The 230,686-nt window shown below is 40.1% G+C and carries 178 protein-coding genes, 2 tRNA genes, 1 other RNA gene, 1 pseudogene and 1 CRISPR repeat array; of the genes and pseudogenes, 99 read left to right on the forward strand and 83 right to left on the reverse strand.

The annotated features are described in order from the left end of the window. A partial coding sequence (locus tag NCWK1_RS06445; protein ID WP_422730838.1) for a WD40 repeat domain-containing protein occupies positions 1-2,304 on the reverse strand: 2,304 nt, incomplete at its 3' end. A gap of 290 nt (positions 2,305-2,594) precedes the next feature. Here NCWK1_RS06445 and NCWK1_RS06450 point away from each other — a divergent pair. After that, on the forward strand, positions 2,595-4,466 hold the full coding sequence (locus NCWK1_RS06450) for an ArsA family ATPase (RefSeq protein ID WP_103124350.1): 1,872 nt from the start codon (positions 2,595-2,597) through the stop codon (positions 4,464-4,466). A gap of 45 nt (positions 4,467-4,511) precedes the next feature. After that, complete coding sequence (locus NCWK1_RS06455; RefSeq protein ID WP_103124146.1) at positions 4,512-4,796, forward strand: hypothetical protein; 285 nt, start codon at positions 4,512-4,514, stop codon at positions 4,794-4,796. 268 nt (positions 4,797-5,064) lie between these two features. On the opposite strand, the gene NCWK1_RS06460 is transcribed toward NCWK1_RS06455, so the two are convergent. Together NCWK1_RS06460 and NCWK1_RS06465 are read right to left on the reverse strand one after the other, a co-directional pair. Then, positions 5,065-5,298: a hypothetical protein gene (locus tag NCWK1_RS06460; protein WP_103124147.1), complete on the reverse strand. Its 234-nt coding sequence runs from the start codon at positions 5,296-5,298 to the stop codon at positions 5,065-5,067. 47 nt (positions 5,299-5,345) lie between these two features. After that, complete coding sequence (locus NCWK1_RS06465; RefSeq protein ID WP_245894846.1) at positions 5,346-5,711, reverse strand: pentapeptide repeat-containing protein; 366 nt, start codon at positions 5,709-5,711, stop codon at positions 5,346-5,348. A 141-nt stretch (positions 5,712-5,852) separates the two neighbouring features. Here NCWK1_RS06465 and NCWK1_RS06470 point away from each other — a divergent pair, with 141 nt between their 5' ends. Then, on the forward strand, positions 5,853-6,890 hold the full coding sequence (locus NCWK1_RS06470; protein WP_103124148.1) for a PDDEXK nuclease domain-containing protein: 1,038 nt from the start codon (positions 5,853-5,855) through the stop codon (positions 6,888-6,890). A gap of 9 nt (positions 6,891-6,899) precedes the next feature. Here the strand turns inward: NCWK1_RS06470 and NCWK1_RS06475 are convergent, their stop codons facing one another. From NCWK1_RS06475 to NCWK1_RS06485, 3 genes are all read right to left on the reverse strand, one after another. Further along, a complete protein-coding gene (locus tag NCWK1_RS06475; RefSeq protein ID WP_103124149.1) occupies positions 6,900-7,409 on the reverse strand; it encodes a GNAT family N-acetyltransferase in 510 nt (169 codons plus the stop codon). Continuing rightward, complete coding sequence (locus NCWK1_RS06480; protein WP_245894847.1) at positions 7,409-7,726, reverse strand: type II toxin-antitoxin system TacA family antitoxin; 318 nt, start codon at positions 7,724-7,726, stop codon at positions 7,409-7,411. Before NCWK1_RS06480 ends, NCWK1_RS06475 begins: the two co-directional genes overlap by 1 nt. A gap of 182 nt (positions 7,727-7,908) precedes the next feature. Next, positions 7,909-8,157, reverse strand: a complete 249-nt coding sequence (locus tag NCWK1_RS06485; RefSeq protein ID WP_103124150.1) for a gas vesicle protein GvpG — start codon at positions 8,155-8,157, stop codon at positions 7,909-7,911. Positions 8,158-8,369: 212 nt separating this feature from the next. Here NCWK1_RS06485 and gvpN point away from each other — a divergent pair, with 212 nt between their 5' ends. From gvpN to NCWK1_RS06565, 16 genes are all read left to right on the forward strand, one after another. Further along, positions 8,370-9,542: a gas vesicle protein GvpN gene (gene gvpN, locus NCWK1_RS06490; protein ID WP_103124151.1), complete on the forward strand. Its 1,173-nt coding sequence runs from the start codon at positions 8,370-8,372 to the stop codon at positions 9,540-9,542. Further along, a complete protein-coding gene (locus NCWK1_RS06495) occupies positions 9,539-9,886 on the forward strand; it encodes a gas vesicle protein (protein WP_103124152.1) in 348 nt (115 codons plus the stop codon). Before gvpN ends, NCWK1_RS06495 begins: the two co-directional genes overlap by 4 nt. Continuing rightward, positions 9,873-10,307 (forward strand): gas vesicle protein K, encoded by a 435-nt coding sequence (locus tag NCWK1_RS06500; protein ID WP_103124153.1) that lies wholly within the window; start codon positions 9,873-9,875, stop codon positions 10,305-10,307. Before NCWK1_RS06495 ends, NCWK1_RS06500 begins: the two co-directional genes overlap by 14 nt. 36 nt (positions 10,308-10,343) lie before the next feature. After that, positions 10,344-11,114, forward strand: a complete 771-nt coding sequence (gene gvpF, locus NCWK1_RS06505; RefSeq protein ID WP_103124154.1) for a gas vesicle protein GvpF — start codon at positions 10,344-10,346, stop codon at positions 11,112-11,114. Between the two features lie 167 nt (positions 11,115-11,281). Then, positions 11,282-13,105, forward strand: a complete 1,824-nt coding sequence (locus NCWK1_RS06510; RefSeq protein WP_103124155.1) for an AAA family ATPase — start codon at positions 11,282-11,284, stop codon at positions 13,103-13,105. A gap of 156 nt (positions 13,106-13,261) precedes the next feature. After that, entirely contained in the window at positions 13,262-13,951 is a 690-nt protein-coding gene (locus tag NCWK1_RS06515; RefSeq protein ID WP_103124156.1) for a GvpL/GvpF family gas vesicle protein, read from the forward strand. Between the two features lie 241 nt (positions 13,952-14,192). Continuing rightward, complete coding sequence (gvpA, locus tag NCWK1_RS06520) at positions 14,193-14,414, forward strand: gas vesicle structural protein GvpA (protein WP_073640805.1); 222 nt, start codon at positions 14,193-14,195, stop codon at positions 14,412-14,414. 78 nt (positions 14,415-14,492) lie between these two features. Continuing rightward, positions 14,493-15,188 (forward strand): gas vesicle protein GvpC, encoded by a 696-nt coding sequence (locus NCWK1_RS06525; RefSeq protein WP_103124157.1) that lies wholly within the window; start codon positions 14,493-14,495, stop codon positions 15,186-15,188. Positions 15,189-15,624: 436 nt separating this feature from the next. Continuing rightward, positions 15,625-16,935 (forward strand): response regulator, encoded by a 1,311-nt coding sequence (locus NCWK1_RS06530; RefSeq protein ID WP_103124158.1) that lies wholly within the window; start codon positions 15,625-15,627, stop codon positions 16,933-16,935. A gap of 144 nt (positions 16,936-17,079) precedes the next feature. Further along, a complete protein-coding gene (locus tag NCWK1_RS06535; RefSeq protein WP_096576401.1) occupies positions 17,080-17,442 on the forward strand; it encodes a response regulator transcription factor in 363 nt (120 codons plus the stop codon). A gap of 14 nt (positions 17,443-17,456) precedes the next feature. Beyond that, entirely contained in the window at positions 17,457-17,975 is a 519-nt protein-coding gene (locus tag NCWK1_RS06540) for a chemotaxis protein CheW (RefSeq protein WP_103124159.1), read from the forward strand. Between the two features lie 51 nt (positions 17,976-18,026). Further along, on the forward strand, positions 18,027-23,264 hold the full coding sequence (locus NCWK1_RS06545) for a GAF domain-containing protein (RefSeq protein WP_103124160.1): 5,238 nt from the start codon (positions 18,027-18,029) through the stop codon (positions 23,262-23,264). 15 nt (positions 23,265-23,279) lie between these two features. Then, on the forward strand, positions 23,280-26,432 hold the full coding sequence (locus tag NCWK1_RS06550; RefSeq protein ID WP_103124161.1) for a hybrid sensor histidine kinase/response regulator: 3,153 nt from the start codon (positions 23,280-23,282) through the stop codon (positions 26,430-26,432). A gap of 19 nt (positions 26,433-26,451) precedes the next feature. Then, a complete protein-coding gene (locus NCWK1_RS06555) occupies positions 26,452-27,480 on the forward strand; it encodes a chemotaxis protein CheW (RefSeq protein WP_103124162.1) in 1,029 nt (342 codons plus the stop codon). 208 nt (positions 27,481-27,688) lie between these two features. Then, positions 27,689-28,936, forward strand: coding sequence for a GAF domain-containing protein (locus tag NCWK1_RS06560; RefSeq protein WP_103124163.1), 1,248 nt, complete (start codon positions 27,689-27,691; stop codon positions 28,934-28,936). Between the two features lie 38 nt (positions 28,937-28,974). Then, on the forward strand, positions 28,975-31,197 hold the full coding sequence (locus NCWK1_RS06565; RefSeq protein WP_103124164.1) for a chemotaxis protein CheW: 2,223 nt from the start codon (positions 28,975-28,977) through the stop codon (positions 31,195-31,197). Between the two features lie 125 nt (positions 31,198-31,322). On the opposite strand, the gene NCWK1_RS06570 is transcribed toward NCWK1_RS06565, so the two are convergent. Continuing rightward, complete coding sequence (locus tag NCWK1_RS06570; RefSeq protein ID WP_103124165.1) at positions 31,323-33,236, reverse strand: heavy metal translocating P-type ATPase; 1,914 nt, start codon at positions 33,234-33,236, stop codon at positions 31,323-31,325. 90 nt (positions 33,237-33,326) lie between these two features. Between NCWK1_RS06570 and NCWK1_RS06575 the strand changes: the two genes are divergently transcribed. Both NCWK1_RS06575 and NCWK1_RS06580 read left to right on the forward strand, forming a co-directional pair. Then, a complete protein-coding gene (locus NCWK1_RS06575) occupies positions 33,327-34,076 on the forward strand; it encodes a glucose 1-dehydrogenase (RefSeq protein WP_103124166.1) in 750 nt (249 codons plus the stop codon). Between the two features lie 238 nt (positions 34,077-34,314). Further along, a complete protein-coding gene (locus NCWK1_RS06580; RefSeq protein ID WP_245894848.1) occupies positions 34,315-36,561 on the forward strand; it encodes an eCIS core domain-containing protein in 2,247 nt (748 codons plus the stop codon). Between the two features lie 3 nt (positions 36,562-36,564). On the opposite strand, the gene NCWK1_RS29065 is transcribed toward NCWK1_RS06580, so the two are convergent. Further along, complete coding sequence (locus NCWK1_RS29065) at positions 36,565-36,885, reverse strand: hypothetical protein (RefSeq protein WP_146033955.1); 321 nt, start codon at positions 36,883-36,885, stop codon at positions 36,565-36,567. Positions 36,886-37,530: 645 nt separating this feature from the next. Here NCWK1_RS29065 and NCWK1_RS06590 point away from each other — a divergent pair. Next, a complete protein-coding gene (locus NCWK1_RS06590) occupies positions 37,531-37,968 on the forward strand; it encodes a hypothetical protein (protein WP_103124167.1) in 438 nt (145 codons plus the stop codon). A 318-nt stretch (positions 37,969-38,286) separates the two neighbouring features. Further along, positions 38,287-38,919 (forward strand): glutathione S-transferase family protein, encoded by a 633-nt coding sequence (locus NCWK1_RS06595; protein ID WP_187308074.1) that lies wholly within the window; start codon positions 38,287-38,289, stop codon positions 38,917-38,919. A 76-nt stretch (positions 38,920-38,995) separates the two neighbouring features. Here the strand turns inward: NCWK1_RS06595 and NCWK1_RS06600 are convergent, their stop codons facing one another. Both NCWK1_RS06600 and NCWK1_RS06605 read right to left on the reverse strand, forming a co-directional pair. Further along, positions 38,996-39,715, reverse strand: coding sequence for a dienelactone hydrolase family protein (locus tag NCWK1_RS06600; protein ID WP_103124169.1), 720 nt, complete (start codon positions 39,713-39,715; stop codon positions 38,996-38,998). Between the two features lie 79 nt (positions 39,716-39,794). Next, on the reverse strand, positions 39,795-40,466 hold the full coding sequence (locus NCWK1_RS06605) for a phosphoribosyltransferase (RefSeq protein ID WP_103124170.1): 672 nt from the start codon (positions 40,464-40,466) through the stop codon (positions 39,795-39,797). Positions 40,467-41,116: 650 nt separating this feature from the next. Between NCWK1_RS06605 and crcB (NCWK1_RS06610) the strand changes: the two genes are divergently transcribed. Beyond that, the gene (crcB, locus tag NCWK1_RS06610) at positions 41,117-41,500 is read left to right on the forward strand and encodes a fluoride efflux transporter CrcB (protein WP_096576374.1); all 384 of its coding nucleotides are present in this window, start codon (positions 41,117-41,119) and stop codon (positions 41,498-41,500) included. Positions 41,501-41,552: 52 nt separating this feature from the next. Here crcB (NCWK1_RS06610) and crcB (NCWK1_RS06615) read toward each other — a convergent pair whose 3' ends face one another. Then, positions 41,553-41,966 (reverse strand): fluoride efflux transporter CrcB, encoded by a 414-nt coding sequence (crcB, locus tag NCWK1_RS06615; protein ID WP_103124171.1) that lies wholly within the window; start codon positions 41,964-41,966, stop codon positions 41,553-41,555. Between the two features lie 429 nt (positions 41,967-42,395). Here crcB (NCWK1_RS06615) and NCWK1_RS06620 point away from each other — a divergent pair, with 429 nt between their 5' ends. The 6 genes from NCWK1_RS06620 (at position 42,396) to NCWK1_RS06645 (ending at position 54,865) form a co-directional block, all read left to right on the forward strand. Beyond that, positions 42,396-44,663 (forward strand): peptidoglycan-binding protein, encoded by a 2,268-nt coding sequence (locus NCWK1_RS06620; protein ID WP_103124172.1) that lies wholly within the window; start codon positions 42,396-42,398, stop codon positions 44,661-44,663. A 725-nt stretch (positions 44,664-45,388) separates the two neighbouring features. After that, positions 45,389-46,594: a response regulator gene (locus NCWK1_RS06625; RefSeq protein WP_096576368.1), complete on the forward strand. Its 1,206-nt coding sequence runs from the start codon at positions 45,389-45,391 to the stop codon at positions 46,592-46,594. Between the two features lie 317 nt (positions 46,595-46,911). Continuing rightward, positions 46,912-47,274, forward strand: a complete 363-nt coding sequence (locus tag NCWK1_RS06630; protein ID WP_096576366.1) for a response regulator transcription factor — start codon at positions 46,912-46,914, stop codon at positions 47,272-47,274. Between the two features lie 92 nt (positions 47,275-47,366). Then, on the forward strand, positions 47,367-47,840 hold the full coding sequence (locus NCWK1_RS06635; protein WP_103124173.1) for a chemotaxis protein CheW: 474 nt from the start codon (positions 47,367-47,369) through the stop codon (positions 47,838-47,840). A gap of 84 nt (positions 47,841-47,924) precedes the next feature. Further along, complete coding sequence (locus NCWK1_RS06640; RefSeq protein WP_103124174.1) at positions 47,925-51,245, forward strand: GAF domain-containing protein; 3,321 nt, start codon at positions 47,925-47,927, stop codon at positions 51,243-51,245. Positions 51,246-51,331: 86 nt separating this feature from the next. Next, positions 51,332-54,865 carry a hybrid sensor histidine kinase/response regulator gene (locus tag NCWK1_RS06645; protein WP_103124175.1) on the forward strand — a complete coding sequence of 1,178 codons (3,534 nt, stop codon included), beginning with the start codon at positions 51,332-51,334 and terminating at the stop codon, positions 54,863-54,865. Positions 54,866-54,947: 82 nt separating this feature from the next. On the opposite strand, the gene NCWK1_RS06650 is transcribed toward NCWK1_RS06645, so the two are convergent. The 5 genes from NCWK1_RS06650 to NCWK1_RS06670 form a co-directional block, all read right to left on the reverse strand. Next, positions 54,948-55,511, reverse strand: coding sequence for a Uma2 family endonuclease (locus NCWK1_RS06650; RefSeq protein WP_103124176.1), 564 nt, complete (start codon positions 55,509-55,511; stop codon positions 54,948-54,950). Positions 55,512-55,549: 38 nt separating this feature from the next. After that, the gene (locus NCWK1_RS06655) at positions 55,550-56,452 is read right to left on the reverse strand and encodes an ABC transporter permease (protein WP_096576358.1); all 903 of its coding nucleotides are present in this window, start codon (positions 56,450-56,452) and stop codon (positions 55,550-55,552) included. Positions 56,453-56,516: 64 nt separating this feature from the next. Then, positions 56,517-57,596, reverse strand: coding sequence for an ABC transporter substrate-binding protein (locus NCWK1_RS06660; protein ID WP_103124177.1), 1,080 nt, complete (start codon positions 57,594-57,596; stop codon positions 56,517-56,519). A gap of 51 nt (positions 57,597-57,647) precedes the next feature. After that, positions 57,648-58,019, reverse strand: a complete 372-nt coding sequence (locus NCWK1_RS06665) for a four helix bundle protein (protein ID WP_103124178.1) — start codon at positions 58,017-58,019, stop codon at positions 57,648-57,650. Between the two features lie 41 nt (positions 58,020-58,060). Further along, on the reverse strand, positions 58,061-59,188 hold the full coding sequence (locus NCWK1_RS06670) for an ABC transporter ATP-binding protein (protein WP_096576352.1): 1,128 nt from the start codon (positions 59,186-59,188) through the stop codon (positions 58,061-58,063). Between the two features lie 269 nt (positions 59,189-59,457). Between NCWK1_RS06670 and mrdA (NCWK1_RS06675) the strand changes: the two genes are divergently transcribed. Then, positions 59,458-61,299: a penicillin-binding protein 2 gene (mrdA, locus tag NCWK1_RS06675; RefSeq protein ID WP_103124179.1), complete on the forward strand. Its 1,842-nt coding sequence runs from the start codon at positions 59,458-59,460 to the stop codon at positions 61,297-61,299. A 61-nt stretch (positions 61,300-61,360) separates the two neighbouring features. Here the strand turns inward: mrdA (NCWK1_RS06675) and NCWK1_RS06680 are convergent, their stop codons facing one another. The 3 genes from NCWK1_RS06680 to NCWK1_RS06690 form a co-directional block, all read right to left on the reverse strand. Beyond that, complete coding sequence (locus tag NCWK1_RS06680; protein WP_103124180.1) at positions 61,361-61,603, reverse strand: DUF6737 family protein; 243 nt, start codon at positions 61,601-61,603, stop codon at positions 61,361-61,363. Between the two features lie 118 nt (positions 61,604-61,721). Next, complete coding sequence (locus tag NCWK1_RS06685) at positions 61,722-63,374, reverse strand: DUF1565 domain-containing protein (protein WP_103124181.1); 1,653 nt, start codon at positions 63,372-63,374, stop codon at positions 61,722-61,724. A gap of 135 nt (positions 63,375-63,509) precedes the next feature. Then, positions 63,510-64,133 carry a TetR/AcrR family transcriptional regulator gene (locus NCWK1_RS06690; RefSeq protein ID WP_096576344.1) on the reverse strand — a complete coding sequence of 208 codons (624 nt, stop codon included), beginning with the start codon at positions 64,131-64,133 and terminating at the stop codon, positions 63,510-63,512. A gap of 91 nt (positions 64,134-64,224) precedes the next feature. Between NCWK1_RS06690 and NCWK1_RS06695 the strand changes: the two genes are divergently transcribed. The 4 genes from NCWK1_RS06695 (at position 64,225) to NCWK1_RS06710 (ending at position 70,036) form a co-directional block, all read left to right on the forward strand. Then, positions 64,225-65,613, forward strand: coding sequence for an HlyD family secretion protein (locus NCWK1_RS06695; protein WP_103124182.1), 1,389 nt, complete (start codon positions 64,225-64,227; stop codon positions 65,611-65,613). A gap of 96 nt (positions 65,614-65,709) precedes the next feature. Then, positions 65,710-67,722 carry an ATP-binding cassette domain-containing protein gene (locus tag NCWK1_RS06700; protein ID WP_103124183.1) on the forward strand — a complete coding sequence of 671 codons (2,013 nt, stop codon included), beginning with the start codon at positions 65,710-65,712 and terminating at the stop codon, positions 67,720-67,722. Positions 67,723-67,772: 50 nt separating this feature from the next. Further along, positions 67,773-68,879 (forward strand): ABC transporter permease, encoded by a 1,107-nt coding sequence (locus NCWK1_RS06705; protein WP_103124184.1) that lies wholly within the window; start codon positions 67,773-67,775, stop codon positions 68,877-68,879. A 35-nt stretch (positions 68,880-68,914) separates the two neighbouring features. Continuing rightward, a complete protein-coding gene (locus tag NCWK1_RS06710) occupies positions 68,915-70,036 on the forward strand; it encodes an ABC transporter permease (RefSeq protein ID WP_103124185.1) in 1,122 nt (373 codons plus the stop codon). On the opposite strand, the gene NCWK1_RS06715 is transcribed toward NCWK1_RS06710, so the two are convergent. From NCWK1_RS06715 to NCWK1_RS06730, 4 genes are all read right to left on the reverse strand, one after another. Continuing rightward, positions 70,033-71,331: a sensor histidine kinase gene (locus tag NCWK1_RS06715; RefSeq protein WP_103124354.1), complete on the reverse strand. Its 1,299-nt coding sequence runs from the start codon at positions 71,329-71,331 to the stop codon at positions 70,033-70,035. The genes NCWK1_RS06710 and NCWK1_RS06715 overlap by 4 nt on opposite strands. 137 nt (positions 71,332-71,468) lie before the next feature. Continuing rightward, a non-coding RNA gene (ssrS, locus tag NCWK1_RS06720) (6S RNA) lies at positions 71,469-71,651 on the reverse strand. Positions 71,652-71,711: 60 nt separating this feature from the next. Then, complete coding sequence (locus NCWK1_RS06725; protein ID WP_103124186.1) at positions 71,712-72,851, reverse strand: 5-(carboxyamino)imidazole ribonucleotide synthase; 1,140 nt, start codon at positions 72,849-72,851, stop codon at positions 71,712-71,714. After that, complete coding sequence (locus NCWK1_RS06730; RefSeq protein WP_103124187.1) at positions 72,848-73,417, reverse strand: pentapeptide repeat-containing protein; 570 nt, start codon at positions 73,415-73,417, stop codon at positions 72,848-72,850. Before NCWK1_RS06730 ends, NCWK1_RS06725 begins: the two co-directional genes overlap by 4 nt. A 689-nt stretch (positions 73,418-74,106) precedes the next feature. Between NCWK1_RS06730 and NCWK1_RS06735 the strand changes: the two genes are divergently transcribed. Then, a complete protein-coding gene (locus NCWK1_RS06735) occupies positions 74,107-74,430 on the forward strand; it encodes a slr1957 family protein (protein ID WP_187308075.1) in 324 nt (107 codons plus the stop codon). A gap of 184 nt (positions 74,431-74,614) precedes the next feature. On the opposite strand, the gene NCWK1_RS06740 is transcribed toward NCWK1_RS06735, so the two are convergent. Continuing rightward, entirely contained in the window at positions 74,615-75,850 is a 1,236-nt protein-coding gene (locus tag NCWK1_RS06740) for a tetratricopeptide repeat protein (RefSeq protein ID WP_103124189.1), read from the reverse strand. A gap of 238 nt (positions 75,851-76,088) precedes the next feature. On the opposite strand from NCWK1_RS06740, the gene NCWK1_RS06745 reads away from it, so the two are divergent. Then, positions 76,089-76,679, forward strand: coding sequence for a chromophore lyase CpcT/CpeT (locus tag NCWK1_RS06745; protein ID WP_096576324.1), 591 nt, complete (start codon positions 76,089-76,091; stop codon positions 76,677-76,679). A gap of 64 nt (positions 76,680-76,743) precedes the next feature. On the opposite strand, the gene cpdA is transcribed toward NCWK1_RS06745, so the two are convergent. After that, positions 76,744-77,541: a 3',5'-cyclic-AMP phosphodiesterase gene (gene cpdA / locus NCWK1_RS06750; RefSeq protein ID WP_103124190.1), complete on the reverse strand. Its 798-nt coding sequence runs from the start codon at positions 77,539-77,541 to the stop codon at positions 76,744-76,746. A gap of 499 nt (positions 77,542-78,040) precedes the next feature. On the opposite strand from cpdA, the gene NCWK1_RS06755 reads away from it, so the two are divergent. Further along, positions 78,041-78,490, forward strand: coding sequence for a protein tyrosine phosphatase family protein (locus NCWK1_RS06755; RefSeq protein ID WP_103124191.1), 450 nt, complete (start codon positions 78,041-78,043; stop codon positions 78,488-78,490). Between the two features lie 135 nt (positions 78,491-78,625). Then, a complete protein-coding gene (locus tag NCWK1_RS06760; protein ID WP_096576318.1) occupies positions 78,626-78,910 on the forward strand; it encodes a DUF5132 domain-containing protein in 285 nt (94 codons plus the stop codon). A 15-nt stretch (positions 78,911-78,925) separates the two neighbouring features. Here NCWK1_RS06760 and nblR read toward each other — a convergent pair whose 3' ends face one another. The 4 genes from nblR to petM all read right to left on the reverse strand — a co-directional run bounded on the left by nblR (position 78,926) and on the right by petM (position 82,093). After that, positions 78,926-79,612 (reverse strand): response regulator transcription factor NblR, encoded by a 687-nt coding sequence (gene nblR, locus NCWK1_RS06765; RefSeq protein WP_096576316.1) that lies wholly within the window; start codon positions 79,610-79,612, stop codon positions 78,926-78,928. A 163-nt stretch (positions 79,613-79,775) separates the two neighbouring features. Then, entirely contained in the window at positions 79,776-80,693 is a 918-nt protein-coding gene (locus NCWK1_RS06770) for an NAD(+) kinase (RefSeq protein ID WP_096576314.1), read from the reverse strand. A 142-nt stretch (positions 80,694-80,835) separates the two neighbouring features. Then, positions 80,836-81,825, reverse strand: a complete 990-nt coding sequence (locus NCWK1_RS06775) for an SDR family oxidoreductase (protein WP_103124192.1) — start codon at positions 81,823-81,825, stop codon at positions 80,836-80,838. A 163-nt stretch (positions 81,826-81,988) separates the two neighbouring features. Next, a complete protein-coding gene (petM, locus tag NCWK1_RS06780; protein WP_015114053.1) occupies positions 81,989-82,093 on the reverse strand; it encodes a cytochrome b6-f complex subunit PetM in 105 nt (34 codons plus the stop codon). 215 nt (positions 82,094-82,308) lie between these two features. On the opposite strand from petM, the gene pdxA reads away from it, so the two are divergent. The 3 genes from pdxA to plsY all read left to right on the forward strand — a co-directional run bounded on the left by pdxA (position 82,309) and on the right by plsY (position 84,328). Next, complete coding sequence (gene pdxA / locus NCWK1_RS06785; RefSeq protein ID WP_103124193.1) at positions 82,309-83,394, forward strand: 4-hydroxythreonine-4-phosphate dehydrogenase PdxA; 1,086 nt, start codon at positions 82,309-82,311, stop codon at positions 83,392-83,394. Between the two features lie 64 nt (positions 83,395-83,458). Further along, positions 83,459-83,532: transfer RNA gene (locus NCWK1_RS06790), tRNA-Val, on the forward strand. 106 nt (positions 83,533-83,638) lie between these two features. Next, complete coding sequence (gene plsY / locus NCWK1_RS06795; RefSeq protein ID WP_103124194.1) at positions 83,639-84,328, forward strand: glycerol-3-phosphate 1-O-acyltransferase PlsY; 690 nt, start codon at positions 83,639-83,641, stop codon at positions 84,326-84,328. Between the two features lie 141 nt (positions 84,329-84,469). Here plsY and NCWK1_RS06800 read toward each other — a convergent pair whose 3' ends face one another. Beyond that, a complete protein-coding gene (locus NCWK1_RS06800; protein WP_103124195.1) occupies positions 84,470-84,751 on the reverse strand; it encodes a hypothetical protein in 282 nt (93 codons plus the stop codon). A gap of 221 nt (positions 84,752-84,972) precedes the next feature. Between NCWK1_RS06800 and NCWK1_RS06805 the strand changes: the two genes are divergently transcribed. Together NCWK1_RS06805 and NCWK1_RS06810 are read left to right on the forward strand one after the other, a co-directional pair. Beyond that, on the forward strand, positions 84,973-86,634 hold the full coding sequence (locus NCWK1_RS06805) for a CocE/NonD family hydrolase (RefSeq protein WP_103124196.1): 1,662 nt from the start codon (positions 84,973-84,975) through the stop codon (positions 86,632-86,634). 83 nt (positions 86,635-86,717) lie between these two features. Continuing rightward, positions 86,718-87,125 (forward strand): YcxB family protein, encoded by a 408-nt coding sequence (locus NCWK1_RS06810; RefSeq protein ID WP_245894849.1) that lies wholly within the window; start codon positions 86,718-86,720, stop codon positions 87,123-87,125. A 24-nt stretch (positions 87,126-87,149) separates the two neighbouring features. Here NCWK1_RS06810 and NCWK1_RS06815 read toward each other — a convergent pair whose 3' ends face one another. Beyond that, positions 87,150-92,321 carry a PAS domain S-box protein gene (locus tag NCWK1_RS06815; RefSeq protein WP_103124197.1) on the reverse strand — a complete coding sequence of 1,724 codons (5,172 nt, stop codon included), beginning with the start codon at positions 92,319-92,321 and terminating at the stop codon, positions 87,150-87,152. Between the two features lie 534 nt (positions 92,322-92,855). Between NCWK1_RS06815 and NCWK1_RS06820 the strand changes: the two genes are divergently transcribed. From NCWK1_RS06820 to NCWK1_RS06830, 3 genes are all read left to right on the forward strand, one after another. Further along, positions 92,856-93,479, forward strand: coding sequence for a 4Fe-4S single cluster domain-containing protein (locus tag NCWK1_RS06820; RefSeq protein WP_096576130.1), 624 nt, complete (start codon positions 92,856-92,858; stop codon positions 93,477-93,479). 257 nt (positions 93,480-93,736) lie between these two features. Beyond that, a complete protein-coding gene (locus NCWK1_RS06825; RefSeq protein ID WP_096576127.1) occupies positions 93,737-94,012 on the forward strand; it encodes a hypothetical protein in 276 nt (91 codons plus the stop codon). Between the two features lie 270 nt (positions 94,013-94,282). Continuing rightward, a complete protein-coding gene (locus tag NCWK1_RS06830; RefSeq protein ID WP_096576124.1) occupies positions 94,283-95,026 on the forward strand; it encodes a DUF429 domain-containing protein in 744 nt (247 codons plus the stop codon). 68 nt (positions 95,027-95,094) lie between these two features. Here the strand turns inward: NCWK1_RS06830 and glgP are convergent, their stop codons facing one another. Both glgP and NCWK1_RS06840 read right to left on the reverse strand, forming a co-directional pair. Continuing rightward, positions 95,095-97,659: an alpha-glucan family phosphorylase gene (glgP, locus tag NCWK1_RS06835; protein WP_096576122.1), complete on the reverse strand. Its 2,565-nt coding sequence runs from the start codon at positions 97,657-97,659 to the stop codon at positions 95,095-95,097. Positions 97,660-97,937: 278 nt separating this feature from the next. Continuing rightward, complete coding sequence (locus tag NCWK1_RS06840) at positions 97,938-98,249, reverse strand: hypothetical protein (protein WP_096576120.1); 312 nt, start codon at positions 98,247-98,249, stop codon at positions 97,938-97,940. An 837-nt stretch (positions 98,250-99,086) separates the two neighbouring features. Here NCWK1_RS06840 and NCWK1_RS30375 point away from each other — a divergent pair. The 9 genes and pseudogenes from NCWK1_RS30375 to hpsP all read left to right on the forward strand — a co-directional run bounded on the left by NCWK1_RS30375 (position 99,087) and on the right by hpsP (position 111,370). Next, positions 99,087-99,215 carry a hypothetical protein gene (locus NCWK1_RS30375; RefSeq protein ID WP_281259093.1) on the forward strand — a complete coding sequence of 43 codons (129 nt, stop codon included), beginning with the start codon at positions 99,087-99,089 and terminating at the stop codon, positions 99,213-99,215. Between the two features lie 644 nt (positions 99,216-99,859). Continuing rightward, positions 99,860-100,570, forward strand: coding sequence for an acyltransferase (locus NCWK1_RS06845; protein WP_096576118.1), 711 nt, complete (start codon positions 99,860-99,862; stop codon positions 100,568-100,570). Positions 100,571-100,694: 124 nt separating this feature from the next. Continuing rightward, positions 100,695-100,826, forward strand: a pseudogene (locus NCWK1_RS30680) (hypothetical protein); the annotation flags it as partial. A gap of 193 nt (positions 100,827-101,019) precedes the next feature. Further along, positions 101,020-103,548: a glycogen/starch/alpha-glucan phosphorylase gene (locus tag NCWK1_RS06855; protein ID WP_103124198.1), complete on the forward strand. Its 2,529-nt coding sequence runs from the start codon at positions 101,020-101,022 to the stop codon at positions 103,546-103,548. Between the two features lie 325 nt (positions 103,549-103,873). Further along, positions 103,874-103,990: a photosystem II reaction center protein I gene (locus NCWK1_RS06860; protein ID WP_015114068.1), complete on the forward strand. Its 117-nt coding sequence runs from the start codon at positions 103,874-103,876 to the stop codon at positions 103,988-103,990. A 552-nt stretch (positions 103,991-104,542) separates the two neighbouring features. Next, the gene (locus tag NCWK1_RS06865) at positions 104,543-107,152 is read left to right on the forward strand and encodes a DUF3769 domain-containing protein (RefSeq protein WP_103124199.1); all 2,610 of its coding nucleotides are present in this window, start codon (positions 104,543-104,545) and stop codon (positions 107,150-107,152) included. Positions 107,153-107,347: 195 nt separating this feature from the next. After that, the gene (gene hpsL, locus NCWK1_RS06870) at positions 107,348-109,009 is read left to right on the forward strand and encodes a hormogonium polysaccharide biosynthesis protein HpsL (RefSeq protein WP_103124200.1); all 1,662 of its coding nucleotides are present in this window, start codon (positions 107,348-107,350) and stop codon (positions 109,007-109,009) included. 86 nt (positions 109,010-109,095) lie between these two features. Beyond that, positions 109,096-110,118 carry a hormogonium polysaccharide biosynthesis glycosyltransferase HpsN gene (gene hpsN / locus NCWK1_RS06875; RefSeq protein ID WP_103124201.1) on the forward strand — a complete coding sequence of 341 codons (1,023 nt, stop codon included), beginning with the start codon at positions 109,096-109,098 and terminating at the stop codon, positions 110,116-110,118. Positions 110,119-110,197: 79 nt separating this feature from the next. Then, the gene (gene hpsP, locus NCWK1_RS06880) at positions 110,198-111,370 is read left to right on the forward strand and encodes a hormogonium polysaccharide biosynthesis glycosyltransferase HpsP (protein WP_103124202.1); all 1,173 of its coding nucleotides are present in this window, start codon (positions 110,198-110,200) and stop codon (positions 111,368-111,370) included. Between the two features lie 96 nt (positions 111,371-111,466). Here hpsP and NCWK1_RS06885 read toward each other — a convergent pair whose 3' ends face one another. From NCWK1_RS06885 to NCWK1_RS06895, 3 genes are read right to left on the reverse strand one after another with little or no spacing between them, the layout of a single operon-like run. Next, a complete protein-coding gene (locus NCWK1_RS06885) occupies positions 111,467-112,600 on the reverse strand; it encodes a substrate-binding domain-containing protein (protein WP_096576103.1) in 1,134 nt (377 codons plus the stop codon). A gap of 8 nt (positions 112,601-112,608) precedes the next feature. After that, positions 112,609-113,331 (reverse strand): hypothetical protein, encoded by a 723-nt coding sequence (locus NCWK1_RS06890; protein WP_187308076.1) that lies wholly within the window; start codon positions 113,329-113,331, stop codon positions 112,609-112,611. Between the two features lie 9 nt (positions 113,332-113,340). Next, positions 113,341-115,053 (reverse strand): VWA domain-containing protein, encoded by a 1,713-nt coding sequence (locus tag NCWK1_RS06895; protein ID WP_103124203.1) that lies wholly within the window; start codon positions 115,051-115,053, stop codon positions 113,341-113,343. 291 nt (positions 115,054-115,344) lie between these two features. Here NCWK1_RS06895 and NCWK1_RS06900 point away from each other — a divergent pair, with 291 nt between their 5' ends. After that, the gene (locus NCWK1_RS06900; RefSeq protein WP_096576096.1) at positions 115,345-115,983 is read left to right on the forward strand and encodes a peroxiredoxin; all 639 of its coding nucleotides are present in this window, start codon (positions 115,345-115,347) and stop codon (positions 115,981-115,983) included. 170 nt (positions 115,984-116,153) lie between these two features. After that, positions 116,154-116,738, forward strand: coding sequence for a Uma2 family endonuclease (locus NCWK1_RS06905; protein ID WP_103124355.1), 585 nt, complete (start codon positions 116,154-116,156; stop codon positions 116,736-116,738). An 8-nt stretch (positions 116,739-116,746) separates the two neighbouring features. Here the strand turns inward: NCWK1_RS06905 and NCWK1_RS06910 are convergent, their stop codons facing one another. Then, positions 116,747-118,225 carry an NB-ARC domain-containing protein gene (locus tag NCWK1_RS06910; RefSeq protein ID WP_103124204.1) on the reverse strand — a complete coding sequence of 493 codons (1,479 nt, stop codon included), beginning with the start codon at positions 118,223-118,225 and terminating at the stop codon, positions 116,747-116,749. A gap of 135 nt (positions 118,226-118,360) precedes the next feature. On the opposite strand from NCWK1_RS06910, the gene NCWK1_RS06915 reads away from it, so the two are divergent. Both NCWK1_RS06915 and NCWK1_RS06920 read left to right on the forward strand, forming a co-directional pair. Then, a complete protein-coding gene (locus tag NCWK1_RS06915; protein WP_245894850.1) occupies positions 118,361-118,585 on the forward strand; it encodes a helix-turn-helix domain-containing protein in 225 nt (74 codons plus the stop codon). 66 nt (positions 118,586-118,651) lie between these two features. Then, complete coding sequence (locus tag NCWK1_RS06920; RefSeq protein WP_096576091.1) at positions 118,652-119,638, forward strand: DNA-methyltransferase; 987 nt, start codon at positions 118,652-118,654, stop codon at positions 119,636-119,638. Positions 119,639-119,656: 18 nt separating this feature from the next. On the opposite strand, the gene NCWK1_RS06925 is transcribed toward NCWK1_RS06920, so the two are convergent. Next, positions 119,657-120,250 (reverse strand): PDDEXK family nuclease, encoded by a 594-nt coding sequence (locus NCWK1_RS06925; RefSeq protein WP_103124205.1) that lies wholly within the window; start codon positions 120,248-120,250, stop codon positions 119,657-119,659. Positions 120,251-120,420: 170 nt separating this feature from the next. On the opposite strand from NCWK1_RS06925, the gene NCWK1_RS06930 reads away from it, so the two are divergent. Continuing rightward, positions 120,421-122,805: a VIT domain-containing protein gene (locus tag NCWK1_RS06930; RefSeq protein ID WP_096576087.1), complete on the forward strand. Its 2,385-nt coding sequence runs from the start codon at positions 120,421-120,423 to the stop codon at positions 122,803-122,805. Positions 122,806-122,853: 48 nt separating this feature from the next. On the opposite strand, the gene NCWK1_RS06935 is transcribed toward NCWK1_RS06930, so the two are convergent. The 3 genes from NCWK1_RS06935 to NCWK1_RS06945 all read right to left on the reverse strand — a co-directional run bounded on the left by NCWK1_RS06935 (position 122,854) and on the right by NCWK1_RS06945 (position 127,617). Beyond that, positions 122,854-125,070: a dynamin family protein gene (locus NCWK1_RS06935; protein ID WP_103124206.1), complete on the reverse strand. Its 2,217-nt coding sequence runs from the start codon at positions 125,068-125,070 to the stop codon at positions 122,854-122,856. Positions 125,071-125,192: 122 nt separating this feature from the next. Then, a complete protein-coding gene (locus tag NCWK1_RS06940; protein WP_103124207.1) occupies positions 125,193-127,274 on the reverse strand; it encodes a dynamin family protein in 2,082 nt (693 codons plus the stop codon). A gap of 16 nt (positions 127,275-127,290) precedes the next feature. Then, complete coding sequence (locus NCWK1_RS06945) at positions 127,291-127,617, reverse strand: DUF3040 domain-containing protein (RefSeq protein WP_103124208.1); 327 nt, start codon at positions 127,615-127,617, stop codon at positions 127,291-127,293. Positions 127,618-128,079: 462 nt separating this feature from the next. On the opposite strand from NCWK1_RS06945, the gene NCWK1_RS06950 reads away from it, so the two are divergent. From NCWK1_RS06950 to NCWK1_RS06960, 3 genes are read left to right on the forward strand one after another with little or no spacing between them, the layout of a single operon-like run. Further along, positions 128,080-129,054: a cysteine synthase A gene (locus tag NCWK1_RS06950; RefSeq protein ID WP_096576076.1), complete on the forward strand. Its 975-nt coding sequence runs from the start codon at positions 128,080-128,082 to the stop codon at positions 129,052-129,054. Positions 129,055-129,107: 53 nt separating this feature from the next. Further along, the gene (locus NCWK1_RS06955) at positions 129,108-129,440 is read left to right on the forward strand and encodes a (2Fe-2S) ferredoxin domain-containing protein (protein ID WP_103124209.1); all 333 of its coding nucleotides are present in this window, start codon (positions 129,108-129,110) and stop codon (positions 129,438-129,440) included. A 54-nt stretch (positions 129,441-129,494) separates the two neighbouring features. Beyond that, the gene (locus NCWK1_RS06960) at positions 129,495-130,310 is read left to right on the forward strand and encodes a DUF5331 domain-containing protein (protein ID WP_103124210.1); all 816 of its coding nucleotides are present in this window, start codon (positions 129,495-129,497) and stop codon (positions 130,308-130,310) included. Positions 130,311-130,391: 81 nt separating this feature from the next. Here the strand turns inward: NCWK1_RS06960 and purU are convergent, their stop codons facing one another. The 6 genes from purU to NCWK1_RS06990 form a co-directional block, all read right to left on the reverse strand. After that, positions 130,392-131,246, reverse strand: a complete 855-nt coding sequence (gene purU / locus NCWK1_RS06965) for a formyltetrahydrofolate deformylase (RefSeq protein ID WP_103124211.1) — start codon at positions 131,244-131,246, stop codon at positions 130,392-130,394. A gap of 64 nt (positions 131,247-131,310) precedes the next feature. Continuing rightward, positions 131,311-131,925, reverse strand: coding sequence for a DUF4340 domain-containing protein (locus tag NCWK1_RS06970; RefSeq protein WP_103124212.1), 615 nt, complete (start codon positions 131,923-131,925; stop codon positions 131,311-131,313). Between the two features lie 66 nt (positions 131,926-131,991). Beyond that, positions 131,992-133,719: a GldG family protein gene (locus NCWK1_RS06975; protein WP_103124213.1), complete on the reverse strand. Its 1,728-nt coding sequence runs from the start codon at positions 133,717-133,719 to the stop codon at positions 131,992-131,994. A gap of 69 nt (positions 133,720-133,788) precedes the next feature. Continuing rightward, positions 133,789-134,601, reverse strand: coding sequence for an ABC transporter permease (locus NCWK1_RS06980; RefSeq protein WP_103124214.1), 813 nt, complete (start codon positions 134,599-134,601; stop codon positions 133,789-133,791). Next, positions 134,602-135,594 (reverse strand): ABC transporter ATP-binding protein, encoded by a 993-nt coding sequence (locus tag NCWK1_RS06985; protein ID WP_103124215.1) that lies wholly within the window; start codon positions 135,592-135,594, stop codon positions 134,602-134,604. 1,003 nt (positions 135,595-136,597) lie between these two features. Next, the gene (locus NCWK1_RS06990; protein WP_245894851.1) at positions 136,598-138,301 is read right to left on the reverse strand and encodes an iron uptake porin; all 1,704 of its coding nucleotides are present in this window, start codon (positions 138,299-138,301) and stop codon (positions 136,598-136,600) included. 185 nt (positions 138,302-138,486) lie between these two features. On the opposite strand from NCWK1_RS06990, the gene NCWK1_RS06995 reads away from it, so the two are divergent. Then, the gene (locus tag NCWK1_RS06995; protein ID WP_096576057.1) at positions 138,487-139,899 is read left to right on the forward strand and encodes a hypothetical protein; all 1,413 of its coding nucleotides are present in this window, start codon (positions 138,487-138,489) and stop codon (positions 139,897-139,899) included. 20 nt (positions 139,900-139,919) lie between these two features. Here NCWK1_RS06995 and NCWK1_RS07000 read toward each other — a convergent pair whose 3' ends face one another. The 7 genes from NCWK1_RS07000 to NCWK1_RS07030 form a co-directional block, all read right to left on the reverse strand. Then, complete coding sequence (locus NCWK1_RS07000; protein ID WP_146033956.1) at positions 139,920-140,492, reverse strand: PEP-CTERM sorting domain-containing protein; 573 nt, start codon at positions 140,490-140,492, stop codon at positions 139,920-139,922. An 85-nt stretch (positions 140,493-140,577) separates the two neighbouring features. Then, positions 140,578-141,261: a hypothetical protein gene (locus NCWK1_RS07005; RefSeq protein ID WP_103124218.1), complete on the reverse strand. Its 684-nt coding sequence runs from the start codon at positions 141,259-141,261 to the stop codon at positions 140,578-140,580. A gap of 327 nt (positions 141,262-141,588) precedes the next feature. Next, positions 141,589-142,518 carry a type I restriction endonuclease gene (locus NCWK1_RS07010; RefSeq protein WP_187308077.1) on the reverse strand — a complete coding sequence of 310 codons (930 nt, stop codon included), beginning with the start codon at positions 142,516-142,518 and terminating at the stop codon, positions 141,589-141,591. Between the two features lie 127 nt (positions 142,519-142,645). Then, positions 142,646-143,932 carry a nitrogenase iron-molybdenum cofactor biosynthesis protein NifN gene (gene nifN / locus NCWK1_RS07015; protein ID WP_103124220.1) on the reverse strand — a complete coding sequence of 429 codons (1,287 nt, stop codon included), beginning with the start codon at positions 143,930-143,932 and terminating at the stop codon, positions 142,646-142,648. A 52-nt stretch (positions 143,933-143,984) separates the two neighbouring features. Continuing rightward, complete coding sequence (locus tag NCWK1_RS07020) at positions 143,985-145,328, reverse strand: nitrogenase component 1 (RefSeq protein WP_103124221.1); 1,344 nt, start codon at positions 145,326-145,328, stop codon at positions 143,985-143,987. A 325-nt stretch (positions 145,329-145,653) separates the two neighbouring features. Next, complete coding sequence (gene nifH / locus NCWK1_RS07025) at positions 145,654-146,631, reverse strand: nitrogenase iron protein (RefSeq protein ID WP_096576042.1); 978 nt, start codon at positions 146,629-146,631, stop codon at positions 145,654-145,656. Between the two features lie 237 nt (positions 146,632-146,868). After that, complete coding sequence (locus tag NCWK1_RS07030) at positions 146,869-148,002, reverse strand: substrate-binding domain-containing protein (protein ID WP_103124222.1); 1,134 nt, start codon at positions 148,000-148,002, stop codon at positions 146,869-146,871. Between the two features lie 441 nt (positions 148,003-148,443). Here NCWK1_RS07030 and NCWK1_RS07035 point away from each other — a divergent pair, with 441 nt between their 5' ends. Further along, positions 148,444-148,803 carry a hypothetical protein gene (locus tag NCWK1_RS07035; protein WP_096576038.1) on the forward strand — a complete coding sequence of 120 codons (360 nt, stop codon included), beginning with the start codon at positions 148,444-148,446 and terminating at the stop codon, positions 148,801-148,803. Between the two features lie 140 nt (positions 148,804-148,943). Here the strand turns inward: NCWK1_RS07035 and NCWK1_RS07040 are convergent, their stop codons facing one another. Next, complete coding sequence (locus tag NCWK1_RS07040) at positions 148,944-149,153, reverse strand: TOBE domain-containing protein (protein WP_096576036.1); 210 nt, start codon at positions 149,151-149,153, stop codon at positions 148,944-148,946. 450 nt (positions 149,154-149,603) lie between these two features. On the opposite strand from NCWK1_RS07040, the gene NCWK1_RS07045 reads away from it, so the two are divergent. Then, a complete protein-coding gene (locus tag NCWK1_RS07045) occupies positions 149,604-151,487 on the forward strand; it encodes an iron uptake porin (RefSeq protein ID WP_103124223.1) in 1,884 nt (627 codons plus the stop codon). Positions 151,488-151,829: 342 nt separating this feature from the next. Here the strand turns inward: NCWK1_RS07045 and NCWK1_RS07050 are convergent, their stop codons facing one another. Then, complete coding sequence (locus NCWK1_RS07050) at positions 151,830-152,021, reverse strand: hypothetical protein (RefSeq protein ID WP_096576031.1); 192 nt, start codon at positions 152,019-152,021, stop codon at positions 151,830-151,832. A 423-nt stretch (positions 152,022-152,444) separates the two neighbouring features. Here NCWK1_RS07050 and thrC point away from each other — a divergent pair, with 423 nt between their 5' ends. From thrC to NCWK1_RS07065, 3 genes are all read left to right on the forward strand, one after another. Beyond that, a complete protein-coding gene (gene thrC / locus NCWK1_RS07055; RefSeq protein ID WP_103124224.1) occupies positions 152,445-153,536 on the forward strand; it encodes a threonine synthase in 1,092 nt (363 codons plus the stop codon). Positions 153,537-153,689: 153 nt separating this feature from the next. Next, on the forward strand, positions 153,690-157,835 hold the full coding sequence (locus NCWK1_RS07060; protein WP_103124225.1) for a PAS domain-containing protein: 4,146 nt from the start codon (positions 153,690-153,692) through the stop codon (positions 157,833-157,835). 2 nt (positions 157,836-157,837) lie between these two features. Then, complete coding sequence (locus NCWK1_RS07065) at positions 157,838-159,514, forward strand: hybrid sensor histidine kinase/response regulator (RefSeq protein ID WP_103124226.1); 1,677 nt, start codon at positions 157,838-157,840, stop codon at positions 159,512-159,514. Here NCWK1_RS07065 and NCWK1_RS07070 read toward each other — a convergent pair. Beyond that, a complete protein-coding gene (locus tag NCWK1_RS07070) occupies positions 159,506-160,381 on the reverse strand; it encodes a shikimate dehydrogenase (protein WP_103124227.1) in 876 nt (291 codons plus the stop codon). The genes NCWK1_RS07065 and NCWK1_RS07070 overlap by 9 nt on opposite strands. A gap of 6 nt (positions 160,382-160,387) precedes the next feature. Here NCWK1_RS07070 and NCWK1_RS30380 point away from each other — a divergent pair, with 6 nt between their 5' ends. The 3 genes from NCWK1_RS30380 (at position 160,388) to NCWK1_RS07085 (ending at position 163,122) form a co-directional block, all read left to right on the forward strand. After that, positions 160,388-160,486 (forward strand): group II intron maturase-specific domain-containing protein, encoded by a 99-nt coding sequence (locus NCWK1_RS30380; RefSeq protein ID WP_096584808.1) that lies wholly within the window; start codon positions 160,388-160,390, stop codon positions 160,484-160,486. 196 nt (positions 160,487-160,682) lie between these two features. Further along, positions 160,683-162,050, forward strand: a complete 1,368-nt coding sequence (locus tag NCWK1_RS07080; RefSeq protein ID WP_146033957.1) for a hypothetical protein — start codon at positions 160,683-160,685, stop codon at positions 162,048-162,050. 136 nt (positions 162,051-162,186) lie between these two features. Then, on the forward strand, positions 162,187-163,122 hold the full coding sequence (locus NCWK1_RS07085; RefSeq protein WP_103124229.1) for an alpha/beta fold hydrolase: 936 nt from the start codon (positions 162,187-162,189) through the stop codon (positions 163,120-163,122). A 71-nt stretch (positions 163,123-163,193) separates the two neighbouring features. Further along, positions 163,194-164,385: a CRISPR direct-repeat array (repeat unit 37 nt; unit sequence GTTTCAATCCCTAATAGGGATTAGTTGAAATTGCAAT). A 292-nt stretch (positions 164,386-164,677) separates the two neighbouring features. Here NCWK1_RS07085 and NCWK1_RS07090 read toward each other — a convergent pair. Both NCWK1_RS07090 and NCWK1_RS07095 read right to left on the reverse strand, forming a co-directional pair. Beyond that, positions 164,678-164,956: a hypothetical protein gene (locus tag NCWK1_RS07090; RefSeq protein WP_422730841.1), complete on the reverse strand. Its 279-nt coding sequence runs from the start codon at positions 164,954-164,956 to the stop codon at positions 164,678-164,680. A 232-nt stretch (positions 164,957-165,188) separates the two neighbouring features. Continuing rightward, positions 165,189-166,808: a tetratricopeptide repeat protein gene (locus tag NCWK1_RS07095; RefSeq protein ID WP_103124230.1), complete on the reverse strand. Its 1,620-nt coding sequence runs from the start codon at positions 166,806-166,808 to the stop codon at positions 165,189-165,191. A 325-nt stretch (positions 166,809-167,133) separates the two neighbouring features. Here NCWK1_RS07095 and mrdA (NCWK1_RS07100) point away from each other — a divergent pair, with 325 nt between their 5' ends. Together mrdA (NCWK1_RS07100) and NCWK1_RS07105 are read left to right on the forward strand one after the other, a co-directional pair. Then, positions 167,134-168,954 (forward strand): penicillin-binding protein 2, encoded by a 1,821-nt coding sequence (gene mrdA / locus NCWK1_RS07100; RefSeq protein ID WP_103124231.1) that lies wholly within the window; start codon positions 167,134-167,136, stop codon positions 168,952-168,954. Between the two features lie 462 nt (positions 168,955-169,416). Further along, complete coding sequence (locus NCWK1_RS07105) at positions 169,417-171,006, forward strand: B12-binding domain-containing radical SAM protein (protein WP_103124232.1); 1,590 nt, start codon at positions 169,417-169,419, stop codon at positions 171,004-171,006. 201 nt (positions 171,007-171,207) lie between these two features. On the opposite strand, the gene NCWK1_RS07110 is transcribed toward NCWK1_RS07105, so the two are convergent. Next, positions 171,208-171,891, reverse strand: a complete 684-nt coding sequence (locus NCWK1_RS07110; RefSeq protein WP_103124233.1) for a LuxR C-terminal-related transcriptional regulator — start codon at positions 171,889-171,891, stop codon at positions 171,208-171,210. A gap of 102 nt (positions 171,892-171,993) precedes the next feature. Between NCWK1_RS07110 and NCWK1_RS07115 the strand changes: the two genes are divergently transcribed. Both NCWK1_RS07115 and NCWK1_RS07120 read left to right on the forward strand, forming a co-directional pair. Next, a complete protein-coding gene (locus NCWK1_RS07115) occupies positions 171,994-172,842 on the forward strand; it encodes a sulfurtransferase (RefSeq protein ID WP_103124234.1) in 849 nt (282 codons plus the stop codon). Positions 172,843-172,913: 71 nt separating this feature from the next. After that, positions 172,914-173,597 carry a methyltransferase family protein gene (locus tag NCWK1_RS07120; RefSeq protein ID WP_103124235.1) on the forward strand — a complete coding sequence of 228 codons (684 nt, stop codon included), beginning with the start codon at positions 172,914-172,916 and terminating at the stop codon, positions 173,595-173,597. A gap of 53 nt (positions 173,598-173,650) precedes the next feature. On the opposite strand, the gene NCWK1_RS07125 is transcribed toward NCWK1_RS07120, so the two are convergent. Together NCWK1_RS07125 and NCWK1_RS07130 are read right to left on the reverse strand one after the other, a co-directional pair. Beyond that, positions 173,651-175,777, reverse strand: coding sequence for a serine/threonine-protein kinase (locus NCWK1_RS07125; RefSeq protein ID WP_103124236.1), 2,127 nt, complete (start codon positions 175,775-175,777; stop codon positions 173,651-173,653). Positions 175,778-175,895: 118 nt separating this feature from the next. After that, complete coding sequence (locus tag NCWK1_RS07130; RefSeq protein ID WP_103124237.1) at positions 175,896-177,581, reverse strand: serine/threonine-protein kinase; 1,686 nt, start codon at positions 177,579-177,581, stop codon at positions 175,896-175,898. A gap of 230 nt (positions 177,582-177,811) precedes the next feature. Here NCWK1_RS07130 and NCWK1_RS07135 point away from each other — a divergent pair, with 230 nt between their 5' ends. Beyond that, positions 177,812-179,344, forward strand: coding sequence for a phenylacetate--CoA ligase family protein (locus NCWK1_RS07135; protein ID WP_103124238.1), 1,533 nt, complete (start codon positions 177,812-177,814; stop codon positions 179,342-179,344). 141 nt (positions 179,345-179,485) lie between these two features. Further along, positions 179,486-180,124, forward strand: coding sequence for a TetR/AcrR family transcriptional regulator (locus NCWK1_RS07140; protein WP_096575984.1), 639 nt, complete (start codon positions 179,486-179,488; stop codon positions 180,122-180,124). A gap of 88 nt (positions 180,125-180,212) precedes the next feature. Here the strand turns inward: NCWK1_RS07140 and NCWK1_RS07145 are convergent, their stop codons facing one another. Together NCWK1_RS07145 and NCWK1_RS07150 are read right to left on the reverse strand one after the other, a co-directional pair. After that, positions 180,213-180,650 (reverse strand): hypothetical protein, encoded by a 438-nt coding sequence (locus NCWK1_RS07145; protein WP_146033958.1) that lies wholly within the window; start codon positions 180,648-180,650, stop codon positions 180,213-180,215. Between the two features lie 13 nt (positions 180,651-180,663). Beyond that, entirely contained in the window at positions 180,664-181,632 is a 969-nt protein-coding gene (locus tag NCWK1_RS07150) for a hypothetical protein (protein ID WP_146033959.1), read from the reverse strand. Positions 181,633-182,049: 417 nt separating this feature from the next. Here NCWK1_RS07150 and NCWK1_RS07155 point away from each other — a divergent pair, with 417 nt between their 5' ends. From NCWK1_RS07155 to NCWK1_RS07170, 4 genes are all read left to right on the forward strand, one after another. Continuing rightward, positions 182,050-182,364, forward strand: coding sequence for a DUF6825 family protein (locus NCWK1_RS07155; RefSeq protein ID WP_103124239.1), 315 nt, complete (start codon positions 182,050-182,052; stop codon positions 182,362-182,364). A 188-nt stretch (positions 182,365-182,552) separates the two neighbouring features. After that, positions 182,553-184,241: an ABC1 kinase family protein gene (locus NCWK1_RS07160; RefSeq protein WP_096584805.1), complete on the forward strand. Its 1,689-nt coding sequence runs from the start codon at positions 182,553-182,555 to the stop codon at positions 184,239-184,241. Between the two features lie 18 nt (positions 184,242-184,259). Next, the gene (locus tag NCWK1_RS07165) at positions 184,260-184,985 is read left to right on the forward strand and encodes a Stp1/IreP family PP2C-type Ser/Thr phosphatase (RefSeq protein ID WP_096575976.1); all 726 of its coding nucleotides are present in this window, start codon (positions 184,260-184,262) and stop codon (positions 184,983-184,985) included. Positions 184,986-185,924: 939 nt separating this feature from the next. Continuing rightward, positions 185,925-186,122 carry an NblA/ycf18 family protein gene (locus tag NCWK1_RS07170; protein WP_015113604.1) on the forward strand — a complete coding sequence of 66 codons (198 nt, stop codon included), beginning with the start codon at positions 185,925-185,927 and terminating at the stop codon, positions 186,120-186,122. 405 nt (positions 186,123-186,527) lie between these two features. On the opposite strand, the gene NCWK1_RS07175 is transcribed toward NCWK1_RS07170, so the two are convergent. The 4 genes from NCWK1_RS07175 to NCWK1_RS07190 form a co-directional block, all read right to left on the reverse strand. Next, the gene (locus NCWK1_RS07175) at positions 186,528-188,093 is read right to left on the reverse strand and encodes a serine/threonine protein kinase (RefSeq protein ID WP_096584802.1); all 1,566 of its coding nucleotides are present in this window, start codon (positions 188,091-188,093) and stop codon (positions 186,528-186,530) included. 454 nt (positions 188,094-188,547) lie between these two features. Beyond that, on the reverse strand, positions 188,548-188,997 hold the full coding sequence (locus tag NCWK1_RS07180) for a hypothetical protein (protein ID WP_096575974.1): 450 nt from the start codon (positions 188,995-188,997) through the stop codon (positions 188,548-188,550). Between the two features lie 318 nt (positions 188,998-189,315). Beyond that, positions 189,316-190,485, reverse strand: coding sequence for an anhydro-N-acetylmuramic acid kinase (locus tag NCWK1_RS07185; protein WP_103124240.1), 1,170 nt, complete (start codon positions 190,483-190,485; stop codon positions 189,316-189,318). Positions 190,486-190,937: 452 nt separating this feature from the next. After that, the gene (locus NCWK1_RS07190) at positions 190,938-193,622 is read right to left on the reverse strand and encodes a DUF3536 domain-containing protein (protein WP_103124241.1); all 2,685 of its coding nucleotides are present in this window, start codon (positions 193,620-193,622) and stop codon (positions 190,938-190,940) included. A 693-nt stretch (positions 193,623-194,315) separates the two neighbouring features. On the opposite strand from NCWK1_RS07190, the gene cax reads away from it, so the two are divergent. After that, positions 194,316-195,407, forward strand: a complete 1,092-nt coding sequence (cax, locus tag NCWK1_RS07200; protein WP_096575966.1) for a calcium/proton exchanger — start codon at positions 194,316-194,318, stop codon at positions 195,405-195,407. Between the two features lie 413 nt (positions 195,408-195,820). Further along, a complete protein-coding gene (locus NCWK1_RS07205) occupies positions 195,821-196,423 on the forward strand; it encodes a peptidoglycan-binding domain-containing protein (RefSeq protein ID WP_245894852.1) in 603 nt (200 codons plus the stop codon). 59 nt (positions 196,424-196,482) lie between these two features. Here NCWK1_RS07205 and NCWK1_RS07210 read toward each other — a convergent pair whose 3' ends face one another. Both NCWK1_RS07210 and NCWK1_RS07215 read right to left on the reverse strand, forming a co-directional pair. Continuing rightward, a complete protein-coding gene (locus tag NCWK1_RS07210) occupies positions 196,483-198,903 on the reverse strand; it encodes a sucrose synthase (RefSeq protein WP_096575962.1) in 2,421 nt (806 codons plus the stop codon). Positions 198,904-199,882: 979 nt separating this feature from the next. Further along, positions 199,883-199,955 (reverse strand) — tRNA-His (locus NCWK1_RS07215). Positions 199,956-200,084: 129 nt separating this feature from the next. On the opposite strand from NCWK1_RS07215, the gene NCWK1_RS07220 reads away from it, so the two are divergent. From NCWK1_RS07220 to cobA, 3 genes are read left to right on the forward strand one after another with little or no spacing between them, the layout of a single operon-like run. Continuing rightward, positions 200,085-200,465, forward strand: coding sequence for a DUF4359 domain-containing protein (locus NCWK1_RS07220; RefSeq protein WP_103124243.1), 381 nt, complete (start codon positions 200,085-200,087; stop codon positions 200,463-200,465). Between the two features lie 59 nt (positions 200,466-200,524). Beyond that, the gene (locus tag NCWK1_RS07225; protein WP_103124244.1) at positions 200,525-201,247 is read left to right on the forward strand and encodes a sirohydrochlorin chelatase; all 723 of its coding nucleotides are present in this window, start codon (positions 200,525-200,527) and stop codon (positions 201,245-201,247) included. Beyond that, a complete protein-coding gene (cobA, locus tag NCWK1_RS07230) occupies positions 201,244-202,023 on the forward strand; it encodes a uroporphyrinogen-III C-methyltransferase (protein WP_103124245.1) in 780 nt (259 codons plus the stop codon). Before NCWK1_RS07225 ends, cobA begins: the two co-directional genes overlap by 4 nt. A 165-nt stretch (positions 202,024-202,188) precedes the next feature. On the opposite strand, the gene NCWK1_RS07235 is transcribed toward cobA, so the two are convergent. Then, complete coding sequence (locus NCWK1_RS07235) at positions 202,189-205,248, reverse strand: CHAT domain-containing protein (protein WP_103124246.1); 3,060 nt, start codon at positions 205,246-205,248, stop codon at positions 202,189-202,191. Positions 205,249-205,807: 559 nt separating this feature from the next. Here NCWK1_RS07235 and NCWK1_RS07240 point away from each other — a divergent pair. After that, positions 205,808-206,659: a universal stress protein gene (locus NCWK1_RS07240; protein WP_096575952.1), complete on the forward strand. Its 852-nt coding sequence runs from the start codon at positions 205,808-205,810 to the stop codon at positions 206,657-206,659. Between the two features lie 107 nt (positions 206,660-206,766). Here the strand turns inward: NCWK1_RS07240 and psbM are convergent, their stop codons facing one another. The 6 genes from psbM to NCWK1_RS07270 all read right to left on the reverse strand — a co-directional run bounded on the left by psbM (position 206,767) and on the right by NCWK1_RS07270 (position 210,029). Beyond that, positions 206,767-206,883, reverse strand: a complete 117-nt coding sequence (gene psbM, locus NCWK1_RS07245) for a photosystem II reaction center protein PsbM (RefSeq protein WP_096575950.1) — start codon at positions 206,881-206,883, stop codon at positions 206,767-206,769. A 122-nt stretch (positions 206,884-207,005) separates the two neighbouring features. Beyond that, positions 207,006-207,302 carry a 2Fe-2S iron-sulfur cluster-binding protein gene (locus NCWK1_RS07250; protein WP_015113623.1) on the reverse strand — a complete coding sequence of 99 codons (297 nt, stop codon included), beginning with the start codon at positions 207,300-207,302 and terminating at the stop codon, positions 207,006-207,008. A gap of 195 nt (positions 207,303-207,497) precedes the next feature. Further along, positions 207,498-207,635, reverse strand: coding sequence for a photosystem II reaction center protein K (locus tag NCWK1_RS07255; RefSeq protein WP_006195022.1), 138 nt, complete (start codon positions 207,633-207,635; stop codon positions 207,498-207,500). 194 nt (positions 207,636-207,829) lie between these two features. Then, positions 207,830-208,195 carry a phage holin family protein gene (locus tag NCWK1_RS07260; protein ID WP_096575948.1) on the reverse strand — a complete coding sequence of 122 codons (366 nt, stop codon included), beginning with the start codon at positions 208,193-208,195 and terminating at the stop codon, positions 207,830-207,832. Between the two features lie 275 nt (positions 208,196-208,470). Next, the gene (locus NCWK1_RS07265) at positions 208,471-209,127 is read right to left on the reverse strand and encodes an ExbD/TolR family protein (protein ID WP_103124247.1); all 657 of its coding nucleotides are present in this window, start codon (positions 209,125-209,127) and stop codon (positions 208,471-208,473) included. 146 nt (positions 209,128-209,273) lie between these two features. Beyond that, complete coding sequence (locus NCWK1_RS07270; protein ID WP_103124248.1) at positions 209,274-210,029, reverse strand: MotA/TolQ/ExbB proton channel family protein; 756 nt, start codon at positions 210,027-210,029, stop codon at positions 209,274-209,276. Between the two features lie 236 nt (positions 210,030-210,265). Here NCWK1_RS07270 and NCWK1_RS07275 point away from each other — a divergent pair, with 236 nt between their 5' ends. From NCWK1_RS07275 to NCWK1_RS07290, 4 genes are all read left to right on the forward strand, one after another. Next, entirely contained in the window at positions 210,266-211,186 is a 921-nt protein-coding gene (locus NCWK1_RS07275; protein ID WP_103124249.1) for a class I SAM-dependent methyltransferase, read from the forward strand. Next, on the forward strand, positions 211,179-212,156 hold the full coding sequence (locus NCWK1_RS07280; protein ID WP_103124250.1) for a PrsW family intramembrane metalloprotease: 978 nt from the start codon (positions 211,179-211,181) through the stop codon (positions 212,154-212,156). The genes NCWK1_RS07275 and NCWK1_RS07280 overlap by 8 nt, the downstream gene beginning before the upstream one ends. 292 nt (positions 212,157-212,448) lie before the next feature. Beyond that, on the forward strand, positions 212,449-213,378 hold the full coding sequence (locus tag NCWK1_RS07285; protein ID WP_103124251.1) for a ferritin-like domain-containing protein: 930 nt from the start codon (positions 212,449-212,451) through the stop codon (positions 213,376-213,378). Positions 213,379-213,412: 34 nt separating this feature from the next. After that, positions 213,413-214,180 (forward strand): isoprenyl transferase, encoded by a 768-nt coding sequence (locus NCWK1_RS07290; RefSeq protein WP_281259099.1) that lies wholly within the window; start codon positions 213,413-213,415, stop codon positions 214,178-214,180. A 171-nt stretch (positions 214,181-214,351) separates the two neighbouring features. Here NCWK1_RS07290 and NCWK1_RS07295 read toward each other — a convergent pair whose 3' ends face one another. Then, on the reverse strand, positions 214,352-214,837 hold the full coding sequence (locus NCWK1_RS07295; RefSeq protein WP_096575935.1) for a molybdenum cofactor biosynthesis protein MoaE: 486 nt from the start codon (positions 214,835-214,837) through the stop codon (positions 214,352-214,354). A gap of 442 nt (positions 214,838-215,279) precedes the next feature. Here NCWK1_RS07295 and NCWK1_RS07300 point away from each other — a divergent pair, with 442 nt between their 5' ends. The 4 genes from NCWK1_RS07300 (at position 215,280) to NCWK1_RS07315 (ending at position 223,200) form a co-directional block, all read left to right on the forward strand. After that, on the forward strand, positions 215,280-218,090 hold the full coding sequence (locus NCWK1_RS07300) for a hybrid sensor histidine kinase/response regulator (protein ID WP_103124252.1): 2,811 nt from the start codon (positions 215,280-215,282) through the stop codon (positions 218,088-218,090). Between the two features lie 57 nt (positions 218,091-218,147). Continuing rightward, a complete protein-coding gene (locus NCWK1_RS07305) occupies positions 218,148-220,625 on the forward strand; it encodes a PAS domain-containing protein (RefSeq protein ID WP_103124253.1) in 2,478 nt (825 codons plus the stop codon). A 219-nt stretch (positions 220,626-220,844) separates the two neighbouring features. Next, on the forward strand, positions 220,845-221,342 hold the full coding sequence (locus NCWK1_RS07310; RefSeq protein WP_103124254.1) for a response regulator: 498 nt from the start codon (positions 220,845-220,847) through the stop codon (positions 221,340-221,342). Next, positions 221,308-223,200 (forward strand): hybrid sensor histidine kinase/response regulator, encoded by a 1,893-nt coding sequence (locus NCWK1_RS07315; protein ID WP_103124255.1) that lies wholly within the window; start codon positions 221,308-221,310, stop codon positions 223,198-223,200. Before NCWK1_RS07310 ends, NCWK1_RS07315 begins: the two co-directional genes overlap by 35 nt. A gap of 32 nt (positions 223,201-223,232) precedes the next feature. Here the strand turns inward: NCWK1_RS07315 and pyrR are convergent, their stop codons facing one another. The 3 genes from pyrR to NCWK1_RS07330 all read right to left on the reverse strand — a co-directional run bounded on the left by pyrR (position 223,233) and on the right by NCWK1_RS07330 (position 225,321). After that, positions 223,233-223,769 (reverse strand): bifunctional pyr operon transcriptional regulator/uracil phosphoribosyltransferase PyrR, encoded by a 537-nt coding sequence (gene pyrR / locus NCWK1_RS07320; RefSeq protein WP_103124256.1) that lies wholly within the window; start codon positions 223,767-223,769, stop codon positions 223,233-223,235. 81 nt (positions 223,770-223,850) lie between these two features. After that, entirely contained in the window at positions 223,851-224,810 is a 960-nt protein-coding gene (gene cbiB / locus NCWK1_RS07325; RefSeq protein WP_103124257.1) for an adenosylcobinamide-phosphate synthase CbiB, read from the reverse strand. A 67-nt stretch (positions 224,811-224,877) separates the two neighbouring features. Beyond that, positions 224,878-225,321: an Rrf2 family transcriptional regulator gene (locus NCWK1_RS07330; protein ID WP_096575921.1), complete on the reverse strand. Its 444-nt coding sequence runs from the start codon at positions 225,319-225,321 to the stop codon at positions 224,878-224,880. 655 nt (positions 225,322-225,976) lie between these two features. Here NCWK1_RS07330 and NCWK1_RS07335 point away from each other — a divergent pair. After that, positions 225,977-226,390 (forward strand): AbrB family transcriptional regulator, encoded by a 414-nt coding sequence (locus NCWK1_RS07335; protein ID WP_096575919.1) that lies wholly within the window; start codon positions 225,977-225,979, stop codon positions 226,388-226,390. Between the two features lie 88 nt (positions 226,391-226,478). Here NCWK1_RS07335 and NCWK1_RS07340 read toward each other — a convergent pair whose 3' ends face one another. Next, on the reverse strand, positions 226,479-228,377 hold the full coding sequence (locus NCWK1_RS07340; protein WP_103124258.1) for a chloride channel protein: 1,899 nt from the start codon (positions 228,375-228,377) through the stop codon (positions 226,479-226,481). A gap of 645 nt (positions 228,378-229,022) precedes the next feature. Here NCWK1_RS07340 and NCWK1_RS07345 point away from each other — a divergent pair. Further along, on the forward strand, positions 229,023-229,403 hold the full coding sequence (locus NCWK1_RS07345; protein ID WP_096575915.1) for a hypothetical protein: 381 nt from the start codon (positions 229,023-229,025) through the stop codon (positions 229,401-229,403). A gap of 431 nt (positions 229,404-229,834) precedes the next feature. On the opposite strand, the gene NCWK1_RS07350 is transcribed toward NCWK1_RS07345, so the two are convergent. Continuing rightward, the gene (locus tag NCWK1_RS07350) at positions 229,835-230,320 is read right to left on the reverse strand and encodes a globin family protein (protein WP_096575913.1); all 486 of its coding nucleotides are present in this window, start codon (positions 230,318-230,320) and stop codon (positions 229,835-229,837) included. Positions 230,321-230,686 lie beyond the last annotated feature (366 nt).

Here is a 230,686-nt window from a genome sequence, read left to right on the forward strand (position 1 = left end):
ATCATTGCTGGCACTGACAATCCACTTACTATCAGGGCTAAAGGCGACAGAATTAACTTCTTGTTCATGCCCGCGCCAAGGTTGACCAATGGGGTTGCCGTTGCTATCCCACAAGCGCACTGTAAAATCATTACTAGCACTGGCAATCCACTTGCCATCAGGGCTAAAGGTGACAGAATTCACCCAATTCTCATATTTGCGCTGCGATCGCCCGATGACCCGATCTTGTAGTATTTGATCTAGCTCCCACAAACGCACAGTTTTATCGCTACTACTGACAATCAGCTTGCCATCGGGACTAAAGGCTAGGGAATTAACCTGTCCTTCATGTCCGCGCCAAGGTTGAGTGATGGAGTTGCCGTCAATATCCCATAAGCGTATTGTGCGATCGCAGCTACCACTAATAATAAACTTACCATCAGGGCTAAATGCTACAGAATTTACACGCCCTTCATGCCCGCGCCAAGGTTGACCGATGGGATTACCTTGGATATCCCACAAACGCACTGTAGAATCACTACTACCACTGATAATAAACTTGCGATCGGGGCTAAAGGCGACGCAAATAATTTTTGCCTCATGTTTGTGCCAGGGTTGAGTCATGGCGTTACCTTGTAAATCCCACAAACACACCGTCCCGTCAAAACCAACACTGATAATAGAATCACCATTGGGACTAAAGGCGACGGAAATAATTCCTTCCTTATGTCCGCGCCAAGGTTGAGTAATAGCGTTACCTTCTAGATCCCACAAACACACCGTTCCGTCAAAACCAACACTGACAATAGAATCACCATTTGAGCTAAAGGCGACGGCAATAATTCCTTCCTCATGTCCCTGCCACGGTTGAGTCATGAGATTACCTTGTAAATCCCATAAACACAAAATTCCGTCAATACTGCCACTAACAATAAACTTGCCATCAGGACTAAAGGCCAGACAATTCACCTCTTGCTCATGTCCCAACAAAAATTGAGCAGTAGGATTGCCAACTATATTCCACAAGCACACCGTAGAATCGCTACTGCCACTAGCAATAAACTTGCCATCAGGACTAAAGGCCAGACAATTCACCTCTTGCTCGTGTCCGCGTAAGCTGTTTGCTTCTGTAGGTGTGTTCGTTGCTTCCTTTAAGCTTCCCAAAACAGGAGCTAGAAGTTGGTGTGGATATTTCTCTAGATTCTCACCCATTGTTTGAATTGCCAGCACCAAACCCTCTAGCGGTTGGACAGGAAGTAAATTCAAAACCCTGGCGGATTGTTCGCGTAGTTTTAATTCAGTCAGTGCCAGGTGTAACTTTTGAATCTCTTGTTCCTTTTCTCTCAAATGGGGTTCGCACCATCCAACACTAGGATTAATAAATTGATGAGCTTGTTCGCTGAAATCACCAAATATTTGCTCTTTTAATTCTTGATAAGTCTTTGTTTGCAGAACCCGGTTTTGAAGATTTTCATTTTTCCACAGTACATCTAGAGTGTATTCCAGAAGTGGTAAAGAATCATCTTGTTGGTGAAAATCATCAATAACTTGCTCGATTAGTCCTTGTTCAAAGCTAACGCCATTTCTCGCAGCAGGTTCAGCGATCGCTAACTTTAATTCGTCATCGCTCATTCTAGTGAGTATACAACTATAGCGATCGTGGATCTTCGCCAGTTGCGGATACTCACTAAATCTATCCAAAAAATCTGATCGCATTGTTAAAACAACTTTGACAGAGCTATCCTGCTGCTGGCTCAATTGAAACAGATTATCAACAAATTTGTCACGTTCTGGCTTTTGAGTTTTCGTAAATAATTCTTCAAATCGGTCAATCAAAATCAGAACACACTCATAATCTTGTTTGAGTAAGTTGACAATTTTAATTAGGGTATTTTCTCTTATTCCTTGACTAATATTTGCTATTTTTAATTGTTTTAAATAGGTAAAATCAAGACATTTATAAATAGATTCAAAAGGGTTTACATCTGGCTGAAAAGTTAGATTAATTAAGGAATTTTTATGATAACCTAAATAAGGTATTAAACCTGCTAAAATCAATGATGATTTGCCACTGTATGCTGCTCCTAAAAGCAAGAGAGCATTATCTTTTTCCAAGCGATCGCTTAGATTAGCAATCCACTTATCCCGACCAAAAAATTTGTCTTTATCTTTAATTTCAAAAGTTTTTCTCCCTAAGTAAGGAGAATCTATTTTGAGTGGACGACAATGAATGTCTTCAGATTGACTGTCAGAAAAAAAGTTGTATTCAGAAATACCTTGGACATTACATCCAGTATTTATATTGCCTTCAGAACTGTTAACCATCTTATCTCCTTCCCTTTGGACACCTCTGGCTCAGTCTTTCCCTCAGTTATAGTTCTTTGGCTAATCTTTGTAAGTACCTTAACAAAATTAATTACTAGACTTCTTGCAGAAGTCGGGAAAGGGGGAAGGGGAAAAGGTTTGGTATTTTCCCTTTCCCCTTTAACCTTTTCCCTTTTCCCACCTCTAGTTCCTAAATTCGGTTTTAAATAATTTTATTCAGCAAAATTACTTAAGTCACTTTTAAAAATATGGAGTAACTTTATCCTAAAACGCCGGAAATGACAAAAGAGATGGAACTTTTTGATAACCTACACCTTGCTATGTTTAGTGGCAAAGGTGGAGTCGGAAAAACAACAATCTCCTGCACCTTTGCATATCGTTGGGCGCAGAAATTTGTCAACGAGCAAATTCTTTTAATCTCAACCGATCCGGCTCACTCTCTTGGAGATGTCTTACAAGTTAGCGTTGATGACATTCCTCGTCCCATAGCGGAACTACCCAATCTACTAGTAAGAGCGTTGGATGCAAAGCTTTTACTACAAAAGTTTAAAGAACGTTACGGTCAGGTGTTGGAACTGTTAGTGGAGCGCGGTAGTTTTGTGGAAGGAGAGGACTTGCTGCCAGTTTGGGATTTAAATTGGCCTGGACTGGACGAATTGATGGGTTTGTTAGAGATCCAACGCCTTTTCAACGAGCAGCAGGTAGATCGAGTAGTAGTGGATATGGCTCCTAGCGGTCATACTCTCAACTTGTTTGGATTGATGGATTTTTTAGACACTTTTCTGCACTCTCTGGAACTGTTTCAAGAAAAGCATCGGTATATTAGTAAGACCTTTGCCGGGAGTTACACACCCGATCGCGCTGACGAATTTTTGCAAACCCTAAAAGCTGAACTTTCCCAAGGTCGTCGTCTGCTTCAAGATCCTACCCATACAGCTTGTTTGTTAGTTGCGATCGCCGAACCAATGAGTTGGTTGGAGTCAAAACGATTTCTAGAAGCCCTACAAGCCATGCAGGTTCCTTGCGGAGGGTTGTTTGTCAACCAAGTCCTTGCTAGTGCGACTGACCGCGATCGTTACCAAGAACAACAACCACTAATCGGCCAGTATACGGCTCTTGCTAACGGCAAGCCGATTTTTATCGTGCCACAGCAAGATCAGGAGCCTTTGGGAATTGTAGCCCTCAGCCATCTGATCAACCAAATCCATGTTCCTCAGATGGAACCCCTATCTCCTATTGAGCTACTCCCAGTTCAATGGCCGGAAACAATTCCTCCTAGTTTTGGGGATTTTCTGAACCAAGGTCGTCGCCTGTTATTAATTGGCGGTAAAGGTGGAGTAGGCAAGACTACAGTAGCAGCTGCGATTGGTTGGGCTATGGCTCAACAACATCCCGATCGCAAAATTCGTATGGTTTCTATCGATCCAGCCCACTCCTTGGGTGATGCCTTTGGTCTGAGTTTTGGACACGAACCATATCAAATAACTGCCAATCTTCGAGGTCAGGAAGTAGATAGCGATCGCCTTCTGGAGCAATTCAGAGCCGATTACCTGTGGGAACTAGCCGAAATGATGAGTGGCGAAACCCAAACAAGCGAAGCTATTGAAATGGCCTATGCTCCTGTTGCCTGGCGTAAAATTGTCGAGCAAGCTTTACCAGGGATTGATGAAATGCTTTCCCTGTTAACAGTAATGGAATTGCTAGAGCAACAAGAAGAAGACTTGATTATTTTAGACACTGCTCCTACAGGTCACCTTCTGCGTTTTCTAGAAATGCCAACTGCACTAGCAGACTGGCTAGCTTGGATTTTCAAACTCTGGATTAAGTATCAAAATGTCCTTGGTCGTACAGAGTTTATGGGGCGTTTACGAACTTTGCGACAGCGCGTAGTCAAAGCCCAAAAAGTGCTAAAAGACCCACAACAAGCAGAGTTTATTGGCGTTACACTTAACCAGACTAGCGTACTTGCCGAACAACATCGCTTGTTTAAATCTCTGCAAGAAATAGGTGTAAGCCAGAATTACGTTGTTCTCAACCGCTTTACTTCTACAGCAACCATTAATTGCGATTTTCCAGGTTTGACAATGGTTCGCTTACCACTGCTTCCTCGCTCAGTTCAGCCTTTAGAACGCATCCAAGCAGCCGCGGCCTGTTTATTTTAAAGACTAATTAGACTAAATACTTTCATACCCACAGAGAAATTTATTATGCATCGCACTCCAAATCGCGGACAAATTCAAGCCAAACTTAGCTCAATGCCTCCTCAACGTTCACAAGCAAGAGTTTATTTAAATGCTTACAAAATGATGTTGGAAAAAGAGCGTTTAGAGCAGGAACTACAGAAACTCGAAGCACGCCGACATCAGATTCAGCAGCGTCTTGCTATTTTAAATAGTCAAACAATTGCTGAAGAAGACATCACCCATCAGCAAGCAAATACTAGCTTGGAGGACAATACACCAAAATTCAACACCATAACATTGGAATACTAAGTACTAATATTTCAGCTTGTCTATTCTTCGTAACCTGCTTGCGAAGCATTGGCTTTTAGAATCCTTACCAATCAAGCGTTTTAGTAAGTTAATCAAACTTTTTCTTAACTTTTATCAAAATCATCAGCAAAAGGCTCAGAAATTATTGTCATTGCGAGCGAAACGGAGTGTCGGTAAGCAATTCCAGCATCAGGGGGATTACTACGCTATCACTCGTAATGACGAAATTACGTTATTGTTGCGTAAGTCCTGTGAAAAATAAAAATTGCTATGGAAAAAGCAGTTTTTTAGCTTTTTCTTTTAGTTCTTCAGGACATTCATTAAGCAAAGCTTTCTTTACATCATCTTTTAAGCTTCTTGCCTCAAGCCAACCTGTTAAATTGCACTTCCACATATTTTCATCAAAAAAACGTTTTACACGCCCATTTTCATATAATGTATAATCATTATCTTTGTCACAAGTTCCCAGGTAGACTGTACATATCTCTTTTGATTCTGTCATTTTCGTTTTATCCGATATTCTTGATGCAATCTACAAAATTTATCAAACTATTTCTGGTAATGAGAAATTAAATAAAACTTTTGCCAGAATTTAGCCCCCACTAAATTAGCTTTCTCAAAATTAGCACCTGTTAAATTGCATTTATTAAAGTTAACATTAGCTAAATTAGCACCTGTAAAATTTCTGTAAGAAAAATCTTGTCCAGAAAGGTCAGCATCGCTAAGATCGGCTTTAAAGTTTGGATCTAAGTCCACTTTATTGTTCCACTCTTCTCCATTTTGCAGTAAGCTCAAGTATATTCTGTTAGCCATTTTTTTACCTAAAATAAGTACAAGTGTACTACGCCACAATTTTACAGTCAAGCATATATTGTGGGTAACTCGCCAGCTTTTACCAATAACTTTGGCTTTCAAATTACCAGATGCGATCGTATAAACTTGTGTACACGTTAATAAATTCAAATGTTTACAATTTGACAAGTTAGATTGTAAACAAGTAGAAAGTACACTGTTGGGGCAATAATTTATCAGTAAGCTGGCAAAGAATTAACCGAAATGGACAATTATGACAATTTCTTGCAGGAGCTAAAAGAACACATACGCAACGCCCAGGTACGAGCTGCATTATCTATTAACCGCGAATTGATATTGCTCTATTGGCAAATTGGGCGAGATATTCTTCTTCGACAACAACAACAGGGATGGGGAACAAAAGTTATCGAACGTCTTGCCAGGGACTTAAAAGAAGCCTTCCCACAGATGAAAGGATTCTCAGCACGTAATCTTAAGTATATGCGGGCTTTTGCTGAAGCTTACCCAGATGAACAAATTGTGCAGCAGGCTGCTGCACTAATTCCCTGGTTTCATAACTGTGTAATTTTAGATAAAGTTAAAAATAATTTTGAGCGGTCATGGTACATCCAGAAGACCATAGAAAATGGTTGGAGTCGCAATATTTTAACTCTACAAATTGACAATAGACTTTTTGAGCGTCAGGGAAAAGCTGTCAATAACTTTGATGCTATATTACCCTCTCCTCAATCAGACATTGCTAGAGAGACTTTAAAAGATCCTTACATTTTTGATTTTTTAACTTTAGGAGAAGCAGCACAAGAACGAGAAATAGAAAAAGAGCTTGTTAAACATATTACCCAATTTCTTTTAGAATTAGGTGTGGGATTTGCCTTTGTTGGACAGCAATATAATTTAAAAGTTGGAAATGAAGATTTTTATGTAGACCTGCTTTTTTATCATGTAAAACTACATTGTTTTGTAGTAATTGAACTAAAAACGGGTAAATTTAAACCTGAGTATGCAGGAAAAATTAATTTTTATCTTTCGGCTGTAGATGATTTACTTAAATCTCCTCTAGATAGTCCTTCCATTGGTTTAATTTTGTGTGCAAGTAAGGATAATATTATTGCTGAGTATGCACTGCGTGATGTCAATAAACCAATTGGTATTGCTGAATGGCAAACTAAACTTACTAAATCACTGCCCAAAGAGTTACAAACAAATTTACCAACTATTGAGCAGTTGGAAGCAGAATTGGAGAATTTGTCTGTAGAAGTAGATAATGAAGAAAAGGAGTAGTAGTGTAGGTTAATCTACAATGCTTGCTCGAATATCTTTTAAAGTCATCATTAGTGTGAATGGTTCTATTGGTGATGCTTGAAACCCACGTTTTAAATAAAATTTTTTAGCTTCTTCATCTTTAGCGTGAACCAAAATACATCTAACACCAGCTATTTGAGAGACTGATAAAATCCGTTTAATAGCATCTTTTAATAAACCAGACCCTATACCTTGTCCTTCCCATTTGGTATCTACAGCTATCCTACCGATAAGCATACACGGTATAGGGTCTGGTGCGTTCCGTTTAGCTTTGCTAACAGATGCTAAATGAGTTACAGAAGCTGTTGCTAAACAGTAATAGCCTATGACTTTATTTTCAACTGTTACTACAAATGTTCTGGCTGTATCCCCCTCACTTTTCAAAGCTCTCTCCTTCAGCCAGCTATTCAAGGCTTCTGATTTGGATTCAAACTCTGATACATCATGGTCTTTAGTAACAGGCTGAGGAGCATTAATCATTTTCGTTTTGTTTGTCATCAATCCCAAGGCGATTTAGTATTTAAGAGTTTACGAATTTCTTCATTCGCTTTAGGTGGTGAGTCCAAAATAGTAATAAATTCTTGATATTTTTCTTGATCTAATGCAAAGAAGGTTTTGTCACAGATGACTTTTTCAGCTTCTCTACAGGCTACCTCTAACATAAAGTCAGAACGGCTTTTACCAAGAATCGCAGCCGCATTGTCAATTAAATCCCGTTGTTGTTCTTGAACTCTAATATTAATTACTTGATTACGACCAAGATTATCCATTTTAGAACGGGCAACCATTAAGTAACTTCCATGTTTATGTGTCATATTAAGCATTACCAAAGTAAGCTGCAACCTTACTTCAGTAATGCTTAATATCTAATATAGAATATTGTATATACAACGTCAACACATCTCATGTATTAGTGAAAATATCGGGAAAAGACTCTTTTCCTCTCTGCGTCTCTGCGCCTCTGCGTGAAAAAATCATCCCGCATTTATGCAACGCCCTATTCCCCCAACCCTGTTCCCTGCTGTTCTGCTTCCAGAATCGCTAATAAAAGAGCTTCTTCCTGAATTTCAAACTCTTCTTCCGGAATTTCTCCCATATCAAAAGCAAGTTGGAGTGCAAGAAGTTGCTTGCTGAGATTTTCTTTATCATCAATTTCAGTACTCGCTTGTTCTAAAATTTTTTCCCCAAGCCACGTTACCCCCATTAATGGGCCAGTAATTGGTAATAGTAAGAAGCGCAGAACCATATAACTTTACACTCGTGTAGATTTATTAAAGCTGTCCTCGCAAGACCGTAATCATGCTGATGACATAGATATTAAACATTACTAGTCTTGTGTTGATGCCAAAATGCATGGGATTTGAGTCCAGTTAAGGCTTATTGACATCCGTATTTTATATATCCAATGTGCAAAAAATTACTTTTTTAGAAAATTCCTACTTAGGAGGTACTTAGAGCTTGACAACAGTATTAAATGCATCTCCCCAACGATTTGTCAATACCCCAGCTATTCAACGCGTCGCTCAACGTGCTTTGCGCTATCTACAGTCAGGTTTTTCAGTACATTTACGTGGTGCGGCTGGAGTCGGAAAAACTACTCTGGCAATGCATCTAGCTGATTTGCTCAACCAGCCTATCATCCTCTTATTTGGAGATGATGAGTTTAAAACCTCAGACTTGATTGGTAATCAATTAGGTTATACCCGTAAAAAGGTTGTTGATAACTTCATCCACAGCGTTGTGAAAGTTGAGGACGAACTCCGACAACACTGGGTTGATGCCCGATTAACCCTAGCTTGTAAAGAAGGATTTACGCTGGTTTACGACGAATTTAATCGATCGCACCCGGAGGTAAATAACGTTTTACTCTCCGTACTTGAGGAGAGGTTGTTAGTCTTGCCAACAAACCAACATCGAGCCGAGTATATCAGGGTTCATCCTCAGTTTCGGGCAATCTTAACATCAAATCCTCAAGAGTATTGTGGAGTCCATGCAACTCAGGATGCTTTGATGGATCGTGTGATTACCATCGATATGCCTCCACCTGATGAACTCACTCAGCAGGAGATTGTAGTTCATAAAACAGGCATAGATTCTGAGAAAGCAGACAAAATCGTGCGCTTGGTGCGGATGTTTTGGAGTCGCTCTGCCTCTGGACAAGGCGGTGGGTTACGTTCCTGTCTGATGATTGCTAGAATCTGCCACGAGCATGAAATTTTCGTAAACTTTGAAGAGCCTAACTTCCAAGATATTTGTGCTGATATCCTGCTTTCTCGCACGAATCAACCTCGTATGGAAGCAACTCGGCTACTGGAAGAGGTTTTGCGTGAATTGTATCATAGTACAAATACTCAATCTCAGCCGGCAGAAGAGATAATACCAGACAGTCAAAATCAGATTGTATTGGCACAACGAGTACCTTACGAGCATGAAGTCTACAACTACCTGTGCAAGTCTCCAGGAAGGCGTTTCTCTGATTTGGCAACAGAATTAGGGATCGATCGCAGTCAAATTGTAGCTGCACTCAAGTCTCTCAGAGAGCAAGGAGTATTATTGCAAATGCAGGGTAATACTGAACTGCCAAACATATCACAAGTGGCTTTTGATTCAGGCCATTTAATAAACAAATGAGTACTCATACTAACCCGGGAGTTATCACAGCAACTCAAGGTTCTACCTTGGCAGATATCCTCGAACGGGTTTTAGATAAAGGCATTGTGATCGCAGGAGATATTTCTGTTTCCGTCGGCTCCACAGAACTGCTCAACATTCGGATTCGTTTGTTGATTTCTTCTGTTGATAAAGCCAAAGAGATTGGAATTAACTGGTGGGAGAGCGACCCCTATCTTAATAGTCAAACTCGCACCTTATTAACAACTAATCAACAACTTCAAGAGCGTGTTGCCAGTCTAGAAACAGAACTGCGATCGCTCAAAGCACTCAATCCTATTAATCATCAGAATGCAGGCGATTAGTAAATCAAAAGGTTCCGATTCAGGTTTAGCACCGTTGTTATTGACGGTTGTTGAACTGATACGCCAACTCATGGAAGCTCAGGTGATTCGGCGTATGGATGCTGGCAACCTCAGTGACTCTGAGTTAGATCGAGCTGCCGAAAGCCTGCAACAGCTTGAACAACAGGTTATTAAGCTTTGCGAGGTATTTGATATTGACCCAGCCGATCTAAATATTAACTTGGGTGAAATGGGAACTTTACTTCCCCAATCTGGAGGATACTACCCCGGTGAAACCTCTAGCCAACCCTCTATTCTAGAACTCCTCGATCGCCTATTAAATACGGGTGTGGTAGTTGAAGGTGACTTGGACTTAGGACTGGCTCAATTAAACTTAGTTCACGCCAAGTTAAGATTAGTACTCACCTCTAAACCCCTGTAAATTTTTTATCTACATTCTTATTGGTAAGACATTGTTATGAGTTATGGCTTTTACATTTATGGAATTTTGACCTTGCCTGCTCCGCAAGATTTAAATTTAGAAGGGTTAGATCGGCAACCCGTACAAATTAAAATTTTGGATGATTTTGCAGTCATCTACTCCGAAGCACAGCAAGAGCGTTATTTAGCAAGCCGTCGTAACCTGCTAAGTCATGAAAAAGTCCTTGAGGACATTATGCAAGCAGGCGATGTCTACGACGGGCTACGCCAACGCAATTTACTGCCCGTGCAATTTGGACTTTTGGTTGCAAGCTGGGAAACGTTTTCAGAGCAATTAATTCGTCCTCATCAAGAAGAATTGACGCAATTGCTAGCAAAGTTATCAGGTCGCCGAGAAGTTAGTGTCAAAGTTTTTTGGAATACCGAGGCAGAAATTCAGGGATTGTTAGCAGAACACCCAAATCTCAAAACCGAAAGGGATAAGCTAGTCGGTCAACCTCTGAATATGGAGCAGGTAATCCAAATAGGACAAGCCATCGAACAGGGAATGAGCGATCGCAAACAAGGCATCATAAATTTATTTCAAGGCACTCTCAACTCCATTGCGATCGATATGGTGGAAAATACTCCCCAAATGGACACAATGATTTACAACGCAGCCTACCTAATTCCTTGGGAAGCAGAATCACAATTTAGCGAACAGGTTGAAGCACTTGATCGTCAATTTGAAGAACGTTTGCGAATTCGCTACAACAATTTCACTGCCCCTTTTAACTTTGCTCGCCTGCGATTATTCAGTTCCAACTAAACAGCAATAAAAATTGAAACTTTGGAATTAGAAATTAAATTTTCTCTGTCAGGGCTTACACAAGAACTCTCTAAAACCCTCTTTACTTTGTGTCCTTTGTGTCCTTTGCGGTTCGTTTTTTCATAATTTTGCTTAAGTCCTATCTGCCTTTTATTTAAATAAAATCAATGGACGACATATTTAAAGGATTTGAACAGCTATTAGAAATTGCCAAAGCATTAGAAGAAAAAGCAGAGAAAGGCGAGTTAAAAACTTCTATTCAAATTCGCTCCCATAATCTTAGTAGTATTCCTCGACAAGGCAATATTCCGAGAACAAATAATTCCAGCCGAGTCAGATCCAATTCCACCAATGCAGCTACACCAATGGATGACACTGATGTCACCCCACCATCAGCTCGGACGAACTCAAAAACTTCTTGGCAAGATGTCGGCGGCTTGGGTGATGTTCTCCAAGAAATCAGAGAGTTAGTTGAAATTCCTCTAAAACGTCCAGATTTATTGGTGAAATTAGGGTTAGAACCTCCGCGTGGGGTTTTACTAGTTGGCCCGCCCGGTACGGGAAAAACTTTAACAGCCCGTGTTTTGGCAGAAGAGTTAGAGTTAAACTACATTGCCATCAATGGCCCAGAGGTGATGAGCAAGTATTACGGGGAAGCAGAAGCTCGTTTACGAAGCATTTTTGAGAAAGCAACTCGTTCTGCTCCCTGTCTGATATTTATTGATGAAATTGACAGTCTCGCCCCAGATCGCAGCCAAGTAGAAGGTGAAGTTGAAAAAAGACTAGTAGCGCAGTTGCTTGGGTTAATGGATGGGTTTGCTAAAACCGAGGGCGTACTCGTACTAGCAGCAACAAATCGTCCCGATTATCTCGATCCGGCGCTGCGTCGTCCGGGACGCTTCGATCGCGAAGTTCATTTTCAAGTTCCCGATCGCAATGGACGGTTAGAAATTCTCACGATTTTAACAAATGCCATGCCCTTGGAGACTGCGGTTGATTTAGGAGCGATCGCTGATTTGGCTGTCGGTTTTGTCGGTGCTGATATTAAAGCACTTTGTCAAAAAGCAGCTTACATTGCCCTGCGTCGTCAAGTCCCCTCGCTCAACAGTCCGATTCCTGAGAACATGACTGTCATGCAGCAGGATTTTCTCGAAGCAATTAAGGAAATAAAACCCTCAGTTCTCAGATCTGTAGCAGTTGAAGCACCAAATGTGAGTTGGAATGACATTGGTGGTTTGGATGAGGTGAAACAAAAACTTCAGGAATCTGTAGAGGGCGCACTTCTATATCCCGAACTATACGAACAAACTAAAGCCAAGCCTCCCCGTGGGATTCTGTTGTGGGGGCCGCCGGGAACAGGAAAAACATTACTGGCAAAAGCGATCGCTTCTCAGGCTAGAGCCAACTTTATTGCTGTGAATGGCCCGGAATTACTCAGCCGATGGGTAGGTGCCGCAGAACAGGCAGTCAGAGAACTCTTTCGCAAAGCTCGACAAGCAGCACCTTGCGTTGTGTTTATAGATGAAATTGATACTCTAGCACCAGCACGGGGACGATTCAGTGGTGATTCTGGAGTTAGCGATCGCGTTGTCGGTCAACTGCTCACCGAATTAGATGGGTTGCATGAATGCCCGAAAGTATTGTTAGTAGGAGCAACCAATCGTCCAGAAACCCTCGATCCTGCCTTACTTAGAGCCGGAAGATTGGACTTACAAATCAAAATCGATCTACCAGATCGAACCAGTCGATTAGCTATTTTACAAGTTCACAATCTAGATCGTCCCTTGGTTGATGTCGATTTAGAAACCTGGGCGACAGTTACCGAGGGCTGGAATGGGGCAGATTTGGCTTTATTGAGCAATCAAGCTGCTTTAAGCGCAATTCGTCGCTACCGCGCTCAAGGATTAAGCGACTCTAGCCTGATTCAGATTACAAATGATGATTTTCAAGTTACACATCAGATGCTTGCTAATCAGCATCAATCTGAATAAAAGGGTGTAGGGTGTAGGGTGTGGGGTGTAGGGAAAAACCAAGGTTGTACCAATTCACTAAAATTCTGAAACAGATGTAAACTCTGAAAGCCTTGCTGCATCTTACGTTTTTTCATTACGAATGGGTAGTAATTACTTAATAAGTATCCCAAGTTTATGTCAATATACGCCTATGCTCTTCTAGTACCGATCGCATCACCGCTTGTTCTACCTTTAGGGATGGAAAGGAATACTGAACTCGTTTACTCTTCTGGTTTAGCCGCGATCGTAGAGCCGGAAATCTCACTGGAAGCATTACAAGCAAAGGATGAGCGTTTACTTCAAGCTGTATTAAACCACGATCGTGTAATTCGAGAACTCTTTCTACAAACTCCCCTTCTTCCCCTACGCTTTGGGAACGGTTTTACCTCGCAAGAAAAACTGCTGAATCATCTAGAAAAGCACCAACAGCAATATCTAGAAACCCTAACTCAGCTAAGAGACAAAGTTGAGTACACTTTAAAAGCTACACCCTGTAATTTACTTGACGATTCTGACACTATTGATGCTAAAGGAAAAGCCTATCTATTAGCTAAAAAACAACGCTACCAAACACAGCAAGCATTTCAAGCACAACAATGCGAACAGTGGGAACTCTTGAACCAGTTAATTCTCAAAACCTATACAAACGTTACCTGTGAGACTCGACAGCCAGATGTGCGACAAATTCACTTTTTAACACAGCGCAACAATTCAACGGTCAGTACAGAGCAATTTTCCCTTTGGCAAGTACAATGCTCGCACTGGCAATTGGCACTGAGTGAACCTCTGCCACCCTATCACTTTCTCAAAAATACTCTCGGATAAATTCATAAAAAATAATATTTAAAGCTTGTCAAGAAAAAATAAAGACTAGATGATTTTTTCTTTTATTTTTGTTGTCTAAAAAATATTGTTAACTTTTTAGTATTTTTTTATTTTGTTCTATTTATCTTATATTTTTGGGAACACTAAATCCAGGAAGAATAAAACACATTGTGTAAGTTTTACCTACTGCTCAATCGGAGCAAGTTGAAACCAATAATTAGAGTTATGTGAGGAAAATAAAATGGCTGTTGAAAAAGTTAACTCATCTTCAAGTTTAGCTGAAGTTATTGACCGCATTTTAGATAAAGGAATTGTAGTTGATGCTTGGGTTCGTGTTTCTTTAGTTGGTATTGAACTACTAGCAATAGAAGCTCGTATTGTGATTGCTTCAGTTGAAACTTACTTAAGATATGCAGAGGCAGTTGGTTTAACATCTCAGGCTGCTGTTCCATCTGCTGCTTAACACCACATTAAAAAAGGGAGTCTTTATTCATGGCTCCCATTTAATGTTTCTAGTTAACAAAATAGGAGATTTCAGCTGATGGCTCTCAAAAATTTATGGGAACAAGAGCGATCGCAGCGATTGCAAATAACTGCTGAACGCCGTCAACAGGTTAACCAGTGGAAACAGTTAACTCAACAAGAACTTCAGTTGCAAGCAGATTTGCTTCATCAAGAACTGAGCAGTTTTGTTAGCAGCCTTCATAACAACAGAAACTTACAACAGCAACAATTTCAACAAGAGATTGTAGAGCGGCAATTGGAAATATTGCAAATAAAAACAGATGTCTGCCAACGCCAACAAGAATACCGCCAACAGCGGGCAGCGAAGGCTCAGGCATTGTTCCAAGATTTGCAAAATTTCCGGGCAATTTTACATAAAAATGTTTGGGGCGAGCGCATTCATGAACAAGTAGTTGCCCCACCTCCTGCTAAAACAGAGAAATTAGTGGCAACAGTTCCAAAATGGGCAATGTCTCGTTCTGGAATTAAAACCTCTGGTTTTCGTCCTGCCGTCAATACTATGACGAGGAAAGTGCCTGCGTTGAATGCAGATACTAAATCTAAAGTGCAGCAATATATTCAGCAAGCTGAAGGAGCTACTCTAATAGAAATTGAAGAAGTAATGGGCTTAAGCCGAGTGCAAACGATAGATATCCTGCGCTCTTTAATCAAGCAAGGAGTACTAGAACAACGCGATCGCCAATACTTTATTCGGCAACAAGCAATTTCTTAATAAACTTGATTCAAGCTGACTTTTTGTATTTACAGACTAGCAATTAGGCGATCGTTTGTGCCTTTTTTATTCAGCAGGCATAGTACACAATCGATAAGCATTAAAGCTGGTCTATGCTTTGTATTATTCAACATTTCCATCTTTTCAAGGTCTGTATTCCAACTATATCTATACAAGCAATATTTTCAGTATATGTAACATTGTCAAAATAATATATATAATTTATTGCTAATTAGAAAAAGAGCTTAAATTTTTGTTCGAGCTTCTGACTTTGAACTTTAAAAATATTCGGATTGGAAATAACAAGTTGGGGTAGATAGATCGAAGTTTTGAACTGTGCTATTGGCGATCGCACGATGAGGTTAATAAGCTGGATTGTTTGAGAAATTCTAATCTAAATGCAAAACTCACGATATATAAGGAGGCGCGATCCATTGTGCATCAATTGATCGAGCAACTTCAAACTAAATTATTCACAGGCAGGCTGAATCTTGAAGCAAGGGACGGGCCGACTTGGACGCTATACTTTCGTTTAGGAAGATTAATTTGGCAGGCTGGCGGTTCTAATGCCGATGAGCGATGGCGACGATACTTGTCGCAGTACTGTCCTCTTCTGGATGTGACAAAGTTGGAAGGGCTTGTCTCTCCCCAGGAAAGTTATCGAGAGTATTGCATTCTTGCTAAATTGCGAGAACAAAAATTAATCGAACAACAACAACTTGTTAGCCTGATTACAAGCTTAATAGCTGAAGTTCTGTTTGATATAATGCAGCACATTGAAGCCACAAGAATTGCCAACAGTCCAGCAGGGCAGTTGTCACCTACTACCGTTGTTGGTGCAGTTCCTGGGTTTCTCTTAGCTGTAATACCAACTGAGGAAGTCTTAAAACAGGCTACACAAGCCTGGCAAGAATGGCGAGATGCAGGATTAGCAAGTTACTCGCCTAATGTATATCCTGTCATTCAACAACTTGAGCTACTCCAAGGACAAGCATCTTCTAAACAGATTATTTCTCTAGTTGATGGCACAAAAACTTTACGAGGTCTAGGGCAAAAAACTGGTCGGGATGTCTTAGCTTTGACTCGGTTCTTGATGCCATTAGTAAAAGCAGGAGCGATCGCTTTTTCACCCAGCCCAAACCCCAGAAAAGTTGGGATTAGCCAGGAAACTGGCAACTTATCCAGTACAGTTAATAATTCCAATTCTTCACTGAAGACAGAAGAAAACACTGTTATCCAAACTGCACCCCCAGCGACTAGCAAACAAATTGTCAGTCCGTCTAGTACAGTTAATAATCCTATTTCTTCACGGAAGACAGAAGAGAACACTGTTATACAAACTGCACCCCCAGCAGCAAGCAAAGCAATTATTGATGTCTCTAGGCCTTTAGTAGCCTGTGTGGATGATAGTCCGACGATCTGCCGCAGTTTGGAGGAAATTCTCACCCATCAAAATTATCGCTTTGTTGGCATTCAAGACTCTTTGACGGCAGTTTTAAGGCTAATTAAAAGCAAGCCCGACTTCATTTTTTTGGATCTTTTGATGCCAAAAGTGAATGGCTATGAAATTTGTTCTCAAATCCGCAAAACTCCAAGTCTCAAAGATGTGCCGGTTGTCATCTTAACGGGGAAAGATGGAATAGTAGATCGGATGCGAGCGAAATTAGTAGGGGCAACTGACTTTTTGGGTAAACCTGTAGAGGCAGAAAAAGTTCTCAATATGCTTCACAAGTATTTAACCGTTTAGGTTGAACCAGTAGTGATGCCAGTGGCTCCCCTACACCAATTTTCAAGACAGTCAATCACGGGAACATCTCACTAAACTTGCAATGAAAATACCTCTTCCCTGTTCCCTATTTTTAAATTCTGAATTAAATAGTTAGGAATAAAAATGAAAAAAGTTCTTTTAGTTGAAGATAGCCTCACAGAATCCGAAAAGATGACACGTTTCCTAGAGCAAGGAGGATATTCAGTTTATGAAGTTCGCAGTGGTGAAGAGGCTCAACTGCGGTTGAAACAACAAAAACCTGACTTGATTCTACTGGATTTGATTTTGCCAGGCCAAAGTGGATTTGAGTTCTGCCGCAAGTTGAAAGCCGATCCGATAACAAAAGCAATCCCAGTAGTGATTTGCTCAACTAAAAACACAGATGTTGATAGAACTTGGGGCAATATGAGTGGTGCCGATGCCTATTTAGTCAAACCTGTAGATGAAAATACCTTGCTCCAGACTGTTAGTAAATTTATTCGCTAAAGGAAGCTGAGGCAATGGTACAGGGCAATGATAGCTTTAGAGCGCTACCCATTCTGGAAAACTCTCCCCAAGGAAACAACCAGAGGTTTTTAAGATTTCCATTGAATGGAAAGGTCAATGGCTTACTCCCACTAGCCGATTTGCGGGGAGTAATTCAAGTTGCACTCACAGAGATTTTACCTGTGCCGCAGACCGAAGAATTCTTGTTAGGCATCATGAATTGGCGGGGAGAAGCTATCTGGATTCTCGATTTAGCAGGTTTACTGGGAGCAACACACTGGTGTCGGCGAGAAAATGTACGCAACTCTGGCATGGCGATGCTGGTTCAAGTCCAAAATCAAACTGTCGGGCTGTTGGTAGAGCAAGTCAATACCATTGAAGTTTACGATTCCCAAGAACGGTTAGCGATTTCGGCATCGATGTTACCCGCCCGACTCAAATCTTTCTTACAGGGTTACTTTATGGATGCTCAAGGTAGCCCTTTGATGTTAGTTGACACCCATACTGTGATTCAAGCCCTTCAGTCTCTTTAACACTCTGCATTCTACTTATTAACTCCGACAACTTTAATAGCAAGAAAGATTATGGTAACGCAACCCAATCTTAGACCTAACCAACCACACTCAACTTCAAGCAACGGTCATCAGGACATCAGTAACGGGCATACCGTTGGTTTACCTACACAACAGCTGATCTCCACTCTCGAAGAATTGCGAACTGAACTAGATCAAGCTGATTGGGTGGAAACAGGGCCATTGCGAGACAGAATCCGCAAGTTAAAAGAATTGGTAAGTGTGTTGCCATATCAAGACAAAGGAGATGGATTAGAGGTAGACCAAGTACAGGCGATCGCCAGCAAAATCCGTCAATTTTCCGATCTAGATACTTTGCTTGCTACTGCTGTCATGGAGGTACAAAACGCCCTGCAAGCCGATCGCGTGGTGGTGTATGAGTTTACCAATCCAACCCTGGGGATAGTTGCTGCCGAGGCGATGAGGGATGGCTTTACCCCAATGCTGAAGGAAAAATTACCCGTCGTGACTTTTGGGTTAGGTTCTAGCAAACTTTATCAACAAGAAAAATTAGTCGCAATTCCAGATACCTACACTGCAAGCTTGTCTCCTTACCAAAAACAGCTTGTAGATCGGTTTCAGGTTAGAGCTTGTTTGAGCTTGCCAATCTTAACAAAAGATGGGGTTTGGGGTTTGTTGGTAGTGCAGCAATGTACTGCACCTCGTCAGTGGCAGAATGCGGAAATTAAGTCACTAAAATTACTCACACAGGAATTAGAAGCACAACTGCAAGTTGCCGCGATTCAAGCTACATTGCAACAAGAAGTAGAAAAAGACCAAATTCTTACCGATGTAGCGAGTAAAATTCTCCAGTCTAAAGATGTGGATACCATCTTTCGGATTGCCACTCAAGAAGTGCGACAGTCATTAAAATGCGATCGCGTGGCAATTTATCGTTTCAATCCTGATTGGAGTGGGGAATTTGTTGCTGAATCTGTTGGATCTGAGTGGGTTTCTTTATTAGAAGAACAGCGAAACAACCCGGCAATTGTTAATAACGTTAACTATTGCAGTGTGAGGAACTTTGCAGAGGAAGGGGGATTAGTTGGGACAACAGGGCGATCGCACGATAGCTACATTCAGCACACCCAAGGCAAAACCTTCCATCGCGGACAGATTTATCGAGTCACTAATGATATTTACAGTGCAGGTTTTTCTGACTGCTACATCAAAGTTTTAGAAAGCTATCAAGCCAAAGCTTATATTATTGTTGCCATCTTCCAGGGCGAAAAGTTGTGGGGTTTGCTGGCTGCTTATCAAAATTCGCAGTCTCGTCAGTGGAGAGATAGTGAAGTGCGACTGATGGTGCAAGTGGCATCTCTATCTAGTATTGCTATTCAACAGTTGCAATATCAGCAACAACTTTATCAACGCTCTGAAGAGTCAGCCAAACTTGTCGAACGAGAACGTACTGTTTTCGGCATCATTGAAAAGATTGGGCAAGCAACGGAGCTTCGCACCCTTTTCCGCACTACAACCCAAGAATTGCGGCGATTTTTAAAATGCGATCGCGCGATCGTTTATCAATTCTATCCAGACTGGAGTGGAGAAGTTATCGCTGAATCTGTGGCTGCGGGTTGGTCGTCCCTGTTGGATATTCAGGAACAAGAAAGCATTTTAAAAACAGGCATGGTAACTTCAGAGCGTTGCCATGTGAAGGAGTATGGCTCCCCTGGAAAACTCGATCCCGATACATATCTCAAGGAAACGCAGGGTGGAATCTACGCCAAAGAAAGGCGCTTCCGCAAAGTCAATGATATTTATGCTGCTGGTTTTTCACCTTGCTATGTAGAAGCATTAGAAAAATTCCAAGCCAAAGCATACATCATTGTTCCTATTTTCCGCACTGGTAAGCTTTGGGGTTTGTTAGCAGCCTATCAAAATTCTGATGTTCGCAAATGGACTGATGAAGAGACTGGCGCTTTGTTGCAAATCGGCGAATCGTTGAGTATTGCCCTCCAGCAAGCTGAATATATCGAACAGCTACGGTTAAAAAATCTAGAAATGACCCAAGTAGCTGAAGTAGAAAACGCGATCGCCCGAATGACGGAGAGAATGCTTCATTCCCAACAGCCAGAAACAATTTACCGCACTACTTTGGCAGAATTGCGGCAGTTGTTAAAATGCGATCGCCTAGCAATATATCGCTTCAATCCAGATTGGGGTGGTGAATTTATCGCTGAATCTGTAGGAAGCGACTGGGTGTCTCTGGTTGGCCCTGATATCAAAACCGTATGGGAAGACGAACACCTACAGCAAACCCAAGGCGGACGCTATCGCAACAATGAAACTTTTGTCGTCAATGACATCTATACTGTTGGTCATGCCCAGTGCCACATCGACTTGTTAGAGCAGTTCCAGGCTAAAGCCTACACCATCGCACCTATTTTTGCTGGCAACAAACTTTGGGGTTTGCTAGGAGCTTACCAAAATAGCAGCCCGCGCCAGTGGAATTCCGAGGAGGTGCGATTGCTGACCAAATTGGGCATTCAGTTGGGTTTAAGCGTGCAGCAAGCCGAGTACATTGAAGAATTGAAAACGAAGAATGCTGAGTTAGCGCGAACAGCAGAAGAGGAACAAGTGCTGACGGCGATGGTAGAAAAAATCCGTCAGGCACAGGATACAGACACAATTTTCGAGAATGTGCTGCCAAGTTTACGCAAACAACTACAATGCGATCGCCTAGCAGTATTTCGCTTTAATTCCGACTGGAGTGTGGAGTTTATTGCTGAATCCGTAAAAGATAAATGGTTGTCTTTAGCTGGTTCCGACATCAAAACGATTTGGATGGACGACCACTTACAAGAAACTCAGGGCGGACGCTATCGCAATCATGAAACCTTTGTTGTCGATGATATTTACACTGTCGGGCACGTTCCGTGCTACCTAGAGATATTAGAAAAAATCCAGGCCAAAGCTTACATGATTGCTCCTATCTTTAAGGGCAGCAAACTTTGGGGCTTTTTAGGAGCATACCAAAATAGCGGGTCTCGGCAGTGGAAATCCAAGGATGTGCAACTGTTGCGAAAAGTAGCTGTGCAAATGGGTATAGGCTTGCAGCAGATTAAGTATATCGAACAGCTCAAAAACAAGAATGCAGAGTTAGCGCGAACCGCAGAAGGGGAACGAGCATTGACAAGGCTCTCAGAAAAAATCCGCCAAGTTCAAGAGCTAGATACGATTTTCCGCAACGCCTTACCAGAATTGCGATCGCACCTGGAATGCGATCGGCTTGCAGTGTATCGCTTCAATCCAGATTGGGGTGGGGAGTTTATTGCCGAATCCGTAAGTCGTGAATGGGTAGCTTTGGTTGGCCCCGATATCAGGACTGTATGGGAAGACGAACACCTACAACAAACCCAAGGTGGACGCTATCGCCACAACGAGAGCTTTGTCATCAATGACATTTACACTTCTGGTCATGCCCAGTGCCACATAAAAATTCTCGAACAATTCCAGATTAGAGCTTATATCATCACCCCGATTATTGCCGGAAACAAGCTTTGGGGTTTGTTAGGAGCATATCAGAATGACGGGCCGCGGCAATGGCAAGATAATGAAATCAACTTGGTAGCGAAAATCGGTACGCAGTTTGGGGTAGCCGTCCAGCAATCGCAATACTTACAACAAACCTTAAATAAGAATGAGGAACTGATCAAACTGGCGGAACGGGAAGTAGCAAACGCCAGATTTTCCTATCGCTTGCCAAGTCGGTTAACAGAGATGGCCCAAACTCATGGTGATGTTCTAGAATTTGTCCAGTTTGCCACCCACGAACTTCGGCAACTGCTGAAAGTAGATCGAGTTGGAGTTTACCGTTTTGAGCCTGACTGGTCTGGAGAATTTGTAGTTGAGTCTGTGACTGGAGATTGGCCGAAGCTTGTGGGAACTAGCCTTGCCAGAGTTAGAGATACGTTTCTCCAGTACAACAAAGGCGGGCGTTATGCCCGCAAAGAAAGCTTGCGGGTTGACAATATATATAGTGTCGGTCATGACGAATGCCACATTCAATTGTTAGAAACATGGGGAACTAAAGCCTACATGATTGCGCCGATTTTTCAAGAAGATCGGTTATGGGGGCTGATGGGAGTTTATCAAAATAGCGCATCGCGCCAGTGGGAGCAATCTGAGGAGGATGTTCTCAACCAAGCCAGCGTCCAGATTGGTATTGCCCTCAATCTTGCAGAATACCTCAAACAGGTGCGTACTCAAGAGCAGCAACTAGCAGAAGCAGCAGAGCGCGAACGTACTGCCCGGGAAAAACTCCAACAAGGAGCAATACGCGTTCTCATGGCTTTGGAACCATCCTTCAGGGGCGATCTCACCGTTCGCGCTCCCTTATCTGAAGATGAAATTGGCACAATCGCTGATGGTTACAATACTACGATCCAAAGCTTGCGGGATTTAGTGCGACAAGTGCAGATTGCTGCCAGCAAGGTGAGTGAAAATTCCAGCAATAACACTACCTCAGTAGTAAAACTATCTAACCAAGCTCAACAGCAAGCAGAACGGCTCGAACGTGCTTTGGAACAATTACAAATGATGGTAACTTCCACCCAGGTAGTTGCTGTTGATGCCCAAAGAGTAGGACAGGCGGTTCAAGAAGCTAATAAAACCGTCCAAGCTGGCGATTCGCTGATGGAAAGAACGGTAGAAGGTATTTTGGAGATTCGGGAAACTGTATCCGAAACAGCGAAGAAGATTAAACGCCTCGGTGAAGCTTCTCAGAAAATCTCGAAAGTAGTGAGTTTGATTGAAAACTTTGCCACTCAAACTAACTTACTGGCTCTCAATGCGGCGATTGAGGCTACCCGTGCTGGAGAATACGGCAAAGGCTTTGCGGTGGTTGCAGATGAAGTTCGTTCCCTGGCTTATCAGTCAGCGAGTGCTACCACAGAAATTGAGCGACTCGTGCAAGAAATTCAAAGTGGAACCAACGAAGTTACCGAAGCAATGGAAGTAGGGATTACCCAAGTTGTCCAAGGCTCGAACTTAATCGATGAGACTCGTCATTCCCTGAGTGCGATCGTGGCAGCTACCAACGAAATTGGTGGACTGGTGCAAGGAATTACCCAAGCAGTTTCCACTCAAAGTCAGCAATCTCAGATGTTGACAGAAGCGATGATGGATGTTTCGGCGATCGCTCGCAAGACTTCGCAAAGTGCCATCCACATTTCCGAGTCTTTTGAGGAACTACGGATGACTTCACAACAACTGGAAACCAGCGTTAGCCAGTTCAAAGTTGACTAATCTCGCAAAACTGTTATGAACACCGATTACAGTAATCAACAGCAGTTAGAGCAGGCTTTTCTGGCTGAAGCGGCAGAGTTGTTGCAAACCATCGAGCAAAGTCTCATCGGTTTACTTGATGAAAAAACCACAGAAAAAGTTCACGCCTTGATGCGAAGCGCCCACACTCTCAAAGGGAGTGCTGCCAGTGTTGGACAGGAAACGATTAAGACAATTGCCCATCATTTAGAAGATGTATTCCAGGCGTTATACCCTCAAGAATTGGAAATCGATCCAGAATTGGGTGCTTTGCTTCTAGATGCTTATGAGTGTCTGCGAACTCCCTTGAGTGCAACCTTGATGGGCTTATCCTACAATGAGGCAGAAATACTTGATAAAACTGCCTCAATCTTCGCCCAACTCCAGCATAAACTAGGCGACTTTTTTGGTCGTGAGGCACCGCTTCCCAGTTCGGAAGAACTTGGCTTTGATGTGGTAGAGTCAATCTTTTCGGGGAGTGTAACCCAGGATTTGCACCAGCTAGAAGCTGACATTCAAAGCCAAGATCCACAACAAATTCAAACAACACTCAACTCTCAAGCAGAATTTTTTGTCGAACTAGCAGCATCTTATGGCTTATCTGGATTGGAAGAAATTGCCCAAGCGACCCTAAAGGCGCTCAATCAGCATCCAGACAAAGTACTGCAAATCGCTCAGGTGGCTTTAGACAATTTTAAAGCGGCTCAAGCAGCAGTACTGGCAGGCGATCGCATTCAAGGAGGAGAGATATCTCCACAATTGCGAGAATGGGCAATGCTAACTACTCCTGTCCCAGAACCGCAAGAACAGCCAGTTTCCATAGCTACTCAACCAACACAAACGGCTACAACTGAGAATCAGCCATCCCCCCTTCTCAGCGCCAGCGAATCAGAATCAATTTGGTCGTTTTTCCCGAAGCGAACTGATAACTCCGTACCGAAAGCACCGGAGGTATTGGAACCAATTTCTCAGGATGCGGTAGTAGCCCCCTCTGCCATAGATCGGATTTTACAATCAATTTGGACAGGAGATCCAGAGACATCCTGCCGCTACTCAGACTCAGATCGGCCGGCTTCTCCACCACCAGCACCAAGCCTCCAGACTCAGTCATCGGCATCACTTCCCAGTATCCGGGTAGCGATCGAACAACTCGATCGCCTCAGTCACACGATTGGGGAATTGCTCATCAACGAAAACCAACAAAACCTGCAATCTAATCACATCCACAAAGCTGCTCAAGAGACTTTACTACAGTTTTTGCACTGTCAACAACAACTGAGTAAAGTTTCTACTTGGTCTGATCGACAACTGCTTCCCGAACGCGCAAAGCAGCGATACCCACGCTGCTCAATTGTCCCTGCTTCCCCAACTACCCAGGCACAATCTAATTTTGATGCCTTAGAAATGGATAGCTATAGCGAGTTGCACATTCTCCTGCAAAATCTGACAGAAGACATGGTGCAGTTAGGAGAACGGATTGAGACTTTTAATACTTTAGTTCAGCAATCTCGCTTTAGTCTCGGAAAGCGCAAGCAACTGCTTTCAGGAGCGCAGGAGGATTTACTGCAAGCGAGAATGGTGCCACTGGGAACAGTGTTAAATCGCTTACCCCGCCTCTTGCAACAGATGGTAGCAACTTATCATAAGCCTGTGGAACTCAAGCTTGGCGGTACGAAGGTACTGGTAGATAAAGCCATTTCCGAGCAGCTGTACGATCCCTTGCTGCACATGATTCGTAATGCCTTCGATCACGGCATTGAATCAGTAGAAACCCGGAGACAGCAGGGTAAACCAGAAACCGGAACAATTACAATTCAAGCTTATCATCAAGGCAACCGCACTACTATTGAGGTACGGGATGATGGTCGAGGCTTTAACTGGGAATCGATTCGTCAGCGAGGTATAGAAAAACACCTGCTGACTCCGGAACAAGCCGCCTACGCCTCCGAAGACCAACTGGCAGAGTTATTATTTGAACCAGGCTTTTCTACCGCTAACCAGGTTGGTGAGTTATCTGGCCGCGGTATCGGCTTAGATGTCGTTCGCACACAATTACAAGCTTTACAAGGTTCGATTGTGGTGCGATCGCTTTCAGGGCAGGGAACCACCTTTACCTTGCAATTGCCTCTGAGCTTAACAACAGCACGTTTGCTCGTTTGTCAATCTCAAGGTATTACTTATGCCTTGTTATCTGAAGGAATTAGCCAGGTTTTATTACCGCAACCAGACCAGATTCAAGTCCAGCAATCTTTACACGGTCAAGGTATGCAAAAATTCTGGCAGTGGGGAGAAGGGCAAAATCAGCAACTAGTTCCCATCCGCCCGCTTGCCAATTTGCTGGATTACAAATATCCTTTATTCACCCAAGACCACAATTTAACCCTCAGTCCTTTTCCAGTCAAACAACGGAACACCGTTGAACCTCTGCTGCTGTTGCAAACAGAGCAGCAATACCTGTGTTTGCAAGTCGATCAGATTTTAGTCGAGCAGGAATTAGTAATTAAATCCCTCGGCAGAGTCGTGACTTTACCTAGCTACATCCAAGGCTACAGCGTGTTGGGAAATGGTAGCCTCACCCTAACCATTGACCCGTTGGAGTTAGTTCGGCAAACCTGGGAGACAGATATGATGCCGACTTCCCCAGCATCAAGTCTTGCAACTAAACTATTGCCCGCGCCTGAGCCTGTTCTTACCCTGGAGGGGCAGCAATCCGAGCTAACTATAATACAACCGCAGCAACAGCCAATAGAAGTTAATACAGCCGTTGCTCAACTCAATCGAGTGACAGTGTTAGTGGTAGAAGATTCGGTTGTCCAAAGGCAAAGTTTGGTGCAGACGCTCCAGAAAGCCGATTATCAAGTGTTGCAAGCAGGCGATGGTCGAGAGGGGATCGCGCAAATGCTTCAACACGGTAATGTCAATCTAGTAATTTGTGACATTGAAATGCCACGGATGAATGGATTTGAATTTTTAGAACACCATCGCCAAGACGAGCGTTTGTCCGGGATTCCTGTGGTGATGCTAACTACCCGTAGCGGCCAGAAGCACCGCCAATTAGCTTTAGCTCTAGGTGCGAAAGCTTACCTAACCAAACCCTATTCCGAACAAAACTTCCTAGCGACCATCGCTGAACTGGTTCATAGCCCTTAGCCCCCATCCGTAACTTCCTATGCTTAACACTCCCTTTCCGTTTAAGCGATTATCTGGATCTGTCAGCGAGAGCGACTCATTACGAGTCGTTGTTTTTGCGATCGCAGACTATTTATTTGCCCTGCCAGTTGGTGCAGTTCTTAAGGTGATTGCTTGTCCTCCTATTAGCAGTACGGTTGAAAGCGGTATCGGGATGGTCGATCTGGGAGCGCAAACTATTACGATTGTGGACTTGCGCCAGAAGTTAATTCCGCAAGTACAAACCCAACAGACGCACCAAATTCTCTCTGCGGATGACACTTCAGGACGCTTTTTACTTCTGACTCAAACGCGGACTGGAGAACTTTGTGGCATTCCTGTGGATAAGCCCCCTGCTTTAATCGATATTCCTTTAGAAGTTGTGCGTCCTGTGCCGTGGTCTTATCGGCAAGTGGCGGAATTAAACTTTGTTAGCCACATGGCTGTTTTGTCTGTAGCACCAAACGAAGAACCACTCAAAGTCCTGCTTCTAGGTATGAACCAGATATTGGCTGATAAGTTGGGGTTGCCCGCCGGAACAACCCCAACCTTGGCTCCTGGATTGACACCATGCGAACAACGGCAAAGATTTCTGCGTTTTTCGTTAGGGAATCAAGGAAGTGGATTAATACCATTCCACTCAGTAGTGGACATGATTCATATTGCTAGTCAAGAAATTTCCCCAGCCCCGGCCTTACCAAGTTGGATTTTAGGTTTCTATAATTGGCAAGGACAGATGCTGCGGCTGGTTGACTTAGAACATTTGCTTGGTTATGCACCGCTTTTTAAGCGGCAATCACGACCAGAAAAACCAATAGTTCTGGTTGTTGAGCTTCAAAATCAGGTAGTCGGGTTTTTGGTCGCTCATGTTTACGATGTAGAGTGGCAAGATTTACAGCAAGCACAATCAGCACCAACCGACTTTTCGCCCAACAAACTACTAAATTTTGTTCGAGGTATTCTGCCAGGCGATCGCTGGATTTTAGACACCAAAGCGATCGCCCAGACATTGCAATGGCAAACCCACTGATAAGAGGCAGGGGGAACTTAAAGGTACAAACCTCACCCACAAGTGGCGTGAAAGCTGCCTTACTCCTTTTCCCCGTTGGTTGAAACCGAACTTCGTTCCGCTCCGCTAACACCCGCAAGTGGCTTGATTTTTCCCCCTGCCCCCCTGCCCCCCTGCTCCTCTGCCCCCCTGCTTTTTTATTTGACTTGATGCTGCCAAGGAGTTTTCTGTGACGATCGCAACCTTAGATCCTAATTTTGAAACCCAGCCTGTTGAAAATCAAATCCAGATAGAAGAAATTTTGGCTAATGTGGCTGTACTTAAAGCAGTCTTTCAATCTGCTAAGGGGCCAAAGGTCGCTCAATTGCAGCACAAGGTAAGTCAAATCGAAGCTTTTATCCAAGCTTTGGCTCAGGATTCAACCAGTGACAATGATGACAATGTGCAAAGAGCTTTTCAGTTCCAGCGAGAACAACTGGCGGCAATTGCTCGGCAAATGCAGCAGGCAAAAGGTCAAACCGCACTTTTGGAAGCTACAGTCACTGCCCTGAGAGATGTTCTTAACGCCGATCGCGTCCTGATTTATCGTTTTGAAGAAGATAATCGCAGTCGGGCGATCGCTGAAGCTATACAACCGGGTTGGACATCCTTGCTCAACCAATCCCTACCGATAAATTTGTTTGTTACTACCGATGTTAGTAATGGACAACACTTACTCAACAAACTAAATGAAGTATTAGAATTAACACCGCGCCAACAGCAATTTTGGCAACGCTTTCAGGTGCAAGCGAGTCTGTGCTTGCCCTTGATTGTCAAACAACAGCCTTGGGGTTTGTTAGTTATTCAGCATTGCCTTGCACCCCGACAATGGCAGGAAGCAGAGCGCAGTTTGCTGCAACAGGTAGCAATGATGTTGACAATTAACTTGCATTCGGCTGAAATAGTAGCTCCACCTGCTCAACAGCTTGAATCTTTTGATCGCTCACAGTTACTAGTGCCATTGCAACAGGTGAGCGAGGCTGTAGAAGAAGGAGCAAAAATTGCCGAGCTAGAGCGCGAGTATTTAATGTCTATTCAAGATACTGTTGCTTTTACAAATAAACAGCTGCAATACCTTGGTGAATTTTGTCAGCAAGCTTCTGGCTTTGTTGGCCTGGTGGAAGGCTTGAGTAGCAAAATTCAGATTTTGTCCCTAAATACAGCCATCGAAGCAACAAAAGCTAGCGAGAAGGAACTAAGTTTGCTGGCTGCTGCCGAACAGGTAGAAATTCTCGCTCGTCAAGCCCGCGAAAGCACCGTAAATATAGAGGAATGGCTCCAAGAACTTCAAGTAGCAACAAAAGACGTTGCTTCTGCTATCGAACCATGCGATCGCCAAATCAGTGCGGGGCTGGAGTCAATCGCGCAAATCCAGGAGCAATTTAGAGCGATCGCCCAGATTGCTGCTTGTACCCTCCAAACAATATCCAAGCCATAGAATTGTCACAAACCCCATACAAACTGAGAGTTGCGTTCATGAGTACCGATTTTGTCCCCCAACCGCAGAACGACGATCGCTTTCTAGAAGAAGCGATCGATTTGTTACTGTTCTTGGAGCAGGAGTTGCCTAACTATACAAAAGACAGTAACCCCGGTACAGCTTTGGCTCTCATGGAAGCTGCTGGCTCTCTACATTCGATTGCTATAGCAGCCGAGTTAGATACGATTGCGATAGTTGCGGCTGCACTAGAAGAGATTTTTCAGCTTTTGCATCAGTATCGGGCAACTATTGACGGCACAATCGCCTCTCTGTTGTCGGAAGGATTAGATTGCCTACAGATGCTACTGATGTCATTTTTAACAGCCTCGAAAATTGAGGAAGTAGAAATTCTGGAGCGGATGTCTGCCATTGTTGCTCGTTTGCAAGCAGAGTTTGGCGATTCCCAGGAAACAAACTTTGAGACATCGGGACATCAACCAGTTATTCAGTTTAACGATTCCTTGGGCGAGGTGGAATCTTCTGCATCTCTACCAGAGCAAGTTATGGTTAAAGATAAGGAAAGTTTTGACAGGGAACTAATAAGTGAAACTAGCCCCCAGCTTAGTAGCTTTGATCGCGTAGATACCGAGCAGCTTCCTATCAAGGTAGGGGAACTAGCAAACCTGGAGGAGGAAGATTTTCAGGCTTGGTTGGGAGATTTTTTCTTGCCTGCTGAAATATCTGAAGCATCCCTAGTTAAATCTTTGAGCGATCGCCATACACTCTCTTTGCAAGAATACATTCCCACCGTTATTGCAACTAGTATTCCAGCCGCCACACCAATCAATAATCAGCATCTCGAACAACTAAACGCACTGATTGCAACATTACTAATTAACTATAATCAGCAAGCTTGTCACGAAGAACAACAGCAACATACCATCGGGCAGTTGCTTCGACAAGTTAAACGATTACAACGCCTGTTGGACAATCTACAGGAATGGTCGGGACGTTTAGCAGCAATTTCAGATACTCTTTCTCCTCTAGCTGCTTCTCGCTCTCAGCAATTGAACAGTACTCTGCAATCTATTTTGGCCCAAGCGTCTCAGGTGGCATCAACTGTTCATTCCCTGAATAACGATCGCCACCAACTCAAACAAGAACTCATACAGCAGGAAAAGTTACTTAACCGTTCTGCCGATTTAGTCGAAAAAGTTACAAACATTTCTTTAAAAGTAGCCTTAGAACCATTGCATCGGCTGTGGTCGCAGTTACAAGCTCTACAAGATAAGTCTGCCAGGCTACATTTACAAATTAGTGATATCCAAGTCGATCGCGCGTTTAGCGATCGCCTCCGTGTCCTGCTGTTGCATATAAGTTGCTATTTACTAGAGCAAAGTATAGAATCTTCCCAAACACGCCAACAGTTAGGTAAAAATAGCAACGGGATTATTGAATTTCAAATTTACCAGCAGGGAAATCAACTAATTATCGATGGTTGTGATGATGGCGCAGGACTTAACTTATCTCAAATTTATCAACAGGCTTTAGCCCAAGGATTTGCCCTGACAAAACCAGGGGATATTCTACAAACAACTCAACTGACTGAATTAATACTTGAACCAGAGGTTTCATCTGTTTTATGCGATCGTGCTGCCATAGAGTTAGGATCAGAATTAACTGAAGTTTGCAAGCAATTAACAGCTATTCAAGGAAGAATAGTATTGAAGTCTAAAGCTGGTCATGGTACAGCCTTCTCGCTGCAAATTCCACTTGAGCAAAAAATTGCTCAACTTATTGTCTGCCAAGCTGACTCCAGATTCTATGCGTTTGTTGCCGATTCCGTAGAGCAGATTTGTTTATCCCAGTCCGAACAAATTCTCCAAACTCAAGCGGGACGTATGTTATTTTTGCAGTCTTCTGACATCAGCGGCTTCAGGAGTGGCGATTACGAGAATCCAACAACAGAAATGCTCGTCCCTATCCATTTACTGACTGATGTGCTGGTTTCTCCTAACTACCTTCCCAGCCCAGTCACCACTTACAGTACAGATACACTAAATGCTTTCAAGCAGGATAAGCCGTTATTAGTATTTCGTTACTTAGACAAACTATGTGCTGTAGAAGTAGATTACATCATCGGCAAGCAATCCTCTACAATCCATCCTCTAGGTGAAACAATCCCAGTTGCTCCTTATATCCAAGGCACTAGCGTTCTTGCCAATGGACAACTTAGCCTGGTTTTGGATGGTCGCCTTTTGACAAAATCTCTAACTTAAACTGTATTGATTTTTAATCTTGCAATTGAGCAGCACACTTTTCATGGTGAGTGGAACTATCAGATCGAGCCAAGAACAATAACCTAATTGTTCAACTGATTTTTTCCTGGCTCCTTAGGGTTTGGTTAAAATCTTCTCAGTAGTCGCAAGCCGTTAAGGGTAACTAACACTGTAGAGCCTTCATGGCCAATTACACCGATGGGTAGGTTAATATTCCCCAAAAAGTTCGCCAACATTAGCAAAATAATTGATGTGAGGGCAAAGGTGATGTTTTGTTTAATGATAGATTGCGATCGCCTACCTAGTTCCATTGCGACGACTATTTTTTCTAGTCTGTCTGCTATTAAAACAATATCTGCGGTTTCTAGTGCGACATCACTACCCGCACCACCCATTGCTATTCCTACCGTTGCTTGAGCTAAAGCTGGTGCATCATTAATTCCATCGCCTACCATTGCTACAGTGTGATATTGTTTCTGCAAGCTGCGGATGAGGTTGAGTTTATCTTCTGGTAAAAGTCCTGCGTATACCTGGGTGATACCGACTGCTTGGGCGACAGTTTGGGCTGTACGCTGGTTATCTCCAGTAATCATGACGATTTGTTCTACACCTAGCTGACGCAGATGGCGAATGGTGGCGGCGGCTTCTGGTCTAATCATATCTGCAATGGCGATCGCTCCTATTACTTGTGTATTTTGGGCTACCCAAACCACAGTTTTTCCCTCATATTCCCAACTATGAGCTAAATTTTGGAGTTTTTGCGGTAACTTTGTCACATATTGTTGAACAAAAGCTGCATTTCCCAGTGTAATGTTTTGGTTGTTGAGCATCCCCACAATACCTTGTCCGGGTATCGCTTGGACATCTGTACCATGTTCCCAGTTTAAATCACTGGCTGCTTGAACAACGGCTTTAGCAATGGGATGTTCAGAAAAGTATTCTAATGCTGCTGCTGTTGTTAACACATCTACTTGTGTATATTCATCAGTTGCAATTACCTGAGATACTTGCACTTGTCCTGTAGTTAAAGTACCAGTTTTATCAATTGCGATCGCTCTGACTTTACCTATGTTCTCTAACTGTGCGCCATTTTTGAACAAAATCCCCTGTCTCGCACCATTGGCAATGCCTGATAATAATGCTGGCATAATTGCTGCCATCAAAGCACAAGGAGAAGCCACTACTAAAAAAGTTAAAGCCCGATAAATCGTCGTTTCCCAGTCCCACGCCAAAATAAATGGCGGTAAAATAGCCAGTAATATCCCAGCTACAACAATTACCTTGGCATATACCCGTTCAAATTTGGCGATGAATTCTTGAGAAGGTGGTGCTGATTCTTGCGCTTCTTCCACTAACTGAATCACTCGCTGAATCAAATTGCTCGCTGCTGGTTTGTGAATTTTTAACTTCAGCGCCCCATAACCGTTGAGTGTCCCAGCAAAAACCTCCTCGCCTACTGTTTTCTCTACAGGTAAAGATTCCCCAGTAATCGCCGCTTGATTAATGGTGCTGTAACCAGAGACAATTATGCCATCGGTGGGAATTAACTCTCCGGGTTTGACAACTATTTCATCTCCTACTTTTAATTGACTGATGGGTAACATCTGTTCCTGTCCTTGATGCAGAACCCTGGCTGTATCGGGTGTTAAACTCATCAAACTGCGGATACTCCTTTCCGTCCGCCCCATTGCATAACCTTCTAACGCACCGCTAATCGCAAAGATGAGAATTAAAATTGCCCCATCAATAATTAGGTGATATTCTCTACGCCATAAACCTAAACTAGCTGCACCAAGCGCCGCCACAATCATCAGCAAATCTACATCAAGTTCTTTCTCTTTAATTAATGTAGTTATTCCCTCACGGGCGCTTTCGTAACCACCAATCACATAAGCCGTGCTTAACAACAGTATTGCCCATCCCAGCCAACCTAGATGCAAGGCGAACCAGCCAAAAAATAACAACACTCCACAAACCAATGCTGCTAATATATCTGCGTGTTCTTTTGTGTATTTAGTTAAATGCTGTGGGTAAAGCATGAGAGTGAAATCCTTGATAACTGATCTCACGGTAAACCTTGACATTAATGTTAAAGTCAAGCAATTGTTTTTCTACCAGGAGGTATTTTGATGACGCGCCTGCATAATAAAACCGCTGTGATTACCGGAGGGACATCGGGGATTGGGTTTGAGACTGCGAAACAGTTTGTGACAGAAGGGGCGCGGGTAATTATTACCGGACAAGATGAAGGACGTTTGCAAACCGCAGCCCAAGAACTGGGTTCTCAGGTAATTCCGGTACTGGCGGATGTGCGATCGCTTTCTCAACTGGATAATTTAGCAGCACGAGTAAAATCAGAATTTGGCGGGCTGGATATTTTGTTTGCTAACGCCGGAATCGGATTTTTTGCACCATTAGAAGTGATCGACGAAACCTTGTATGATAATCAATTTGATATCAATGTTAAGGGTATCTTTTTCACTGTACAGAAGCTCTCTGGTTTACTGAATCCAGGCGCTAGTGTCATTTTAAATGCTTCCTCAGTCAATGAAAAAGGTATGGCGATGGGCAGTGTGTATTGTGCGACAAAAGCGGCTGTGCGTTCATTTGCGCGTAATTTAGCGGCAGAATTAGGCGATCGCCTAATTAGAGTCAATGCGATTAGTCCTGGTTTAATTCCTACTAATTTTCAAACCAAAATGGGCTTATCACCAGAAGCACTAGAAAATTTTGGCAATTATATTAAGCAAACCGTACCTTTGGGACGCTTTGGTAAACCAGAAGAAATTGCGGCGGCGGTAGTTTTCCTAGCTAGTGATGAGTCATGTTACATGACTGCGGCAGATTTAGTGGTTGATGGTGGCTATATGAACATTTAGCAACGCAATATATGTACAAATATATGTATTTATAACTGCTTGTAAAAACTGCTTGACGCATCTATCAAGGACATAGGAGATTAAATCACATAAGTGTTTGTACGTATATAAAACATTAAAAAAATCAGCTGGCATATTTGTGGGATGAGCAAAATGCTCATCCCTTGTATTTCTGAAGCAAAAAAAGAGTTTTCTGAAGTTTGACTTTTTGAGATGACGGAAATCAAAGGAGAGAATTATGTACAAACGAGTACAAAAAACTGGTAAACAACCTGCTGATTCATCAACTTCTAATCCATTTGCACCGCGTCCATTTAAAGTTGAATCTTTACCTGAACCAGATTTAAATCAAAATCCAGAAATACAAAAGCAAGAATTGTCCTTTGAGTCGAGTTTGTCTAGGTTGTCCCACATCTCAATCTTCCCGCCAGGATATCAACCACCACCACCGCCACGAGTTCAGATGAAGTTGATGATTGGTGAACCTGGGGATAAATATGAACAAGAGGCGGAAAAAGTCGCCCCAAATGTTGTGCAACAAATTAACGCACCTTTGCAAGCAGGATATATGCAGAGTCAGCCGATAATGCAGCGTGTGGCAGAAGGTTATATGTCTGCATCACCTGATGAGGCTATCCAAGCGAAAGGCGAAATGAACGGTAACAGCCCAGAATCAACTGAGAAATCGCATCCCAATCAAACCGGATTACCCGATGAACTCAAAGCAGGGGTGGAAAATCTATCAGGCTATTCCCTAGATGATGTCAAGGTTCATTATAATTCGCCCAAACCTGCCCAATTACAAGCATTAGCTTACACCCAAGGGACGGAGATTCATGTCGCCCCTGGACAAGAGGAACATCTACCCCATGAAGCATGGCACGTAGTTCAGCAGATGCAGGGAAGAGTTAAACCGACAATGCAGATGAAAGGATTACAGATAAATAATGATGAGGGGTTGGAGAGAGAAGCGGATGTGATGGGTAAGAAAGCAGAGTATGAAAAAGATGAGACTAGAAAATTAGCGCCAAGTGTCAGCAAATATACTTCACCCGATATAAAATATCGGCAAGGATTAGTTCAGCGAGCTATTTTTAAACTCATCAACAAAGAATGGAAATTAATAAAAAGGGAAGAGAATGAACAGACAATAGACGAGATGGAACTTCGATCAAAACTTCCATCAACTCAAACTGCACAAGACAAGTCCTTTTACAATACTGTAAATAAAAAAACTGGTTTTCGCCTTTCTGATGTACAAGAAGCTTATGAAAAAGATTGTGAACACTTATTCTATCAATTATATGAAATAATCAAAGAAGATGACAAGAAAGATCCAAGTGAGATAGATATTAAAACAAAACAAGAAGTTATTAAGCACCGAAAAAACTTTGAAGAACTTTATGATTTGGCTTATATTATCTATTATAAGGGGGCAAAGGCAAAACCACCTGAGACATTAAAAAATGAACGATCACCTAAGTTCAAACATGATGGAGAAATCGGAACTTTTGATATCGATGACTCTAGCAATAAGAAACGATTAGAAACGCAAAAAGATCTGACATCGCATGACGCAAAAATACGAAGCAATGCAGTTAGCACCATACGAGGTGGAGATAAAACATATAGCTCCTACCAAGGGGCGATATACCGACCGTTTATTGAAGAGGAAAGAAAAGCGATTCTCGGTTTAGTGGAGGCGGTGAAGGGATCTCAAGTGATGTTCAGCCTTGAACGAGGTGGATCACTAATAGCTGACTTGATTGAAAAGTTAAGCGGAGATGTTATAGAAAATATTAAAATTCCAAAACCACAGTCTGAAGAAGAGGCCACAGATCATCTCAACGATATACTCAAACACAGGCCAAAGGAACAAAAGGAATATACGTCCCAAAAAGTGGCGTTCGAGGGGAAACAAAAGAAAGCGCAGCAGGAGCAGTTTAAACAAGCGGTGATAAGTTATATCAACGCTTCCGAGAAAGAGGAGATAACGATAGCAATATCGGAGACGGCGGTAGGTGGGGGATCTGTCAACAAAATGCGAGCACTAGTTGCGGAGATATGCGAATTGGTGAAGGAATCAAAGAAAAAGGTTACGTTCCGCATACTTGTAGCAAGAGAGACTATTAAAAACCACGGACGGCGGGGACAAGGTATTGTAAAGCTGACGGATGAAGTTGTGGGAGGTATCCAAGAAGGCCAAATAGTGGAAGGCAAAATAGTGACAACAGACCCTCACCAAGTAGAAATGTATATATCGGAGTTATCCTATCTAATAGGAGAAGATGTAGATTACCAAATGCAGTATACAGGCGGAATTAATTCTGACAAACCCGTGATCGTGTTCGAGGCGAAAGACGATACTATTACGGCGATGAGCATAACACCAGCCCCTGAAGGAGAAGACTCAGCCCGTGAAGTCATAATGGATTTAATCGTAGGCGCATACGATCAACTAATGGCTAAAATATTTGATAGTTAATAATTAAGATATCTGTGCGAAGTCTAACCGAAGCATAAAGTCCAGAATATTCATTTGGGAATTAAGAGGCATTTGAATGCGAGCAAACAAATAAGGGAACAGAGAATGTGTTACTGAGCGAGCTTGTGATGACGAAATAAGCTCATCGGCTTCTTGATCTTCGTCCATGATAACGACAAGATTGTAGCCGAGTATGAGTTGCTGAGAGTAAAGAGAATCGAGATGGGTATCAATTAAGTCTAGTGTAACGAAGGCTGAATTTTCAGAACCAACCGAAGGTGAATGGATAAAAGAACGAGCAGGAGGGGCAGACAAAATTGACACGATTTGATTGCTCCTATAGACTGGACAAAAATTAGGATAAAGCAGAAAAAAACAAACTTGTAAGGATTATACCAGACATCTTATAACGCAATTGCTCTTCCCATTTTCCTTACAAAATAAAGAAGAAAGAGGCTGCTTTACCTAATGTCAAAAAACAACCAAATATTGCTACAAATCTCCAATAAAACTTAACTATATTAAGGATAGACCCCTTTAACTCTAAATTAAAAACCCATAAATTAAAAGGTGATCTGAAAGATTCTGATGCAAGTAGTTTGGGATATGACTTAAGAATTATTTTTAAATTTGTTGAATATGAAGAAACACAAGCCATTCTTTTAGAATCTATTGGAACACATGATGAAGTTTATTAGTATGATCGCTTGGTTGTGATATCGGTGTACTAGGGTGATCGCTTGGTTGTAGAGATTTGTGAAGGCGATCGCAGCTTTAATATATTGTCTGGCATGAGGTGGACGCAAGCAAGCTCATCTAAAGCAGTCATTGGTAGAAGTTGTCACTCTGTTAAAAGAGCGAATTTATCTAATAACTTTTGATGAAAAAACCTCTGTCTCTAGCACGATTTGGCACAGTGGAAAAATCAAGTAAATCTAAGAATACTAAATCTCAAAGAGAAGGTATTCTATGTTAATGAAACGGCTTTCTGCTATTAGAAGTTGGATAGCTACAACAGTTATTTGTGTATCTGCGATCGCTTTTATTTGGCAAGGTGGATTTTTCACCAATAATTCAGCGATGGCGGCTCCCTCTGTCAACTTGATTGCATCGTCAGACGCAGGCGATAAAGTTCAAGAAAAAGCCCGTGAAGATGCTGGACGCGCCAAGAATTTTATTCGAGATACCGCAAATAAAGTTGAGCGCACCGCCAATAAAAATGCTAGTAAAGTTGAGGACGCAACAGATAATAGCGGTAACTTTATTGAGCGCAAAGCTAAGAGTGATAGAAACACTATTGAGAAAAGAGCCGAAGGAGATGCGGCTCGAACAGAGAAAGCCGTAGACAATACCAAGAATGCTATTGAACGCACTGTTGATAACATTAAGGATGCTTTCAGTAAATAGACATAATAATCTTACTTAATTTGTAAGATGTTATGTGGTGCTTGTTCTGAGTTATTCCTAAAAATTAATTTAGGATTACACAATCAATGTACATTGTTGATTCATTTCATTTGCTTGATTTGAAACTTACGATGTACATTGATTAATTTTAAGTATTTTAACTACCTAAATAAACATTAAATCAAGATAAGAATAAACTGAAAAAAAGATAAGTTTATGCTGAAATAAATAAAATAAAAGCTAAATAAATCAGAGCGATCGCATTTGTTGATAAAGTATCTTTGTCTTTATGGGATTTTTGCTCAAAAATCTAAAATTATGGCAAAGCTCACTGTTTACGGAACTCCCCTCAGTACTTATGTTCGTACTGTCCGGTTGCTGCTTGAGGAAGCAAGTGTAGACTATACCCTCAAAGAAATTGATATCTTCACAGGCGAAAATCAATCACCAGAGTACCTAGCCAAAAATCCTTTTGGGAAAGTCCCAACACTGGAGATAGATGCAGAGGTAGTATACGAAACTCCAGCAATTACTGACTACCTAAATACAGTCTTTGCTAATCAGCAGTTCAGTCCATCTGAACCACTACTTCAGGCGCGGATGCGTCAAATTATCACAATTATTGATAACTATTTCTATCCTAGTGCGATCGGAACAATTGTCATTCAACGCCTGATTGTGCCAATTCGGGGCGGACAGCCAGACGAAGATAAAATCAAAAATGCTGTTGCACCTGCACAAAAAGCCATACAAGCAATTGAAGCGATCGCTGTTGGTAGCCCATATCTGCTTAGTAGCCAACTGAGTATTGCCGATTTCTACCTGATTCCCATTTTTATCTACCTGGCTCAAACTCCAGAATACGAAGTCATTACGGCTCACACTCCCAAACTGCGGACTTGGTGGGAGCAAGCCCAGCAGCTTGAGAGCGTCAAAAAGATCTGTGCATAATCGCAGATAAAAAATACTGACCAATAGTTTCACAAGGTAAAAACCCCCAGATTTATCTGTGGGGTCAATCTACAAGCTAATTCAGCGACATACTTTGTAAATCTATTAACCCTGAATCAGGTGATTTGAGATAGTGTTTAAACCATTGACTCGCCAATCTTGCTACTTCTTCTAAGGTTCCAGGTTCGCTAAACTGATGAGTTGCTCCAGCAATAATCTCTAGTTGCTTGTTGAATGCGGGAATATTTGCCAGTGCATCTTCATTCATCGCTATGATGGGCAAGTCATTACCACCAACAATTAACAAAGTTGGGGTGTGTACACAAGCTATGGCTTCACTGACTAAATCAGTTTGTCCACTACGGGAAACAATCGCTTTTACAGCCATTGGACGTGTTGCAGCTGCCAACAAGGCTGCACTAGCACCTGTATCTGCACCAAAATAACCAAGTTTGAGATGACGAGTCAAAGGATTTGCTAACAACCAGTCTGTGACAGCCACTAAGCGATCGCTCAGAAAGCTAATATCACTGCGAAAATGTTTGGTGCGCTGGTCTATGGCTTCTTCTTCTTTGGTAAGTATGTCTATCAACAAAGTCGCTAGTTTAGCTTCCTGACGTAGTACATGAGCGAGATAGTGGTTGCGGGTACTGTAACGACTACTAGCACTACCATGTGCAAACAATACAAGCCCTTCAGCACCAGTCGGAACAACCAATTCTCCTTTAAGTCTAGCTTTTGCCAGTTCGACAATGACAATTTGTTCTTCAACGTTGAGTAGTAATGTAGTTTTCATAACTTCACCCTGATGATTAATTTAGATCAGCTTTTTTGTTATTCAGGTGTAATTGCACTTACCCTTTGTTGTGCTGTTTTTATACGTAAGTTTTATCTGGATGATTAATAACTGACGATTGTGCAAGTAAAGACCTTACTTCTACATCAGTTGTTTGCGAAAAGTCTTCATACCAAAGACCGATCGCATACAATGACTCTGGCATAACTAAACAAACTACTTCGTCAACTTCAGCTTGCAACTGTTCGTAAGTTATCGGTGCTGCAACTGGTACAGCCACAACTAGCCGTTGGGGTTGTTGTTGTTTAACTATGGCAATAGCCGCACGCATGGTTGAACCTGTAGCGATACCATCATCGACTAAAATCACAATATGATTTTTGATTTCTGGTAGGGGTCTATCGCCTCGATAAGCGATATTGCGTCGTTTTAATTCCCGCAATTCTTTAGTTGTAACTTCGTCAATTGTGCGGCTATCAATCTCTAAACTGTTGACGACATCGTAATTTAACACTCGTACACCACCTGGAGCAATTGCACCCATCGCCAGTTCTTCCTGATCGGGTACGCCCAGTTTTCTCACCAAACATATATCTAGTGGTGCATTAAGGCTGTCGGCGATTTGATATGCTACTGGTACACCACCACGGGGCAAACCTAACACTAACAAATTTTCATAGTTAGTATATGCTGTTAGTCTTTTGGCTAACATTTTGCCAGCTTCATGGCGATCGCGGAATTTACTTGTCATAATTTTAAGCTTCCGTATAGAGGAACGCTGATATGGAAAAAAAACACCTGCTATTGTCTTCACCTTTGTTTGCGTAGAGGATAAAGCGGGTAATACCAATTTTCTAAAACGAGGCAACACATTCAAACCCCGAAAACCATACCATATTTGATTTTCTTAATTACGAATTACGAATTGGTATAAATTGCTAGTTCAGCTAAAACTTGAGCCAATACACTTTAATTGATGAGACTTCTGGGCAAAATTCCAGTCATCAATTATTGAATAAATATCTGGACATTAATGCTCACCACAAAGCCTAAAAATATCTCTTTCCCTCTCCCCACACTCACATCTGAACTAGCTATGCTATTATCTTCAGAAGTTAATTTTGATATATTTGTGAATCTACGGGATCAAAACTTGAGCATTGCAATAAAACTTAATGCGATTGATTGACATTTTTTACCTTGTTATCACAGGTTTCTTATACCTTAATATTAGCTCCTCATCGCATTCGGTGTTGAAAGTTGATACAAATTACTGCAAAAATTTTATATGTTTAAACAATATCAGTCGAGTCTAGCACTATAACTCTAGTGAACAACTTAATTCTACATTTTGGCTAATTTTCAGACTATTCCATTCAATATATTTAGCTATCTACTTATATGAACTCTATAATTGAAGTTCCTCTGTTAATTAGTGTAGGAGCCATTCCTGGTGCGTTAAGTCGCTACTATCTAACTATATTATTTGGGCGCTGGTTCGGCATAGCATTTCCCTATGGAACCTTATTTATTAATGTGACAGGAGCTTTTTTGATGGGCTTTTTTGCTACCCTTGTATCTAAGTTAGCAATCCCTTCTAATCTATCTTTATTAATAGCAGTAGGATTTTTAGGCTCTTATACAACATTTTCAACTTATGCCCTCGATACCTCTAACCTCTTACGCACTAGAAACTATAAAGCTACTTTACTTTACTGGGTTAGTACTCCAATCTTGGGATTTATGAGCATAGAAATGGGTATTTTTTTAGCAAATCTGCTATGAATTGATTGATTGACTTCTAAATACTAAGTGATTGTCTAGATATTTTGATGAGTTAATATTCTTTTTTTCTCTCAATAAATTTAGCTATAGTATTGCCTAGTAGAAGACTGAGCAGTGATAATAAAGGACTAATCAACCAGTACACAAAACTAAGTTCTAATCTATTTTGTTGCAGCAACTTCACTACATCTAATTCATAAGTTGAAAAAGTGGTGTAAGACCCTAAAAAACCTGTAGTTACTAATAGCCGAATCTCAGGATGAATTGCAATTAATCTTCCCAGCGCCAGCATCGTCAAAAAACCCATAACAAAACATCCACTGATATTAATTATCAGTGTACTGTAAGGGAATTCTTGACCAAAAAACTGCGTAAACCACAAACCGAGATAATAGCGTGAGAGTGCGCCTGGTAATGCACCAAGACTAATACATACAGAGATACGAAGTACAGAATTTTGTAACATTATTACTAGTTCAACTAAATTAAAAGCTTAGTATGTTCTATCAGTATTACGGCTGTGCCAAATATAGGAAATTGGCATTTTCCCTCTCTTCGTAGTTGCTGTGTTAGGAATGATGGGTAATGAGTAGATCTGCGTAGTGTGCCGAGTTTACCAGGAATCTCAGCGCATCAGCCATCAAGATATTGAAGTTCTTAGTAAAATTATAGTTATGCTCCTCGTTACTCAGAATTCAGAAGCGTTGATGTAAATATACGCAGTTAACCTCAAGACTTTTATCTTTTGTAAGCTGGCATTAGCATAGTTGTAAAAAGTGTTATATGATACTTGATTGTAAGTAAAATCAATGGTGTCTAAGCATCTCAAAAGTTTTTCAGTTCCTATGGCGGCAAAATATCTTAACTTTTACTTAATCTTGGGTATTCTTTAACTATGGATACACTCGCTTACCTGCATTTAGCTGAAATCTACGAAACAGAACAGGAAAATATTGCCGATTCTGATTTATGTTATCCAGAACTAAGTTGGGTAGCAGAAGGACGTGGAGCGTTTATGCTATTTATTTCTTGTGCTTTTGGGATTAGTTCTTTGGGTTGGAGTAACCCGGCGCAGGCGCTAAAAAAAGGCGAAAAAAATTCACAAGTCGCATCGCTACAACAAAAACTACAAGCAGCAGGATATTTCAAACAACCTGTAACTGGATATTTTGGCCCTGTGACAGAGGCTGCTATCATCAAATTTCAAAAAGCACATGGATTAAAAGCTGATGGGGTGGTTGGTTCTCAGACATTGGCTGTACTAGAATCTGGTTTGGGAACGGCGACTGCATCTGTTGTTAAAACAAAACCTTCTGTAACTAAAAGTACTCCGAAAAAGTCACAACCTCTTACTTCTCAGGTAGTTTTACAAAGGGGTGATCTGAGTTATGAAGTGATGTCAATTCAGCGGAAATTGCAAGCAGCAGGATATTTTGACCAACCCATCACCGGAGATTTTAACGCTGCGACGGAAGAAGCAGTGATTAAATTTCAGAAAGCTTACGGCCTATTTGCTAATGGAATTGTTGATGCTCGGACATTAACAGCAATAGAATCTGCTAAACCTCAGCAAGCTGCGGCACCGTCTCAGCCTACCACACCTGCTGTAGTTAGTTCACCAAAAGTGCGATCGCCTCAGATTTCACTGTTACGCAGAGGTGATATCAGTGCAGAGGTGAAGTTGATTCAGCAACAACTGCAAGCATCTGGATATCTAGAACAATCAATTACAGGGTCTTTTGATGCAGCCACAGAAATAGCTGTGCTGAAATTCCAAAAAGCTCATGGACTGATCACTGATGGGATTGTTGGGCCAAAAACATTCGCAGTCATGAAATCTAAATCTATTAAATCTGCTTCCCCAACTCCTCAACCTGCACATCAAAATTCTCTAATTCCAGATAAATCTAAACAACTCAAAAATCCCATCAAAGAACAAACCAAACCATCGCCAAAAGCTAATTCTATAAAATTCGCCAATGATACTAATCAACCCACCAATGACAATTCTCTAGTTAAAAATCAGACTCCACAATTAGAAAATTCAAACATAGAAAAAACATTAATAGCATCTGCGTCTGAGTCTGATTTAACTCAACTCGTAAGTGAAAATTTCCCATTAGACACTTCTGCCCAAAAAGATAATATTCAGAAAACTGCCCCCAGTCATTCTAGTAAAATGACAATCAAGAAGACTATTTCTGGCAGAATTTCCCCAAAATCTATTGTACATTCAGGCAATGGGTTATTTTTTGCCCAAAATATGATGTACAACCACACAATAACTGTATACAATCGCCAACATAAATTAGTCAAAGTCATTCCTGATAAAGTTGATTTATCAAAATTTGGTTACTCTAAATTTAAAGGTAATTATCAAGGCGCACCTGTTGAAGCTAGTTTTTCTCAAGATGGTAAGTACGCCTGGATTTCTAACTACCAAATGTATGGGATAGGATTTAATAATCCTGGTAGTGATAAATGTAATCCCTCGCAAAAAACGGATAAGAGTTTTTTGTATCGGATAAACACTGACTCTTTAGAAATTGACCACGTTGTTCAAGTCGGGTCTGTACCTAAATTTGTGGCTACATCTAATAATGAAGGTTTGGTACTCGTTAGTAATTGGTGTTCTTGGGATTTGAGTGTTGTAGATACTGCCAAAAATAAGGAAATCAAAAGAATCCCCCTTGGCCCTTATCCTCGTGGTATAGCAATAGATGCAGTTGCAGATAAGGCTTATGTAGCTGTTATGGGTTCTTATGATATTGCTTCAGTTGACTTAAAAAACTTTTCAGTCAAATGGCTGAAAAATATTGGTAATGCACCAAGACATTTAAATATAGACCCAACTGGTAAATATCTCTATGCTTCTTTAAATGGGGAAGGCAAAATCGCCAAAATTCAGTTACCACAAGGTAAGTTAATAGGTAAAGTTTCCACAGGTAATGCACCACGCAGTATGGTGTTATCTGATGATGGACAACGGCTTTATGTTGTTAACTACAGCGATAACACAATTAGTAAAGTTCGCACTAATGATATGAAAGTCATACAAAAGATTACTGTTGGTGCTAATCCTATTGGAATTACTTACGACCCACAAACAAGAGAAGTTTGGGTTGCCTGCTATTCCGGTAATATTATGGTATTTCAGGATTAAGTGATAGTTTGGCATAAATATTAACTGTCTCTCCCTATCGAATTTTAGTGACTGCTATGGATAGGAGAGACAGCTTTCTAAAGTTAAAATTTCCAACTCAAAAAACTAAGCCTATAGATGATTGTACTAAAACTCTAAAACTCTTTTTTTTCATAAAGGCAAACAGTTTTCAATTTTTGCCAAATAATTTTTCTACTTACTAAAATTAAGATGTGTCATGAGTAAATAGATTTATTTATCCAATTTATTAATCAAGAACTGTTAAATAATCTTAACATGAATAATACAAAATATCTCCGTTACATAATTTAACTAATAAAACCATTATCTTGATAAGTTGCTTGATAATTTTAAAATCAGGATTTACACGGTTATTTCTGGAATTAAAGTTGTTTAAGATAATATTAATAAGATTTTATTGTTGAAATATAGCAATTCAACTTTTAAATAAAAAATTAGCTTAGTTGGGTAATAACTAGCGAAAAGTTTGTATTAGATAAGTTTTTTACTAATATAAAATTTTCTTTTACTTTTTTTCTGACTCTATTCTATTTTGCTGAACGAAGGCGAGATATCAATATCTATAAAATAGCCATATAAAAACGAAGGTTGCAAACAATTTTACAAGCTTCTAAGTGCTGGATAAGGACTCTATGGCTAATGTGGGTTTTGGTAAGCTAACTTGTGCATCAGATGAAAATGTATGACTCACCCAACCGGAACTAATGGTATCAATTAACATAATTAATGAATTTAAAACTTGCACTCAGCTACAATACAATGGTCAGCTGAATATTAAAAGTGCTAAAGGACAAAATTGGTCTTTTTATTATCGCCTAGGGCGGATAGTTTGGGCAGTAGGCGGTACTCATCCTTTTCGGCGCTGGCGAAGATACATGGCACAATATTGTCCACAAATTGATCTGGATAAAATTCAGTTTCGCCAGCAAGATTTCGTAGTTAATTATTGGGATTATCGCCTGTTAGAAATTCTATACAAAAGGCAAAAAATTCAAAGAGAACAAATTCAAGCGATTGTAGAAAGTACAATTACTGAATTGCTATTTGATCTAGCCCAGCATACAGATTTTGTTGCGTTTAGTTGCGATCGCAACCAAGATACCATTTTAGAAACACCAATGAGTTTCACTAGTGCAGATTTATCTGTTAAACAGATGCAAGACTCGTGGAAAAGTTGGTCAGAAGCAGGCTTGGCAAACTTTTCTCCCGACTTAGCACCAATTCTCAGGAGACCAGAACAACTCCAACAACAGGTAAGTCCATCTGTTTACAATAACTTCGTCAATTTGATGAATGGTAAACAAACACTGCGAGATTTAGCTGCAAAAATGAAGCAGAATGTTCTACCTGTCACCCGTTCATTACTTCCCTATATTCTCAAAGGCATTATTGAATTAATAGAAGTACCAGACTTACCTTTATTGTCTGCTGAAGTTGATAGTACATCTGTTTCCGCACAAACCAAAAAATCTGATATTCCATTGGTAGCCTGTGTAGACGATAGTCCCCAAGTCTGTAAAATGCTAGAGGATATTGTGACTTCTCATGGCTTAAGATTTATCAAAATTCAAGACCCCATCCAAGCACTCCCAACTCTCATTCAAAATAAACCAGATCTAATTTTTTTAGATTTAATTATGCCAGTTGCAAGTGGTTACGAAATTTGTACTCAGTTACGACGAGTATCTACTTTTGCTAATACACCTGTGATTATCTTAACAGGCAATGATGGTTTATTAGATAGAGTCCGCGCTAAAGTTGTTGGTTCTACCGATTTTTTGACTAAACCTGTCGCTGCGGATAAAGTCATGAGTGTGATACGTAAATACCTGCAAGTCCAAACACCTTCAAAAGTTACACCATCCACCAATCAGAATACATCTAGTTTAGAGATATCTTTAGGACATTAGTTATCGACTACAGATTGTTACTCTGATGAAAATTGCTAGTAACTAGTTACAAAAGATATAAATAGATATTTATCCAGCTTGGTCTAGTAGTTTAAACAAACTAAAGTTTGTTTAAACTATGTCACTTTCTCTATATTTTGAGAAAGCGTTAATTTTTTCTAGATTTTTTTGTAAAAAATTTAAAAGTAAGTGTTTTTTCTATAACATTTATAAAAATAATCAATCAAAATTAAATAAAGAAAAAACTCAGATATCTCAGTGCATATATATTTGAAGTTTTTGTTTTTATTTGTAAGTTAATTTAGTAGGAAATTTCTATGAATACTATTTTAGTTGTTGAAGATGGTTTAACAGATATGGAAATACTCAGCCGCTATTTGCAACAAGCTGGTTATTCGGTAATTAGTGCAACAAGTAGTGAAGAAGCTCAAGACAAGATACAAAGAGCTAAACCAGATGTAATATTTCTAGATGTAATTTTGCCAGGAAAAAGTGGGTTTGAAATTTGTCGGGAGCTAAAAGCTAATACCGAAACTAAAAAAATACCTGTTGTTTTTTGTTCAACTAAAAATAGTGATGTAGATAAAATGTGGGGCAATATGTTAGGCGCAGAGGCTTATTTATCTAAGCCAATTGATAAAGAGGAATTAGTGAAAACACTGAAGCAATTACTTCCGTAAGAGCGTTAAGTATGTAATTCAAGTTATTGCTCAATATTTTGATTAATTTGAATTAAATAAAAATATCTCACTAATTAAAGGGCAAATTAATCTTGGAAACTCAGCAAAAATTTTTAAGTTTTACTTTAGGTAGTAATGATAAGGCTGTCATCTCATTACAACACATTGCCGAAGTTTTACAGGTCTCATTGGTAGATATATGTGGTGTACCACAAATGCCTAGTTGCGTTCTAGGTATCTATAACTGGCGGGGTGAAATGCTTTGGTTAGTTGACTTAGAGGAGATGCTAGGTTATCCATCACTTTTGCGAGGAGTTAATTTTCTTTCCAAAATGATGGCCATCATTTTGGAAGTTGATGGCAAAAATCTCGGATTTTTAGTCAGAAATATGATGGATATTGAGTGGTTAGAATCTCAGCAAATGAAGCAATCATCTGCTGATTTATTTTCACCTAAAATTTCAGCTTTTCTCCAAGGTTACTTTATCAATGCTGTTGAAGAAATGGTTCTTAATTTAGATGCAGTAGCGATTGTTAAATCTCCTATGTGGGTGAGCATTAATTGAGATTGAGATTTGAATCTTTACCACAAGTACAAGTAAAAGCGGAAATCGACAAATAATTTAATAAGGGAAGAGAGGTAATTTAAAATGACATTTACATATCATAACGGTCAAGAAGGGCATGAACACATACTCACTGAAGTAGAAGGAATAGAAAATCAATATACTAATGAGATAACTACAAAGATTCAGAATAATGAATTAACTACAGTCAATACAGTTGCTCAAGAATTTAAAATGTGGCGGCAGCAACTGCAATCTGTAACCAATTTGATGCGTCAAAGCACAAATATAGATACATTGCTTAAAGTTACAGTAAATCAAGTTAGAGAAAAATTTAATTGCGATCGCGTCTTAATTTATCAGTTTACTTCTATCGATTCTGGCACTATCTTAGCCGAATCGAGAACTCTAGGTTGGACACCTATGTTAGGTGAAAATCTTCCAGGAATGCTGTTTGGTTTGCATAACAATCAAGATTATTTAGAATCTGTAGCAATTGACGATATCGACCAAATCCAAGTTACACCTTATCAAAAACAATTACTTGATAAATATCAAATTAAAGCGAGTTTAAGTTTACCAATTGTACTTGAAGATAAAGTCTGGGGATTACTTGCTGTTAATACTTGTTCTTATATCAGACAATGGCAGGAAACAGAAATTACTTTTTTAGCTCAAGTTACCACAGAGTTAGCATATAAATTACACAGTTTTGAATTCCATAGAGAATTACAACTGAGAACTCAGGCTAAAAAATCAGTAGCGAAAGTTATTGATAAGATTATTCAAGTATCCGATATTGAAAAGATTTTTCAAACCACTACTCAAGAAATTAGGCAGTTATTACGCTGCGATCGCGTCGGTGTATACCGCTTTAATTCTGATTGGAGTGGGGAATTTGTCGCCGAATCAGTTGGGCATGGTTGGGTAAAATTAGTAGGGCCAGGTATTAAAACTGTTTGGGAAGATACCCATTTACAAGAAACTCAAGGCGGACGTTATCGCCACCATGAAAGCTTTGTTGTTAATGATATTTATCAGGTAGGTCATTTTCAATGCCATATCGAAATTTTAGAACAGTTTGAAGTCAAAGCTTATGTGATAGTTCCTGTATTTGCCGGAGAAAAATTGTGGGGTTTGTTAGCAGCTTATCAAAATTCTGGTACTCGTAATTGGCAAGAGTGGGAAGCTAACTTTTTAGAGCAAATTGGCTTGCAGTTTGGTGTAGCGATTTCCCATGCAGAGTATCTCGAACAAATGCAAGTGCAATCGCAACAATTAGTCCAAATTGCCCAACAAGAAAAAGCTTTAACCAAGATAGTCAACCGTATTCGCCAATCTCAAGATGTAGAAAGTGTTTTTAAAACAACTACCCAAGAAGTTAGACAATCATTAAGATGCGATCGCGTTGCTGTTTATCGTTTCAATCCAGACTGGGGCGGTGAGTTTGTTGCTGAGTCAGTAGGTAGCAATTGGGTAAAATTGGTAGGGCCAAATATCAAAACAGTTTTAGACGATACTTATCTGCAAGAAACTCAAGGAGGTCGATATGTTAGAGGTGAAAATTTTGTAGTTAATGATATCTATAAAATTGGTCTAGCTTCCTGTCATATCGAAATTTTAGAACAATTTGAAGCTAAAGCTTATATTATTGTCCCTATCTTTTTTGGTGAACAATTATGGGGTTTGTTAGCAGCTTATCAAAACTCTGGAAGCCGTGAATGGCACCCTTGGGAAGTCAACTTTTTAAATCAGATAGCCTTGCAATTTACCATAGCTAAATCACAAATAGAGCATTTAGAACAAGTGCGAGTTAAATCTGAAAAGTTAACTCAGATAGCTGAACAAGAAAAAGCTTTTACTAAGATAGTTAACCGAATTAGACAATCTATAGACGTAGATGAAATCTTCAAAATTACAACTCAAGAAGTTCGGCAATTATTACGATGCGATCGCATCGCTGTGTATCGCTTCAATTCTGACTGGAGTGGTGAGTTTATTGCTGAGTCAGTTGGTCACAATTGGGTCAAACTTGTAGGACTAGATATTAAAACAGTCTGGGAAGATACGCATCTCCAAGAAACTCAAGGGGGACGATACGCCAAAGGTGAAAACTTTGTCGTCAATGACATTTACCAGGTAGATCATTCTCAATGCCACATCGAAATTTTAGAGCAATTTGAAGTTAGAGCTTATGTAATTGTTCCTATTTTCTTTGGTGAAAAATTATGGGGTTTATTGGCAGCTTATCAAAATTCAAGCACTCGTGAATGGGAAGAATCACAAGTCAGCTTGTTAGCCCGGATTGGTGATCAATTAGGATTAGCATTACAACAGACTGAATATTTGCAACAACTACAGGCGCAGTCAGCACAATTAGCAGAAGCAGCTGCACGAGAAAAAGCCGCCAAAGAATTATTGCAACAAAGATCTATTCAACTGTTAATGGCACTTCGGCCTGCTTTAGATGGTGATTTAACCGTCCGTGCGCCCATCACAGAAGACGAACTAGGCACTATTGCCGATGCTTACAACAATACTCTACAAGCACTGCGGCAAATAGTAATTCACGTCCAAACAGCATCTCAACAAGTAGCGCAAACTTCTGCCAATAGTAATGCTTCTCTTGCTGGATTAAACAATTTAGCACAACAACAGTCTGAAGAAATTACCTCTGCTTTGGGCGATATTCAACAAATGGTAGATTCCACTCAAGCAGTGGTAGCTAACGCCCAATTGGTGCAAGTAGCGGTACAAAAAGCTAACCAAACGGTAGAGTCTGGTGATACAGCTATGAACCAAACTGTTAAAGCCATTGAAGCAATTCGTGAAACTGTTGCTCAAACCAGCAAGAAGATTAAGCGGTTGAGTGAATCTTCACAGAAAATCTCAAAAGTAGTAAATTTGATTAGCAATTTTGCCACCCAAACTAACGTTTTAGCACTAAATGCAGCCATTGAAGCAACCCGTGCTGGTGAATATGGTAAAGGCTTTGCAGTAGTAGCTGATGAAGTCCGTTCTTTATCTCGTCAATCAGCAGCAGCAACAATTGAAATTGAAAAATTAGTTCAAGAAATTCAAGCAGAAACTGGAGAAGTTGCAGTAGCAATGGAAACAGGTATTCAGCAAGTTGTAGAAGGTACAAATCTAGTCAGCGAAACCCGACAAAACTTGAATGCCATTGTTTCGGCAACTGCTGAAATTAGCCAATTAATCCAGCAAATTACCGCAGCTACTCAAACACAAATGGGTCAGTCTGAAACTGTTACTCACTCAATGCAAGATGTTGCAGAAATTGCTAACAAAACCTTTGCTGAATCTCAAGAAATTGCTGCCATTTTCCAAGATTTATTAGGGATGGCACAAGAACTATTAACAACTGCAAGTAAGTTCAAAGTTAATTAAGTAATAGGGATAAGGGAGTAGGCAGTTTTGATGATTTACCACTCCCAACTCCCAAATCTCCATCCACCATTCTCCATTTCCCAATTATGATTACAGATGCTGAAATCCGCGAACAAGGTTATGTTTATTTTCTATCAGAAGCCCCAGAATTGTTACAAACAATTGAGCAAGAGCTTATAGGTTTTGCAGAAGAGGATGGTAATAGAAAGAATAAAGTTCATGCTTTAATGCGGGCAACGCATACACTCAAAGGCGGTGCTGCTACTGTTGGACTAGAAGCAATTCAAATAATTGCCCACTCTCTAGAAGATGTATTTAAAGCTTTATATAATCCAGATATAATTATTGATGCTGATTTACATACACTCTTACTTAAATCTTATGAGTGTTTGCGTCTAGCCTTAACCGCAGAATTAACCAGCAGTGCCATTAATGTTGAAGAAATTATTGAAAGAGCAACTGATATTTTTACACAGTTACAAGAAAAACTTGGTGATGCTTTTGGTACGGATAATTACATTCCAACTTCTCAAGAATTAGGATTTGATGTTGTTCGGTCAATCTTTGAAGTAGGAGTCCAACAACGCATTGAAAATATTAGTGCAACTATTAATCATCCTCCCAATGATGAAGAATTTAGAGAGTTTTTAACCTCCCAAGCAGAAGTATTTCTTGGCTTGGCACAATCTCTAGATTTACGTGGATTAGCAGAATTCGCGCAAACAATTATGGCTGCGCTGCAAGCCAACCCTGCTGAAGTTCAGCAAATTGCGAAACTGACGCTGCAAGATTTACAAGCAGTACAGACAGCAGTATTATCAGGCGATCGCACTTGTGTTGATATAATATCTCCAGCTTGGCAAAATCTCACACAACTAGTTAAACCAGAACATTTATCTCCAGACGTTCAAGATAATTCACCTACTTGCCATTTACTCAAAACTGCGGAAGAATTTTACCAATTTTTAACTATCTCTAGCAACCACAATCATCAACAGATTCAGCCAACAACAGCTAAATTTTATCTCAAGTTAGTTCAATATATTTTGAGTTGGTTTCAGCATCAGAGACAGATACCTAAGCAAGAACTTAATTTATCTCTACTCATTCCCAAGTTAGATACAGAGAATCAAATAAATTATATTGAAAACTGGTTAAAAGAATTTTTAAATTTTGTGCAGAATCAAGAAGACAGTTATAGTCTTTGCTTGTATCGCCACGGAATTATTTTAATTGTGTTACTTGCAGTTGCTAAATTTGAGTATAGCAATGATAAAAGTGAGAGCTATATTCTTTTAACCAGAAAATTGCAAAAACAAATTCTGATATTAGCCAAAGAATATAAAAATTATCCACCTGTCAATAGTCAAGAAAAGAATTGGTTAGATCATCCAAGATTACAAAGTATTTTAGTTGTTGATGAAATATCAAAACCTATTTTTGCTGAGACAGATAACTTTTTAGAATCTATCTGGGGAGGAGAAACGGCAGATGGAAATATTCAAAATGAACAATTAGTTAAAATTACTGAACAAGTTAAAGAACAACCAAGTTTAGAGCTAGTCACAGAAACAGAAAGTAAGATTAATAAGCTAGAAGATGAAAATATTCATCTGAACAAAACTCAACATTCACGCCAAGCTTCATTTGTCCGTGTTGATGTTGAGGGATTAAGAAACCTCAATTACCTAGCAGGCGAATTGCTAATTCATCAAAAGAAACGCACCCTTCATGATGAACAACTACAAGAAGTAGTTGAACAATTATCAAAGCAGCTTGGTAGACATCAAATATTATTAAATCAGTTAAAAGATTTACCACTACAGTTGCCAAATATTACTAATCAATCCATACAAAATTTTGCAGCAGTGGAATTTGACTCACTGGAAATGGATGTATACACAGAATTTAATTTATCACTACACGCAGCACTAGAAGAAACTCTACAACTACAAGAAACTACAGAATCTCTGGATTTAATTATTAAACAAGCCACTCAAGTAAGTGATCAAAAGCAAAATTTAGTTTTTACTATTATTGATAACTTGGTAGAAGCCAGGATGTTACCTTTAGGTGATATCTTGCATCGTTTTCCTTCAATGGTCAAGAAGTTAGCCAATCTTTATCATAAAAATGTAAAATTACAACTCACTGGTACAGAGGTGCTAGTTGATAAAGCGATCGCCGAAAAACTGTATGATCCACTATTACATCTAGTACGCAATGCTTTTGATCACGGGATAGAATCTCCCCAAGTACGTCGGGAACAGGGTAAGCCAGAACAAGGTTTAATTACAATCCGAGCATATCATCAAAGTAGCCAAACTATTATTGAAGTTCAAGATGATGGACAAGGATTAAATCTGGAAAGCATTCAGAAAAAAGCTATTGAGATGAATCTTGCTACATCTAATGAAAGTAAATCAGAATTATTAGATTTGATGTTTGCGCCGGGATTATCTACGGTTGAACATGTGAGTAAAATTTCCGGACGCGGTATAGGATTGGATATTGTGCGTTCTCAAATGGAAGCGCTTCATGGTTCGATTTCAGTCCAAACTTTACCGCACCAAGGTACAAAATTCACACTCAAAATACCTTTTTCTATGACTACTGATCAATTGATGCTAGTTCAAGCGGGAGGCGTTGTTTATGCACTATTGCTAGATAGTGTGGAAAAAATTGTCATTCCAGCCCCGCAACAAATTAGGGAATTTGAAGGTAAAAAAGTTTTACACTGGAATACAGACCAAGATGAAACTTTAATCAACTTACATCCACTTTCTGAATTAATAGCTTATAACTGTTCTTCTGTTAAGAGTAATAGCTTCAATAATATACAAACTACTCTTGACACAAGATTGATGAATAATCCTGTGTTAATACTCAGGTGTAATCAGAGTATTTTTGGATTAGAAGTTGACCAAATAATTGGTGAACAAGAACTAGTAATTAGACCATTGGGAAATGCGATCGCGCCACCAAAATATGTTTACGGTTGTAGTAGTTCTGCTAATGGTAATCTCATTTTAGTGATTGATGGCGCTCTACTGTTAGAGTCTTACAATATACAAGCCGCGCCTGAACTTACAGTGCTACCAATGGTTACACCTCATCAAGCCGCTTTGCCAATATCTGAAGAATCTATATCTAGTAACTCAAATGCTCAAGAAATACCATTATCTGAGCCAGTAGAAGCTATTTATCAAGCCCCAAAGGTAGTTTTAGTAGTGGATGATGCTATTAGTTTGAGACAAACTCTCTCTCTGACTTTGCAGCGAGATGGCTATCAAGTAATTCAAGCACAAAATGGTATAGAAGCTCTAGAACAGCTACAAAAATATCCAGATATTCAAGTGATTATTTCCGATTTGGAAATGCCCCGAATGAATGGATTTGAACTATTAACCAGTATTCAACAAACCCCAAAGATTGGTAAACTTCCTGTAGTAATTTTATCGTCTCGTAGTGCTGAAAAACATCGTCAATTGGCTCAAGAACTTGGTGCTAAAGCCTACTTAACTAAGCCTTATTTAGAACATGAATTACTCTCTACAATTTCATCTTTAATTAAGAAAAAAGATGTGGCAAATAATTTGTTAATGGAATTAACTTGTTAAACTTTTGGAAAGATAGAATAGGATGGCGCAAATTTTCATCCTGTTTCCTATTTCCTTTCTCTATGAAAGAAATTAATTTTATCTAACCGCCCATTTTTAACCAACTAAAAATTTGATTAACAGTTAGTCTTAGTTCAATTTCTGGTAGAATGGGTAAAGTATCTTCTCCTTGAAATAACTCTGGTTGCTGTTCTGGTAAAAAGACAAGAACACTCAGGTCATCAGGATCAAGAAACCATCCCAAACGACTACCAAATTTTAAACAATATAAAATATTACCAATTACTTTGTTTGGTTTTTGTTCTGGGGAGAGAATCTCTATTGTCCAGTCTGGTGGTAGTTCAAAGTTATCTGGTACTTCTCCATTAATAGTTAACGGTATTCTGCGCCATTGAAACACTGCTACATCTGGTACAATTGAGCGATTACCAAAACTACACCGTAATTCAGGAAATGCGTAAGCAATTTTTGGCTTTTCAGCAATTTCATTGACTGCACTACATAGTTTACCTTGTAAACGGCTATGTCTCCCTTTTGGTATTGATTTAGGTATAATTTCTCCATTAATATATTCCAAGCTCGGCTTAGTTTCTGGCAGCTTGAGAAACTCTTCTAAAGTTAGAGCTTGAGTTGGAGCAATATTCATAGCTGTGTAAATTTGGGTTAAATGTCTATAGATTTAGTTTATCGGCTTGGTGTTGGTTCACCAAATTTAATTAAAAAGGCGATCGCTACACTCACCGCTAAAATTAATGACATACTCAATGCGGAACCAAAACCCCAATTTTGAGTAACTCCCAGGAATTGGTTGTAAACTAACCGCGCTGCTGTCATACTCGAAGAGCCACCCAAGAGTTCTGGGTCAATAAAATCTCCTAAACCTGTAATAAAGACGAGAATTGAACCAGCCGTTATTCCTGGTGAAACTTGGGGTACGGTTACTTTCCAAAAAGTCTCGACAGGATTTGCACCTAAATCAGCAGCAGCTTCTAGTAAGCGTTTGTCTAATTTTTCTAGAGAAGCATATAAAATTAAAACCATGTAGGGCAATAAGCTGTAACTCATACCAATGAATACAGCAGGAATGCGGTTAAGTAAGTCTAAAGTTGGTAAGCCTAAATTACTCAGAATACTATTTAATAAACCAGTTCGACGCAAAATTGTAATCCAAGCGTAAGAACGGAGTAGAGAAGAAGTCCATAAAGGTAAAACAAAAGCTAATAATAGTAAATTACGCCATTTTTTTGGAGCGATTTGTGCTAACCAATAAGCAACCGGAAAACCTAAAATTAAACAAATTATAGTTGTACCCAAGGCTAACCAGAGCGATCGCAAAATAACATGCAAATAAAGCGGGTCAAATATCCGTATATAATTCTCTAAACTACTGGGATTGACTAAATCTCCAGGTCTAATATTGGGAACTAAACTTAGCTGAAAAATTATCAATGCTGGTAGTACTAGTAATAATAGTAACCAAATACCTGCCGGGGCTAGTAAGACTAAGGGTTGTAGAAAGTTAAATGTAGGCCGATGTAATTTTTCAATGTTGGGAATCTCATCGGTATGATTAATTGAAGAAGACATATTTCTTATGAATACAAGTTTAAAATTTGACTTGGGAAACTTATAAGCCTTTGTTTTATTTGTCTTAACCGCTAGTTAATTGAGTCCAGTAGCGCTCATAAACTTCCTCAAAGTCACCCAGAGGAGTAATCCGTTCACACTTTTCTAAAAGGGCGGCTTCAGGAAATAAATTTTTATTATCTTGAAGTTTTTTGGGTAATTGTTCAAATCCAGCACCATTAGGAGTAGAAATATTCAAATTTTGACTAATCATTGCTGCAACTTCAGGTTGCAAAACAAAGTTAATCCAAGCATAAGCACCATCAATATTTGGGGCGCTGTTGGGTACGACAATTGTATCAGTCCATAAGGAAGAACCACTGCGAGGAATCACATATTTAAATTTAGGATTTTCTTTAATCACCCGAATAGCATCGGCTGAGTAACACATCGCTAATAGCAAATCTCCCGCCAGAATTTGGTTTTGCCAAGCATCAGTATCAAAGGAGGCGATCGCAGGTTTTAATTGCTGTAATTTGTTATATGCTTGTTTCAGTTCCTCTTCCTCTTTAGAGTTGTAAGAATAACCTAACATTCTTAATACTGCACCCATCACCTCCCGTACATCATTGAGTAAGGTCATCCGCTTGTTGAGTATGGACTGATTTTGCCAGAGATAATCCCAATCTTCTGGCGCTGTTTGCAGAACTTCAGAATTGTAAATTAACCCTGTAGTTCCCCAATTGAATGGTAAACTATAACGATTATTGGAGTCATAACTAGGATTTTTAAATTGCGGAAATAAATTATCTAAACCAATTAAGCGATTATGATTTAATTCGATTAATAAATTTTTCTCTACCATCTTCTGTACCATATAGTCAGAAGGGTAAATTACACTGTAAGCACCACCACCTCCAGCTAAGAGTTTGGCTAACATCACTTCATTAGAATCATAAGGATCTACAAGCACTTGCAGCCCTGTTTGGGTACTAAAAGTTTGGAGTAATTTTTTGTCGGAATATTGTGTCCAAGTATAAAGATATAATTTGTCACTATGAGTAGATTTTGTAGCCGCACGGACATTAGCTAATTTCCAACCACAACCAGTTAAAGATAAGCTAGAAAATGCTGCTATTTTTTGTAAAAAGTTTCTTCTTGTCATTAGTCAAGAGTCAAGAGTCAATAGAGAGTAGTTTAAAAATGGCATACTTAATTAATTTTCAGGTATATTGCCGATTGATTTGAGGTAAGCGTTTAATTGTGGTGCTAGTTCGTTAATCATACGTTTGAGTGTTTCTACTTGTTCAACTGTTAATAAATTACGGCAATATGCTCTTCTTAGCCAATGTTGAGTTTCATTCAGCGAGCCTCTTGCCATTCTGACAAAGCGTTTATTATCTTGATAACTACCTCTGCCAACTCCCTCTGCTATATTTGCCCCAATACTATCTGCTGAACGTACCATTTGTGTACCCATTGTATTTTTGGCAAACATATCCCATTCATTAACTATTTGCCAAATTTCATCAGATAATTTTTCTGATAATTTATAAACCCGTAATTCTTTAAAATACTTGCTAGACATCGCATCTGTATAAACATGGACTATTGACCATTGACCATTGACTATTGACTAATAGCCAAACAATCACTTTCTGCCCATAAAACGTAAATTGGTGTGTCTCTGTCTGGCAAATTACCAAAGGTATTAGGTTGCAAAACGCTGATATTTATCCCATTAGTTAATTCCACCACATAAGTAACATGGGTTCCCAAATACATAACGTTAACTAGTCTGCCTTCAAAGGAATTACTTGGTAAATTAGGCGGATATAGTGATAGTTGGATTTTTTCTGGGCGCACACTTACCACTACTGATTGAGACAATTCTATTGGTGTGTCTTCATAGCGGGTAACTATGATTTTCAGTCCGGTTTTGGTGACAACTTGTATACAATCAGCTTCGACAGCAGCAATTTCACCACTAAATAAATTAGTATCACCAATAAAATCAGCCACAAAAGCTGTTTGGGGACGTTCGTAAATTTCGCTGGGAGTACCAATTTGCTCAATTTTGCCTTGATTCATCACCGCAATGCGATCGCTCAAAGACAATGCTTCTTCTTGGTCGTGAGTAACTAAAATAAAGGTTAAGCCTAACTTTTTATGCAGGTTTGATAATTCAACTTGCATTTCTTTACGCAGCTTTAAATCTAAAGCGCCTAAAGGTTCATCTAACAGCACAACAGTCGGATGATTCACTAACGCCCTAGCTAATGCTACCCTCTGCTGTTGACCACCAGAAAGTTGATTGGGAAAGCGCGATCGCAAACTTTCCATTTTGACGAGTTTTAAGGCTTCTGTAACTCGACTTTCGATTTCTGATTTGCGAATTTTTTTTAAGTGCAGTCCAAAGGCGATGTTATCCCAGACATTCAAGTGATTGAACAGCGCGTAACTTTGAAATACAGTATTGACTGGGCGGCGATAAGGCGGAACATTAGTCATAGACTGACCTTGAATCAGTACTTTACCTGCATCCGCTGATTCAAATCCCGCAATTAAACGTAATGTTGTGGTCTTACCACAACCGGAGGGGCCTAAAATACTAAAAAATTCTCCTTTGCGGACATCTAAATCTATTCCATGTACGGCTGGTTCTTGCTTGAAAAACTTAAACACGTTACGTAGTTCCACATCGAGTGGCTGAAACGACGTAATCCCCCTCTGATTCTGCACAACAGATTGAGCCATAATCCTCAGTAGAATGCTGTGATTTAACCTGATTTTCCGTGAATGTAGCCTATTAAGCAGACTTAAATAACACTTTGGTTTATTGTATCCGCCAAAAACCCCAGATCGGGAATATACGTTTGCGATTGTTACAAGCTTAATATCAAGTGTAAGATTCGGGCATTCTATACCAAGCATCTGAATTGCAGAATTTCTATACTCTTAGGAGTTGGAGTCGGTAGTGGGAATATTATTCAATCTAAAATCTAAAATCTAAAATTATTTGTTCTATGGCTTTATTTCCATCATCTTTACCGAATAGCAGAAAAGATACACGGACTGTTGGACGTGGTATACAGTCAATCTTCTTGATTGGATTCACTTTATTGACGCTGGCGGGGATTGAAGCACGGTTAGCATATTTACAAATCGTGGAAGGATCTCAACTGCGGAAACGTGCCGAATCTAACCGTGTCCGCACCATTCTGAAACAACCAGAACGAGGTAATATTTTTGACCGCAATGGTAAGCTGTTAGCCACTACCCGATATCCCCATTCTGTATACTTATGGCCGCTGGCACATACTAAGCCATCTTGGTCGGTGGTGGGGCCAAGATTATCCCAAATTCTGGGTATCCCACAAGAAGAAATGGAACATAAGCTAGATGCAGCTGGTGCTAACTCTGCTTCCCTGATTCGGATTGCGCGTGATGTCAGCGAAGCCCAAATTACAGCTTTAAAAGAGTATGAAAATGAACTAAAAGATGTAGAAATTAACACCGATGCGGTGCGCTACTATCCACATGGTCAAGAATTAGCTCATGTACTAGGTTATACAAGAGAACTGACACCTGATCAGTTGAAAGATAAGCAAAAAGAAGGCTACCGTCTGGGTGATGTCATTGGTCAGATGGGCATAGAAAAGGCCTATGAGAAGACTTTACGCGGCGAATGGGGTGGTCAGCAGGTGGAAGTGGATGGTGCAGGTCGCCCAATCCGTATTTTGGGAGAAAAACAAGCCAAATCAGGTAGAGATTTACATTTAACGATAGATTGGGAACTACAAAAAGCAGCAGACAAAGCTTTAGGTAAGTATCAAGGTGCAATTGTCGCCCTTGATCCCAGAAATGGTGCAGTTTTAGCGATGGTATCTCATCCTGGGTTTGACCCAAATATTTTTTCTAAGCAAAAACTCTCGCAAAAAGATTGGGAAAGTGTACAAGGTAAAGACCATCCTTTAGTAAACCGGGCTTTAAGTGCTTTTCCTCCCGCAAGTACTTTCAAAATTGTCACCACAACGGCTGGCTTGGAGTCGGGTAAGTTTTCCCCTGGAACAGTGCTGCAAACCTATGGTTCCTTGACTGTTGGTGGTGTGACTTTTGGGGAATGGAATCATGCAGGGTTTGGGCCTTTGGGATTTCCTAGGGCGATCGCTATGAGTAGTGATACATTCTTTTATCAAGTTGGTAAAGGTGTTGGTGGCCCGACTTTAATTGCATGGGCGCAGAAGTACGGTTTCGGTCAAAAAACTGGAATTGAGTTCCCCAGTGAAGAATCTAGGGGTTTGGTTCCCGATGAAAATTGGAAACAAAAAGCTTGGAAAATTCCTTGGACTGTGGGCGACACAATTAATATGTCCATTGGTCAAGGCGCTTTGCAAGTGACACCACTACAATCAGCAATTATGTTTTCTGTTCCCGCTAATGGTGGGTATCGTGTGAAGCCTCATTTGTTGAAAGACAACGAAGAAGCAAAAAGCTGGCGTGAATCTTTAGATATGAACCAGTCAACTATTAACGTTCTGCGGGATGGACTACGGAAGGTAATTACTGAAGGTACAGGGAAACGCTTAAATCTGCCAACCATCGCCCCATCATCCGGTAAGAGTGGTACAGCCGAAGCCGGTGTGGGTCGGCCTAATCATACTTGGTTTGGTGCTTATGCCCCAAGCGATCGCCCAGAAATTACCGTTGTCGCCTTTGGCGAAAATTCCGGGGATCATGGTGGTACAGTCTGCGGGCCAATGGTTTTACAAGTATTGGAAGCGTATTTTCAGCATAAATACCCCGGTAAGTACCAAAAACCAGAATCAGCAAATTCTCAAAACGCTAATGGTGTTAACGGTGATTAATCATCAATCAATGTGATATTTAGGGGTGTGAGGTATATATCTAAGCAAAACCCTTACGCCCCTATTCCCAATTCTCCTTTTGATACGATTCCAAAATTCCACTACGAATCATCAATTGTGGCCAAATAAATACAAAAAAGCTCATCCAAGTCAGTACAGGAATGGACACCAGAATTGTTAGCCAAATAATTTTAAATAGTAACCAGCTTCCACTAATCAAAATTATAGTTGTCAAGATTATAGACCAAGGCTGACACCACCAAGGTTTGTAGTCCCAAGGATTTAAAGGCTTTTGTTCAGGCATAAAACATCATAGACTGCGTGAATCAAACAGGGATGAGGGGCTAGGGATTAGTGTTTTTCAAAACTCAATACTTTTCTTACTTTACACCCCTACACCCTTACACCCCTGTGTTGTTTAATCAACCATTCACAATATATTGCGAATTAATCGCCGCTACACGGCCAGCATCAACCAAAGCTTGATAAACCATCACCGCTACTTCCGCCCGTGTCGCATCGCGGGTAGGGTTGAGTTGCTTCAAGTTAGGATGATTGACGATAATTCCCTTGTCTATAGCTTTTGCTACTTCATCTTTGGCATAGTCAGGAATTTTAGCTTGGTCATCGAAAATTTTGATCGCGTTGGCGACATTCCCATCTGTGCCTAGTTCGAGTCCATTGACCAAAGAAACCAGAACTTGCACACGCTGAATATTTTGGTTAGGGCGGAATGTATTATCAGGGAATCCAGAGAGAAATTGACCTTGATATGCTTGCTGAATTACTTTAGATGCCCAGAAGCTGGCGGATACATCTTTAAATTGGGCTGCTGCACGTTTAGATGATGGTGCAAAAGCTTTGACAATTAATGCTGCATACTGCGCCCTGGTCATCGTTGCATCTGGTTTAAAGGTGCGGTCTGGAAAACCGTTAACTATACCTTGTTTGACTAATTCCCGAATAAAGCCCACTGCCCAATGATTAGCAATATCGGTTAAATCTATAGGGCTGGGTGTGGGTGTTGGGGTCGGTACAGGGGTCGGTGTGGGAACTGGGGTTGGTACAGGAGTAGGTGTCGGTGTAGGTGTCGGTGTCGGTACAGGGGTCGGTGTCGGTACAGGGGTCGGTGTAGGTGTAGGTGTCGGTACAGGAGTAGGTGTCGGTACAGGAGTAGGTGTCGGTACAGGAGTAGGTGTAGGAACGGGTGTGCTGGCAAACTGGATATTACCGCTGACTTTGCTAGGGTCAATTTGATTACCAACGGAAATCAGTTGATTAGAACTGGCATTTTGTAAATCGAATTTAGCGTTATTGCGGAAAATATTACCTCCAGGACTGGAAGCACTGCCTAAATCTGGTAGGGCAGTAGAAATTACAGTCAGACCATCGTCGGTATTATTTTCACTGACATTGTTGCGTAGTACGGGGCGGGCGCTACCAGAAACTACTATGCCAGAACGATTTTCGGTAAATTTGTTATTTAAAAGTGTGGGTGAGGCTGTATCACTAATAGCAATGCCAAAGCCTGTTTTAAAGCAGGTGTTATCTTGAATTTGACCTTGGGAATTTTTAGCGATCGCAATTCCATTGGCAGCATTTTCTGTAAATACATTACCTTGAATTACTGGGTTAGCATCACCAGTAGCGAATACTCCCTCACGTTTACAATTTTTGAAGGTGCAATTGGCAATAGTCGGCGTAGTTGATTCCGCCCAGACACCACTACCACGACTGGCTGGGTTTGTCACACTCACTCCCCTGAGTGCAGCACCATCTAGCATGACAAAGGTAACGTTTTGAGCAGCAAAAGTCCGGCTGAGGTAAGTACCACTACCTTCAATTAAAATACTGCTGCCTTTGTTAGCTTCGTTACCAACTACTTTCACACCAGACGGAATGGTGAGGGGAAAAACTTCTCCACTAGCGACGCTGTAATTTCCATCCGTTAGTTGAATTGTAGTGTCTGGCGTGGCAACTTTCAGAGCTTGGGTAATTGTTTTAAAAGGCGCTTGTTGGCTACCAGAGTTATTACTATTTCCGGTTAAAGGATTTACGTAAAAAGTTTGAGGCATATTTATACCGCTAAAAAATACATAGTCATACTATTAGCGTTAACTTTGCGAATGGCTAGTTATCGCTAAAATTTGCAACATTGACTACCAAATTTAGTGGATGAATTCCAGAAAAGCTGCTATTTGCTACTTATTTTACCTTGATTGGCTCATTACCAAATTCATCAAACTATCCAACAGGCGATCGCGCGATAAGTCCATGAGTTCTTTGCCGTACAGCATTTCCTGTATAATTACGTAAGAAACTAGGGAACCCATGAAAATATGGGCGATCGCTTCTGGATCGGTAATACCTAATTCGGGATGGGATGCAAAATACTGACTCAGCAACAACCGACCGCGTTGTACAACTGTTTGGTTATAAAGTTTGGCGAGTTCAGGAAAGTTTTGTGCCTCCGTAATAATCAAGCGCAACAGTGCCAAATAATCAGGATTTTCAGCAACTTTTGTTAAGTAAGTTTCACCAACCTGACGCAATAAACTTTCAGGTTCGCCGTGCAGTTCTGTGTTAGAAAAAATACTTTGAAAACAAGTGAGCGTTAATCGTTCCATCAACGCTTTAAATAGTCCTTCTTTATCTCGAAAGTGACTGTAAATCGTTTGTTTAGCAACTCCAGCTTCTGCACTTACTCTATCCATACTGGTTCTGGCGTAACCTTCTCGCAAAAATACTCGAATCGCTCCTTGCAAGATTTGCTCTTGTTTTTGCGTAATTGCAGGTAACACAGTTTCCAGTTGAGAAGTAAAGGAGTTAGGCATGAAAAGTAAATTTTTTTGCTAATCTCTTGCCGTATCATACTGGACAGTCTAGTATGATGACCAAAATATTTTGACAATCCAGGATGCTACTATGACTCAGACTACCCCAATCCCGCCGGAAAGTCTTACAAATGTCCCAGTATCCAAGCAACAGCGACGCAAGAAACCAATTCCTTTACTGGTTGGAGGTTTGCTAGTCATAGGTGGTATTAGTTACGCAGTCTGGCATAGTCAACCCCAAGGTGCGATAAATATACTGAAAGTTAGCGGTCGGATTGAGGGTTATGAAACTGAGATTGGGGTAAAGCGTTCTGGCAGAATTGAGTCAATTGCCATGCGGGAAGGCACAGCAGTCAAAAAGGGACAAGAATTAATCACAATGGATGACAGCGATGACCAACTCTTGCAAGACCAATTGCGTGGTGCAGAAGCTAGGATAGCATCGGCTGAATCGGATGCACAACAAGCAATTTCTGATGTTGAGCGAGTAGAAAGAGAAATTCAAGAAATTACCAGCCAAATTAACGAAGCCAAACTGAATGTGCGCCAGTCTCAAGGCGATACCCAAGGACGAATTGAACAAGCACAATCGAACGTTGCAGCCGCTAAAGCCCAGTTAGTGCAAGCACAAGCCCAAGTTAAACAAGCCGCAGCAGAAGTAAATTTAGCGCAAATTAACCGCGATCGCTATGCCAAACTAGTCAAAGAAGGCGCTATTAATCAACAACAATTTGACCAAGCCCAAACCACCCTCGATACAACCATAGCCACCTTAGAAGCAAGACAAGCCGCAGTTAACGCCGCACGTCAGCAGTTAAGCGCAGTTGAAGGGGCGCTAACGCAAGCTAAAACCACAGGCTTCAACCCTGATATTCGCAACGCCCAGTTAACAGCTTTATTCAGAAAGCAGCAGCAAAGTTATGCCCAATTGAAATCTGCACAAGCTAAAGTTAAATCTGCACAAGCTAAAGTCAAAGATACCCAAGCCGCAAAACAACAAATCCTCACCCAAATAGCCGACTCTAAAAAAGATTTAAACGTCCTCAGCCCTATAGATGGCGTAGTTACAGCCCGGAGTGCCGAACCAGGGGCAGTAGTTAACAGCCAAACAAAGATTTTGACAATTGTTGACCCCAAAACATTGTATTTTCGCGGTTTCATTCCCGAAGGCGATATTGGCAAAGTGCGCTTAGGACAAACCACAAAAATTCTCCTAGATTCTGCACCAGAAAAACCCTTACAAGGCAAAGTCATTGCCATTGATCCCCAAGCTTCCTTTACACCAGAGAATATTTATTTCCAAAAAGATCGAGTCAGACAAGTAGTCGGAATTCGCGTCGAAGTCACAAACCCAGATGGTTGCTTTAACCCCGAAAATCCCTACGCCCAATCAGATATACCCTGCGCCAAAATTGGGATGCCGGCTGATGCAGAGATTGATTTGAAGGCAGGAGGCAGGGGGCAGGAGGCCGGAGGCTGAAGAGAATAAACCTCTGGTAAAAATCAGAGTTTGTTTATTCAACAAATAACTCTCTTAAAACTCTCTCTGCGCCTCTGCGTCTCTGCGTGAAAAATTATGAAACAGCCACTCACGATCTCACCACCATCATCCAGCCCCACCACAACCGCCATCAAAGTACAAGGTTTACACAAGCACTACGGCAACTTAGCCGCCGTTCGAGGAATTGATTTCAGCGTCCAGAAAGGTGAAATGTTTGGGCTAATTGGCCCTGATGGGGCGGGTAAAACTAGCACCTTTCACATCTTGGGCGGTGTGATGGAAGCAACCGCAGGGGAAGTGCAGATATTTGGACAGCCTGCGCGAGATGCACGGTTAATGACTGGATATCTTACTCAACAATTTTCCCTGTATTTAGATTTGAGTATTGATGAGAATTTACGTTATGCCGCAGGTTTACGGCAAGTAGCAGATGATTTGTTAGTGCAACGCCGCCAGAAATATTTAAAATTAATGAATTTAGATAAATTTGGCGATCGCTTGGCGGGACAATTATCTGGCGGAATGAAACAAAAGCTGGCGCTGTGTTGTGCTTTAGTTTCTCAACCAGAAGTTTTGTTATTAGATGAACCTACCACTGGTGTTGATCCCGTTTCCCGGCGAGAATTTTGGGATGTGTTAGCTGAACTTTCCGCCGAAGGGATGACAATTGTCGTGGCGACACCTTACCTCGACGAAGCCGAACGCTGTCACCGCGTAGCTTTGATGTACACTGGGCAAATTCATGAAATTGGTACACCCGCAGATTTACGCGCTAACTTGGGTTTGCATCGCTTAGAAGTGCGAACTGCAAATTTAACAGCCACAGAAGAGATACTTTCCCAGACTGTACAGAATAATATTATAGATGTGCAGATTTTTGGCGATCGCTTGGATGTCCTTGTTCCCAATTTAGACACTGGAGAAACAGAAGTCCGCCAACTCTTGCAACAACATGATTTACCCACACCCCTCATTGAACGTGGCGAACCCACATTAGAAAACGTCTTCGTCACCCGCCTGCGTCAACAAGGTTCTGTACCACAATTTTTTCCTTTCCCTCGTTCGCGTAAAAGGGGAAGTGGGGCGTGGGGTGTGGAGAGTTGGGATGCAGGGGTGCAGGGGTTTAGGGGTGTAGGGGAAGGATTATTAAATACTCAGCACTCAGAAATAGCGATATACGCCCACAACCTGAGTCGGGTTTTTGGCAAATTCCAAGCTGTCAAAGATGTCAACGTTGAGGTGCGCTACGGTGAAATATTTGGGTTATTGGGTGCTAACGGTGCGGGAAAAACCACCACAATTAAAATGTTGTGCGGACTGTTAGAAGCCAGCGGTGGAGAAATTTCTCTGGGTGGTGAAACAGGAAATCTGCGAAGTGCAGACTTAAGGCGACGCATTGGTTACATGAGTCAAAAATTTACCCTCTATGACGACTTAACCATTCTGCAAAACCTCGAATTTTATAGCGGAGTTTACGGCGTACCGCGCAAACTTCGGCGGGAAAAAATTGATTGGGTGATAGCTACCTGTGGCTTAGAAGGACAAGAAAATCTCGTTACTGGACAATTACCTGGAGGTTGGAAACAGCGAGTAGCTTTCGGTGCTTCCGTGATGCACGAACCAGATATCTTATTTTTAGATGAACCCACATCAGGGGTAGATCCTTTAGCGCGTCGCCAATTTTGGAAATTAATTAATGACTTCGCCCGTAACGGAACAGCCATTTTAGTTACAACTCACTATTTAGAAGAAGCCGAACAGTGTAACCGCATGAGTTTTATGGTTGCAGGAGAAACTGTCGCCGAAGGTTCACCCAGTTCCATCAAAGCCTCCCAACCAGGACAATTAATCGAAATCATCGTCAACCAAAATCAAACAGCTTCCAAATTACTCAAACAACACTTTGATTCTTGGCGTATCTCGATTTTTGCCAATAGTTTACACGTTGTTCTCGACAACCCCGAACAGGAAATCAACCAAATAACGCAACTATTAAAAGCCAATCAAATTCAAGTTTATTCTCTCCGCCCCATACCCTTCTCTTTAGAAGATGCCTTTATTGGCATAGTAGAACGTTCTCAAACCTAAAAACTCCGCGCCCCTTTGCGTTTACCTCCCCACACCTTTGCGTTTAAAAAATGAAAAGAATCATCGCCCAATGTATTAAAGAAATAGCTCAATTCCGCCGCGATCACCTCACTTTAGCCTTAGCCTTTATCTTACCATTTATCACCCTAATTATTTTTGGTTTTGCTATCCGATTAGAAAGTAAAGATATCCCTTTAATTGTCCAAGATTTTAATCACACAAACCTCAGCAATAGCTATATTGAGAGATTATACGCCACCAATCAATTTATCCCAAAACAATGGTCGGGTGGTAATCCTATACGCGATGCCATAGATAAAGGAATTGCTAAAGCTGCCGTGATTATCCCCCCTGAATTTAGCCGTGATATTCAAGCAGGTAAAAATACAAGAGTACAAGTTTTAATTGATGCAACTGATGTGAATAATGCGCGAGTAATTAGAAATAGCATTCAAAGAGTTACAAACTTTTTCATGCAGGAGCATGGATTATTGCCACCAACTAATAGTATTACAGCTAGAATGCGTTTATGGTTTAATCCAGGCAGATTAGAATCACTTTATATTGTGCCGGGAGTGTATGGTGTTGTGCTGTGGATTTTTCCTTCCTTGCTGGCTGCGATCGCAATGGTCAGAGAAAAAGAAAAAGGTACAATTATTCAAGTCTACGCTTCCAATATTAGCGCCACTGAACTCTTACTTGGTAAAGGATTAGCCTACTTGTTAATTGCCATAATTGAAACCTTAATAGTCATGATATTAGGCTCAATTATTTTCCAAATTGGTATAGTAGGCAATCCCATAACTTTATTAATTGGAACTTTACTATTCTTAATGGATAGTGTACTATTCGGGTTACTTTTAGGAGTACGTAGTAGTAACCAAAATGCTGCCGTTCAAGGCGTTTCGCTCGTTGGGTTTATCACATCATTATTATTATCAGGTTTTATTTATCCCCTCAATAACATTCCTTTCCCTCTCTCATTAGCACCTAACATAGTGCCAGCGCGTTATTACATTGATATTACTCGTGATGCCTTTGTACGTGGTACAGGCTTTGCCGGAGTTTGGTTTGATTTAGTCATGTTGACAATCTTGGGTTTATTCTTCTTTAACGTATCGCGCCGAGTTTTAAGCCGAATGCAATTACCTAATTAATCTTTATCTTTATGCCTCTGTAATTCGTTAAAATTATGAAACTTCTCCAACGATTATTCAATAGCCCATTTTGGGCATTAGTCAGAAAAGAAATCAATCAAATCTTACGCAACAAGCAATTAATCGTTTTACTCATTGTTCCGCCTACAGTTCAACTATTGCTATATGGATTTATCCTCAATCCTGACGTGCATAACTTAAGATTAGGTGTCATCGATTATGCCAACGTCAGCGCCAGTCGTGAATTAGTTTCAGCCATGACATCCAATCGAATTTTTACACTTGAATCTGTACCAAGTAGTGAAAAAGATTTAAGTCGGCAAGTGGAAGAAGGCAAGCTAGATGTTGGAGTGATCATCCCCCCTGATTTCTCCCGTCAACTTACACAAAAAACAGCAGAAATTCAGGTATTTATTGATGCAGTAAATGCCAATACAGCCGGAATTGCGGGTAATTATATGAATCAAATTATTCAGCAATATAACTTGCATTTAACTCAAGCGAGAGTGAGTCCCCCAATTTCCCCAGAAGTTGTCTTTCTTTACAACCCCGGATTAATTAGTAGCTGGTTTTTTGTACCTGGAGTTATGGGTTTAGTTCTCACATTAATTGGCACATTAGTTTCTGCAATCACCGTTGTACGGGAAAAAGATACGGGGACATTAGAACAATTATTGATGACTCCGGCTGCTAACTGGCAGATTTTATTGTCGAAAATTGTGCCTTTAGCTGTTTTATTATTAGGAGATGTTTTACTTGCTTTAACTTTAGCAACAGTAGTATTCCACTTACCATTTCGGGGTAACTTTCTGCTGTTTTTTGCCTTGTCGAGTATGTATGTGTTTGTCGGGATTAGTTTAGGGATTATGTTGGCGACTATTTGCCGATCGCAACAACAAGTTGTACTTACATCTTTTTTTATTAATTTACCAATGGTACAGACTTCTGGTGCGATCGCACCAATCGAAGCCATGCCACCTTTTTTTCAAGTTTTGTCTCTACTCAACCCCCTACGTCATTACATCGCCATTGTCAGAGGCATTTTACTCAAGGGAGTTGGTTTAGATGTATTATGGATTAATGTTATGGCATTAGTTGCTTTTGCGGTTGTTTTATTAACTATTAGTATTAACAAGTTCCGCAGTCAATTAAGCTAAATATATTTCTCAACTTCTTGCATTGGTTGAATTTGCAACGTTTTTTTTATAGTAAAAAAAAATGTACTACCTTGATTAACTGTAGATTCCAACCAAATACTACCACCATACATTTCAACAATTTTTTTGACGATAGATAAACCGATTCCCGTACTTTCTGAATCGTCTGTAGTAGATAATTTTTGAAAAATCTGGAATATTTTTGTAAAATATTTTTCTTCTATACCAATTCCATTATCAGTCACACTAATTTGCCAATAATCATCTTCCTCTGTGCAATCAACTAGAATTTGTCCTTGAGGTTTATCTATAAATTTGATGGCATTACTCAGTAAATTCTGAAATACTTGTTCAAGTTTAACCTTTTCCCCATAAATTATAGGTAAAGGCTTAGTTATTTCGATTTGAATATTCTTGTTTGGTGCAAGAGTTTCAATTACATCTCTCACCAAATCATTTAAATCAATTTGAATTTTGTCTTCTCTAATTCTCCCAACTCTTGAATATTCTAAAATGCCATCAATCAAATTTTGTAACTTCTTAACCCTGTTGATAAGTCTATTAACTAAGCCTTTACCTTCTTCATCAAATTTATCTGCATAGTCATTTAATAACCATTCAGATAATAAACCAATTCCTCTTAATGGAGCTTTTAAATCGTGGGAAACTATATAAGCAAAGTCATTCAATTCTTGATTAGTATTTTTTAAGTCTTGCAATAATTTACTCATTCTTTCTTGAGAATTTTGGCGTTGCACAATCTCCATTTGTAGTTGTTTATTTGCTGTGGCTAGTTCAGCAGTCCGTTGTTCTACCAGTTCTTCTAAACGTTCTTTGTATTGGCGTAACTCATTTTCTACTAACTTACGTTCTGTAATTTCAATTTGTAACGCCTGATTTGCTGCTTCCATTTGGGCTGGACTTGGTAAAGCCAGTGCTTGTGGAACTAAAGGTATTAATGTTAATGCAGTGTAAAAAGAAATAATCGCTGTCAGTGCTTTTATACTTCCAGATAACCAATAGTAAGGATGCCAAAGTGTCCAAATTTCGATTAAATGAGTAGTGCCACAAGAAATAATAAAAGCACCGAATAAAATAAAAATATTTTTAAATGGTATATCTTGTCTTTTTCGGACAAAATATACCAGCATCAGCGGAATGGAATAATAAGAGAAAGCAATTATCGAATCTGACAAAATGTGTAACCATACTAACCCTGGCTGCCATAAGTAACAATGCCCATGTGGAATAAAATTGTCTGATAGAAAAGAATTAAAAAAATCTTCCACCTGCATACCCCCCATTCTTAGTTAAAGCTTTGTATCATAATTAGACTAAAATATTAGAAATAAATAATAATTTTTTATATTTTTCTAGATGCCCATAACTAAAGCTCCCAAATTTAGTTAAAATTTGGGAGCTAAAAATTTATAAGTTCACCGCAACGCCGTTTTACCTAAGTTTATGACCTGGTTAAACCAGGTGGGTACCGATGTTGCTCGTTTAAAGTTTCCGGGTACATGCCCGGTCTACTGCCACGATAACTGTTGGTTCCCTTTTCTTTAAAGACATAGATCAAAAAACTTGATGGCAGTCACCAACGTCGCAGTGCAACTAACTCATTATAGCTTTCTCAAACAACTTTTGTGTTCAATATAAAAATTCTCTGACCAATTTAACTGGGATACCAGATAGATTCGAGGGCGTGGGCGAGATTATTTGCCGCTGCTGGGTTATATTCATCTAGCAAAACCGTGACGTGTCCCAATTTCCGCCCAGGACGAGATGCGGTTTTGTTGTACCAGTGAACTGTCGCTTGGGGGATGGCGGCTAATTGTTGGCGCTGGGTTTGATAGTCACTCTCGGAATTTTCATATCCTAGTAGGTTAACCATTATCGCCATTGGACAGTGTAAACTAGGGTTGCCCAAAGGTAGACCACACACGGCTCTAAGGTGTTGTGCAAATTGGGAAGTTTCGCAAGCATCGATGGAGAAATGTCCCGAATTGTGGGTACGGGGGGCTATTTCGTTGACTAGGACTTGGCCATCTTTGGTGAGAAATAGTTCTATACCAAAAACGCCCACGGCTTCTAGGCTATTTAATAAAGTATGGGCGATCGCTTGACTTTGTTCTATTTGATTAAGTGTAATATCCGCAGGGGCTATAACTCGCCGACATACTTGCTGTTCTTGTTGGGTTTCTACCACTGGATAGATGACAACTTCACCATTTACAGAACGGGCGGCAATTACCGCTAGTTCCCGTTCAAATGGTATAAATTCTTCAATTAAAAACTGTGATTGATTTGCTATTTGAGCTAACTTTTGCTGTAAACTTGCTAAATCTTGGATAATAAATGTGCCTTGTCCGTCGTAACCATGACGGCGAGATTTTAAAACAACAGGAAAACTTAAAGCTTCTAGCTGAGAGGCTAAATTCTCTACATCATCTACGGCAAAAAATTGCGGAACAGGTAAGCCTAAATCTCGCAAATAACAACGCTGATGATATTTATCTAATAACGGCGATAAGGCTTCTAATCTCGGACGGAAGCAAACACCTTGATTAGCTAATAAAGATAAAGCATCGAGGTCAACAAATTCATTTTCAAAGGTGATGACATCACTTTTTTGAGCTAAAATTTCTGTGGCTTTTGCATCATCAATTGCCGCAAAAACTGTATCTTGGGCAATAGCTACAGCCGGATCAAATTTACTAGGAGTCTGTACAATTAATTCTACTCCTAGTTTTTGCGCTGCATCTCCCATCATCCAGGCTAGTTGCCCACCACCAATTACACCAACACGCTTCATCGACATCCTAAAGATTCACGAGTTTCTACGCCAGTTTTGGAATTTACTCCACTAGCTTGACTGCACAGTTCTTTGATTTGCGCTTTATCCAAAACTGCATCAGTGAAGTCTGCACCTTGAATATTTACATCTGTAAACAGGGCGCGAAGTAACAAGGCTTCTTTCAAAACGGCATCGCTTAAATCAGCCCCTGTTAAGTTTACCTGATCGACCATCGCATTGGTTAAATCAGCATGGTGAAGATTGGCTTTAGTCATTACTGAAGCACTCATGACGGCTCCACGCAAGTCAGCACCTGTAAAGTTAGCCATCTCCATATTCGCGTTAGAAAATTCCGCAGCTTGCAAAGTTTGTCCCGAAAAATCTCGTCTCGCTAACTCTGCATTACTAAATGACAAGGGATGAGTCCAGTCTACTGCAAGGGCGTTAAGAGGCAGGAGCCAGAAGGCAGAAGGCAGGAGCAAGAGGGTAAGAATAGTTATTACTGTGTAGTGATTTTTGCTCAGGCGAATCAGGCAAAATAAGAAAATTCCTAAAAGTAATGTTAATCCTGTTAGCCAAAACATATTGTTTTTTTAAGTATTGTAGATTACCTTAGCTTAACATTTTGTAACTTAAGTCAGGCGATCGCTAAATTATTCATGAGACATAAGATATCCAGCTTGGTTGCGAGTGAGTATCTAGAAACTACTAATATTCACTACAGCATCTGCTCACTTTTATATTTACAATTCTTGATTTTATAAATTGGATTTTGCGATATAAATATTCTTATTAAATAGAATTCAGAAGTCAAGATATCAGGATGAGTGGTAGATAAAGTAATGGGAGATTCGGAAACCCACACTTTCTTGTTGAGAAAGCCTGATTCTTATTCAACTTTATTCATCTATAAATAGAGTTATTTACATTTCTTTATGATGGATTTTCTAAGTAAAGTTTATTAACTTTTGCTGTTAACCTTAATTATCCCCTGTTAGTCTTCTTATTAAGGTGATTAGTCAGCGTTGCTTGAGCATATTGATTATCTGTCTGGAATGCTTGGCTACCTGCACAAGAGGAGAATTAACTTGAGTTTCATAATAGTTGCTTGGCACGTATAAAAAGATAGGAGGAAGGTGAAAGTTAAAGAGGTTACAAAATAGGCTTTTTAGCCTTCTCTAACAGTCGGATTATTTCTATTGCCACTTGTTAGTTAGAAACCTATCAGTTTATATTCAGCAACTACACAAAATTCGTAAGCAGCATTACACAAATGATGAAACATTATTCTCTGGAATGGATTGAGACTTGGTGCCAAGAAAATGGCTGGACAGAATTATTTGTTGAACGGCGGAATAATTATTGGGCATTTCCTCCAGGCGGAGTAATGCCAGAACCAATTCCATCTCATGTGTTGAGAGGAATTAAAGCAGAAAAAGGACTCACCTTTGAAGAAAGAATTTGGTCAATGTCAGCCGTAATTGGTACGGTTGTAGCTGTCGCAAGCACCTTTATACTTAGATGTCCAATGCCTTTGGTAGTGGCCTTTGCCTTTAATGCTGTAACAGTAGCTCAATTAGAATTAGAAGATGTTTAATCGGAATCAAAGGTCAATAGTGAGCCAGCGCGGTCTTATCGCAAAGGGAGAGGCTAACGCCCGCCGTAGGATGCCCAAAGGGCTGTAGGGGGTTTCCCCAATGAGCAACTGGGGTTAGCGCAGCGTTAGCGACGTTAGGAGCGTCACCCCGAAGGGGTCAATGGTAATAAAAGTTGACAAATGATTATTGACCAGATTCTTTGGAGATTTTTTCAATTTGTTGGGCAAAGTAAGATTCCTCATGTTTAAGTTGTTGAGCTAGTTGTAAGCCTTGTTGAAAGGCTGAGAGTGCTTGAGGATAGTCTTTTTGTTGTAGGTAAATTTGCCCAATTTGATCATAAGCTTGCATTAAGCCATAAGAGTTAGAAGTTTTTGCTTGGGTCTCGATGAGAATTTGACTTGTTTGTAATGCTGCGTCGATTTGTCCTTGGGAACGATAGAGGGCAATTAACTTTTGTAAAGCTTCCGCAGCTATAACAAATTGCTGTGATTCCCAAGCAGTTGTATAAGCTTGTTGATAGTTATTAAAAGCTTCTTGAATGAGGTTAGGGTTTTCTTTGGCTAAAGATTCATAATTAGCTGCGATCGCTAATTTTAATTGTGGTATTTTGAGAATATTTTCTGGGTCAGTATACAGTAAAGCTAACTTATTTAATGTATCGATAGCCTGTTGCGGTTGTTTGCCTTGCTGGTAAATATAAGCTAACTGTTTTAGATATGTTAGTTCACTGGTGCGATCGCCTCCAGCGGTAGCTATGTTAAATAATTCTTGATATGTGGCGGCAGCTTGAGGATAATCGAACCAAGCTAAGTTTAATTCTGCAATTATTTGCAGGGTTGATAACTCTGCGGTTTTATCTTGTTGCTGGCGTACCGCTGTCAAAATTTGATTGTAAACTTCCAAAGCATTTTTAGGCGATCGCACATTTTGATAAGCTTCACCTAAAGCCTGCAATAATTCTACATTTACGCCTTGTTTAGCAATGGTTTTTGGCGATAACGCCTGTTTTTGAATTGCTTGCAATCTTTGATTTATATAAAATAATTCTTGACGGTCGTTTTGATTCCACGCGATCGCACCTACCCTAGATAATGCTTGAATTTCGGGTATTGTACCCAAATAACGCCGCAAACGGATTTCGCGGTTCCAAATTTCCCACGCCGTTACCTTATCTCCAGCTTGCAATGTCGCCGTTGCTTGTTGATTTAATTCATTCAATGCAGTGTTTAACTGTATTTGTTCTACCAGAGTTAACGGTTCTTTATTTGCAGAACTTCGCACCAGAGGATCAGGTGTAGTAATTTCTAAGGGACTGGGGGGAAATTTATCTGCTTGGTTAGGGTCTTTAGGTGCAGCCAGTGTGAAAGAGTTATTTAATAATATAGAAAAAATTGCGATCGTACATAAGCGCCTGAGCATAAATACTTTACCTTACCAAAATTGGACGAGAATTAGTTACTAGCTCAATAATGACGACATTTTTCTAAAAATTCTCCAGACGCTAATAGATTTGTTGCAACATTAGGGTTGAAGTAACATCAAGCATTTACAAATAATTCATAGTTCTGCTTCACAAAATTTCATACTTTAGACTTCAGACTTCATACTTCATTAAAATACTCAAAGAGATTTTTAAACAACGAAAGATAATCTATAAATGACAAGCTCTACAGATATTACTACCTTAGCTCGATGGATGGCGGCTGATTTTAGCAACCAAGCTCAGGCTTTTGAAAATCCCCCGTTTTATGCACATATCCGCGTGTGTATGCGTCCCTTACCTTTGGACTTGTTATCAGGGGTAAGTTTTTTTGTAGAACAAGCTTATGACTATACCCTGAATGACCCCTATCGCTTGCGGGTGTTAAAGTTGGTGAATGTAGGCGATCGCATTCAAATTGAAAACTACACTGTTAAACAAGAAGAAAAATTTTACGGTGCATCCCGTAACCTAGAACTCCTCAAAACCCTCACAGCCGATGACTTAGAAAAATTACCAGGCTGTAACATGATTGTCGAATGGACTGGTAATAGCTTCAAAGGTACTGTAGAACCAGGGAAAGGCTGTATTGTGTTTCGTAAAGGTCAAAGAACTTACTTAGATAGCGAATTTGAAATCGACGGCGAGAAATTTATCAGCCTTGACAGAGGACGCGACCCAGAAACCGACGAACATATCTGGGGTTCCGTCGCCGGGCCATTTTACTTTGTCCGGTGGGCAAGTTTTGCCGATGAAGTTAAGTGCTGAGTGCTGAACGCCGAGTAAATAGGGATTTGACTTTTAACTTTTGACTTTTAACTTTTGACTTTCTTTAGTATCCTGTTGCTGCTAACTCCAGTGGATGAAAATAGGGAACTCGTTCTATCGATGTTTCCCAACTACCACTGGGGTATAGTTTCAGCAGTCGAAATCCTGGAGATTTTTCGTCAATAGCAAAAGTGGGACTATGAGAACGAAACTGAATACAAGTTGAGGGAGTTCCTAAATAGCCGACGTTGTGGCGCTGGCGTTGGAATTGTTGATGAATATGACCAAATAAAACTAATTTAACTTGTGGATAGCGATCGATCACTGCAAATAATTCTTCGGGATTTTTCAGGCCACTGCTATCAAGCCATGCAGAATTCACTAAAAAAGGTGGATGATGAAACGCTATCAATGTTGGGTTATTACCTAGTTTTGCTAATTCCGAGTCCAGCCAACTTAGAGTATTAGTTGTCAGATGACCATGTACACGTCCAGGTACAGCCGAATTCAGTAAGATAAAATTCCAATTACCGCGCTGGAAAGACTTGCGCCGGGAAATCATTCCTACATTCAGAATTTCATTCATAGCGATCGCACAGTCATGATTTCCTGGTAGCCAGTAAGTAGGTATTTGTAACTGATGAATTAAACTTTGCAGATGTTCATAAGAATCAGAAGTACCATCCCCAGATAAATCTCCGGTTAATAATAGTAAATCAATTTCCGATTTTAACTCCTTTAATCGCTCCAGCACTACCTTAAATGACTCAATGGTAGGCATTCCCAGTAGTTGATGGCTTTCTGAGGCAAACAGATGTATATCTGTTATCTGAGCGATCGATACGGTAGATACTTGATTCATCCTTCACTGCTCACACTATGCTTATCTTTGTACCCTGATGTTTGTTTCTGGCAGAATACTGAAATTTAATTCAAGTAGCAAAACTAGCTTGATATTAAATGCCTGCCCTATAATTAGTGTGGCAACTTACCCCTGAAGCTGTCAGCTTTAACTCAAAAATATGTTGCCATACTTTAAGTAATTTTTATACTTAAAGCTGTTTATAAAAATACAATTTTAAATATTTTTTTTTGCATCTATCTTAAGATAGAAATTTTATTTTTTGTAGTTGACTTGCTCAAGGTAAATATAGCTAGTTATCGATGAAAACCAACCTTTTATAGCAATAACTAAGGTTGTGAGGACATCAGTAAATGAAGCAAAAGACTTTTAACTCTGTAACCTGTAACCTGCCATATCAGGACTGAGTAAAATAGGTTGAATATTTTGTGTAATTACCCTAGCTTTTTTACATATTCATTCTTATACTACGTTAAACCCATAAATATACCGGACTAATATGAGTAACAGCAAAAAAGTGAGTGAAAATCTGAGTACTGGGGGACAAGTAACTCCTGAAGAATTACAGCAGTTAGCACAAGAAGGTTTTAAGTCTGTGCTAAACCTACGTTCCCCTGAAGAAGCAGGTTTTTTAAATGATGAGCAACAACAAGCAGAAGAAGCCGGACTAGAATACGCCAATATCCCATTAAAACCTTCACAAGCAAATCAAGAACTAACAGAGTTAGCCATTGAAAAGATTGAAAACTTACCTAAACCAATTTTGATTCATTGTGCGGCGGGAGCAAGAGCAGGTGGTATCGCCTTAATAGCCACTGCTGTGAATGAAGGTTTAACTTATGAACAAATCACTCAAAGAGCTAGTGAACTGGGGATTAATTTGGAACAACCACACCTCAAGCAATTTTTACTCGATAAATATATTGCAGATCAAGCCGAGAAAGCTTAGTTCAACTTTAGCCAAATAACCTCAATTCTTATCAAATACACGTTACATTACTTTGCAGTCTGAAGCTTGTTTACCTAATTACTAACGAAAAAGAATTAAAATAAACTGAGGTAAAACCAGGGAGGTGAACATAATATGTCAGTAAAACTTTTACCAGACCTTGGAGATTTAGCCGAAGGACTAGGAATTACAGGTATTGTTGGAGTTGTGCTTGTGCCTGTATTGTTGCCAGTAGTAGCTGGTGTTGGTAGACCAGTAGCCAAAGCGGTTGTCAAAAAAGGAATCTTGTTCTACGAAAAAAGCAAAGAAGCGATCGCAGAAGTTAGCGAAACCTGGGAAGATATCATTGCCGAAGCTAAGGCCGAAATTGGTGAGGAACGGATGAAATCAGCCGAACCCAGAGAAACACCTTTGCGTTAAAAAATCAATCCCGTACTAAGACTCTCGCAAAACATATCCCACACCCCGCACCGTTTGAATCAGGCGTTTTTGCCCTTCATCTTCAATTTTGAGGCGTAAATAACGAATATACACCTCAATCACATTTGACTCACCCATAAAATCATAACCCCAAACATTTTCTAATATTTGTTCGCGGGTTAATACCTCACGGGGATGTTCCATTAAAAACTTTAATAACTCAAATTCTTTCATTGTCAAATCAATTACCCGTCCATTATGGATAGCGCGGCGGGTTGAGATATCTAAAACTAAATCCCCAAAGCGTAACTGCTCTGTTGTATCAATATCAGGTTTTAAATAAAGGCGAATTAGCTTTAAAAATTCTTCTGGGCGGTAAGGTTTAAGAATATAATCATCGGCTCCCGCTTCTAGACAAGCTACACGGTCATCCACGGTATCTCTAGCCATCAAGACCAACACTGGAGAACGCATTCCTGAACTTCTAATATTTTTACATAACGAAAGTCCTGATTCTCCCGCCAGCATCCGGTCTAGAACAATTAAAGCAGGTTGACAATCACGACTGTATTGCAAACCACTGGCTGCATCATGAGCCAAAATCGCATCATAACCAGCTTCTTGCAAATCAGAAGATAGCTGAGTTGCAAGGCTTTCATCAGTTTCAATCACCAAAACACAGGGACTGTGAGCAACTGTCATAAATTAAGTCAAAAGTCAATGGTCAATGGTCAACAGTCAAGAGTCAAAAATCAATATTTCTTTTTATTCAGCACTTTGCTATAACTTTGTTTTCCAATTCTATTTATAAACTAGCAATTCGGGAAAAAACAAAGAAACAATTTTGACTATTGACGTTTGACCATTACGGTAACTCCACAGAAGTGGGTTTGGCTATATGCGGAAGACCCCATCCGAGTTTTTCGCGCAAGATGCGGAAAAATTCTGGTGGTTGTAAACGAATAAATCGGACACTATATTGCGATCGCTCTAAATATACCCGATCTTCCGAGAACACATAACATCCGCCATTACCATCTACCACCATCACCAAACGCGGAATATTTACCGGATAAATATTTACTGTCTCTGTATCTGGGAACACCAACGCTCTAGAAGCTAAAGAGTGAGGGCAAATCGGCACTAACTGTAAAGCTGAGATACCAGGAGTGACTACCGGGCCGCCTGCACTGAGTGAATAAGCCGTAGAACCAGTAGGTGTAGAAACAATTATGCCATCAGCGGCAATATCTACTGGCGCGTGCCGACCAATAGCAATTTCAAAATGGCACATACAGGTCAATGGTTCCCGATGCAGCACCATTTCGTTTAAGCACAAGGCTTCCCATAGTACTGACTCCCCGCGCAATACCTTCACAGTCAGCATTGCCCGTTCTTCAATTTCATACTCACCTACCATTGCTTGTTCAAGAGCTTGAGGCAGTTGATTGAGATAAGCTTCTGTCAAAAACCCCATGTGACCAGTATTCACCGTCAAAAGAGGAATTCCCAGCGGCGCAACCTGACGAGACGCAGCTAAAACAGTACCATCTCCCCCAAGTACAACAGCAAACTTCATATCTGAGTCAAAACCTGGGGGTGTCAAACCGTCAATGGGAGTGTGGCATATAGGACTATCTGGATTAGCGTAGCCCAATATCCCACCGATGCTACTTGTGACACATACATCCCAACCAGCAGCGGTGAGTTTCTCTTCTAATTCGATAGCGACGCGACTGGCTATCGGCTTTAAATCATTGTAGATAATGCCTGCTTTCGGCACATTCAAATATCCAAACTTTTAGCGATGCTTTGTACTATGTAATCCTTACATATTTTGAGTCTGTGAGCAAAAGTCAAAAAGAAGGCAGGCGTAAAGTGTATACATTACTCAGCACTATTGATGATTGACCCTTGACCATTGACTATTGACTATTGACCTTCTTAAACGGAGAACGTTTGTTTTTTTCCTTTTTGGTCTTGGTTTTTTCGTAATTTAGCTCTTTGAGCTTTTTCATAATTCTACTGAAATACTCTTGTAAGTAACTTTCAAGGGTAGCTGTTTCTCTTTGGTCTAAGCCAAAAACTTGGTATACCTCATCCATTTGGGCATTTAATGGCTTACCACTAGCCAAAACTTCTGTAAACGCCAGTCTGTCTGCCACATTCCATCCCCACTGAAAGAAGCGGACAAAACCGCGCACAGCACGCAATAAGTTTAAGGGCATCCGGGTGACTTTGGCATCTTTCCCCGACAAGCGCTCACACAAGCTAATAATTTCTTCTGCACTCCAAGCACGAGTTCCCACTATCGGGAAAGCTTGTTTTTGTGTTTCTGGCACACTCAAAGCTCGCACAGCAAATTTAGCAATATCTTGAGTATCCATGTAGGCGATGGGGGATGACTCACCAGTTACCCAAACTGGTTGTCCTTCTAAAATCGGAATGCCATATTGACCGATTAACCCTTGCATGAAGCCAGCTAAACGTAAGATTGTGTAATTTAATCCAGACTCAGCTAAAAATAGTTCTGTACATCGCTTGATTTCCATCAGCGGTACTTCTGGGTATTTATCGGCATCAATTATCGAAAAGAAGACAAAACGCTCTACACCCGCAGCTTTTGCCGCTTGCATTAATGCTACTTGGCCTTCCCAGTCTACCTGTTTGATAGTTAAAGAATCAGTAGCACGGGATGTTGCCGCGTCAATAATTGTAGTGACTCCTTCTAATGCGCCTGGAAGAGTTTCGGGATAACACAAATCTCCTAGGACAAGTTCTGCACCCCACTCTTTGAGAAATGCCGCTTTTTTACTACTCCGAACCAGACAACGTACTTTATACCCCTCATCGATCGCACGACGAGCCACTTGTCTTCCCAAGGTGCCAGTGGCACCGACTATTAGTAATGTCATGAGGGTTTGTATTAAATCTTAAAGTTTTATGAAAAGAATCTTAACAGAATTATCTCTGTAAACAAAAGTTTACACTTTTCTTAGAAGTTATTTAATACTAGAGAATTATGGAAACAGCGTTGTCCGTTGTCCGGACACGCTATTTTGTCAGACTCCAGAAGGATTATTCTTCAGCACCCTGAATTTTTAGCAATAAAGCGCCTAAAGCCCAACCAACGAAGATTAAACCGAAAGCCAAAAAAGCTGCGTTGAAAATTTCGCCACCCATTATTATTGTTCTCCTTTGTGAAGGTTTGTAATAATTCTAAAGCCTAACCTTGAGATTGCATATATTTTGGGCTGTCTGTTGCCATTAGACTTGAAGTTGGTCAACAGCTACTGTTGAATTAGACCTGTGTAAATAATTTTAAACTAGTTTGATGGTTAATCCCTAGGGCTGAGGGATCAAGCGAAATTTGTACCAAATCCAGATAAAGTAGTCCTATGAATCACAGTGAGCAAAACTTAATAGTAAAACCACACAAAGAAAGTCGTCCGCGGTTAGCACTGACTTTGGGAGATCCCGCAGGAATTGGCACAGAAGTAATTTTAAAAGCTTTGGCAGATCCAGAAGTTAGTCAAAATTGTGATGTCACAGTCGTAGGAAATCGAGACTGGCTGGTGCAGACTTATGACGAGTTAAATTTATCAGGTAATTTAGTAGCGTTAGCGAATCCTGATAGCTTAAAAGTTGTGGATGTGCAATTAAATCAAAATTTTGATGAGATTGTCACAGGTGTTGGTAATGCAGGGAGTGGTGCGGCGAGTTTTGCTTATATGGAATATGCGATCACCCAAACATTAGCAGGTGAATTTGATGGTATAGTTACGGCACCCATCGCTAAATCTGCCTGGAAAGCCGCAGGATATAACTATCCTGGACAAACAGAACTTTTGGCAGAAAAATCTGGTGTAGAACGATATGGGATGTTATTTGTAGCGCGATCGCCTTACACTGGTTGGACACTCCGCACCTTGTTAGCAACGACACATATTCCCCTGCGTCAAGTAGCAGACGCGCTGACACCCCAGTTATTAACCAAAAAACTAGATTTGTTAATAGAGTGCTTGCAGCTCGATTTTGGCATTAGCAAACCGCGAATTGCGATCGCTGGCTTAAATCCCCACAGTGGCGAACAAGGACAACTAGGAACAGAAGAAATCGATTGGCTCATTCCCTGGATGAACCAAGAACAGCAAAAACGCCCTCATCTGCACTTAGAGGGGCCAATTCCTCCCGATACAATGTGGGTGAAACCAGGTCAAGCTTGGTATGGCAACTCTGCTATAAATAATCCAGCCGATGCTTACTTGGCACTTTACCACGACCAAGGCTTGATACCTGTGAAACTTATGGCCTTTGATCGGGCTGTTAATACTTCTATTGGTTTGCCATTTGTGCGGACTTCACCCGACCACGGTACAGCATTTGATATTGCAGGTAAAGGAATTGCTGACTCTACTAGTATGAAAGCCGCACTACAATTAGCCGCTGAGTTAGCTACGGCTAGAACACAAGATGATTTATAAAAAAATATCCTAAGTCTTGACTAGCTGGATAAATATAGGCTAATATAGACAATTGTGTGGTTAAGGACGTATAGCTCAGTTGGTTAGAGCGCTACGTTGACATCGTAGAGGTCACTGGTTCGAATCCAGTTACGTCCATTCTTGTTGTACAGTGACTAATTGTTTTTCCAGTGATTTAAAACTAGTCAACACTCAAAAATCCTTACACTATTGACTACGAACTCTTGACTTGTTTGGATTGTTTATGGCTATTTGGTTAAGTTTGTGTGGAGCTATTTTGGTAGTAGCTTACTTGCTGGGTTCTTTTCCCACTGGCTATATTGCTGTTAAACAGTTAAAAGGTATTGATATTCGGGCAGTGGGTTCAGGTTCAACTGGCGCGACTAATGTACTAAGAACCTTGGGTAAAGTTCCGGGAGCCTTCGTTTTAGGGATTGATTGTTTGAAAGGAGTATTAGCGATCGCCCTAGTTTATGCTTTATTCAACTATGCTGCGACTTCAGAATTTATCCCTGCAAATTTAGATTTGAAATTATGGCAACCCTGGATGGTAACTTTAGTTGGGTTAGCTGCTATTTTAGGACACAGTAAATCAATTTTTCTAGGCTTTACAGGTGGTAAATCTGTGGCTACTAGTTTAGGAATATTATTGGCGATGAGTTGGCAAGTTGGTTTAGCAACTTTGGGAGTATTTGCCGTGGTTGTGGCTATTTCCAGAATTGTATCGTTGAGTTCGATTACTGGTGCGATCGCTGTTTCGATTTTCATGGCTATTTTTCATCAACCATTACCCTATATTTTATTTGGGATTGTGGGGGGATTTTATGTAATTATCCGCCACCGCAGTAACATAGAGCGCCTTTTAGCTGGTACTGAATCAAAAATTGGCCAGAAAGTAGTTACAGAAGTCGAAAAAACAGAACAGACTGTTTAATTTTTGATTTCGATATCTCAACTTGTAGCTATTTACTATAGTAGTTTGATTTAATTTTTGTCCTATATGTAGGTGGGCAAACCTAAAATATATTAGTGAATGCCCACTCTACAGATTACTAAATGCCGTTTGAGCAAATAACTACTGAATTTGGAATGCAATCAACCCAATCAGTACAATTAAACCTAATGCTCTACGAAAATAATTAACGCCTTGAAATAATTCTAGCCATGCCCAAGTAAATAAAGCACCATTGGCAAGTATCTGCAACACTGCATTGATTGTGCCACTCTGAAAAATTAAAGTTAGTAAACTTGCTACTACCCAGAGAATCAGCGGTGGGTTTGGCGGTTGGGCAATTACAATATTGCCATTACTATCACGAAAGATTCTATCAAATAATGTACTTTCTGTATTTTCCATAGGATAATTTCTATTTACCTAAAAATAATTAACTTGCACAAATTTCAGGCTGGAATTTATTACCAGCACCTTAGTTACATTAAAACATTCAACAAAATATCTAACATACATCTAATTGCTGAAATTAGCACGGTAAGTCATATCATAGATTCAGATATAATTCCCCCAATAGGTACATCTCATAATCTGCGTTATTTTATCTTGCTCATCTGTGGTTATATATGTACAAAGTTCTGCCTAAACAAACTGCATCTATGTATACCCGCGATGGTGTGAGGCTAGATGCAGATATCTATCGCCCTGATGCAGCAGAGAATTTTCCGGTATTATTAATGCGACAACCTTATGGGAGAGCGATCGCCTCTACTGTTGTTTATGCTCATCCCCGTTGGTATGCTGCCCACGGTTATATTGTCGTGATTCAAGATGTCCGTGGACGAGGTACTTCCGCAGGGGAATTTAAGTTATTTGCTCATGAAATTGCTGATGGTGAAGATAGCATATATTGGGCAGCACATTTACCTGGGAGTAATGGCAAAGTCGGGATGTATGGTTTTTCCTATCAGGGAATGACGCAACTCTACGCTGCTGCGGCTAAACCCAGCGCTTTAAAAACGATTTGTCCGGCGATGATTGGTTATGATTTGTATACAGATTGGGCTTATGAAGGCGGCGCATTCTGTCTGCAAACTAATATTGCTTGGGCGATTCAATTAGCTACAGAAACGGCGCGTCTATGCAATGATCAACCAGCTTATCAAGCTTTGTTGACTACGGCTCGCAACTTGCCTGTAAATAATCCCGAAATTCTGCAACAACTTGCCCCTGAGTCGTTTTATCATGAATGGGCAGCGCATCCCCAAACAGATACTTATTGGGAAGAACTTTCTCCCAAGCGCCACTTGCAAGCTGTTGATTTGCCAATGTTTCATATTGGGGGATGGTTTGATACTTACCTGCGTGGCACGTTGAATTTATACAAAGATATCGCAGCGCGGAGCATCACAGCCCAACATTTATTAGTCGGGCCGTGGGCGCATTTACCTTGGGGTCGGAAAGTTGGTGAAGTAGACTTTGGGGCGAAAGCGGCTAGTCCGGTAGATAGAATGCAAATTCGCTGGTTTGATCAGTTTTTGAAAGATATAGATACAGGCTTATTGCAGGAGTCGTCGATTTGCCTGTTTGAAATGGGAAGTAATATTTGGCGGACTTTCCCCAGTTTAAATACAGCTAACCAGAAATCTTATTTTCTGTCAACCACAGGACTTGCCAGCATCCGCGAAGACTCAGGAATACTCAGCAACGCCAGTCCGCTCAAGTCGGGAAACCCGCCCACGCGGCTGGCTCCTCAAAACTCAGCACCCAGCACTCAGGACGTTTTAGTCCACGACCCTTGGCGACCAGCGCCATCTTTAGGCGGACATGCCGGATTACCAGCGGGTGTATTTGAGCGATCGCATCTTGATTGCCGTTCAGATGTGTTAACTTATACTACTCAACCCCTTACAGAAGACTTGCATTTATTAGGAGATGTAGTAATAGAAATTGATTGCAGTGCCGATCAACCTAGTTATGATTTATCTGCGGTATTATCACAAGTGCAGCCTGATGGCAAAGTATATAATTTGACTCAGGGGTACATACATTGTCCACCAATAACTGCTGTCCCGATGAAGATTCAACTGCAAACAACTTGTGTACGCATTGCCAAAGGTAACGCCTTACGTTTGAGTTTAAGTGCGGCATGTTTTCCTGCCTACGCCATGAATTCTGGTAATGGCGCAGTGCTAAATAGTGATGATTTACGCAATGCTCAGGTTATCACACTGACAGTAAATTGTGGTGGCGATCGCAATTCTCAAATTTTACTCCCAATAATTTAAATATAATGCACATCAAAACTAAAACTTTTCAAATTACACCAAAAGAATTACGTTCATTGTTAACTGTTGACTATTACAGGCGGATGAAGATTACCTTTATCCTTCTAGCAATTTTATTACTAATAAATATTATATTTTCTGTCTTACAAAATCGCTTTGATTGGTGGTTGATATATTTTGTCGCTTTAATGGCATACTTTGTATCTGTACCTTTGTTTTTTCAAGTACAAAAGCGCAATTCTACATTAAACTTTCAAAATCGCTACTGTGAAATTGATGAAAACTTTTTTGCCGTATTTTATGAAGATGGCAGTATTGTTAAACTTAATTACTCACACTTTATTCAAGTCACAAAAAAGGCAGACTATTATTTTTTGTACATGACTAAAGGTCAATTTCATTATTTACCAGTTGCTGCTTTTGAAAGTGAAAAAGATATTCACAGATTTGATTTGTTTTTACAAAGCAAGCAATTAATTAAATTATGGTAATGAAATTAGATCAAGTATCAGTAGCTAACTATCTTGTTTATCATAGTTTTTGGTTAAATTCATAATTTTTTCAAACTGGAAATTATGAGCTAAATCGGTTAAATATTGTTGAAAAATTATATTTTTGATAGGAATATCTGACATTAATTCTAAAATTAGATCATCACTGCATTGAGCCGCAGCATTGTGTAAATTTGCCAGCCATTTATCTGGAATTTGAGATAACCAAGACAATAAATCTTCATGGATAATCTGAGGCTGATAATTTGGCTGCATTGCATGAATAATTTGTTGATTTTCTTCCTGATAAATATATTTGACATCTAAATATTGGCGAATCTTTGTGAATATTTCTTCTTCTCGGAAAGGCTTGTTAATTAAATCATCACAGCCTGCTGAGATGATAGCTTGTCTTTGTTCCTCAAAAGCATGAGCAGTTATAGCAATAATAATAGGATGAACATGAGAAAAAACTGCTGCTTCATTTCTCGTTTTAATCACTTTTGTAGCGGCATAGCCATCCATAACAGGCATACGCATATCCATAAAAATTAGATGTGGTTGCCATACTTGCCACAGAGTTATAGCTTCCTGACCATTTGCGGCTTCACGTACTGCAAAACCCTTGATTTGCAGCAATTTAACCAATACTAAACGGTTTTCTAAAACATCATCGACAACCAAAATTCGATACTCTGTTTGTTCTGGTGCTAAACCCAGAACTCGGCGTTGAATTTGTCTAACTGGCTCTTGACTAGTGGAGGCAAAACCAATATCAATCTGAAAAGTGAAAATACTACCAATACCTTCTTGACTGCGGACAGTTATATCACCCCCCATCAATTGCACATATTTCCGACTAATGGCTAAACCTAGTCCAGTTCCTTGTTGAGACTTGCGACCGATTTCCGTTTGTCCAAAGGCTTTAAACAACAAGCCAATTTCTTGTGGAGAAATGCCAACACCTGTATCTTGTACCTCAAAAATCAGGGAATGGGGAGTGGGGAATAAGGAGTAGGGAATAATTGCTGTGTCTGTTTGTGCTTGAGTTATTTGATCTGCTAATTTGACACGCAGAATTACACTGCCTGTAGAGGTAAATTTAATTGCATTGCCTAAAAGGTTGAGTAAAACTTGTCGTAGTTTGTTCTCGTCTGTTTGCACATATTGCGGTAGCTGTGGTGCATATTCAAATCGCAGTTGTAAACCTTTGGACTCTGCACGCAAACGCAACATTTCTTCGAGGTTTTCTAATAAAGAAATTAAGTTAAAACTACTGATGTTTAATGTGGTTTTGCCTGCTTCAATTTTAGACATTTCTAAGATGTCGTTGATTAAGTTGAGCAGATGTTCGCCTGCACGATTGATAATTGCTAGGTTCTGTTGATGTTCTTTTGACAGTTCATGGTCATAGCTCATAATTTGCGTAAAGCCAAGAATTGCGTTCAGTGGTGTGCGTAATTCGTGACTCATATTGGCAAGAAATTCGCTTTTAGCTTTGTTAGCAGCATCAGCAGTAATCACCGCTGCTTGTAATGCTTGTGATTGTCTTTGGGTTTGTGCTAACAGTTCGGCTTGTTGTAAAGCAACTCCTAAATGATTACCAATTTGAACGACAATGTTAATTTCTCCGGTTTTCCATTGCCGAGGACTAGAGTTTTGATAACTGGCTAGTAATCCCCATAGTTGGCTACCGCAAAAAATTGGCACAATAATATAAGCTTTTGCTTGGAAGCGTTCTAATAAGTCTATATAACAAGAATCAAACTCGGCTTTGTAAATATCTGCAACACAACGAAAACTGGCATCTTGATTATAAACACCACCTTGGTTTGCTTGCAGATAAGTATCTTGAATTGGATAAGCTGCACTTTCTAAAATCTTTTCTAGACATCGACCATCTTCTAAAGCATTGTTGGTCACGATGGGATCAGTTCTCTGTTCTAACATTAGAGAAATCCAACCTTCGTTCATTGATTCTGAGACAAATTCACCACTCCAATCGGCATTGAAACGATAGACAACCACTCGATCGCAATTAAGTATTTGTCTTAATTCTTCAGTGGTGGCGGCAAAGATTGTATTTAAATCTAAAGTCTGACGCATTCTTTGAATTACTTGGGCGATCGCTTTTTCTCGTTCGGCGCTCTCCCTTAAGGCTGCTTCTGCTAATTTACTCTCAGTAATATCTGTAATTGTCCCTATGTGTCCAGTAATTTCTCCATTTTCGTCAATTTCGGGTATGGCTTGGCAAATCACCCAAACACTTGTACCGTCAGGACGCAGAAACCGATGCTCACATTTATATAGAGATTTAGCTGCCGTTGCTTCATACCACGTAGCAAAAACGCGATCGCGATCATCTGGATGCAAAGCCTTAGCCCAGCCAGTACCCATAGCTTCTGATTGATTTAAACCAGTAATTTCACACCAACGCTGATTTAGATAAACGCAATTACCAAATTTATCGGTATGGTATATTCCCACAGGTGAAGTCTCGGCTAATGTTTGGTAGCGCAACTGACTTGCTTGCAAAGCCAGTTCCGCCAGTTTGCGATCGCTAATGTCTACTACAACTGTACCCACACCAGAAATACAGTTATCTTCGCCAGGAATGGGAAAATACGAAGCCAAAAAATAACCTAGTGTTTCTGGTTGCTTGGGCTTGGGTGTACAAATTTCTACATTGAGAATTCGTTCTCCAGTGAATAAGACATGTTTGTAAAATACTGCTACTAAAGGTGCAATTTGGGGGATAACTTCATATATTGTCTTGCCAATATGTTCTGCTTGAGACAAGTTATGAATTTCCGCTAAAACTTGATTAATCTGCACATACCGCAATTGTTTATCTAGTATATTCATCCCTACAGGCACACTGCTAAAAAAGGCATTAAGCCGCGCTTCTCGCAGCGCCAATTCTCGTTCTAAAGTTTTGCGTTCTGTAATATCTTTATGAGTTCCGGTCATTCGCAAAGGCTGACCCCAATCATCACATTCGACAATTTTCCCGCGAGACTGAATCCACTTCCATTCACCATTAGCACAGCGCATCCGACACTCAACTTCATAAACAGCACTCACACCTTGAAAATGAGTTTCTAAAGCAGTAGTGACTGTTGCTAAGTCTTCTGGATGGATACATTGCTCAAAAACTTGCGAAACATTTGTAACGCCCTTTTCTTCATACCCCAGCATTTTTTTCCACTGCAAGTTACTATAAATTTCACCAGTGCTGAGATTCCAATCCCACAAGCCCAAATCACTAGCTTCTAGAGCAAGTTGTAAACGTTCTTCACTTTGTCTATGGGCAGCTTCGATCATTTTACGCTGAATCAAACTGCCTAACTGGGTAGCAACAGCCCCGACTAACATCAGCAAACGCTTATCTATTAGTGCTGCACTGCGTTTAAAAAATACTAAAACTGCTAATACTTCACCATCAGCTAAAATTGGCACACCAAAAGCTGCTTTTAATCCTACTTTGGCCGCTTGGGGCGATCGCAAAAACACTGGTTGTTCAGCAGCAGAAACATTTTCAATCCATTCTGGTTGTTTAGTTTCCCAAATTCTTCCTGGTAGTCCCTGACCCAAAACAAATTTAACAGTTTGACTAACTAGTGAGAATTGCTCTAATCTAATATCCTCTCCATGCCAAACTAAGCTGTGTTCTAAAACTGTACCATCATCGTTAGGTAGCCATGCTTCACCAAAATCCCAGTTAATGGAATGACAAATTAAGCGCAGCACTACTTTTAAAGCACTATTCACATCAACTGCACGGGTAATAGCTTGAGATGTTAACAGCAGTAACCTGCTTTCATTTTCTGCCTGTTTACGTTCAGTAATGTCTTTAGCTGTGCCTAAAACATATTTTTGCCCATCAATTTCGATTATTTCTGCACTGAACAACATTGTTTTGATTTCTTCATTTGCAGTACGGAAATCAACTTCATAGTTGCGGAGAGATTTTGTTTGTTGCAGAATTTGGGTGAGAAAAATACTTTCTTGACAATTAGCCCAAATCTGTAATTCTTGGTCAGTATGACCAATCACTTGGTGACGAGCATAACCAAATAGCCGACAAAAACTATCATTAACTTCGATGTAGCGAATTTCTGGCAATGTACATAAGATAATTGGGTCAGGAGAAGCTTTAAAAGCAGATGCTAACTTGGCTTCAGACGCTCGATGTGCAGTTTCGGCTCGTTGACGTTCCCGTGCTTCCAGTACCAAAGAAGCTAAATTTGTCAGAGAACGAGCAAAATTTTGGTCTTCTAATGTCCACTCATGCAATACTCCTACCATCTCCAAACACAAAACTCCCACGGTCTTTCCCGCTAATCTAATTGGTGTATCGAGAATAGAAATAGTGTTCAAGGCTGAGTAAGATTGAGAGAATTCTTGAGTTCGAGGATCAGTGTGAACATTCTCCACAGCAATTACTTCTTCTTGCTGCAAAGCTTGAAAATAAATCGGATAATCTACTACCGCTAAAGTGCGTCCTTCACTATGTTGATGACGACTTTGCTCAAATAAGTCTATGCACTCAATAAAAGTTGCGTTTTGCTTATATAACCAGATACTAGCTCGTTCAATTTCCAAATTTTTAGTAGCTGCTTCTGTAATTTCTCCAAATGCTGCCTTGATATCACCTTGATACAATATCTGATTTTTAGCTAATTCTGTTAATACTAAATTATGATTACGCAGCTTAATATTAAGTAGTTTGAGAGTTTGTTCTGTGGATTTATCTTCTTTTGGTGTTAACGCCAACGTTTGCTGCTGAAAATAAGACAAAGCTGGCTTTTTCTGACCTTGAAAATGAATGCAATTTTGCACGCGAATTAAAATTTCTGGCGCACAAAGTGGTTTAGTAATATAGTCAAAAGCCTGTAATTTAAAGAATTTCTCTTTATCCTGTAAAGTTTCTATGGGACTAAGAAAAATAATGGGAATATTTTGAGTTTGTTTATAAGCTTTGAGATATTGACATACTGCATAACCATTCATTTCTGGCATGAGAACGTCAAGTAAAATTAAATCAGGCAATGTTTCTCGCACTGCATCAATTGCCAGTTTAGCCACAGTGAATTTTTCTACCTGATAATTTTGACCTTCAAGAAGTTGAGATAAAAAATTTAAATCTTCAGGTTGATCATCAATTAATACAATTTTTATCGATTGATCATACATAATTTCTAGATAATTTTATATTTTATTAAGGATATATTGTAATCAAAGTTAAAATAAAATATATTTTTAAAATTAAAAAATCATTAATAAATATAACGCAATTAGAAAAAATTCGTGTTTTTCCAAGACTTCTTGATGGACATAAAATTTTAAGAAAGTTACTCCCCCAATCAATAAGCAAGATACTCATAAGATAAATTTAATTGTTTTGTGGGTGTTGATATGAAAAATAGATAATAGGCGTAAGCAGTGAAGAATAAACATTTTTCTGTTGACTTGTAGGTTTTTCTGGTGATACACAGTCTTGACCCGCTATCCTCACAAGTTCTTCATTTTTTTAGTGTTCAATTTTTGTTGCATTTGGTATTTGCTGCGTAACAACCAAAATTAGATGCGGTTTAGTCAAATCAAATGCAGCACATCAAGTAACTTGTAGCGATAATTGCTTTCATCAAGATTTTGACAGCGATCGCGCCACATAATTCAAATCAAAGCATCAAGACTATTGGGTAATTTAAGCACAGGAGGAAACAGATGGAAACTCAACCAACTCGCCCATCACCAACACTTCCAGAAATTCCCCTTGGCTATCTCAACATTATGGGTTATGTTGACGAGTCAGAAGTTAATGGCCCTGGTTGTCGTGCTGTTATCTGGGTACAAGGTTGTCGTCGTGAATGTCCTGGTTGCTTTAATCTTGAGTCTTGGCCATTTGAAATTAACCAACTGATTTCTGTTGATACCCTAGCCGAACAAATACTGAGTAAACCACAAAACACAGGCGTAACCTTTTCTGGTGGTGAACCTTTTTGGCAAGCATCTGCACTAGCCGCTTTAGCACGTAAACTGAAAGCAGCTGGCTTAAATGTTATGTCTTTTTCCGGTTTTACCCTTAAGCAACTCCAGTCTGAATCTGCACCTCCAGATTCGCAAGAATTATTAGAACAGTTAGATATTTTAATTGATGGGCCATTTGTAGAATCTTTGGCGATTAATTCTCCCGATTCACCAGTTTCTTCTAGCAATCAACGGGTGAATGTCTTTAACCCAGCTTTAGCCGACCAAATTACTTGGGCTAGTGACCAAATCGAAATCCATATTCTCAAAGATGGTAGCCGTATTGTTACTGGCTATCGTGGGCGACTGGAATTAACTTAAATTTTTTACAGATAACTATAAATTAACGTGTGTCTCTGTTGGTGGCGCACGTTAATTATATTCTTTCTGCAAAAATCATCAATAAATATTTTTTTAGTACGTAATTATAAGCTGAAGCTTTTTTGTGCAATATCTCAAGATAGAATTTTGACTTATTTTTTTATAGCTAAAGAATAATTTCTAATGGAATCAATCAGTTTATAACAGAAGCATAGGTAATTAATACATACCTATGTCAACTAAGTGAGGTCAAGATTATGTTATTACAAACAACTGCATCCGATTTACTCGTAGATTTATCTACCGAAAAACAGCAATTTTTAGCTGGCGGATGTGGATACTATGGTCGTAGTCCAGAACAAAGTCAAGGATCATCACCAGCAGAAACATCACCTGAAATGTCATCGCCAGTAGTTGTATCGCAACCGATAGCACGTTTAGCTGTAGGTAGTATCATTACAGTTACACCATTTGCCAAGTGTTTACCTGGACAAAGTTGTTATGGCACACAAGGTTCTCAAACTCAAGATTAATAAGATTTTGAGAAGTCCTCTTGAAGACTTAAATTTTGAATCAGTAGGAAAAGTATCTTTGGTCTTTTCCATCAATTAAGTAAATAAAGCAGAGAAATAAATTAAAACTTATTTCTCTGTTTACTTATAAATATAAATATTATATTTAATTAATTGCAAAAGACGTATAATTATGCATCCTTACAAAAAAGTTACCCATATCAGAGTTTGAGCGCGATGGGATTAAAATTAGAGATGGGTAGATTTTAATTTGCAAGTAATTAGATATAGATGAAATTTATTGGGATTGATTTAGGTTGGAAATCGCAACCAAGTGGCTTATGCTGTTTACAATTAATAGACGGAAAGTTGCAATTAATAGATTTAGATCGCCAAGATGCGATCGCCCAAATTTTAACTTGGATAGATACTTGGGTACAACCAGAAGAACCAGCCATTATTGCTGTTGATGCACCGACTCTCATTCCTAACGCTACAGGTAGTCGCCTACCAGATAAACTCAGTCATAAATACTTTGGCAAATATCACGCAGGCTGTTATCCAGCAAATCAAAACTTACCTTTTGCAGCGCGGACAATTAACTTTGGCTTAGAATTAGAATCCCGTGGTTATGCTCATGCACCAACCATAGAAGCCAAAAAATTTGGCAGATATCAAATAGAAGTTTTTCCTCACCCTGCAATAGTCCATTTATTTGGTTTAGAACGCATTCTTAAATATAAAAAAGGACGCATCAATGAGCGCCGCCTAGAATTAATTAAACTCTATCAATATATTCTGGAAATTTTACCCAATCTCGAACCTAAGCTCGAATTGAATCAAAAGCTCAAAGCTCAACAATCTGATCTCTTACCTTCCACAGGTGCAGCACTCAAAGCAATTGAAGATAAACTTGATAGTTTAATCTGTGCTTATGTAGCTGCACACTGGTGGTATTGGGGAGAACAACGCAACTTAGTATTAGGCGATCGGACCACAGGTTACATTGTCATCCCTAATAAAAGTCAAAAGTAAAAAGGTAAAAGTAAAAAAAGAATATTTTGCCTTTTACCTTTTACCTTTTGCCTTTATATTTTTGCCTTCTATTCCGCCCAAGCAATTAATCTTGGTTCATAAGCATTAGACAAGTGTGGGTGTTTGGGTAATACACGCAGGGACAAGCCTTGAAAACCAGAGGTAGTGTAGATAATATCTGCCGTGTAGACACTCAACCCTTGAGAATCTTGGCCTTGGTAATCCATGACTACTGGTGTCGCATTGACGATTTCACCGTTAGCATCGATCGCACCTTGATATAACTCTACTTGTACATCATCATTGCTCAAAGTTGCTAAATCCACTTTGGCTTTGACAGTAACGCTTTGGTTAACCTTAATATCTGAACCGACTGAGACATCAATATCTTTGATAATGAGGTTAAACCAGTGGTCGCTGAGTTTAGCTTTCCAAGCAGCTAATTCCTTAGCTGGGGCGTAATTATCAGCAATCAGAGTATGACAGCGATCGCTGGCTGGGAAATAAGCCCGTTGAGCATAATCGCGCACCATCCGCGCTGTATTAAAGAACGGACAGTTCAAGCGAATAGCATCTTTCATTTTAGCGACCCAAGGTCTGGGCAAACCATCATCGTCGCGGTGGTCATAAAATAGAGGCACAACTTCTTTCTCTAACAAATCGTAGAGAGCGTTAGCTTCCACTTCATCTTGATAATTGGGATCTTCATAATTTTCCCCGTGTCCAATCGCCCAACCGGTGCGGACAAAATCAGCTTCATCCCACCAACCATCTAACACACTTAAATTTGGCAATCCATTCATCGCGGCTTTCATCCCGCTAGTACCGGAAGCTTCTCGTGGACGACGGGGTGTGTTCAACCAGATATCGCACCCGGCTACCATTAGCCGAGCGATATGAATATCGTAGTTAGGAACAAAAACAACCTGTTTTTCTAAATGGTGTTCGCGGATAAAGTGATTGATATCACGAATCAGTTCTTTTCCAGGAATATCTTTGGGGTGGGCTTTACCAGCAATCACAAATTGGACTTTACGGCTTTTATCACCAAGTAAGATGTGTTTAATGCGTTCTAAATCGCGCATCCACAGGGTAGCACGTTTATAAGTAGCAAACCGTCGGGCAAAGCCAATGGTTAAAACATAAGGGTCTAATACTTCTTGGGCTTGGGCAATTTCCGAAGCCGAAGCACCGCGATCGCGTAAATGTTTAACTAAATGCTCCCGCACGTACAGTACCATATCCAAGCGGCAACGTTCGTGATTGCGCCACAACTCCTCATCGGGAATTGCGTCCATTCGCTCCCACAGTTGATTCTCTGGTGGTACTGACGACCAGTTTGGCCCTAAGTAGCGATCGTACAATTCTTGCGTTGATTTCGCCACACAACTGCGAGCGTGAACACCATTGGTAATAGCGGTGATTGGAACTTCTTCGACTGGAACTTTCTTCCACAATGCCTGAAACATCTGCCGCGATACCACACCATGTAGCTGCGCCACCCCGTTAGAAAACGTCGCCATTTTCAACGCCAGTACTGCCATACTAAACGGTGCAGATAAATCGCCAGTATTTTCTCGCCCTAATCCTAAAAATTGCTCTTTGGGCAAGCCAAAAATATCTGCATAATATCCCAGATAATACAAAATCTTATCGGGAGGGAATAAATCAATCCCCGCAGGTACAGGTGTGTGAGTCGTAAAGATGTTGCTAGACATCACCACCTGTTTAGCTTGGGCATAGCTCAACCCTTCTTCTTGAATTAAGAGCCGAATACGCTCTAAAGCCGAGAAGGCAGCGTGACCTTCATTCATGTGATAGGCAGTGACATCATAACCCAGAGCTTTGAGCATCTGCACACCACCGATCCCCAACATGATTTCTTGGTGGATACGCATATCGATATCGCCACCATACAGCTGATCCGTGATGTCGTGATCGTATTGGTTATTGGGTTCGATGTTGGTGTCTAACATATACAAAGGCACCATTCCCACCTGTACCCGCCAAACTCTGGCGTACACCTTACGCCCCGGATAATCAACGGCAATCTGCAATTCTGAACCGTCGGGATTGCGTTCCAAATGCAAGGGCATATTATAAAAATCGTTGATGGGGTAGCGCTCTTGTTGCCAGCCATCAGCGTTGAGATATTGAGCAAAATACCCTTGTTGATAAAGCAAGCCTACACCAACTAGAGGTAATCCTAAGTCACTGGCTGATTTTAGGTGATCACCAGCGAGAACGCCCAAGCCACCAGAATAAACAGGTAAACAGTCAACCAAGCCAAATTCTGCCGAAAAATAGGCATAACACTCTTTGGGCTTTTGACTGCGTTGTTTCTGATACCAAGTTCCTTCTTGGAGATAATCTTCTAATTGTCGGGCGGCGCGATCCATTTGTGCTAAAAAGCCATCATCTTCCACTACCTCCAACAGCCGCGCTTGGGAGATAGTACCCAGCATCAACACTGGGTTATGGCGGCTAGATTCCCATAAATCTGTATCTAAACGGCGAAATAAATCTTTTGTCTCAACATTCCAATCCCAATGCAAGTTATATGCCAGCCGTCGCAGTGGTTCCAGGCGCGGTGGTAGTGATGGGGAAACATTAAAAGTGCGAATTGGCTGCATAGGTTAGCAACTCTCCAAGTTCAGCTATGGTTATTGTTTACCTTCTTTCTGCAATGTTGCCAATTCTTTATACTGTGTTTGTAAAGTACTGATGACTTTGTTAAGTATTCAAAACTTGCACGAGAATTATGGCTAAATCTTGCACCAAGCATCTTTGTTATTGTTCTGTGTTCTCCTTGAGTATCTGCTTGGTGAGCAAAATTTAATAATTGACATGTATCACATAACAACTCCCCATTCCCCCCATCACAGAGAGGTTAATGTCTGAGTAGCAGTATTTAACTGCCCAAAGAAGGCTGATCTTGGGGGTTTGTTGGCATTTTTAGAGTTTGAGCCGCTGCATAAGCCAACTCTGCGGCTATCTTATAAGCAAGCTTTATATTAGAATTGTGATTAGTAGGATTGGCTTGTCGATGCTTTAACTCTTTTTGAACCTCACCAGAGGCGATCGCTCGCTGCAAAATAATAAAAGCATCCAAGTCCTCTGAGTCATAATCTTGCCGTAGTAACACTTGTATCTGGTTCTGCTCGGCGATACTCAAATAACCAGTTCTAAAAGCTTGCTGGACGATTTGTTTAATTTCCACCATAATTTTAACCAGTGTGGCAGTTAATGAAAGGAGCTTAGTCTGTAAATTTGGGTTTCTTGTGAGGATTCCTACTAAGAACTTGCATTTTCTCTAGATTTCAAAATTTATAATGGCGGATATTCCAGACACATCGTCCATTTGGCTCACCTGATCGGGTGATTTACAATTGTGAGATTATGGTTATCGCTCAATCTAGTTCAATTTAGACAGTTTCTCTATGAAGAAAAGGTAACAGCTTTTTCTAAATTGTGTTGATATAACTGCCCAATAGTAGCGCAGTTATCATTTACTAAATTCCAGACCTGCTATGTGTTTTTTGACTGACAACGATTCTATAAAAAAAATTAAATTTTTTCTAGTGTAGTCAACATAGAACAACGGGTAGCATCCCAATTTTGCCAATTGACCAAATGAGGAGAACTAGTTATTGCGTAGGCGTTAGCCTTCCCGTTCGCGTAGCGTCTCCGTCAGGAGAAGGGTAGGGAGCGAAGCGGAATGTCGCAATTACAGCAGCTAGACTTGGCGATTTCTATGCTTCATTTCATGAAGATCGCCATGACCAAATATGTTTTTACACCTTTGGGATGCTCCCGAACAGCGAATTGTTTCAATGTACTTTTGATGACCAAGATAAAATTTTGAATCCAGCTATTGATCCGCAAACGAATGTTGTTTAAATTACCAATTTCAGGCAATTAATTATATTTTGATTATCTTCCTACTTGGGAGTGAGACATTAAAAATAAAATGTGTTATTCTGGGAGGCAATTATTATGAAAAGCCACCCATCTAAATGAAATCGTGACTTGGTTAAGTTATAAATCATCTGTGTGCAACATGAGCGTAGCTCCATACTCTAAAAATTCATTGCAAGAAATTCGCCATTGCAGCCGGGGAAGCGCTTACTTGTTTGCACCGATGGTAAATTTTAATGTGATGGCTGAAGTCGGTGATACTCCACCTTAGTAAAATTTAATTGGCTGAAGAATAACAACACAATTGGCAGCAATATAGTATTGTGATTGCTCAAAAATCAAGAGTCGATTTTGAGTTTATCAATTAAATATATATTGGTGTGGAAAAAGTTTGTGCTTGTGAAATTATTTCATTGAACATCATTCAGAAAATTACATAGAGCAACTTGCGGGTAAATATAGCAGATTGTAGGTGAATGAGAGACCAATTTTCATCATAAAGGCATATATTCAAAGCCTTGTAAATCTGTGATTAGTTCTCTGCTCTCTGCTGAGTATATCCAGCGAATCAAACTATTGAATAGTCTGATGTTTGAGTTTGCCATACTAGCTGGAAAAATATTTCAGCAGCATAATAGTATCTTTCTTTCATCAAGATTGAGACTACGCAACAAGTTGGTATTGATAAAAGTAATTAACGGGAGATAAGTTATCTCCGGCGATCGCTAGAACTGGACATTCCGCAAATATAGCTGTTTACTGCTATTTTTAGGCGAAAAATAGCGCCTTAGTTCGACAATATTTGTCTAAATTTTTCACCGAAACATAACTTGACTAATTCCCGATCAGCAGCACTACCAAAAAATATCCATCTTCAATTCAGCTAACATAAACTCGTCTCAGAGATAAGCAGTCATGAGTAACCAAAAACATTTTTCCAAATCCCAACGCTTCAAAGAATTACTGCTCATCACATTGTTAGGGGATATTCCCACTCTTGCCCTCGGCACAAAACTCCGGAGTTGGTTATATCGCATTATTTTTGCTCAGTTGGATAGCTCAGTTTATATACAAAATGGTGTGGAATTTCTGGGAGCAGATAAAATTAGCATCGGTAAAAGAGCGCATATTTTTAAAGGTGTGAGAATCGATGCTCAAGGACACTCAAATAATCAAATTTATTTAAGTCATGGGGTGGCTATAGAACGTAACGTTGATATTGGCTGTTTAGACAACACATCCATCTACATCGACGAAGAAACCTTTATTGGCCCTGATGTATGTATTGCGGGGCCAGGAGATATTACCATTGGCAAGCGCTGTCTAATTGCCGCCCACTCAGGCATATATGCTAACAATCATAATTTTTCTAATCCTCTAGAACCAATTAAATCTCAAGGCATTACTCGTCAAGGAATTGTCATTGAAGATGATTGTTGGTTGGGACATGGAGTGACAGTATTAGATGGTGTAACGATTGGTGAAGGCAGTGTGATTGGCGCAGGTGCAGTTGTCACCAAAGATATTCCGCCATTCTCTGTGGCCGTAGGTGTACCTGCACGAGTTGTCAAAAATCGGATGAGTCAGCAATTATCCGAGAGAGGCGTAGGCATTTCTTCACCATAATTAACGCTATGTGCGACTTATTTTCGAGAAAAAGTTGCACACAGTGTTAATTACCACCGCATCTAAAGAAAAGTGTGTCTTTTTTTTCCTTCAGAAAACAAAGCCGTAGAATAACGATGACTTAAGTTATACCGACCCTGTTAATGGCAGCATTAGTCATAAACAGGGTATTCGCATTGGCTTTACCGATGGTTCTCGCATTGTGGTGCAACTTTCCGGTACAGGTACTCAAGGTGCAATCCCAAGAGTTTATTGAGTAAGCTACGAGCCAAATTCCGCCAAACATAACCTTGATACCCAATCAGTACTTGCTTGTTTCATTACTCTGGCTGAAGAAGTAGTTCAGCTTTGAGAACTAACGGGACGAGAACCAACTGTGAGGACTTAGGGCTGAGTGCTAAGTCAGGAGTTCTGATTTGCTTACTCTCTATTCTCGATAGGAAATAATTATGACCACATTTGAGCAAGTTCCAGTATTTCAATGTGAATTTGAAGACGATCGCACCGGGTTAAGTAAAGAAACCATCAAACGCGCCTTGGCTGATAATCTTTTTTACATCCAAGGTAAAGTTCCGGCTACAGCCACGCCCAATGATTATTACATGGCGTTAGCTTACACAGTCCGCGATCGCATGTTGCAACGCTGGTTCAAAACCACTGAAGTCTATACAAAAAAAGGTGTCAAAGTTGTCAGTTATCTCTCAGCCGAATTTCTCTTAGGGCCGCACTTGAGTAATAACTTGATCAATTTGGGAATTTACGATCTAGTGCGTCAAGTAGTCGAGGAATCCGGGCTAGATTTTGTCCAATTACGGGAAATTGAAGAAGAACCAGGACTAGGTAATGGTGGCCTAGGTCGCCTTGCAGCCTGTTATATGGACTCCCTGTCAACTTTAGAAATTCCCGCCATTGGCTATGGAATTCGCTACGAATTTGGCATCTTTGACCAAGAAATCCGCGATGGTTGGCAAGTGGAAATTACAGATAAATGGCTACACTTAGGCAACCCTTGGGAAATTCCTCGGCTCGAAGAAACTATAGAAGTTAAGTTTGGCGGGCGCACCGAAGCTTATTATGATGAAAAGTGCCGTTATCGCGTACGTTGGATTCCCGATAAAGTGGTGAAGGGTGTTCCCTACGATACACCCATCTCAGGTTATAACGTCAACACTGTCAATACCTTAAGGCTGTGGAAAGCTGAAGCTCCTGAGTCTTTTGAATTCCAAGCGTTTAACGTTGGTGACTACTATGGTGCTGTCAACAGAAAGGTAGTTTCCGAAAATATTACCAAAGTTCTCTATCCGAATGATGAATTGATGAAAGGCAAAGAACTGCGGTTAGAACAACAGTATTTCTTTGTTTCTTGTTCTTTGCAAGACATGATTCGGCTGCACTTGCAAAAAGGTGAGAGCTTAGAGACATTTCATCAGTCCTTTGCGGTGCAACTCAATGACACCCACCCATCCATCGGTGTAGCGGAATTGATGCGGCTGTTAGTCGATGAGTATGAAATAGAGTGGGATCAGGCTTGGCAAATCACGCAAAACACCTTTGGTTACACTAACCATACGCTGTTACCAGAGGCTTTAGAAAAGTGGACTTTAAGCCTATTTAAGAATTTACTGCCCAGACATCTGCAAATTATCTATGAAATTAACCAGCGTTTCTTAGGTCAAGTGCGGGCAAAATATCCCAACGATAGCGATCGCCTAGCACGGCTATCGTTAATTGATGAGAGTGGTGAAAAGTATGTCCGCATGGCAAACCTAGCCAGTGTGGGTTCTCATGCGATTAATGGTGTTGCAGCCCTACATACAGAGTTACTCAAGCGTGATGTACTGGGCGATTTCCACGAACTTTGGCCAGAGAAATTCAGCAACAAAACCAATGGAGTCACACCACGCCGTTGGATAGTAGTGAGTAATCCCTTACTAGCTAACTTGATTACTCGCAAAATAGGGGCAGATTGGATTAGTCATCTAGAAGACCTCAAGCAACTCGAAGCCTTTATCGAAGATGCTGAGTTTCGTCGAGAATGGCGACAAACCAAGCAAGATATTAAGGGATATTTGGCGACTTATATCAAGGAAAACCACGGGATTGAAGTGAATCCCGAATCACTGTTTGATGTGCAAGTGAAGCGATTGCATGAGTATAAGCGCCAACACCTAAACGTGCTGCACATCATTACGCTCTACAAGCGGATTAAAGATAACCCCAACATTGAAATCACACCCCGCACATTTATTTTTGGTGGTAAAGCTGCTCCTGGCTATTTCATGGCTAAATTGATCATTAAACTCATCAACTCCGTTGGTGATGTAGTTAACAATGATCCCGATGTGCGCGATCGCCTAAAAGTAGTATTCTTACCAGATTACAATGTCAGGTTTGGTCAACGAGTCTACCCAGCCGCCGACCTTTCCGAACAAATCTCCACTGCTGGTAAAGAAGCTTCTGGCACTGGTAACATGAAATTTGCCATGAATGGGGCGCTGACTATTGGCACACTTGATGGTGCAAATATCGAAATCCGCGAAGAAGTCGGAGAAGAAAACTTCTTCTTGTTTGGACTTACAACCGAACAAGTATATGAATTAAAGTCCAAAGGTTATAACCCCTGGGACTATTACCATAACAATCCGCAACTTAAACAAGTAATTGACCTGATCAGTTCTGGATTTTTCTCTCACGGTGATACTAATCTATTCCGTCCCTTAGTAGACTCACTGTTGTACCACGATCCCTACATGTTGTTTGCCGATTACCAGTCTTATATTGACGCTCAAGACCAGGTAAATCAAGCTTACCGTGACCAAGAACACTGGACACGGATGTCAATTCTCAATGCAGCACGTATGGGCAAATTCTCTTCTGACCGTGCCATTCTAGAATATTGTCAAGAAATCTGGAATGCTGTACCAGTGAAAATCGAACTAGAAGAATATATTCAAGGGAGGGCTGGTTTGAAAGTTTAAGGGTGTAAGGGTGTGGGGGTGTAAGGGTTTTGAACACCTACACCCCCACACCCTTCAACTTCAGGAAACCTCTGGCATTAATTAGCGTCACAACATTAGCCAGTCAAAAAATACATCTCAAAGGCATCTACGAATCAAATAAACCACAGTATGAGATAATAGCGAAACTTGTGCCATACTCTATGGGTTGGTCACGACATAGCCCTCCACTCTCAATAGAGTGCGCTCAAAACGAGGCAAGATTTGGGTAAGATATAGGAGCTATCTTTTCTGCATAGCAGATACTGAGAGAAGCTTTTTTCCGACCCCCTTTGGAGATATTTCTATGCTGACTTTAAAAATCGCTGTTTATATTGTTGTTGCCTTCTTTGTGACTATCTTTGTCTTCGGATTCTTGTCAAATGATCCTGCTCGTAACCCCGGTCGTCGGGATTTAGAGTAAGAACAAGACAAATTATCCGCGACTGCCGGAAGGTGGAAAACACCCAAAGTCACGGACAATTGCTTGCTATCCTACAGGAAAGCTTTACGCCTAAAACTGAATGGCAGTTGCTACAACAGGGAAAATCCGCAGCCAGTGGCTCAAACGGAGTTTCCCTTCGCAGTAACTGGGTTTCGACACAAAGTAAATTATGGTGAAACATACTGCCTGGATCACTCCAATAAACACTAGTACAACAAGGCAAAAGTAAAAAGTCAAAAGGAAAAAGAAAGAATAGTGATACCACGAGCCTCTTAGCAATTCCAGATGGTCTGTTTATTTACACCAACCTGTACTAGCTTTTGATGAGTTTAGCTGATGGCAAAGCCCAATTAGGAAACTGCCTTCTGTCACAGACACAGGGCATTTTGGCAAAGCAATCTCCTTGACAATGCAATTTCCTCTTTTTAGCAGCTTGCTGCATGTAGGCAGAAAGCAAAAGTCGGAAGACAAAAGGTGAGTTCATCTTTCCGGCTATTCGTTGGCTATTTGTTCGGTTAATTTTGCCCAGATATGCTTCATCCAGTTCTGCCGCCTGCACCGCCTCCTGTTCTTGAACCTATAAAATCTACAAATTCTCTGCCATCGGTTAGTAATACCCAAGTTCATGCGTTTGTAGAGCCAGTTAGTGATACCCAAAACCTTCCAGAAAAGCCCCAAAGTACCAAAATTGCGGATAGTAAAAATGTACCGCCTCAGACATTAGTACCGATCGCATCGGCTGCCGATAATTTAGGCACTGCGAAAACTATACCCACTCCCAATACACCAGAAACTCTACCCCCAGCACTTTCGCCGTTTTCTCCATCGAGAAATGCTGCAACTTTAGGACAACCTTTAGGCATTGGCTATGGCATTCAGACAGTGAATGTCAGTGGTGATAATCCACCTCAAACTGGCTCAAATATTCAGCAATTCCCCTCACCAAAAAAAGTTGTCCCTGAAAAAATTGTCCAGCCAACATCTGTTCAGCAATTCCCATCACCAGAACAAGTTGTTGCGGAAAAAGTCACTCCACCAGCATCCCCAACGCCAACTATTGCGCCACCACAAAAACCAGAAACTATCAATCTCTCTGGTAAATTTAGCGATGATGTACCGAGTACTCAGCCAGTCCAAAATATTATTGAGTTTAAATCTCGTAACCTCAGCAACGAATCGACTACCCCAACAAACATAGAATTCAAATCACCCAACCAACCAACTCAAGCAGCACCTAGTTCTCCAACACCCCAGCCAGCATCTCCCACAACCACACCAGTAGTGCGGGAGAGAATTGTCGAAGTTATCTCAGATCGGCAAGAGTATGATGAGCAACGGCGAATTGTTACGGCTGAAGGTAATGTAGTAGTGCGATTTGACGGGGCTGTAGTGGATGCCGATCGCCTACAGGTGAATTTAGCAAATTTAATTGCTGTTGGTGAAGGTAATGTTGCCCTGACTAGGGGTGATCAGTTGTTGCGTGGGCAACGCTTTACTTATAATTTTTTGCAAGACAGTGGGGAATTAGAAAATGGTAGCGGTGAAATTTATATCCCCACATCTTCTACAGATTTAGGCTTTTTACCTGCTGAGAACACCCCTGGTAGTTTACAACTCAGACCACCAAGCGATCGCATTCGTGCTAATCAGCCACTCACCAATGTCAAAAGTCCGGGACAAGTTAATGTGGTTGTCGGTGGTCGTAGCGCCAGTAACTTACCAACACCGCCACAAGGTGGACAAGTTAAACGAGTCCGGTTTGAAGCCAGACACATTGATTTTTATCCGCGAGGTTGGCAAGCTAGGGATGTACGCCTCACAAATGACCCATTTTCGCCGCCCGAACTAGAATTACGGGCGAGTAAAGTTACCCTGACACGCCAAGCGCCCTTAATTGACCGGATTAAAACCGAACGTCAACGTTTGGTATTTGATCAAGGTCTTAGCTTACCCATACCCATAGATAACCAAACCATTGACCGCCGGGAACAAGAAGTCACACCCGCAATTGTGTCTCCTGGTTATGATGGCGATGACCGTGGTGGTTTATATGTGGAACGAAGTTTTACACCGATAAATACAGAAACAGCACGTTGGATCATCACACCCCAGTTGTTTGTGCAGAAAGCAGCACAGGGTGGTTTTAGCGATCCAGCGTCTTTGTTTGGTGTTAGAAGCAGAGTGAATGCTGCTTTAAGCCCAAAAACCACATTGCGCGGTTCTGGGGAATTAACCAGTTTTGACTTGAGCCAATTAGACTCAAATCTCCGGGCAAATGTGCGACTGCAACAGCAATTGGGCGATCGCAATCCCCATCTTTTAAATTTGGAATATACCTATCGCGATCGCTTATATAACGGTTCTCTGGGCTTTCAAACTGTCCAGAGTAGTTTGGGCGCGATTGTCCTCTCTCCTCTTATTCCTTTGGGTAAAAGCGGTATTAACCTCGACTATCAAGCAAGCGCACAATATATCAACGCCAATAGCGATCGCCAAGACTTGTTTGAATCCAACTCGACTCAAAGCATTGAGCGAATTTCTTTAGGTCGTCTGCAAGCCAGTGCTGCTCTTAGCACAGGTGTGTACCTCTGGCAAGGAAAAGCATTACCAGCAACAGCTACCGAAGGATTGCGCTATACAGGTAATCCTGTGGTGCCCTACTTACAGGCGGTGGCTAATCTTAGAGGTACTACTAGTTATTACACCAGTGGTGATGACCAAACCACTTTAATTGGTACAGTTGGATTATTAGGACAAATTGGCCATTTTTCTCGTCCCTTTTTCGATTACACAGCCTTTAATATTAGTTACGCCCAAGGTTTCAACAGCGGATTGTCGCCTTTTTTCTTTGACCGTTCCGTAGATGTGAGAGTTCTCAGTGCCGGAATTGTGCAACAAATTTATGGGCCATTTCGGATCGGTTTTCAAACATCAGTTAACTTGGATACAGGCAGAGAAACCAGTACCGACTATATTTTAGAGTATAGTCGTCGCACCTATGGCATTACCCTACGCTACAATCCTGTTTTAGAATTAGGCGGCTTCAGCATTCGCATTAGTGACTTTAATTGGACTGGTGGTACAGACCCATTTTCTACGAATCAAGTTAGACCAGTGGTTGGTGGGGTGCGACAAGAATAATCCACTTGAGTAAGTTTTTTAGTCTCATTAGACACCAGCTTTATGTATGTTATTATCAGGTTTTAGCTTTGAGGATAAAGTGAGTAGCCGTTATAAAACAAGAAAAAGCGCTAGGAAACTAGAGGCTAGAAAGTAGTATTTCTGACTCAGCAATCAGCACTTTTTATACAAAGGCTAATAGGCTAAAGCGCTGCTATGGCAAAAGTAAAATCAAAATTCCAGAAATCAAAAAACTCAAAAAAGCCGCCTGCAAAAAAGGAAGCACCTACTCTTAGCCTCCAAGAAAGGTTAGCCCAAAAACGTCAAGCAACTAAAGCCCGCAAAGAATTCATGGATTTGCTGAGTAAATCCTTATCTACAGGGCTATTTTTAGGTTTTTTGTTATTTTTATTCGCCGGAATTAAAGCAGCATTACCGGCTGTCTTGGGGATTCTAGTAATGTCTTTTTCTTATAAATATCCCCGTCAAGCGTTAATTGGCTTTATGATTTATGTTCCCTTTGGAGGAACAATTACTTATTACATTGGCAATAGTCCAATTTTGCAATTAGCAAAAGATTCATTTTATGTCCCAGTAGCGATCGCACTGTGGCAGATTTGTCGCAAACAGAAGCTACCCTTCATTGTCCCCCAACAAATTAAAATTCCTCTGTATTTTGTATTAGCTTCAAGTTTATTAACTTTGGTATTTATTAATGGCGGACAACAACTTAACCCACCGCCTGTAGGGCTATTACAAACACCAGTTAAAGAAATACCTATAGGCTTAGGAATTCTAGGATTAAAAGTATTTTTAGGTTATGTGCCTTTAATTACTTGTGCTTACTATCTAATTCGTGACAAAAAAGATTTTCTACTATTAACTCGCTTACAAATTGTTCTCATCTTGATTTGCTGCGGGCTAGGATTTCTCCAATACCTGCTATTAGTAGTTGGGGTTTGCGAAGGTACCCGAAATTTAGAAGGTGCGGCTTTATTTAAAGCCACACTTGAAGCCCGATGTTATTTTGGCGGAGCTTTAGTCTACAGTCCCAGTCAAGGAATTATTCGCCTCCCAGGAACATTTGTAGCACCTTGGCAATGGGCATGGTTTTTAATTTCTAGCACCTTTTTTGCCTTTGCTACAGGTTTTTCTGACCCATCGGTTTTGTGGCGGCTAACAAGTTTAGGTTCTTTAGCTTTAATCTTTGTCAACGCAGTAGTTTCTGGACAGAGAATTGCTTTAGCCTTAGTACCCACTTGCTTTGTGATGCTGCTATTACTCACTGGTCAAATTGCTAACCTCAAACGGTTTATCCCTATTGGGGTGGGGCTAGTGATGATTTTGGGAATTGCAGTTGTGACTAACCCTGTAGTTGTTCAAGAACGACTAGATAGCTTTTTGGTTCGTTGGAATGCTTCACCGCCACAAGACTTTATCATCCAGCAATTTGAGGAAAACTGGAAAAACGTAGACACTCCTATCGGCAGTGGCTTAGGTCGAGCGACTAACTCGGCGCGTGCATTAGGTGAAACCAAGTTAGTAGAGACATACTATCCAAAAGTCTTATATGAGGTGGGAATTTTTGGTGTGTTGGGTTTTTTCGCTTTAGTTAATGTCCTGACATTTACAGGGTTCAAGACTTATCGTTCGATAAAAAACCGTAATTTCCGCAGTTACGGAGCATCTATGTGGGTGTTTATATTGTTTATTAGTTACAACACCTACTACTATCCTCTAGATGTTGATCCGGTCGCTGTATATTATTGGTTTTTTGCGGGAGTACTCTTCAAATTACCAGCACTGGATAAACAAGAAAAAGAAGATGCCGATCCTGAAAAAGCCAACAAGAAAAAACGCTTACAAATCAAGTTTTAATTGATTATATTTATCTTGGCAGTGACAGATATCATCACAGGTCATTCTACTACCAAAACAACCAATTTAGTTGAGCAGAAAATTACATGAATGATTTGCCTTTAATTTCCGTAATTATACCAACCTACGGACGAGAGGAAGCTTTAAGGGATAGTATTGCAGATGTTCTAATTCAAGATTATCCCCACTTTGAAGTTTTGGTAGTAGATCAATCGCCAAAACACGAACCAGAAGTTCAAGCTTATTTAGAAGAAGTAGCTGCACTAGGTAAAATTCAATGGTTTCGTCTGAATTGGGCTAGTTTACCTGGGGCGCGGAATTATGGTGTGCGGCGTTCATCTGGAGAAATAATTTTATTTATTGATGATGATGTGAAGTTAACACCTGGGTTTTTAATGGCTCATGCGAAAAATTATTTGCAAAATCCAGAAATTGGGGCTGTTGCTGGGCGAGTATTTGACCGAATGAAGTTGGGCGAATCTGGAGGAAAATTACAGATTGAATATCTCCCTCCCCAAGCTATGAACCCAGGTATCGCTTGGTATTATATTGATTTAGTACATACAGTTAAACCTCAGCAAGTATTAACAGCTAGAGGTTGTAATATGTCATTCCGTCGCGAGATTTTTAGTAAGTACGGACTAAGATTTGATGAGAGATTTCGCGGAAGTGCAGTACGCGAAGAATCAGATTTTTGTTTGCGAATTAGGCAGACAGGATATAAGATTTGGTATGACCCGGAAGCACATTTGGTGCATTTAGGTGAGGAGACGGGTGGTTGTCATGATATTAGTACGCGATCGCTCAAATATCAACTCACTTTCTATCACAATAATTTCTTGATGGCGTTGAAGAACCTGACTTTTTCTGAAGCTTTACAACTATACGCTCGTTTATTTGATTGTCAGGTTTTGGGACATCCACCTTGTAATAAGAGTGGCTCTTTTGGTGCTGTTTTTTCTCGTGCTGTGTTCTACATTTTAGGCTTTATCAATGCGTTATCTAGTGTAATTCAATCTATCTGGAATGATGGGCAGATTTATACTAAGTTGGATCAACAACCCCAAATGTTAGTGGTTAATAAACAACCTTCTATGTCTGCTAATTGAAAATTGCTGTTGCAGTTTTTAGATACTCGACTTCTTAAAGAAGTCGGGTATCTGGGCTTATCGATAATATTAAATTAAAATGCGTATACTACAAATTGTTCCATCTATTTCTTTAATTTATGGTGGCCCTAGTCAAATGGTATTAGGGTTAGCTCCGGCTTTAGCAAAAGAGGGTATAAAAGTTACTATTTTGACAACTGATAGTAATGGTGATGCTGGTCAAAAACCTTTGGATGTACCTTTAAATCGCCCAATTCAACAAGATGGTTATGAAATAATTTACTTTCGCTGTGCGCCATTTCGTCGTTATAAATTTTCGCTGGATTTACTCAAATGGCTAAAAAGTCATGCTAACGAATTTGATTTAGCACATATTCATGCTTTGTTTTCGCCTATTAGTAGTGCAGCGGCGATGGTATGTCGCCAAAAAAAATTACCTTATATTTTGCGTCCTTTAGGAACTCTTGATCCGGCTGATTTACAAAAGAAAAAACAATTAAAGAAGCTGTATGTGGAACTTATCGAACGCCGCAATTTAGCAGATGCAGCAGCAATTCATTTTACTAGTGAACAAGAAGCTAAAATATCAGCAAGATTTGGGGTAAACACAAAAGATTTAGTAATTCCTTTGGGTGTGAAACCTACTCAAAAAATTCAATCAAGTGCAGTACGCAGTCAGTTAGATATACCTGAAAATGTGCCTTTAGTTTTGTTTATGTCGCGTATTGACCCGAAAAAAGGCTTGAATTTGTTGATTCCGGCTTTAGAAAAGCTATTGGCAAATGATTGCAAGTTTCATTTTGTTTTAGCTGGGACAAATCCTCAAGACCCAGACTATGAACAAAAAATCAATTCTCAAATCGAAAATTCATCATTGCGATCGCATACTACCATTACAGGCTTTGTGAGTGGTGAACTGAAAGCTTGTTTACTGCAAGCTGCTGATTTATTTGTTTTACCTTCTTATTACGAAAATTTTGGTATTGCTGTAGCAGAGGCAATGGTTGCAGGTATACCTGTAGTTATTTCTGACCAAGTGCATATTTGGCAGCAAGTAAGTGATAGTGATTCGGGATGGGTTGGTCAAACTGATGTTTCAGCTTTGTTTGAACTGTTGCAACAAGCTTTGCAAAATCCAGCAGAATGCCAACGTCGGGGAATGAATGCTCAAAAATATGCTTTAGAACATTTTAGTTGGGATGCGATCGCTCGCCAAATGATTCAAGCTTATCAGCAGATACTCAAGAAATGAATTTAACGAACCGCCAAGAACGCAAAGGACACAGAGTAGAAGAGGTAGAATTTTTCGTATTATACTACCTCCTGCCCCCTGCCTCCTGCCTTCTACTTAATTCGCTCTTTCCCACTGACGTTGAATTTCTGTAATTGTTTGAATATCTGGTGGTGGCAGAATTTTCACACTCGGCTTAACTTCTGCACCGGGAATATTTTGACTCCACGGGCTATTCGGTACAGTTTTTAAATCAACATTATTATTCACTGGACGAAAACCGTATTGAACAAATACTGCTTGTTGTTCTGGTTGGGTGAGAAAGTCTAAAAACTGCTTTGCGGCTTTTGCTGTACCTGCATCTACGTCTCGCCGGACAATTGCTGCTGTGGCGGTAGTTTCAATTGACGGGTCTAAATAATAAATTTGGTAAGGTTTGCCTTTAGTAGCGGCTGATTGTTGCCAACGATGCAGGACTATACTTTCATATACAGTCGCAACATCGGCATCGTTAGGGCCTCGGACAATAAATTCTTGCAGGAGAGTATCTGTTGAACGAGGTGGTTGATAAACTGATTTTTTAATTAAACTAAATAGCGTTTGTATAGATGAATCGTTGAAACTATTGACATTAATAGTTCCGCCTAATTTTGATTGCGTCCACAAGTTCAAAGTCAACTGACCACTATTAGATCGGGTGGGGTCTGTGGTGACAAAATCAAAGCTACCCCAATTACTCACACCGCCTACTTTTCCCCAGTTACCTGCTTGCATAGCTTGTTCCAGTCTTGACCATTGAAAGCGTCCAGTAGGGAAGAGAACTTTACCACGTTCTGGCCACGCAATACCTACTAGGAGAGTTTTTGCCAGTGGTCGAGGAGAATCGTAAAAAGGTTCAGTTTTATTTGTAGCACGGAGGCGATCGCCTAATTCTGTTAAAATTTCTGCGTTAGCAGGAATTAAGATGGTCGGTTTAAAATCATTTTTCTGGTCAAGATAATTATTAACTAGTTCTTGAGAACCTTGAAATTTTAATTCTAATCTAATACTAGGATGTTCCTGCTCAAATTTTACTTCTAATTCTTGCAGAGGTTCTTGTAGTTCTGTACCACTAACAATAACTACAGTTGTCTGTGAACCAGGAAGAGGAATATAAGTTAAACCCAAAGCTGCAATAATAATTGCAACGGAAGTAATCACTTTTGAATATTTTGGTTTTGCTTTAGAAGCATTTTTTAATCCTGGTGGCATAATTTTGTTTATTTACGAACTAATAAATCGAGATTTTCTAATAAGCTAGTCAGTTCATCACTAAGTGATTGCATTTCGTTAATTTGTTGAGAATCACTTAAATCAGAGCTACGCAATTTAGTTTGTAATTGTTGCAATATTCCTGTACAATCTTGAATTAAAGTCGAAATATTAATAATTCTGGCTAACCGCGTATCTTCACCATCTTGGGCTAATTTGAGATTGCGTTTAAGGCTTGCTGCCAATTGACTAAGATGTTCCTTTGCTACACCAGAACTCGCGCTAAGTTTTTGTTGTACTTCAACTAATTGCTGTTGTAGAGAACTAACCGAAAGTATTGAGGTGTTGCCGTATAAGTTCCCAGCTAGGGTGTCTATTTTATTTGGTAATGTAGCAGTGCGATCGCAATTTATCTCTACGGCTGTTAAAATTTCTATTTGGAATGAATCAGTTAATAGTTTTTTGGCTTCTGAACGCAAGTTTTCTGATTGATTGACTAATCCTAAAGCAGCCAGCTTGACAGCATTTACTTCTCTTTCTAATTCAGGATTCGCTAATTCAAAAGTGCTTGGTTCACGAGATTTTATCAAACTTGCGCCAATTATAGTAATACCAGAAGCGACTGGTAACATAAATAAGCTGGGCAATTGCAGTAAACGTACCCCGAAGAATAGAGAAATTCCTCCAGCTAATACGGCTAAAGGATAATATAGAGGATTTACTAATTTCATAATTTAAGTTTAAAACTCTACCTGTAAATTTGACATTAACTGCAAAATTGTCTCAGGATTTCCTTGAGAATAATACCCCCCATTCAACTCAGCGATTTCTTTCAAAACATCAGCTTTAAATTCACCTTCTTTACCATAGCCAATAGTAAAAAATCCAATTCTTTGGTCAGTAGCAAAACCACTTTTTTGTAACTCTTGCTCTAACTCATTCAACTTAATTTTTGAACCTGCATCCTCACCATCAGTTAATATCAACACAGCGTTAATTGCATCTTTACGCAGATTTTTTTGTAGCCAATTTCTAGCTTCTAAGGCAGCATCGTATAATTTTGTCCCGCCATCAGCTTGAAGACCATTAATAAATTGCCAACCGCGATCGCGTCCTTGGGGTGTTCCATCCACTAATACAGGCAGACGAATCACTGAGTCAAAATCAATCAAAGCAATTTGCTCTTTTGGCCCCAAGTTCTTAATGTAATTTTGTAAAGTATTTTGTACAGCAGGTAATTTATCTCCTGACATTGACCCCGAAGAATCAACAACAACCACCACCAACGACGGTTTTTTTGCTGATTCCTGCCATGATTTCAGCATTGCGTCTACAACTTCCGGCTTTGGTGGACGCAAGGAATCATACTTAGCTTGGGCTTCTACACCGAATTCGGGAGTAAACTTAGTACCTAAAGCGACTCCTGGCGTTCCGGGACGTAAACCCAAATCGGTGGCAATTTTTTGAGTTTCTGGCGATCGCCAATAAGTAATAAATTTTTCCGCTGCTGCCTTTTCATCCGCACTAACCCAAGGTGCATTCGGTATAATCGCTCGCATATTAGAAGTAAAGGTGGCTTTGGGATAAACTGCTTGATAACGCTGCTGTCCCTGTGGTAGTCCTGAATTAGCTACAATTACACTCGATTCATATACTGAACCAACCGAAGCCCAAAAGGGGCCATTCTTTACCATTGATTGGGCGAGAGAATTAGTCGAAACACCGTAACGAGTAATTTTGCTTTGGATTTGCTGAATTTGGGGTTGAAATTTCTGCACATCCGCCACAGTTACTTCTTCAGGACGTTTACCCGATACACTGACGTATTGTGCTACCAGGGTTTGTAATCCAGAATTAGAACGCGTCGGCGCAGAATGTACATAATGAACTGTTAACGGTGGTGAGGCTGGGTCAATATCGCGGTGAGTTTTTGCTGTCACCAACACCTTGTAAGGGTCAGCTACTTTTCGTAATCCAGCCGCGACATCAGCTTGCGCCATAAATACCATTGGCGTGTTAGCGATGAGTGGTGATTCTATAATGTCTGGAATGTAATTTTTCCCCGGCGAAATTTGGTTCATCCGGTAAATTAACTGGCTTTGATATATATCTCCATCCAGAGAAATAATTGTGGGAAAATCTGCTGCATCCGCTTGTACTGTCCCTTTTTGTAATTGATCTGCTAGACCAACTACCTCAGTCACAACATCGCCACTACCTAGTGCTTCGCATTTCACCTGAAAAGCTGTACCATTACCTAGCTTTGGTTGTGTAGCATTAAAGTTTTTCGCCGCTTGATTACAGAAGTCTCCCAAAGCGCTACCAACCAATAGTTTGACTTTTAACCCTGTAAAATTATCGTCAGAAGTCGAGTTAGTGTTACACCCTGTCACGAACACTAAAGCAGAGATTACTACAAGCTGCGTCAGAAACCGAGACCTTTGAAAAATCATGCACTTCTCCGAGAACGATTAGTGATTTAATAATCTCTGCAATAAGTTATGTTCCGATTCTATTGTGTGATAGAAAAGTTAATTTTCAGTTAACTTTATTGAGTGCAAAAGACAAACATTATATCTGTATAATAATCAAGCCTCATCTAGTTACACTGCGCCTATCCCTGTCTCTACGCTGAGAAATTAAAATTTTGTAAAAAACAGCTACAAGTCGATAGGGAAACCGATGTTTTATGGGATGATGGCAAAGTAGACTACATCTGCCTCTTTATCTACAGGGAATCTCTCATGACTCTCCATCTTGGTGATACAGTACCCAACTTTACACAAGCCTCTACACATGGCGACATAAATTTTTACGAATGGGCAGGTGACAGCTGGGTAGTGCTGTTTTCTCACCCTGCTGACTTTACACCTGTTTGTACTACTGAACTCGGTACAGTTGCGAAACTAAAACCTGAATTTGACAAGCGCAACGTCAAAGCGATCGCACTCAGCGTTGATGATGTAGAATCTCACAACGGTTGGGTAGGCGACATCGAAGAAACTCAAAGCACCACTCTCAACTATCCCATTTTGGCAGACGCGGATCGTAAAGTTTCTGACCTTTATGACATGATCCACCCTAACGCCAACGCCGCAGTCACAGTGCGTTCTGTCTTCGTTATTGACCCCAATAAGAAACTGCGCCTTTCTTTTACATACCCCCCCAGCACCGGACGCAACTTTGACGAAATTTTGCGCGTAATTGATTCACTGCAACTAACCGATAACTATAGTGTGGCTACCCCAGCCGACTGGAAAGATGGCGATAAGGTTGTCATCGTTCCTTCCCTCAAAGACCCCGAAGTCTTAAAAGAAAAATTCCCCAAAGGTTACGAAGTCGTCAAACCCTATTTGCGGTTAACTCCTCAACCTAACAAGTAATGAGTGCTGTTAGCGATAGCGGGGCGTTTAGCCTAAACTGAGTGAGAATAACTACTCAATATTGAGTAGATAAATTTTTAAGTCAATTCGTTTACAAGACGCAAAGCTTTATCTTTGCGTTTTTTTGTATTTACGTAAAAATGGAAAATAAAGTCAGATGTTGAACTATGATGCTGTCATCTTCTTTTGTGATCCAAATGCCGCCATCAATGCAAATGACAGACGAACAATTCTTTGATTTCTGTCAAGTGAATCGTGATCTACGCATTGAATGTAATCAATTTGGAGAAATATCAATTATGCCCCCGACGGGTACAGAAACAGGCAATCGTAACTTTAATGTAGCTTTACAGCTAGGAGTTTGGTCAGAAAAAGATGGCACAGGTATTTGTTTTGACTCCAGTACGGGCTTTACATTATCCACAGGTGCAAAACGCTCTCCTGATGCTTCTTGGATGAAATTGGAACGGTGGAATACTCTCTCACCAGAACAACAACAAAGGTTTGCACCTATTTGTCCCGATTTTGTCATTGAATTGCGATCGCCTAGCGATAACATCCAACCCCTCAAAGATAAAATGGGGGAATATATGCAAGAGCCAGGGGTACAGTTAGGTTGGTTAATTGACCGCAAACACTGCCAAGTTTATATCTATCGTCCTGGTCAATCAGAAGAATGTTTAGAAAGTCCTGAGACAGTTAGTGCAGATCCAGTTTTACCTGGATTTTCGTTGAATATGTCTAAAATTTGGTAGCGATATTATTATTCTAATCGGTTAATAATTGTTGTGATATTACAAGCAATATAACCAATTGTTAAAGGGGATTTATCATTTAAAAGTAATAGAATTTGTTGAAGATTCTGTACGAGATTTGCCCCATAAATCTGCCAAAGTTTTTCTTGTAGTTGATGTAAAATGCGATCGCCGACAATTTCATCACTACCCGGACGTAATAACCAATGGGTTCGCAAAATTTTAAAATCAGAGATATCTTGACTCTGCATCACCTGAATTATCTCTTGAGTCGCACGTTCTACTAATTCATCGGTGACTATTTTCATCACCAGTGGTTGTAAGGTAAAAGCAGGTTCACCACTACAGATCCATTTTTCCAAAAGCGATCGCCTTTCCAAACTGACAATTGCATCTAATACTGTGGCAGGATCAAGAGAAATAAGTAAATGAGTTTGCAATCGACCAAATGAGACTGGTTGTTGCCAAATTGCTAACCAATAGAGAATGTCTTGCTCTAATTCGGCAAGTTGCTCGAATTGTTGTTTGAGGATAGCACGCAAGCGATCGCCAATTACTATCGTATTTTGACTGAGAAAAGCCGCAATATTCCCACCAAACACTGACTGAATCAAAGGCGTAACAAGCTTGAGTGCTAAAGGATTGCCGCGATAAAGTTGAATCAAGGGTAATAATCCAATTTCTTTACCTGTGAATCCTCTGGCTTGCAATAGTTCTACAGCATCAGCTTTTGGCAATCCTTTTAACGTGAGACTGCGAACTGTTTTAGTATTCGACTCAATAATATTTGGTTGTTCTCGACTAGTGAGAATAATGCAGCCTTGATGATGAGCGCGGCTTAATTGCTGGATAAACTGATGATAGTGTTTCTCTGAATCATCCAACCCATCCAAAATCAACAAATATCGACGCTGTTGCAGATGGTAAATGAGCTTTGCTGTATTTGAGGAAATATCATCAACCGGGGTTTGCTTAAAGGTGTGGAGAAGTCCATCTAACAGGGAAACTAGGGATGGTGTAGAATGAAGGATTTTCCAAATTAAACCATCAAATTTTAACTGAAGACAATCAGCCAAAGCCAGTGCCAGAGCCGTTTTGCCAATGCCAGCCATCCCTGTGATGATGATTAGTTTACAGCGATCGCCTACGATCCATTCTTCTAACTGAGCTAATTCTTGATTGCGTCCATAAAAGCTTTCAACATCAGGTGCTTCATCCCAGTCGAGGTATTGTGCAGAGACTTCCTCGAAGTCTGCGTTAGGGATTTCTGCGATACTTTGCCAATCGTTAATGCCAACAGCCTGACAGATAGCAATGAAAATTTCTTGTTGAATGCGATCGCCTTGCCAAAATCGCCGTAAAGTAGCTCTAGACGTGTGAGCATCTTGCCACCAACGCGCCGTACTAGTTTTTGTCCAACCAAGACGTTTTCGCGCCTTGTCTACAATTACCAGTCCAGTTGTTGATGCTTTGAGCGAGTTTGACATATATCTGTTAACTGAGCAGATGATTTCAAAGTCAAAGGGTTTTAGCTTTCCTCACTAGTAAGACTGAGTTACGCTTGAAAATGCAATATTGATTGGATCAACCTGTTAATTTTAAGCATTATTCTCGACTAACGTATGACAGACTCTATTGCTAAAAATGGTGCTGAACTACTCTCTGTAGCTCAAACTGCCAAATTACTTGGTGTCACACGCCAACGAGTACACAACTTAATTAAGAATGGTCAAATTATAGCTTGTAAACTTGGACGTTATTACTACATAGAGAATGTTGAAATCGAGCGATATCAAAATCAACCAATGGGAAAACCTTATCTACCTCGTAGTACAAATACACCATAATTCCATTGACAATTGTCAATAGAGTTTTTATACTAGTTATATACAGCAAAACTCAAATATACAGTAATGCTACCTGTTCAACTGATTGCTACTGATGATTTAGAAAAACAAGAATTAAAAGAAATATACAAAAGTGAATATGGAATTCTCTATCAAGGAGATTGTCTAAAATTTCTCTCAGCCTTACCTAATGAATCTGTAGATATTATATTTGCTGATCCACCTTTTAACCTTGGTAAAGAATATGGTAAAGGCGTGAGTGATCAGATGGCAGATGATGAATATTTAATGTGGTCAAAACAGTGGTTGAGTCAGAGTATTCGAGTTTTGAAGAATGGTGGCAGTTTATTTGTATTTAATCTTCCTAAATGGTGTATAGAATATGGTGCATATTTGAATCAGCAAGGAATGAATTTTAGGCATTGGATTGCTTGTAGAATGCCAAAAGCTTTTCCTAGAGGCAAAAAAATGTCTCCGGCTCATTATGGATTGCTTTATTACACTAAAGGAGAACCAGCAGTTTTTAATAAAGTTTATACACCCATTCAAGTTTGCCGACATTGCGGCGGAGAAATTCGTGACTATGGTGGACATCGCAAAAAACTTAATCCACAGGGTATTAATTTAATGGATGTTTGGGATGCGCCGGAAGATGTTTGGGAAGATACTTCTGATGCTAACTCTCATGATATTTTATGGACATTAGCAGAAGAGATGTGGACGGATATTCCACCAGTGCGTCATCGTCAACATAAAAAACGAGTTCCTAATGAACTTGCACCAATTATGCTAGAGCGAATTATCGCAATGGCATCTAATCCGGGACAAATTGTAGTCGATCCCTTTGGTGGATCTGGGACTACATTTTATGCAGCAGAAAAGCTACAGCGTTACTGGATAGGTTCAGAACTGGGAGATACAGATCCGGCTGTAGAACGATTAACTGATCTCGCTAACGGAATTATCGAACAATGGGAATCAGCAAGGGGAAATAAGAAATCAAAGCAAAAGAAAATCAATGCTTCACAACTTTCCATCCCCTATTCTCAATAAATATATAAGTCAGAAAATTCAGACTAAAGCACGTCCATCTGTTCCTTTAGTAAGTGTTGGGACATTACTATCTAGCTGATCATGTTCAATGACAAAAATTGCCAGAAACCCTTCTTGGAGTTGAACAGAACGCCAAACATCAAAATATGGTTCTAACTCTTCGTAATTACCAATCCTATCAGTTAAATAAGGGTAAAATTTCCGACTGGGAAGAACTAAAGCAGCACCTAAAAAAACACCACGTATTAATCCCAGAATCATTTTATTAACTGCGCGATGGCTGGAAGAAATATTTCCAGTTTCCCACTCAAGCGCAAACAAATAATTGTCAATTACTTTTGTAGCATCAACTTTTCCTGGTGATTTCGTAGCATAGGTAATAGGAGTTTCTAATCTCCACTCGAATTTATCTCTTAATGCAATCATGCAGGCTTCTTTAATAGGCTTGACACCATTACCGTGCTTTTTTGGATGAATTGTAAAACTAGATGTCCCAGGAGGGTGGACAATTAGAGCGATCGCATCACGAATTTCAGCACGAATTATCGCCCAATCGTTTGATTCTTCAAAATTCCCTATACTTATTAATGAAACTTCTTGAACAATCTTCATCACTAATTTTCACTGCAACTAAACACAAGATATTCAGCATATATTCTGGTAAAAATCGTCTTTTGGCAATGAACCAAGCACTGAGCATCGACTGAACACAAAACTGAGCATATCTGCCGAGTAAACGCGCTTACGCTAGAGACATAACATCAAAGCGTGAGGTAACTTATATGACTCAAACTCTAGAACGCCAAGCTGGTGGTTTATATGTTCAAACTCCTGAACAACAGCAAATTGCTTTCCCCCTGAAGCACACTGAGGTGCAAGCTAAAATTGCGGGGAATATCTCACGGGTGGAAGTTACCCAAAGTTTTGAAAATCCTTTTACAACTACGTTAGAAGCTGTCTATATCTTCCCATTACCGGATGAGGCGGCTGTTGATGATATGCTGATTCGGATTGGTGACAAGACTATTAAAGGTAGTATTAAAAAACGCCAAGAAGCACAGCAAATCTACGAGCAAGCGAAGGAACAAGGACGCACCGCCGGACTGTTGGAACAAGAACGGGACAACATTTTTACTCAGTCTCTCGCCAACATTCAACCAGGTGAGCAAATTGATGTGATTATTCGCTACTCTGAAAGCTTGAAATTTACGGCGGGTAATTATGAGTTTGTTTTCCCGATGGTGCTTGCTCCCCGTTATATTCCAGGGATACCAATTGAAGGAAATGCAGGCGGTGTCGGTTCGGCTACAGCACCGATGACGCAAAATCAAGATACAGATATAGTTCCCGATGGTTCACGGTTGAATGCACCTATCTTACCATCGGGTACGCGATCGCCCCATGATATTCATGTCACTATAGAAATTGATGCGGGGGTTGAGGTTAAAAATGTCCAGTCGCCTTCTCACCAAATTCAGATAAGTTATGCAGAAAAGCGGGTGTTAGTGAAATTGGCGGGTGGGGACACAATTCCGAATAAAGACTTGATTTTACGCTATCAAGTAGCTGGCGAATCCACTCAAGCTACGGTACTCAGCCAAGCTGATGAACGGGGTGGACATTTTGCACTATATTTAATTCCTGCACTCCAATATCATCAGAATCAGGTTGTTCCTAAAGATGTGGTGTTTCTCATTGATACTTCTGGTTCACAAATGGGTGCGCCATTGATGCAGTGTCAGGAGTTGATGCGCCGCTTTATTAATGGACTTAACCCTGATGACACTTTTAGTATTATTGATTTCTCTGATACGACTCGCCAACTATCGCCTGTTCCCCTGGCTAATAATTCTCAAAATCGCACCAAAGCCATCAATTATATTAATCGATTGACGGCTAACGGCGGCACGGAGATGTCACGGGGGATTCGTACTGTATTGAATTTCCCAGTTACAGATCCCGGACGGTTGCGGAGTATTGTATTGTTGACGGATGGTTATATCGGCAATGAAAACCAAATTCTTGCAGAGGTAAAACAACATCTGCAACCAGGAAACCGCCTGTATAGTTTTGGTGCGGGTAGTTCGGTAAATCGTTTTCTACTCAACCGCATTGCAGAATTAGGAAGAGGAATAGCGCAGATAATTCGCCACGATGAACCAACGGATGAGATAGTCGATAAATTCTACCGTCAAATTAATAATCCAGTTCTGGCTAACATTAATTTGCAATGGGAAGGCGATGGTGATGCGCCAATTATCTATCCTGCCACGCCTCCAGATTTGTTTGCGGAACAGCCGTTAGTTTTATTTGGTAAAAAACCTGATGCGCGTGGGGGAAAACTTCATATTACGGGAATTGTTGCGGGTGCTACACGCTACCAAAATACAATTAACCTGGACTTTGAGGAAACTGGAAACCTCGCCATTGCTCAACTTTGGGGACGTTCCCGCATTAAGGAATTAATGAATCTTATAGTGAGTGGTGAAACTAAGTTAGGTGTGGAAGCAGTGACAGAGACGGCTTTGACTTATCAACTGTTGTCGCAATATACAGCTTTTGTGGCAGTGAGTGATGATGTGCGAGTTGATTCGCGTCAGGGTTCAGTTTCGGTGCAAGTACCTGTAGAAATGGCTGAAGGTATCAGCTATCAAGGTATTTTTGGTAGTGCTGTTAGCGGTGCTGCTCCCATTATGGCAAGTATGGTGTCTCCTACGCCTGAGTTTTTGCAACGTAAGCGAGTCCAAGCATCTCCAGGCGCACCGGAAGTGGTGATGTCTTCTCCTGTACCACCGCCAAAAATGTCACGTTATGAAGAAAGGTACCGTTTTGCTGATGAAAGTCTTGAGGATGAAGAAACTTTTTTAGGGGATATTGCGCCTGTTGAGCATCTAGAAGTAGTGAGTGTGACAGGATTGAACGAGCAGATGATTACACTGCTGACTCAGTATTTAGAATCTATCCCATTACAGACGGGTTTCAGTGGCGATCTAGTGTTTGAGTGGCAGATAAACAAGGGACGAGTGAGACAAGTAGTGTTAGATGAGCAGGCTTCTACTTTTAAGGAACAGGCGGTAATTGATATTATCAGGCGATCGCTTGTCTCTTGGCAACCCCCTCAAATACTCACAGCTACGGTGTCTCTAACACTGCGCTTACAAGCATAATCCAAAACTATACCGGGTTTATCCCGGTTTTTTTCTTCCCTTACACCTCTAATTTTTATTAGATAAGACTGTATAGGCTTCATTAAACAACCGCATTTTTTCTTGCGCTTGTTTTTGCATCTGGGGTTGGTTAACAAATAAGTCTGGATGCCATTTTTTTACTAAAGTTTTATAAGCCTGTTTGATATCAGCAAACGGAGCATCTTGTGGTACACCTAAAATTTTATAGGCGCGAGTAATTTTATCTTTTTCAGTTTGGCTTTGGGGTGCTTTAGTTGCTTGGGTATTTTGATTTGTCTGCTGCTTGTTATTTTGAAAACCAGGAGAACCCATTTGAGCTTTCATCCACGCAATTTCTTCATCCATTTCCCAGTTGCGAAACTTCGCTTCTACCTCTGCGGGATTGGGTGAAGGTGCAGTTTTTGGTGGTGGTGAATAAACTTGCTGTTTGGGAGGTTCAACTTTTTTCTCAGTAGTTTTGGCGTTATTTTCCGGTTGTGGGGGACGAGTATAAACTCTTTCTTGCTGTCGATAAGATTGTTGTTGAGGTTGAGGAGGAATAATTTTTGGTATTTCTTGATAAGGTTGATAGTTAGTAATAATTTTGGCTTTTTCTAACTCATTCAGCAATTGATTAAAGCCTTCTTGAAGTTGGCGTAATTCTGCACGCTTTTGAGTTAATTCTTGAGGTTCTTCAGGTACTTGAAAGTAAATTACTTTTTCAGCTTGGAGTTCAAATACAGATAATATTGATAAAGCTTGATTACTAAATTGAGAGAAATAATCTTCAGTTACATTTATGCAAATTTTAGCAACTTGTTGATGATATGATTCGTTAACTGATTTTTCTTCTTGCTTTTGAATATTCTTATTTAAAATATATGAAATACTCCCAACTACAGCAGCACCTACTGGCCCACCTAATAACCAACCAATTCCACCACCTACCGCGACTGCTCCCGGTTCACTTAACAGTTCATTATTATCTGACTTAGGCGGTAAAGTAATTTGTGGTTCTGGAGGGAAAGGGATTAATAAATCTTCGGGACGTTCTTCTTTAAAAAAATCATAAGCTTGATATAGCCATTTCATTATAGGTAACTGTAAATCTGTCAGGTCTTTTTTGAGTTTACCTATTTGCCAAGATTTAAAATTATTTTCTGCTAATGCAACAGCTGCATCAGCTTGATATTTAGCTAGTAATTTTGATAAAGATAACCAATCATGTAATTCAGAAACACTAGTAGTAAACCCTTGATATATAAGATTTTTGGCTTTTTGTTTAATTTCTATTTTGGCAGTTTGTTTGTCATTAAACTCTTTAACTTCGTTAGCAATAGGGTCAATTTTATTTTTTAATGATAATTGAATTTGGGATGCGATCGCCTGCACTCTCGGCAACCTCACACTACCCCGATTTTGTTGTAAAATACCCACAATATTTTGTAGTGCAGTTTCAAACGCCACTAAGCCGCTACTACTAGCCGCTGCTACATCACCCTTTAACCTAGCGCGTAAAGCAGGTAAAGCATCCACACGATATAAATTACTAAAACCAGGGGGTAATTCAGCACGGAAACTTTCTGCAACAAACCGCAGACGACTTTGCACTTGTTGTTGTTCTTCTGGTTCTAGTAAGTTGAGAAAATTCGCCACAAAAATAACAGTTTTAATTTCCCTATCTAATAACCAGTCGCGTAAATTTTCTCGTTCACCTAAAGTCATCAACTTACGTGCATCTAGTAATTGCACAACTAAATCTGCACCAAGTAGTTGTTCTTTAACTAAATTATCTTGTTCATCTCTATCATTCGTTCCTGGTAAATCAAGAAACTCTACACCAGTTTCTAAAAAAGTATGGGGAGAAAATACTTCGACAGACACCACATCTTTCCGCATCTGTCTGTTGCCATCAAGAATCGCAAATTGTTGTAAGATTTCTGTGCCATTGCGATAAACTTCTGTATTATCTGTCAATATGATACGAGTTCTTACATTACTACCATATTTCACAGTAATGGCTGCGCCTGTGGTAGGAATTAAATCAATTGGTAATGTGCGCGTCCCTAAGATGGCATTTAGTAAGGTTGATTTGCCATGATTAAAGGGGCCAAATACGGCAATTCTAAAGTTTGGGTTAGTTAGATAATTGCAGAGTGAATTTATATCGTGATACAGTTTTGATGTACTTTCTAAGTTTAGTAATGTAGACGCATATTTAAGAGAATCTACTAAATTTTTATAATTTTCATCTTGGGTTGGCATATTTTTATTATGATGATTTGCGTCTAAAATTTTATATATTAAACCGCAGATGTAGTTAGATACACACGGATGAATTATCTGTATGTATCATTCATTATCCATCTGTGGTTTAATTATCTAACTTAACTATAGTAAGCGAGCAGACTACTATAAGATGCTTCTATTTTTTGCAATTGAGCTATTACATCTTCTTGCAAGGTTTTTAAGCGTTTTAACTCAGTCTCTCGATTAATTTCGCGTGTTTGTTTCTGCTTGACTAAATTATCTAATTCGGATTTGCGAGAAGTAATATCATCGTTAATGCGTTGGCTTACTTCTTTTGCGTAAGATTCAAAACATTCTTTAACTGCATTGTAGACAGTTTGTGATTGTTCATGCGCGACTTGGGGTAAGTATCTCACTAACTCTTTTTTGGCAGTTTTAACTAGCTCTTTACGTGCTTGGTCTGCTTGCAAAAAGCCTACACCTAAACCGAGTAATGCAAAGCCAATTGGCCCAAGTAAAACCCCTGTGACTGCTGTAATTACACCGCCAATTCCAATTACAGTAAAGTAATTCAGCAGGATATTTTTCCAGTCAAATCCAGCGCCAGCTAATGCTACTCCAGCTAAATTACCTTTTGTTAAAGATAACAATCCCATTGCCCATTTTGCCCAGCCTGGAGATTTATCCTCTTCTGTAGAAGTGTGAGCGTTAACATTAACTTTTTGTCCTGTGAGTTTTTCGGTGATTTCATCTGTAATTTTGTTGTATGATGCACCATATTGTGCAGCACTGTGAGATAGTTTTTTAAATGCTGCATCAATATCTTTCTCAGCAGTTAAAGTCCAAGCCGCAGATTTATCGGTAATGTATTGTTCAAAAGCTTTTTGTAGTGCATTATTAAAAGCTTCACGTTTACCATTACTAAGAAAATCTAACAGATTTAATTCTGGTTGATAGCGCAAAAAATCAGTTTCAAATGTATTACCGAGATTTAAAACATAGCTGCGAAACGATTCTGATATTGTTCGCGCTTGAGTATCTCTAGTGTTGATGATTTCTGTTTGAAATTGATCGCGGATATCGGTGAGTTTGTTAAATTCTGGTTCTACTGACTCAATGCGTTTTTTTAATTCGTCTACATCTTGGTCGAGTAAAGGTATGCGTCTAGCTATGGCTTCATGGGTATGGTTACAGGCTTGTCTGGCTAAAGTTCTTACTTGACGGAGTTCTGCGATCGCCCGTTCTTTGGTAAGAAAAGTATTAATAGCACTCATAAACTCTGGAAAGCCAGTCCCACTCAAATCAGCCTGGGAATTCTTCAATCGTCGTCTGAGTGCTTGAATTGATGAAAGCTCAAATACTCGCTCATCATAAATATCTTGACCATCTACATAACAATAATCAGCTAAATTTGCTTTAAATACTTGTCTGAGTCTATCTTCTGCGGCTTGCAATTCTTCTGTATCATCAGGGTCAATCAATGATTCTTTTACTTGATCCCAAGCATTGATTAAAAAGAAAACAGATAAACCTCGACCTTTAATATAATTTTCTAAATACCGTCTTTCTCCTAAAGTACAAGGCTGCGAAGCTCTCATGACAAATAAAATTGCATGACAGTTATTGACATAACCTAAAGATAATTCATTCCGCGCTTCGGTATCATTCAATCCAGGACTATCAACAATTTCAATTCCTTTTTCGAGTAATGCTAAAGGATACTCCACAATAGCGTAATCAACATCAGGAAATGCTTGTTTTTTCTCTTGTTCTAATTTCTTGGCTTCTGCTGGGTCAATAGTATATTTATACTTGAAACTCTGAAAATCTAGCTGTTGCGGATTTTTACCATCATTAAAATGAATAGTAACTTTCTTTTCGGGGCCGTAGCGTAAAATTGTTAATACAGCAGTACAAGGATTAACATCACTCGGTAAAAGATTTTCCCCAATTAAAGCATTTAAGAATGTACTTTTACCGCGCTTCATATCGCCTAACACTAAAAGGCGAAACACACCTTGACGCAGATTTTTACTCGCTAATGCAATATCTTCAATATTACGTTCTAAGCTCAGTTTGCCTGATGAAGAGTCTCCAGCTAACTCTGCTTTGGTAATTGTTTCAGCCAGATTATTCAAATGTGTAGAAATATCAGAACGTACTTGGGCTACTCGCTCTAAATCTCTAAGAAATTGGTCAGTTAGTACTTGATTACTCATGATAATAATACTCTAATTAAGGATTTTGCTTTGGTGATTCAAAAAATAGTTTGTAAGACATCCATACCAATCCTGCAATAATAATTACACCAGCAACGGCTGAGGCTATTTTGGCAGCAATCAGCACCGCCACACCCAAAGCAAATAACTTTCCAGCGAGGATAGCTTTTTTTACCCAAGGTTTGTGAGAATCTTCTGGCTGATGCTTCACAGTTTGATGAAAAGGTGCTTGAGAACCGTGAATGTCAGTTTCTATTTCTCGAAGTCGTAATTCAACTTCTCTTTCGCGCAGTATTCGTTCTCGCTGTTCTAGTTCTTGACGGCGATCTTCTTCAGATTTCATCAGTATTTACTCCGTTGAGAACAAAGCAATGATATCGGCATTTAAAAGTCAGTCACCGTGTATGTTAACTTACTATAAACTTCATAAACTCCAGTAATATTACGGCTTTGAGGATGAGCGTTTGTTCAACCAAGTTAGAAGTTAGATTCCCAAAAATCTCTTGCCATTCCAGAAATTTTTGGTAAGAAAAATTTATTCTTGAGTTATGTTTAGTAGTATTTAATTTGTGAGTGATAAACCAACGGGGGGAACCCGCAAGCAACTTCTCTCTGTGGTTTGATAAATTAAGCCTTTTGATAATTTAATTTTTGCGTAAGTTCTGTTTAAGTAAGATTAGGTAGTAATTATTGCATTACATATATAATTTCCTATTGTTTTAGTAGAAAATCCATATAGAAGCCGTAAATTCTACAACCGCCATAAGCCAAAATTTTTATAGGCAAGAATTCGAGAAGATGGAAAATGGACATTAAAAACGGCTTTATTGGCACAGTAGGTAATACACCTTTAATTCGGTTAAACAGTTTTAGTGAAGAAACAGGATGCGAAATTCTGGCTAAAGCAGAGTTTCTTAACCCTGGTGGTTCCGTTAAAGACCGCGCCGCACTGTATATCATTGAAGATGCGGAAGAAAAAGGTTTGCTCAAACCCGGTGGTACTGTAGTTGAGGGAACCGCAGGTAACACTGGTATTGGACTGGCGCATATTTGCAACGCCAAAGGCTACAAATGCTTAATTATCATTCCTAATACCCAGTCTCAAGAAAAAATCGATGCACTAACAGCATTAGGCGCGGAAGTTCGGCCTGTTCCCGCTGTTCCCTATAAAGACCCAAATAACTACGTCAAGCTATCTGGTAGAGTTGCTGCTGAGTTAGACAATGCCATTTGGGCGAATCAGTTTGATAATTTAGCTAACCGTCGCGCCCACTACGAAACCACTGGCCCAGAAATTTGGACACAGACAGATGGTAAAATAGACGGATGGGTAGCGGCAACTGGTACAGGTGGAACCTTTGCTGGTGTTGCATTGTACCTAAAATCAAAAAATCCGGCGATTAAATGTGTTGTTGCTGATCCTCTAGGTAGTGGACTTTACAGCTATATCAAAACTGGTGAAATCCATTTAGAAGGTAATTCTATTACTGAAGGTATTGGTAACAGTCGAATCACAGCAAATATGGAAGGCGCACCTGCTGATGATGCTATCCAAATAGATGACACAGAAGCTTTGCGCGTCGTTTACCAATTGCTACGGAAAGATGGCCTCTTGATGGGTGGCTCAACAGGTATTAATGTGGCGGCGGCTGTTGCTTTGGCAAAACAATTAGGCCCTGGACATACGATTGTTACGATCCTCTGTGATAGTGGTTCCCGCTATCAATCACGCATATTTAATAGTGAGTGGCTGGCCTCTAAAGGGTTATCAGTAAATTAGTCAATGGTTAATAGTCAATGGTCATTTGACCATTGACAAAGGACAAAGGACAAATGACAAACATAACTCAACCACCAAACTCAGCAGTCAGCGGCCAAGTATCTACTCACAGGTGTGTGCGGGTGTGCCATAATCGCACCTGTAAGAAGCAAGGCGCGGCTAAGGTTTTAGCAGCTTTGACAAATTTACCAGTACCAGATGTGACGGTCACAGCAAGTAGCTGTTTGGGACAATGCGGTAACGGGCCGATGGTACTAGTTCTACCTGATATGGTTTGGTATAGCGGTGTGCAACCCCATGAAATACCTCTATTGGTAGAACAACATTTACGATGTGGTGAAAGAGTCAAACAGATGCTTTATTATCGATTTCATCCCCAAGGATAAATCTAATTACAAACAACCAGGTCTGCACTATTTTTGACTCAAGAGAGGCATCCGATGAATATTCAGCAGCTACGTCAATCATTGAAAATGAAGTGGCTGGGTTACTATCAACAAAATCGTCCCTGGCTGGTGAAAATGCGAGTTTGGGGAAATTATAATGGTCTGCGCCGACCCTCATCTGGCTTTATTTTGGCGACTTTATCGGTTTTAGAGCCAGAGTTTGAGCAGATGCTGACTTTTATGATGGATCTAAATAATAATCCTGATGCTATAGTCACAGCTTTGGGGCTGAACTTCAATCCCGATGAAGAGTTACGTTTGACAAAGTTAGATGAAGTTGCGGCTATCAACCAATGCCAGAGCGAGTTTACTGAGGAAAAATCTCTTGAAGAAAAACCTGTGCGATCGCTCGCCACGGCTAATGATATTATTCCTCAATCTCTAGCTACAATCCAACATCCCGAAAACATCATTTCAGATTTACCACAGGCACACAAACCTTTACCAGCCTTTACACTCGCTACCAAGGTAACTCGGCAATCTTCTGGTAAATCACGCCAAAATCAACCCATATCATCTTTAGCTTTGGCTACCACAGTTCCCAGCAACGGTAAAACCATCGCCTTAGCGGAAGTTCCCAATCATGTCAAACTTATGCCCAGAAGCATTGTAGTTTCTCGCCAAATAGTGGTGGATAGTCAAGCAAAAACTCCACCATCATTGACTGTGACTAATGAAGTGTCTGCCAACGGCAAATTACCAGAAAAATCCCAACCGCAAAATTCACCTAGCAAAACTCAGCCATTTCTTAGTACTAATGCTCGTACTATAGCTTCTTGGGTAGATGAATTTTGTCAGGGTAGAGGGTGATACCGTTTCACTTTAATTTTGATACAAATAAACCGCAGAGGTGCAGGGAGCAAGGGGAAAGAATGGAAAGGCAAAAAACACTTACTCAAACACTACGGTACGATTACCATAAACCAATACACGATTTTGTAAATGTAGCCGTACCGCCCTTGCTAATACTACTCGCTCTAAATCTTTACCTTTTCTCACCAAATCTTCTACCTCATCGCGGTGACTGACTCTCACTACATCTTGTTCAATAATTGGCCCTGCATCTAAATCTTGAGTGACATAATGAGAGGTAGCACCAATTATTTTTACGCCTCTTTCAAAAGCCCTATGATATGGATTTGCGCCAACAAAAGCTGGTAAAAATGAATGATGAATATTAATAATTTGGGGAAATTGACCAATAAAATCAGAACTAACAATTTGCATATATTTTGCTAAAACAACTAAATTAATTTTGTATTGGTGTAATAATTCTAGTTGTTTAGCTTCTTGTTCTAGTTTATTTTCTTTAGTAATAGGAATGTGATGAAAATCAATACCAAACTGTTCCGCTACTACCTTTAAATGAGGATGATTGCTAATAATTAAAGGAATCTCTGCGTTGAATTCTTTAGCACGGTGTCGCCAAATTAAATCGTAGAGACAGTGGTCTTGGCGGCTTACCCAAATCGCTATACGTGGTACAGAGTCAGAAAAATGAAGTTCCCATTTAGCACCTAAAGGTTGAGCGATCGCATTAAAAGCTGGAGCAATTAAATCTTTAGGTAAATTAAATCCGGCTAACTGCCATTCTATGCGCGTTAGAAATAAACCCGCCGAAAAATCTGTGTGCTGATCTGCATGAATAATATTACCGCCATTGGCATAAATAAAGTTAGCAATTTTGGCAACTAGTCCTCGTTGATCAGGGCAAGAAATGAGCAGGGTGGCAGTTGTCGTGGACATAAAATAATTTATAATTCGTAGTTAAAGAAATTTAATTTCAGTCAATTCATACTTCATACTTCTTCTAAGGTGTTGGTAGAGGAAGATTAGTAGGTAAAGGTGTTGATTTACTGTTATCGACAGTTTGTCGCCATTCTGACAACTCCCGATTGACGGCATTTGCAAAATCTGTAGATACTAATAATACATTGATATTGCCGTTTGGTTGTGTAGCGGAGTCAGTTTGAGCATACACAAAACGATTATTAAAATCAGATTTGCCTAAAATCAACTCATGGGTTTGCTGATTTTTTAGTTTAATATCAATAGTGGCGTTGGGTTGAGCCAAACCAAATTCTGTTAGTTGGTTAGCGGTGGTTGATACAATGTTATTGCTCTTACCCTTAACCAACAAATCCATTAAATAAGAAACAATTGCATCATTGGCTGACTCTGATACTGGATATTTCAGCAACCATTTGGGATTACTACCTTGAGAGTTGCGTTCCAACATTAGAGTGTAAGCTTTTGTTTTTACTGTCAAAGACTGCACATCATCTTCTGCAAAAGTGAAAATTTGCTGCTGTTTCTCTTTGACTTCTTCTTGCTGAGTTGCACCTCGAATTTCATGGAAATACACGAAAGCACCTAAACCCAGCGCCAACAATATCAAAATTAAAGTTGTTTTTGGAATAGTCATTTGTCAATGGTCAATAGTCAATGGTCAAAAGACAGGAGTATGAAATTTCAGACTTCATACTTCTTCTTACCTTCTTCGCCACCAAATGAAAGCTGCCGTTAAAAAGCCAAGCAGAGGTAATACCAACAAAGATGACAATGTTAATACATTGGCTTGTGATGTTGATAAAGTAATTCGACGATTTTTCGGTTCTTTAGGGCGAATAGAAAGGGGTTGCTGGTCTTGTTGACTCAGCCAGGTGACAGAGTTGAGAAATACATCACCATTTAGTTGCTGTTGAAATACTCCATCGGTAGCAAAATCCGAATTTCCAAAAACTACTAACCGTGATTCTTTTGGAGATTGTTCAGATTTCTCTTCTGTTGCGGGAGTAGTGGCTGGTGAGGGTAAGGAAGTAGTGGTGGCTGTAGGAGTGGGAGTTGCTGGAGATGTCGTAACTGTGGGAGTGGGAGTTGCTTGATTTTGCGTTGTTGTTGGAGTGGTTAAAGGCGAAGGAGTTGTCGCTGCTGTCGGAGTAGGAATAGGGTTAGATGTAGCTGGCAATTTTCTTGTTAACGCTACACCTAAAGTCAGCGGCCCTTTGAGGTCTTTATCAGGATTGAATTCTAATTTTTCGCTTTGCAGGTCGCTTTCAGCCCAGCTATTGGGATAGGCTTTGGTTTGCAGTAGGGGTGTGGACTGGATACCAGCAACGGAGGTAATTTCTATTGGTCTAGCCAAGCGATAAAAAGAAATACCTTTGCCAAAATCTTTGGTAATTGGGTGTTGTCCGTAGTCTGTGATGATGGGTGCAGCGGGGCCAAGTCCCACACCTGCACCGGAGACATCAACGGCTAAACGATTATCGAGGCGCACACCCCACTCTTGTAATAAAGGGCTGAGTTTGGGGTCAGTATCAGGATCAATCATCAGCAGCAAGTTACCGCCACGATTGAGGTAATTTTGTAAGGCTTTTACCTCTGCGTCGAATAGTCCGCGTTTAGCACCTGCTACCACTACAGCCACAGCATCGTTAGGAACTTGCAGTTTGTCAGCTAAATTTAGTGGTTCAACGGTGTAACCTTTTTCGGTTAATCCTTGCACAGCCTGAGAAATTCCACTTTCGCCACCAGTTAAAGGATGTTCACCGTGACCTTGAAGGAAGTAAGCTTTAACAACGGTAGAATTAGTAAGTTGCTGTAGTCGATTGGTTAATTTAATTTCTGATAGGCGTTCATTGACGTTCAATGATTGTACTAATTGGCGTTTATTTCCAGATTCTAAATAAACTTCTCCATATTCTTTCACCCCAAATTTTTCGGCGATTCCGGGTCGGCTTTGAGGGTCAACATATTCAAATTGAAACTTAGAACTTTGCCGTTGATAGTTCTCTAGTAATTCTCTATCTTGGGGATTTTGATTAGTGTCAAATACCCAAATTTTCACAGATTGTGGTAGACGACGGACTAATTCTTGTGATTCGGGTGCTAGGGTAAATAACTGAGTTTCGGTTAAATCTTGGCGTAGTTGATAGCGAACACCTAAAAAGTTAATTAACCCTAAAATTACCAAGATAGCTAATGTGGCAACAACCGCATTAGTTCCAGCTTGGGTAGAACGACTAGCCCACCAACGGCTTTGCTGGCTTTGCCAAACTACCCAAAATATAATAACGGCAATTCCAGGAATCATAAAAGCTAGAGGTAATAGTCCCCAGCTACCAGATACTAACCCCGCTGTGAAGCCGACCATGAATAGAAACGGCCCCAGCCAAAATAAATATTTCCAAGGTTGCTTTTTTGTGATTTTTTTCATATTTTGTCAATGGTCAATGGTCAATGGTCAATAGTCAATAGTCAGGACTTTAGACTATTGACTAATAAACTATTGCCGTTGAAAACGTAGGGCATCAATTGATTGTGCTGTGAGAAAGATACCTAAAAAAATGTAACTAGCAAATAAAATTATGGCGCTAGTGTCAAAAATTCCTTGGATGAAGGTGTTGTAATGCTTGAGTAATGACAAATGACCCAAGGCTTCGCCGACAGGGCCGCCAATACTTTTAGCGATTAAATCAACAAATAACAGCAACAAAACCAAGCCAAAGGTCAGAACAGCAGAGAGGATAGTGCTGTCTGTTAAGGAAGAAATAAACATTCCCAATGATAAAATTGCGGCTGCCAGCAAGATTAAGCCAAAATGACCGAGTAGGGGAATAGCTGGCGACATAGGTGGATTGGAACCACTAAGGGCGATCGCTTCAAATATCAACAGTGGTGCAACCATTGTAATTAAGAATGTCACCACGCCTAATAATTTTCCAACCGCTACTGCCCAATTCGTTAAGGGTGAGGTGGCTAAAAGCTCCAATGTGCCACGCTTACGTTCTTCGGCGTACAGTCCCATCGACAGAATTGGCAAAATAAATAGCAATAACCAACCCATACGGTCTAAAAATGCTCGAATAAATTCATAGGGGACATCAATTAAGGGGACTGGGACACCCAATTGTTGACCTTGTAAGTCGATGGCTGCAACCGAGGGCAAAATTCCATCGGGGCCAAATAAAATGGTCACAAAAAATAACCCGGAGATGAACCAAAATACCCCAGCGATCGCATAAGCTAATGGCGAGATAAAGTAACTCTGTAGTTCCCGGCGATAAATGGCAATAATATTCGCTAGTACTATACCCATTTATGCTGCTTCTCCTTCGTTGGCTGCTTCAGGTTCAAAATGCTTTTCTTCGGTGGTCAGTTGCAAGAACACATCTTCTAAGGTAGCGCTGACTCGCCGCATTTCTTGTAAACCAAATCCAGCCCGGATTAAGGTGGCGGCGATTTCTCTTCCCGGTTCTGTTCCCGGTTGAGCAATCACTCGCAAATAAGCGCGACCGTCTGTAGCATGGATCAGATGATGACCAGGAATTGATTCTACCAGACTCACACCCGCAACGTTTTGCAAGACTTGTTTCGCTAGGTTTGCTTCGCCTTCAATTTCTAATTCATATCCTGAGCCTCCAGTCAACTGTGTCATGAGGCTTTCTGGAGTATTAGTAGCTACAACCTTTCCACGATTAATAATAGCGACACGGCTACAAGTCATACTCACTTCCGGCAAAATGTGGGTAGACAAAATAATCGTGTGTGTCCCCGCGAGACTTTTAATCAAATTTCGCACTTCGATGATTTGTCTAGGGTCAAGTCCAACGGTGGGTTCATCCAGGATAATGGCTGGTGGGTCGTGAACGATCGCCTGAGCAATGCCCACTCTTTGGCGATATCCTTTAGAGAGTTTGCGAATAATGACTCGCTGTTTATCTTGTAAGTTACATCGGGCGATCGCTGCTTTCACTTTAGCGGTGCGATCGCCTGCGGAGACACCTTTGATTCGGGCGACGAAATGCAAAAATCCCTCCACCGTCATCTCTGGATATAACGGTGGTGTTTCTGGTAAATAACCAATGCGTTGACGCACCGCCAAAGAATTATCATGGACATCAAACCCAGAAATTTTAGCTGTCCCGCTAGTTGCAGGTAAATAACCCGCTAAAATTCGCATTGTTGTGGTTTTACCAGCGCCATTCGGCCCTAAAAACCCTAATATTTCCCCTGGTTCAACCCGAAAAGTCACATCTGTAATCGCTGGGGTAGAACCGTAAGTTTTACTGAGATGTTCAACTTCAATCATCGGTCTATGGGCGATCGTCAACTAGAGAATACCCAACAATCTTAGATCATGATGGAATAGCAATTGGTTTTGTGCCTAAAGAATACGCAAAAAACTTAGTAACTTTTACTACTTAATAATATTTTAGTAACTTACACTCCAGAGACATAAATAAATTACACAAATTACTAATATTGTTTGTCTAATAAGACTTATAAATAAACTCAAAATGCTGTTTATATCTTGAAGATTTTGGCATTTTGGCATTTAATGAAAATTTGATGGTGCTAAATTGATCAACAGTACAAGTATGACTTTGGTGAAAACAGTAAGTAGAGTATGAATACTGTTCTTATTGCCTAAATCCTGAGTCTTATTGACAACCTCCTAATTTTAATTTGTATGATTTTTCTTTAATCCAAGGTGTATCGCCACTTTCAAGCTATTTTGACGGGTGAAAACCCGTCTTTTATTTTGCTGATTATTATCAATTGAGCCATAAATACTATCTATATATGCCAAAATTCGGAGAATTATATCAGCATTTTTGAATTTTAAAAGAATTCATCTTAATGATTTTATTTTAATGTAATGAATAATACCTAGTTAGCGTAATATCAGTTTTTATAAGTTTTGGATACATCCTATAGGAAGATGCTCGGAAGGAAAAATCATGAGTAAATAAATGCGGGATGTTGTTATGCACTGGATTTATAGTCAGGTTTGGTGGTGAGCCAAACCTTTTTTCTTTTTCCAGGTATTAAAATCATTTGACACAGCTTGTCTAGGGAAAAAAGGAATTGATTTATAGTTGAAATTTGCAATTAACTATAATTATTGATAGGAATTAAGTAAGTAGGCGTGAAAAAACAAAAATAAGTTCAGAAAGGTAAACAAGGCTGCCATCCTCTTCCCTCCTGCCTTATCCTAATTACAATTATTTATGTCACTCTACTTATTAACTATTTGTGAACAACAATAACCCCAACTTCTTTAAGAGGTCGGGGTTCTAAAACTCTCAATACTAAAACAAAAAGGTACTCCGAAGAATACCAATCGTAATCGGGTCGCTATCTGGTGTATGTCCAGGTTCCAAGATATGAATTATCCCTGGGGTAATGTAGATATTGTCTGTCATTCGGAAACGATAAAAAGCTTCGATTTGAGTGGTGGTTCCTGGTTGTCCACCTGCACGTCCTAGACCTGTATTCTCAAAATCTGGGACATTATTACCCACAGGTAAATTACTACTAGTAATTTTTGGTGGTTGTCCCACATAAATACCGCCTAAATTTCCTGGAGCAAATAAATCAGGGAAATTCAGAAATACCATGTAATTCGTTGTGTCCACACTACCCGATCGCCCAGGAATAGACGAAGTAGTATAACCACCCCATGCGCCGACAGTGACGCGGGACGAAATTTGCCAACTGACTGTCCCACCATAGGCGTTGGTTTGTAAGGGTGCATTAGTCGCTGTTAAACATTCATCACCAACAAAGGTAAGTAAACAGCCATTAGAAGCATAGTTATTAACGTAATACAAACTCAAATCCACACTATCAGTGGGTGTTAATAACAATTGCACTGCTGTCGTCGTAGTTCCATCAAACAAACCATTGCGTTGACTGGGATTCCCCGGAGTGTAACTAGTATACAAAGCTTGCACACTGGCGCGTTTGGCAAATTGCCAATCTATAGCAATTCCACCATGACCAAAGCCTATGTCTAAAATTGGGTTTCTTTGTGCTAACCAAGATAAAGGCCCTGTAGCTGCGCTCTCGACTCGAACGGGGCCACGGAAAGCGTTGGTCATATTTACGCCTTCTGTTCCTACCATCACCGCTAATTTGTCAGTAACTAACCAGCGATAATTCAAGTCAGTAACAGTTAATGTGTTATCTGTAGGATATTCGTAACTTAGTGCAAAGTCATTACTCAATTTAGGTTTTGTGGTACCATCGGCAGCTATCAACCCTGTAAATAGATAACTACGAGGTGTGAGTTGAGTAGTTAAACTCAGGTAAGAAAAGTTAACAACATTAAAGTTTGTTCCATTATCATCTGAGTCTTTTACACCATCTCTGGGATTAACATCACCACGGTTAGAACTCCGCCCTTGAACACCTACAATTAACAGTCCGTTAAGTTTTGTTGTGGTAGAAAATTGGTTAGCTTGAATTTCGGCGCTACGTGCTTCTAAGCTATCTACTCGTCCCCGCAAGGTAGCTAATTCGCTACTAAATTCTGTTTGTAAGCGTTTAATTGTCTCTAAATCTGCGCGGGTTACGAGTTCGGCGCTGGGTGCTGCTACTGCAATAATTTGGTTAATTTTATCTAAGCAAGCATTCATGCCTGCGGCAAATTCATAGCGAGTAACAGCGCGATCGCCACGAAATGAATTATTCGGATAGCCAGCAATGCAGTTATAGCGCTCTACTAAAGATTGTAAAGCCGTAAAAGCCCAATCGCTGGGTTGGACATCATTCAATTGCGACACCGATGTGACTTGTGCCATCGCTTCCGTGTCTTCTTTTACACCCTGATCTGTTGCAGCGGTAGGAAATATAGAGGAATTTTGGTTGTCTAAACTTAGACTTGTTTCTGTCTCTGTATTTGTATAATCCTGGGCGGATGCTGTTTGTGATCCGCCGTTTAATCCTGCTATCAAGAAAGATGCGATTATCCAGAATTTCAGATAATTATAGCGAATCACGTTAAGTTTCAATGTCTTAAACTCTACCTACAATACTGAAGTTCGAGTGTAAGCAAAAATATCAGGTTCGGCATGAGAAATTTTACCGACTTTGTACTAAATGAGACAAAACTTATTCTGGGCAACAGGAGAAAACGCGAGTATAAAAGTAAAAATAACCAGCCTTACACCACCTACTAGATTGACCGAGAAGCAATATGGCACATCCCTCGCGCAGATTATCGCTCAAATTTTTTAGACGCAATCAAACTTCTACAGACATTGTAGAAAAAACGCCGCAACAAGTAAGTTTGCTGACATCAACAATAGCAGTCACTGTTTTGTTCAGTAGTGCTGGGCTAATTCTGGTGTTTGCTTGGATTAGTTGGCTGTTTATTTTTAATCCCGACAAGATAGTTTGGCTGAACAAGTTTTTACCAGAATGGGCGCAAATTCCCTTCGGTTACAGCGAACACCCGCACACATTACCAGAAATTCAAGCCAGCTTACAAGCACAAAAACAAACATCCGGGGCGACTCTGGCTTTAGATAAAAACGAAAACGCATTTTTATTACCAATTTTTCAGCAACGCACCGATTGTCAGTCTAATTGTCAAGAACTAGCAGCACTGCGGGTTTATCAACTAGCAACAGACTCAGAGTTTCAATCAAAAAGAGAAAAATACTATCGTCTAGCGACGCAACTATCTGTGACTGGAATTGAAAAATCTTTGATTGAAGGGACAGCAGAAAGTGATGATACTAATACTCTGCTACCTTTGAACACAATTAAAGGTTTTGATGACGAAACACCAGCATCAGGAGCATGGTTTAATTTACAAGGGCAATATAAAAAAGGCACAACTGCGATCGCCTATGGTCAAATTTTGTATTACAATCCAGAACGCTCTAACTTAATCCAACTTCTGTCTTGGAAGAATTCTAACGGCCAATTACCAAAATGGCAGCAAGTTACTGGTAACGATACTAAAGAGTTAATTCTAGATCAAACAGTCGGTTTAGAACCCCAATTACGCGTTTACCAAGTTAAACCTACCAAGCTTTACCTCAACCCAATTGAGCTAGATAAAATTTCTCTAAAACCACCAGCCATCAAGGATACTGCTTACCAAAATGCCATATCAATTGCACGTAGTGGTTTGTGGACACCAGCCTTAGAATCTTTAAAATCTATTCAACAACAAGGCAAAATCGCTTTACCAGCCACAGCACAAGCTCAAATAGATTTAATTCGCCTACATGCTCAATTCACCAAAGCCCAAGCAGAAAAAACCTGGGCTAGTCCTAGTGAACAAGTTTTGTCCGATTTAATTGATGGGCGTTGGTCTCAAGCTTTAAAAGTATTTAAAGCATCACCTCAAAATGCACAAGAAATTTCCATCCTCTTAAAAGCAGAAAAAGGCAAGTTGTGGAATCGTGTAGCAGCAACATTAGAAGTTAATCCACAACAAACAGAGGTATTAGCTTGGGGGGCGTTAATTTTAGCCGTTCAACAAGGAAATGAAAGTGCTAATTCTTGGCTAGAGAAACAGCCAAAAATTACTAAAGATACCATTGCAGAGATTCAAGATTTGCTCAAACGATTAAATCATGAGTCAGCCAAGTCTTAAATCTCAACAAATCACTACAACTACCTTTTTTGAAGGTAATTTTTCCGCTTGTGTAGCAGTAAAGTTATACCAGTTGCAACTAACACACCTGGTAGCAAATCTGATTCAGGAATTGGGATAATTTTACCCGCTCCACTAATTGAGTTGGTAAAAACACCAAAATCAGCTATTCTCCGACCAGTTGTGACTAAAAAATATTTTCGTTGAGAAGTTAATTCTCTACTGAATGCAGCAGTACCACCAGTTGTGGTAGTACTTGCTATTAGCACATTATTTAATTGTTGAGAGGGATGGAAACTGTCTTGATATAAAGCCAAAAAAATATCCCATTTTATATTACTTCCAGATGAACCACTGATAGTATATAAACCTGATTGATCAACTGTAAAATCAAACACACTATAAGGTACACTCATCCCTAATGTCCCATCTCTTTCGCCAGAAATCAGAGTAGGAGGATTACCGGGTGCAACGCGCCGCCAAATGGGTTGAGTTGTTGTATCACCTTGATAAGTAAAAGTAGCTGCTAGAGATGGCGTAGGAGTAAAAGTCGTTAATGCTAACCCCAAAATAAATATGAATGGGTTTTGCAAAAACTTTATTTTCAACATAAAATTCATGATTTCTTCAGATACAACCTGTGTAATTCTGCAAAGTGTAGAATTTTAAAAAAGTCCGTTAAGGATAACGAAAATCTTTAATTTCTAAAGGAGAAGGCGGCGCAGAAAGTACGACGATATTTCTAATATTGCTAATATAACGTCCTCCTGCTCTATCACCAGGAACTACTAAACGAGCAAATCCTTCATCTGTCAGCAGTTGCACTGTACCATCATTAGCTTTTTTCGCAAATGCAACCAGCACAGATTTATTTTCAAAGTTGGGATGAATTTCGCCAACAGCTACAACTGCTCCATAACAATCTGTAGCCTCAACTAAAATGTATTGGCGAAGAAAAGCATTTTTGGTATTTTGTCCAGGATTACGAGGTTCTAGTCCACCACCAGCTTTTTCATTGTTAATTAAATCCCACAAAGGAACTCCATAGTATGTTTCAGTTCTGGGGCCTGAGCCTGTTTGAAAGCTAACAGTGATTTCTGTAACTGTTGATGGGTTTTGGGTTTTTACAGCATCACGTAACTCTGTGAGTTTTTGGAGTGTAAAAGTCCTGGGATGATTAATTTCTCCACTTAAACGAAACTTTTCTAAGAATCCACCTGCACATTTATTTTTTGCCCACGGAGCAGGTGTTTCTTGTTTTCTCCAAGGTAGAATATTTCCTGGTTCAGCTAAGGTTGGTTGCCAAAATCCTAGTATGGACAGTATTAAAGATACGCTGGCTATATGGCGCGTAAAATACATACAATATTCCTTATCAACAGTTTGTATTTCTTCTCAGAAGAATATGGTTACGCGTGCCAAATCAACCTAGTTTTTCATCAACTTGGTTAGAAGAAAATATTTTTCTATCCTACATGTCTGGAAAAACTAAGTAAATATTCGGATGAAGCAATAATACCAACTTTATTGGTTTTTATCAAGATAGTTGGTAATTAAGTTGTAAAAAAATTAAGAAGCGTAGATTCCTTGGCTTATTTAGAGAAGTCAGACATTTTATTATATAAATATTGCTGTTTATATACAGCAAGTATTAGGTTATAAATCCAAATTTGTTGGTAACTTAAAATCTTATGGTACAGTGCAAAAATGATAACGCAGTAATTTTTTACTGTAACTAACGCCATCTTCCTCAAACACTATAGAATGTTTAATTATTTCTAGAAAGCGTCGTTTATCAAAAATACCTTGGATTAGCACATCTATTTCTGTTTCTTGTGGATGGGTAAAGTCTTCACCATCTATTGTGTACCAAGGTAAAAACTCTGTTGATTTACAAGTTAATGTACCTAAGTTGGCTCGATTGCCAGAAGTAACTACTAGAAAGACATTATAAAAAAACAATTTTGGAATATTTTGAATATATTTATGCAAGGTATCTTGATTATTTTTCAAGATGTTTATTGCAGATGCTTTCTGATTATATAAAACTGCCAGAGGTAAGCCGTTAATAAAAATAACTGCATCTAACTGGTGAGTTTGATGATTTGCAACAATGGTAAATGGATGAACTACCAACCAATCATTGTTAAGCAAGTTAGCAGAATCTATTAACCAGACTTTTTCGCTAATTATTTGATTATTAATTATGTATGTAATATCAATTCCTTGAGTTAATAATTTATGCAAGTACAGGTTATTTTCCAGTAAGTTTTGTTTGGGTAAAGCAGTCAACTGACGGATAGTTGATTGAAGTGCTGCTGATGAGATGTGCGGATTGATTCTCAGTAAGGCATGACGCAGGCGATCGCCTAAAATAACTTCAGTCTCATTATTGCGTTCTGTCGGATGTCTACCAGCGGCGATATCTGCTTCTAGTTCTACTGTGTAGCCAATAACTTCAAACCAAGTCAGCCAAGAGTCTACAGCAATGGATAGGTTCAAATTTCTGTAGAGATGATGTTTTTTAGCCAAGTTAGTTGCTTGGGCAATTGTTCTACTTAACTTGATAGGATGATTGGGACTCAAAGACTTGATTTTGAGCCGATGGTATGTTTTCACATTGCTTACTAAGATTGGTTGGTATATTTTCCCTAATCAGCATCAAAGCTGAAATTGACCACTCAAACTGTATCAATTGCATCTTTTTACCAAATAAGTTGGTAAATTTATAGGACTTGTGAGATGATTAGTCTTGGAAAAATAAGTTAGCAATATCCAACAATAGCTGCTTAGTACCTTGATAGCCAACTTTAGTCGACAGCGCATGACCTAAGCGGTCAAAAATCGGGATTCCTTGACGATAGAGAGGAATATTCAGTCGTTTAGAGATTGTTGTTGTATATGAATTAGCAATTAGCAAGTCAGAACCAACCGCCATCTGTTCAAAATCTTCTAAGTCGCCAATAGTCACACAAGGAATTGTTAGTTTTTCCAGCACAGGAGAACGCGTTGTTGTGACAGCTGTATGAATATGCACACCCATCGACTGTAAAAAAGTGACGATAGACAAAAGCAAGTCTGGTTCGAGTGCGACAGAAACTCGTTTACCACCAAAGTAAGTGTGAGTATGCAGCATCAAATCTTGCAGTTGACGGCGTTGGCGGCGATATTTCTCTGGGACATGATGACCGCTAATATCTGCCAAGGCTTGCAGAAATCTATCTGTAGCACCTAACCCCGTTAATTCACTAAAAACTTCATAAGGGATGTTAAATCGCTGTTCTAAAATTTTGGCTGCACCACGCATACTCTCACCCAAAGCCAAAGTGAAGACAGAATGACCGATTTGTTGTAATTCTGCCAATGTTGTACCACTGCCTGTGATGCCATTGTAGTTATGATCCCACTGACTATCTAGTAAACCAGAAAGGTCAGGGATAGCGATCGCCTGTAAGCCAAAAGCCGCAATTATTTCTTTTACCTGTTCGATATCGGCTGGTGTAAACGCAGAACTAGCCAACACAACAACTTGCTGGAGATAACAGCCGCCACTATTTTGGGGGATTTCCTTAACTATACTTTCTACGACTGCGGCAAAGCCATCTTGCAAAGTACCTTTAAAATCAGGCGTAGAGACTAAGACAATGGGTAAATTATCCAATTCTGGGTAACGGTGACGAATATCTTTAGTCAAACGTCGCAAATCATCGCCTTTAGTTTCCGTTAATCCCGTGGTACATAAACCGAGAATTTCTGGTTGATATCTCTGCACCATCTGTAAAATTGCCTGTTCAACTTTATCCTCATCTCCCATAATGGTAGAGACTTCTGTCATTGCCGTACTAGAAAGCGGAATCGCCTCACGCAAATGCTGTGCTAGAGGAGATTTAGTAAAAGCACTGCAACCAGGTGAACCATGTAATAAAGGCAGCATCCCCTTTAAGCCTAAGAATGCTAAGGTTGCACCGATGGCTTGACTTTGTTTAAGAGGATTGATTGTAACAGATGTACTCGTAACACTCAAAATTGCCATAATTTAAGTCCGGGAGAATTTTATGAATGAGGATTAATACAAAGAGGTAATTTCATTCAATCTCCTCCCAAGGCGCAGATTTGCGTACTTGTTGCCAAACAGGACTGTAGATAGTTGTGTAGATTTCTCGTGCGGCGGCTAAAACTCCTGCGTAGCCTGCGTAAAGTTCTGAGTTAATGTTGAGGAAAGGAATTTTGGCTTGGAAGGTGAGAGATTTTAGGCGATCGCTTGCTATTAATAAATCAACTTGATTTTCATTAATTATTGGAATAATCTCTTCCAGTCTCTCATTTGCCAAAACTACTTCATCCCTATCAAGCCATTGTTTCAGTCTATTTTTATCCTCTTGATTCAATTTTCTACAACTAAGTGGAATCACTTTCATTCCTAAATTATTTGCAGATTCAATCATTATCCAACTACCAAAATCAGCAATATCAATCATTACGGTTTTATCTTGTAGTTGTAATTTATAGAAATTCAGTTTTTCTGATAAATTATTAACTTCTTCGTTGATTAGATTTTCTATTCTTTCTTCTAGTTCAGGGCTGCCTAATTTTGTGGCAATACTTTTCAAAAGCTGAGTTATATCATCTACACCATACATTGGTACTTCAATGTATGGTATATCAAACTTATGTTGCATCTTTTTGACAAACTTTAACATTATCTGTGAAGGAATCAGCACATTCAACTTGGCACGATGGGCATAACAAATTTCTTTGTAGTGACTATCTCCTGTAATTTTGGCTAAAACTCTAATACCTAATTTTTCTAGTAATGGCAAAATGTTACTAACTGCACCTGCCATATTATATTCACTAATAATATTGATATCATAAGGTGTAGTAAACTCTGGTTCGGCTGTACCAATTACGTGTTCTATTAAAGTTTCACCAGCCAGACGAATACCCAAGTTTTTCCGACCAGCAAAACCAGGAGAATCTACAGGGATAATTGGTATTCCTATTTGTTCATAAGCATCTTTACAGGCTCCATGAATATCATCGCCAATCAGAGCAGAAACACAAGTAGAATAGACAAATACAGCACTAGGCTGGTAGCGTCTAACTAGCTGTATAATAGCTTTTTGTAATTTTTTAGCACCACCAAAAATAATGTCGCTTTCCTCCATATCAGTGGTAAAGCGAATTTTGTGCAGCCTAAAGTCAGATGATAAATTGCTGTTATTTCCCCAAGCATTATTTATACAACCACTTGGCCCATGAATTAAATGTGCAGCATCAATAATAGGTACAAGAGTCAACATTGCCCCATCAAAAGCACAATCTTCATGAGCATCTAACGCTGAAGGTACCTGCATACCAAATCTATCTTCATTATCTGGCATTGAATTATGAGGATTTCTGCTGGTGTTTTCTTGATTAATTTTCATGGTTTGTGATTAGAAGGTAATATTTTTGAATGGAATCTCAAAAACTCATTTCATCTGTGTGTCTTGAAGCGAGATAAAGAAAGAATGGGAAAAATAACATTCCCATTCCCTCAAAAAATAGACAACCAACCAAGTAGAGAAAGAGAAAAACTAAAATACTAATTCCACATTAAAAATCTGAGAAATTGCGGTAAAAATGGTAAAGCAAAAACTTCCAAAACAATAGATCAGCTATGAGAATACCTCCGAATTTCGATAGATGAATGATTGAGGGTAGAGTGGGCTATTTTCGCCCACTCAATGCTGACTAGGTAACTAACAAGCTTTATTTTTTGTCGCTACTAACAACGACTTCGACGTTACCTTTTTTGAGTGCTTCTAGTGCTTCACCTTCAGCATCTTCTTGCTTTTTAGCGGCTTCTTCTTGAGCATCAGCAGCGGCAATCATTTTCGCAGCATTTTCTTCACTTTCAAGAATACCAAACTCAATCAATAAATCTTCTAGCTCATCCATCTCAATGGGTGTAGGAATGGCAAGATTTTTATTGTTGATAATCTTGTCCGCTAATGTGCGATATTCATTAGCTTGATTACTATCGGGTGCATACTCGTTAACAGTCATCCGGCGCAATTCAGCATGTTGCACGATGTTGTCACGAGGTACAAAGTGAATCATCTGGGTGCTTAATCGAGATGCTAGGGTGGTAATTAGTTCATCTTCCCGGTCTGTTTTGCGGCTGTTGCAAATTAAACCACCCAAGCGCACACCGCCAGTGTGTGCATATTTCAGAACACCACGAGCGATGTTATTTGCTGCAAACATCGCCATCATTTCACCAGAGGTAACAATATAGATTTCTTGTGCTTTCCCTTCCCGAATTGGCATAGCGAAACCACCACACACAACGTCACCCAGTACGTCATAAGATACGAAATCTACGTTGCTATAAGCGCCGTTTTCTTCCAGAAAGTTAATAGCGGTGATAATACCGCGACCAGCGCAACCTACACCGGGTTCAGGGCCACCAGATTCCACACACTTAATCCCCCGAAAGCCTTCAATCACGACTTCTTCAAGTTCTAGGTCTTCGACTGCACCGCGTTCAGCAGCTAAATGGAGAACGGTGGTTTGAGCTTTAGTATGCAGAATCAAGCGGGTAGAGTCAGCTTTAGGGTCACATCCGACAATTAAGATTCGTTGACCGACTTCTGCCATTGCAGCGAGGGTGTTTTGGGAGGTGGTAGATTTACCAATACCGCCTTTACCGTAAAAGGCTATTTGTCTAATCTTTTCGTCGGACATGATGATGTAGTCTCCTACTAAATTAGTGAATTTTTGTGAGTTTGCGATTTGAAGCGTTCGCACGCTGCATAGAACGTCGTTGGAGGCGATCGCTCTACTCCCACAACTGTTAAAATCCAGTACATATTGAAGTGTGAAGTGTGAATTCTGAAGTGTGTAGACTCTTTTAGCGCCTTACCCTAGGGTAGGAGGAAATTTTACCCTTCCTACCTACTCCCTATTTCCCTATTCCCCAGCCTAAACAGTTGCTACAACTTCCCCAATTTTGCTAATGTCGTAGCCACCGAGAACTTCTAATTGCGAGTGAACCATCCGATGTCCCAAGGTACTCAGTAATTGTTGGATTGGTGATTCTTCTAGATATTCCTTGAGAATTACTAAGTCGTAGCGTGACTGATGCAGCGGGATAAATCCTAAGCCAAAGGTTGTAGCGATGGATGCTGTACTAATACCTGCGTCGGCTAACCCAAATGCGACAGCTTGGGCAACATCTTGGTGACTAGTAACAATATGCTCAAATCCTTTAACAGTATCAAATGGTATTTGTGCTTCTTGTAGTTTGCGTTCCAACAGCATCCGACTACCAGCGCCAGTTTCACGATTGATAATTGTTGCTTTGGCTTTGACTAAATCGGATAATGTTTCCCAACCTTTGGGATTACCAGATGGTACTAATAATCCTTCTTCCCATAAACCGAGGGTAATCACAACTGCTGATTTTCCCGCTAAAACTTCTCGCACAAACGGAACATTATGTTCGCCTGTTTTAGGATCATATAGGTGCATCCCGGCAATGTGCGCTTCACCTCTGCATAAACTGTGTAATGCAGCCATGCTGTTAGCAAAGGTAAAATGTACTCGCAATTGCGGATGCCAACGTTCGGTAGCCCTTGCCCAAAGAGAGATTACAGGCGCACAGCCAGCAATTACAACAGTATTGTGTAGCGCTTCGAGATTATCATCCAAAAGCCTGACTTTGACTGTATTTGCATCTATGTGCTTTTCTGCTTCCCCATCCGCAGGTATCATATCTTGACGGAATGCTTCTTTTCCCACTAAAGGATAAGCTATCCATTGTCCGCCAACTCTAGCGAGACTAACTCGCAAAGGTTGATTAATTGTGACAGGTTTAGCGAGAATTGCTTCAATTTCAGGTAAATCCTGCTCTAACCAGAATAGATCCTCAACTTGACAGCCAAGTGCTTTCGCTAATTTTAGTGTGATGGCGACAGAAGGAGCATATTGTCCCGACTCTACACCACTAATAGTTTGACGAGTGACACCAGCAATGTTTGCTAAATCTTGCTGGCTCATTCCTAAGCGGGTTCTGATTGACTTCAAGTTATTCCGGAGGTCGCTATCCTGCTTCATTGGCTTCCTTTTTTCTCAACTTTACAAAGCCGTAGCGGATTTACCTGTATCTGTGCTTGCAAAAGGTTTGCTTTGTCTTTTGCCTTGCCCTTTCTTTTCCCTCTACAGAAAGAATAACATACATCTTGCTAGTTTTCTTGCCAAAAAATCAAAAATTTTTGCGCTAAGTTTGTTTTACCTGCTTTTTTTGGCAGTAGCAATGAGAAAAATGCTTTTATATATAAGGGTTGGCGCTTTAGTTAACTTCTAGGTTTATACCAAAATAGTTGGTTTAATGTGGCGATCGCTACAGTTTTTATAGTTAGTTTCGGTTTTGATGCTTTTTAGGCAGGTAATCTCGCTAGTGAAGAACATACCAACCAACATTGTTGCCGGGATAAAGTATTGACTACTAAATATCCCTCGCAATAAAAGCTTTTCCTGCAAAATTTTAGAGGCAATATGATTACCGAAGAAGATTTAGCACAGCAATTTGCGACTATTGTTGAACACACTCATCCCAGTGCATGGGAAGTAATTCGCCATTGTTACGTAAAAGTTATTAACCCCCAGTTCACATATCTACATCCTACATACTTCCATAAACGATATGTGAGCATTTACTGTCCTGAGAAACTGATGGCTGCTGTACTCACGCAAAAAAACTTACTCAGAGAAGTCGCACAATATTTGGGACTAATTGAAGTTGTCTGCTTAAATGCTACCAACTTAGTTCGTGATCCGATGTCTCAACTTAAGCGAACTCATCCTCAATTATGGTTAGATTTATTATGGATTCTCTCAACCAAACATGAAAATTAGCTAATTGCCAGTAGCTGAAGATAAGTTTTTGAGTTAGAGAGTGCTTACTTTCACTGACTTATAGAAGAGTGTAAAAATTTAATATAACAAATGGCTGTAAAATAGCCATTTGTTATATTAATCAACTAATCAACAATAACTTAATCGATAGCAATCATGACATCTGTAGCTTTAATAATGGCATAAACTTCTTTGCCTTCAGATAGTTTTAGATTGTCTGCTGATGATTTAGTAATGATTGCAGTTACTTCTACTCCATTGGCAATTTCTATTGTTACTTCAGTATTGACACTACCAATTTCAACTTTTTTGACTGTTCCTTTTAAGCCGTTACGAGCGCTAATTTGCATATTACATTGCTCCCTGGTTCAGTATTATTAACAGTTTCAATATAGCATTTACTGTTTTTAAAATTGAAGAATATCAAATTCAACGCAGTTTTTTTATTATTTTTTTATATTCATTCTGTGTCAACAAATGATTACCAACTATACTAAAAATTTATTAATAAAGTTGGTATTTCAGCAGTAAGATATTCTATGTACTTACCCTGAGTTCAACGAACGCTAATTCAAGAACATGAGTTTTGCATCTAGGGTAATTGCCTCCTCAATAGGTTAAGAGGTAGGACTCATAACAGGGTAAGTATTTTCCTGCTTTTGTTGTCAACATTTCCACACAACTTAAGCTGACAAACTTTTAAACTCACCTTAACCGTGATAAACTACTTTTACCAACTTTCTTGGTTAGTATATACGTTTACTGATTTACGAGTGTAATATATATCAGGTGTGAGGCGCATGAGTAGTATTTTCCGCAGTGCAGTATGGATAACTCCAATACTGCTGATTGCTAGTGTCGTTACAAGTAAAAAAGTGCTGGCAAATCCTGTTGAAGCTGATAGCAATATACAAGCAGAAAGTATCAAGTTAATCCAAACACAACAAACTCTGACTGCTAAAACAGAGGTTAAACCTAAAAAAAATAATGTATTAGAATTAACATTGGCGGATGATAATTCTGATACAATGAATCAAGTAACATCCGTATCGCAACTATCAGATGTGCAACCTACAGATTGGGCATTCCAAGCTCTACAATCTTTAGTTGAGAGATATGGGTGTATTGCAGGTTATCCCAACAGTACATATCGTGGTAATCGCGCTATGACCCGCTATGAATTTGCAGCTGGGTTAAATGCTTGCTTAGAAAGAATTAATGAACTAATTGCCACAAGTACAGCTGATGCTGTTAAAAAAGAAGACTTAGAAACCTTACAAAAACTGCAACAAGAATTTGCCGATGGTTTAGTAGAGTTGCGCGGTAGAATCGACCCACTAGAAGCACGTACCGCCGAACTAGAAGCAAATCAGTTTTCCACTACAACTAAATTATCAGGGGATGTAATTGTCACCTTTGGAGGTGTATATGGTGATGAAAAAGCGCTCACTTCTGATGCGTGGCGGACGATAAATAATACACCTGGTGGTAATAGAGCCGCCAGAGAAGCAGCAGCCTATAGAAGTGCTGGTGGGCGTGACTTAGAAGACAATACAATATTGGCTGACCGAGTGCGAATAATATTGGATTCGAGTTTTTCTGGTCAAGACCGCTTGCGAGTGATATTGAGAGCAAATAATACTCTGGCGTTCAACGCGACAAATCAAGTCTCTGGAACAAATATGACGCGGTTGGCGTGGGATACAACTCTCGAACCAGACAACAGTGTTGGAGTTGCCAAGTTATTCTATAACTTCCCTGTTGGGGATAAGTTGAATGTGACGGTTGACGCAATTGGTGGTTCGTTTTTCGATAACTTCAACACAGTGAACCCGCTGTTCTCGGCGGCTACAACTGGCGCTATTTCGCGGTTTGGTCGTTTTGCACCAATTTATCGCGCTAGTAACTCTGGACTGGCGGTTGGTAGAGGTTCTGGTATTAGTGCCATTTTCAAGCTGAGTGATGCTATTACCTTCTCAGGTGGTTATATAGCTAGAAATGCCGAAAATCCTCTTGATGGTAGAGGTTTGTTTGATGGTAGTTACGGTGCGTTAGGACAAGTAGCGTTTCAACCAAATAAAAACTTGACTCTGGCTTTCACTTACGCCCATTCTTACTTTAGTGCTGTTGATGGTAATGGAGTTGCAACTGGTGATGTGAATGTCTCTGGTTCGGAAGGAAGTACCTTTGCAAATAATCCTTTTGGTACAACTGCAATTCCAATTGCTACATCAGCCAATCATTACGGCATTCAAAGTAGTTACAAGTTGAGCGATAAATTCATCTTATCTGGTTGGGTGGGTTATACACAGGCGATCGCCGAAACAAATTCTGGCAGAAATCCCGTGACTAACACAGTTAATAGAGGGGATAAAGCAGACATTTGGAACTGGGCTGTCACTTTAGGGTTTCCCGATTTGGGTAAAAAAGGTAATGTCGGTGGAATTATCTTTGGTCAACCGCCGAAGGTGACAAGTAATGATTATGGGGCGCAGACTCTCACCGCCACAAGTGCGCGTCGGGAAGATAGCGATACTTCATATCATCTAGAAGCTTTGTATCGTTATCAGGTGAACAGTAATATCTCAATTACACCAGGATTGATTGTGCTTTTTAACCCTGAACACAATAGCAACAACGACACAATCTATGTCGGGACTATTCGGACAACCTTCCGTTTTTAGAAATAGGTTGTCAAAGTTATCAATCAAGCTGTTTGAATATAAAACTGCTCAAACAGCTTTTGTCAGCATATTTATGTAGAAAATTACTCAGCAAGTATAGAAAATCAGTACCTTACTACTATCCTAATTTTTTTTGATAGTGGTAATGTTTATGTATAAAGATTTTTTAGAAACACAACTCAACGGGTCTTGATAGCGATCGCCAAACTTAGATTTGCTCAAAGAAAATGATCAAAATTACGGTTTTATGTTTTGGTTAGCTAAAAACAGGCGTTAACCCAAAGCCCTATGCTCACAAACAGACTGATATAGTACAGGCGATCGCTTTTTATAAAAATGAATTTATTCTTCTTCTGGATGAGCAGCAGCTAACTTTTGCTCTTTCAAGTTTTGTAATTGCTGTAACAGAGAATCTACCTCTGCTTCCAGGTTTTTCAATTTTGCTTGCTGATCTGCTTGATAGTAAGACTTGTTCAGATCACTGATTAAAGTAGCTTGAGACTGCCGTTCTGAAACACTAGATAATGTAGACATTGTTTATTAAATAGATACACAACTCAACTCACACCAATATTAAATATTATAGTAATGTCGGTTTAAGGTTTGTTAAATTATTGTGTAGTTTTCATCACATCATCTGATAGGTTACGAGTTTTGTGATAAGTGACGGCGATGAGAAATTAATGTTCCACTGTTCCTATCGCTACAAAAAATCGAGGTTCTTTATGCTTGAGGGTATAGGGGTTTGCGCTTTACGAGAGTTGCTATTCGGGTTTAGGAGAGCAAGAGGTTATGATAAACTAACGATCTGCACAAAATAAAAATCTTCTAAAAAACTACACCAAACAAAGATAATATTTTTCTGGAATACAAAGTGTAAACCGTGGAGAGACAAAGCTAAATACTAGCTTTCATCATCCATACCCATAAATCTTTAGTGAAAAACTGTTAAAACCTGTGACTGTGAGCTTGTCTGTTGCTAAATCTCATCGCCAACCTTGGCCCGGACTGATAGAAGCCTATCGTGAGTACTTACCTGTCAGTGACAATACACCCGTTGTTACCTTGTTAGAGGGTAACACTCCCTTGATTCCGGTGCCGGCGATCGCAGAACGCATTGGCAGACAAGTCAGCGTATTTGTCAAATACGACGGTCTCAACCCGACAGGCAGTTTTAAAGACCGAGGGATGACGATGGCCATTTCCAAGGCCAAGGAAGCTGGCGCGAAAGCAGTAATTTGCGCGAGTACAGGTAACACTTCCGCCGCAGCCGCAGCTTATGCCAAGCGTGGGGGAATGAATGCTTTTGTGCTGATTCCTGATGGTTATGTTGCTCTGGGCAAATTAGCGCAGGCTTTATTATATGGAGCCGAAGTTCTGGCAATTAAAGGGAATTTTGACCGCGCCTTAGAAATTGTCCGGGAAATGGCCGAGAGCTATCCTATAACTTTGGTGAATTCCGTTAATCCCTACCGTTTAGAAGGACAGAAAACCGGAGCCTTTGAAGTAGTTGATGCTCTGGGTAACGCTCCAGACTGGTTATGTATCCCGGTGGGTAATGCCGGGAATATCTCGGCATATTGGATGGGATTTTGTCAATATCATCAAGCGGGTAAATGCGATCGCCTGCCCAGAATGATGGGATTTCAAGCCGCAGGTGCAGCACCCTTAGTTAACGGTCAGCCAGTAGCCCATCCCGAAACCATCGCCACAGCCATTCGCATTGGGAATCCGGCCAGTTGGGATAAAGCGATCGCGGCTCAAACTGCTAGTCAAGGAACTTTTCAAGCCGTCACTGATGCCGAAATTCTAGATGCTTATCGTCTCTTGGCTGCATCCGAGGGAATTTTCTGTGAACCAGCCAGTGCAGCTTCTGTCGCCGGATTATTAAAAGTCAAAGACCAAGTACCCACAGGTGCAACAGTGGTTTGTGTGCTAACAGGTAATGGACTCAAAGATCCAGATACAGCTATTAAGCACAGTAACAGTCAATTTAAGCAAGGTATCCCAGCCGAATTAACAGCTGTAGCTACAGCAATGGGATTTTAAATACGCACAGTCAAGGGTTAATAGTCAATAGTCATTGATGATTAACCTTCCCAACAACCTCTATAATCTGTTAACAGTTTTGTCTCAGCATTCCCTATTACCTATTTTTAGGATAGATGTAATTTTTAGGGAGCTTGTGTTTGAGAGAAACTTATGCTGGTTTTTTTTAAAATTCTTTTAACTACTCAACAGTTTATTCCTCACGGTCATTGCTATCTTTGGCAATCAAATTTATTAGGACTGCATATTGTATCTGATAGTTTAATTGCACTTGCTTATTATTCCATTCCCTTGACGCTACTTTATTTTGTCCGCCAGCGCCAAGATGTACCATTCAACTGGATATTCTTGCTGTTTGGCACATTTATTATTACTTGTGGCGCTACCCACCTAATGGAAATTTGGACGCTTTGGCATCCTACCTATTGGCTAAGTGGCGGGATTAAAGCGATCGCGGCTGTAGTCTCACTGTACACAGCTTGGGAACTGATATATTTAATGCCTCAAGTACTGGCTTTACCTAGTCCGGCACAACTAGAAGCCGCTAACCAAGAACTCAAGCGAGAAATCAGCGAACGCCAACAGATAGAAGCCGCCTTGCGATGTAGTGAAGAACGTTGGCATTTAGCTGTTGCTGGTACCAATGAAGCAATTTGGGATTTGAACATATCAACTAATCAAACTTTTAGGTCTGAGCGTTGGTATGAGATGTTGGGATATGAACGTTATGAACTCAGCAGTGAAGATGATGAATGGAGCAAACGCATACATCCTGATGATTATGCACAAGTAATTGCAGCCCAAACAGCTTATTTATGGCAACAAACCCCAGATTATAACGTTGAATATCGGCTGCGGCGCAAAGATGGGAGTTACCGCTGGTTTAGATCACGGGCAAAAGCTGTCTGGGATGAACAAGGAAATCCAGTCCGGTTGGTTGGTTCATTAGGGGAAATTACAGACCGCAAACAAGTAGAACTAGCATTGCAAGAGCGAGAAGCAATGTTGCGGCGGATTGGGGATAACCTACCGAATGGGGCAATTTATAAAGTTATTCGGGAATTAGATGGGAGCGATCGCTTTTACTATCTGAGTGCTGGAATTGAAAAAATGATGGAAGTTAGTGCAGCAGATGCACTCAGGGATGCAAGCTTACTCTATCGTCAGTTTATCCCAGAAGATATGCCCCGACTGGAGGCAGCTGTTAACGAGTCAATGCAGCATCTCACCATTTTTAATATTCAACTGCGAATCTGCACACCCAGTGGTCAAATTAAATGGTGTCATTTTCGTTCCTCGCCACGCCAGTTAGAAGATGGTCGAGTCGCTTGGGATGGTTTGGTAGTGGATGTCACCGAACCTAAACGCACGGAAGAAATACTCCGCAAAAATGAAGCCTTGTTAGAAGAATCCCAGCGAGTCGCGCGTTTAGGTAATTGGGAGTATGATTTGTCCACTGGGAAAATTAGCTGGTCAAAAGGTCTATTTGAGCTTTTTCAACGAGATCCAAATCTGTTGGCTCCCAGCTATGAAGAAAATTTGCAACTATATCACCTTGAAGATCGGCAAAAATTAGACCAAGCTGTCAAGCGTACTATTTCAACGGGTGAATCTTACAAACTGGTTTTACGTGCTATCAGATCTGACAAAGAGGAAATTTATGTTGAGGCGATTGGCTATGCAGAGTTAAATGCTAATCAAGAGGTAGTTCGTCTTTATGGTACGGCTCAAGATATTAGCGATCGCATCCAGGCGGAAGAAAAATTGCGCCGCAGTGAAGCCCAGCTAACTACTGCCCAGCATATCGCCCATGTTGGTAGTTGGGAATGGAACTTGGGTGATGAACAACAAATTTGGTCAGTGGAAACCTTTCGGATTTTTGGTCTCTATCCAATTCAACCAGTACCAACTCAAGCAGAATTACTGCGAATGGTTCATCCAGATGATCGCCCCGCTTTACAAGCCCATTTTTTAGCAGCAATTGTCGATGCCTGTCCAATTAATATTGAGTATCGCATTATTCGACCTGATGGCTCAATTCGCTTTTTGGAGTCTAGAGCAGAGGTAGCATATAATACTCAAGAAAAAACAATTAAGTTATTTGGAGCCATTCTCGATATTACAGAGCGTAAACAAACTGAATTAGAAATTATCAAGAGCCGCGACTTGCGCGAAGCTATTTTTAATGAATCTACTGATGCTTTATTTTTAGTTGATCCGACAACATTACTCACTACCGACTGCAATAATCGAGCAGTAGAATTATTTGCCGCTGCATCTAAAGCTGACTTGATTGGGATTGAAGGACACACTCTGCAAAAACGACCTTTTGGTTTTCAAGAGGTAGCTGAAATTCTGACACAAATGAATCAGCAAGGATTTTGGAGCCAAGAAATTGAGTACGTTACAAAACAGGGTAATAGTTTTTGGGGAAACATCGCAGCGAAAGAAATTAGAATTGCTGATCAAGTGATGAATCTGGTGAGAATTACAGATATCAGCGATCGCAAACGCACCGAAGCAGCCTTAACCAAGAGTGAAGAACAACAGCGACTTACACTAGAATTTACCCATATTGGCATCTGGGATTGGAATCTTCAAACAAATGAAGTTATTTGGAATGATAAACTCTATCACTTGCTAGGCTTAGACCCAGAAACATCAACAGCTAAGTATCAGCTATGGCATGATGCCATCCATCCAGATGATGTAGAAAACGTTGAAAAAGCTGTATTGCAAGCTTTGACAACACATACTAACTTTGATGCAGAATATCGCGTAATTCTTCCAAATGGCGAAATTCTCTGGCTGCTAGGCAAAGGACGTGGAATCTACGACACAGCAGATCAGCCTATTCGGATGTTAGGTGTGATTATTGATATTAGCGATCGCAAACTAGCAGAACAAGCACTGCAAGATAAAGAAAATTTTTTACGCAGTATCTACGATGGCGTAGGGCAGTCAATTTTTGTCGTCGATGTTGTAGATGATGATTTTTGCTATGTGGGTTTTAACCACACTCACGAAGAACTAACGGGTTTACGTTCAAATGAGTTGCAAGGTAAAACCCCAGAACAAGTTCTTCCACTAGATGCAGCGGTAATAATCAGACAACATTATCAAAATTGTCTAGCCGCAGGTACAACCATTACTTATAACGAATGTTTACCTTTTAAAGGACAGGAAACCTGGTGGATGACGAGTCTAACACCCCTGAGAGACGAAAGCTCAAGTATTTACCGCATTGTTGGTAGCAGTATTAATATCACAGAGCAACAACGCGCTCAACAAATGCTAGAACTGCAAGCAGTCATTACTCGGAACATGGCTGAGGGGATATGCTTGGTTCGCGCCAACGATGGAATTATCGTCTATGCAAATCCTAAATTTGAGAAAATGTTTAGCTATGACACTGATGAATTAAACGGCTTACATATATCAATTATTAATTATGCAGATGATCAAGCTAAAGCCGAAGAAGTGAATCAGGCCATTCGTGCAGCGGTTTTAGAACATGGCGAAGCCAGCTATGAAGTTCACAATGTGAAAAAAAATGGCACTCCTTTCTGGTGTAGTGCTACCACGTCTATGTTTGAACATCCTGAGTACGGAAAAGTTTTCGTTGCTGTTCACCAAGATATTACCGAACAAAAGCAAGCAGAAGAAAAAATCAAAGCATCTCTCAAAGAAAAAGAAGTTTTACTTAAAGAAATTCACCATCGTGTCAAAAACAATTTAGGCATTGTCAGCAGCTTATTACAAATGCAATGCCGACGCACACAAGACCCGCAAGCATCAGAAATTCTCCGCGATAGCCAAAACCGCATTGCTTCTATTGCCTTAGTCCATGAAAAACTTTACCGTTCCGCAGATTTGGCTAATATTGATTTTTCTCAATATATCCCCGATTTAACAACTCATTTATTCGATTCTTACAATATAACTCCCAATTGTATTAAACTAAAAATCCAAGTTAATGGTGCCAGCCTAGACATTGAAACAGCAATTCCCTGTGGTTTGATTATCAACGAATTAGTTTCTAACGCTTTAAAATACGCTTTTACTGATCGAAGTACAGGCGAAATTCTAGTCAGTTTAGCACAACAAGAATATGACAATTTAATACTTACTGTTCGAGATAATGGAATCGGGCTACCTCAAGATTTTGACAGTAAAAACACGAAAACTCTAGGTATTATTCTTGTCCAAGGTTTAGTTAAACAGTTGAGAGGAAAGATTGAGATTAACTCTCAACAAGGGACAGAATTTAAAATTACTTTTACAAAAAGCAGGGCATGAATATGATGAACATCTCGTCCGATACAAAGAAAACCAACACAGTTCAGGTCTTGATTGTTGAAGATGAGTATATTCTTGCTCTTAATTTACAAGAAAGTTTAGAGTCCCTGGGATACATTGTTGTTGATATTGCTGATACCGCCGAAGCAGCTATTGCCAAAGCAACAGTACTACGCCCAACCTTAATTTTAATGGATATTCGACTGCAAGGTGAGGCTGATGGTATCCAGGCGGCAGAAAAAATTTGGCATGATTTACAAATCCCGATTATCTACGTTACAGGACACTCTGATCAAAGTACTGTAGAACGGGCAACACTCACCTTTCCTTTTGGTTATATTCTTAAACCTATTCGGGAGCAAGAACTCTATGTGTCCATTCAAACAGCGCTGAATCGCTATGAACGAGAACAGTTTTTGAGTACTGTGCTGCGAGGTATGGGGGATGGGGTGATTGTGGTTGATACCCAGTTGCACATAAAGTATATAAATCCAGTAGCAGAAACTCTTACAGGCTGGCAGTTACAAGAAGTGCAAGACCAGATATTAGATCAAGTTTTTCCGATTATTGACGAACAAACCCGGCTACCTGTAGCAAATCCCATTCGTGCTGCTCTAGAACAAGAAAATATTGTATATTTAAGCGATCGCACTTTACTAATTACCAAAGATCAAAAAACTATTCCTATTGCTGATAGTGCAGCACCTCTGCGTGATAACAATGGTAAGATTAGCGGTGCGGTGATAGTGTTTCGGGATGATACACAACGCAGATTAACTCAAGAACGCAACCTCGCACATGAACGCGCTCGTCAGTTAGAAATTCAAATGGCAGAAGTTAAACGGCTGAACCAGTTAAAAGAAGATTTTTTAGCCGCTACTTCTCATGAAATGCGTACGCCGTTATCAAATATTAAAATGGCAATTACAATGCTCGAAAATATTCTCGATCGCCGGCGGATCGTCCAATCAGGTAAGCCTCCAGAAGTAAATGCCGTAGCTCGTTACATCAATATATTACGTTCTGAATGCGAACGCGAGCTAAATTTGGTAGACGATTTATTAAATATGCGTTTCGTTGATGCAGATATATATCCCTTGGAATTAACTTCAATTCATCTGCAAGACTGGCTACCTCACATTACTGAAAGCTTTGAGGAATTTGCTCAAACTCAGCAGCAAATTTTGCAAATAGATGTTCCCCCAGAATTACCTAATATCATGACTGATTTGGCTATCTTGACGCGGATTGTTTCAGAGTTATTAACGAATGCTTGCAGATATACTCCCTTGGGAAAACTGATTACAGTGACGGCTCAACTGACTACAACTTTGAATTATGTAAACCTGCAAGATGAATCATCTGATGTCAAAATTCCTGGGGTAGAAATCATCATCAGCAATTTTGGGGTAGAAATTTCACCACAAGAACAATCTCAAATCTTTGAACCGTTTTATCGTATATCCCAAAATCAAAACCAAGATAAATCTTCGATTTTTGATTTTAATTACCAAGGTCTGCAAAACGAATCTGCACTTAATAGCAGTACAGGTTTAGGGCTGGCTCTGGTAAAAAAACTAGTAGAATATTTGCAAGGTACGATCGCAGTTACTAGTTCTCAAGGTTGGACAAGGTTTACAGTTCAGCTACCATTAACCTTGCCAGAAAGTTCAGATTAAACCTAAATGTTGGCGTAGTGCTTGGCGCATCACGTCAACTGGGACAGTTTCTTGTTGTAACCAAATTTTTAAGGCGGCTGCGCCTTGTTGTACGAGCATTTCTAACCCATCAATCACAATCGCTCCTTGTTTTTCTGCCTGTTGGAGAAATTTTGTCGGCTGGGGAATATAAATTAAATCATAGGCGATCGCACCTGATGGCAGATCAATCATTTCCGCAGCACTCAAAGGTGAGTCATCAACTTTCGGATACATCCCCATTGGTGTAGTATTCACTAATAAATTAGCTTGGGGAATTAGTTTGGCCAGAGTAGGCCATGTATGAACTTGCAGTTTCTCAGCTATGGGTGAACTTCCCCAACTATCCCGGAACTCGATTACTTTTGGTTCATTGCGTCCCACAACATGAATTTCGGCAAAACCCAGTTGATAACAACCTGCAACCACAGCCCTCGCCGCACCGCCATTACCTAAAATTACCGCTACTTTTTGACTCCAATCTTGCTGATATGTTGTTTGTAATGGGGCGATAAATCCCTCAATATCAGTGTTTGTCCCTACCCATTGCTGATTTTTACGGGTAACAGTATTGACTGCACCTATTGCTTGCGCTACGGGTGTAATGTCTGAGAGTAAAGACATAATTGCCTGTTTATGGGGAATTGTCACACTAAAACCTGTCACCCCAATTGCCGCAAAACCTGCGATCGCTATTTGTAAATTCTCTGGTTTAATAGGAAAAGGTAGATAAATATAATCTACGCCTAACGCTGCTAACGCTGCATTGTGCATCACTGGCGACAGCGAATGTTCCACCGGATGTCCAATTACACCTAATAATTTGGTAGTGCCTGTAACTTTAGTCATTGATTAATAGTCAATGGTCAATGGTCAAATTACTATTCAACAGTGGTAAGTAAAGAAGTATATTCTACCTTAGACCACCTAATATATTCAAAGCTTAGAGCTTAGGCATTAGATGTGGCTGTAGTATTATTTCAAACTTAATCGACTTAGCTCAACAGGTGAATGGAGATGCAGCTTGCCAAACGCCACTTGGTATGCCAGAACCTAGAGAATCGCCAGAATTCACCTACAATCTATCCTGATGATTTATAAAACTTTCAATCGATTGGCAGTTAAATGTAGTGCTTTATCATTTGTATTCTTGATTACTCTACTGAGTTGTGTACTGCTCAACACATTAGTTGCTCATGGCACTACTAGCCCTCTTGATGAGGTACAAATTGTTTCTCAAACAGTAGTTGGTAAACCGGGTTTTTTCCAAGTGGGTCAATCAACCAAAGGTCGTTGGTGGTTTATCGCTCCTGATGGCAAAGCTTTTTTTTACAAAGGAGTAACTTCTGTCAATTTTGGCTATCCAGATGCTTATGTACCTATTGTGACCAAAAAATATGGTAGAGATCCTGCGAAATTCCGTCAAGCAGCTTTTGCGCGACTGCGAAGTTGGAATTTTAATGCTTTGGGAGCCTGGACTCCTGCTGAATTATGGGATCGGGGTATGCCTTACACTGTGATACTGGATTTTGTGAAAGTAACTCCACCCGCGGGATTGAAATTAGATGATTGGAAATTGAACTTACCAGATGTCTTTGACCCAGAATGGATAAAAGCAATTGATGCCAAAGCAAAAAGTGTAATTACTTCTATACATCAGAGCAAACTTCTTGTTGGCTATTTCACTGATAATGAACTGAGCTGGTACGATTTGGAAACACCAGACCTCAAAGAAAAGTTGAATCCAGAATTGTTGTTAACAGATCAAGTTAAACCTGCGTTGCTGCAATTGTGTCTGAGTCTAGATCCAAAACAACCTGCATATCAGGCTGCATGGAAATTTGTACTTCAGCGACATGGAAATAATTTAGAGCAATTAGCTCGTGATTGGCTTCTAAATACCAAGACTCTTAAACACATCAAGCAGTTAACAAAGGCAGAAATTACTATTATCTCTCAACCATACTTGCAAGACCTCAGATTATTTGTACAAGAATATGCCAGCAGATATTTTATGTTGACAGCGGCAGCTATTCACCGCTATGACCGTAATCATTTAATCTTAGGATGTAGGTTTGGTAAACCGCCTAGTAAAGAAGTTTTTTCAGCTGTTAAAAGACCTTGGGTCGATGTAGTATCTGCTAACAATTATCGCTACGATATGTATAATCGGATGGATATTTACTACCAATCAACACATTTACCTGTGCTGAATACTGAGTTTAGTTGGGGACATAATGTTTTTTCTCAGCATCTTTTAGCAGAAGAAGCAATAGATGATTTATCTCCGACAGAACGTATGCTTCGTAATGGCGAAAACTCCTTAGCACTAGCTCTAACTCATCCTGGTCTGGTTGGTTACACTTGGTATCGTTGGGTTGATTTGAGTAGTTATAAACCACCAATTAGTCATGGTCTTGTTAATCTTCAAGATGAACCTAATCGATTACATACAAATTTATTGACAAATTTGAATAGCAAAGCTGAAACAATAGCAGTTTCAAGTTCAAATAACTGATGTTATTGGTTAGAGCGATATCACTGCATCATCTCCTGCAACGCCACCGTCTTACCCAAGGAGCCTGTACACACCCCTACTCCTTCTTCTATCCTGCTCTACAATTATTAAGAACTACTTAACATTTCTTATAACTATGCAGGTAAGTACAGCAGCCTCTACAAATGCAGTTCCTGGTCAATATTGGCAGTGGCGAGGTCAAAAAGTTTACTATGTGCGTGCAGGAAAATCACAACCGCAACGTCCGCCTTTGTTGTTGGTGCATGGGTTTGGCGCTTCCACAGACCACTGGCGCAAAAATATCAATGGATTAGATCAAGATTTTGAAGTGTTTGCGATTGATTTATTAGGATTTGGGCGATCGGCTAAACCCAAATTGCAGTACAGTGGTGATTTATGGCGTGACCAACTCCATGATTTTATTAGAGAAGTGATTGGTCGCAAAGCTGTCATAGCAGGTAACTCTCTAGGTGGCTATGCCAGCTTGTGTGTTGCAGCCCAATATCCTGATAGTGTTGCTGGAGTAGTATTACTCAATAGCGCTGGCCCCTTTAGCGAAAACCAAACCACGGCCGAACCAGAAGCTTTACAATCACAAATTCAACCCCCAAAACAACCGTCACCATTACAGCAAATTTTGGGTAATGGTGTTAAGTGGGTTTTGAAACAATCTTTCTCCCGATTTTTAATATTTCAATATGTGCGACAACGTTGGGTAATTCGCCGCACTTTAGAAAAAGTTTATTTAGATAAAACTGCAATTACAGACCAATTAGTAGAAGACATTTATCGCCCTGCTTTTGATACTGGCGCTTTTGATGTTTTTGTTTCTGTTTTTAGCAGCCCTCAAGGAGAAAAAGTTGATGTGCTATTGCAGCGATTAACCTGCCCTTTATTATTATTATGGGGCGAAGCTGATCCTTGGATGAAGGCAAAAGAACGTTCCCAAAAATTCCAGCAATATTATCCTCAACTGACCGAATATTTTCTCAATGCAGGTCATTGTCCCCATGATGAAATTCCAGAGCAAGTCAATCAACTTTTAAGAGATTGGGTTATGTCTATTTCTTAGTAATATTAGGTTGGGTGCTTTACCCAATCTAGTTGAGATGCGATCGCACTCGGTTAAATTGAATATCTGAGATTTCAAACCCTAATAGGGATTAGTTGAAATTGCAATACTCCAGTACTGCCCTTCAGGTGCGTATATATGGTTTCAATCCCTAATAGGGATTAGTTGAAATTGCAATTCGCCTTTTATAAAGAGGGGGCTATACCCATCTTTACGTTTCAATCCCTAATAGGGATTAGTTGAAATTGCAATATCGCACGACTCAAAAATCGCTTCCCGGAAGAGGTTTCAATCCCTAATAGGGATTAGTTGAAATTGCAATTACCAAAACTGTTCGCGTTCCTTTGAGTAAAGCTGCTCTTGTTTCAATCCCTAATAGGGATTAGTTGAAATTGCAATATTAGGATAGATTAATTATTTGCAGTGTGTAATATGTCTGTTTCAATCCCTAATAGGGATTAGTTGAAATTGCAATTTAATCTGTTGCAGCTAAATTGTTCCCATTTTCGTTTCAATCCCTAATAGGGATTAGTTGAAATTGCAATTCTCGATCCACTGCAATTCTAAGCCAAATTGTGCTGCGTTTCAATCCCTAATAGGGATTAGTTGAAATTGCAATCCACCAGGCGTACAAGTGTGGTTCCTTCCTAAAGGGTTTCAATCCCTAATAGGGATTAGTTGAAATTGCAATTTGGGCGATCGCTCCTACCATCCGCGCCTACGTTTCAATCCCTAATAGGGATTAGTTGAAATTGCAATAGCAGGCATTATTTGAGTAGTCTTTGGTTGAGCTGTTTCAATCCCTAATAGGGATTAGTTGAAATTGCAATTCAAGCGAATAATGAAAAGCAAAACGGGCATACAGTTTCAATCCCTAATAGGGATTAGTTGAAATTGCAATATTCCCAATCCTTATAAATCACCAACTCCATCACCGTTTCAATCCCTAATAGGGATTAGTTGAAATTGCAATAGTGTTAAATATACTATTGCACTTGTTGAAGGGCGTTTCAATCCCTAATAGGGATTAGTTGAAATTGCAATCTCAAGCGTTGGTCAAAAAGGTGGCGCTTTTACTGTTTCAATCCCTAATAGGGATTAGTTGAAATTGCAATCATTTCCAATTATAGCAGTAAAAGCCATAATTGCAAGGTTTCAATCCCTAATAGGGATTAGTTGAAATTGCAATTTTATATGTTAGAGCTAGGGTTGAAAATTGCAAATGAGTTTCAATCCCTAATAGGGATTAGTTGAAATTGCAATCGCGGGAGCCAGAAAAGCTTACTATATTTAGTTTTCAAGGTTCGATTTCGCGGATGGGATGATTTTAGCACAAGCAAATGTCAGTTGATTGAACGAAAATATCTGAAATATAGACTGCGTAAGGTGCGCGGATGATTTTAATGAAATTTTCTGGAAAAAGCTTGTACTCTAAGGAATTCAGCGATTGTTGCTTAAAGGCGATTTTCTACACCTACCCATTCGCGCATTTGGAGAGATTTTTTGTTGTGCTGTTCAGATCCCCAACTTTTTGAAAAAGTCGGGGATCTAGATATTACATCAAGATTTGGCGGATTAAAATACTCATGACTTCATCTGAGTTGGCGGTTGGTAGCAGTGGACTCCAGTCGCCGACGCTGGCGTAACCAACGATGTGTAAATGATGAATGGTACTAGTAACGACTTGAGTAGAGCCTATCAGTATGTGCTTAATTGGTTCGCGGTGAGGAAGTTGGTGTTCTGGAGATTGATTGCGGGTGTTTAGATGAAAATCTGCGTTACCTAAATATTGTTGTAACTTTGGCTGGGCGGACTTTTGGATTTGTGGCATCATAATATTTGTACTCTGATGTTGGGTATTAGAGAAAGGCGATCGCAGACTCTTGGCCGAGGGCGATCGCTTTTCTCATGCCTCTATTCTAAAGTATAAAATTATACTTGTCAATTACTAATGCAAAGATTTTTATTAATAATTCCACCATTTTTAGAGAAATCAAATAATACGAAATTATAGGGTTTTTAGAGTTTTAATTGAATGTTGATAGAGAATTATATAAGAAATTAATTTAAAAATTTAAAATATCTAATGATTCTTCTATTTGTAAATCTAAGACTCGTCCTCGTGCATCTTTCAGCGCATCTAATTTGCCTTCTTGACGATAAAGTTCTACAGCCTTTTGAAAGTCTGTAATTGCTTCTTGTTTATCTCCAATTTCTGATTGCACATTGCCACGGTTGTAATAAGCATCAGCATAATTAGGATTAATTTTGATTGCCTGAGTATAATCTTCAAAAGCTCCGGCATTATCGCCTAAATCATAACGAGCGTTACCTCGATTGTAATAAGCATGAGCATCATGAGGGTTAATGGCAATGCCTTGAGTGTAATCATCAATTGCACCTTCATAATCGCCTATATCAGCACGAGCATTACCACGATTTTTATAAGCAATCGCATCGTGGGGATTCATTTTGATGGCTTTAGTAAAACTTTGCTGATATCCTAAAAAATAACGTGACATCCCACGGTTTTTATAAGTTATGGCATAGTTAGGATTAATTTTGAGTGCTTGAGTATAGTCTTCGATTGCGCCTTGATTGTCTCCTAAATGAGAACGAGCATCAGCGCGGTTTTTATAAGCAACAGCCATATTAGGATTTAGTCTAATAGCTTGAGTATAATCATCAATAGCTGCGGTATAGTCGCCTAATTGATAATGAGCTAAACCTCGTTTGATATAAAATTTGGCATCATTGAGATTAATTTTAATTGCTTGAGAATAATCTGCGATCGCTTCTGCATAATCTCCTAGTTGATAATAGCTTAACCCCCGCTGATAATAAATTTCTGCATCATTTGGATGTAATTTTAAGGCTTGGCTATAGTGAGCGATCGCATCTGAATATTCTCCTTTAACTAAGCAATTATGCCCTAGTTTTAGATAATCAATTTCTTGTGGATATATTAATGACTTCTCAGGTTGATTAACTGGTAACTTAGGTGAAAATAACTGAGAATGATTAGTTGATAAAAAACTCTGCGGTTTGTGGTTATCTTCTAACTTGGCTAAGTTGTAATTAATGGCGGGTTGATACTGTTCTAAATAGCAACGCAAACCACCACCATATAATAATTGTTCTATCCCGAAAGCGATTCTCCCTGTTTTGAGTTTAATCATCCGGGTAGGTAGAAACCCAGCCAAAAAAAGATGATATTCAGATTGAGCTTCGTGTACTTCTTCTTGAATTAAGATGCAGACGATAACTGCATTTTTTTCTACTTCTTCGGAACTGACAGACCATCTTACTTTATCAAGGCTGCCATGCCGAGATTTGACTTCAATGCCGACTGATGGGTTAGTGGTCAGGGTAAAATCAATTTTACCGTCACCGCCGAAGCGTTTTTCATAATCGACTTCGGTAATTAAATCCGCCAAACGTTCTTTGACAACTTCCTCACCTAATTTACCTTTGAGATAGCTGATAAAAACGTCACGTACTGGCGAAACCCGCTTATATTTTTCCGCCATCAGCCAGCAAAAATCTCGCAGAATTTTTAATCTTTCGCCAGAGATTATAATTAATTCACTATATTGAGCTTCTGTTTCGCAATGAAGCAGAGAACCGGATGTTAACCTTTGAATAAAATCAGACTGTAGCGATCGCAGTAGCGTAATCCAGTCCATTGATATATCTGCGAATCTTTGAATTTAGATTATTGTATTCAAATATTCCAGCCGCGTAAACATTTAATAGTGGGGAAAACTCATATTTCCCATATCCCCGACTTATTCAATAAGTTGAGGATTTAGATTGTCAAGAATAATTTAGGGTAGCTATAGACGTTGTGAATAGCTAATTGCAATAATTGTTGATAAACTTAATCAGCAATATAGTTTGACTCAACTATGTAAAACTATATACAAAAAATTATTGTAATTTACAGTAATACCCGGTACAATCTCAGACTTATTGAATACATATAGTACTTATCAGTAAATTAATCTATTTATGGCAATATTACATCCCTCTCCTCTTGGTGGTAAAAAAAATACACGTACAGTCGGGCGCAATTTTCAGTCGGGATTTTTAATCCTATTCACTCTCTCAATGTTAACGGGCATTGGGGCGAGGTTAGCTTATTTGCAAATTGTTGAGGGGGAAACGCACCGCCAACGGGCTGAGTCTAACCGCATTCGGGTAATTGCTAAACAACCAGAACGCGGAAATATTTTTGACCGGAATGGCAAACTGTTGGCTAGTACACGTTATCCTCGTTCTGTGTATCTTTGGCCGATGGCACATACTAAACCTTCTTGGCCAATTGTTGGGCCAAGGTTAGCCAGCATTTTAGATATTCCCCAAGCAGACATCGAAAAAAAGCTAGATGAAGCCGGTGCATATTCATCTTCTTTAATTAGAATTGCCCGTGACTTGAATGAAGCACAAGTCACGGCGATGAAGGAGTATGAAAACGAACTACCAGAAGTAGAAGTTCATACGGAAGCCGTACGTTACTATCCCCACGGCACAGCCCTTGCTCATGTACTGGGTTATACACGAGAGTTAACCGCTGAACAGTTAAAAGAAAGAAAACAAGAAGGCTATCGCTTAGGTGATGTCATCGGTCAGATGGGAGTCGAAAAGGCTTATGAGAAATTATTAAGGGGTGAATGGGGCGGTCAGCAAGTAGAAGTAGATGGGGCTGGGCGACCGTTGCGGGTGTTAGGAGAGAAACAAGCCAAAGCCGGGAATGATCTACACTTGACCTTAGATTTAGATATACAGAAAGCTGCCGAAAAAGCCTTGGGCGATCGCGATGGTGCTATTGTGGCGATTAACCCAAAAAATGGTGCAGTTTTAGCCTTAGTTTCCCATCCCACCTTTAACCCCAATATCTTTTCTAAACAAAAACTCACGCAAAAAGACTGGGAATCTGTCCAAGGTGAAGACCATCCTCTGGTAAATCGCGCCCTCAGCGCCTTTCCCCCCGCCAGTACTTTTAAAATTGTCACTGCAACTGCGGGGTTAGAATCAGGGAAATTTTCTCCCAGCACAGTTTTACAAACCTACGGTTCTTTAAACATTGGCGGAACCAGATTTGGCGAATGGAACCATGCAGGTTTCGGGCCTTTAGGATTTGTCGGCGCATTACAGTGGAGTAGCGATACTTTCTTTTATCAAATAGGTAGGGGAGTTGGTGGCCCGACTTTAATTGAATGGACTCGCAAGTATGGATTTGGGCAAAAAACTGGCTTTGAGTTCACCTCAGAAGAAACCAAAGGTTTAGTCCCAGATGAAAATTGGAAGCAAAAAGCCTGGAAAATCCCCTGGACTGTCGGCGATACAATTAATATGTCTATTGGTCAAGGTGCTTTACAAACCACACCTTTGCAAGTAGCGATTATGTTTGCAGTTCCAGCAAATGGTGGCTATCGAGTCCAGCCGCATTTACTCAAAGATAATGAAGAAGCTAAAAGCTGGCGTGAATCTTTAAATATGCAGCCGACAACCATTAAAGTTCTGCGCGATGGACTACGTAAGGTTGTGGCTGAAGGTACAGGTAAAGCTTTAAATAAGCCGACAATTCCCTCTGTGGCTGGCAAAAGTGGTACAGCAGAAGCCTGGAAAAATCGCGTCAAGCAAAATCATGCTTGGTTTGGTGCATATACGCCAGCTGATAACCCAGAAATGGTAATTGTCGCTTTTGCAGAACATTCTGGTGGTGGTGGTGGTGCGATCGCCGCGCCAATGATTTTACAAATTATGGAAGACTATTACCAAAGAAAGTATCCAGGTAAATATCAAAAACCAGAGGCGAAAAAACCATAGTTTGAAAGTGGGCTAAGTCTGGCAACATTGGTTTTATCAAAACAGAATTCAGGAGTCAGAAGCGAGAATTTAGAATTGGATTCTCGGCGATATTATTGATTTTGACTTCTGAATTATCTTGCAATTCAATCCAGTTTAATGAATATTCCGCCTACAGACTATGAATATCAATTTGTTCTTACTTTAGACAGAGAGAAGAGAAGCCTTCTGAGTTGTAGTATTTTAGATGTCTTTCTTGATTCATTTAACAAGAAGATATTCCAAATCTTCTGACAGATGTATTGCTAATTTAAAAGACTCAAACAAATTAAGGTTTTGATTATTTTTATCATGCCTATATGCCTAAATTGTAGTGCAGAGATGAGGCGTTCTTTTGTTTGGAGCAACATATCAGTTCCCGAACGGATTATGTTGGCTATTGATGGGAGTCCGAGATAGCAGAAGTTTTGCAACAAGGATTTTATGAAAGCATTATTGCTCTACCCTCAGTTTCCCCAGTCCTTTTGGTCTTACGATCGCTTCATGGAAATCGCCGGACTGAAAGCCGTTTTACCGCCACTAGGAATTATCACAGTTGCAGCACTACTACCCCAAGAATGGGAAATTAGATTTTGCGATCGCAATGTCAATCTGGAAACAGAAGCTGATTGGGAGTGGTGCGATATCGTCATCTTGTCGGCAATGCTGGTGCAGAAACCAGATTTTCATGCCCTGATTCAAAAAGCTGTGCGCTTAGGTAAAAAAGTCGCAGTCGGTGGCCCTTACCCAACATCTATTCCACAAGATGCTTTGAACTCTGGAGCGCATTATTTAATTTTGGATGAGGGGGAATTAACTGTTCCGCAATTTTTAGCAGCCCTCAATCAAGGTCAAGAACAGGGGATATTTCGCTCTCTGGAAAAACCTGATGTCAGCCAAAGCCCCATGCCTCGTTTTGACTTGCTAAAACGGGATGCTTACTTGATGATGGCTATCCAGTTTTCTCGCGGTTGCCCCTTTAACTGCGAGTTTTGCGATATTATTACGCTCTACGGTCGCAAACCACGCACAAAAGAGCCTCTGCAAGCCATCGCCGAATTACAAACTCTGTATGATTTAGGCTGGCGAGGGTCATTATTTATTGTTGACGATAACTTTATTGGCAATCAACGGAACGTCAAACGTTTTTTGCGGGAGTTGATTCCTTGGATGCAGCAGCACTCCTATCCCTTCACATTCATCACTGAAGCCTCTGTGAATTTAGCCGAAGATGAAGAACTGTTGCAATTAATGAATGAGGCAGGTTTTTATGCAGTTTTTCTCGGCATAGAAACTCCTGACCAAGAAAGTTTGCACTTAACACAAAAACTGCAAAATACTCGTAGTCCTCTGGTGCAAGCCTGTCAAAAGATTAATCAAGCAGGCATACTCATCTATGCAGGATTTATCCTCGGTTTTGATGGAGAACGCCCAGGCGCAGGAGAAAAAATTCAGGCTTTTGTCGAACAAACCAATATTCCTCAACCAATGTTGGGCATTCTTCAAGCTTTGCCCAATACTGCTTTATGGAACCGTCTGCAAAAAGAGCAGCGTTTATTAGAAAGTAAGGGTATTGGTGGAACTGAAGTGGGAGACCAGAATACCTTAATGAATTTCATCTCCACACGTTCCATTGATGAAATTGCCAGAGAATATGTAGAGGGCTTATGGACTTTATATGAACCTAGAAACTATCTGAGACGCTGTTTTCAGCAATGTCTAAGTCTTGGTTCCCTCGCCCAGCGAAAACAAGCTATGCAATTGTCTCCAGGCAAGGCATTGCGGCTGGTTGTTCAGTTAATCTGGCTTCAAGGCTTACGTCAACCGGAAATTCGTGTGCAGTTCTGGCAACAACTATGGGCAATTCTGGTGACAAAACCGCAAGTTTTAAATATGTATTTAGGACTATGCGCTGCGGGAGAACATTTTTGGGAGTACCGAGTTTTAGCTAGGCAACGAATTACTCAACAATTAGGCTACGACCCACTCACAGCCTCTGCATTACCTAAGCAAGAACCAGTACTAGTAAAGTAGGATAGGCGATCGCCTACCCTACTTTACTATACCAACCGTTGTGCGCGATCGCGCTATTTAAAGTTGACTAGGCGAGATCCCCGACTTCTTTAAAAAGTCGGGGATATGAACACTGCTAATTTTGAGATTTATTACTATTTACTATCTATTAATTCATCTAAAGAAATACCAAAATTTATATTTTCATGATAAAAATTACAATTATCGTTTCGGCAATTGCTGGGACTGTGCAACTGTAGAAAGCTTTGCCAACATTTGAGTGCGAGATGAAACTTCTAGCTTGCGGAACATTCTTTTTAAAGCTTGTTTCACAGAGTTCTCGGTAATCCACAATTCACGACTAATTTCTGCATTGCTTCGTCCTTGGGCGACTAAAGTAGCAATTTCCAGTTCACGAGGTGTTAAACGCGCTGTTTGTAAGGGTAGATGTTGGGATTTGCTCATTGTTACCCAAGTGGAAATATGCAGACAAATCGCACTCAAATCTGTGAGGTTGTGGGAATCGAATGCAGGCATTCCTTTTTCACGGGTAAATCCTATAGCACCTATTAGCTGACCATTACTGACAATTGGCCCTGCCATTACGTGCCAGTGGTCAGCACGCGGACAAATCAATCGCCATGTTTTCGGTTCTACTACCAAAGCTTCATGAACAGGCGCATGGCGTTCTAATAAGTAGCGGGCAACTGGGTTGTATTGGGGTGATAAAGCAACTTGCAACACTTTTTGAACATTGCTGTCAATTAGATGAGTTTGATTAAAGAAAAACAGTCCGCAGCGTGTAGCTGAAAAATACTGACTCATGTCTGCGGATATGTGCGATCGCAATGTCTGTTCATCTTTAGCTTGGGCAATTGCACGAAATAGAGCGATTAAAGCAACCATAATTGGCAAATTGTACACTTTCGAGGTCTAGGAGCAGTATCACAATCAGATTTATCTTAGCTGTAGTCAAATTCAGTATTTACCTTTTTGGAGAAATTTACTATGACTACAAATTCTGATTACGCTGATCCATCAGTTATTGTTGATACTCAATGGCTGGCAGATCATCTCAATGATCCTCATGTTCGCATTATCGAAGTGGATGTGAGTCCAGAGCCTTACAAAAATGCTCACATCCCTGGTGCTGTATTTTGGAACATTTTTACAGATTTACTATTGCCAAATTTGCAGATAAATTTTGATGCGATCGCTTTTACAAAGTTGATGGCACGCTCAGGCGTTACCAATAATACAACAGTAGTTGCCTACGGCAGTTATCCCGGCATCGGCGGCTGGATTTTTTGGTTGTTAAAAGTCTTTGGTCACGATAATGTCCGAGTTCTCAATGGCGGCTATCAAAAATGGCAGTCAGAAAATCGTCCCCTCGCAACTGAGTTATCTACATTTCCCAGCACTGATTATCAACCTCAAGCGCTTAATCATAGTTTGAGAGTCTTACATCCTGAAGTTGAAGCGGCAATTCATCAACAGGAACCCATTTTGTTAGATGTCCGCACAATTCAAGAATACAACGGTGAGTGGTTTTTTAATCAGCCACCCAAGGCCAATGAACGCACCGGACATATCCCCAGCGCAGTTCATCTCGAACATCTCCTGACACTAAATGAAGATGGTACTTTTAAATCATTCGACGAATTAAAAAATCTATATACCAGTAAAGGTATTACACCCGATAAAGAAATTTTTCCCTATTGTGCGATCGGTGGGCGTTCTGGATACACTTGGTTTGTTTTAAAGTATCTACTCGGCTATCCAAATGTTCGCAATTACGACGGCTCTTGGAATGAATGGAGTCGTTTAGTAGACCCATCCGCACATGGCAAATGCTGATGGTGACTGGGCTTGACAAATTTGGATACAATAAAATAATCCTTTGGTGAAAAACAAGGAGGGAAAAGAGTATGTTTGTTTTTAAGGTTCTGCTCGCTCTTTTCTGGAATCTTTTGATTTTTGGGGGACTATTATTTATCCCAGCAGGAACACTTTTTTGGTGGCGTGCGTGGATATTTCTTGGTGTTGTTTCTGTGAGCGTGATTGCAGTGATGATCACTGTGTTCCGAGAGAATGAAGAATTATGGAATGAACGCCTCAAGCCATTCATCCAGGAAGGTCAACCTATTGCTGACAAAATTATTATTAGCCTTTTCGTCATTGCATTCTTCTGTCTAATTGCTATTATTCCCCTAGACCTGTTCCAATTTCACTTATTGAGCAAACCAGGTACACTAATTTCCAGCTTAGGACTGTTGCTTTTTATTGTGGGTTGGTGGATTATTTCTCTTTCTTTCAAGGAAAATACTTTTGCTGCACCAGTAGTCAAGCATCAGACAGATCGTCAACAAATAGTAATAGACACCGGAGTTTATAGCTTGGTGAGACATCCTATGTATGCAGGTGCGATTTTATTGATGATTGGGATGCCTTTGTGGTTAGAATCTTATGCGGCAGTTTTGTATTCGATATTACCTATACTACTGTTAATTGTACGCGTTCAGTTTGAAGAAAAATTCTTACGCCAGGAATTAAAAGGTTACGATGTTTATACCGAAAGAGTTCGATACAAGCTTTTACCATACCTTTGGTAAAGGCAATTAATTACAATTCCATCATGAACTGATAAGTAGAGTGGCGTAAATATTTACTGTTCTGTTCCCACAGGCGTAGGTGTTTCTGTCGGCGTTTCTATCGGTGTGGGCGTTTCTATGGGTGTGTCTGTGGGTGTTGGTGTTGGTGTTTCCACAGGAATGGGATTTTCCGCAGAAATAGTGAGTTGATAATCTACTGATGTTGAGGCTGTAGAAGCGATCGCAAACTCATAATATCCCTTTTCGGGTAATTCTGCGGTTAAAGTGCGTTTTGTCGAGTCTTCTAAAAGTCTGATTTTGCCAGAGGGGGAATAAACTGATAATAAAACTTGAGAACTCGCTTTGAGATTCAAATCTAAGGTTTGCCCTTTAGCTAGTCCAGCAATGAAAATTTTACCAGTTCCTGGTTTGAGAGTTCCACTGACTGTTTTACTTGTAGCTTCTGGATCAAAAACAATCTTGGCAAAAGCATTGCCATTGAGGATAGCACTAAGTTGATCATTCACAAACCCATACCAAACTTGCCCGATGGGTTCCTTCATAAAATCTCGCCCACGCTGTTCGGGAAATATGCGGTAAAAAGCTACGTCGCCTAAATCATATAAAGCACGACTACCAACGTTAATTTTATTGACTGCGGCTTTCCAGCGATCGCGATCGGCTGCGGTATAATTCCCTAGTTGTCGCCGTGATTGATTACTGAGAACGGAAAGTTTACTTAACAATTCATCCGCAGTTTTATCCCAAGCCGCCCGCAAACTTTCATCTTCTGGTTTATCGCTGATGGTACGCCCTTGTAAACTAGGATTTCTCCGCCAAAAGATTTGATTAACTAAGTTTACATAAAAGCTTTGCTCAATTCCCAACTCTTGACGGCGATCGCTTAATTTTTCTTTGCGTTGCTTTTCTTCTGGGGAATAATTCTCGGAAGCATCAACGGGTTGGGTAACGCTGGGTGTTGGTGTGGGGTCAATATTATTCCCACCATCATTATTATTGCGATTTGTCCCTAACCACAGTACCCCAATCACACTAACAACTGCTAATGTTGCGGCAAAGGTTTTAGTTGGTGTCCACTGACTTTTGGCTTGGGAAATAGGTGCGGGGGATGCAGGAATGAAACGCGGCGGTGTTGGATTAACTGAAGGAGAAGGGGCGACTGCGAAAGTAGCGGAGGTTTCCTGCTGAGGTGTAACAGGTGGTTGAGTGACAGGATATTGAATCGGTGTAGGGTTAAGTGCGTGTAAAACTTGACTAGCAGATTGATAGCGATCGCTCGGACGAGGCGCTAACATTTTATCTAACACCTGTGCTAACATCGGACTCACACTAGCGTCCTGCTGCCATTTCCAAGCCAGAGTGTAATTATCTAATAATTCTTGTGGTTGTTTACCTGTTAATAATACTAATATCGTGACTGCCAAAGCATATAAGTCACTATGGGGCGATACTGCACCAGTTTGCATTTGTTCTGATGGTGCAAAACCGATTTTACCCAATAAAGTCGGCGCGGGCGTAGCTGCTGCACCTGGTTGGTAATATTGCGAAGCAACTGTGGCGACTACTTGTTTCACACCACCAAAGTCAATTAATACTGGTAGTTGGTCGGCAGTGCGTAAAATTAAATTATCTGGCGAAATATCTCGATGAATCACATCCTGGGAGTGGATATATTCTAAAACTGGCAAAATCTGCTGTAATAGTTGCCGTACTTCTGCTTCTGTAAACCGTAAACCTTGCTGTTTGCGGGTATTTAATAAAGAATTATATGTCTGTCCCTCTACATAATCTTGCACTAAAAACAGGTATTCCTTACCTTGCAGATTTGTCCGAAACAGTTCACGAAAGCGGGGAATTTGGGGATGTTGCAACTTGTAGAGAACACTAGCTTCACGCTGAAATAGTTCTTCCGCTTTTTGTAAAACGTAAGCTGTTTGTACTTGGGGAGAAAATTCTTTTAAAACACAAAGTTCGCGGAAGCGGTTGATATCTTCAGCTAAATAAGTGCGTCCAAATCCACCTTGCCCGATTTGACGGACAATAACATAGCGATCGCTTAAAGTTAAACCAGCTTGAATACCATTACTTACAGGTAAACCTTGCAAATTCTCACCACACTGGAGACAAAATCGGCTACCTGTGGGATTTTCATGACCTTTAGAGCAATAGAATTTAGTCATTGGTCAATAGTCAATAGTCAATAGTGGTGAATGAGTCATACATTCTTCCCCTACACTGCTGCACCCTTGCACCCTTACACCCCTGCTTCCTATCACACTCATCACCCTGACACCTTAACTAATTGTTCGATTGTATTTTACTAACTTTATCAGCCGCGATCGCATACCAAATTTGACCGTAAGTTTGTTGGTTCTGTTTCTCCTGTTGCTTTCCGGGAAATAATTCGGCAAATTTTTGATTTGTCTCTTTGTTCAACTGACTCATTGTATAGTCACCTAACTTTCCAGTTCTAGCTTGCAGTCTCCATCTTTCGTAATCTTTTTGACTGTAGCTTCCCATTTTCCTACGTGCGGCGGGGCTGAGTTCAGCCTGTTCTAGTTTATCCAACAAGTCATCACCAATTCTCAACCACTCATCGCGCAAAGCCTTATCTTCCGATTTCGATGTGATGGTGCGCCCTTGCATTTCTGGCTTCTGACTGTAAAATAAAGCGTCTACCATCCGGATGAAGAAGACTTCTGATATTTCCAACTCTTGACGACGCGCCAGCACATCCCCATTTCCTTTGTTGCTGACTGGTTGAGCCAGCGGATTAGGTAATGATGGTATTGTGGGCAATGATATAGAAGGTATGGTGATAGATGTTATACCTCTGACTACGGCATTTACCGCTGCCAAAGTGCCAGCAACTGTTAAACCGACTATGGCTGTACCCAGCATACTCACTGCAAAAGGACGTAACCACATAGGTAAAGGTAAAGTCCGGCTCACAGCTTGAGTTCTTTGATGGATTCTACTGACTATCGCGTTAGCGCGTTTTTGTCCCGGCGAGACTATTTGAGTCTTCAGTTTGGTAATATATGGATTACCTGGTTTAGTGACAGCTGGCGATGGTAACTCTTTGAGAACTTGTTCGGCTGTTTGATAGCGATCGCTCGGTTTATAAGCCAGCATCTTTTTCAATACCGATTCTAATTTGGGGCTAACTTTAATTTCCTTACCCCAATACCATAGCCCTTGATAGCTGTCGTATAATTTTTGCGGTTCCTTCCCTGTCAATAATACGAGTATCGTCACCGCTAAAGAATATAAATCACTGCTGAGAAATACTTTTCCTTGACGAATTTGTTCTTCCGGTGCGTAACCTTTTTTACCTAATAACGTGTGATTCACCGCTAACTTTGTGAACCAAAACCCTTGGGATGCGGGTAATTGCTTCACCCCACCAAAATCAATCAGCACAGGTAAATGGTCAGAACGCCGCCAAATCAAATTATCCGGTGAGATATCACGATGTACAACATCTTTGGAATGGATATAAGACAACACAGGTAAAATCTGTTGCAGCAGCAGAATGATTTCTTCTTCCGTAAAAGTTTGTCCTTTAGCTTGACGTTGTTCTAATAACTGGCAATAATTATCACCCTCTATGTAATCTTGCACCAAAAAGAAAAAATCTTTACTACCTATCTGCACCTGTAAAGAAGCATGAAACTGGGGAATTTGCGAATGTTGGAGTTTTTTCAGTACGTTTGCTTCCCTTTCAAATAACTCCTTGGCTTTGAGTAAATCTTGTTGTGCTTGGACTTGTGGCGCAAATTCCTTCAGCACGCACACTTGATTGGCTTTTTGTTTATCTTCGGCTAAATAAGTACGTCCAAAACCACCTTGTCCTAGCTGACTTATAATTTGATAGCGTTGATTGACAATTTGCCCAACAGCCAGAGGCAATGGTTCACCGCAAGTGGTACAAAACCGATTACTGTCAAGATTTGTGTGTTGTTTACTGCAATAAACCTGCATGGTGCTGAAGGATAAATGAGGGTTTTTATAAATTACTACAACCAGAGTAGTTCTGTTTACGGATAATACTTCATCTAACTCCGCGTACCTTTGTCTTGAAAAGTTTGCTCAACGGAGGGAACCCGCGCACGCAATTTCTCTCCGCACGCAACTTTTCGCTGCGTTTACCTCCGCATCCCTGGGCGTTTAAAATCAAATCGGCTTGATATTCAACGACTGGAGATAGATTTATGAACGCTAATTCCCAACAACAGCGAAGCATCAAGGCATTTGAAGATTTCATCTCTACACCTATAGAAACCCTACTACAAAGACACTGCAACACCGCTAGTTCACCAACAGTCTTAACGTTATTTCACGATGTCGCCGCAAATGTCCCAGCGTACAAGGCATTTTTAGCAGAAAGAGAAATTAATCCTGATACAATTCAGACTTTAGAAGATTTTCAGCAATTACCTGCGATCGCTAAAGAAAATTATATCCAACGTTATCCTCTGCCCGATTTGTGTCGCAATGGTCAATTAGCAGAGTGCGATATGATAGCCGCTTCTTCTGGTTCCACAGGTAAACCCACATTTTGGCCGCGCTTCTTCACCGATGAACTGCAAATTGCTACACGCTTTGAGCAAATTTTTCATGATAGTTTTTTTACAGACACTAGACGCACCCTTGCAGTAATTTGTTTCACCCTGGGAACTTGGGTGGGGGGAATGTTCACGACTAATTGCTGTCGCTATCTAGCGAGTAAAGGTTATCCCCTCACTGTTATTACACCTGGTAACAACAAAGAAGAAATCTTGCGCGTAGTTCAAGAACTAGGGGGAAATTTTCAGCAAGTTGTCCTTTTGGGATATCCGCCATTCCTCAAAGATGTCATTGACACAGGTTTAAGTCGTGGGGTGGAATGGTCGCAATATCACATTAAGCTAGTCATGGCAGGAGAAGTATTTAGCGAAGAATGGCGCAGCTTAGTTGGTGAAAGAGTAGGTTCGCAAAACCCTTGTTACGATTTCGCTTCACTTTACGGAACTGCGGATGCTGGCGTGTTAGGTAATGAAACGCCTTTGAGTATTTGCATTCGTCGTTTCTTAGCTAAAAATCCCGATGCGGCTAGAGCGTTATTTGGTGAGTCTCGTTTACCCACATTAGTCCAATATGACCCCACCAGTCGCTTTTTTGAGGCGCAGAACAACTCTTTATTATTCTCTGGCGACAATGGTATTCCCCTAATACGCTACGACATTCTCGACACTGGCGGAATTATTACCTACGATGCAATGCTGGAGTTTTTAGCAGAATGGAACTTCAACCCACTAGAAACACTCAGCACTCAGCACTCAGCACTAATAACTCAGCACTCCCCCAGAGGAATTCACCCCTTACCTTTCGTCTACGTTTTTGGACGCTCTAACTTTACGGTGTCTTACTTCGGCGCAAATATCTATCCCGAAAATGTCAGTGTTGGCTTAGAACAACCAGTCATTCAAACATGGGTGACTGGTAAATTTGTCTTACAAGTTAAAGAAGATGCAGACAAAAACCGATTTTTATCTGTAGTTGTAGAACTAGCACCAGACGTTGAAGGTAGTGAAGACAAACGCCAAGCCATCACCGAGTCAATTCTGGCGCAATTGTTACGCCTCAACGGTGAGTTTGCTAATTATGTTCCCCTAGAATATCAAACACCACAGGTTGCTTTAGCAGCAACAGGCGATCGCGAATATTTCCCCATCGGCGTTAAGCACCGCTATACACGCAAGTAAATGGAAATTTTGTCAAACTTGATTAATCTACGTATTCTCAGGCTTTATTAACTTTACAATTTTTTGCTAAATATTGTAGTAAGTTGCTTAATCAAACATTTTTCCTCTTAAATATAATGCAAGTAAGCACTTGCAAGCAAAATGACTAAAAATATCCGTTCATCCACTCTCACCCGTACACGTTTAATCGCAGCCGCTTCACAAGTATTTGCTAGTTTAGGGGTACAAGGCGCAACTACCCGTGAAATAGCTCGCGTTGCAGGTGTCAATGAGGTCACTTTATTTCGTCACTTTGCCAGCAAAGAACAACTCCTCAAAGCAGTTATTGAAAATGCTCTCACACTCCAAATAGAAGCATTGGCTCACCCTGAAACTTGGACACAAAATTTGCGTGTTGACTTAAGACGCTATGCCAAACTTTATAACAGTATGCTTGAAGCTCAAGAAGACTTAATTCGTACGTTCATTGGGGAAGCTAAACGTCATCCAGAAGCAGCTAAACAAGTCATTCAAGAAGCTGTTCAACCATTAAGCGAAAAACTCATTGCTTATCTCCAATCTTGTCAGAAAAATGGTACTGTTAGACCTGAATTTGATCCAGTACCAGCAGTTGATATGTTTACTGGAATGCTACTTGCAGGTATGCTTTGCCACAACGCCAAACTCAAAAACAAGAATTATAGCCGTGATGAATATATCGATACTTGTGTAGATATTTTTGTCCGAGGTATTAGTTTAGCTCCTGTACCAGTTTTAAGTACAAATAGTATTCATAATTAATATATTTAATAGATAAAAATAATTTATTTTCAGACACCAGACCTTATTTAATAAAGTCTGGTATTTTAACTACATAATCAAACTTCTACTAAAGCAAAATCCTCCCAGATAATAGCTTACGCAAAAAGCTAAATAAACCAATTGCCACATTAATCTGCATCTGGGTTTTGCGTGCTTCATCTATATCTGCTAAGATTTTTTGCATTTCTTGGATATTTTCAGAATTTACCCCGATAACAATTTTATTAATAATCGCGGCTCTCACACTATCTATTGTGTATTTACATTCATGAATTGCTGGTCTTAATGTATTCACTAAATCCCAATTACTTTTATCTTTTGCTTGCTTCAATTCAAATTGCAGCATCAGCAATATATCTTGTAATTCATTTTCTGTATTTTGTAATTTTTGTAGATCAATACTATCTTTTGGCTCTGCTTGCAACTGAGCAATAATAGTTGATAAACCATCAATTGTTTTGTTACCTACTACAGATATAATGTTATTTACAGGCTCATGATTCATAATTTTTACCCTTTTAAATTTGGCATTTAAGTTGAGATTTATCTGGCTTTGATTGCCCATTGACAACATCTATAAAGAAACTACTCAGAGTTTTATCTGATTTTATTTCTTGCTCAACAACGTTGATTCTACCTGTCAATGAACTGTAGTTATTCCCAGTAATATTTGTAGTTAAACTTAAAATTTGGGTAATTCTCGCCGAAATTACATCAAAGCTAAGATGGGGATATTCATCAATCAGTTTCGAGAGTCTTTGTCCTTTATCTGCTGCTACTATAAATTTAGCGATCGCATTGTCGATCATTTCCCTTTCTTCTAAATCTAGACTTCGCCATTTATTGATTAATCCACCAACTTGATTTTCAATTTCCTGCTTGTCAGTTTCAGATATATTCGCTTCTCTATAAGCTTGACGCAGCTTAATTAACTCTACACCAATCTCTGCTCGTTCCGGATTTTTCGGTTTGGGTGGATTTTTTTGTAAAAGTTGAGCAAGACGGAGCATTTTTACAGTTAAACACCTTGCAGGTTGAGCCGTTTGCGCTACTATCTTGCTACTGCCATAATCAATTGCTTCCAGATTTGTAAATATATCTACAACCTGATCATATTCTGCCTGTAAATTATCTAATGCTGCATCAAGCTCTGACGGCTGCTTTTCTTCACCTAAAATAATTAAATCCAACTGTTGAAAATTAATACTACCATCATCACTATTATTTTCAATAATCGGATTATTGAGTAATTCATTGATCATTTGATTTAGCTCATCACCCGTTGAGTCTCTCAGTTGCAGTTGATTAATTTCTCTATATGATGTAATAGCTTCAAAAGCTTGATAACGGAAGTTTTCTGCTGTTACCCTGAGTATGGCTCGTTTTTCTGGTGTACAGCTACTAATAGTTAAACTAATAGCCACAAAAATTAAAGCGAATTTACGAGATGTACTTTTTACCCAACCACAAAAATTGATAGACATCATGATTCAATACAAATATGCAAATTTATTAAATCACTGTTATTTAATATCTGCTACTATAGTGTTTTAATAGCTCTAATTTTTAAAACTTAAATATTTGTTTTTAATCTGCCTAGGAAGAAAATATTTGATTTTTGTTACCAAATATAAAAATATGAATAGATATAATTTATTTACATAATTGCCATAGAGTTGAAATGCGATTTTTTAATTAAAAATTAAGCAAATCAAAATATCTACCAGAGAAATTACCCAATTTTTTTAGGTTCTCTTAATCTAGGGCTGGCTATCTAGCTTAAGTAGCATATATCTATATAGTTATAATTGAGGATTGTAAAATTAACTCCAAACTCTCAGATAGAAGCGGCAAAGCATACAGCCAAGTTATAATTCTCTTGCGGACGAGCGTAACAAAAATTTATGAGTAACCCCCTTTTACAAGCCTTTTTTGTAGGCAGAGCAGTCGCTGAAGTAGTTAATGAGCGTTTCGAGGTTGCCTTAACCGATGCGTTGAGTGAATTAGGGAAATTTGATGCAGAAGCCAGAGAACAACTGCGTCAGTTTACAGAAGAAGTCACACAACGAGCAAATCGTGCAGCAGAAGCGGCTAATGCGGGTCAAACAACTACATCTAGTCAAGACCCCGTTGATTTGCAAGCAAATATTGATGAACTAAGAGCCGAAATTGCGCTACTGCGTAATGAATTACAGCGTTATCGCAGCAGTTCTGTATAGTTAACAGTCAAAGTCATCGCCAATGACCTAGACACGTTAGCAGCTACTCTGACGAATTCTCCGCAGGAGTAAGCTCAGGGTATGACAAATGACAAGTAGCAAATGACACCTTTATCAAACACACTTTAGGGATCAGAGTGTCTTATCTTCCAGTTGATTCAGTGACAAACCAACGGTACGCCAAAGATATGGAACAAAGTTATTCAGACAAAGCATACCGTTGGAATCGTGAAAACTACTCTAGCAAACGTCGCTTTGTGGACATTTGGTCTTTTGTATTGACCTTTATGTTCAAATTGTGGCGTTACAACAAATCTTGGAGTTATCCAGGTGGTGTAACGGAAGCAAAACAAGCAGCAAGGCGTAAAGCTCAAGCAATTTGGGTTCGTAACACCCTACTAGATTTAGGCCCGACTTTTATTAAAGTTGGGCAATTATTTTCGACGCGTGCGGATATATTTCCTAGTGAATATGTTGAAGAGTTATCGAAGCTGCAAGATAAAGTTCCCGCGTTTAGCTATGAGCAAGTAGAAACGATTATCGAGCAAGAACTGGGAAAAAAAATTCCTGAACTTTTCCAAAGTTTTGAACCTATTCCTTTAGCTGCTGCGAGTTTAGGTCAAGTACATAAAGCTGTGCTGCACAGTGGGGAAGCTGTGGTTGTCAAAGTACAGCGTCCTGGACTCAAGAAGTTATTTGAAATAGATTTACAAATTCTCAAAGGAATTGCTCGTTACTTCCAAAACCATCCCAAGTGGGGGAAGGGACGAGATTGGATGGGGATTTATGAAGAATGTTGTCGCATTCTTTGGGAAGAAATCGATTATCTCAGTGAAGGTCGTAACGCTGATACATTTCGCCGGAACTTTCGTGGTTACGACTGGGTGAAAGTTCCCAGAATTTATTGGCGTTACACCTCGCCACGGGTTCTAACTTTAGAATATCTGCCGGGAATTAAAATTAGTCAATATGAAGCTTTAGAAGCTGCGGGTTTAGACCGGAAGTTAATTGCGCGTCAAGGCGCTCAAGCTTATTTACATCAATTGCTGAATAATGGCTTTTTTCATGCTGACCCCCATCCAGGTAACATAGCTGTCAGTGCAGATGGTGGTGGTTTGATCTTCTATGACTTTGGCATGATGGGGCGAATTAAGTCCAATATCCGAGAAGGACTGATGGAAACCCTGTTTGGCATTGCCCAAAAAGATGGCGATCGCGTGGTAGAATCACTGGTTAATTTAGGAGCGATCGCACCAGTAGATGATATGGGGCCAGTACGGCGTTCTGTCCAGTATATGCTGGATAATTTTATGGATAAGCCGTTTGAAAACCAATCAGTTGCAGCAATTAGTGATGATCTATACGAAATAGCTTATAATCAGCCATTTAGATTTCCCGCAACTTTCACTTTTGTGATGCGAGCTTTTTCCACTCTAGAGGGAGTAGGTAAGGGCTTAGATCCAGAATTTAATTTTATGGAAGTTGCCCAACCTTATGCAATGCAGCTTATGACAAACATGAATGGCGCTGACAGTAATAGCTTCCTGAATGAATTAAGTCGTCAAGCAGTACAGGTGAGTACGACGGCATTTGGGCTACCACGTAGGCTAGAAGATACCCTAGAAAAATTAGAGCGTGGCGATATGCGTGTGCGCGTGCGTTCCATAGAATCAGAACGTCTGTTGCGGCGACAGGGGAATATTCAACTAGGAATCAGCTATGCTTTGATAATCAGTGGATTTACTCTGTCAGCTACCATTTTATTGGTGAATCATTATGTATGGTTGGCGCTGCTCGCTGGTTTGATTGCAGCAGCAGTCTCAGTAATTCTGATCCGCTTGCTTCTTCGCCTTGATCGTTATGAACGTATGTATTAATTATTGCCTTAAAAAATTATGAAATTGAAATTCACGGGTTTTAGTGATCCGGGACTTATTCGTTCTAGTAACCAAGATGCTTATTATGTCGATCCCGAAGGACGATTTTTTATTGTCGCTGATGGGATGGGCGGTCATGCTGGCGGTGAAGAAGCAAGCCATATTGCAACACGCGAAATTCAAGCCTATTTAGTTGCAAATTGGAATTTGCCTGAATCAGACCCAGAATTACTCGAAAAGGCTTTGTGGCAAGCTAATGAAGCCATTTTGCAGGATCAGCAAAATCATCCAGAACGCGCTGACATGGGTACTACTGTTGTAGTAGTACTTTTTCGCCAAGTAGAAGCTCCTTGGTGCGCTCACATCGGTGACTCTAGATTGTATCGCTTACGTAGGTCACAACTAGAGCAAATCACTGAAGACCATACTTGGGTAGCAAGAGCAATTAAGGTTGGCGACATCACTCCAGAAGAAGCCAGAATGCACCCCTTCCGCCATGTGTTATCGCGTTGTTTGGGTCGGGAAGACCTAAATCAATTTGATGTGCAACTGCTGAATTTGAGCGCAGGCGATCGCTTATTGTTATGTAGTGATGGTCTCACCGAAGAGCTGATAGACGAAAAGATTGCTGATTATCTGCAACACCCCTCGCTAGAAAAAGCCTCTATTTCCCTGATAGAAGCTGCCAAGGAGCAAGGCGGACACGATAACATCACTGTTGTCATCGTAGAACTACAAAATTGAATTAGCAGACTGTAAATCGTCAATAGTGACTGGTCAAAAGTCATTTTGACAAACATTCCTTCATGCTTCAAAGCCACCAGTTGCTGCTTTGCAAAAAGCCTTTGTGGTAGAATTTTTTGTTGCTTATGACATTTGCTTGATCAGGAATTACGCCAGAAACCGAAAAATTAAGGTTTTAGAGAAGGGCGGGAGGATACGCTCACAAACGTAGGTTTTTCGCAGAGTAATGAGTAATAACTCTAAAAATAACGAAATAATCTGAGTTTGCTCACCCTATCCCCAAATCTTGGTGCGTAAGTTCTAGCTCTATACGCCATAAAACCGACAATAATCTTTTTCGGTAGTTCCAAAATGGGAGGCCTTGTGAAAAGGCTATCTCTCCCACCTTTTAAGGCAAATTTTTGCCAAATCCAAAATTGCTTGACTCTGAACTTTATTTTTAGTAAATATACTCAGCAATTTGTTCAGCCTGAGCATTTTTATTCTTTACAACTTGATAAAAATACTTTTAACTTCCAAAATTTATCAGTTGGAGGCTAAGTTTCTATAATTTGTTGAATTGACATCTTGCACCTAATACGATATGGCGCATATAATTCAGGTTTAATACCTTATATTTAACCTTGCACCAATCGCCTTCTCCACACTAGAGAAGCTCAAACTCGGCAAGGCTAAAATTAGGTATTTAATTTCACTATTTGTGAAATTTCCCGGAATATGCCTCAGCATACTTGAGTTGTATACCAGTAGGTTTAGGCAAAAGCTGTTAAAGACCCTAAAAATTTATCCCAAGGGGTGTGGGCAAATAGTCAAACAATTGTTATCTTTCTTAATACGTAGGAACAAATGTAGAGCTACTATTAGCCCTCCAACTATCCCTGGTAGGATAGAAATTCTCCCGCTAAATCTCTTTTTTACGCGTTGTTTTCGGAGTTTACTATGAACCAGCCAATTGAATTATCTTTGGAACAACAATTCAGCATTCGTTCATTTGCTACTCAAGTGCAGCACATGAGCCACGACCAAGCGAAAGACTTTTTAGTCAAACTTTATGAACAAATGGTTGTGCGCGAGGCTACTTACCAAGAGTTGCTCAAGCATCAGTGGGGCTTAGATTCTGGTTCCACTCTGGCATAGCATTATTTTTGTGTCGCAGTGGGCGACCTCCTTCTCTTGCTCGGTTCCAAGAAGGAAAGGAGCTGGGGATGCTGGGGCGTCAACTTTAGTTCAGCAATTGTAAATTGATTGTTTTTAACCTAACTCTATGCCAAGCCAACATAAAGGCTCCACATATTTGTTAAGACTAAATCGTATTGTCGGGGATAAATTAGCAATTATCAAGTAGCCACTACACATAAGTTATGGCTATTTAAGTGAACTAATTTATGTGCTGTATTGGATACATAGCACGATTTGCGTAAATCCAATTAATCTTAGTTGACCACTTGCCATCGCTAATCATTATATTTGCTATAACGCAGGGCTTACAACCGAATATAGATTTTTTGTTATAAAAGTTTACATTTTGCAATCAGCCATATCCTAGCTCGAAAGATCGAGGGGAATGTCTGTAGCCATTGCTTCTAATTTAGATAAGATTTGAGGTTTAATTCTTTCGTATTCACTTTTTAGTACATTTTTACTAAGCTGCGGATCAACTGATGAAGCTGAGATTTGACTTTCTTTTGCCCACTGTTCTAGATTTTGGCGTTGAGCCGTAGCGATACTGCAAAGTAGGATATGAGAACAGCGACTTGGAACTTCCCGCGCAAAGAATAACAATCGATAGTAACCAGTGTTTGCTAGTAATCTAGCTATTTCTTGCCCAAAAGTAGTCTTGAGATCAAGATAGTAAGGCAACCACTTAACACCGTGCTTACGATTGTAGATAACAGTAATCCACAGTGCCATCGGGTGAGGGGCGGGCAGAAATAGAAATTGATTATAACGATCGCAGGCAAACCTTTTGATAATTTCCCGTTGTGGTAACATCACCCAAAGAGTTGGGACAACTTCGTTATGAAGACGAATCTTTTGGGGAAAAACAATATCGGCAATTGGCTTATTGTCTGGCCAAGAAACAGAGCGCAGAATGTCATCATTGGAAGGTAACACCTGTACATCAGCTTTTGTTTTTGGCTGAACCTCCACAGGCATTGTTAAGCTACGACTAGCTACAGGTTTTGGTGCTGGGTTACTTGGCAGAACGATGGGTGAGCGATAATTTTGTTCGATGGATTCTAAGACCTTCAAGATGTCGCTCACCGTTTGAGGGCGATCGCTTGGTGCTTTAGCCAGACAACTCATGACTAAATTTTGTAACTCTTGGGGAATTTGTAACCCAGGATGAACCTCAGTAAATGAGCGTGGTTCAACAGAGTGATGAGTTTTATACCATGCACCAAAAGAATGAGTGGGTGCTACTAACGGCATCTTGCCTGTCAGCATTTCAAACATCATCACACCTAAACTGTAAATATCTGAGCGATTGTCTAATTCCTTCCCTTCCATCTGTTCGGGAGAAGAATAAGCCAAAGTTCCCAAATAAAATTTTGTCTGGTCTTTATTTCCTTGGAGTAACTTAGCAATCCCAAAATCGAGAATCTTGACTAATTCCCCAAAGCTTGAATCTTGAATTACCAGCATATTGCTGGGTTTAATGTCACGATGAATAATTGGGTAAATAGTGCCATCAACTGGTATACCATCATGGGCGCATTGTAACCCCAAGCTGATTTGACGCACCATACTAAAAAATCTGGGTAAAGCTAGATGGTGCTGACGAATAATCTGACTGAGGCTGTGTCCTTGAAGATATTCCATCACGTAAAACGGCGTATTATTTTCATCTACGCCATAATCCATAACTCTTACAATATGAATGCTTTTTTGCCCTAACAAAGCACAGGTTTTCGCTTCTCGCTCAAAGCGTTCTTGTAACCGCATCTTTTCATTTTGAATCGACAGAGCGAGGAACTTGACAGCGACAGGTACACCTCCCAACAAAATATCTTTAGCACGATAAACTCGACCCATTGCTCCAGTACCAATTAATTCCTGAAGCTGATAGCGTTTGCCGAGTAAGCGTCCAATGTTGGGGTCTGACATAAAACATTCGACTCCAAAAGCAGATTGATTGTAAGTGTGTAGGAAAATAAGTGCGTTTAAACTGGCATTTTTGATTTGTCTAGAATTTGTTTCTAAACTCATCACTAAAGTTCAGAAGTAGTATTGAGTCCTCCGAGAACTTCTAGTATTGGCTTGCGGTTTGTAAGCAAGTGGTTTTTACAACTGCTGGAAGATGCCAATTCAAATCTACGGAATGGTAGATTCATTCTGAAGTTGGCTAACATTCCGCATTATGATGTTGATTTATTTTTAGTCTGCCCAAATTTGACTAAATAATTATCTATGGTTTCTATTGATTTGCGATCGCTCGTCCTGGTTTCAATCTCCTAGTTTTAACTCTGGGGTTGTACTCAGCAACGCCAGTTGCTTCTCCTAATCGGAGACGCTGCGCGAACAAGTCGGCAGAGCCGCCCAACGCACTGGCTCCTCAGTACTATTTCAGCGGTTGACGTTCTAAGCTGGCTTCCATCGTACTAGTGAGAGAATGACCTGACATAACCCCACAACTTAAATAGTAAGTATCATTGGAAAGACGATAGGCTGTTTCAAAGCCACTGCGACGTTGGCGATCGCTCAGTACCCAATAACGCTGGACAATTGTATCTAGACCAATCCAGCCTTCGCCTTCAATTTGCCCGAACAGATTATGCTGAAGCAAAAAAGTATACTGGCGTTCGCCTTCGTGCAAACGCCCTTTGTATAGTAAAGAGATTTCCGGGCGATCGCTGCCAGGAAAAATCAGCTTTGTGGCCATTGTGAACCAATTATCTCGATTCCAAGCAACCAAGGTCATACCCTTAACGCTGATTGGCATTCCATTGCGTTCTAGCCAATTGCCTTGTAATGTCCAGCGTCCTGGTTCCATTAAAAAAGTGTGACCCACCTTCTCAGTTCCTTGTCTTGATCGAGTACCCTTACGACTCAAAGATATATTTGAAACCTGAAAATGTCAGGTGTCTAGTACCATTTTAGATTTTGGATTTTAGATTTTGGATTGGGCATTGCTGTCTGCGCCTGGGTTGTGTCAATCTATTTGTCTCAATCATTTGGTGAATTTGTATAAGTCATCAAAACTTATTTTCAAGAGGTTTTACACAAATATGTCTGTTAAAACTTGGTTTAGAGGTGTGAGTGTTCAAAACCCTCACACCTCTATAATTTCTCAAACCTTTGATTTTGCGTTTTTATCCGTAAGTCTTATTTAAGCTGGGTGAATTTCTCCTAGTAGTACTTCATGAGGTGCGCCTGTTGCTGATGGTAGGTTTCCAGGAATACCTAGCTGTCGCCAGTAGGCTAAAACCGCAAATGCGATCGCTTCTTTAAAATCTGCACTCAAGCCGACTTCATGGGTAGTTAAGACGGGGATTGTTTTGAGTAATGATTGTAATCTTTGTTTTAAATATAAATTGCGACTACCGCCACCACATAAAAAAACGCGTTGTGGCATTTGTGGTAAAAAAGTTTGGTAACTGTGAACAATCGAAGCAGCCGTCAGTTCCGTTAGGGTTGCTAAAAAGTCAGCTGGGCTAAGTTGGTATGGCCCGGCATCTTTTAAACATTGATTTAAGTAATCTACACCAAATAATTCACGTCCTGTAGATTTGGGTGGTGGTAGATGAAAATAATCTTGTTGTAACCATTGTTCAACCAAAGGTTGGCAAGGACTACCAGTAGCTGCCCATTTGCCATCTTCATCGTAGGTTTTCGCACCATTGGTTAAATGCTCTACTGCCAAATCTAACAGACTATTTCCAGGGCCAGTATCCCAACCACGCATTTTTTCTAACCAGTTATCGCGGCGCGGTGGGATATAAGCTACATTACCGATACCGCCGAGATTTTGAATGCAACGTCCTTCTTCTGGGTGACTGAGTAAATAAGCATCTACTCTAGGTACAAGTGGTGCGCCATGACCACCAATAGCAATGTCAGCCACACGAAAATTACTGACAGTTGTGATACCTGTAAGATGAGCAATCAAATCGCCACGGCCAAGTTGTAATGTGTAGCCTAGTAGAGAGTTACTCTCTCCTGTCCCCCTGCTCCCCCCTGCTTTTATAGGTGGTCGATGGTAAACTGTTTGCCCGTGGGAACCGATTAAAGTTGCTGGCTGATGACCTGTTTGAATATTTTCAGCAGCTTGAGCAAAGCTGGAGGCGATCGCATCATCTAATTCGGCCAATTCTGCCATTGAGATGGCTTTGCCTGCACAAACAGCTAAAATACTTTCTCTGAGTTCAGCAGGATAAGGATATGTTTGCCCTGCTAACAACTCAACTTTGAGATCTAAATCTGTACCAGAAATATCTACTAAAGCAGCGTCAATGCCATCTACGGATGTACCACTAATTAAACCGATAATACGAGTCATAAGTATTTGTCAATAGTTGTATTGGTCAATAGTCATAAATGACAAGCTACACAAAAATTTTCGCAAATCCCACAGCATCGCTATATAGCAGTTAAGGTAGGGAACAGGAAACAAAGAATGTATAAAGTAATTTGGGAAAATCGAGAGGCTCAGATCCCCGATTTTTTAAAAAAGTCAGGGATCTTTTAGTTAATAAACAATTTAGGAATGCCATGTCAGTCTAATGATACATAGTAAATCTATCCTAAGTCTGTTAATCAAAATTACTACTCAGTACATAATTGCTAATGTTCCACTTTTGTTTGTGCAGCGATCGCTCCCCTAAATTTAGGCTAATAGGAGCGATCATTTCTCCAATTTAGATAAAGTAGAGAATTTTTCTATAAAAATAGCACAGACAGCAAAATCCCCGATTTCTGTGAGAAGTCGGGGATTTGGGTTCTAGGAATTAATTAATCTAACTGACTCAAAATGGCATTGACATCAACGCCTAACTTTTGACCTAATTTCAACAACTGCCGACACTGACTAGTATCTTCTTTTTTAATTAGGCTGGTTATACAAGCAGGTGCTATCTGACTGTGCAGACAACTAAAGTAGAGTTCTTGGGAACGATAGAGAGAAATACCCAAGTTGAGTTGATATCCCACATCAATCAATCTTTCTAACAATTGGATATCGGTGGCAAAACTACCGTTGGCATCATGTAATAATTGCCAGAGCGATCGCAAAATTAATTGCTCTAGCATTTGCTTACCTTCAGGAATATTTAAGCGACAACGCAGATGTTTAGCTTCTGTGGCGATCGCTTCTAATTCGACAATGTGATTCCAACAGGATTGCGGTTCAGCAATATCTTGCTCTAGCGATCGCAATGTGGTCATACACCGATATCCTAAAGCAATCTCCGCTGCGACTTGCAATTCTTGAGGTACTTCTAACTCATCCCGATGGAATGCCATGAGTACGCCGTAATTTTCTCGGTATGTTTGAGTATACAGTTGATCTAGTCGGGTCAATGTTTCTTGATTAATTAACCGCATAATTCGATGGCGTTCTTCAGCAAAGAGATTCTGTAAGCTGAAGGTTTCATTACCAAATAACTGTGTCATTACCAAAATAGTCTGGGCTGCACTTGCTTGTTGAAGTGCTGTAAACAGTTTTTCTTTAAATTGGCTGTAATCACGTCGCCCAGTAAACTGTTGAATGCAGCAGTGAAAATCCCAGCCACCTAAATGCAACACAGCAAATACTAAATGTTCGCTTTCCCAAGTAATATCTGAAACTAATTTTAAATGTCCAACAACCAGAGTCAGCGCTCCCATTCGTTGCAGTTGGTAATCTAACTCATTAGTGGTGTAGCAATAAACCCGCTTTCTGTGAGTGCTGAGTTTTGAGTGTTGACAGTTACTATTAAACAGCGAAGTAATGGCATAGTGAGCAGCAACTTGCTTGAAGCTGACTTGAGCCGTTAGCACCAAGTGACGATATATTTCACCACCATGTTTGAATAAGTCTACATTACTTGGTGCTAAACCCAGACGTTTGAGGAAGCCTTTTTCTAATTGCACACCAGCCACATCACCCGCCAGTTCTAACGCACGGGAAGCGTAACGGAGAATCTGAGTTCCTTCTGGGCGAGATAGTTCTTCAAAAAACCAGCCGCAACTGGTGAACATTAATAAAGCATGACGCTGCATTTCCAATAAACGCAAAGCATCTACTTGTTCAGCGGCGGTGAGTTTGTGCGTTTGATGACGAGAGAGGAAGCGGCTAACGTTAGCAGATGAGCGATCGCGGATGACGTTGATATACTCATCTCTGGCTAACCAAGGATCTTTAAAAAATTGCTGGCCATATTCTTCATACACTTCAATTAACTGATCCCGCAGCCAATTTAAGGCATTACGTAAAGGCCGCCGCCATTTTTGATGCCACACACCCCCTTCACCACCGCAACCACAGTCATCTTGCCATCTATCGACACCGTGAGCGCAACTCCAAGCAGTGATGGGCTTGAGTTCTACTTCCCAGGTGGGAGGATTTAAGCTGAGGTAATGGGCAAAGTTGGTGACTGTCCAATCGTGACGAGGAAATTCTTGTGTAAAGGCGTAAGCTAAGGTTTTTTCCGTACCTTTTTTATGATGTCCAAAAGTTTCCCCATCGGTGGCGACAGAAATCAATTGGGCTGGACGATGATCTCCGCGCACAGCTGAACCAATGCGTCCAGCCAAGTAATTGGAACTATAGGTAACATCTGTAAAACCCATATCCCGTGATATTGGGCCATCGTAGAAAAAGATATCGATATAAGGTAGACCTTCTACAGATGCTTCAATACTTTCTGTGGAAGAGACAGTACTCAGCGGTGAAGCTGCAATCTTTAAAGTTGGCTTCAAGTAGCAACGATAGGGACGGGTGGGATCAATCTGACTACCGCCAACTTCGTACCATTCTGCTTGGGGATCATTTTTAGTTGCTAAAGGACGGCAACGCTGTGCTTGCGATGGTGCCAAAATAATGAAACGAATACCTTCAGCAATTAAAGCTTCTATGGTTGCGTAGTCTACACCTGTTTCGGCTAACCATATTCCTTCGGGATCGCGGCCAAAGCGGGATTTAAAGTCTTCTTTGCCCCAGCGAATTTGCGTATATTTATCCCGTTCGTTAGCCAGAGGCATGATGATGTGATTATATACTTGCGCGATCGCATTACCATGACCTTGCAAGCGAGCGGCGCTTTTGGCATCTGCTTCTAATATTCGTTGGTAAACCTCCACATCGTAGCGTTCTAGCCACGACATCAAGGTAGGGCCAATGTTAAAGCTGAGATACTCGTAATTATTCACGATCCCCATAACTTCGCCTTGATCGTTCAAGATTCTGGCAAAGGCATTAGGACGATAGCATTCATAGTGAATTCGCTCATTCCAATCATGGAAAGGTGCAGCACTGGGTTGACGCTCAATTGCGTCTAGATAAGGGTTTTCGCGCGGTGGTTGATAAAAGTGACCATGCACTGTGACATACACACCAGTAGATGTTCTCAGGGGATCATTCTGGTGAGTATTTTGGGCAGTGGGATGATGAGTAGACGTAGCGCCAGTGCTTCCTGGCAATTCAGCAGCAGAAGTCATGTATGTATATTGATCCAAAATAAAAAACTTTTAGTAACGCGCAAAGCGTTGTATGCCAACCTCATATACACAGGGTTGATGACAAAATCCGGTATAGACTAAAACTATGTGTCTAGGATACAGTCTAATTCCTGAGAAAGCAGTCTGACTAGAGTGGGAAATCTGCGTTATTTGATGGCTGTTTCTCAAGTATCACTAAATTCTTAACCATCTAACAACACCTTTATTAAGGTTTTTACTTTGGCAGTTCCAATGCCACTAAAAATTTCATTGTCTTCTAATCTATTAAACTCGATTTTTTGTGTAGTTTACTACTGTCAAACTGATATTTTTGCTACAAAAGATTGCAAAAAATCTGTAAAACGCAATTTTAATTTACATAATCTCACAAAACTAATTTTTATCAAGAAAGCTGAGTTTAGTAAATTCTCTCAATGGGTTAACTGATGGTTGAGAGTATCCTATTGGAGTGCTGAGTTATGTGTACTGCGGAGGATGAGAAAGATAAGCCAGATCGGAAAGAATAATTCAGGATTTAGAGAAGGGTGTAAGGGAGTAGATATTCAAAACCCTGACACACCAGTCTCCACAAATATTTTTTGTGCGTAAGTCCTACCTGAGTCCCTTAACTTTCTCATTTTCCCCATACTTGATTCAGCATTTTTCTAGGATAACTTTTACTGAAGTAACCAAATGTCAGTTAAAAACATTGTTTTTTTCGTGCTGTTACTGTTTATTCCAGTTTCATTGGCGGCTCATTTTCTTGAATGGGGAGATTTAATAGTATTTGTCGCCGCTGGTTTAGCTATTTTGCCTTTAGCGGCTTGGATGGGGACAGCCACTGAAGAAATTGCAGTGGTGGTAGGCCCAACACTAGGAGGATTATTAAACGCCACCTTTGGTAATGCGACAGAGTTGATCATTGCTTTAATAGCTTTGAATGCTGGACTGGTCAATGTAGTTAAAGCCAGTATTACAGGCTCGATTGTCAGTAACTTATTGCTGGTGATGGGTCTTTCGATGTTTTTGGGAGGACTACGCCACAAAGAACAAACATTTCAGCCGATTGTAGCGCGGGTGAATGCAGCCTCGATGAATTTGGCGGTGATTGCGATTTTGCTACCAACGGCTATGAATTATACTTCTCAAGGCATTAACGAACAAACCTTACAACATCTTTCCCTGGCTGTGGCAGTGGTGTTAATTTTGGTCTACGCCTTAACGCTGCTGTTTTCCATGAGAACCCACGCCTATCTGTATGACGTGGGTGTTGCTGAGGCGGAAGACAAGGAAGATTCCCACGAAAAACCCAATATTTGGTTGTGGACTGGTGTGTTGTTAGTATGTACCTTGCTAGTCGCACTCGAATCAGAAATGCTGGTTGATTCTTTAGAAGTCGCCACATCTCAGCTGGGTTTAACAGCATTGTTTACAGGTGTAATTTTAGTTCCCATTGTGGGTAATGCCGCAGAACATGCCACGGCTGTTACCGTCGCTATGAAAGATAAGATGGATCTGTCTGTATCTGTGGCGGTGGGTTCCAGTATGCAGATTGCTTTATTTGTAGCCCCAGTATTAGTAATAGCTGGGTGGGTACTTGGTAAACCAATGGATTTAGATTTTAATCCTTTTGAATTAGTAGCTGTGGCTGTGTCGGTATTAATTGCTAACAGTATTAGTTCTGATGGTAAATCTAATTGGTTGGAAGGCATTTTGCTGTTAGCTGCATATACAGTTTTAGGCTTTGCTTTTTACTTCCATCCCGTTATTAGCAGCATTGGATAGTGACAGTTATCAGATAGCGATCGCTTGTTACTTTTATACAGCGATCGCTTCTGTTGATCGGTAGAGTTAATTTGATATTTTGTTTGCTATGTAACCATAATTTTGTATCTTCATCAATTCTAAAAAATAAAGTAATTTTCTTATTCAAATCTTATTAACCGTGAGAGATACTGCTTAAGATAGAACAATTTTTTTATGATCTAGAGTTTATTATTTTCAAGGAAAGCAGAGACATAAAAAAAGTAGACAAGTCATAATCGATTGTGTAAGGCATGATTGAGCATCGCCTGGCGATCGCATCTATTTCTCGTCACCAAAAATTATTATATTTTTTTATTTTTAGGACACACCATTCCGGAACCACGAAAATTTTTCTGTCAAAGGAAATATGGGTGTTAATAACATCAAAAACAATGAGTGATATTGTCCTGCTGATGACGGGTATGTTAATTGCAAAACAACCATCTCCGTCTCATATAAACCAGCAGCCTGTAATTCAGCTAGACAATGGCGTGCAGAAAACACCACAGGGGCAGTCATCTCAATTTGATCCAGATTCAAATATCGCGCCATCTGAATTCACGCAGCTTAAAGAAAAGCCTCAAGCTACTCTCGTAGCTTTTAATTCTGAGCCTGAAAAAATTCTAGTCAAAAAAACAGAGAAAAAACCTACTAAAGACTTATATAGCTTATCTGAATTTAAAAATTTTCAGCCTGTAAATGTCAAATTCCCACGTTCACAACGCCTGATATCTCAACAACTTAATGATGAAGAAATTCTGTTAGCCAGGGCTTCAAGATTTTCTGGACGAACTTTACCTAATCTACGTTTTGGTAATTCCGGTTTAGCTGTCAGAGTTTTGCAAAAGCTACTCATAGCTAACGGCTATGCGATGCGCGTCGATGGGGTTTATGGGGCGGTAACAGAAAGTGCAGTGAAAGCTTTTCAAAGCCGTCGCAATTTAATCACAGATGGGATAGTCGGGCCAAGAACTTGGTTGTTTTTGACAAGATAATTAAGAGTCAAGGGTCAATAGTCAATGGTTTTTAATATTAACTATTGACTATTGACTAATTACCGATATTTATGCTGTTCTAGAAGTTGTTGCGCTCTGGGTTTGTAGATTAAATAAAACAAACTTTCTAGATAGCGTAATAAATCCTCGCGATTTTCTTTAGATGTAAAGTTCCAGAAACCATAAATTCTGGCTAAAGATAACAGCTTTGTCGTGTGAATTTTCCAAGTATATGTAGTGTAAACTCGGTCAATTGCTTTTTGAGAAACTGTTTCCCAATACTCAGGATTTTGTTCACATTTAGTCACAAAATCTAATATTTTTGTGGCTGTTTCTGTTAAATTCGTGGGGTTAATGTAAAATCCGTTAACTTTATCTTGAATGATTTCTAAAGGCCCTCCAAATTGAGTGGCAAAATTAGGTAATCCAGAAATCATTGATTCTAAAATTGTTAAACCAAAGGCTTCAAATAAAGCTGGTTGGACAAAAATACCTTTACGGTCAGCAATCACGCGATAGATTTCGCCAGAATCACTTTTTGATAGACGTACACCTAACCAGCGAATTTTGCCGTGAAGATTGTATTCATCAATAATGTGATAAAGTTTGACAATTTCATCGCGTTCTTCATTATCATCTGATTCTTCGGTGCGTAACTTACCTGCCACTAAAATTAAGTTACAATGCTCTTGCAAATCTTTGCTTTGACCGAAACATTCGGCTAAACCAGTTAAGTTTTTAATGCGGTCGAGACGCGCCATTGAAAATATCGGTCGTTTGTTGGGGTCATCGAGTTTACCAAAAATTTGACTGGAATCTTCTAGGGTAAATAACATTTCGTCCAACCGCAAGCGATCGCTTTCTACTCTGTCTTGATTTCGGGTATAAGGGAAGTAATAATTCTCGTTTACCCCAGGCGGAACAACATTAAATTTAGGACTAAATAATTCAATGCCATTCACTACATGATATAACTCAGGCATGGTAAAGCATTTATAAGATTCATATTGTCCAACACTATCAGGTGTGCCGACAATTTCTTGGTAAGTGCTGCTGACGACAAAGTTAGCCGCATTCATGGCGATCAAATCAGCAGTAAATTGTAAGGAGAAATGATATTTCTCATCTAAATCTTGCCAGTAAAGATTACTAAATAAGTATTTGGATTTTTCTAAAGCATGGGCGATATTACACTGGGTAACTTTCATTCGTCGCGCCAACAGAAAGGCGACTAAGTTCCCATCAGTATAGTTACCCACAATCAAGTCTGGTTTACCTTGGAATTCAGCTAACAGTTCTCTTTCTGAGTCAATGGCGAAGGTTTCTAAATAAGGCCAAAACTCAAATCGAGAAATCCAGTTTTGCGTCATGTTGGGATTAAAGTCCCGCAAGGGTACACGCAAAATCCACGCATTATCTGTACCGTAGACTTTCTCTAATCTTTCGTTACATAAAGTACCATCGCTATTAGGAATCAAGCGCGAGAGGATAATTACTTTTGGTTTAACGTTGATTCCGTCTAAACCAGCAAGTAAAACATCTTCTTGTAGTTGCTTTTCTAAATTTCTGGCCTGGTCGAGAACATAAACAACTTGACCACCTGTATCGGGTCTTCCTAAAACGCCTTCTTGGCCAAACCAACCGTGTGCGGAAACTAAGACGATTCTAAAAATCATCGGGACACGGGAAATAAATGCTTCTAAGGTTTGGGGGTCGGGTGAGTCAATTAATTCATCTAAAATATTGAGAGTTTCTTGTACCCGTTGCGCGGTGTTTCCCCAACCCGGTTCAAAACCCATCGTTTGCAATTGAAAGCGGAATTCATCGTAGGGTTCATCACTAGGCCGTTCGGTGACAAATGCGATCGCTTTTTTAACTTGTTGCGATAGTTGCTGCTGTGATTGAATCCGATTATTAATTAGTAGTTGAATACCGTTATATTGATGCAGGCGTAAGAAACTAAATAAGCTTTCTAGCCATTGTTTGGGGTCTTGGAAGAGTTTGCTAGAAAGATAACGATTGAGATATTGTACGCCCTTACCAATATTTTTGGGGTCGCGGATGACTGGTGTGTAATCGTAAAAAGGGCCAAAGTCTAATTCTAGCAAGTCGCCTTCGTTGGGATGATATTTGTTGACGAGGCGATCGCGCAAATCCAGCAGTTCTTGTACTGTCATTGCTTCTACACTCAAATCTGCTGTCACCCGATAAATTTCTTGACTAGCAATATGAGGACGGATAATAAAACAGAAATTGGAGTCTTCTTGAATTATTTCTTGAGTGTAGTAGAGGAGTTTCCCTAAGAGCGAAAAAGTATATAACTTTTCTGACTGCTCGTTTTTAGCGCAGTATTCACTATATACGTGCAGTATGTCATTCCGCAGCAAGTAATTTTTTTCTTGCTGACGTAATTGACTAACGAAAGCACGTAAATCATTTTTTTCTTCACTCTCTAGAACTGCTTGAATCAATTCAGACATACTCACCTCAAAATAAATAGGTACAAACACAAATAAACACAGATAAACTTTTCTATCTGTGTTTCTCTACTTATGCCCTTCATTCCTGTTCTTCTTTACTCAAAGTACCGAGAACTCAGTATTATTCCCTCTAACTAAAGACGGACAATTTTCCTAACTTGAGGATGATTCAGTTTATCTAATGCTTTCACTGCCTGAATTCTAAAATATTGGCAATTTTTATCCACAAGCTATCTCTCGATAGATTCTGAGCATTTTTATGTAGGTTGATGAGTAGAAAAAGTTAATTTAAAATTAAATTAGTTTTTATTTTACAATAAAAAATTAATACTTATCTTTAGTCAGTATACTAGTTAGTGTCTATACACTTTGTTACAACTTACTGTATTAGTAATCAATTCGAGTTTAACTTTTATTAATTGACTAAATTTTCACCAGAAAACAAGCAACAAAAGTTAATCTTTTTATGTTAATGCTAACAATGAGTTTAAACTTAAATCAAATAAAATCAACTTTTGATATTAGTTAAATTAATTCCAATTCGTCTTAGCTATAATTGCACCACAAGTAATTAAACCAGGGACGGTGTATATGCAAGACCATTCGCATAAATTAACAACTACCGACCACAGCATAGGCAATATCTTGATTATTTCATTCATGGTATTCTGTGGCATGACTTTTATCTTTCTTTTAGGAATTTTCTAATAGTGATTTTTGCGAATAAAAAATTGATTGGGAAGCAAAAAACTAAATTTGCTTCCCTTTTTAATGTTATGTCCCTCTTCAGCAAGATTAAATAAGTTGTTGTGCATTTAAGTTGTTTGCTTGAGGCTGTTATTTGCCAATAATAATGACAACCTTTATGAGTGGTTATTTATTAAAATTAAAGTTTTGACAAAACTATAACCGGAATTACCAAAACTACATTTGGCTATTCCGGTTTACACCATTGATCTTAGTAATTTATATTAATCAGGGCGAACGATGGGAATTGAACCCACGAATGGTGGTACCACAAACCACTGCCTTAACCACTTGGCTACGCTCGCCATTTACCCATCGACTAATTAATATAGCACCTATCTCGTTATCGAGCAAGCATTTTTTAAGAGGAACGGACTTTGCTAATGTTTAGTCCTAGGACTCTAATAACTAATTAGATATGACGGTAAGACAATATGAAGCTCTTGACTATTATGGCATTGGCGATCGCTACAAGTATGGCTGTAGTTGGCGTAGCAATGTCTAAAACTAATCCTACTTCTGATGAATATGAAGAGTATGCAGTACATCGACTAACACAATATTTAAAAAGTGATGTGTGTAAAAAAACATCTAAGCTAATTGAAAGTTTACTGAATTCTAGTTGTGACAAACTAGTTGATTCCACTAATCCGCAAATGCGTGAGTTGTTGGCTAAAACAACGGAACGGCAAGACTTTTTCTTGTTTAGTGTGTATCGCACAGATTTAACCCTTGGTGTTTGGCTACCTGGGTATAAATTTGAAACGGTGGGAGCTTTTCATAATTTTTATACTTACAGCGCGGAAGAGCAATAATCTTCACTAACTCCTACATCTAAGATTAAGCTTAGTTAGCAAGAGTTACACGTTTACCAATGTCATCTGCATATCTGCTGGTATCTCATGGAAGCCGTGACCCACGTCCAGAAATTGCTTTACAGCAATTGATAGAATTAATAGATAAAAAACAGCAAGGTTACGCATCAGGTAAAAAACTAGTAGGCTTGGCTTACTTAGAAACACGACCAGAACCTCTGCACGTCCAAATAAAAAAGTTTGCTCATAGTGCTGTTGTGGCTGGATGCGATAGTCTAAAAATTATGCCGCTATTTCTGCTACCGGGAGTCCATGTTATGCAAGAAATCCCTGAAGAAATAGCACTAGCACAACAAGCTGTAGCAGAAGATATCAATCTGGAATTGCTACCATATATAGGTAGTAACCCTGGTTTGACACAGTTGTTATCCCAACAATTGGCTGATATCACAACTGAGGTATGGATTTTAATCGCTCATGGTAGCCGTCGTCCAGGGTTTCAACAGCCAGTGGAAAATATAGCAGCCAATATAGGTGCGATAGCTGCTTACTGGTCTGTACCTCCTAGTTTAGAAACACAGGTAGAACAGCTGGTAGCTGCTGATCAGGAAAAAATTGCGATTTTGCCATATTTTTTATTCGCAGGTGGCATAACTGATGCGATCGCTCAACTAATAGAGACGCTAAAATTAAAATTTCCGGCTGTGACTTTCCAATTAGCTCAACCTTTGGGAGCAAGTGCAGAGTTAGCTGATATGATTTGGGATTTGATGAACGAATGAACTGCACACAAACACAAGAGCAGAAGAATTTGGGAAAAGTTTATTTAGTAGGCGCAGGGCCGGGAGACCCCGGACTGATGACTCTCAAAGGCAAAAGTTTATTAGAATGTGCCGATGTAGTTATTTATGATGCGTTGGTGAGTCCAGCAATTTTAGCAATGATTAATCCCCAAGCAGAAAAAATCAACGCTGGTAAACGGATGGGGAGACATTCGTTATTGCAAGACGAAACCACGCAATTATTAATTGATAAAGCTCAAGATCATACTATTATTGTACGGCTCAAAGGCGGCGACCCATTTATTTTTGGTCGCGGTGGTGAAGAAATGGCAGATTTAGTCAAAGCTGGGATTCCTGTAGAAGTTGTGCCGGGTATTACATCGGGAATTGCGGCTCCAGCGTACGCTGGCATACCTTTAACTCATAGACTGCATAGTTCTTCGGTAACTTTTGTCACTGGACATGAGTCTGCTGGTAAGTATAGACCGAAAGTCAACTGGCAAGCGATCGCTCACGGTTCCGAAACAATTGTAATTTATATGGGTGTTCACAATCTGTCGCACATTATTGAAGAGTTAGCAGCGGCGGGTTTAAGTTTAGAAACACCAATTGCTTTAGTGCGTTGGGGTACAAGACCAGATCAAGAAGAATTAATTGGTCAGTTAGGCACAATTGTAGAGCAAGTTGAGCAAACAAAATTTGATGCCCCGGCGATCGCGGTTATTGGTTCTGTAGTGAATATGCACGATATTTTGTCTGGGTGTCGTCCAGTGTAAATTAATAAAGCTCTGGCACGAATGCAATAATACAATCATTTTCAGAGCCTCACGCAAAGTGCAAGCAGCCAAATAATTTACACCAATTCTCTAAATCCAGGCTATAGATAATTCTCCCCCTGCCCCTCTGCTGCCTATGTGTAGCCATATTTTGGGGAATTGGTATTACAACCCATTACCAATCAAAATAAAAGCTGACCAATAATAAGGATGGTTAAATTCACTATTATTTCCTGTTATTAAAGCAATTTGTGCTTTTTGTAAAGCCTCAGCTTTAGTAATTTTCCCAGATTTTAACGCTGCATAAAACTCATTCATTAAAGCTTGTGTACCACCATCAGAAACAGTCCACAATGAAGCCATTGTAGCTTTAGCACCTGCTAGTTGCATTTGATATCCTAAACCTAAGATTTCTTGGCCATTTGCTGATTTTTCTCCTAAGCCAGTTTGACAAGCACTCAAAACTACTAAATCTACATTGGACAAAGACCAATTTTCAATATCTCGCAAAGTTGCGTGTTCGCCATCACCAAATACAATAAATGAATCTTCTGGAGAACCATTTACAAGTTTGCCATGAGTTGCCAAATGCACTATTTTGTAATCATTCATTTGGGGAATTGTCGCTTGAGGATTGAAATCTTTATCTAAGACAACTTTGCTCCCAGGAATAATTTTTGCTACGTTTTCTACTTCTACTTTGGCAAACTCTAAACCACTAAACATCTCTTGGCGTTGACCAACTGCTACTGTATATTCGCCTTTTGTGAAAGCCGCAGCTAAAGCATTGACAGAGGTTTGAGGTTGATTAACTAATTTTGTTAAACTGGCGGCGGTAATATTATTAATGACAAAACGTTGAACTAACCAATTTTGTCCATCATATAAGGCTGCTAAAGGTACATATCTCAGTTTGCCATCTGGGGCATAAATTATAGTTTTGGCATCGGCTTGTTTTAAATCATTTTCTATAGGTTTTATTAGCCAGTTATACAATTTATTGGCTGGTGCTTTACTATTTTTATAAGGAACAAGTACTGCTTCGCGAAATTCATTAATTGTCTGATTTAATTCTGCGGCTTTTACTGGTACAGGGCGATGAATTGGCGGCGCATCAGCGGAGACAATAACTAGTTCTAGTCTGTCATCTAAGACTAAAGGATATAGTAAGACCGCTTTTTGATTTAACTGGCGTAGGTTGTCTCTTAAAGAATTGAGTTGGCGTAAGTTTAAATTTTCCTGTCCTGATGTGGCGGATAATTGTTGTACTAACGCCACAACAGAAGGACTTTTAATAAACATATTAAACTCAGCGTTAGTAGTTTGTTCTAGTTTCACTAATTCAGCGATGCGTTTTGCTTGAGTTGCGTTGCGAGTTTGAGAGGGAATTTTTCGCAGGGTGGTGAGTTCTTTACCCAGGGCGATCGCTTTATCTTGAATCGCAGTATACTTCTGAGAGATTTGCTCTTCTTGGGGTTTTAACGGTAATTTTTCTGGTATGACTGCTACTGTTGCAGAACTTCCCCGCTGAGGATTTCTATTTGTAACTTTTGGTGTGCTAGTATTGCGATTTCCGATAAAATCACTAACTTCCTGAATTTTGAGTAAATCTAAAACTTGTTGCGCTTCCGCTGGACGATTTTGTTGCAATAATAAATCAGCGAGGCGGCGATATCTTTCGGAGACAGTTTCGGTGTAAGATTTTTGGATATCAGTAGGCACAACTCGTAAATTTTGCCGAATTGTTTCAGTTAAATTGACTGATTGTTTGTAAAATGCGATCGCCAGTGATGGTTGATTCTTAGCAGCTAGTACATCCCCCAAAAATTTCAGCGTTGCAGCTTCACTGACTTTATCTTCAACTTCTCGGTGAATAGCTACCGCTTGCTGATACAATCCCAAAGCTTGATCATATTGATTTTGCTTTTGATACACTTGTCCTAAGTTACTAATTGTTACGCCTTCACCAGTGCGATCGCCAACTTCCCGATAATTAGCTAAGGCTTGTTGATTAAACTCTAAAGCTTGGTTATAGTTACCCAAATTTTGGTAAACACGCCCAATATTATTCAGTGCAACAGCAATGCCTAGTTTATAGTTATTTTGTTTGTATATATCTAAAGCTTGTTGATATAACTTGAGCGCTTCGTCGTACTTACCCAAACTCAAGTAAATCTGTCCAATATTGTTTAAGTTTAACGCTGCACCTTGAAATTGAAATGAATCTTTCCCAAACGCATCACCAACATTAGCGCGGTTGGTAACTTGTTGCAAAACTTGGGCATTTTGACCAAGAGCATTATATAGTAACTTGATTGCTTGCTCATCTGTACTTTTATATTCCCCAGTGCCAAGTCTTTTATAAATATTTGTAGATTTTTCGGCAAATTCCAGAGACTTTTGATATTGCCCTAAGCTAAAATATGCACCGGAAATATTATTAAAAATTGCCGCTTGTGTACCATAAAATGTCGAACAGCATTCTTGCAAATCTTTTAATGCTTGCTGATATGAATTAAGTGCCTGAGCATAGTTACCCAAGTTGAGATAAACTACACCAATGTTGTTTAAAGTTTGGGCTGCACCACTGTTATCACCCTTAGCTTTTTGAATTGTCAAACTTTGTTGATAAAAATCTAGAGATTGAGAATATTTACCTGTACGGAAGTAAACTGAGCCAATATCTGCTAATAAAATAGCTTCGCTACTAGCATAACTATAACCTTGAGGATTAGCTGCTTTTAATTCTTTGAAAACTGTTAAAGCTGGTTGATAAAAATCGATTGCTTTTTGATATTCTCCTAGATTTACATATACTTCCCCAATATAAGATAAAGGTATCCATTCGTTTTCTTTGTCGCGGATTTTGCGGCGAATATCTAAGGCTGACTGAAAAAATTCCAATGCTTTAGCATATTCGCCTTTGCGGAGGTTAACGTAACCAATATTTACTAAGCTATTGGCTTCTCCCGCTTTCGCGCCATATTGTTTAAATATTGCTAAGGACTGCTGAAAGAGTTCTAACCCAGCTTGTAAATCAGCTAAACCAACTAAATTTTTATAAACCAGTCCTTCACCTTGATTATTTAACACAATCGCTTCGGTGATGCGTTCTTCTGCTGTTGGTGTTGGTGCTTGAGCAAAGCTTTGTTGTGAATGATACAATACCAAAGTTGGAGATGTAAAAGTCAGTAAGATAGTTGCAAATATTTGAGAAAACTGCATAAGCACAAGTTTTTATTCAGTTAAATAGTTATAGTTTATTGTTCCCATAAACAGAACTAAAGTTATAATTAAAAGCTTAATTATTGATAAAGCTAACTTTTTTTTAAAATGGGCGATCGCTCCAAAAAACAATGGTATAATTGCCCTAATTTTATGAGCCTTCTTTGCAATACTTAACTTGCTTCTAATGAATAAAAGTTAATATAGATTAAAAATAATAAATAACATCATATTTTATAAAGTTAACTAAGCTAAATTAAGAGTAAGCTTAATTATTGAAGCCTAGTTAAAAGTCTAAGTAATAACTACAAATTAAGCTAAATCTTACTAGTATATCTCATATATTTAGTGAAAAAATGCTAGTGATTTAAATTTGATTTGCACTAACTGACTTAGCACAGAAATTTAGGCAGAAATAATTAATATTTCGACAAAAACTTCAGTCGTTTTTGACTGCGGAATTCTGCGTAACAACGCTAGGTTATTGAGCAAGACGTTGATAAATCAACTGAGCCAATTACTAAGAGCAAACAGCAACATTTACAAGTAAGAACTAACAATGATAGAAAAAATTTTGTTAGCGGTTTCGGGTTTGGGTCATGCAGAAGAAATGCTCAAAACCTTGAAAGAAGTACCATCAATTCAACGTGCTAAAGTTAGTGTTTTGCATGTTGTTCCTCCTCAAAGTACTGCATCTGCAATGACAGATAAATGGGAAGAAGGTGGTAAAATTCTTGCCAATGCCATTCAGTCTTTAAGTTTAGATCCCAGCCAAGTTTCTTCAATTTTACGGCAAGGCGATCCTAAAGACGTAGTTTGTCAAGTCGCTGATGAAATTGATGCTGACTTAATCATCATGGGTTCACGCGGACTCAAGCGTTTGCAATCAATTTTGTCAAACTCTGTCAGTCAGTATGTTTTTCAATTGTCTTCCCGTCCCATGTTGCTGGTTAAAGATGACATTTATGTTAAAAGAATTAAGCGCATTATGGTGGCGTTAGATAATTCTGATGCAGCAAAACACTGTTTAAATTTAGCTTTATTCTTGCTACGAGATATTCCAGGTAGCCAGTTAATTTTGACTCACGTAAATACTGACCTACGCGGTAAAGCATCAGAAGTCACTGAAATTATTCCCGATAAAAATCCCATTTTTGGCGCAGCTTACGCCGAAGCCCAAAAATATGGTATACAAACTCGCTGCTATAGCAGCAGTGGTAAACCGGGCGAAGAAATTTGCCGCTTGGCTGAAGAGTTGCAGGTAGACTTACTGTTACTTGGTTCTCCAGATCGTCGTCCATCAGTAGCTAAGAGTTTTGTAGATATAGACCGACTTATTGGTGCTTCTTTGTCTGATTATGTGCGAGTCAATGCTACTTGTCCAGTATTGTTGGCGCGAACCACTGCATGAAGAGTAGTGAGTACTCTTCTTCTTAATCAATACTCAGCACTAAGTCAATGATAAATAAAAACCCCTGCACCAGTGGCGTAGGGGTTTTTTATATTATGCACAAACTATTAACTATCTTTTTTACCTTCGCGGCTTGCTGTTTGGATGTACAGAATTAATAAAAACACAGAGGGAACTAATACGAACAGAATGCTCGCTACGAACCCTAAGTCATTAGTTTGCATGGCAAAGAAGCCTCTCTAGAATTTCCAGTCAACAACTTTAGAATAGCATCATCGATGCCCGTGTTAGCCTTATTTTTTTACTGCTTATGTCGCCAATGCTGCTGGCGTGTCAGCCCCAAAGTTTAAGGTTTTGTCACCACGCTAACAGGGCCATGTACTACAGTTTGACAGGCTAGGCGGTAATTTTCTGGTTTTTTCTTAAATTTGCGGTTTTCTACCTCTGTACGCGGGGAAAGATTTTCTAATCCTTCTACTATCTCAACAACACATGTACCACACTGACCATAGCCACCACAATTGGTCATTTTGCCAAATAGTGTGTACAAATCAATACCATTTTCCACTGCTTTTAGCCGTAAGTTAGCACCATTTGCGGCTATTACTTCTTTATCCTCTTTAACAAATTTGATATTACCCATAAATATTTAATTCCTCGTTGACTGTACAACACTCGGCTGAAAAGGCTAAGTTTTAATTAGGCTGTATCAACTATATTACTTAACTTCTAGTTACTTGTTACAAATAATTAAGAAATATCAATTTTTGCAAGAATATATTGTCAAAAAAATAGGACAGGTTTGGCACCTATCCTATTGATTAAAAATTTACTTAACTTACCTAAATCCCACAGCTGCTTGCCATACAAAAGCAAGTAACAAGAAGAAAACAGGAATTACTGGAAGAACGTCTACCAGAGGATCGAAAATTTGGTAAGCTTCAGGCAATTTAGCTAATAACAGTGCTGCTTCCATGTTCGTTTTTATCCACTCTATCCAACACAGCTTTCATAATTGAGATGTATCTTAACATGGTTTAGGCACTGAGAATTAGTTATTCTTGCCTCTGGCTCAGAGTGCTGAGTTTGGAATCAGATATTCTTCCCTGCTTCCCGGTTCCCTTCTCCCCTACGGCTTGAATATACTAAATTAAGGTGTATGAAAGTGAATCAGACACCTAGTAACTTGTAGATTAAGCTGTTGATGAAAGTCAAAGCCAGCGCACCTAATACAGCACTCCAGATACCGAAACGTAACCGAAAGCCTTCGACTAACCAAGCAGCAATACTAAAACAAACAACGGCAATCATAAAGGTAAAGATGCCGGATAATAAATCAAAAGTGAGAAAATTTGGTACTGCAAAGATCAGGCGTAAAATCGGTCTGATGATCGCCGTAACAATACCGAGAACTGCTGCCGAAATAAAGGCTTTTTTGGGTGAGTCAACTTCAACTCCTACGGGGAGTTTACTAATAATCAGCAAGCTGATAGATGTTACGACCCAAACAATTAAAAGCGTCACAATTGCATTCATTGCCACAACCCTTGAAACGCGAATGGCGATTGGCGATCGCTTAATTTAAGCAACCGATTTCAGAATCTTTGAAGCTTTGCCAATTACTTGTAACTTACCAGAGATTTGGCTCTAACTAGAATTTATTTTTTATATCTTTAGGTTTGGGTAAGAAGTTTAGATGTCAGAAGTTAGGAGTAACAATTTCCAATCCTAAATTTAAAAGTGAAGATAAGGAAGTAGTTTCTGCCTCATCTCCCATTACTGCATTTTGAGTTGAAAAATTCTGTTCAAATTTATCTTTTTGGAGCAGAATTAGTATTGCCTGGTGCGACAGGAAATTGTGTTGCTGGGGCATTAGGTACACCAGGAATCACACCTTCTCCCGTGGGCGGTATTTGGTTAGGGTTAACAGGGATATTGGGGTCAAAATTCCCCTGTGGATTAATTCCTGGAACTGGTGCAGGTGGAACTCCAGGATTAGTGGGAATATAGGGTTCTGTTGGCAGATTAGGTTGAGAAACTGAAGGTTGAGTCGGCCCTGGGATAATTCCTAAAGAAACGCGATCGCCTCCTACTTGTCGCAATAAATCTAACGTCTCGACGACATCATTATAAGTTGCCGTTCTTGAAGCATTTAACACCAAAATACCGTTAGGATTTTGTTGGAGATATTGCTGTAGTCTCTGGGCTAACTCCTCTCGTTTTACGGGTTGTTTTTCTATGTAAGTATTACCAACAGCATCAATGGTGACAATTTGAGTGCTACTTTGTCCGGTCAAATTAGCCGGTGTACCTGTAGCAGCTTTGGGTAAATCAACGTTAATAGCTTGTTGGCGAGTAAATTGTAATGCTGCTAACAAAAAAAATGTCAGGATACAAAAAACAACATCAATTAAAGGGATGATTTGAATTTGTACTTCTTCAACAGGAGTATGCAGATTAACTTTCATGATCTTACAAATTTTAGTTATAGCAAAGTGTTGAGTGCTGAGTTCTGAGTAAATCAATTTTTGATTTTAAATTTGGGATTTTAGATTAGGACAATCTTTCAATCTAAAATCAGCAATCTAAAATTCTTCTGCCTCCTGCCTCCTGCTTATTGCTCAGGATCTAATGAATCATTCACATTTGGTTCTTCTGGAGGTTGAGGAAATAGATTTTTAGATTTTTTGCGGGGTGGATTAACACTTTCGCGGGAAGCTTCATGCACAATCGCTGTACTCTTGCTAAATTCCGGTGGAGATTGGCGATAGAGTAATTCCATCTCATTCCCCGCCTTGCGAAAAATCTTAACTTGGTTAACCAAAAAACTTTGAAATAACCGATAAAATACCAAACTAATAATTGCTACTATTAACCCTGTAGCAGTACTAATTAGAGATTCACCAATCCCAGTAGTTACCCCAGCTGTCGATTCTGTGCCTAAATCGCCAATCCGAATTGAGCGCAAAGAGTGAATCAAACCCAACACAGTACCCAACAGCCCCAACAGTGGAGATAGTGCAATCACTGCTTCTAAAAGTTTTTCACCGCGACGCATCCCAGCTAATTCGTCTTCTGCTGAGGCTTCTAGTGCTAAACGAAAAGTTTCCAAATCAACTTTTAATAAGCGTAAAGGTGCGTAGAGAAATCGCCCAATTGGCTGATCTGTGGATTGTTTGGCAATATCTGCGGCCATATCCCAATTCTCTTGGGCTGCGTCTAGCACGCGATTAACTGTTTCCTTTTCTTGATTTAAAATCCGCAACCAAAACCACAGACGCTCTAAAATCACACTTAAAGCTAGTATTGACAAAACTGCCAAAGGCCACATCGCTGGCCCGCCCTTTTGAAACAGATCTAGAATATCCACTGCTTAACTTTCCTCCCTCCGTACCTAGAGCAATTATCCCAAAGCATTTTAATTCTAAAGATTAATGTGCAGTTAGAAACTCAGATAACACAAATTTCATGAAGGAAGCGTAGACAGAAGGCAAAAGTGCAAATATTTATTTACTCAGAACTCAGTTACGTAACTTAATTTATTTCTAGACTGGCTGGCCAGAATTATGTCATAAGTAAAAAAGGCTGTTAAATGCAAATCAACTTATGACCGCTGCTGTACAAAACTCTCCTAACTTGGCTGTTCACTTGGTAAACGGCATTCTGGCAATTAAGCCTTTAGCCAACCTAGCCAAGCACCAAGCCCGGCAAATGATGATTAAACGCGCTGAAAAAATTGGTGTACCTTGGACAAAAGCAGTAGAGAAACTACAAGCGCGTGATTGGTCAACGGATTTAGCCCAGGTGCAAAATCCTCAGCTTGCCTATCCAGATTATTACGTCACTTCATTTCATGCCTACGACAATGGCAATCTAAGTTGGTTGGCGGCTTTTGAAGTAGAGCCTGCTGCCCATGCTGTTCACGCTAAAATTTGGCCTGGTGCTGAAGCCCAAGGCGATCGCCAACTCCGCCAAAGCTATCATAATATTCTCAAACCCCTTCTATCTCAGGAACCACGCGACATTCTGGATATAGGATGTAGTGTGGGATTAAGCACCTTTGCTTTGCAGGAAGTTTATCCCCAAGCCAAAGTTACAGGCTTAGATTTATCTCCCTATTTCCTGGCTGTTGCCAACTACCGCGCCCAGCAACGTCAAGCTAATATCAATTGGGTTCATGCCGCAGCAGAATCAACAGGGCTACCAGATAAGTCATTTGATTTAGTTTCCCTATTTCTCATCTGCCATGAATTACCCCAAGTACCAACCAGACAAATTTTTGCGGAAGCGCGGCGGCTGTTGCGTCCCGGCGGTCACTTGGCCATCATGGATATGAATCCCAAATCGGAAATTTACAAAAAAATGCCAACCTACATTTTGACGCTGCTCAAAAGTACTGAACCATATCTAGATGAGTACTTCTCTTTGGATATTGAGCAAGCTTTGATTGATGCAGGTTTCCAACGCCCCACAATTACCAGCAATACCCCGCGTCACCGGACTGTAATTGCCCAGGTGCGTGACTAATTTAGGCTTACTGCTGTGGGCAGCAATTCCACCACTGTTATTTCTAGGTTATTACTATTACCGTGTTGCTTTTGCTCCGGCTTTACCACGCTTGTTGTTGTTTTTTATCGCCGGAGCAATTTCTGGCGGTGTTGCTCTTGGTTTAGAATGGGCGGCGGAAATTGCATTTAACTCCATTGTAAATTGGCAACAAATCCAGCGATCGCTTTTTGGTGCCGCCCTACGCCAACTTGTAGAAATCGGCCCAATTGAAGAAGGCTGCAAGTTAATTGCAGTTATTCTCCCCACAATTTATCTGCAACGCAGATATCAACTACGCAGCAGTAGCATTTTACTGTTTACCATTGCTGTGGCTTTAGGTTTTACCGCCGAAGAAAATTGGATTTACTTTTACTACGGTACAGCATCAATTCTTGACCGGAGTATCGGGACTCTAGTTCATGCGATGTTTTCTGCACCTTGGGGTTATGCATTAGGCATTTATCTGGACTCAAGTATGCGATTAAATCGCAGCAGAAAGTTGATTTTCCCAGCTTTGATCAACTCTGTAATTTGTCATGCACTAGTGAATGTTTTATCTATTGCGTGGCGTTATACCGCACCCGTCAACTTTCTCAGCTATGGTTTATTTCCCTTTTTATTGTGGATGTTTTGGCGATTAGAACAATTACTGCGAAGAGTACAACACCAACACCCAATAATCTTGATTTCTGGTCACACACCCCAGCATCGTGCTTGGCAAACAGGTTTAGTAATATTTGCTCTTATCCTTGGTGGCAATGCTATTTTCGGGCTGTTTCTTTTAGGTAGAATTCTTAGCCCTTTGAGTTGGGCGCAGCTTTTTTACCCAGAGATTTGGCAATTTATCTTGAGTCGCTTTTTACTAAATTTCTGTTTTGCAATTTTAGCGTGGTTTATTTATCTATATTTACGCAATTCATTTCTATTCAAATCATCTAGGCGATTTTAATTAATAGCAATTGTAGTTAGCCTAGGTAGAAATGAAGCTGCAAAATCTGGTTGATATTGCTGCAACTAGTTCATAATTCTTGCTAATGCTGCGGTTAATTTTGCCATAAAATTTCAAACTTTAAGATAAATTGTGAATTGAATATTTGTAACCTAAATTAACACAACAAAAAAATCCGACTTTTTCGCAGACTTTGGCTACTACACCACATAAAATTGCCGACTTTCACCGACTGACAAAAGAAAGAGCGATCGCTTAGGCTATTGGGCGTAGAGTAGAAAGTATAAAAAATATGGTTAACACTACTAGCCCACCAATAGAAGATTTGGCAGATCAAAGCTATGCCAGTCCTAACTATTGGCAAATACAACACCGTCTACGTTCGCTGATAGATCACTACGTAGCTGTCGAAAAATTAGATAATCGTTTGCAAGATTTACCCACACAATTTACCAATCCTCAGCCCCGTCCCTGGAAACCCATTGATTGGCAAGCCATCAACCGCAATCAAATCATTGGTATAGCACCAGAAGTATTTTTATCTATCTTGATAGGTGCGATGGATACAGAAGCACCCATTCGCGGCTACACCCAAACCAGCCGCCAGTATTTAGCACAATTACATCCCCAAATGGCGCGGTTTGTTGGTGGAATAGTCAATAAAGATGGTGAACTCCAAGAAATTGGTTTATGGGAAAAAGAAGAACGCCAGCACACACCTGCATTACTGAAGGTTTACACCCAACTAACAGGCGAAAAAATCATCCCCAAACACCGCACCGTGAGAGGCTACCTCCCCACCGATGATCCCCAAGAAGACCTATATCGCCACGGCTTACATCGAGTAGCTACAGAATACGGTGCAACCTGTCTTTACCTGTGGATGATGGCGCACACAACCGGCGCACTCCACGAAGTTCTAGAAGAACTCGCCAAAGATGAAATCAACCACATGACCAAATTTTGGGGCTTTGGAGTCTGGGCGTACCCCAACACAGGATTCATTCGCATCACCAACACCCTGATCAAAACCCGTTCTCAAAACTATCAACGTAACAACCTGATGCGTACCCTACGCCGCATGATGAATACACTCAACTGGAACGCCTGGACACTCACCAACAAAACCACTCTCCTTTACACCTTTACCCACACCATGCGCCACCTCTGGAAATGGCACAACACTCTCACCCCAGAGTATTTACAAAACCTCTTTAAATAATCATCTTTCGTGCCTTTGCGCGAACCCTGAATCAATCCCCTCATCAACATCAAAAACCATGACTTTACCTCTAGACCTAAACCCAGAAAAAATCCCTCAACACGTAGCCGTCATTATGGATGGTAACGGTAGATGGGCAACCAACCGAGGGCTACCCCGCATAGCCGGACATCGCCAAGGCGCAAGAACCCTTAAACAACTATTACGCTACTGCAAAGATTGGGGAATTAAAGCCCTCACCGCCTACGCCTTCTCAACCGAAAATTGGCAACGTCCCATTGAAGAAGTAGACTTTCTTATGCGCTTAATTGAAAGATTTCTGCGCCGGGAATTAGCGCAAATGCACCAAGAAGGAATCAAAATTTCCTTTATTGGTGATTTATCAGCCTTACCTCCATCTCTGCAAAAACAAATAGCTCATTCAATGACAGAGACATTCAATAATCAAGCAATTCATTTTACCCTTGCTGTCAATTACGGTAGCCGCAACGAAATTACTAGAGCCTGTCGTCAAGTAGCAGAACTCGTGGAACAAGGCAAAATCAATGCAGCAGCAGTTAATGAAACCTTGATAGAACAACACCTCTATACAGTTGATACTCCCACCCCCGATTTACTGATTCGGACTAGTGGAGAGATGCGGTTGAGTAATTTTCTGTTGTGGCAAATGGCATATACAGAGATGTACTTTGCTGATATTCTTTGGCCTGATTTTGACACAGAAGCATTTCATCAGGCGTTGTTGAGTTACCAACAGCGCGATCGCCGTTTCGGTAAAGTGAAGGCTGTTTTTTCCGCCTAACACACAAGTGCGATCGCTGCCTTTACTTTATTCCTATATGTATTATCGCCATACCCTACGGAAAGCCGCTTACGCGTCTACATCCTCGTTAATCGGTGTTTTTTATCTAAAACTAAAGCACTAAATTAGCTGAAACAGTCCACTCATCGGTTGATTTTAAATTAAAAAAGATTAACAATTTTCTCCTGGCTGTTCACAAGCACCAATACTCACCCAACTGCTAGAACCATTTTGCCAATGTTCTTTTTTCCATATTGGTGCGTTGTGTTTCAGAGTATCAATAGCATAGCGACACGCTTCAAACGCCTCACCCCGATGGGGACAACCAATAGCAACTAAAACGCTGATTTCTCCAACTTGTAACCGTCCAATGCGGTGATGAATTACAACTCGATTAATCTCAGGCCAAAACGTGCGAATCTCAGCAGCAATTTGATAAAACACCTGCATAGCCATTGGTTCGTAGGCTTGATATTCTAAAGCAACCACAGGTTGTCCATCAGTATTATTGCGTACCATACCACTCATCACCACCACAGCACCATTAGCCGACGCATCAGCTTTAGCATAAATTTCCTCTAAAGATAATGGAGCAAAGGTAATCGCAAAACTATCTTCGATTCTCGGCTTGACTGGTGCAGTAAATGTATTGGTCATAGCGAAGTTAATAATAATTCGTACAAGTAAGCATAGCTACTACTTAAGTATATTGCTCTGGAGCAAAATGCTACCTCTTCCCTATATTGATAAATTTTGGGACATAACAATCTGGTAGCTCTTATTTATCAAAACAACCTCAAAACATTGACTGAAATTCAAGATAATTGATGTAAATTTAATTTAAAATCAAATTTATTTTGTCATCCTCCTTAAGGAGTATTACTATAATTAAAATGATAAGACATGCTTGGTCTGTTGTTTAGTTTTGCTTATAGTTCTGTTTGGACTTGAGAGCATTCACGACAAAATTTAACATCAATACTTTGACAATTTTTCTTCTTGATTAATATCTTTTGACACCAAGGTCATAATGAAACTTTTTTCACCTATTGAATCATGATGCCAGCGGCAATTATATAAATAATTTGGGTAAAATTTGATGGAAACTTTAATATGTAACTACGAAGTAGCAAGGTTAGAAGCTTTACAGCAGTATCAAATTCTAGATACTCCCCCAGAACAAGCATTTGATGATTTGGTATCATTAGCAGCACAGATTTGTGACACACCAATAGCCTTAATTAATTTTATTGATGTTAACCGTCAGTGGTTCAAAGCGAAAGTAGGGTTAGATATTCAGCAAATACCTGTCGGTATTGGCTTTTGTCGCTTTTGTCTAGAGAAAAAAGATATTGTAGTGATTCCTGACACTCTATTAGATGAAGATTTTGCTCAAGAAGTAGTTGTCACATCCCCACCTTATGTGAGATTTTACGCTGGTGTGCCTTTATTTGCGCCAAGAGGAGAAGTCATTGGGACTTTGTGTGTAATAGATAACGTACCACGAGAAATTAGTCCCAAACAGGTAGAATCACTACAAGCTATTAGTCGCTTGATAGTTAGACAATTAGATATTCGCCGCAATTTGGGGGAACTTTCTCAGATAAAAACTGAGTACCAGCAAGCACAAGTAGCACTGCAAGAAAGTCAATCTACCCTGCACAGTTTCTTTGATAGTGCGCCGATGATGATGGGTGTTGTGGAATTAGGCGAAAATAATATCTTTCATGTTTCTGATAATTTGAGTGCAGCGCAGTTTTTTGGACTTACCCCCAAGATAATGCAAAATCGCTGCGAACAGAAAATTGGCGTAGCACATTCTTATTTGCAACGGTGGCGACATTACTTTGACCAAGCGGAACAAACCCAATTACCTGTGAGGTTTGAAGATGTTTACGATACTCCGCAAGGAAGAAAATGTTTGTCAGCCACTATCTCTGTAATTGTCGGCAGTTCCTCTGGGCGATCGCAATTTGCATATATAGTAGAGGACATTAGCGATCGCCAGCAAGCAGAAACACAATTACGCTGGAAAGAAACACTGTTACACTCCATGAATAGTGTCTCGCCACTGGCATTTTATGTTGTCGATAAATATACCGATAACATCTTATATTTTAACGATCGCTTCTGTGAAATTTGGGGCATTGTCCACCTCAAAGAACTGATGGAACATCAACAATTGTTACACCAAGATATTCTTGCCGAAGTCTGCAAATCAATTGTTGATCTGCCGCGATTCATGAATTCTTGCCAAGTATTGCAACAAACAGATAACTGTTGTGTTACTGAAGATGAAATAGCCTTGACTGATGGGCGAACTATTCGGCGATTATCTACACAAATTTGCCAGCAAAATAATCAATATTGCGTCCGTTTATATATTTTTGAAGATATCACAGTTCAGAAACAAACAGAACAAAAATTTCGGGAACAAGCCGCATTATTAGATGTGGCAACAGATGCCATTATTTTACGAGATTTATCAGATAAAATTTTACTTTGGAATCAAAGTGCTACCAATCTTTACGGGTGGACAACAACAGAAGCATTGGGTAAAAATGCCAATCAATTATTAAATCACAACTGTTTACCACAATATTCAGAAATTCGTAATCTAGTTTTAGAACATGGGCATTGGCAAGGAGAACTGCAAAAAAATAACCGTTCTGGAAAACAATTAATTGTTGAAAGTCGCTGGACATTGGTACGCGATGAACATAATCAAGCAAAATCAATTTTAGTCGTAGACACTGACATTACCCAGCGCAAACAATTAGAAAATCAATTTTTACGTACCCAACGAATGGAGAGTATTGGTACTCTCGCCAGTGGTATTGCTCACGATTTAAATAATGTTTTATCGCCAATTTTAATGGCTGTACAGCTATTAAAAAATAAAAACACAGAGCAAAATCAGCCGCAGATATTATCAATTATTGAAACTAATGTCAAACGTGGGGCAAATTTAGTTAAACAAGTGCTTTCTTTTGTGCGAGGAACCGAAGGCGATCGCACCATAATTCAAGTTAAGCATTTGATCATGGATATCCAGCAAATTATTCAACAAACATTTCCCAAATCCATAGAATTTATTGCAGAAATTCAACCAGATTTATCAACAGTTTGTGGTGATAGCACCCAGCTACATCAAGTTTTGCTGAACTTATGTGTTAATGCCCGTGATGCTATGCCCACAGGCGGAAATTTGAGTATTTCCGCCGAAAATATTTGGCTTGATGCAGATTATGTACAAATACATCTTGATGCTCAAGTTGGTGCATACATTGTCTTAACAGTGAGTGATAGTGGAATTGGCATTAATAGTACTTTATTAGATAGAATATTTGAACCATTTTTTACCACAAAAGAATTTGGTAAAGGTACAGGGCTGGGTTTATCAACAGTCATGGGTATTATTAAAGGACATGGTGGTTTTATTACTGTGTCCAGTTGTATGGGTCAAGGCACAACCTTTAAAGTTTACTTACCAGCAGTGCATACAGAAGATGTAACTGAGATATGGGCAGAAGCAGAAATATCCAAAGGTCAAGGAGAATTGATTTTAGTTGTGGATGACGAGACCGCAATTCAGTCAATTACCGCCTCCGCCTTAGCCAACCATAACTACCAAACAATTTGCGCGAGTGACGGTATGGAAGCGATCGCAGTTTATACTCAGCATCAAAATAAAATTAGTGCGGCAATTATCGATATGATGATGCCTAACATGGATGGAGCCACAACCATTCACCAATTAACAACAATTAATCCTCAAATTCCTATCATAGCCGTCAGTGGACTAGCTACCAGTGAGCAAGTTCCGACTGGTCAAATCGTCTTTTTACCTAAACCCTACAGTACCCCAGAATTACTGGCATTTCTGCATAAAATTTTGCATTCACAGTGATAAATCAGTAAACACCATAGGGGAGATCAAAAAATTGATGACCAATGACTAATCACCATGACTAATCAAAATTCGGCACTGATTCTGATTGTCGATGACGACGATATAACGCGAATTCACTTGCGTCAACTTATGGAACATGCAGGATATCGAGTCGTAGAAGCTAGTAATGGTTCCGAAGCTATTAGTACCTACACAGATTTACATCCAGATATGGTTCTATTAGATGCCATTATGCCAATCATGGATGGATTTACTTGTTGCGCTCAATTGCAAACATTCCCTGATATTCAAGACACACCGATATTAATGATTACAGCAGCTTATGAGCCAGCCGCTGTAGAACGAGCTTTTGCTGTAGGTGCAACCGACTACATTACTAAACCAATTCAATGGGTAGTACTATCCCACAGAATCCGCCATCTTTTGGCAGCATCTCGCGCCATCAAGCAATTACGGCAGCAAAACCAACAGGCGCAACTTCGAGAAGCCCAAATTAGAATTGCCCTAGAAGCCGCCCGTATGGGTACTTGGGACTGGGATATCAGCACCAATCAAGTTACTTGGTCAGATAACAAAGAAATGCTATTTGGCTTAAAGCCGGGTAGTTTTGATGATCAGTATGAAACTTTTTTGAACTGTATTCACCCCCAAGACCGCCATTTTGTCAATATCTCGATCATGCAAGCTGTGCAAACAGACACAGAGTATGATGTGGAATTTCGCATTGTTTTACCTGACCTGAGTATTCGCTGGTTAGTTAGCAAAGGTGTAGTTTTTCGGAATGCGGCTGGGGCAGCAGTGCGAATGTCTGGGATAGTGATAGATATTACTAAGCGTAAACAGGCAGAAGCCGAACTGCGGCAAAGTGAAGAGCGATTTCAAATTATTAGCCATGCAACTAACGATGTGATCTGGGACTGGGATTTGCTCACTAATCAAGTTTGGTGGAATCAAGGTGTACAAACACTGTTTGGTTATTCATTGTCTCAATTGAATGCTGATTTAAGCTGGTGGTACGAACGCATACATCCAGAAGATCAAAAAAGAATCGAGACTGATATGTGGGATGCGATGAATCGCGGTCAACAATTCTGGTCGAATGAATACCGCTTTCGTTGTTATGACAATTCTTATGCCGACATTTTAGATCGAGCTTATATCATCTATGACCAGACAGGCAGCCCTGTACGGATGATTGGTGCAATGATGGACATCACAGAACGCAAGCGGGTACAGGCGCAACTACAATGGCAAAACTTGCGATCGCAATTATTTGCTGATATCACCTTAAAAATTCGTCAGTCTCTACAAATTGACGAAATTTTGCAAACCAGCGTCACGGAGGTACAAAAATTACTCCATACAGACCGCGTGTTAATTTTACAACTGCGCTCAAATGGTAAAGTTATCATCCTGAAGGAAGCTGTAGTTTCTGGTTTAGCAACAGCAGCAGACCTGGAAATAATTAACCACAGAACTTTTGACCCAATGTGTCTGGCAAAATATGCTCAGGGAACGATTAAGATTAGTAACGTCGACCAAGAGCAAGCTAACATCTCAATAACTTATCTCCAATTACTGCAACAATGGGGTGTCAAAGCCAAGCTTTCTGTGCCAATTTTTCTGCAAAATCAGATCTGGGGCTTGCTGGTAGCCCATCAGTGCGTCCATCCCCGTCAGTGGAATAACTGGGAAATTGAACTTTTACAACAACTCGCAGATCAAATCGGTATTGCATTAGCCCAAAGCCAAATTTTAGAAACAGAAACTCGTCAACGCCAAGAACTGATCCGTTCTAACGAAGAACTGCAACAATTTGCCTTTATCGCCTCTCACGATTTACAAGAACCACTACGGAAAATTAAAACCTTTAGTGAACGGCTGATTAGTATCTTTGGCGACGCTTTACCCGCACCTGCATCCGATTATCTAGAGCGAATGCAGAATGCCGTTTTGAGAATGCAGACTTTAATCGAAGATTTATTAACACTCTCACGGGTGACAACCAGAGCGCAACCTTCTATATCTGTGAATTTAGCGCAAATTACCCAAGAGGTCTTGTCTGATTTAGAAGTGTTAATCCAGCAAACAGGCGCGACCATAGAAGTTAGAGATTTACCCACAATTCCTGCTGATCCTCTACAAATGCGCCAATTAATGCAAAATCTGATTGGCAACGCCTTAAAATTTCATCGTCCACAAATGCCACCCATTGTTAAAATCTATAGTCAATATTTCCACAATCAATCAGATCAAGTTGTGGGCTGGGAACTTTGTCAAATTATCATTGAAGATAATGGGATTGGATTTGAACAAAAATATAGCGATCGCATCTTTCAGATTTTTCAAAGGTTACATGGTCGTCGAGAATACGAAGGTACAGGCATTGGTTTAACTATCTGCCGCAAAATTGTCGAACGGCATTTTGGCAAAATCACTGCTGAAAGTAAACCAGGACAAGGGACAAAATTTTTTGTAACTTTGCCGATGAATTCCCCTACAGAATTTTTATTCCTAGAGAGGGATTACTAAAACTACTCAAAATAAGGTTTATTGGACAAATACAACCTTTAATTACCAGCAAATGACAAAAAAAGCCACAAAATTAAACTCTTGAAAGCTAGACATAAAAGCTATTTTACTGCTGAATTCTGCCGTATATCCCCAGCTAAATTCAAAATTGCGAATATGAGTTTTTTTTCCAACTTTAATTCATACTAATAACTAGATTGTAGAAGGAGAAATTACAGAGTGAAGGGTCGGCAACCAACCGTGACTATCTTAATGGCTGATGATGATGATGATGACAGTATGTTAATCCGTGAGGCGATTATCATTAGTAAATTGCCAATTGATTTACATGCGGTGAGTAATGGTGAAGAATTGATGGATTATCTCTGTCATCGTGGTCAATACGCTGATACCAGTCTGGCACCACGCCCAGGCTTAATTTTACTAGACTTAAATATGCCCAAAAAAAATGGTATTGAGGTACTTAAAGAAATCAAAACTGACCCCGAACTCCGACCGATTCCTATTATCGTCCTCACGACATCCACGGCAGAAGAAAATATTGATCACACTTACAGCTTGGGTGCTAATTCTTACATAGTCAAACCGATGACATTTTCTGCCTTAGTCGAACTTATGAAAACATTAGGGAAATACTGGTTTGAAACTGTGGAATTACCACTAGCAGTAGCTGGAGGAAAAAATGAACAAAAACCCAATCAGAGTTCTGCTAATTGATGATGACGAAGATGATTATATTTTGACTCGTGATTGGTTCGGTGAATTTCAAGCAGATGGCTGTGAGTTGTCATGGGTGGATAATTATGCAGATGCAAAGCAAGCGATCGCTGCAAATCAACATGATATATATCTTGTAGACTATCGTTTAGGCATCCACAATGGACTGGAACTTTTACGCGAAGCCGTTGTCAATGGTTGTGTTGCACCAATAATTTTGCTCACAGGTCAAGGTGATAGAGAAATTGACATTGAAGCGATGAAAGCCGGCGCAGCCGATTATTTAGAAAAAAGCCAATTAACAGCACCTTTATTAGAACGTTCCCTTCGTTACGCCATCGAACGCAAACAAACAGAACAAAAAATCCGCGAACAAGCCGCATTACTAGATGTCGCTACCGATGCAATTTTTGTCCGCGATTTAGATGACCAAATTTTATTTTGGAACAAAGCCGCAGAAACTTTATATGAGTGGCGCAAAGACCAAGTAATTGGTAAAAAAACATCATCACTATGGCAAGAAAAAACCTTAGCTCGCTTGCAAGAAGCATTACGGTTATTGATGAAAAACGGCTCTTGGCAAGGAGAATTACACCAAACAACAACATCCAATAAAAAAATTATTGTCGAAAGTCGTTGGACATTAGTGCGCGATTTTGCACATCAACCCCAAGCAATTTTAGTAGTAAATACTGATATTACTCAAAAACAACAACTAGAAGCACAATTTTTGAGGGCGCAAAGATTAGAAAGTATTGGCACACTAGCCAGTGGTATCGCCCATGACCTCAATAATGTCTTAGCGCCAATTTTAATGACCGCCCAACTTTTAGAATCACAGTTACAAGATGAGCGTTCTCGTAGACTAATACCAATATTAACGGCTAACGCTAAACGTGGGGCAAATTTAGTCAAACAAGTACTGTCTTTTACTCGCGGTATTGAGGGAGAACGCACACTTTTGCAGTTCAAGCACTTAATTCTCGAAATTCAGCAAATTGTCAAAGAAACCTTTCCCAAAACCATAGAAATTACAACTCGACTACCGCAAAACCTCTGGGTGATATCTGGTGATGCAACTCAACTACATCAAGTGCTGATGAATTTGTGCGTTAATGCCCGTGATGCCATGCCTAATGGGGGAATGTTGAAAATTACTGCTGAAAATCTTCTGGTTGATGAAAATTATGCCAATATGCACATTGATGCTAAAGTTGGCCCGTATATTGTTATTTCTGTGATTGATACAGGTCTGGGTATTTCTACAGAAATATTAGATCGCATTTTTGAGCCATTTTTTACGACTAAAGAACTTGGGAAAGGTACGGGACTAGGACTTTCTACAGTCCTGGGAATTGTTAAAAACCACGCTGGTTTTATCAGTGTCTACAGTGAAGAAGGGCAAGGTAGTCAATTTAAAATATATTTACCCGCACAGCAAGTCACAGAAACCCTGGAAGAACTAGAACCTGTATTTCCTGGCGGTAACGGAGAACTAATTTTGATTGTCGATGATGAACCTGCTATTCGGGATATTACCAAAACATCTCTCGAAAGCTACAACTACAAAGCCATCACAGCCAGCGACGGCATTGAGGCCATTGCTTTGTACGCCGAACATCGAGATGAAATTTCTCTAGTATTAACAGATATGGTCATGCCATCTATGGATGGTCTTACTACTATCCGCACATTGCAAAAAATTAACCCAGATGTCAAAATTATTGCCATTAGTGGGCTGGCTTCTAGTGATAAGGTGAATGCCGCTTATGATATTGGGATTAAAGCTTTTTTGTCTAAACCTTACACAGCTAATCAGTTGTTAGAAGCAATTAGCTTGATTAAAAATCATAACTAAGAGTCAATAGTCAATAGTCATTTGTTCGTTGATTAATCTCCAATTAACTCCACTGCATCTCGTCCATCCAAATCTTGTAAATAAACTTTGACCACTTCTTCTTTAGCTGTGGGTAATTGCTTACCAACAAAGTCTGCTTGAATTGGCAGTTCTCGATGACCCCGGTCTACCAACACCGCTAAACGAATGATTTCTGGTCTACCATACTCAGTCACAGCGTTTAAAGCTGCGCGAATTGTTCTCCCTTTGAAAATTACATCATCAACTAGGACAACGGTTTTTCCGGTCAGGTCAAAAGGGATATCGGTTTTAGCAGGAGTCCGCAAGCCAATTTTGTCAAGGTCATCTCGATAAAAAGTAATATCTAAGGCTCCTACAGGCACGGTGACACCTTCTAGTATCTCAATTTGACGTGCCAATGATTCTGCTATGGGTACTCCTCTAGTATAAATACCCATAAGTACCAGTTGCGATAAATCACGCGTTCGTTCGACAATTTGCGAGGCTAGGCGGGTTAAGGTACGCCGCAAGTCTTCTGATGAGAGAATTTCAACTACTTTTGCACACATAAGGTATGGTCAAAGGTCAATAGTCAATAGTCAAAGGTCAACTTGAACTATAGACTATTGACCATTGACTTATTATTTCTATCATGACCTGTTTGGGAGACAGAATAATATAGCGATCGCTATTCCTAGCCACAATAAAAAACTATAGCGAGTTAATTGCAATGCCTGATGAATTGTTGTCGGTGTAATGGGGTAAATGGCATCTCCTAGGAATGGTTTTTCTTTAGCTACACCCCGATACCAATTTATCCCTCCCATCTGCACACCCAAAATCGCTGCATAAGCACACTCACTCCAACCAGAGTTGGGACTGGGGTCTAAAATGGCATCTCTGCGACATATCCGCCACACAAACAATGGTTTACCAGATAACAATGCCAAGGTAATTACAGTTAAGCGACAAGGTAGCCAAGTTAAATAATCTTCTAACCGCGCACAAAACCAACCTAAATAAGTGTATGGCGCTTCCTTATAACCCACCATTGAATCTAAGGTGCTGCTGGCTTTATATGCCAAAGCTAGAGGAACTGCACCTAAGTTTGGTATACAAGCACCAACAATGGCATAAAAAAGCGGAGCCATCACTGCATCTGTAGCATTTTCGGTGACAGTTTCTAAAACAGCACGCAAAATTTCTGCTTCTGACAAATTTTGCGTATCTCGACCAACATAATTACTTAAAGTCTGACGCGCTACTGATAAATTGCCGGCAATTAAGGGTTGTAAAACATCGGTTGCGGCTGTTCGCAAACTTCGTAACGCAAAACAGCTGGCGAGGATAATACTTTCTATAACTATTGCCAATATTGGATGTAACCATCCAGCAATTTGAACTGTTAACCAACCTATACAGCCACTACCAATGATTAAAATTATTCCCAGCCAAATTCCGGCAATTCTTTGTGTTATGGAATTTTGACATATCCGCAACCAAAATTTTGTGAGGCGAGAAATTATCCATCCCATCACTTGTACTGGATGAGGCCAACCCCAAGGATCACCTATTAAGAAATCTAAAATTGCGGCGATAATTAATGTCATACAATTTTGGATTTTGGATTTTAGATGTTGGATTGGATAAGGGTTGATTGGTGAGTTTGACCATTGACTAAACCACAAAACTCGCTTCTTCTCCTAACGATGCTTGCCAACTGCGGGCATCATAATAGAGATCTGCTAAGGTAATACTGTATAAAGCTTCTTTAAGTTTTTGATTGAGTCTTTGCCAGAGAGTGTATGTTACCCAATCTTCAGCCTGGATTGGTGTTGGGTGGCGGTCGGGAATATGGGTAATGGTTTCACCGACGGCTTCTAATATTTGTCCAATGGAGATTTCTCTTGGTTCTCTTGCTAGTTGATAGCCGCCAATGCTACCACGCACTGATTTAACTAACCCTGAACGACGCATTTCTATGAGCAATTTTTCTAAGTAAGGTGCAGGAATATCTTGGCGTTGAGCGATCGCTCTGACAGATACAGGCCCGTAATCTGGCTGTAAGCTTAAATCTAGCAATGCCTTGACACTGTAATGTCCTTTGGTAGTTAGTTTCATTATTTTTTAGTCAAGAGTCCATAGTCAAAAGTCTATAGTTCATCAATAAATAGTCCAAAACCTAGATTTTTGCATCTCCAGTGCGTAGTCGAAACTGCATATTCTCGAAGTAGAGAGTTAAAAATCCGTAGTTCTTAATCTCCATATTCATCGGGCTAATTTGAGATTTGAGATTTGGGATTTGGGATTGCATCTTCGGTACAAGACCCGTCGCCAGGCGACTTAACAAGTTTAAGAATGTCAATTTTAAATACCCAAGTTACATACACTTGTAGATACAGTCAATCTAAAATTGCAAATCTCAAATCCAAAATTGTTTGGCTGTTGACTAATGACTAAAGATCAGGGTTGCTTATCATTTTATGTTCCCAGAAGCAAGCTGACTGAGTAGATAAACTTTTATGCGTTAGTTTAAAAAACTTAAACAAGTATAGTTTAGCAGTTTTCATTCACTATATATAGTGATCGGCATTGTTGATATCTAAACTATAGATTGTCTTGACATTATTGATAATTGTGCAACAATTCTGGCTAGGATTGTAATATACTTGGCTTGGTTGATATAAAAACTAAAAGATTTTGTTTCTATCAACTCAACCTCAGCTAAAATAAAATCGATTCAACTACTTCAACCATTCATTTTCCATCTAAGTTGATGCCTAAACAGAAAAAAATTGAACCTCTGGTCGGGGAAGAACTGCTCAAAAAAGTCAAAGAGCTAGAGAACCTTAGCAAAGAAGAAAAAGCCAAGCAGTGCGGCTACTATACCGTGACCAAAAATGGTATAGAGCGCGTCAATATGATGAAATTTTTAAATGCCCTCATTGATGCTGAAGGCATTCAGTTAGACAGTGCGCCCAATGCAAATGGACGTGGTGGGCGCAGTGCCAGCTATCGTATTAGCGTACAATCCAATGGTAACTTACTGATTGGTTCAGCTTATACAAAACAGATGAATCTCAAACCTGGTGATGAGTTTCTGATCACTTTAGGGAAGAAGCATATTCGCCTGCGTCAAGTAGATCCAGAAGACAAAGAAGGTATTGAGGAAATAGAAGCCTCAGCATAGTAAATAGTCTAAAGTCAAGAGTCAAGAGTCAAGAGTCAAAAGTTGCAGTCGAAATAATGACTATTGACTATTGACCATTGACCAATAACTATTGACCATTGACCGTTGACTTTTGACTAAAAATATATTGCTGGAGTGTTTTGCGGGTGAAGGCCAAATTGCATGTTAAGGCAATTTGCTCTTTTTCTAATAAACCTAGAATTCGTTCATGGTTGTCTCTAGCTACCACAGGTAACTGATGCAAACCACGTAAAGCCATGCGATCTAAAGCTTCAGATAAAGGTTCATCCCGCCAAGCATAAAGAATTTCAGTGGTGCAGATATCCATGATAGTTTGATTGGATAATTCACTCAAAATTTCTGTTGCAGAATTTTGGTAATTTTTCCAGCGGGCAAGAGAGCGATTAATATCTTCTAAAGAAATAATCCCGACTAATTGCTCGGCTTCATTAATTACTAAAGCACTGCGTGTGCGATCGCGGGTCATTTCCATCGCAGCTTCTAACAATCCTAAAGTTGCAGGCAATTTTTTGGGGCAGGAAAGCACAGCATCTTCTACCAAAATTTCCTGCACAATTTCTGCTTGCTCATCTTTCAAATCAGCCAAACCAAATTGTTGAAGTTTCGAGTTAGAGTTAATATTTGGTTTAATTTGATCAATTAACCACACACTTAAACCCACCGCTGCCATTAAAGGTAAAACAATGCGGTAATCACGAGTTAGTTCAAACAGCATTAAAATCGCCGTTAATGGCGCTCGCACACTAGCCGCCAGTACAGCAGCCATCCCCACCATTGCATAGGCTGGTGGTGCAGCCATATATGCGTCAATTCCCGGAGCGATGAGACACAAAATTTTGGCATAAGCCGAGCCAAAAGAAGCACCCAAAAACATCGCTGGGGCAAATAAACCGCCCACAAAACCACTCCCCGCACTAATAGCCGTCATAAATAACTTGACTACCAGCAAGGACAGCAATAGATTAAGGGAAAACTCCACATCCTGAAGCATGGCTTGGACAGTACCATAACCGATACCTAAAATCTGCGGGAATTGCAAAGCTACCAGCCCTAAAATTACACCACCAATAATTGGATGAATTGACTTGGGAATACTTTTGAAAAACCCAAAGCCAGGAACCGAGCCAGCAAAGCAAGCTTTAGCTAACCGAATTAATTCTGTATAACTCAGAGAAATCAGACTGGCTCCCAAACCCAAGCCGAGATATAAAGGTAATTCTAGCGGGCTACGGACTTGGTATACAGGTAAAGCAAAGGCTGGTTGCGCTCCCAAGCCAATTTGGGCAATTAATGCAGCCACAACGGCGGCTAGTAGGACTACACTCACCGCTGAAGTGGCAAAAGATGTTGCCCCCATAACTACTTCTAAAGCAAAAAATACCCCAGCGATCGGTGCATTAAATCCAGCAGCTAATCCGGCAGCTGCACCAGCGCTTAAAAGTAATCTTTGGCGCTCTTGAGAGACTTGGAGAATGAGCGACAACAACATGCCAAAGTTAGCGCCAATTTCCACACTCGGCCCCTCCGGCCCCAAAGAAGCGCCACTTCCCAAAGAAACAGATGCAGCAATCATCTTGGTGACAGGCCGTAAAGGTCGCTTGATTGCTGTTCCTTGGGAGGCTGCAATTAAAGATGACAAACTAGGGCCAAAATCTTGAGTGCGCCAGCGCATTAACCCGACAATTAATCCGCCCATAATGGGAACACAGGCTAAAGTCCAGCCTCCCCAAGCACCAATCACACTCATCAGATCTTCTAGCATCAGATGGTGAATTAGCTCAATTAAATAGTGAAAAGTCACTACACCCATGCCAGTACCACCACCAATCAGTATGGCTAAAAACAGCACTACTGTTTCCGGTGTGGGTTGAAAACGGTTAATTAGATGTGTTAAGCGGTGAGAAGGTTTAGGAAATGCAGGTTGTTCCATTACCTTCCTTAAGTTGGTGGGAGGCAAGAGAGTCATTGAACGTTGGGGTAAATGTAAGAAAAAAACTTAAATCATTTATCTGTTACTTCTCATTGTGAGCCATTCTTGATCAACCAGACAAGTGAGTTAGATTTACTGGATTTATAAAGCTTTGATTAAAAAAATTTGTTGGGTGAAAATTTTCTGTGAGAACAAGTATATGAAAGAAAATTAATATTTAACGGTCGGCGATCGCTGGTATGGTACAAATTAGGAGTTTCGGAATTTTCTATAGATAAAATACAGTATCGATAAATTGAGTAGATGTACTATATGGGAGCAACCAACAGCAGTCATCTTCACTTAAATCTAGCTATACTCGTGTTGCGACCCTTGAGTTATTCCTGGTAGAACACTGGACGGATGATTGACTATGCCAATTTTAGATTTTAGATTGCTGATTTTAGATTTTTTTGGTTCACACTTCATCCCTAGTGGGCAGAACGAATCAAAAATCCAAAATTTAAAATCCTCTAGCCCTGTACTCTCATGGTTAGAGTCAATCTAAAACCCCAACATCCAAAATCCAAAATTGCTTGGCTAAGATGGTCATCCCCAACTAGCAAGCCTACTAAGCATTACTCAGAAATTCAATATAACTATTTTTATAGAGCGAGTAGATGGACTAGGCGGACAAGGTAAATGAATACACCCATCTTTGATAATCATTATGTTACTTGCCCAATTTGCCAAAGAAATGCTAGACCCAAACCAATCAAGACTTACATAGGTTTGTTTACCTGTCCGTATTGCCAGGAAAGATTAGTAGTCTGTCGTAGCGGTCATTATGTCCGTGATCCGTTTACTTTTAAGCAAATGATTCTGGCTTCGGCATTACGTCGCCAAAGCAGTCCTTTTGCCAGAATTATTCGGGATTTTTTACCGCTTAAACGCCCTTTAGTTGCCCTAGCACTTGGCGGTGCAGTTTTATTAAGTGCGATCGCCATAACTCAGCAACACACCAACCATGACGAGTCAGTGCTACCGAAAAACGAAAAACTCCAAGAAAGGAATCTGGATTAAGAATGTTGATTAGGTACTGGTTACAAGAACATTTGAGAGAGTGACAGCAACATTTTTGCTCATAGTCTAGTCCGAAATCATTCATGAACAACACGAAACCCGACTGTTTTGAGCAGCCGGGTATCTAGGTTTATCAATTTTCAAAAATCTATGTAGGGGTATAAGTTCCGTTTTTCCGCAAGTTACGGACGTTAGCTTTTTAGGGAGCCATTGCTTACCAACCTAGGCATTACCTACTACTCTCGTTCAAAAATCAAATATGATTCGTATATAGTTATTGACTTCACCCATCATATCTATTCGGGTCTTTTTTCTCCTTTTTTTTCTGAGGATCTTTTTTTTGTTTTTTGACTTCTCTATTACCTTTTTTTTCTTTTGACATAATGAATTTCCTATGTAGTGTTAGCTCAAGTAACAGTTAAAACCATTAACTACTGAAGACTAGCGATGAGGTAGTCAAAGTAACCACTGACTTCTTGAGAATCTTCTGCTGACATCATTGAGATAGTGGCATTCTTCATTCCGCGAATACCTTCCACCACCCCTTCAATTGGAGTACCCAAAGACCGATACATTTCACGAGCGCCTATCACCCCAATCTCTTGGATAGGTGTGCTATCACCAGCGACGATACTGTAAGTGATCAAACGCAGGTAATAATCCATATCACGCAAGCAAGTAGCAGTCATTTCCTGACCGTAAGCATTCCCACCAGGTGAAACAATATCTGGACGCTTTTGAAACAGCTGATTTCCCGCTTGCTTAACTATGCGATCGCGATTTTCTGTTAAACTTTGAACCAACCGCAGACGGCGTTCACCACTCTTGACAAAGCTTTTAATCGGCTCTAGTTCTCCGGGGTTAAGATAGCGAGCGTCTGCATCTGCATTAAGAATTGATTTGACGATCAGGCTCATTATTAACGACTCCTTAAAAATGAAATTATGTTCGTGACAATTACTAGTCAGCCTAGAAATAGCTACTAGTTAAAAGTTTTATTTCTTTTGCATCAAAACTTAGAACTTAGGAATTGCCAGCAAAAAAGTAATTATTTGGTGCTAATGAAAGTCCATCCAAGCAGTTACCAAAATTCAGAGTAACTGATACATCACCAAGGACTTTTCAAACAACCTCTTAACAAAGCTTGTGTTCGCTGCTTTTAAACTTACTCAATATTGATTGGCATTACCTAGATATATGTTGGTTGCTCAAATTTCGGTTTGTCAGTTTTTAATCTAAAAAACTGATGTCTGAAAATTAGCTGTAATTATTTTGAATTTCTG

It is taken from the genome of Nostoc cycadae WK-1, assembly GCF_002897135.1.
GTDB lineage: Bacteria > Cyanobacteriota > Cyanobacteriia > Cyanobacteriales > Nostocaceae > Nostoc_B.

Bases quoted from the DNA above. Each gene is read 5' to 3' on its own strand.
- NCWK1_RS07005 (WP_103124218.1), bottom strand. From the start codon at position 141,261: ATGTATTTTACGCGCCATATAGCCAGCGTATCTTTAATACTGTCCATA.
- NCWK1_RS06845 (WP_096576118.1), top strand. From the start codon at position 99,860: ATGAGTAACCAAAAACATTTTTCCAAATCCCAACGCTTCAAAGAATTA.
- NCWK1_RS06940 (WP_103124207.1), bottom strand. From the start codon at position 127,274: ATGAGTAATCAAGTACTAACTGACCAATTTCTTAGAGATTTAGAGCGA.
- NCWK1_RS07220 (WP_103124243.1), top strand. From the start codon at position 200,085: ATGAAGCTCTTGACTATTATGGCATTGGCGATCGCTACAAGTATGGCT.
- NCWK1_RS07260 (WP_096575948.1), bottom strand. From the start codon at position 208,195: ATGAATGCAATTGTGACGCTTTTAATTGTTTGGGTCGTAACATCTATC.
- crcB (WP_096576374.1), top strand. From the start codon at position 41,117: ATGAACTCTATAATTGAAGTTCCTCTGTTAATTAGTGTAGGAGCCATT.
- NCWK1_RS07225 (WP_103124244.1), top strand. From the start codon at position 200,525: ATGTCATCTGCATATCTGCTGGTATCTCATGGAAGCCGTGACCCACGT.
- NCWK1_RS06605 (WP_103124170.1), bottom strand. From the start codon at position 40,466: ATGACAAGTAAATTCCGCGATCGCCATGAAGCTGGCAAAATGTTAGCC.
- NCWK1_RS07240 (WP_096575952.1), top strand. From the start codon at position 205,808: ATGATAGAAAAAATTTTGTTAGCGGTTTCGGGTTTGGGTCATGCAGAA.
- NCWK1_RS06510 (WP_103124155.1), top strand. From the start codon at position 11,282: ATGGACGACATATTTAAAGGATTTGAACAGCTATTAGAAATTGCCAAA.
- NCWK1_RS06665 (WP_103124178.1), bottom strand. From the start codon at position 58,019: ATGTCTAGCAAGTATTTTAAAGAATTACGGGTTTATAAATTATCAGAA.
- NCWK1_RS07110 (WP_103124233.1), bottom strand. From the start codon at position 171,891: ATGGTTGCTTTAATCGCTCTATTTCGTGCAATTGCCCAAGCTAAAGAT.
- NCWK1_RS07300 (WP_103124252.1), top strand. From the start codon at position 215,280: ATGGAAACTTTAATATGTAACTACGAAGTAGCAAGGTTAGAAGCTTTA.
- NCWK1_RS06480 (WP_245894847.1), bottom strand. From the start codon at position 7,726: ATGACACATAAACATGGAAGTTACTTAATGGTTGCCCGTTCTAAAATG.
- NCWK1_RS07070 (WP_103124227.1), bottom strand. From the start codon at position 160,381: ATGACTAAAGTTACAGGCACTACCAAATTATTAGGTGTAATTGGACAT.
- NCWK1_RS07175 (WP_096584802.1), bottom strand. From the start codon at position 188,093: ATGTCAGACCCCAACATTGGACGCTTACTCGGCAAACGCTATCAGCTT.
- NCWK1_RS06895 (WP_103124203.1), bottom strand. From the start codon at position 115,053: ATGATTTTTCAAAGGTCTCGGTTTCTGACGCAGCTTGTAGTAATCTCT.
- NCWK1_RS06570 (WP_103124165.1), bottom strand. From the start codon at position 33,236: ATGCTTTACCCACAGCATTTAACTAAATACACAAAAGAACACGCAGAT.
- NCWK1_RS06485 (WP_103124150.1), bottom strand. From the start codon at position 8,157: ATGGTTCTGCGCTTCTTACTATTACCAATTACTGGCCCATTAATGGGG.
- NCWK1_RS07305 (WP_103124253.1), top strand. From the start codon at position 218,148: ATGACTAATCAAAATTCGGCACTGATTCTGATTGTCGATGACGACGAT.
- NCWK1_RS06925 (WP_103124205.1), bottom strand. From the start codon at position 120,250: ATGAAGATTGTTCAAGAAGTTTCATTAATAAGTATAGGGAATTTTGAA.
- NCWK1_RS06515 (WP_103124156.1), top strand. From the start codon at position 13,262: ATGTCAATATACGCCTATGCTCTTCTAGTACCGATCGCATCACCGCTT.
- NCWK1_RS06935 (WP_103124206.1), bottom strand. From the start codon at position 125,070: ATGCCAACCCAAGATGAAAATTATAAAAATTTAGTAGATTCTCTTAAA.
- NCWK1_RS07060 (WP_103124225.1), top strand. From the start codon at position 153,690: ATGCTGGTTTTTTTTAAAATTCTTTTAACTACTCAACAGTTTATTCCT.
- NCWK1_RS06980 (WP_103124214.1), bottom strand. From the start codon at position 134,601: ATGGGTATAGTACTAGCGAATATTATTGCCATTTATCGCCGGGAACTA.
- NCWK1_RS06820 (WP_096576130.1), top strand. From the start codon at position 92,856: ATGGAAACTCAACCAACTCGCCCATCACCAACACTTCCAGAAATTCCC.
- NCWK1_RS06735 (WP_187308075.1), top strand. From the start codon at position 74,107: ATGATGAAACATTATTCTCTGGAATGGATTGAGACTTGGTGCCAAGAA.
- NCWK1_RS06745 (WP_096576324.1), top strand. From the start codon at position 76,089: ATGACAAGCTCTACAGATATTACTACCTTAGCTCGATGGATGGCGGCT.
- NCWK1_RS07035 (WP_096576038.1), top strand. From the start codon at position 148,444: ATGATTACCGAAGAAGATTTAGCACAGCAATTTGCGACTATTGTTGAA.
- NCWK1_RS06495 (WP_103124152.1), top strand. From the start codon at position 9,539: ATGAGTACTCATACTAACCCGGGAGTTATCACAGCAACTCAAGGTTCT.
- NCWK1_RS06830 (WP_096576124.1), top strand. From the start codon at position 94,283: ATGAAATTTATTGGGATTGATTTAGGTTGGAAATCGCAACCAAGTGGC.
- NCWK1_RS06960 (WP_103124210.1), top strand. From the start codon at position 129,495: ATGAATATTCAGCAGCTACGTCAATCATTGAAAATGAAGTGGCTGGGT.
- NCWK1_RS06655 (WP_096576358.1), bottom strand. From the start codon at position 56,452: ATGTCTTCTTCAATTAATCATACCGATGAGATTCCCAACATTGAAAAA.
- nblR (WP_096576316.1), bottom strand. From the start codon at position 79,612: ATGACAGTTGCTCACAGTCCCTGTGTTTTGGTGATTGAAACTGATGAA.
- NCWK1_RS06630 (WP_096576366.1), top strand. From the start codon at position 46,912: ATGAATACTATTTTAGTTGTTGAAGATGGTTTAACAGATATGGAAATA.
- NCWK1_RS06645 (WP_103124175.1), top strand. From the start codon at position 51,332: ATGATTACAGATGCTGAAATCCGCGAACAAGGTTATGTTTATTTTCTA.
- NCWK1_RS06910 (WP_103124204.1), bottom strand. From the start codon at position 118,225: ATGTCAAACTCGCTCAAAGCATCAACAACTGGACTGGTAATTGTAGAC.
- pyrR (WP_103124256.1), bottom strand. From the start codon at position 223,769: ATGTGTGCAAAAGTAGTTGAAATTCTCTCATCAGAAGACTTGCGGCGT.
- NCWK1_RS06815 (WP_103124197.1), bottom strand. From the start codon at position 92,321: ATGTATGATCAATCGATAAAAATTGTATTAATTGATGATCAACCTGAA.
- NCWK1_RS07315 (WP_103124255.1), top strand. From the start codon at position 221,308: ATGAACAAAAACCCAATCAGAGTTCTGCTAATTGATGATGACGAAGAT.
- petM (WP_015114053.1), bottom strand. From the start codon at position 82,093: ATGGGTGGCGAAATTTTCAACGCAGCTTTTTTGGCTTTCGGTTTAATC.
- NCWK1_RS06545 (WP_103124160.1), top strand. From the start codon at position 18,027: ATGGTAACGCAACCCAATCTTAGACCTAACCAACCACACTCAACTTCA.
- NCWK1_RS06855 (WP_103124198.1), top strand. From the start codon at position 101,020: ATGACCACATTTGAGCAAGTTCCAGTATTTCAATGTGAATTTGAAGAC.
- NCWK1_RS07030 (WP_103124222.1), bottom strand. From the start codon at position 148,002: ATGAAGCAGGATAGCGACCTCCGGAATAACTTGAAGTCAATCAGAACC.
- NCWK1_RS07170 (WP_015113604.1), top strand. From the start codon at position 185,925: ATGAACCAGCCAATTGAATTATCTTTGGAACAACAATTCAGCATTCGT.
- NCWK1_RS07330 (WP_096575921.1), bottom strand. From the start codon at position 225,321: ATGAAACTAACTACCAAAGGACATTACAGTGTCAAGGCATTGCTAGAT.
- NCWK1_RS06550 (WP_103124161.1), top strand. From the start codon at position 23,280: ATGAACACCGATTACAGTAATCAACAGCAGTTAGAGCAGGCTTTTCTG.
- NCWK1_RS06660 (WP_103124177.1), bottom strand. From the start codon at position 57,596: ATGACAAGAAGAAACTTTTTACAAAAAATAGCAGCATTTTCTAGCTTA.
- gvpF (WP_103124154.1), top strand. From the start codon at position 10,344: ATGAGTTATGGCTTTTACATTTATGGAATTTTGACCTTGCCTGCTCCG.
- NCWK1_RS07160 (WP_096584805.1), top strand. From the start codon at position 182,553: ATGGAACAAAGTTATTCAGACAAAGCATACCGTTGGAATCGTGAAAAC.
- NCWK1_RS07115 (WP_103124234.1), top strand. From the start codon at position 171,994: ATGACTACAAATTCTGATTACGCTGATCCATCAGTTATTGTTGATACT.
- NCWK1_RS30375 (WP_281259093.1), top strand. From the start codon at position 99,087: ATGAGCGTAGCTCCATACTCTAAAAATTCATTGCAAGAAATTCGCCAT.
- NCWK1_RS07190 (WP_103124241.1), bottom strand. From the start codon at position 193,622: ATGACTTCTGCTGCTGAATTGCCAGGAAGCACTGGCGCTACGTCTACT.
- NCWK1_RS06740 (WP_103124189.1), bottom strand. From the start codon at position 75,850: ATGCTCAGGCGCTTATGTACGATCGCAATTTTTTCTATATTATTAAAT.
- cax (WP_096575966.1), top strand. From the start codon at position 194,316: ATGTCAGTTAAAAACATTGTTTTTTTCGTGCTGTTACTGTTTATTCCA.
- pdxA (WP_103124193.1), top strand. From the start codon at position 82,309: ATGAATCACAGTGAGCAAAACTTAATAGTAAAACCACACAAAGAAAGT.
- NCWK1_RS07045 (WP_103124223.1), top strand. From the start codon at position 149,604: ATGAGTAGTATTTTCCGCAGTGCAGTATGGATAACTCCAATACTGCTG.
- NCWK1_RS07165 (WP_096575976.1), top strand. From the start codon at position 184,260: ATGAAATTGAAATTCACGGGTTTTAGTGATCCGGGACTTATTCGTTCT.
- hpsL (WP_103124200.1), top strand. From the start codon at position 107,348: ATGGCAAAAGTAAAATCAAAATTCCAGAAATCAAAAAACTCAAAAAAG.
- NCWK1_RS06825 (WP_096576127.1), top strand. From the start codon at position 93,737: ATGTTATTACAAACAACTGCATCCGATTTACTCGTAGATTTATCTACC.
- NCWK1_RS06470 (WP_103124148.1), top strand. From the start codon at position 5,853: ATGGACAATTATGACAATTTCTTGCAGGAGCTAAAAGAACACATACGC.
- NCWK1_RS06715 (WP_103124354.1), bottom strand. From the start codon at position 71,331: ATGCAGGTGGAAGATTTTTTTAATTCTTTTCTATCAGACAATTTTATT.
- NCWK1_RS07340 (WP_103124258.1), bottom strand. From the start codon at position 228,377: ATGACTCTCTTGCCTCCCACCAACTTAAGGAAGGTAATGGAACAACCT.
- NCWK1_RS06840 (WP_096576120.1), bottom strand. From the start codon at position 98,249: ATGGTGGAAATTAAACAAATCGTCCAGCAAGCTTTTAGAACTGGTTAT.
- NCWK1_RS06755 (WP_103124191.1), top strand. From the start codon at position 78,041: ATGAGTAACAGCAAAAAAGTGAGTGAAAATCTGAGTACTGGGGGACAA.
- gvpA (WP_073640805.1), top strand. From the start codon at position 14,193: ATGGCTGTTGAAAAAGTTAACTCATCTTCAAGTTTAGCTGAAGTTATT.
- NCWK1_RS06450 (WP_103124350.1), top strand. From the start codon at position 2,595: ATGGAACTTTTTGATAACCTACACCTTGCTATGTTTAGTGGCAAAGGT.
- NCWK1_RS07125 (WP_103124236.1), bottom strand. From the start codon at position 175,777: ATGACTAAATTCTATTGCTCTAAAGGTCATGAAAATCCCACAGGTAGC.
- NCWK1_RS06650 (WP_103124176.1), bottom strand. From the start codon at position 55,511: ATGAATATTGCTCCAACTCAAGCTCTAACTTTAGAAGAGTTTCTCAAG.
- NCWK1_RS06900 (WP_096576096.1), top strand. From the start codon at position 115,345: ATGACTCTCCATCTTGGTGATACAGTACCCAACTTTACACAAGCCTCT.
- NCWK1_RS06670 (WP_096576352.1), bottom strand. From the start codon at position 59,188: ATGGCTCAATCTGTTGTGCAGAATCAGAGGGGGATTACGTCGTTTCAG.
- NCWK1_RS06535 (WP_096576401.1), top strand. From the start codon at position 17,080: ATGAAAAAAGTTCTTTTAGTTGAAGATAGCCTCACAGAATCCGAAAAG.
- nifH (WP_096576042.1), bottom strand. From the start codon at position 146,631: ATGTCCGACGAAAAGATTAGACAAATAGCCTTTTACGGTAAAGGCGGT.
- NCWK1_RS06995 (WP_096576057.1), top strand. From the start codon at position 138,487: ATGGCACATCCCTCGCGCAGATTATCGCTCAAATTTTTTAGACGCAAT.
- NCWK1_RS07275 (WP_103124249.1), top strand. From the start codon at position 210,266: ATGACCGCTGCTGTACAAAACTCTCCTAACTTGGCTGTTCACTTGGTA.
- NCWK1_RS07135 (WP_103124238.1), top strand. From the start codon at position 177,812: ATGAACGCTAATTCCCAACAACAGCGAAGCATCAAGGCATTTGAAGAT.
- NCWK1_RS07235 (WP_103124246.1), bottom strand. From the start codon at position 205,248: ATGCAGTTTTCTCAAATATTTGCAACTATCTTACTGACTTTTACATCT.
- NCWK1_RS06985 (WP_103124215.1), bottom strand. From the start codon at position 135,594: ATGATTGAAGTTGAACATCTCAGTAAAACTTACGGTTCTACCCCAGCG.
- NCWK1_RS06775 (WP_103124192.1), bottom strand. From the start codon at position 81,825: ATGACATTACTAATAGTCGGTGCCACTGGCACCTTGGGAAGACAAGTG.
- NCWK1_RS07130 (WP_103124237.1), bottom strand. From the start codon at position 177,581: ATGCAGGTTTATTGCAGTAAACAACACACAAATCTTGACAGTAATCGG.
- NCWK1_RS06690 (WP_096576344.1), bottom strand. From the start codon at position 64,133: ATGCCTAACTCCTTTACTTCTCAACTGGAAACTGTGTTACCTGCAATT.
- NCWK1_RS07065 (WP_103124226.1), top strand. From the start codon at position 157,838: ATGATGAACATCTCGTCCGATACAAAGAAAACCAACACAGTTCAGGTC.
- NCWK1_RS06945 (WP_103124208.1), bottom strand. From the start codon at position 127,617: ATGAAATCTGAAGAAGATCGCCGTCAAGAACTAGAACAGCGAGAACGA.
- NCWK1_RS06920 (WP_096576091.1), top strand. From the start codon at position 118,652: ATGCTACCTGTTCAACTGATTGCTACTGATGATTTAGAAAAACAAGAA.
- NCWK1_RS07250 (WP_015113623.1), bottom strand. From the start codon at position 207,302: ATGGGTAATATCAAATTTGTTAAAGAGGATAAAGAAGTAATAGCCGCA.
- NCWK1_RS06890 (WP_187308076.1), bottom strand. From the start codon at position 113,331: ATGAAATTAGTAAATCCTCTATATTATCCTTTAGCCGTATTAGCTGGA.
- purU (WP_103124211.1), bottom strand. From the start codon at position 131,246: ATGTCCACGACAACTGCCACCCTGCTCATTTCTTGCCCTGATCAACGA.
- NCWK1_RS06455 (WP_103124146.1), top strand. From the start codon at position 4,512: ATGCATCGCACTCCAAATCGCGGACAAATTCAAGCCAAACTTAGCTCA.
- NCWK1_RS06640 (WP_103124174.1), top strand. From the start codon at position 47,925: ATGACATTTACATATCATAACGGTCAAGAAGGGCATGAACACATACTC.
- NCWK1_RS06575 (WP_103124166.1), top strand. From the start codon at position 33,327: ATGACGCGCCTGCATAATAAAACCGCTGTGATTACCGGAGGGACATCG.
- NCWK1_RS06525 (WP_103124157.1), top strand. From the start codon at position 14,493: ATGGCTCTCAAAAATTTATGGGAACAAGAGCGATCGCAGCGATTGCAA.
- NCWK1_RS06460 (WP_103124147.1), bottom strand. From the start codon at position 5,298: ATGACAGAATCAAAAGAGATATGTACAGTCTACCTGGGAACTTGTGAC.
- NCWK1_RS06555 (WP_103124162.1), top strand. From the start codon at position 26,452: ATGCTTAACACTCCCTTTCCGTTTAAGCGATTATCTGGATCTGTCAGC.
- NCWK1_RS06970 (WP_103124212.1), bottom strand. From the start codon at position 131,925: ATGACTATTCCAAAAACAACTTTAATTTTGATATTGTTGGCGCTGGGT.
- NCWK1_RS06865 (WP_103124199.1), top strand. From the start codon at position 104,543: ATGCTTCATCCAGTTCTGCCGCCTGCACCGCCTCCTGTTCTTGAACCT.
- NCWK1_RS07145 (WP_146033958.1), bottom strand. From the start codon at position 180,650: ATGAATCATGAGCCTGTAAATAACATTATATCTGTAGTAGGTAACAAA.
- NCWK1_RS06590 (WP_103124167.1), top strand. From the start codon at position 37,531: ATGTTAATGAAACGGCTTTCTGCTATTAGAAGTTGGATAGCTACAACA.
- NCWK1_RS07090 (WP_422730841.1), bottom strand. From the start codon at position 164,956: ATGATGCCACAAATCCAAAAGTCCGCCCAGCCAAAGTTACAACAATAT.
- crcB (WP_103124171.1), bottom strand. From the start codon at position 41,966: ATGTTACAAAATTCTGTACTTCGTATCTCTGTATGTATTAGTCTTGGT.
- hpsP (WP_103124202.1), top strand. From the start codon at position 110,198: ATGCGTATACTACAAATTGTTCCATCTATTTCTTTAATTTATGGTGGC.
- NCWK1_RS06680 (WP_103124180.1), bottom strand. From the start codon at position 61,603: ATGCCTGAACAAAAGCCTTTAAATCCTTGGGACTACAAACCTTGGTGG.
- NCWK1_RS07040 (WP_096576036.1), bottom strand. From the start codon at position 149,153: ATGCAAATTAGCGCTCGTAACGGCTTAAAAGGAACAGTCAAAAAAGTT.
- NCWK1_RS06620 (WP_103124172.1), top strand. From the start codon at position 42,396: ATGGATACACTCGCTTACCTGCATTTAGCTGAAATCTACGAAACAGAA.
- NCWK1_RS06710 (WP_103124185.1), top strand. From the start codon at position 68,915: ATGAAACTTCTCCAACGATTATTCAATAGCCCATTTTGGGCATTAGTC.
- NCWK1_RS06915 (WP_245894850.1), top strand. From the start codon at position 118,361: ATGACAGACTCTATTGCTAAAAATGGTGCTGAACTACTCTCTGTAGCT.
- NCWK1_RS07085 (WP_103124229.1), top strand. From the start codon at position 162,187: ATGCAGGTAAGTACAGCAGCCTCTACAAATGCAGTTCCTGGTCAATAT.
- NCWK1_RS07265 (WP_103124247.1), bottom strand. From the start codon at position 209,127: ATGAAAGTTAATCTGCATACTCCTGTTGAAGAAGTACAAATTCAAATC.
- NCWK1_RS07295 (WP_096575935.1), bottom strand. From the start codon at position 214,837: ATGACCAATACATTTACTGCACCAGTCAAGCCGAGAATCGAAGATAGT.
- NCWK1_RS06595 (WP_187308074.1), top strand. From the start codon at position 38,287: ATGGCAAAGCTCACTGTTTACGGAACTCCCCTCAGTACTTATGTTCGT.
- NCWK1_RS07155 (WP_103124239.1), top strand. From the start codon at position 182,050: ATGAGTAACCCCCTTTTACAAGCCTTTTTTGTAGGCAGAGCAGTCGCT.
- NCWK1_RS06975 (WP_103124213.1), bottom strand. From the start codon at position 133,719: ATGAAAAAAATCACAAAAAAGCAACCTTGGAAATATTTATTTTGGCTG.
- cbiB (WP_103124257.1), bottom strand. From the start codon at position 224,810: ATGACATTAATTATCGCCGCAATTTTAGATTTCTTAATAGGTGATCCT.
- psbM (WP_096575950.1), bottom strand. From the start codon at position 206,883: ATGCAAACTAATGACTTAGGGTTCGTAGCGAGCATTCTGTTCGTATTA.
- NCWK1_RS07255 (WP_006195022.1), bottom strand. From the start codon at position 207,635: ATGGAAGCAGCACTGTTATTAGCTAAATTGCCTGAAGCTTACCAAATT.
- NCWK1_RS07105 (WP_103124232.1), top strand. From the start codon at position 169,417: ATGAAAGCATTATTGCTCTACCCTCAGTTTCCCCAGTCCTTTTGGTCT.
- NCWK1_RS07020 (WP_103124221.1), bottom strand. From the start codon at position 145,328: ATGAAAATTAATCAAGAAAACACCAGCAGAAATCCTCATAATTCAATG.
- NCWK1_RS06685 (WP_103124181.1), bottom strand. From the start codon at position 63,374: ATGCCTCAAACTTTTTACGTAAATCCTTTAACCGGAAATAGTAATAAC.
- NCWK1_RS06565 (WP_103124164.1), top strand. From the start codon at position 28,975: ATGAGTACCGATTTTGTCCCCCAACCGCAGAACGACGATCGCTTTCTA.
- NCWK1_RS06695 (WP_103124182.1), top strand. From the start codon at position 64,225: ATGACTCAGACTACCCCAATCCCGCCGGAAAGTCTTACAAATGTCCCA.
- NCWK1_RS06730 (WP_103124187.1), bottom strand. From the start codon at position 73,417: ATGTTTTGGCTAACAGGATTAACATTACTTTTAGGAATTTTCTTATTT.
- NCWK1_RS06500 (WP_103124153.1), top strand. From the start codon at position 9,873: ATGCAGGCGATTAGTAAATCAAAAGGTTCCGATTCAGGTTTAGCACCG.
- NCWK1_RS06580 (WP_245894848.1), top strand. From the start codon at position 34,315: ATGTACAAACGAGTACAAAAAACTGGTAAACAACCTGCTGATTCATCA.
- NCWK1_RS07140 (WP_096575984.1), top strand. From the start codon at position 179,486: ATGACTAAAAATATCCGTTCATCCACTCTCACCCGTACACGTTTAATC.
- NCWK1_RS07150 (WP_146033959.1), bottom strand. From the start codon at position 181,632: ATGATGTCTATCAATTTTTGTGGTTGGGTAAAAAGTACATCTCGTAAA.
- NCWK1_RS06475 (WP_103124149.1), bottom strand. From the start codon at position 7,409: ATGACAAACAAAACGAAAATGATTAATGCTCCTCAGCCTGTTACTAAA.
- NCWK1_RS06905 (WP_103124355.1), top strand. From the start codon at position 116,154: ATGCTGTCATCTTCTTTTGTGATCCAAATGCCGCCATCAATGCAAATG.
- cpdA (WP_103124190.1), bottom strand. From the start codon at position 77,541: ATGAATCAAGTATCTACCGTATCGATCGCTCAGATAACAGATATACAT.
- nifN (WP_103124220.1), bottom strand. From the start codon at position 143,932: ATGGCAATTTTGAGTGTTACGAGTACATCTGTTACAATCAATCCTCTT.
- NCWK1_RS06700 (WP_103124183.1), top strand. From the start codon at position 65,710: ATGAAACAGCCACTCACGATCTCACCACCATCATCCAGCCCCACCACA.
- NCWK1_RS07095 (WP_103124230.1), bottom strand. From the start codon at position 166,808: ATGGACTGGATTACGCTACTGCGATCGCTACAGTCTGATTTTATTCAA.
- mrdA (WP_103124179.1), top strand. From the start codon at position 59,458: ATGGCTTTATTTCCATCATCTTTACCGAATAGCAGAAAAGATACACGG.
- cobA (WP_103124245.1), top strand. From the start codon at position 201,244: ATGAACTGCACACAAACACAAGAGCAGAAGAATTTGGGAAAAGTTTAT.
- hpsN (WP_103124201.1), top strand. From the start codon at position 109,096: ATGAATGATTTGCCTTTAATTTCCGTAATTATACCAACCTACGGACGA.
- NCWK1_RS06705 (WP_103124184.1), top strand. From the start codon at position 67,773: ATGAAAAGAATCATCGCCCAATGTATTAAAGAAATAGCTCAATTCCGC.
- NCWK1_RS06800 (WP_103124195.1), bottom strand. From the start codon at position 84,751: ATGGAAAATACAGAAAGTACATTATTTGATAGAATCTTTCGTGATAGT.
- NCWK1_RS07205 (WP_245894852.1), top strand. From the start codon at position 195,821: ATGAGTGATATTGTCCTGCTGATGACGGGTATGTTAATTGCAAAACAA.
- NCWK1_RS06600 (WP_103124169.1), bottom strand. From the start codon at position 39,715: ATGAAAACTACATTACTACTCAACGTTGAAGAACAAATTGTCATTGTC.
- NCWK1_RS06810 (WP_245894849.1), top strand. From the start codon at position 86,718: ATGAAGATTACCTTTATCCTTCTAGCAATTTTATTACTAATAAATATT.
- NCWK1_RS06950 (WP_096576076.1), top strand. From the start codon at position 128,080: ATGGACATTAAAAACGGCTTTATTGGCACAGTAGGTAATACACCTTTA.
- NCWK1_RS07285 (WP_103124251.1), top strand. From the start codon at position 212,449: ATGGTTAACACTACTAGCCCACCAATAGAAGATTTGGCAGATCAAAGC.
- NCWK1_RS07345 (WP_096575915.1), top strand. From the start codon at position 229,023: ATGAATACACCCATCTTTGATAATCATTATGTTACTTGCCCAATTTGC.
- NCWK1_RS07185 (WP_103124240.1), bottom strand. From the start codon at position 190,485: ATGACTCGTATTATCGGTTTAATTAGTGGTACATCCGTAGATGGCATT.
- NCWK1_RS06540 (WP_103124159.1), top strand. From the start codon at position 17,457: ATGGTACAGGGCAATGATAGCTTTAGAGCGCTACCCATTCTGGAAAAC.
- NCWK1_RS06760 (WP_096576318.1), top strand. From the start codon at position 78,626: ATGTCAGTAAAACTTTTACCAGACCTTGGAGATTTAGCCGAAGGACTA.
- plsY (WP_103124194.1), top strand. From the start codon at position 83,639: ATGGCTATTTGGTTAAGTTTGTGTGGAGCTATTTTGGTAGTAGCTTAC.
- NCWK1_RS06860 (WP_015114068.1), top strand. From the start codon at position 103,874: ATGCTGACTTTAAAAATCGCTGTTTATATTGTTGTTGCCTTCTTTGTG.
- NCWK1_RS07050 (WP_096576031.1), bottom strand. From the start codon at position 152,021: ATGTCTACATTATCTAGTGTTTCAGAACGGCAGTCTCAAGCTACTTTA.
- NCWK1_RS06885 (WP_096576103.1), bottom strand. From the start codon at position 112,600: ATGCCACCAGGATTAAAAAATGCTTCTAAAGCAAAACCAAAATATTCA.
- NCWK1_RS07120 (WP_103124235.1), top strand. From the start codon at position 172,914: ATGTTTGTTTTTAAGGTTCTGCTCGCTCTTTTCTGGAATCTTTTGATT.
- mrdA (WP_103124231.1), top strand. From the start codon at position 167,134: ATGGCAATATTACATCCCTCTCCTCTTGGTGGTAAAAAAAATACACGT.
- NCWK1_RS06725 (WP_103124186.1), bottom strand. From the start codon at position 72,851: ATGAAGCGTGTTGGTGTAATTGGTGGTGGGCAACTAGCCTGGATGATG.
- NCWK1_RS07350 (WP_096575913.1), bottom strand. From the start codon at position 230,320: ATGAGCCTGATCGTCAAATCAATTCTTAATGCAGATGCAGACGCTCGC.
- NCWK1_RS06955 (WP_103124209.1), top strand. From the start codon at position 129,108: ATGACAAACATAACTCAACCACCAAACTCAGCAGTCAGCGGCCAAGTA.
- NCWK1_RS07335 (WP_096575919.1), top strand. From the start codon at position 225,977: ATGCCTAAACAGAAAAAAATTGAACCTCTGGTCGGGGAAGAACTGCTC.
- NCWK1_RS06805 (WP_103124196.1), top strand. From the start codon at position 84,973: ATGTACAAAGTTCTGCCTAAACAAACTGCATCTATGTATACCCGCGAT.
- NCWK1_RS06625 (WP_096576368.1), top strand. From the start codon at position 45,389: ATGGTATCAATTAACATAATTAATGAATTTAAAACTTGCACTCAGCTA.
- NCWK1_RS06930 (WP_096576087.1), top strand. From the start codon at position 120,421: ATGACTCAAACTCTAGAACGCCAAGCTGGTGGTTTATATGTTCAAACT.
- NCWK1_RS07210 (WP_096575962.1), bottom strand. From the start codon at position 198,903: ATGTCTGAATTGATTCAAGCAGTTCTAGAGAGTGAAGAAAAAAATGAT.
- glgP (WP_096576122.1), bottom strand. From the start codon at position 97,659: ATGCAGCCAATTCGCACTTTTAATGTTTCCCCATCACTACCACCGCGC.